The 230,686-nt window shown below is 64.0% G+C and carries 205 protein-coding genes, 1 tRNA gene and 1 pseudogene (2 of these 207 only partly in view); 122 read left to right on the top strand and 85 right to left on the bottom strand.

Annotated features, from left to right (window positions below; translation table 11 throughout):
• Both VT84_RS41550 and VT84_RS36210 read right to left on the bottom strand, forming a co-directional pair.
• Window positions 1–2,337, bottom strand: partial view of a PAS domain S-box protein gene (locus VT84_RS41550; protein WP_082842964.1) — the 5' portion only. It extends 1,527 nt beyond the left edge of the window; 2,337 of the gene's 3,864 nt are visible here — the first part of the coding sequence; the start codon lies at window positions 2,335–2,337; the stop codon falls past the left edge of the window.
• A 165-nt stretch (window positions 2,338–2,502) separates the two neighbouring features.
• A complete protein-coding gene (locus VT84_RS36210) occupies window positions 2,503–2,991 on the bottom strand; it encodes a gluconokinase (RefSeq protein WP_082842963.1) in 489 nt (162 codons plus the stop codon).
• A gap of 373 nt (window positions 2,992–3,364) precedes the next feature.
• On the opposite strand from VT84_RS36210, the gene nusA reads away from it, so the two are divergent.
• The 10 genes from nusA to VT84_RS39315 all read left to right on the top strand — a co-directional run bounded on the left by nusA (window position 3,365) and on the right by VT84_RS39315 (window position 15,600).
• Window positions 3,365–4,834, top strand: a complete 1,470-nt coding sequence (gene nusA, locus VT84_RS36205) for a transcription termination factor NusA (RefSeq protein ID WP_082842962.1) — start codon at window positions 3,365–3,367, stop codon at window positions 4,832–4,834.
• Between the two features lie 243 nt (window positions 4,835–5,077).
• Window positions 5,078–5,542: a translation initiation factor IF-2 N-terminal domain-containing protein gene (locus VT84_RS36200; protein WP_082842961.1), complete on the top strand. Its 465-nt coding sequence runs from the start codon at window positions 5,078–5,080 to the stop codon at window positions 5,540–5,542.
• Window positions 5,539–8,595, top strand: coding sequence for a translation initiation factor IF-2 (infB, locus tag VT84_RS41970; protein WP_157470238.1), 3,057 nt, complete (start codon window positions 5,539–5,541; stop codon window positions 8,593–8,595). The genes VT84_RS36200 and infB overlap by 4 nt, the downstream gene beginning before the upstream one ends.
• 84 nt (window positions 8,596–8,679) lie before the next feature.
• Entirely contained in the window at window positions 8,680–8,973 is a 294-nt protein-coding gene (locus tag VT84_RS36190) for a DUF503 domain-containing protein (protein WP_082842960.1), read from the top strand.
• Window positions 8,974–9,091: 118 nt separating this feature from the next.
• A complete protein-coding gene (gene rbfA / locus VT84_RS36185; RefSeq protein ID WP_082842959.1) occupies window positions 9,092–9,616 on the top strand; it encodes a 30S ribosome-binding factor RbfA in 525 nt (174 codons plus the stop codon).
• 39 nt (window positions 9,617–9,655) lie between these two features.
• Window positions 9,656–10,462 carry an endonuclease III domain-containing protein gene (nth, locus tag VT84_RS36180; protein WP_052550032.1) on the top strand — a complete coding sequence of 269 codons (807 nt, stop codon included), beginning with the start codon at window positions 9,656–9,658 and terminating at the stop codon, window positions 10,460–10,462.
• A gap of 453 nt (window positions 10,463–10,915) precedes the next feature.
• On the top strand, window positions 10,916–12,178 hold the full coding sequence (locus VT84_RS36175; RefSeq protein ID WP_082842958.1) for an aminotransferase class I/II-fold pyridoxal phosphate-dependent enzyme: 1,263 nt from the start codon (window positions 10,916–10,918) through the stop codon (window positions 12,176–12,178).
• Between the two features lie 65 nt (window positions 12,179–12,243).
• A complete protein-coding gene (locus tag VT84_RS36170; protein WP_052550036.1) occupies window positions 12,244–12,570 on the top strand; it encodes a DMT family transporter in 327 nt (108 codons plus the stop codon).
• A gap of 235 nt (window positions 12,571–12,805) precedes the next feature.
• Window positions 12,806–15,277, top strand: a complete 2,472-nt coding sequence (locus VT84_RS36165; protein WP_082842957.1) for a DUF1549 and DUF1553 domain-containing protein — start codon at window positions 12,806–12,808, stop codon at window positions 15,275–15,277.
• 14 nt (window positions 15,278–15,291) lie between these two features.
• Window positions 15,292–15,600, top strand: a complete 309-nt coding sequence (locus VT84_RS39315) for a hypothetical protein (RefSeq protein WP_157470235.1) — start codon at window positions 15,292–15,294, stop codon at window positions 15,598–15,600.
• Between the two features lie 87 nt (window positions 15,601–15,687).
• Here VT84_RS39315 and VT84_RS36160 read toward each other — a convergent pair whose 3' ends face one another.
• Together VT84_RS36160 and VT84_RS36155 are read right to left on the bottom strand one after the other, a co-directional pair.
• A complete protein-coding gene (locus tag VT84_RS36160; RefSeq protein ID WP_082842956.1) occupies window positions 15,688–18,150 on the bottom strand; it encodes a PEP/pyruvate-binding domain-containing protein in 2,463 nt (820 codons plus the stop codon).
• Window position 18,151: 1 nt separating this feature from the next.
• Window positions 18,152–18,883, bottom strand: a complete 732-nt coding sequence (locus VT84_RS36155) for a ribonuclease HI family protein (RefSeq protein WP_082842955.1) — start codon at window positions 18,881–18,883, stop codon at window positions 18,152–18,154.
• Between the two features lie 99 nt (window positions 18,884–18,982).
• Here VT84_RS36155 and tsaB point away from each other — a divergent pair, with 99 nt between their 5' ends.
• Window positions 18,983–19,666 (top strand): tRNA (adenosine(37)-N6)-threonylcarbamoyltransferase complex dimerization subunit type 1 TsaB, encoded by a 684-nt coding sequence (gene tsaB / locus VT84_RS36150; RefSeq protein WP_082842954.1) that lies wholly within the window; start codon window positions 18,983–18,985, stop codon window positions 19,664–19,666.
• Between the two features lie 36 nt (window positions 19,667–19,702).
• Here tsaB and VT84_RS36145 read toward each other — a convergent pair whose 3' ends face one another.
• Both VT84_RS36145 and VT84_RS36140 read right to left on the bottom strand, forming a co-directional pair.
• Window positions 19,703–20,110 carry a hypothetical protein gene (locus VT84_RS36145; protein ID WP_052550047.1) on the bottom strand — a complete coding sequence of 136 codons (408 nt, stop codon included), beginning with the start codon at window positions 20,108–20,110 and terminating at the stop codon, window positions 19,703–19,705.
• 259 nt (window positions 20,111–20,369) lie between these two features.
• Window positions 20,370–20,549, bottom strand: a complete 180-nt coding sequence (locus VT84_RS36140; protein ID WP_052550049.1) for a hypothetical protein — start codon at window positions 20,547–20,549, stop codon at window positions 20,370–20,372.
• A gap of 273 nt (window positions 20,550–20,822) precedes the next feature.
• Here VT84_RS36140 and VT84_RS36135 point away from each other — a divergent pair, with 273 nt between their 5' ends.
• Window positions 20,823–22,244 (top strand): molybdopterin molybdotransferase MoeA, encoded by a 1,422-nt coding sequence (locus VT84_RS36135; protein WP_082842953.1) that lies wholly within the window; start codon window positions 20,823–20,825, stop codon window positions 22,242–22,244.
• A 776-nt stretch (window positions 22,245–23,020) separates the two neighbouring features.
• Window positions 23,021–25,072, top strand: a complete 2,052-nt coding sequence (locus VT84_RS36130; protein ID WP_082842952.1) for a matrixin family metalloprotease — start codon at window positions 23,021–23,023, stop codon at window positions 25,070–25,072.
• A 427-nt stretch (window positions 25,073–25,499) separates the two neighbouring features.
• Here the strand turns inward: VT84_RS36130 and VT84_RS36125 are convergent, their stop codons facing one another.
• The 3 genes from VT84_RS36125 to VT84_RS36115 form a co-directional block, all read right to left on the bottom strand.
• Complete coding sequence (locus tag VT84_RS36125; RefSeq protein WP_239465589.1) at window positions 25,500–26,762, bottom strand: TIGR02996 domain-containing protein; 1,263 nt, start codon at window positions 26,760–26,762, stop codon at window positions 25,500–25,502.
• 302 nt (window positions 26,763–27,064) lie between these two features.
• Window positions 27,065–27,532, bottom strand: coding sequence for a nucleoside 2-deoxyribosyltransferase domain-containing protein (locus VT84_RS36120; RefSeq protein ID WP_082842950.1), 468 nt, complete (start codon window positions 27,530–27,532; stop codon window positions 27,065–27,067).
• A gap of 24 nt (window positions 27,533–27,556) precedes the next feature.
• Entirely contained in the window at window positions 27,557–28,567 is a 1,011-nt protein-coding gene (locus tag VT84_RS36115; RefSeq protein ID WP_239465588.1) for an acyl-CoA desaturase, read from the bottom strand.
• Window positions 28,568–28,711: 144 nt separating this feature from the next.
• Between VT84_RS36115 and VT84_RS36110 the strand changes: the two genes are divergently transcribed.
• Entirely contained in the window at window positions 28,712–29,482 is a 771-nt protein-coding gene (locus VT84_RS36110) for a CoA-transferase subunit beta (protein ID WP_082842948.1), read from the top strand.
• 2 nt (window positions 29,483–29,484) lie between these two features.
• Here the strand turns inward: VT84_RS36110 and VT84_RS36105 are convergent, their stop codons facing one another.
• The 4 genes from VT84_RS36105 to VT84_RS36090 form a co-directional block, all read right to left on the bottom strand.
• Complete coding sequence (locus tag VT84_RS36105; protein ID WP_052550061.1) at window positions 29,485–30,165, bottom strand: TIGR02996 domain-containing protein; 681 nt, start codon at window positions 30,163–30,165, stop codon at window positions 29,485–29,487.
• 117 nt (window positions 30,166–30,282) lie between these two features.
• Entirely contained in the window at window positions 30,283–30,534 is a 252-nt protein-coding gene (locus VT84_RS36100) for a hypothetical protein (protein ID WP_052550063.1), read from the bottom strand.
• A gap of 81 nt (window positions 30,535–30,615) precedes the next feature.
• The gene (locus VT84_RS36095; protein ID WP_052550064.1) at window positions 30,616–31,605 is read right to left on the bottom strand and encodes a serine O-acetyltransferase; all 990 of its coding nucleotides are present in this window, start codon (window positions 31,603–31,605) and stop codon (window positions 30,616–30,618) included.
• A gap of 549 nt (window positions 31,606–32,154) precedes the next feature.
• Window positions 32,155–33,258, bottom strand: a complete 1,104-nt coding sequence (locus VT84_RS36090) for a lysylphosphatidylglycerol synthase transmembrane domain-containing protein (protein WP_052550066.1) — start codon at window positions 33,256–33,258, stop codon at window positions 32,155–32,157.
• 117 nt (window positions 33,259–33,375) lie between these two features.
• Between VT84_RS36090 and VT84_RS36085 the strand changes: the two genes are divergently transcribed.
• From VT84_RS36085 to VT84_RS36075, 3 genes are all read left to right on the top strand, one after another.
• A tRNA-Ala gene (locus VT84_RS36085) sits at window positions 33,376–33,448 on the top strand.
• Window positions 33,449–33,640: 192 nt separating this feature from the next.
• Window positions 33,641–34,924, top strand: a complete 1,284-nt coding sequence (locus VT84_RS36080) for a tyrosine-type recombinase/integrase (protein ID WP_162271964.1) — start codon at window positions 33,641–33,643, stop codon at window positions 34,922–34,924.
• A gap of 199 nt (window positions 34,925–35,123) precedes the next feature.
• Entirely contained in the window at window positions 35,124–35,507 is a 384-nt protein-coding gene (locus VT84_RS36075; protein WP_157470229.1) for a helix-turn-helix domain-containing protein, read from the top strand.
• A 356-nt stretch (window positions 35,508–35,863) separates the two neighbouring features.
• On the opposite strand, the gene VT84_RS36065 is transcribed toward VT84_RS36075, so the two are convergent.
• Window positions 35,864–36,328, bottom strand: a complete 465-nt coding sequence (locus VT84_RS36065; protein WP_082842943.1) for an OB-fold protein — start codon at window positions 36,326–36,328, stop codon at window positions 35,864–35,866.
• Window positions 36,325–36,537: a hypothetical protein gene (locus VT84_RS36060; protein ID WP_082842942.1), complete on the bottom strand. Its 213-nt coding sequence runs from the start codon at window positions 36,535–36,537 to the stop codon at window positions 36,325–36,327. Before VT84_RS36060 ends, VT84_RS36065 begins: the two co-directional genes overlap by 4 nt.
• Window positions 36,538–36,812: 275 nt before the next feature.
• Here VT84_RS36060 and VT84_RS36055 point away from each other — a divergent pair, with 275 nt between their 5' ends.
• From VT84_RS36055 to VT84_RS39310, 13 genes are all read left to right on the top strand, one after another.
• Complete coding sequence (locus tag VT84_RS36055) at window positions 36,813–37,175, top strand: helix-turn-helix domain-containing protein (RefSeq protein ID WP_082842941.1); 363 nt, start codon at window positions 36,813–36,815, stop codon at window positions 37,173–37,175.
• Window positions 37,176–37,208: 33 nt separating this feature from the next.
• Window positions 37,209–37,466 (top strand): hypothetical protein, encoded by a 258-nt coding sequence (locus VT84_RS36050; RefSeq protein ID WP_082842940.1) that lies wholly within the window; start codon window positions 37,209–37,211, stop codon window positions 37,464–37,466.
• Window positions 37,467–37,600: 134 nt separating this feature from the next.
• Entirely contained in the window at window positions 37,601–38,368 is a 768-nt protein-coding gene (locus VT84_RS39840; protein WP_162271963.1) for a hypothetical protein, read from the top strand.
• A gap of 40 nt (window positions 38,369–38,408) precedes the next feature.
• A complete protein-coding gene (locus VT84_RS36045; RefSeq protein ID WP_162271962.1) occupies window positions 38,409–39,470 on the top strand; it encodes an AAA family ATPase in 1,062 nt (353 codons plus the stop codon).
• A gap of 44 nt (window positions 39,471–39,514) precedes the next feature.
• Window positions 39,515–40,078: a hypothetical protein gene (locus tag VT84_RS36040; RefSeq protein ID WP_082842938.1), complete on the top strand. Its 564-nt coding sequence runs from the start codon at window positions 39,515–39,517 to the stop codon at window positions 40,076–40,078.
• A gap of 149 nt (window positions 40,079–40,227) precedes the next feature.
• Window positions 40,228–40,449, top strand: a complete 222-nt coding sequence (locus VT84_RS36035) for a hypothetical protein (RefSeq protein ID WP_082842937.1) — start codon at window positions 40,228–40,230, stop codon at window positions 40,447–40,449.
• A complete protein-coding gene (locus VT84_RS36030; protein WP_082842936.1) occupies window positions 40,446–41,120 on the top strand; it encodes a hypothetical protein in 675 nt (224 codons plus the stop codon). The genes VT84_RS36035 and VT84_RS36030 overlap by 4 nt, the downstream gene beginning before the upstream one ends.
• A 28-nt stretch (window positions 41,121–41,148) precedes the next feature.
• Window positions 41,149–41,487 carry a hypothetical protein gene (locus VT84_RS36025; protein ID WP_082842935.1) on the top strand — a complete coding sequence of 113 codons (339 nt, stop codon included), beginning with the start codon at window positions 41,149–41,151 and terminating at the stop codon, window positions 41,485–41,487.
• A gap of 3 nt (window positions 41,488–41,490) precedes the next feature.
• Window positions 41,491–41,721 (top strand): hypothetical protein, encoded by a 231-nt coding sequence (locus VT84_RS36020; RefSeq protein WP_082842934.1) that lies wholly within the window; start codon window positions 41,491–41,493, stop codon window positions 41,719–41,721.
• A 31-nt stretch (window positions 41,722–41,752) separates the two neighbouring features.
• Window positions 41,753–42,943, top strand: coding sequence for a hypothetical protein (locus VT84_RS36015; RefSeq protein WP_082842933.1), 1,191 nt, complete (start codon window positions 41,753–41,755; stop codon window positions 42,941–42,943).
• Window positions 42,944–43,062: 119 nt separating this feature from the next.
• Window positions 43,063–43,470, top strand: coding sequence for a hypothetical protein (locus VT84_RS36010; RefSeq protein ID WP_082842932.1), 408 nt, complete (start codon window positions 43,063–43,065; stop codon window positions 43,468–43,470).
• Entirely contained in the window at window positions 43,467–43,973 is a 507-nt protein-coding gene (locus VT84_RS36005) for a TIGR02996 domain-containing protein (protein WP_082842931.1), read from the top strand. Before VT84_RS36010 ends, VT84_RS36005 begins: the two co-directional genes overlap by 4 nt.
• Window positions 43,974–44,496: 523 nt before the next feature.
• Window positions 44,497–45,438 (top strand): hypothetical protein, encoded by a 942-nt coding sequence (locus VT84_RS39310; RefSeq protein WP_157470226.1) that lies wholly within the window; start codon window positions 44,497–44,499, stop codon window positions 45,436–45,438.
• A 312-nt stretch (window positions 45,439–45,750) separates the two neighbouring features.
• Here the strand turns inward: VT84_RS39310 and VT84_RS36000 are convergent, their stop codons facing one another.
• The 3 genes from VT84_RS36000 to VT84_RS35990 all read right to left on the bottom strand — a co-directional run bounded on the left by VT84_RS36000 (window position 45,751) and on the right by VT84_RS35990 (window position 47,451).
• Window positions 45,751–46,194, bottom strand: a complete 444-nt coding sequence (locus VT84_RS36000; RefSeq protein ID WP_082842930.1) for a hypothetical protein — start codon at window positions 46,192–46,194, stop codon at window positions 45,751–45,753.
• Window positions 46,195–46,319: 125 nt separating this feature from the next.
• On the bottom strand, window positions 46,320–46,784 hold the full coding sequence (locus VT84_RS35995; protein ID WP_082842929.1) for a hypothetical protein: 465 nt from the start codon (window positions 46,782–46,784) through the stop codon (window positions 46,320–46,322).
• A 283-nt stretch (window positions 46,785–47,067) separates the two neighbouring features.
• Window positions 47,068–47,451 carry a hypothetical protein gene (locus VT84_RS35990; protein WP_082842928.1) on the bottom strand — a complete coding sequence of 128 codons (384 nt, stop codon included), beginning with the start codon at window positions 47,449–47,451 and terminating at the stop codon, window positions 47,068–47,070.
• A 521-nt stretch (window positions 47,452–47,972) separates the two neighbouring features.
• Between VT84_RS35990 and VT84_RS35985 the strand changes: the two genes are divergently transcribed.
• From VT84_RS35985 to VT84_RS35810, 38 genes are all read left to right on the top strand, one after another.
• On the top strand, window positions 47,973–48,152 hold the full coding sequence (locus tag VT84_RS35985) for a hypothetical protein (protein ID WP_157470223.1): 180 nt from the start codon (window positions 47,973–47,975) through the stop codon (window positions 48,150–48,152).
• Window positions 48,153–48,631: 479 nt separating this feature from the next.
• Window positions 48,632–49,105: a P27 family phage terminase small subunit gene (locus VT84_RS35980; protein ID WP_162271960.1), complete on the top strand. Its 474-nt coding sequence runs from the start codon at window positions 48,632–48,634 to the stop codon at window positions 49,103–49,105.
• Window positions 49,106–49,107: 2 nt separating this feature from the next.
• Window positions 49,108–50,790: a terminase TerL endonuclease subunit gene (locus VT84_RS35975; protein ID WP_082842925.1), complete on the top strand. Its 1,683-nt coding sequence runs from the start codon at window positions 49,108–49,110 to the stop codon at window positions 50,788–50,790.
• A 9-nt stretch (window positions 50,791–50,799) separates the two neighbouring features.
• Complete coding sequence (locus tag VT84_RS35970) at window positions 50,800–51,009, top strand: hypothetical protein (RefSeq protein ID WP_082842924.1); 210 nt, start codon at window positions 50,800–50,802, stop codon at window positions 51,007–51,009.
• The gene (locus VT84_RS35965; protein WP_162271959.1) at window positions 50,945–52,672 is read left to right on the top strand and encodes a phage portal protein; all 1,728 of its coding nucleotides are present in this window, start codon (window positions 50,945–50,947) and stop codon (window positions 52,670–52,672) included. Before VT84_RS35970 ends, VT84_RS35965 begins: the two co-directional genes overlap by 65 nt.
• On the top strand, window positions 52,662–53,582 hold the full coding sequence (locus VT84_RS35960; protein WP_082842922.1) for a S49 family peptidase: 921 nt from the start codon (window positions 52,662–52,664) through the stop codon (window positions 53,580–53,582). Before VT84_RS35965 ends, VT84_RS35960 begins: the two co-directional genes overlap by 11 nt.
• 177 nt (window positions 53,583–53,759) lie before the next feature.
• The gene (locus tag VT84_RS35955; RefSeq protein WP_162271958.1) at window positions 53,760–54,518 is read left to right on the top strand and encodes an SMI1/KNR4 family protein; all 759 of its coding nucleotides are present in this window, start codon (window positions 53,760–53,762) and stop codon (window positions 54,516–54,518) included.
• 98 nt (window positions 54,519–54,616) lie between these two features.
• Window positions 54,617–54,757, top strand: a complete 141-nt coding sequence (locus VT84_RS35950; RefSeq protein ID WP_157470218.1) for a hypothetical protein — start codon at window positions 54,617–54,619, stop codon at window positions 54,755–54,757.
• Window positions 54,758–54,805: 48 nt separating this feature from the next.
• Complete coding sequence (locus tag VT84_RS39300) at window positions 54,806–54,982, top strand: hypothetical protein (protein ID WP_157470216.1); 177 nt, start codon at window positions 54,806–54,808, stop codon at window positions 54,980–54,982.
• Between the two features lie 208 nt (window positions 54,983–55,190).
• The gene (locus VT84_RS39295; protein WP_157470215.1) at window positions 55,191–55,637 is read left to right on the top strand and encodes a hypothetical protein; all 447 of its coding nucleotides are present in this window, start codon (window positions 55,191–55,193) and stop codon (window positions 55,635–55,637) included.
• Between the two features lie 178 nt (window positions 55,638–55,815).
• A complete protein-coding gene (locus tag VT84_RS35945; RefSeq protein WP_082842919.1) occupies window positions 55,816–57,213 on the top strand; it encodes a phage major capsid protein in 1,398 nt (465 codons plus the stop codon).
• 124 nt (window positions 57,214–57,337) lie between these two features.
• Window positions 57,338–57,805 (top strand): hypothetical protein, encoded by a 468-nt coding sequence (locus VT84_RS35940; RefSeq protein ID WP_082842918.1) that lies wholly within the window; start codon window positions 57,338–57,340, stop codon window positions 57,803–57,805.
• A gap of 36 nt (window positions 57,806–57,841) precedes the next feature.
• Window positions 57,842–58,078, top strand: coding sequence for a hypothetical protein (locus tag VT84_RS35935; protein ID WP_082842917.1), 237 nt, complete (start codon window positions 57,842–57,844; stop codon window positions 58,076–58,078).
• Window positions 58,079–58,084: 6 nt separating this feature from the next.
• Window positions 58,085–58,675, top strand: coding sequence for a head-tail connector protein (locus VT84_RS35930; protein ID WP_082842916.1), 591 nt, complete (start codon window positions 58,085–58,087; stop codon window positions 58,673–58,675).
• Window positions 58,672–59,172: a hypothetical protein gene (locus VT84_RS35925; protein ID WP_082842915.1), complete on the top strand. Its 501-nt coding sequence runs from the start codon at window positions 58,672–58,674 to the stop codon at window positions 59,170–59,172. Before VT84_RS35930 ends, VT84_RS35925 begins: the two co-directional genes overlap by 4 nt.
• Entirely contained in the window at window positions 59,172–59,528 is a 357-nt protein-coding gene (locus VT84_RS35920) for a hypothetical protein (RefSeq protein WP_082842914.1), read from the top strand. The genes VT84_RS35925 and VT84_RS35920 overlap by 1 nt, the downstream gene beginning before the upstream one ends.
• On the top strand, window positions 59,525–60,124 hold the full coding sequence (locus VT84_RS35915) for a hypothetical protein (RefSeq protein ID WP_082842913.1): 600 nt from the start codon (window positions 59,525–59,527) through the stop codon (window positions 60,122–60,124). Before VT84_RS35920 ends, VT84_RS35915 begins: the two co-directional genes overlap by 4 nt.
• Window positions 60,124–60,555: a DUF3168 domain-containing protein gene (locus tag VT84_RS35910; RefSeq protein WP_082842912.1), complete on the top strand. Its 432-nt coding sequence runs from the start codon at window positions 60,124–60,126 to the stop codon at window positions 60,553–60,555. The genes VT84_RS35915 and VT84_RS35910 overlap by 1 nt, the downstream gene beginning before the upstream one ends.
• A gap of 8 nt (window positions 60,556–60,563) precedes the next feature.
• Window positions 60,564–60,989, top strand: coding sequence for a hypothetical protein (locus VT84_RS35905; protein WP_082842911.1), 426 nt, complete (start codon window positions 60,564–60,566; stop codon window positions 60,987–60,989).
• A gap of 36 nt (window positions 60,990–61,025) precedes the next feature.
• Window positions 61,026–61,376 carry a hypothetical protein gene (locus tag VT84_RS35900; protein WP_157470213.1) on the top strand — a complete coding sequence of 117 codons (351 nt, stop codon included), beginning with the start codon at window positions 61,026–61,028 and terminating at the stop codon, window positions 61,374–61,376.
• A 56-nt stretch (window positions 61,377–61,432) separates the two neighbouring features.
• A complete protein-coding gene (locus tag VT84_RS35895; RefSeq protein ID WP_082842909.1) occupies window positions 61,433–61,747 on the top strand; it encodes a hypothetical protein in 315 nt (104 codons plus the stop codon).
• A gap of 1 nt (window position 61,748) precedes the next feature.
• Complete coding sequence (locus tag VT84_RS35890; RefSeq protein ID WP_082842908.1) at window positions 61,749–63,590, top strand: hypothetical protein; 1,842 nt, start codon at window positions 61,749–61,751, stop codon at window positions 63,588–63,590.
• A complete protein-coding gene (locus VT84_RS35885) occupies window positions 63,590–65,314 on the top strand; it encodes a hypothetical protein (protein ID WP_082842907.1) in 1,725 nt (574 codons plus the stop codon). Before VT84_RS35890 ends, VT84_RS35885 begins: the two co-directional genes overlap by 1 nt.
• A gap of 1,257 nt (window positions 65,315–66,571) precedes the next feature.
• Window positions 66,572–67,648, top strand: coding sequence for a hypothetical protein (locus VT84_RS35875; RefSeq protein WP_157470211.1), 1,077 nt, complete (start codon window positions 66,572–66,574; stop codon window positions 67,646–67,648).
• Window positions 67,641–68,237, top strand: coding sequence for a glycosyltransferase family 2 protein (locus VT84_RS35870; RefSeq protein WP_082842904.1), 597 nt, complete (start codon window positions 67,641–67,643; stop codon window positions 68,235–68,237). The genes VT84_RS35875 and VT84_RS35870 overlap by 8 nt, the downstream gene beginning before the upstream one ends.
• A gap of 12 nt (window positions 68,238–68,249) precedes the next feature.
• Window positions 68,250–68,624, top strand: coding sequence for a hypothetical protein (locus tag VT84_RS35865; RefSeq protein WP_082842400.1), 375 nt, complete (start codon window positions 68,250–68,252; stop codon window positions 68,622–68,624).
• 3 nt (window positions 68,625–68,627) lie between these two features.
• Window positions 68,628–69,977, top strand: coding sequence for a hypothetical protein (locus VT84_RS35860; protein ID WP_082842903.1), 1,350 nt, complete (start codon window positions 68,628–68,630; stop codon window positions 69,975–69,977).
• Window positions 69,978–69,980: 3 nt separating this feature from the next.
• Window positions 69,981–71,099, top strand: coding sequence for a hypothetical protein (locus VT84_RS35855; protein ID WP_082842902.1), 1,119 nt, complete (start codon window positions 69,981–69,983; stop codon window positions 71,097–71,099).
• A gap of 7 nt (window positions 71,100–71,106) precedes the next feature.
• Complete coding sequence (locus VT84_RS35850) at window positions 71,107–71,286, top strand: hypothetical protein (protein WP_082842901.1); 180 nt, start codon at window positions 71,107–71,109, stop codon at window positions 71,284–71,286.
• Between the two features lie 4 nt (window positions 71,287–71,290).
• Window positions 71,291–71,602, top strand: coding sequence for a hypothetical protein (locus tag VT84_RS35845; RefSeq protein ID WP_082842900.1), 312 nt, complete (start codon window positions 71,291–71,293; stop codon window positions 71,600–71,602).
• Window positions 71,603–71,630: 28 nt separating this feature from the next.
• Entirely contained in the window at window positions 71,631–71,855 is a 225-nt protein-coding gene (locus VT84_RS35840) for a hypothetical protein (RefSeq protein WP_082842899.1), read from the top strand.
• Between the two features lie 128 nt (window positions 71,856–71,983).
• Entirely contained in the window at window positions 71,984–73,072 is a 1,089-nt protein-coding gene (locus VT84_RS41540; protein ID WP_082842898.1) for a trypsin-like peptidase domain-containing protein, read from the top strand.
• Window positions 73,073–73,083: 11 nt separating this feature from the next.
• A complete protein-coding gene (locus tag VT84_RS35830; RefSeq protein ID WP_082842897.1) occupies window positions 73,084–73,338 on the top strand; it encodes a hypothetical protein in 255 nt (84 codons plus the stop codon).
• Between the two features lie 4 nt (window positions 73,339–73,342).
• Window positions 73,343–73,819, top strand: a complete 477-nt coding sequence (locus VT84_RS35825; RefSeq protein WP_082842896.1) for a hypothetical protein — start codon at window positions 73,343–73,345, stop codon at window positions 73,817–73,819.
• Between the two features lie 4 nt (window positions 73,820–73,823).
• Window positions 73,824–74,042, top strand: coding sequence for a hypothetical protein (locus VT84_RS35820; protein ID WP_082842895.1), 219 nt, complete (start codon window positions 73,824–73,826; stop codon window positions 74,040–74,042).
• Window positions 74,042–74,242, top strand: coding sequence for a hypothetical protein (locus VT84_RS35815; protein ID WP_082842894.1), 201 nt, complete (start codon window positions 74,042–74,044; stop codon window positions 74,240–74,242). Before VT84_RS35820 ends, VT84_RS35815 begins: the two co-directional genes overlap by 1 nt.
• A 238-nt stretch (window positions 74,243–74,480) precedes the next feature.
• On the top strand, window positions 74,481–74,930 hold the full coding sequence (locus VT84_RS39290; protein ID WP_157470209.1) for a hypothetical protein: 450 nt from the start codon (window positions 74,481–74,483) through the stop codon (window positions 74,928–74,930).
• Window positions 74,931–74,992: 62 nt separating this feature from the next.
• Entirely contained in the window at window positions 74,993–75,853 is an 861-nt protein-coding gene (locus VT84_RS35810) for a prepilin-type N-terminal cleavage/methylation domain-containing protein (protein ID WP_082842893.1), read from the top strand.
• A gap of 65 nt (window positions 75,854–75,918) precedes the next feature.
• Here VT84_RS35810 and VT84_RS35805 read toward each other — a convergent pair whose 3' ends face one another.
• From VT84_RS35805 to VT84_RS41900, 4 genes are all read right to left on the bottom strand, one after another.
• Entirely contained in the window at window positions 75,919–76,503 is a 585-nt protein-coding gene (locus VT84_RS35805) for a hypothetical protein (RefSeq protein ID WP_157470207.1), read from the bottom strand.
• Between the two features lie 542 nt (window positions 76,504–77,045).
• Window positions 77,046–77,216, bottom strand: a complete 171-nt coding sequence (locus VT84_RS39285; RefSeq protein ID WP_157470205.1) for a hypothetical protein — start codon at window positions 77,214–77,216, stop codon at window positions 77,046–77,048.
• 70 nt (window positions 77,217–77,286) lie between these two features.
• A complete protein-coding gene (locus tag VT84_RS35795; RefSeq protein WP_082842891.1) occupies window positions 77,287–77,487 on the bottom strand; it encodes a hypothetical protein in 201 nt (66 codons plus the stop codon).
• Window positions 77,488–77,555: 68 nt separating this feature from the next.
• A complete protein-coding gene (locus VT84_RS41900) occupies window positions 77,556–77,681 on the bottom strand; it encodes a hypothetical protein (protein ID WP_255359526.1) in 126 nt (41 codons plus the stop codon).
• 146 nt (window positions 77,682–77,827) lie between these two features.
• Here VT84_RS41900 and VT84_RS35790 point away from each other — a divergent pair, with 146 nt between their 5' ends.
• Entirely contained in the window at window positions 77,828–78,076 is a 249-nt protein-coding gene (locus VT84_RS35790; RefSeq protein ID WP_082842386.1) for a hypothetical protein, read from the top strand.
• Window positions 78,077–78,561: 485 nt separating this feature from the next.
• Here VT84_RS35790 and VT84_RS35785 read toward each other — a convergent pair whose 3' ends face one another.
• On the bottom strand, window positions 78,562–79,476 hold the full coding sequence (locus tag VT84_RS35785) for a glycerophosphodiester phosphodiesterase family protein (protein WP_082842890.1): 915 nt from the start codon (window positions 79,474–79,476) through the stop codon (window positions 78,562–78,564).
• 336 nt (window positions 79,477–79,812) lie between these two features.
• Here VT84_RS35785 and VT84_RS35780 point away from each other — a divergent pair, with 336 nt between their 5' ends.
• Both VT84_RS35780 and VT84_RS35775 read left to right on the top strand, forming a co-directional pair.
• A complete protein-coding gene (locus VT84_RS35780; protein WP_082842889.1) occupies window positions 79,813–80,721 on the top strand; it encodes a WD40 repeat domain-containing protein in 909 nt (302 codons plus the stop codon).
• A gap of 80 nt (window positions 80,722–80,801) precedes the next feature.
• Window positions 80,802–82,250: a leucine-rich repeat domain-containing protein gene (locus VT84_RS35775; RefSeq protein ID WP_082842888.1), complete on the top strand. Its 1,449-nt coding sequence runs from the start codon at window positions 80,802–80,804 to the stop codon at window positions 82,248–82,250.
• A 101-nt stretch (window positions 82,251–82,351) separates the two neighbouring features.
• Here VT84_RS35775 and VT84_RS35770 read toward each other — a convergent pair whose 3' ends face one another.
• Complete coding sequence (locus tag VT84_RS35770) at window positions 82,352–85,417, bottom strand: PQQ-dependent sugar dehydrogenase (RefSeq protein WP_082842887.1); 3,066 nt, start codon at window positions 85,415–85,417, stop codon at window positions 82,352–82,354.
• A 122-nt stretch (window positions 85,418–85,539) separates the two neighbouring features.
• A complete protein-coding gene (locus VT84_RS35765) occupies window positions 85,540–87,942 on the bottom strand; it encodes an FG-GAP repeat domain-containing protein (protein WP_082842886.1) in 2,403 nt (800 codons plus the stop codon).
• A gap of 286 nt (window positions 87,943–88,228) precedes the next feature.
• Between VT84_RS35765 and VT84_RS35760 the strand changes: the two genes are divergently transcribed.
• The 3 genes from VT84_RS35760 to VT84_RS35750 all read left to right on the top strand — a co-directional run bounded on the left by VT84_RS35760 (window position 88,229) and on the right by VT84_RS35750 (window position 90,831).
• Complete coding sequence (locus VT84_RS35760) at window positions 88,229–89,260, top strand: ATP-binding cassette domain-containing protein (RefSeq protein WP_082843508.1); 1,032 nt, start codon at window positions 88,229–88,231, stop codon at window positions 89,258–89,260.
• 51 nt (window positions 89,261–89,311) lie between these two features.
• On the top strand, window positions 89,312–90,115 hold the full coding sequence (locus tag VT84_RS35755; RefSeq protein ID WP_082842885.1) for an ABC transporter permease: 804 nt from the start codon (window positions 89,312–89,314) through the stop codon (window positions 90,113–90,115).
• A gap of 65 nt (window positions 90,116–90,180) precedes the next feature.
• Window positions 90,181–90,831 carry a hypothetical protein gene (locus VT84_RS35750; protein WP_052550080.1) on the top strand — a complete coding sequence of 217 codons (651 nt, stop codon included), beginning with the start codon at window positions 90,181–90,183 and terminating at the stop codon, window positions 90,829–90,831.
• A gap of 52 nt (window positions 90,832–90,883) precedes the next feature.
• On the opposite strand, the gene VT84_RS35745 is transcribed toward VT84_RS35750, so the two are convergent.
• A complete protein-coding gene (locus VT84_RS35745; protein WP_052550083.1) occupies window positions 90,884–91,342 on the bottom strand; it encodes a hypothetical protein in 459 nt (152 codons plus the stop codon).
• Between the two features lie 215 nt (window positions 91,343–91,557).
• Here VT84_RS35745 and VT84_RS35740 point away from each other — a divergent pair, with 215 nt between their 5' ends.
• Window positions 91,558–92,769, top strand: coding sequence for a cytochrome P450 family protein (locus tag VT84_RS35740; protein ID WP_082842884.1), 1,212 nt, complete (start codon window positions 91,558–91,560; stop codon window positions 92,767–92,769).
• Between the two features lie 550 nt (window positions 92,770–93,319).
• Here VT84_RS35740 and VT84_RS35735 read toward each other — a convergent pair.
• From VT84_RS35735 to VT84_RS35725, 3 genes are all read right to left on the bottom strand, one after another.
• Complete coding sequence (locus tag VT84_RS35735; protein ID WP_082842883.1) at window positions 93,320–94,642, bottom strand: DUF1501 domain-containing protein; 1,323 nt, start codon at window positions 94,640–94,642, stop codon at window positions 93,320–93,322.
• A 160-nt stretch (window positions 94,643–94,802) separates the two neighbouring features.
• Window positions 94,803–96,056, bottom strand: coding sequence for a tetratricopeptide repeat protein (locus VT84_RS35730; protein ID WP_082842882.1), 1,254 nt, complete (start codon window positions 96,054–96,056; stop codon window positions 94,803–94,805).
• A gap of 253 nt (window positions 96,057–96,309) precedes the next feature.
• The gene (locus VT84_RS35725) at window positions 96,310–97,461 is read right to left on the bottom strand and encodes a hypothetical protein (protein ID WP_082842881.1); all 1,152 of its coding nucleotides are present in this window, start codon (window positions 97,459–97,461) and stop codon (window positions 96,310–96,312) included.
• A 188-nt stretch (window positions 97,462–97,649) separates the two neighbouring features.
• Here VT84_RS35725 and nagB point away from each other — a divergent pair, with 188 nt between their 5' ends.
• Window positions 97,650–99,584 (top strand): glucosamine-6-phosphate deaminase, encoded by a 1,935-nt coding sequence (nagB, locus tag VT84_RS35720; RefSeq protein WP_082842880.1) that lies wholly within the window; start codon window positions 97,650–97,652, stop codon window positions 99,582–99,584.
• A 113-nt stretch (window positions 99,585–99,697) separates the two neighbouring features.
• On the opposite strand, the gene VT84_RS35715 is transcribed toward nagB, so the two are convergent.
• The 3 genes from VT84_RS35715 to VT84_RS35705 are packed head-to-tail and all read right to left on the bottom strand — an operon-like array spanning window position 99,698 to window position 102,713.
• The gene (locus tag VT84_RS35715; RefSeq protein WP_082842879.1) at window positions 99,698–100,609 is read right to left on the bottom strand and encodes a hypothetical protein; all 912 of its coding nucleotides are present in this window, start codon (window positions 100,607–100,609) and stop codon (window positions 99,698–99,700) included.
• Between the two features lie 25 nt (window positions 100,610–100,634).
• Window positions 100,635–101,126, bottom strand: coding sequence for a hypothetical protein (locus tag VT84_RS35710; protein WP_082842878.1), 492 nt, complete (start codon window positions 101,124–101,126; stop codon window positions 100,635–100,637).
• 54 nt (window positions 101,127–101,180) lie between these two features.
• Window positions 101,181–102,713 carry a TlpA family protein disulfide reductase gene (locus tag VT84_RS35705; protein WP_162271955.1) on the bottom strand — a complete coding sequence of 511 codons (1,533 nt, stop codon included), beginning with the start codon at window positions 102,711–102,713 and terminating at the stop codon, window positions 101,181–101,183.
• 236 nt (window positions 102,714–102,949) lie between these two features.
• Between VT84_RS35705 and VT84_RS35700 the strand changes: the two genes are divergently transcribed.
• The 3 genes from VT84_RS35700 to VT84_RS35690 all read left to right on the top strand — a co-directional run bounded on the left by VT84_RS35700 (window position 102,950) and on the right by VT84_RS35690 (window position 105,495).
• Window positions 102,950–103,813, top strand: coding sequence for a hypothetical protein (locus tag VT84_RS35700; RefSeq protein ID WP_082842876.1), 864 nt, complete (start codon window positions 102,950–102,952; stop codon window positions 103,811–103,813).
• Complete coding sequence (locus VT84_RS35695; RefSeq protein ID WP_082842875.1) at window positions 103,810–104,619, top strand: RNA methyltransferase; 810 nt, start codon at window positions 103,810–103,812, stop codon at window positions 104,617–104,619. The genes VT84_RS35700 and VT84_RS35695 overlap by 4 nt, the downstream gene beginning before the upstream one ends.
• A 195-nt stretch (window positions 104,620–104,814) precedes the next feature.
• On the top strand, window positions 104,815–105,495 hold the full coding sequence (locus tag VT84_RS35690) for a hypothetical protein (protein WP_082842874.1): 681 nt from the start codon (window positions 104,815–104,817) through the stop codon (window positions 105,493–105,495).
• A 22-nt stretch (window positions 105,496–105,517) separates the two neighbouring features.
• Here VT84_RS35690 and VT84_RS35685 read toward each other — a convergent pair whose 3' ends face one another.
• Window positions 105,518–106,579: a hypothetical protein gene (locus VT84_RS35685; RefSeq protein WP_157470203.1), complete on the bottom strand. Its 1,062-nt coding sequence runs from the start codon at window positions 106,577–106,579 to the stop codon at window positions 105,518–105,520.
• Between the two features lie 479 nt (window positions 106,580–107,058).
• On the opposite strand from VT84_RS35685, the gene VT84_RS35680 reads away from it, so the two are divergent.
• The 8 genes from VT84_RS35680 to VT84_RS35645 all read left to right on the top strand — a co-directional run bounded on the left by VT84_RS35680 (window position 107,059) and on the right by VT84_RS35645 (window position 115,931).
• Window positions 107,059–107,790: a TetR/AcrR family transcriptional regulator gene (locus tag VT84_RS35680; protein WP_082842872.1), complete on the top strand. Its 732-nt coding sequence runs from the start codon at window positions 107,059–107,061 to the stop codon at window positions 107,788–107,790.
• Between the two features lie 2 nt (window positions 107,791–107,792).
• The gene (locus VT84_RS35675) at window positions 107,793–109,109 is read left to right on the top strand and encodes an HlyD family secretion protein (protein WP_082842871.1); all 1,317 of its coding nucleotides are present in this window, start codon (window positions 107,793–107,795) and stop codon (window positions 109,107–109,109) included.
• Window positions 109,110–109,233: 124 nt separating this feature from the next.
• Window positions 109,234–109,926 (top strand): ABC transporter ATP-binding protein, encoded by a 693-nt coding sequence (locus VT84_RS35670; protein ID WP_082842870.1) that lies wholly within the window; start codon window positions 109,234–109,236, stop codon window positions 109,924–109,926.
• A 70-nt stretch (window positions 109,927–109,996) separates the two neighbouring features.
• Entirely contained in the window at window positions 109,997–111,496 is a 1,500-nt protein-coding gene (locus VT84_RS35665; RefSeq protein ID WP_157470201.1) for an ABC transporter permease, read from the top strand.
• A 39-nt stretch (window positions 111,497–111,535) separates the two neighbouring features.
• Window positions 111,536–113,971, top strand: a complete 2,436-nt coding sequence (locus tag VT84_RS35660) for an ABC transporter permease (protein WP_052550116.1) — start codon at window positions 111,536–111,538, stop codon at window positions 113,969–113,971.
• 4 nt (window positions 113,972–113,975) lie between these two features.
• Window positions 113,976–114,167 (top strand): TIGR02996 domain-containing protein, encoded by a 192-nt coding sequence (locus VT84_RS35655; RefSeq protein ID WP_052550118.1) that lies wholly within the window; start codon window positions 113,976–113,978, stop codon window positions 114,165–114,167.
• A gap of 154 nt (window positions 114,168–114,321) precedes the next feature.
• The gene (locus tag VT84_RS35650; RefSeq protein WP_157470199.1) at window positions 114,322–114,897 is read left to right on the top strand and encodes a hypothetical protein; all 576 of its coding nucleotides are present in this window, start codon (window positions 114,322–114,324) and stop codon (window positions 114,895–114,897) included.
• Window positions 114,898–115,037: 140 nt separating this feature from the next.
• Window positions 115,038–115,931, top strand: coding sequence for an EF-hand domain-containing protein (locus tag VT84_RS35645; protein ID WP_082842868.1), 894 nt, complete (start codon window positions 115,038–115,040; stop codon window positions 115,929–115,931).
• A 273-nt stretch (window positions 115,932–116,204) separates the two neighbouring features.
• On the opposite strand, the gene VT84_RS35640 is transcribed toward VT84_RS35645, so the two are convergent.
• From VT84_RS35640 to VT84_RS35630, 3 genes are all read right to left on the bottom strand, one after another.
• On the bottom strand, window positions 116,205–116,537 hold the full coding sequence (locus VT84_RS35640; RefSeq protein ID WP_157470197.1) for a hypothetical protein: 333 nt from the start codon (window positions 116,535–116,537) through the stop codon (window positions 116,205–116,207).
• A 120-nt stretch (window positions 116,538–116,657) separates the two neighbouring features.
• Window positions 116,658–116,975: a hypothetical protein gene (locus tag VT84_RS35635; RefSeq protein WP_082842866.1), complete on the bottom strand. Its 318-nt coding sequence runs from the start codon at window positions 116,973–116,975 to the stop codon at window positions 116,658–116,660.
• Window positions 116,976–117,185: 210 nt separating this feature from the next.
• Window positions 117,186–117,785: a sigma-70 family RNA polymerase sigma factor gene (locus tag VT84_RS35630; protein ID WP_082842865.1), complete on the bottom strand. Its 600-nt coding sequence runs from the start codon at window positions 117,783–117,785 to the stop codon at window positions 117,186–117,188.
• A 326-nt stretch (window positions 117,786–118,111) separates the two neighbouring features.
• Here VT84_RS35630 and VT84_RS35625 point away from each other — a divergent pair, with 326 nt between their 5' ends.
• From VT84_RS35625 to VT84_RS35615, 3 genes are all read left to right on the top strand, one after another.
• Window positions 118,112–119,821 (top strand): SMP-30/gluconolactonase/LRE family protein, encoded by a 1,710-nt coding sequence (locus tag VT84_RS35625; RefSeq protein ID WP_082842864.1) that lies wholly within the window; start codon window positions 118,112–118,114, stop codon window positions 119,819–119,821.
• A gap of 199 nt (window positions 119,822–120,020) precedes the next feature.
• Window positions 120,021–120,977 carry an alpha/beta hydrolase family protein gene (locus tag VT84_RS35620; RefSeq protein WP_239465587.1) on the top strand — a complete coding sequence of 319 codons (957 nt, stop codon included), beginning with the start codon at window positions 120,021–120,023 and terminating at the stop codon, window positions 120,975–120,977.
• Between the two features lie 45 nt (window positions 120,978–121,022).
• Window positions 121,023–122,177 carry a TIGR02996 domain-containing protein gene (locus VT84_RS35615; RefSeq protein WP_082842863.1) on the top strand — a complete coding sequence of 385 codons (1,155 nt, stop codon included), beginning with the start codon at window positions 121,023–121,025 and terminating at the stop codon, window positions 122,175–122,177.
• Window positions 122,178–122,203: 26 nt separating this feature from the next.
• Here VT84_RS35615 and VT84_RS35610 read toward each other — a convergent pair whose 3' ends face one another.
• Window positions 122,204–122,446: a hypothetical protein gene (locus VT84_RS35610; RefSeq protein WP_157470196.1), complete on the bottom strand. Its 243-nt coding sequence runs from the start codon at window positions 122,444–122,446 to the stop codon at window positions 122,204–122,206.
• Window positions 122,447–122,591: 145 nt separating this feature from the next.
• Window positions 122,592–124,127 (bottom strand): Gfo/Idh/MocA family protein, encoded by a 1,536-nt coding sequence (locus VT84_RS35605; protein ID WP_082843506.1) that lies wholly within the window; start codon window positions 124,125–124,127, stop codon window positions 122,592–122,594.
• 174 nt (window positions 124,128–124,301) lie between these two features.
• Between VT84_RS35605 and carA the strand changes: the two genes are divergently transcribed.
• Complete coding sequence (gene carA, locus VT84_RS35600) at window positions 124,302–125,408, top strand: glutamine-hydrolyzing carbamoyl-phosphate synthase small subunit (protein ID WP_052550135.1); 1,107 nt, start codon at window positions 124,302–124,304, stop codon at window positions 125,406–125,408.
• Window positions 125,409–125,416: 8 nt separating this feature from the next.
• Here the strand turns inward: carA and tcmP are convergent, their stop codons facing one another.
• The 3 genes from tcmP to VT84_RS35585 all read right to left on the bottom strand — a co-directional run bounded on the left by tcmP (window position 125,417) and on the right by VT84_RS35585 (window position 128,829).
• Window positions 125,417–126,592 carry a three-Cys-motif partner protein TcmP gene (gene tcmP, locus VT84_RS35595; protein ID WP_082842861.1) on the bottom strand — a complete coding sequence of 392 codons (1,176 nt, stop codon included), beginning with the start codon at window positions 126,590–126,592 and terminating at the stop codon, window positions 125,417–125,419.
• 16 nt (window positions 126,593–126,608) lie between these two features.
• Entirely contained in the window at window positions 126,609–127,394 is a 786-nt protein-coding gene (locus VT84_RS35590) for a DUF5131 family protein (protein ID WP_082842860.1), read from the bottom strand.
• A 118-nt stretch (window positions 127,395–127,512) separates the two neighbouring features.
• Window positions 127,513–128,829, bottom strand: a complete 1,317-nt coding sequence (locus VT84_RS35585) for an acyltransferase family protein (protein WP_082842859.1) — start codon at window positions 128,827–128,829, stop codon at window positions 127,513–127,515.
• A gap of 167 nt (window positions 128,830–128,996) precedes the next feature.
• Here VT84_RS35585 and VT84_RS35580 point away from each other — a divergent pair, with 167 nt between their 5' ends.
• The 4 genes from VT84_RS35580 to VT84_RS35565 all read left to right on the top strand — a co-directional run bounded on the left by VT84_RS35580 (window position 128,997) and on the right by VT84_RS35565 (window position 135,716).
• A complete protein-coding gene (locus tag VT84_RS35580; RefSeq protein WP_082842858.1) occupies window positions 128,997–130,616 on the top strand; it encodes a TIGR02996 domain-containing protein in 1,620 nt (539 codons plus the stop codon).
• 22 nt (window positions 130,617–130,638) lie between these two features.
• Window positions 130,639–132,291: a TIGR02996 domain-containing protein gene (locus tag VT84_RS35575; RefSeq protein WP_082842857.1), complete on the top strand. Its 1,653-nt coding sequence runs from the start codon at window positions 130,639–130,641 to the stop codon at window positions 132,289–132,291.
• A 241-nt stretch (window positions 132,292–132,532) separates the two neighbouring features.
• Complete coding sequence (locus VT84_RS35570; RefSeq protein ID WP_082842856.1) at window positions 132,533–134,179, top strand: TIGR02996 domain-containing protein; 1,647 nt, start codon at window positions 132,533–132,535, stop codon at window positions 134,177–134,179.
• A 19-nt stretch (window positions 134,180–134,198) separates the two neighbouring features.
• On the top strand, window positions 134,199–135,716 hold the full coding sequence (locus VT84_RS35565) for a cyanophycinase (RefSeq protein ID WP_082842855.1): 1,518 nt from the start codon (window positions 134,199–134,201) through the stop codon (window positions 135,714–135,716).
• 203 nt (window positions 135,717–135,919) lie between these two features.
• Here the strand turns inward: VT84_RS35565 and VT84_RS35560 are convergent, their stop codons facing one another.
• The 4 genes from VT84_RS35560 to VT84_RS35545 all read right to left on the bottom strand — a co-directional run bounded on the left by VT84_RS35560 (window position 135,920) and on the right by VT84_RS35545 (window position 141,182).
• Window positions 135,920–137,146 carry a peptidyl-prolyl cis-trans isomerase gene (locus tag VT84_RS35560; RefSeq protein ID WP_082842854.1) on the bottom strand — a complete coding sequence of 409 codons (1,227 nt, stop codon included), beginning with the start codon at window positions 137,144–137,146 and terminating at the stop codon, window positions 135,920–135,922.
• 212 nt (window positions 137,147–137,358) lie between these two features.
• The gene (locus tag VT84_RS35555; RefSeq protein ID WP_082842853.1) at window positions 137,359–138,636 is read right to left on the bottom strand and encodes an IS4 family transposase; all 1,278 of its coding nucleotides are present in this window, start codon (window positions 138,634–138,636) and stop codon (window positions 137,359–137,361) included.
• Window positions 138,637–138,723: 87 nt separating this feature from the next.
• Window positions 138,724–140,712 carry an alpha/beta hydrolase family protein gene (locus VT84_RS35550; RefSeq protein WP_082842852.1) on the bottom strand — a complete coding sequence of 663 codons (1,989 nt, stop codon included), beginning with the start codon at window positions 140,710–140,712 and terminating at the stop codon, window positions 138,724–138,726.
• Between the two features lie 92 nt (window positions 140,713–140,804).
• A complete protein-coding gene (locus VT84_RS35545) occupies window positions 140,805–141,182 on the bottom strand; it encodes a hypothetical protein (RefSeq protein WP_052550151.1) in 378 nt (125 codons plus the stop codon).
• A 158-nt stretch (window positions 141,183–141,340) separates the two neighbouring features.
• Between VT84_RS35545 and VT84_RS35540 the strand changes: the two genes are divergently transcribed.
• The 3 genes from VT84_RS35540 (at window position 141,341) to VT84_RS40375 (ending at window position 147,911) form a co-directional block, all read left to right on the top strand.
• Entirely contained in the window at window positions 141,341–143,980 is a 2,640-nt protein-coding gene (locus VT84_RS35540) for an AMP-binding protein (RefSeq protein WP_162271953.1), read from the top strand.
• A 286-nt stretch (window positions 143,981–144,266) separates the two neighbouring features.
• Window positions 144,267–146,612 carry a hypothetical protein gene (locus VT84_RS35535; protein ID WP_082842850.1) on the top strand — a complete coding sequence of 782 codons (2,346 nt, stop codon included), beginning with the start codon at window positions 144,267–144,269 and terminating at the stop codon, window positions 146,610–146,612.
• Between the two features lie 93 nt (window positions 146,613–146,705).
• The gene (locus VT84_RS40375; protein WP_204249682.1) at window positions 146,706–147,911 is read left to right on the top strand and encodes an SMI1/KNR4 family protein; all 1,206 of its coding nucleotides are present in this window, start codon (window positions 146,706–146,708) and stop codon (window positions 147,909–147,911) included.
• A gap of 358 nt (window positions 147,912–148,269) precedes the next feature.
• Here VT84_RS40375 and VT84_RS42615 read toward each other — a convergent pair.
• The 7 genes and pseudogenes from VT84_RS42615 to lptB form a co-directional block, all read right to left on the bottom strand.
• Window positions 148,270–148,440 (bottom strand): annotated as a pseudogene (locus VT84_RS42615) (peptide chain release factor family protein); the annotation flags it as partial.
• 475 nt (window positions 148,441–148,915) lie between these two features.
• On the bottom strand, window positions 148,916–151,123 hold the full coding sequence (locus tag VT84_RS35520) for a vWA domain-containing protein (RefSeq protein ID WP_082842848.1): 2,208 nt from the start codon (window positions 151,121–151,123) through the stop codon (window positions 148,916–148,918).
• Window positions 151,124–151,308: 185 nt separating this feature from the next.
• The gene (locus VT84_RS35515; RefSeq protein ID WP_082842847.1) at window positions 151,309–152,535 is read right to left on the bottom strand and encodes a type II secretion system protein GspD; all 1,227 of its coding nucleotides are present in this window, start codon (window positions 152,533–152,535) and stop codon (window positions 151,309–151,311) included.
• Entirely contained in the window at window positions 152,529–155,432 is a 2,904-nt protein-coding gene (locus VT84_RS35510; RefSeq protein WP_082842846.1) for a hypothetical protein, read from the bottom strand. Before VT84_RS35510 ends, VT84_RS35515 begins: the two co-directional genes overlap by 7 nt.
• A 414-nt stretch (window positions 155,433–155,846) precedes the next feature.
• Window positions 155,847–156,659: a sugar phosphate isomerase/epimerase family protein gene (locus VT84_RS35505; RefSeq protein WP_082842845.1), complete on the bottom strand. Its 813-nt coding sequence runs from the start codon at window positions 156,657–156,659 to the stop codon at window positions 155,847–155,849.
• Between the two features lie 280 nt (window positions 156,660–156,939).
• The gene (locus VT84_RS35500; RefSeq protein ID WP_082842844.1) at window positions 156,940–157,806 is read right to left on the bottom strand and encodes a branched-chain amino acid aminotransferase; all 867 of its coding nucleotides are present in this window, start codon (window positions 157,804–157,806) and stop codon (window positions 156,940–156,942) included.
• Between the two features lie 495 nt (window positions 157,807–158,301).
• Complete coding sequence (gene lptB, locus VT84_RS35495; protein ID WP_082842843.1) at window positions 158,302–159,642, bottom strand: LPS export ABC transporter ATP-binding protein; 1,341 nt, start codon at window positions 159,640–159,642, stop codon at window positions 158,302–158,304.
• A 232-nt stretch (window positions 159,643–159,874) separates the two neighbouring features.
• Here lptB and VT84_RS35490 point away from each other — a divergent pair, with 232 nt between their 5' ends.
• Together VT84_RS35490 and VT84_RS35485 are read left to right on the top strand one after the other, a co-directional pair.
• On the top strand, window positions 159,875–160,891 hold the full coding sequence (locus VT84_RS35490; RefSeq protein WP_082843505.1) for a glycosyltransferase family 2 protein: 1,017 nt from the start codon (window positions 159,875–159,877) through the stop codon (window positions 160,889–160,891).
• Window position 160,892: 1 nt separating this feature from the next.
• Complete coding sequence (locus VT84_RS35485) at window positions 160,893–161,780, top strand: class I SAM-dependent methyltransferase (RefSeq protein WP_082842842.1); 888 nt, start codon at window positions 160,893–160,895, stop codon at window positions 161,778–161,780.
• 42 nt (window positions 161,781–161,822) lie between these two features.
• Here VT84_RS35485 and VT84_RS35480 read toward each other — a convergent pair whose 3' ends face one another.
• Complete coding sequence (locus VT84_RS35480; RefSeq protein ID WP_082842841.1) at window positions 161,823–162,902, bottom strand: hypothetical protein; 1,080 nt, start codon at window positions 162,900–162,902, stop codon at window positions 161,823–161,825.
• Between the two features lie 135 nt (window positions 162,903–163,037).
• A complete protein-coding gene (locus VT84_RS35475) occupies window positions 163,038–163,817 on the bottom strand; it encodes a hypothetical protein (RefSeq protein ID WP_052550178.1) in 780 nt (259 codons plus the stop codon).
• A gap of 303 nt (window positions 163,818–164,120) precedes the next feature.
• Between VT84_RS35475 and VT84_RS35470 the strand changes: the two genes are divergently transcribed.
• The 3 genes from VT84_RS35470 to VT84_RS35460 all read left to right on the top strand — a co-directional run bounded on the left by VT84_RS35470 (window position 164,121) and on the right by VT84_RS35460 (window position 167,316).
• Complete coding sequence (locus tag VT84_RS35470; RefSeq protein WP_082842840.1) at window positions 164,121–165,461, top strand: MFS transporter; 1,341 nt, start codon at window positions 164,121–164,123, stop codon at window positions 165,459–165,461.
• Between the two features lie 224 nt (window positions 165,462–165,685).
• Window positions 165,686–166,744 carry a glycosyltransferase family 9 protein gene (locus VT84_RS35465; protein WP_239465585.1) on the top strand — a complete coding sequence of 353 codons (1,059 nt, stop codon included), beginning with the start codon at window positions 165,686–165,688 and terminating at the stop codon, window positions 166,742–166,744.
• The gene (locus VT84_RS35460) at window positions 166,711–167,316 is read left to right on the top strand and encodes a Maf family protein (protein ID WP_082842839.1); all 606 of its coding nucleotides are present in this window, start codon (window positions 166,711–166,713) and stop codon (window positions 167,314–167,316) included. Before VT84_RS35465 ends, VT84_RS35460 begins: the two co-directional genes overlap by 34 nt.
• 61 nt (window positions 167,317–167,377) lie before the next feature.
• On the opposite strand, the gene VT84_RS35455 is transcribed toward VT84_RS35460, so the two are convergent.
• The 4 genes from VT84_RS35455 to VT84_RS35440 form a co-directional block, all read right to left on the bottom strand.
• On the bottom strand, window positions 167,378–168,418 hold the full coding sequence (locus VT84_RS35455) for a phenylalanine--tRNA ligase subunit alpha (RefSeq protein WP_082842838.1): 1,041 nt from the start codon (window positions 168,416–168,418) through the stop codon (window positions 167,378–167,380).
• A 66-nt stretch (window positions 168,419–168,484) separates the two neighbouring features.
• Window positions 168,485–168,961 carry a 6-pyruvoyl trahydropterin synthase family protein gene (locus VT84_RS35450; RefSeq protein ID WP_052550185.1) on the bottom strand — a complete coding sequence of 159 codons (477 nt, stop codon included), beginning with the start codon at window positions 168,959–168,961 and terminating at the stop codon, window positions 168,485–168,487.
• Window positions 168,962–168,994: 33 nt separating this feature from the next.
• The gene (locus tag VT84_RS35445; protein ID WP_052551762.1) at window positions 168,995–169,690 is read right to left on the bottom strand and encodes a 7-cyano-7-deazaguanine synthase; all 696 of its coding nucleotides are present in this window, start codon (window positions 169,688–169,690) and stop codon (window positions 168,995–168,997) included.
• 5 nt (window positions 169,691–169,695) lie between these two features.
• Window positions 169,696–171,174: a hypothetical protein gene (locus tag VT84_RS35440; RefSeq protein ID WP_052550187.1), complete on the bottom strand. Its 1,479-nt coding sequence runs from the start codon at window positions 171,172–171,174 to the stop codon at window positions 169,696–169,698.
• A 154-nt stretch (window positions 171,175–171,328) separates the two neighbouring features.
• Here VT84_RS35440 and VT84_RS35435 point away from each other — a divergent pair, with 154 nt between their 5' ends.
• The 3 genes from VT84_RS35435 to VT84_RS35425 are packed head-to-tail and all read left to right on the top strand — an operon-like array spanning window position 171,329 to window position 173,540.
• On the top strand, window positions 171,329–171,892 hold the full coding sequence (locus VT84_RS35435) for an HD domain-containing protein (protein ID WP_082842837.1): 564 nt from the start codon (window positions 171,329–171,331) through the stop codon (window positions 171,890–171,892).
• The gene (phnX, locus tag VT84_RS35430) at window positions 171,879–172,688 is read left to right on the top strand and encodes a phosphonoacetaldehyde hydrolase (RefSeq protein ID WP_082842836.1); all 810 of its coding nucleotides are present in this window, start codon (window positions 171,879–171,881) and stop codon (window positions 172,686–172,688) included. Before VT84_RS35435 ends, phnX begins: the two co-directional genes overlap by 14 nt.
• Window positions 172,689–172,703: 15 nt before the next feature.
• Window positions 172,704–173,540 carry a sulfite exporter TauE/SafE family protein gene (locus VT84_RS35425; RefSeq protein WP_239465583.1) on the top strand — a complete coding sequence of 279 codons (837 nt, stop codon included), beginning with the start codon at window positions 172,704–172,706 and terminating at the stop codon, window positions 173,538–173,540.
• Here VT84_RS35425 and VT84_RS35420 read toward each other — a convergent pair.
• The 4 genes from VT84_RS35420 to VT84_RS35405 form a co-directional block, all read right to left on the bottom strand.
• Entirely contained in the window at window positions 173,524–176,544 is a 3,021-nt protein-coding gene (locus VT84_RS35420) for a heavy metal translocating P-type ATPase (protein WP_082842835.1), read from the bottom strand. The genes VT84_RS35425 and VT84_RS35420 overlap by 17 nt on opposite strands.
• Window positions 176,545–176,626: 82 nt before the next feature.
• Window positions 176,627–177,928, bottom strand: coding sequence for a lactate racemase domain-containing protein (locus VT84_RS35415; RefSeq protein WP_082843502.1), 1,302 nt, complete (start codon window positions 177,926–177,928; stop codon window positions 176,627–176,629).
• Window positions 177,929–178,039: 111 nt separating this feature from the next.
• The gene (locus tag VT84_RS35410) at window positions 178,040–179,938 is read right to left on the bottom strand and encodes a M28 family peptidase (protein ID WP_082842834.1); all 1,899 of its coding nucleotides are present in this window, start codon (window positions 179,936–179,938) and stop codon (window positions 178,040–178,042) included.
• A 160-nt stretch (window positions 179,939–180,098) separates the two neighbouring features.
• Window positions 180,099–182,219: an alpha/beta hydrolase family protein gene (locus VT84_RS35405; RefSeq protein ID WP_052550204.1), complete on the bottom strand. Its 2,121-nt coding sequence runs from the start codon at window positions 182,217–182,219 to the stop codon at window positions 180,099–180,101.
• 190 nt (window positions 182,220–182,409) lie between these two features.
• On the opposite strand from VT84_RS35405, the gene VT84_RS35400 reads away from it, so the two are divergent.
• Window positions 182,410–183,774 (top strand): ABC transporter permease subunit, encoded by a 1,365-nt coding sequence (locus tag VT84_RS35400; RefSeq protein ID WP_052550206.1) that lies wholly within the window; start codon window positions 182,410–182,412, stop codon window positions 183,772–183,774.
• A 72-nt stretch (window positions 183,775–183,846) separates the two neighbouring features.
• Here VT84_RS35400 and VT84_RS39280 read toward each other — a convergent pair whose 3' ends face one another.
• From VT84_RS39280 to VT84_RS35385, 3 genes are all read right to left on the bottom strand, one after another.
• The gene (locus tag VT84_RS39280) at window positions 183,847–184,833 is read right to left on the bottom strand and encodes a hypothetical protein (protein ID WP_157470192.1); all 987 of its coding nucleotides are present in this window, start codon (window positions 184,831–184,833) and stop codon (window positions 183,847–183,849) included.
• 141 nt (window positions 184,834–184,974) lie between these two features.
• Window positions 184,975–190,116 carry a hypothetical protein gene (locus VT84_RS40370; protein ID WP_082842832.1) on the bottom strand — a complete coding sequence of 1,714 codons (5,142 nt, stop codon included), beginning with the start codon at window positions 190,114–190,116 and terminating at the stop codon, window positions 184,975–184,977.
• 364 nt (window positions 190,117–190,480) lie between these two features.
• Entirely contained in the window at window positions 190,481–191,422 is a 942-nt protein-coding gene (locus VT84_RS35385; protein WP_052550217.1) for a HEAT repeat domain-containing protein, read from the bottom strand.
• A 347-nt stretch (window positions 191,423–191,769) separates the two neighbouring features.
• Between VT84_RS35385 and VT84_RS35380 the strand changes: the two genes are divergently transcribed.
• Together VT84_RS35380 and VT84_RS35375 are read left to right on the top strand one after the other, a co-directional pair.
• Complete coding sequence (locus VT84_RS35380; protein WP_052550219.1) at window positions 191,770–193,257, top strand: serine/threonine protein kinase; 1,488 nt, start codon at window positions 191,770–191,772, stop codon at window positions 193,255–193,257.
• A gap of 85 nt (window positions 193,258–193,342) precedes the next feature.
• A complete protein-coding gene (locus VT84_RS35375) occupies window positions 193,343–194,641 on the top strand; it encodes a hypothetical protein (RefSeq protein ID WP_082842831.1) in 1,299 nt (432 codons plus the stop codon).
• A gap of 20 nt (window positions 194,642–194,661) precedes the next feature.
• On the opposite strand, the gene VT84_RS35370 is transcribed toward VT84_RS35375, so the two are convergent.
• The 7 genes from VT84_RS35370 to cobA form a co-directional block, all read right to left on the bottom strand.
• Window positions 194,662–195,738, bottom strand: coding sequence for a tetratricopeptide repeat protein (locus VT84_RS35370; protein WP_082842830.1), 1,077 nt, complete (start codon window positions 195,736–195,738; stop codon window positions 194,662–194,664).
• Window positions 195,739–196,070: 332 nt separating this feature from the next.
• Complete coding sequence (locus VT84_RS35365) at window positions 196,071–197,462, bottom strand: MFS transporter (protein ID WP_082842829.1); 1,392 nt, start codon at window positions 197,460–197,462, stop codon at window positions 196,071–196,073.
• Window positions 197,463–197,543: 81 nt separating this feature from the next.
• The gene (locus tag VT84_RS35360; RefSeq protein ID WP_082842828.1) at window positions 197,544–198,962 is read right to left on the bottom strand and encodes an FAD-dependent oxidoreductase; all 1,419 of its coding nucleotides are present in this window, start codon (window positions 198,960–198,962) and stop codon (window positions 197,544–197,546) included.
• Window positions 198,959–201,082, bottom strand: a complete 2,124-nt coding sequence (locus tag VT84_RS35355) for a molybdopterin oxidoreductase family protein (RefSeq protein WP_082842827.1) — start codon at window positions 201,080–201,082, stop codon at window positions 198,959–198,961. Before VT84_RS35355 ends, VT84_RS35360 begins: the two co-directional genes overlap by 4 nt.
• Window positions 201,079–201,405 carry a Rieske (2Fe-2S) protein gene (locus VT84_RS35350; RefSeq protein WP_082842826.1) on the bottom strand — a complete coding sequence of 109 codons (327 nt, stop codon included), beginning with the start codon at window positions 201,403–201,405 and terminating at the stop codon, window positions 201,079–201,081. The genes VT84_RS35355 and VT84_RS35350 overlap by 4 nt, the downstream gene beginning before the upstream one ends.
• A 149-nt stretch (window positions 201,406–201,554) precedes the next feature.
• Window positions 201,555–203,990 (bottom strand): nitrite reductase large subunit NirB, encoded by a 2,436-nt coding sequence (gene nirB / locus VT84_RS35345; RefSeq protein WP_082842825.1) that lies wholly within the window; start codon window positions 203,988–203,990, stop codon window positions 201,555–201,557.
• A gap of 72 nt (window positions 203,991–204,062) precedes the next feature.
• Window positions 204,063–204,863, bottom strand: coding sequence for a uroporphyrinogen-III C-methyltransferase (gene cobA / locus VT84_RS35340; RefSeq protein ID WP_082842824.1), 801 nt, complete (start codon window positions 204,861–204,863; stop codon window positions 204,063–204,065).
• A gap of 314 nt (window positions 204,864–205,177) precedes the next feature.
• Here cobA and VT84_RS35335 point away from each other — a divergent pair, with 314 nt between their 5' ends.
• From VT84_RS35335 to VT84_RS35325, 3 genes are all read left to right on the top strand, one after another.
• A complete protein-coding gene (locus VT84_RS35335) occupies window positions 205,178–206,218 on the top strand; it encodes a sensor histidine kinase (RefSeq protein ID WP_082842823.1) in 1,041 nt (346 codons plus the stop codon).
• Entirely contained in the window at window positions 206,215–206,823 is a 609-nt protein-coding gene (locus tag VT84_RS35330; RefSeq protein WP_052550238.1) for a response regulator transcription factor, read from the top strand. Before VT84_RS35335 ends, VT84_RS35330 begins: the two co-directional genes overlap by 4 nt.
• 96 nt (window positions 206,824–206,919) lie before the next feature.
• A complete protein-coding gene (locus VT84_RS35325) occupies window positions 206,920–207,519 on the top strand; it encodes a 2OG-Fe(II) oxygenase (protein WP_052551768.1) in 600 nt (199 codons plus the stop codon).
• A 96-nt stretch (window positions 207,520–207,615) separates the two neighbouring features.
• Here VT84_RS35325 and VT84_RS35320 read toward each other — a convergent pair whose 3' ends face one another.
• Window positions 207,616–208,227 (bottom strand): FMN-dependent NADH-azoreductase, encoded by a 612-nt coding sequence (locus VT84_RS35320; RefSeq protein WP_052550240.1) that lies wholly within the window; start codon window positions 208,225–208,227, stop codon window positions 207,616–207,618.
• 105 nt (window positions 208,228–208,332) lie between these two features.
• On the opposite strand from VT84_RS35320, the gene VT84_RS35315 reads away from it, so the two are divergent.
• Entirely contained in the window at window positions 208,333–208,785 is a 453-nt protein-coding gene (locus tag VT84_RS35315; protein WP_082842821.1) for a winged helix-turn-helix transcriptional regulator, read from the top strand.
• Window positions 208,786–208,878: 93 nt separating this feature from the next.
• On the opposite strand, the gene VT84_RS35310 is transcribed toward VT84_RS35315, so the two are convergent.
• Window positions 208,879–209,232 carry a hypothetical protein gene (locus tag VT84_RS35310; protein ID WP_052550242.1) on the bottom strand — a complete coding sequence of 118 codons (354 nt, stop codon included), beginning with the start codon at window positions 209,230–209,232 and terminating at the stop codon, window positions 208,879–208,881.
• A 103-nt stretch (window positions 209,233–209,335) separates the two neighbouring features.
• Window positions 209,336–209,533, bottom strand: a complete 198-nt coding sequence (locus VT84_RS35305) for a hypothetical protein (RefSeq protein ID WP_157470190.1) — start codon at window positions 209,531–209,533, stop codon at window positions 209,336–209,338.
• Window positions 209,534–209,763: 230 nt separating this feature from the next.
• Here VT84_RS35305 and VT84_RS35300 point away from each other — a divergent pair, with 230 nt between their 5' ends.
• Both VT84_RS35300 and VT84_RS35295 read left to right on the top strand, forming a co-directional pair.
• A complete protein-coding gene (locus tag VT84_RS35300) occupies window positions 209,764–210,336 on the top strand; it encodes a hypothetical protein (RefSeq protein ID WP_082842820.1) in 573 nt (190 codons plus the stop codon).
• A gap of 288 nt (window positions 210,337–210,624) precedes the next feature.
• A complete protein-coding gene (locus tag VT84_RS35295; protein ID WP_052550247.1) occupies window positions 210,625–212,010 on the top strand; it encodes a sensor histidine kinase in 1,386 nt (461 codons plus the stop codon).
• Window position 212,011: 1 nt separating this feature from the next.
• On the opposite strand, the gene VT84_RS35290 is transcribed toward VT84_RS35295, so the two are convergent.
• Window positions 212,012–214,039, bottom strand: coding sequence for a PQQ-binding-like beta-propeller repeat protein (locus VT84_RS35290; RefSeq protein ID WP_082842819.1), 2,028 nt, complete (start codon window positions 214,037–214,039; stop codon window positions 212,012–212,014).
• Between the two features lie 136 nt (window positions 214,040–214,175).
• Window positions 214,176–216,413 (bottom strand): DNA mismatch repair endonuclease MutL, encoded by a 2,238-nt coding sequence (gene mutL, locus VT84_RS35285; RefSeq protein WP_082842818.1) that lies wholly within the window; start codon window positions 216,411–216,413, stop codon window positions 214,176–214,178.
• A 160-nt stretch (window positions 216,414–216,573) separates the two neighbouring features.
• Between mutL and VT84_RS35280 the strand changes: the two genes are divergently transcribed.
• Window positions 216,574–216,792: a hypothetical protein gene (locus VT84_RS35280; RefSeq protein ID WP_082842817.1), complete on the top strand. Its 219-nt coding sequence runs from the start codon at window positions 216,574–216,576 to the stop codon at window positions 216,790–216,792.
• 67 nt (window positions 216,793–216,859) lie between these two features.
• Here VT84_RS35280 and VT84_RS41535 read toward each other — a convergent pair whose 3' ends face one another.
• From VT84_RS41535 to VT84_RS35250, 6 genes are all read right to left on the bottom strand, one after another.
• Window positions 216,860–218,398 (bottom strand): alpha/beta hydrolase-fold protein, encoded by a 1,539-nt coding sequence (locus VT84_RS41535; protein ID WP_082842816.1) that lies wholly within the window; start codon window positions 218,396–218,398, stop codon window positions 216,860–216,862.
• A 9-nt stretch (window positions 218,399–218,407) separates the two neighbouring features.
• Window positions 218,408–218,875 carry a MarR family winged helix-turn-helix transcriptional regulator gene (locus VT84_RS35270; RefSeq protein ID WP_052550254.1) on the bottom strand — a complete coding sequence of 156 codons (468 nt, stop codon included), beginning with the start codon at window positions 218,873–218,875 and terminating at the stop codon, window positions 218,408–218,410.
• A 118-nt stretch (window positions 218,876–218,993) separates the two neighbouring features.
• Window positions 218,994–219,509 carry a cyclic nucleotide-binding/CBS domain-containing protein gene (locus VT84_RS35265; RefSeq protein ID WP_082842815.1) on the bottom strand — a complete coding sequence of 172 codons (516 nt, stop codon included), beginning with the start codon at window positions 219,507–219,509 and terminating at the stop codon, window positions 218,994–218,996.
• Window positions 219,510–219,660: 151 nt separating this feature from the next.
• Window positions 219,661–220,695 (bottom strand): 2-oxoacid:ferredoxin oxidoreductase subunit beta, encoded by a 1,035-nt coding sequence (locus VT84_RS35260; RefSeq protein WP_082842814.1) that lies wholly within the window; start codon window positions 220,693–220,695, stop codon window positions 219,661–219,663.
• 95 nt (window positions 220,696–220,790) lie between these two features.
• The gene (locus VT84_RS35255; RefSeq protein ID WP_082842813.1) at window positions 220,791–222,767 is read right to left on the bottom strand and encodes a 2-oxoacid:acceptor oxidoreductase subunit alpha; all 1,977 of its coding nucleotides are present in this window, start codon (window positions 222,765–222,767) and stop codon (window positions 220,791–220,793) included.
• Between the two features lie 300 nt (window positions 222,768–223,067).
• Window positions 223,068–223,595 (bottom strand): CBS domain-containing protein, encoded by a 528-nt coding sequence (locus VT84_RS35250; protein WP_239465581.1) that lies wholly within the window; start codon window positions 223,593–223,595, stop codon window positions 223,068–223,070.
• Between the two features lie 229 nt (window positions 223,596–223,824).
• Here VT84_RS35250 and VT84_RS35245 point away from each other — a divergent pair, with 229 nt between their 5' ends.
• The 5 genes from VT84_RS35245 (at window position 223,825) to VT84_RS35225 (ending at window position 227,040) form a co-directional block, all read left to right on the top strand.
• Window positions 223,825–224,673, top strand: coding sequence for a metallophosphoesterase (locus VT84_RS35245; RefSeq protein WP_239465580.1), 849 nt, complete (start codon window positions 223,825–223,827; stop codon window positions 224,671–224,673).
• 78 nt (window positions 224,674–224,751) lie between these two features.
• Window positions 224,752–225,456: a class I SAM-dependent methyltransferase gene (locus VT84_RS35240; protein WP_052550256.1), complete on the top strand. Its 705-nt coding sequence runs from the start codon at window positions 224,752–224,754 to the stop codon at window positions 225,454–225,456.
• Between the two features lie 264 nt (window positions 225,457–225,720).
• Window positions 225,721–225,927: a 50S ribosomal protein L35 gene (rpmI, locus tag VT84_RS35235; RefSeq protein WP_052550258.1), complete on the top strand. Its 207-nt coding sequence runs from the start codon at window positions 225,721–225,723 to the stop codon at window positions 225,925–225,927.
• An 87-nt stretch (window positions 225,928–226,014) separates the two neighbouring features.
• Entirely contained in the window at window positions 226,015–226,392 is a 378-nt protein-coding gene (gene rplT / locus VT84_RS35230; protein ID WP_052550259.1) for a 50S ribosomal protein L20, read from the top strand.
• A gap of 162 nt (window positions 226,393–226,554) precedes the next feature.
• Complete coding sequence (locus VT84_RS35225) at window positions 226,555–227,040, top strand: hypothetical protein (RefSeq protein ID WP_157470188.1); 486 nt, start codon at window positions 226,555–226,557, stop codon at window positions 227,038–227,040.
• Window positions 227,041–227,056: 16 nt separating this feature from the next.
• Here VT84_RS35225 and VT84_RS35220 read toward each other — a convergent pair whose 3' ends face one another.
• On the bottom strand, window positions 227,057–228,193 hold the full coding sequence (locus tag VT84_RS35220; protein WP_082842812.1) for an NADH:flavin oxidoreductase/NADH oxidase: 1,137 nt from the start codon (window positions 228,191–228,193) through the stop codon (window positions 227,057–227,059).
• Between the two features lie 100 nt (window positions 228,194–228,293).
• Entirely contained in the window at window positions 228,294–229,019 is a 726-nt protein-coding gene (locus tag VT84_RS35215) for an RNA polymerase sigma factor (RefSeq protein WP_082842811.1), read from the bottom strand.
• 491 nt (window positions 229,020–229,510) lie between these two features.
• On the opposite strand from VT84_RS35215, the gene VT84_RS35210 reads away from it, so the two are divergent.
• Window positions 229,511–230,686, top strand: partial view of a hypothetical protein gene (locus VT84_RS35210; protein ID WP_052550267.1) — the 5' portion only. 216 nt of this gene lie beyond the right edge of the window; only the first 1,176 of its 1,392 coding nucleotides appear in the window; it begins with the start codon at window positions 229,511–229,513; its stop codon lies off the right edge, out of view.

Below are 230,686 nucleotides of genomic sequence, written 5' to 3'. Positions count from 1 at the left end.
GGCCTCCGCGCGCTTGTGGTCGGTCAGATCAATGCCCTGGACGAGGATGCCGGAGATCGCGCCGGTCGCGTCGCGCATCGCCTGGTAAACGAACTCCAGAATCCGCTCTTCTAGCTCCCCGTCTTTGGTCCGGAGCATGACCCGTGCGTCCGTCGCGACATACGTTTCTCCGGTTCGATATGTGCGATCCAGGATCTCGAAGAACCCCTGCCCCTCGACCTCGGGCACGGCTTCGCGGACCGCCTGGCCGATCACGTCCCGGTTGCCGACCAGTTCGGAAAAGCGATCGTTGACCCGCTCGAACACGAGGGCCGGCCCGCGCAGAACGGCCATGAACGAGAGCGAGTGTTGGAACACTTCGGCCAACTGCCCCCGCTCGGCGAGAATTTCCGCGTGGAGCCGCTGTTCGGCTTCGGCCGCTCGCGCGCGCTCAAGGGCTTCCCAGCACCGGCCGACCACGGTCGTGACGAGCTGAATTTCCGCGGGCGTCCAGCATCGCGGGGTTTTCTGGTGTACGGCCATCGCCGCCGTGAATTGCCCGACCTTGTGAAGTGGTACGCAGATCACAGAGCGAATCGCGGCGGCCTCGTATGCGGGTAGGTCGGCGATCCCGATCCGCGGGTCGGTGTGTGTGTCGTTGACGACGTAGGCTTCGTTCGCGAGCATCTGGCGCACGCACTCGGAGCCGAAGGCCGCGACCGGCCATCGCCCGACCATACTCGGTACGCCCCGTGTGTGATCGCCCGTCACGACGAACACCGATTCGTCGGCCACTTCCGCGTAGGCACAACGGTCCGCGTTCAGGTATTCGGCCAGGAGCCGGGCGGTGGCGGCCATCACCTCGCCGGCCCCGGGTATCGATTGCGTCCTCGTGGCCAGTTCCGCCAGAAACTGCTGCTGGTTCGCGCTCTCGCGCAGTGCCGATTCGGTGTTCTTTTGAGTGGTGATGTCCTGCACCACGCCGAGCATCCGGACCAGTTCCCCGGACTCGTCGTACACGCCGCGCCCGCGGGCCGAAATCCAGACCGAGGCGTCGCGCTCGAGCGGGTACTCGATGTCGTAATCGGCCCGAGTGGACACGGCGCGCGCGGCCTCGTTTCGTGCCCGGTCCCGGTGGTCGGGGTGAATCACCCTCCGCATCCACTCCCGGGTGTGGTACGGCCCCGGGGCCGTACCGAGAATCTCGATCGTGCGCTCGGAGAGTGCGACCCGGTCGGTTTTGGGCTCCCACTCCCACGTCCCGAGGTCCGCGGCGGCCACGGCGAGCCGGAGCGTTTCGGCGAGGCGCTCGCGCTCGCCCTCTTCGCGCTTCCGCTCGGTGATGTCGCGGAACACGAGAACGGCCCCGACCACGCGCCCGTCGGGGGTCCGGATCGGGGCGGCGGAGTCGTCGATCGGGTACTCGGTGCCGTCTTTCGCGATCAGAATCGTGTGGTTCGCGAGCCCGACGATCGTGCCGGACTTGAGCGCCCGGAGCGCCGGGTTCTCGACCGGCCCGCGGGTCGATTCGTTGACGATCCGGAACACTTCGGTGAGCGGGCGCCCGACCGCCGTGCCGTTGGGCCAGTCGGTGAGAGTTTCGGCGACCGAATTGAGGAACGTGATGTTCCCCGCGGGGTCGGTCGCGATGACCGCGTCCCCGATGCTCGCGAGCGTGGTGCGCAACCACTCGCGCTGCTCCCACACTTTTGCGGCCGCGACCTCGCGTGCCCGGGTACCGTGCCGGAGCAACCAAACGAACATCCCGACCGCGGTCAGCCCGAATACCGCGGACGCGGCCCCGAAGAGGCGCGCGTGAAGGTACGCCCGTTCGGTTTCGATCGCCCGTTCGCGGAGGAGCGTTTGTTCGGTCGTTTCGATCTCGTTGGCAGTACGATCCGCGTCGTCCAGCAGTTGCCGGCTTTCGCCCTTCGCGACGATCTCCCTGGCGGCTTCAAGGCCGCGCGCGTCGCGCACGGCCACCGTCGCGCTGAGTCGAGCGACGGCCCGATCAATGTGGGCGCCGAGGGCCGCGATTCGGGCCTGTTGGTCGGGGTTGTCGGCGGTGAGTTCGGCGAGCCGGGTAAGCTTCGCCCGGGTTTGGCTCTGGGCGTTCTGAAACGACGCGCGGTCCCGGTCCGCGCCAGTCAGAATGAACGTGCGCTGGGCCGCTTCGATGTCGCACGCACTGGCGCGGACGGCGCCGAGGGCGGTCAGCACCTCTTGTGTGTGGGCCACCTGGCGCGCGTCGTCGCGGACCTTGCGCGTGTTCCAGTAAGAGATGCCGGCGTTGATAACGACGAGGGCGGCGAGGAGCCAGATCCCGGTGAGCACGCCGCGGTCGAGTTCCTTGGCCATACCTGCCCTTGTACCTCACCGGTTTCGCGCGGCCGAGTGCGGTGGGCCGGGCGACGAGGCAAAACCTCTGAACTAACGGAATGCGATCGTATTCGAGTACCGCAGCATCTTACACGGCCCGTCACGCGCAGTCACGCGGCGCCCGCGACCACAAGCGCCCACATCTCATAAACCGAGTTTCTTCTTCACTTCCGCCGCGATTACTTCGGGCGCGGGGGCGATGTCGACGCGGATCGCGTCCGCGGGTGGTTCCAGCGCCTCGAACTGACTGTGGAGCAACGTCGGGTTCATGAAGTGGCCCTTGCGGGCCGCGAGGCGTTGGCGAATGAGTTCTTCCGAACCGTGGAGGTACACGTACTGTACACACTCTGGTTCGTTCCGCTCCAGGTAGTCCTGGTACGCATGTTTCAATGCGGAACAGGCCAGAACGACGTTCTCACCTCGCGCGCACGCCGCGTCGATCCGGTCCCGGAGTTCGCGGAGCCACGGGCGCCGGTCTTCGTCCGTAAGAGGCTGTCCGCGGCGCATTTTTTCGACGTTCGCGGGCGGGTGGTAATCGTCGGCCTCAACGAACGTCCACTCGAGCTGCTCGGCGAGGATCTTGCCGATAGTCGATTTACCCGAACCCGATACACCCATTAAAACAACGATCATAACTGGTCCCATTCTTGAAACTGGGCCTTGTGTGATCGCGTTGTGCAAACGGCGAGCCGTACCAGGATTTCCGGGTTTAACGGGCGCCGGTTCTCACTAACCGGTGCATACCGGTCGTTTACCAAAGTGCTGCTCAGTTCTTCTGATATTTTTTCTCAACTGCCCCTCTTGCTTCCGCGCTCAGTGGGCGCAACAATACGGGTGACAACCACACCAACGATGCACCGGCTTCGGGCCGCCCGCGTCGGGTTGTCGGGCGTCGGTCCCTTCGGTCGCATTCGACCGCCCGGGCCGCACCCGACAACCGCGGCGTGGAGCGTAATCCCAGCCGGTGTCGGCGTTTTTCGCCGGCACCCCGCCGAGGGCCATGAGCATGGCGATCAAGAAAGAAAAAGAGAAGGTCGACAACACGGGGACCAAGATCCTCGAACTCGTCGACAAGCTCCACGAAGAGCGGAAAATCGCCAAGGACGTGATCTTCAAAGGCATCGCGTCCGCGATCCAGGTGGCCGCGGAACGGCACTTCCAGGTGGAAGAGGGTGTGTTCGTCAGCATCGACGAGGCGACCGGGCACATCGTCGCCAAGTACGGCGACCAGGAACTCGACCCGATTACGCTCGGGCGCATCGCGGCGCAGTCGGCCAAGCAGATGATTATTCAGAAGATCCGCGAGGCCGAATCGGACACGGTGTACAACGAGTTCACCGGCAAGAAGTACGAACTTCTCGTCGGCACCGTGACCCGCGTGGACGCAGGCACCGCCATTGTCTCACTGGGTAAGAGCGAGGCGCTGCTGCCGCGGAGCGAGCAGATCCCGGGCGAAACGCACCACGTCGGCGAGCGCGTCAAGGCGATCGTCATGGAAGTGCGCAAGCAGGGTAACCGCGTTAAAATCGTGTTGTCTCGTGCTCACCCGGAGTTCGTGAAGGCGCTCTTCGAGGAAGAGATCCCCGAAATCGACGAGCGCATCATCGATATCCGCGCGGTCGCGCGCGAGGCCGGGTACCGGTCCAAGGTGGCGGTCACCTCGATCGACATGAAGGTGGACGCGGTCGGTGCGTGCGTCGGGGTGCGCGGGAGCCGTATCAAGAACGTGATCGAGGAGCTGAACGGCGAGCGCATCGACATCGTGCGCTGGAACGACGCGCTCCAGGTGCTCATCCCCAACGCGCTCCAGCCGGCGCAGATCTCGGACGTGTTCACCTACCCGCGCCTCGGCCGGGCCATCGTGCTCGTGACCGACGACCAACTGTCGCTCGCCATCGGGCGCCGCGGGCAGAACGTGCGGCTCGCGTCCAAGCTCGTGGGCTGGGACATCGAGATCATGACGCACGACGAACTGGCGGAATCGCTGGAGCGCGCCGAGCGCTGGTTCGGGCAGCTCCCGAACGCCTCGCTCGAACTCACGAACGTGCTCATCGAAGAAGGGTTCCTCTCTTACAACGACATCACCTGCATCGACGCGGCCGGTCTCGCCGAGTTCTCGGGGCTCCCCGAGGACCAGTCCGACGAGGTCGTCATGTACGCGGAAGAGTACGCGGACGTGATGGAGCAGAGCGTCGAAGACGAGCGGCGCCAGGCCGAAGAGCAGGCCCGGGTCGACGCGGAACAGGCTCAGGCCGATGCGGAAGCACAGGCAGCCGAGGGCGGTGAGGGCGCGGAGGGTGTCGCCACCGCGGAGACCGGGGAAGTTGCAGAAGGGGTCGAGGGTGCCGTGAGTTCTGATGTTGGGGAAACTTCCGAAGTCTCCGAACCCGAAGAGCCTGCGATCGTCTCTAATTCCAGTGAGGAGACCGAGACCCCGGCGCCCGCGCCATCCGACGCGGACAAGCCGGCCGAATGAGTAACGAGTAACGGCGCGGGCCTATGGACCGCGGGCGCGATTCGGGAGCCAACGGCCCGGTGCCGGGCTCTCCCGTTGTCGCGTCCTTTTTCCACATTCCGCGCTCCTGCCCAGAGTCCCCTTTTCAGCGGACGCGGTGTGATTAGAATATAACTCGTTCGGGGCGCGATCGGTCGATCCGGCATGCCCGCTGTATGCGGGCCGGTTCGGGGGTTGTTCGGAGCACCCCCAGAGGAGTTCCGCTTGTCGAATACGACGTCGAAAGACACGAAGGACGCCAAGGAAAAGAAGGTCCGGGTCTTTACCCTGGCTAAGGAGCTGAACGTCGAGAGCAAACTGCTCCTCGACTATTGCAAGGAACTCGGATACGCCGACATCACCAATCAGTTGAGCGGCTTGTTACCGGAACAGGCCGACGCGCTGAAGGAACGCACCAAGAAGGGTCCGAAGGCCGGACCCGGTCACCCCCCCGCACCCGCGCCCGGCGTTCCGCCGAAGAACGTCATTCCCTCAATCGCAAAACAACCCATTCAAACCATCCCGAAACCGCTCCCGAAGCCGGCAGCGAAGCCCGCCGAACCCGTCGCCCCCGTTGTCGCTCAGCCGGCAGCGCCCCGCCCGTTGTTTCCGCGCCCGCGGCCGTGTCCCCGGCGCCCGAGCCGGTTGCACCTCCGCCCGCGCCCGTTGTGGTGGCCGAGGCCCCGGTGAAGCCAGCCGCGCCCGCGACCCCGGTTGCGCCGCCCGCGCCGCCGAAGAACGTTATTCCTTCACTCGGTTCGGGTGGCATGCGGAACCTGAATATGGGTGGCCGCCCGGCCCCCCTGACCCCGCCGCGGTCCAACGCACCGGTGGCACCGACCCCGGCCGCGCCCGCGGCTCCGGCTGCTCCCGCACCGGTCGCTGAAGTGAAGCCGACTCCGGTCGTGCCGCCCGTTGCCGCTGAAGCAAAGCCGGCAACGCCGACCGCGGCTCCGGCGCCAACCCCGGTTGTTCCTGCCGCGCCCGCGGCCCCGAAGCCGGTCGTGACGCCTACTGCCGTTGAATCGAAGCCGGCCGCGCCTGCGGCTCCGACTGTTACGGCATCGGCGGCTCCGGTCGCACCTGCCGCGGCTCCGAAACCGGCGCCGACGGTGCAATCGCCGCCCGCGCCACCGCCGGGACCGCCGAAGAACATCATTCCGTCGAATATGGGTCAGCCCTCGCGCCCCTCGGTACTGAGTCGCGCCCCGGCCCCGCCGCCGCCGAAGCACATCGCTGCTCCGCGAACCGGTGGTGGTGCTCCGCCTCCTGGTGCGAGCCCGCGGTCTTCGTCCGGGGTGACCGGGGCGCCCGGTCCGCGTCAGGCCGGTCCTGGTTCCAGTGGTGGCCCAGGGCAGGGTGGCAACGCTCCCGGTGGCGCAGGTGGCCCGCGCGGTCCGGGCGGTGGGCGCCCGGGTCCGGGTGGTCCGCCCAAACCACCCGGTGCGCCGGGTCAATCGGTCAAGCTCACGCCGGAAATGATCGACCGGCTGCGCCAAGCCAGCGCACGCGGCCAACGGGTGTCGCTGAACGAAATCACCCGAACCCCCGCTGCCGCCCCAGGGGGCGCGCCCTCGAAGCCGAACGAACCGGCTCGTCCCGGTGGTCCGCCGCGCCCCGGTGCGGCCCCGGGCTTCGCCCCGCGCCCCGGTGAGGGCGGGGAGGACGAGGAAGAAAAGAAGAAGGGCGGCGTCATCGGGCGCGACTCGCGCCACAAGGGCCGCACCGGTGGCGGCGGGGACCGCGGGCGCTCGTCCGGCGGACCGCGCGTCGACCGCGGGTCGGTGGTGATCGGGTCCGGCGGCGTCGAGATGGTCGAGCAGCAGTGGGGGTCGCGCCGCGGCCCGCGCCAGGCGCTGCTCAACAAGATGAAGCGCCGCGGCCAGCAGCAGGTGACGGTCAAGGAAGGCAAGATCGAGATCGGGCTGCCGATCACCGTGCGCAGCCTGTCCGAAGCGATCGGGATGAAGACCGGCGAGCTGTCCAAACGGCTCCTCAAGGAAACGAACCAGCTCTTCGGCAACAACTCGCAGGTCGATTTCGACACGGCCGCGCTGATCGCCGTTGAGAAGAACATCGAACTGGTCATCAGGCGCCAGAAGACCGCCGAAGAGATCCTGATCGAAGAGTTCGAGGGGCTGGTGACGAACGTGGACCCGGAGAAGCTCCGGCCGCGCCCCCCGGTCGTCACGATCATGGGCCACGTCGACCACGGCAAGACGTCGCTCTTGGACAAGATCCGCCGGTCGAACGTCGTGGCCGGCGAAGTCGGCGGCATCACGCAGGTCATCCGCGCGTGGTCCGTGACGCACAAGATCGAGGACCCGGAGACCGGCGAAAAGGTCATCGAGCGGCCGATCACGTTCCTCGACACCCCGGGCCACGAGGCGTTCACGAAGATGCGCGCCCGCGGGGCCAACGTCACGGACATCGCGGTCATCGTGGTCGCGGCCACCGACGGCGTGATGCCCCAGACGGAAGAGGCCGTGGCCCACGCCCGCGCCGCGGACGTGCGCGTCATCGTCGCCATCAACAAGGTGGACGCCCCGAACGCGAACGTCGACCGCACCCGGCGGCAGCTCTACAACCTGGAACTGCTCCCCGACGACATGGGCGGCGACATCCAGTTCGTCGAGACCTCGGCCCTCACCGGCCAGGGCATCGACGACCTGCTCAACGCGATCCTGATCGAAGCGGAAATCAACCTCGCCGACGACCTCCAGGCCGACCCGGACCGCCCGGCGTTCGGTACCTGCCTCGAGGCCTACATGACCTCCGACGAGGGCGTGATGGCGACCGTGCTCGTCCAGCAGGGCACGCTCAAGGTCGGCGACATCGTGCTGTGCGGTGCGAACTACGGCCGCGTCCGCTCGATGCAGAACGACCTCGGGGTCTCGATCGAGGAGGCCGGGCCGAGCACCCCGGTGCGCGTCACCGGTCTGGGCGGCGTGCCCAACGCCGACGACCCGTTCTACGTGGTCGAGGAACTGACCACCGCGGCCAAGATCGCCGAGGCCCGCGAAAAGAAGGACCGCGAGGCCGCGCTCAACCGGTTCACCGCGGTCAAGGATCTGGAGATGCTCTCGGCCGCCAAGAGCAAGCTCAAGATCACCGAACTGAAGGTCATCCTGAAGGCCGAGGCGCGCGGGTCGGTCGAGGCCATCCGCAAGGAACTGGAGAAGCTGACGCACGAGGAGGTGACCACCCGCGTGCTGCACGCCGGCATCGGGGCCATCACCGAGTCCGACGTGCAACTGGCCCTCACCAGCCCGCAGGACACGCTCATCGTCGGGTTCAACGTGACCGCCGACGACGCGGCCCTGAAACTGGCCGAGGGGCGCGGCATCAGCCTCCGCGAGTACCAGATCATTTACAACCTCGTCGACGACGTGAAGGCGGCCCTCGAGGGCCGGCTCAAGCCGATCGAGGAAGTGGTTCACCTGGGCCGCGCGGTGGTCCGACAGACGTTCAAGCACGGCAAGGTGGGCACCATCGCCGGGTGCTACGTCACCAGCGGCGTGCTGGAGCGCTCGGCCCGGGTCCGCCTCATTCGCGGCGGCATCGTGGTCTTCCCGCCGGCCGACAAGGTGGTCGGGTTGGACTCGCTCAAGCGGTTCAAGGACGACGCCAAGGAGGTCCGCGAGGGCTTCGAGTGCGGTCTGAAGATCACCGGCTTCGATGACATCAAGGTCGACGACGTGATCGAGGCGTTCAAGATCGAGATCCGGCAACGGACCCTCTAACGTGCGGAATACGGGTCGCGGAGCGGGGAACGAAACGAACAGTTCGGTTCCCCGCTCCGCGACCCGTAACCCGTGCTTCCGAACATGGTTATCGGTTCACTCTCGGTCCGGATGCTGGTGCGCGAGAGCCGCACGTTGAAAGACAAGCGGCAGGTCGTGCGGAGCATCCTCGACCGTATGCGAAATAGTTTCAACGTGTCCGCGACGGAAGTGGACACACACGACGACGTAAAATTGGTAACGCTCGGTTTTGCCGCGGTCGGGTTCGCGACCGCGACCGTACAGGGCGTACTCCAGAAGATCACCGAAGCGCTCCGCGGGCACCCGGTCGCGGAGTACCTCGGGGGCGAAATGGCCGTCGGGAGCGAGGTCGTTTAGCGGAGCTTCAATTAAATGGGCTAGTCCCGATCCAAAGGGCGAGATCAGGTCGGAGATCCGAGCGCTCAATGGGCTTTGGTTTCTGTCCTGATCTTTGTCCTCTGTACACTGGAACCTGATGAAATCTCACCGGATAGCGCGAGTGTCCGAGGTCATCCGCGAAACCGCGGCCAACGCCATTTTGTTCGAGCTGAAAGACCCGCGCGTTAAGAACGTTACTGTTACGCGCGCCGAAGTGTCGGGCGACCTCCAGCACGCAAAAGTGTTCGTCTCGGTCATGGGGACCGAAAAAGAGCAGCAGCTCACCATGCACGGGCTGAAGAGCGCGGCCGGGTTCGTACAGACGAAGCTCGCGGACCGGCTCACGTCGCGATACGTCCCGCACGTCACGTTCGTGATCGACGAGGGCGTAAAGAAGAGCATCGAAATCGCCCGCCTGATTCGCGAAGAAAACGACCGACTCACCGGGGGCCAGCCGGCGCCCGAAGAAGTTGACGACGACGAGGCGGACGAAGCAGACGATGACGCGGACGAGGGGACCGACGAACCCGCGCCCGAGTCCCCGACCGCCGCGAGCGAGCACGCCGCTGAACAGGGACCGCGAGCCGAAGCCGCCGAAGGAACGACGGACCGCCCGAACTAGCGCCAGCGGGCGAACGCCTACGGAACCGGAGTCCACCGAATGCCGGCCATCACCAACAAGCAGCAACTCCTGACTCAGGCGCAGGCGGCCCTCAAGAAGAGGTTCCCGCTCCCGGCACTGGAGCCGGAAACGCCCCGCCCGCTCCTCGAAGAGCTGATCTTCGCGATCTGTCGCGAGGGCAGTACAACCGAGGACGCGGAGGCCGGCTACGCGCGCCTGCGGAAAGTGTTCGTGGACTGGAACGAGATCCGCGTCAGCACGGTGCAAGAGGTCGCCGACGCGCTCCGACCGCTCCCGAACTCCGGCCCGCGCGCCGGGTGGATCATCGGCGTGTTGCACGCGGTCTTCGAGCTGAACTACTCCTACGACCTCGGTGACATGGAGAAGAAGGGGCTGAAGCAGGCCGCCAAACAGGTGTCGCGGTACTTCAACGACAGCGAGTTGAAGAAGCTCAACCTGAAGCAAGCGGCCAAGCAGATCGGCCGGTTCAAGCAGGTGAACGACTTCGCGGTGGCCTGGGTGGTGCAGCGGTCGCTCGGCGGCCACGCGATCCCGCTCGACGGCCCCACGTTCCGGGTGCTCCGGCGGCTCGGGGTGATCGAGGAGGTCGACACCGACACCGAGGACATGGAAGCGCTCCGCGGCGGCATCGAGCACGTGATCCCGAAGGTCCGCGGCCCGGAGTTCACCGAGCTGATGAGCATCCACGCGAAGGAACTGTGCGTCGAGAAGAACCCGCTTTGCGCCTCGTGCCCACTCAAGAGCGACTGCCCCACCGGGATCGAGAACCTCTCGAAGAAGGCGGACAAAGACAAAACCGAACCCAAACCGAAGAAGTCGCGGTAACGCGGCGGGCCGAAACAGCAGCAGCCGGGCTATTGCCCGGCTGTTTCTTTTTGAGTCGGACCGGGTGCGAAGTGGGGCGCCAACGTGGGGCAGGTTCGTGCTCGTAATCCGCAGATTTCCCGCGCCAGTAGTCACTGGCGCCGGTGCCGAGCGGCGTAGAATGCTAGTGCCATGTCATGTCGAGATCGGAGCTGAGAGCCCGAACACCGTCATCGCGAGCTAACCGGCGAAACCACACAGAACCGCTCTGCCGGTAGTTTCGTCATAGCCAGCTCTTTCAGCTTATTCACTCGCTGTATCCGCCCCAAATTACCCATTCCGCAGGCGCAAGGTCGCGCCGTTTGCTCATACGTCTTATGAGCCGCATCGCCCGCGGAATCATCAATATCGATCAAACTTCTCGGCGCGCACGTCCGATATATTCGGGTGCCTGCCGCTGGACGATGAGGCCCTATGAACTCCGCGCCACTCGACCGACTGATTGACGCGCTCGCGGACACCGGAATGACTCGGTTTTTCCGCCGCATGTTCGACGACTACCCCGACCTCCTGATGAAGGACCAGACCGTCGAAGCGGTTCGGCCGGATCGGACGTTCAAGCTCGGGGGTCAGTGGGTCACCAACTTCGGTTCCGACAGCTTCCTCGGTCTCGACCAAGATTCGCGTGTCACGAGCGCTATCGAGCGCGGGGTACGGGCGTGGGGCTCGCACAACGGCAGCTCGCGCGCGTTCGCGTCCGTCGAGCCGAACGTCCGGGCCGAGCGGAAGATCGCCGACTGGCTCGGTACCGAAGCGGCGCTGATCTACCCGTCGGTCACGCTCGCGAACGTCGGCGCGCTGCCCGGGTTGGTCACGCGGCGCGACGTCCTCGTGGCCGATCAGTTCGCGCACAACTCGATTGATGAGGGGCTGAAACTCGCCAAGGCGCGCGGCGTGCGCACGGCGAAGTTCGCACACAACTCGCCGGACGCGCTCGAAGAAACGCTGCGGTCCCTGCGACCGTTCCGGCACGCGGTGATCGCCGTGGACGGCGTGTACAGCATGAGCGGCCACCTGCCGCCACTGGCCGAGTTCCAGCGCATCGCACGCGAGTACGACGCCTGCCTGTACGTGGACGACGCGCATGCCAGTGGAGTGCTCGGTGAGCACGGGCGCGGGACCGTGCGTGAGGCGCTCGGCGGGTACGATAACGTGCTGACGATCGGCTCGCTCTCGAAGGGGTTTTCGTGCCTCGGCGGGTTCGTCGGCGGGTCGCAGGCCGCGATCGACGTGCTGAAGCTGAAGTCGAACTCGCTCATCTTCGGTGGCCCGGTCCCGCCGCCGTACCTCGAAGCGGTTTGCACGGTGGTGGACATCCTGGTGTCCGCCGAGTATCCCGCGCTGCGTGCGAAGCTCGACGCGAACGTGCGTCACCTCACGCGCGGCGCGACGCAGTTGGGGCTGGCCGTGATGGGTGGCCTGGTGCCGATCGTCTCGGTGCTCGTCGGGGCAGAAGAGGTGACGCTGAAGGCCGGGAAGTTCCTGTACGAGCACGGCTACTACGTGCAGTCGGTGGTGTTCCCGGCGGTGCCGCACGGCGCGGGGGTTCTGCGGATGCAGGTGAACGCGAACCACACGCCGGCGCAAATCGACGGGCTCCTCGACGCCCTGGCCGCACTCAAGGACGCGACGCCGATGCCGGAAGCGTCCGCCGTCGCGTCACTGGTCGCGGCCTGATTCATACCGCAGGGTGGGCCGGCGCTACATCGGCTCGGCCCACCACCATCGGTGATTCCACGCACATGCACTGGTTCTATCTCATTCTCGCGGGCTGCTTCGAGTGCGGGTTCACGACGTGCTTGAAGCTCTCCGAAGGGCTGACCAAAATCAGTTGGTCGATCGCCTTCGTGCTGTTGTCGATCGTCAGTTTCGCGTTGCTCACGCTCGCGGCGCAGAAGATCTCGCTGGGCACCGCCTACGCGGTGTGGACCGGGATCGGGGCCGCGGGTACCGCGCTCGTTGGGATCATCTGGTTCAAAGATCCCGCAACATTCTGGCGGCTGTTTTTCCTGGCCGGGTTAATTGGCTGCCTGATCGGGCTCAAGCTCGTGTCCCCGGAAAAGGAATGACTTTTCTGATGGGAATCTGTGGTGGTTGACTGGTAGCCAGCCCGAACAGCATTCGATCAATGAATGGCCGACCCGCGGCCAATTACACGTCTCCCGTTCTTTTCTCTCGCATTTCTTCAGCGCTTGTCCCGGAATCGCTGTCAGCAGCCCTAAACACAAATGGGGCAGCAACGAGCGCGGAGAAACGGTATGTTTGATTAGCCCGCGGAATCATCCACTCATTGAGTTCTGCGCAATGTCATTTCGGGTGCTATTCGCAGCTTGTGCTCTGGGGCTTGTCACGGCGGAACTTCGTGCGGTCGAACCGCCGGCTGGTGCGCCGAAAGTGCTAATCGTTTACCCGAAGGAAGCCAAGTTGGTTGGCCCGCGCGCTGAACAGCGTGTGAGCGTGCTTGGTGTCTGGGCCGACGGGCGCCGGTGGGATCTGACTCACGTGGCTCGTTTCACAAGTGCAGACGCACGCATAGCGACCACCGAAAAGAGTACGCTGCGCCCCACCGCGGACGGGAACACCACGCTGACCGTCGAAGTGGCCGGGGCCAAGGTTGTCGTTCCCGTTGCCGTGGAGAAGGTGAGCGCAGATGCCCCGGTGAGTTTCGTGCGCGAGGTGGAACCGATTCTCACGAAGGCCGGGTGCAACGCGGGTAACTGTCACGGTGCGCAGCACGGGCGCGGGGGCTTCAAGTTATCGCTGTTCGGGTTCGATCCCGCGTTCGACTTCGCACAAATCGTGCAGAGCAACGAGGGGCGCCGGGTTGTTCTGAGCGATTCGGAACGGAGCATCTTTCTCGCGAAACCGGCGCTCGTGATGGAACACGGCGGGGGCGAGCGCCTCAAGCACAACGGCCGCGAGTACGCTACCATTCGCCAGTGGCTCGACGACGGGGCGCCGCCTCCGACGAACTCCGCACGCAAGGGAGCCGAAGACCCCACGGTGACAAAGCTCGAAGTGTTCCCCCCTAACCGATTGATGGTACCAGGGGAGCAACAACAACTCTCTGTCACGGCAATTTGGTCCGATGGTCACCGCGAGGACGTCACGAGTACCGCACAGTTCGATGCACTTAATGACGCGGTCGCTGCGGTAACGCCGACCGGTGTGGTCACCGCGAAGGACGCAGGCGAAACGCACGTCATGATTCGATTCGGTGGGTGGGCCGAAGTTGTCCGCGTCACGCTGCCGTTTGCAAAACTGGACACGTTCCCAGACCTGCCAGCCAACAATTTCATCGACACGCACCTGATCGCGAAATGGAAGGATCTGGGGCTCACACCGTCGCCACTGTCCTCGGACGAGGAGTTCCTGCGTCGACTGTACCTCGATGCGATCGGTACGCTGCCGACCTCCGATGAGATCCGGGCGTTTCTGAACGACAAAGACCCGAAGAAGCGCGCGAAGGTCATCGATCGCGTGCTCGACCGGCCCGAGTTCGTCGACTGGTGGTCTCTTAAGTGGGGCGATCTGCTCCGCATCAATCGCACGGCCCTTCAAGAGAAAGGGATGTGGAGCTTCCACAACTGGGTTCGGGCACAGGTGCGCGACAACGTGCCGGTGGACCAGTTCGTGCGCGACGTAGTGACGGCCGAGGGCAGTACGTTCACCGACGGTCCCGCGAACTTCTTCCAGATCGGGCGCACGTTCGAGGACTGGTCGGAAACCGCGACGCAGTTGTTCCTCGGGGTGCGGATCGGGTGCGCGAAGTGCCACCACCACCCGTTCGAGAAGTGGAGCCAGGACGACTACTACGGCATGGCCGCATTCTTCACGCGGATCGGCACGAAGACGAGCCAGGAGTTCGGCATCTTCGGTCGCGAAACGGTCATTTTCATTCGCGGGGCGGGCGAGGCCACGCACCCGCGCAAGCGCACGTTCGTCAAACCGGTGCCGCTCGATGGCGACACCAAGGTGAGTTGGGACGACGAGTTCGATCGCCGGAAGAAGCTCGCGGACTGGCTGACGGACCCGAAGAACAAGATGTTCAGCCGCAATCTCGCCAATCGCTTCTGGGGTTACGCGATGGGGCGCGGGCTGGTCGAGCCGCTCGACGACATGCGTGCCACCAACCCGGCGAGTAACCCGGAACTGCTCGACGCGCTCGCCGACGAACTGGTGAAACAAAAATTCGACCTCAAGGGCTTCCTCAAGACGATCTTTAACAGCCGCGCGTACCAGCTCACGCACGCCAGTTCGCCGGGCAACAAGCTCGATGCCGCGAACATTCACTTCACGCGGTACACGGTGAAGCGCCTGACCGCGGAGCAGATCGCCGACGGCGTGGACTTCGCGACCGGCACGCGCGAGAAGTACCAGGGCTTGCCCCTCGGTACACGCGCGATCCAACTGCCCGATAGCGAAGTGCGTTCGTACTTGCTCGACACGTTCGGCCGGCCACCGCGTCAGGTGCTGTGTGAGTGCGAACGCACCACGAAGCCGAACATCGCACAGGCGATGCACCTCTTAAACGGCGAGTTCCTGAACAAGAAGATCGCCGACAAAACGGGTCGCGTCGAGAAGCTGATTGCCGATCGGGTGCCGCTCGCGAAGGCGGTGGAGGAACTCTACCTCGCAACGTGGAGCCGCCTCCCAAACCCCGACGAGCGGAAAAAGGCCGAGGGTTGGATCAACTCCGCGCCGAACCTGCGTGACGGGTTTCAAGACTTGCTCTGGGTGCTGGTTAACAGCCGCGAGTTCCAGTTCAACAAGTAACCGGGAGGTGAGGCATGCGAGCGAGCGCGTGGCGAGGTGGAAGCACCAATGTTCCGACTTACGGTATACGAGTTGGTAGACCCAACCGAGACGAGTTCTTTTCCTCGGACTGGGACACGATCGAAGTCGAGATCGACGGTAAGTTTCATTTATTCGCGCTGACGGGAGGCTTTTGGCGCAAGTGCCCGGAATTTCGAGACCGCGGCGACCCGATTCTTCGGGAATGGCTGCATCGCAACCACACACTCGATTGGCAAAAAGGTAGCCCGCCAAAAGTGGAACTCGTGCCTCTTGGCGGCAATCGCTTTCGTCTGATGGCGTAAACGCTTCCGTATGCGGGCTTTTACGTCACGGGAACAGCGCACTTTACTGTGTTGGCCTAACGTGCGAACCGCACAAATTTCTGCGACCTACGCTTCGCCCACGACCGTTACCGTTCCCCTCCCGCCATCAACGCGAATCATTTGACCCGTTTTGATTTGCTGCGTTGCGTTGGGTAAGCCGGCGACCGCGGGGAGGCCGAATTCGCGGGCCACGATCGCGCCGTGTGAGAGCACGCCGCCGGTTTCCATGACGAGCGCCTTCGCGTGGACGAAAAGCGGCACCCAGGCAGGGTCCGTAGACGGGCACACGAGGACGTACCCGCCTTCGGGCGGCGCCGCTGTTGGTTCAGTGAGCACGAGAGCCGGACTTTCCGCGACTCCCGCCGAGAGTGCCACACCCGTCAGTTTGTCCTCGCCGACCGGCTCCGGGAGCGGTCGGCCGATCGCATCGAGGTCGTCACTGAACAGTACCGGCGGTACTTCGAGCGAGAGTTCCGTTTGCCGGTTCTTGCGCGCGGCGGCGATCTTCGCAGAGAGATCCTTTTTTGCGAGCAGATTGGGCAAATCAGTCGGCGTGAGGAAGAAGATGCCGCCGTTCAACTCGAACTGGCGATCGAGTTCCACGAGCGCGCGGCGAATGACCGCAAAACCCATCAGTAAGTAGTGTTTGCCGGCTTCGCGCAGTCCGAGATACGTGCGCAGTAACTTCACTTTGGCCGCGAGTTGATCGCGGAACGGCCCGCCGATTTTCGCCTCGGTCGCGATCTTGTCCACGTCGGCTGTGGCAGCAGTGTGTGCGCCCCCGACAGCGCCGCGCACGAGCTTGTCGAGTTCTTGGGGTACTTCGCTCCAGCGCGGTTGCGCGAGTTCCATTTCGTTCGTGCTGCGGTGGCCGAACCGCTCCAAAAATGTCGCGCGGGTGATTCGTTCGTTAGCTAAGTCGCGAATCCCACCCGGTAGATTGGCCTCTCCCGACGGCGCAGCGCCGAGGCTGAGTTCGCCAACCGCGGCGCGGGCACGCTCCTCGCCGAGTTTCGGTTTGAGTTGATTGAATACTTCGGTCCACGCCAGTTCCGCGAACACGGTTGGTTTCAAGCTGTCGCGTGCGAATTCGACGAGTGTTTTGTTTGTCCACGTCTCGAATTCGCGCACGAGCGCGGGCGGGGGCATTTGGGACCAGTTTTGTGCGAGTGCTTGTTTTGCTGCGGTGGCGAATGCCGGCGCGATCTCGGTCTCGAATTTTTGTGCGAAGACGGCCGACTGCTTTTTCGTCGTGCCCATCAGTCGCGTCAGGCTGAGAATCGTGCCGGGCAGCGCGAGAATACCGAACACGCACCCCTGCCCTGCGAGCGGGTTCAGCACCGGTTTCGGGTCAAGTGCTTTGTGCGGTTCGCGCTTGTAAGTGCCCAGCGGGTACTCGATGGGCGGCCGGGCGAACTGCATGCGTGGGAGGCGCGACAAGTTCGCCATCGGCCGACCGGCAACGAGGTCGAACCCGGACAGAGCGCCGAGCGCGGGATCGGGCTTCGCTCCGAGATCGCGGTTCATCGCGCCGAACCCGCCGTCGGCCGCGAGCAACCGTTGTACTACGGCCCACGTCATGGGCGTCGGCTCGGGGAGCACTTCGCTCAGGTTGTACCGCACCCACACGGTTCCGCGCGGGTCCGCTGTTGCCTTCAAAGACGAGATGACGCCTTGCCGCACCTGTTCCCGCTCGGCCGCGCTCGCCACGGTAATTGGCCGCGCTTGCAGCAGATGGAACGTGTCGTTCGCGAAAGCCCACTCGATGTCGCGGGGATCGCCGTAGAACGCTTCTACCTTACGCCCCAAATCGACGAGCTGAGAGAGCGCCGCATCGCTCAGGCAGAATTGCCGCTGTAATTCCGGCGGAACGTGTTCTTCGACGCCGGCCGTTACGCGAACGGCCTTCGAGCCGAGTGCGCGCGTGAGCACGCTTCCCGTATCGCGATCGAGCGTGAACCGGTCGGGCTGCACGCGCCCCGATACGACGACTTCGCCCAACCCCCAGGATGCTTCCGCGAGCATCCGCTTACCGTCCGGGTCGAGCGGATCGCGTGTGAACAGTACCCCAGCTGCTTCCGCGGGAACGAGTTTCTGCACCACGACCGCCATTGCGAGGCCGGCGCCATCGACGTTTTGCTTGGCCCGGTACGCGACCGCGCGCTCGGTGAACAGCGAGCGCCAGCAGCGCTCGATCGCGTCCAAGAGCGGTTCGTCTCCCTTCACACCCAGGATCGTTTCTTGCTGCCCGGCGAAGCTCGTATCGGCCGCGTCTTCGGCGGTGGCGCTGGAACGCACTGCGACTAGGCCGTTCCCCAACGTTTCGTAGGCGCCTGCCACCGCGCGCACGAACCCGGCATCGGCCTTGATGCCGCGATCCGCGAGACGCCGGTACGCCTGCGTCGTGACGACGAACCCGGCCGGCACCGGCAAACCCGCCCGCGCCGTTTTACCGAGGCTCAGACCCTTTCCGCCGACGAGGTGCGATTCCGCGTCGCTGATCTCGTCGAAGAACAGAATGTCCGGCATGTCACTTCGCCTTTTTCTTTTTCAGCACACCCGCTTCGTCTAACAGCGACCACAACTGTTCCCACACCGCCTCCGGCGGAAGTCCCTTCAGCCCGTTCGTGGCCCAGTGCTGGGCCGCGTCCGCAAGGCAGCGGATCGCGTCTTCGCGAACGGGGGCGTCAGAGAGACCTCCCCCCCCGGCCCCCCTCCCTAAAGGGAAGGGGGAGAAGAACCCCTCCCCAACCCCTCCCCCAAGGGGAGAGGGGCTTAAAACCGCCGCTGGTTCTGTTCCCCCTTCCTTCCTAGGGAAGGGGGTTAGGGGGTTAGGTTCTCCTTGTGCCCCCCGCTTTCGCGGTCGGCCATCAAGGGCGTCGTTGCCGATGGCATCCGCGCGAGTGTTCTGCTCGCGGCGCACGTGCGTGATGGTGATCTGCTCGAACTGCCGGCGGAGCCGGCACGCTTCTTCGTACAGCGGGCGCAGGTCTTCGTTCTTGACCTTGTACGCGCCGCTCATCTGCTTCACCATCAGCTCGCTGTCGCTGAACACGTTCAGTTTCTTCACGCCCAGTTCGACCGCGAGCCCCAGCCCCTCAACCAGCGCGGTGTACTCCGCCACGTTGTTCGACGCGGTGCCGATGGTGTCCGCTTCTTCGACGACGGGCATCCCCGGGCGCGCGAGGACCACGGCGTAGGCCGCCGGCCCCGGGTTGCCGCGGGACGCGCCGTCGATGTGCATGGTGGCCGTATCGGACATCGGACCCTCAATGGTTACGCTCTCGGCTCGCCCGCCTAGAATTCCCCCCATTGTGCGAATGGTATCGCGCACCGGAAAGCACCGTAGCGGCGAACTCGAATGAACGAAAGTTGGCTCGTCCTGGAAACCTCTAGCCGCGTCGCCCGTGTGGGGCTGGCGCGCGCGGGAGTGATCGTCGGCGCCGCCGAACTCGATTCGTCGCGCCGACACGCACGCGACATGATTTCCACCATCGATGCGCTGCTAAAAGCTGAGGCACTCGGCCCACGAGACTTGACCGGCGTGATGGCGAGCCGCGGACCCGGAAGTTATACCGGGCTGCGCGTGGGACTGATGACCGCAAAAGCGCTTGCCTACGCGACCGGGTGTGAATTGCGTGCGGTCGACACGTTCGCGGCCATCGCGCACCAAGCACCCGCTGAAGCGACCCACGTCTGGGTGATCGCGGACGCGCTTCAGGCTCAAGTCTACGCGCAACGGTACGCAAAGCGGCACGACGGCTGGTTCCCCGAGAACCCGCTTCAGATTCTCGCGACAGGGGTGTTTGTTGCGGGCTTGGCGGGGGGCGAAATGGTGAGCGGACCCGGTGTGGGTGTTTACGACGGGCAAATTCCGGTCGCGAATGCCCGTGCGCCCGAAGCCGATCGCGAGCCGCGTGTGGAAAGTGTTCTCGCGGTGGGTTTGAAGCTTCCCGCGCTGACGCAGGACGAACTGTTCGCGCTGGAGCCGCTGTACCTGCGCGGCAGTTCGGCGGAAGAAAAAGCGAAAGAGCCGCGCGGGTAAAAAATCCCGCGCGGCTCGAATGAAATACGAGACCGGTTACGACTTCGGCACCGGCATCGGGTTCGGGAGCTGGTTCGACGGAATCACCGTCGGACCGGGCGTGATTGGGATCGGGTAACCGATAGTCGGGTAACCGGTCGGGGTGATCGGGACGCCTTCGATGGGCGGACCCGAAACGACCGGCGACGCCCCGCACCCGTGGCACGGCGGCGATACAGGACCGACGACGGGACCAACAACCGGTCCGGCCGGCCCGATCGGTTCGCCGATGCCGAGCATCGCCCGTCGGGTTTGGATCGGGTGCAACAGTGGGCGGTATTGCGGATCACAACCAATGCACGGGTGGTTCGCCCGCCAGCGTGCAACGGGGTGAACCAGACACCCTGTGGAACAGATTTGAGCGACCGCGGCCACGAGACCGAGGTACACGAGGCGCTTTCTCATTGTGGTGACTCCTTTCCGCGGTTCTCCGCGGCGTTCCCCTGCCGTCCGAGGGAATCATGCGCGGGAGCGGAGTCGGTGCAACCACGAGGGGCGCAGATTCAGTCGGAGATTGGGAGAATGTCGGAGTGCTGGCGCGACGAGGAAAAGTCACCCGGTTGGCGAAGGGGGTGCGATCGTGCCGAATGTGCGGCGGACGTGCGCCAATTGCGCGGACCACCTATGTTCTGGTCCGCACCGGCGCAGTTTTGCTCAAGTGCGACTAGTACGGCCGCGCGTCCGGGAGGAAGCCCGGCGGCGGGTTCTTGTCGCAGCAGCCCGAGGGCGGTGGGGCAAAGGACCGCCGGTCGTCGCCGCAGCCGTGGCGGTGGCACCCGCACCCGGACAGCGGGAGCAGGAATACGAAGGCGGTCAAAGTCAGAAGGAATCGCTTGGTGTTCATAGTTAGCCGCTCCGTCGTTGGTGCCGGCTGTCCGTGCGCATTGTTAGGGGGACGCGGGCGTTCGTCCCGCGAGCCGCGCGTATACCGCGGCTGACGTACTTGACATCCAAATGTAGGGCCGACTTGCGTGCCCACAACTCATTGCTTGAATGAAAACAGATTGATTTGCGCAATACCTGGGCGGTTATGCGGATCGCGCGGACGGTGATGATTTGCGAAGCCTGGCAAAGGCGTGCGGTTGTGCGGATTGTGCGGCCAACGGAGCGTTTTGGGATGTCCGAACCGGCGAAATCACCCTTCTTTGATGTGCGGATGCGCGGGTTCCGCGAGCGCGCGAGCGTGGACGCGGTCCTGGCACTGTTAAAAGCACGCACATCCGCGCTCGCGCCCGAAACCGTACCTCTACTCGGTGCTGCTGGTCGTGTGCTTGCGGAATCGGTTGTGTCTGCGGTCGATGTGCCGGGCTTCCCGCGTGCGGCGATGGACGGGTTCGCTCTCCACGCAGCGGACACGGCCGGTGCTCCGGTTCCGCTCATGGTGGTGGGTGAATCGCTCCCCGCGCGTCCCTTTGCTGGCACAGTGGCGCCCGGGCAAGCCGTGCGAATCACGACCGGCGCGCCGATCCCCACCGGGGCCGATGCGGTGCTGATGGCCGAATTCGCGCAGATCGAACCGGACGGTCGCGTGTTACCGCGTGCGGCGCTGGCTGTAGGTAAGCACGTCGTTCGTATTGGCGAAGACGTGACACAGGGGCGCGAAGTGCTCCCCGCCGGGCGCCGGCTTCGGCCCCAAGACGTTGGCGTGCTCGCATCGATTGGTGTGGGCACAGTGCGCGTCGTGCGCCGACCGCGTGTGGCGATTCTTGTTACGGGTAACGAGCTGCTTCCCCCCGGTTCCGCGCCCGAAGGTTTCAAGATCGTTGATAGCAATTCGCCGATGCTGACCGCGCTCGCGACCCGCGACGGCGCGGACGTGCTCCCCGTGCAGTACGTTCGCGACGACTACCCGGCCGTGTGCGACGCGATCCGCGCGGCCGTTGCCGCTGCCGATGTCGTGCTCTGTTCTGGCGGCACGTCCGTCGGGGCCGAGGACCACGCACCACGTGCGGTGGCGGAACTGGGTGAACTCGCCATACACGGCGTATCACTGCGCCCGGCGGCGCCGCTGGGAGTGGGGTTTGTTGGGCAACCTAACCCCCCAACCCCCTTCGCAGCTTCGAGCGCCGGTCCTGTCAGCGGAGCTTCTCGCGGACCGGCGGCGCAGGAAGGGGGAACAGAACCAAATACCGAAGACGTGAAGCAATCTGCGGCGGTTTTAAGCCCCTCTCCGCTTAGGGGAGGGGTTGGGGAGGGGTTGTTTGGCCGAACCGTATTCCTCCTTCCCGGTAACCCCGTTTCGTGCTTGTGTGCTTACGACCTCTTCGCGGGGCGCGTGATCCGGCGGCTCGGCGGTTTGGGGTGGGAGCTTCCTTACAGGAAGGTCGCGCTGTCGCTCACGCGGCCGGTCGCATCGGTGGCGGGGCGCGCCGATTACGTTCGAGTGAAGCGCGAGGGTGAAGGCGTGGCGCCGGTCGCTTCGAGCGGGGCGTCGAATCTCAGCAGCGCGGCCGTTGCCGACGGTTTCGTACTCGTGCCGGCCGAGCGCGAGCAGATCGCGTCGGGCGAAACGGTGGACGTGTACTTGTTCGATGAGTGAATTCCTGCCGACCGATCACTTCACTGAGCACTCGATCGAGAACGCGCGACGGCACCGGCTATTTTGTTGGCCCGCGCAATTGCGCTAGTGTCCGGTTTCCGGGCAGATCATTTCTTGGGGCTTATTGTCAGCCCTGATGCGCTTGGGTTGCCATCGAAATTGAGGGTGGAGATGCAATCGATCGATAATTTCACTTTCGCCTATTAATAACATCGTATCGCGCCGGTTAATGGTTGCTTATTTTTGCTCGAACGGATCAGCCAGAGAAGAAAATAGAGGGATTGTGCTATGGCATTAATGCGCGGTGCCGCGTTTCCGTGGCTTTACACGGTCCGTGGTCTCACCTGAAAACTGTGTCCGTTTAGGGCCAATGTTTTGATGCGCCCAGCGTAACGGAAAAAATACACGAAATCTGGGCAAATCCGTTGGTTGACGTGGTCTGCCCTGGTGTCCTAAAGACTCGTATCTGAAACGCACGCCGCGTTCCGATCGGCCCTCCCCGATCACCGACGTGTGGGTGCCACGAAGCACCAGCCGACCCCCGATGCGCGGAGTTCTCCCCGGAACTTTGTCGCTAATCCTCGGCCCATTCTCGGATTAATTCGGTCCGTCCGGCTCGCACCGGCGGTCCCAGTGTTCGCGCCAACGGCCGTGTGCCGTCGGGCGCGATCGTTGGCGCTACTGCGCAAACCCAAACAGACACTCGCTGCCGCTGGTCGAGCGGGCGCTCCGCGCCAATGCTCTGCGCCGCCGCACGGACTTTGAGGCGATTCATTATGTTTCAGTGGCTGACGCGAACCCCGAAGCGCGCCTTCTCACCGAAAGCCCCGCGCACCAAGTTCCAGCTCGAACGGCTCGAATCTCGTGAAGTGCCCGCGGTTCTGATCCAGTTCGATTACTCGCGCGACCTCGGCGGGTTCTTCAACAACCCGGAAGCCCGCGCGATTATGAACCGGGTCGCGAGTGAGTTGGGGAACAGCATTTCGGCCAACCTCGCGGCCATTACTCCCGGCGGTGGGAACACGTGGAGCGCCTCGTTCTTCGACCCCGCGACCGGCGGTCAGACGAGCGTGACGAACCTCGCGGTCGGTGCGAACACCCTCCAGATTTTTCTGGGCGCTCGCGCTTTGACGGGCGGTGAAGCGGGGTTCGGCGGGTTCGGCGGGTACAGCATTTCCGGCAGTCAGGCCTGGATCAACACGATTCAAACGCGCGGGCACTCCGGGTTCGCCCCGTGGGGCGGGAGCATCACGTTCGACAGCACGCAGAACTGGCACTTCGGCCAAACGACGGACGGGCTGGACCGGAACGAACTGGACTTCTACTCGGTCGCGACCCACGAACTCGGGCACGTGCTCGGGATCGGCACCGCGACCCAGTGGACCAATCTGTCGCGCAACGGTTACTTCTATGGAGCCAACGCCGTGGCCCTCTACGGCGCGCCGGTGCCGCTGGCCCCGAGCGGCGGGCACTGGGCTGATGGCGTAACCCTCGGCGGGCAGGCTCTCAGCCTCGATCCGACTTTGAACTACGGGAGCCGCGTGAACTGGTCGGCTCTGGACGCCGCGGGCTTGCGGGATCTGGGGTGGAGCGCGCCGGCGGCCGCGCCCGCCACACCGACCTTCACCGCGGTGCCGGTCGGGAGTCAAAACGCGGTCGCGTTCACCGGGAACACGGACGGCACGGTATCACTGTTCGTGGTGTCCAACGGCGTCCTGACCGACACCGGTCGGCGCCTGACGCCATTCGCCGGGTACCGCGGCGCCCTGCGGGTCGCGAGCGGCGACTTCAATGGGGACGGCGTGACCGATTACGCCTTCACCACGGGTGCGGGTCCACAAGCGGTCGTCCAACTGATGGACGGGCGCGACGGCAGCATCATGGTGGGCCAGACGGTTATCTTCCAGGGGTTTACAGGTGGGCTGTTCCTGGCCGCGGCCGACATCGACCACGACGGCAAGTCCGAACTGGTTGTTTCGGCCGACGCGGGTGCAGGACCGCACATTCAGACGTTCCGCGTTGAGGGCGGCGGGCTTCGGGTCCAATCGAGCTTCTTCGCGTTCGACAACCCGGCGTTCCGCGGCGGTGCTCGCGTTGCGGCGGGGGACATCAACCGCGACGGGTTCGCGGACGTGGTCGTCACCACCGGTGGTCAGGCCGAGGGCCGAGTCGCGGTGTATAGTGGGGCCGATCTGCGGAACGGTATCGCGACGCGGTTGCTGCCTGACTTCATCGCGTTCGGTGGTCTGTGGTCCGGCTTGAACGCGGCCGTGGGTGATATGGACGGGGACGGGTTCGCGGAACTGGCGATCGCTCCGGACCGCGGACCGGCACACATCAAGGTGTGGTCCGGTGCGACGCTGACCGCCAATGCCGGTGCTCAGGCGAGCGGGGTGCCACTGGTCGGCAGCTTCTACGCCTTCGCACCGACCGATCCGAGCGGCGCCCGACTCGCGCTGCGTGACACGGACGGCGACGGGCGCGCGGAACTCGTTGCGGCCAGTGCGAACCGGAACAGCTCTTACGCCCGAGTGTTCACCTTCGAGCAGATGCAGGCGAACGGGGCCAACGCGCCGTTCACCGCACCGTTCGGCACGCCGATCACTTACGACGGCCTCTACGCCGGGTTGCACACAACTTCCCCGACGAACACGACCGCCACAAATCAAGAAGCGGCTCCCGTGCCCGTAGAGGCACCCAAAGCCGGCGAAGCGATCTACACCGCGTCGGCTGACCCGATGAAGCACAAATGCACCTGTGCCGGGTGCACGGTGCTGGCGCAACTGGCCGGAACCGATGAGTTGCTCTCCACGATTCCGGTTGCGTAACGAGGGATTGATTCTTGGTATCCGAGCAACGCGGGCGACCACTCGGGTCGCCCGCGTTGCGTTTTTATGGTTCGCGCGATTGCAGACTTGTGGAACGTATGGTGTGAGTATCTGTTGATTTTTATAAATTCGTACACTAAAATAGAGTAGGCTGAGTGTCCGGTCGCTAGCCACACCGGTTTGGGTATGAGTCACAACCCGCTATTGGCGGTTGCGGCTCGCCAAAACACGACAAGAGATGGGCTATTTGTTGGCGGATGTTAACCTCTGGTACGGATCGGCCGATGTGCGGAAGAGCGCCTAAGTGCTTGAAGCGTCAGCGAATAGGTATCTTTTGCGTGACCGACACCCTTCGCCGGGCCGGAATTGTCAGCAAATGTTAGCATTTTACGCGAAAGTCGTTTCTACGAAATGAGTTAAGTCGAGTTTACACGATCGCGTTCGGGAAGCGGTCCTTTAATCGCTTTCGGAACGTGTCACTCAATCGGTGGGATACGAACGATCCACCGCGAAGGTTCTGCAGCCCGGGGGCTGTCATCAGCACTTCGGCCGCAGTGTTGGTCAGCGTACCGGCACCAATCGTGAGCCACTCCAGGCCGGTCAGGTACGGGCTACTGACGACGGCGATAAGGCCGGGTTCGCCAACCCCTTGCGGGAGGTAGAGCCGTTTGGGTGCTGCGGCACGCGGCGAGTGGAACAGCGTGCGGAGAGGTTTCTCCCCGTCGCGCTGAATGGCGTACCGATCGATTTCGATCACGCGGAGCCGGTCGAACACCTCGGAGTCGGCGAGGAGTCGTGCGCCGTTCTGGTTTAGGCCGGTGATCGTTGCCCATTCGACCGGTGCCGTGGACCAGATCTTCGGCGCGGCACGAACGAGTGTGGTGGGGCTAATCACCGATACGCTGGGGAACCCGCGCCAGAACCCGATCCACCGCACCCCGCGGACCGTGGGCAGTTCGGCCAGCCAGCGCTCGCTCATTTGGGACACGAGTTGAAGTTCGCGCTGGTGGTCCGGGTCGGTTGGAGAGGTTTCGTGTGGCAGTTGCGCCGCGATCCGGCACTGCACTCGGATGAACTCGGCACGGGCTGGGTCGTCGTGCTCGTCGAGCCAGTCCGCGTAGATGAGGCGCGAGGTGTCTTCGTCCGGGTTCGCGAGAATCGCCTGGAGCAGTTGGTTCTGGTCGCTCTCGTTTGCGAGGGCGGCCCAGCGCGGGCGCTCGCTTCCCGTGGTGGCTTCGTACCGGAAGACGCGCACGCTGGTCGTATCGGCGACGACGAGGGCTTTCCCGTCCACGCTGAACGCGGCCATTGCCCATTCCCCCGCGTCTACCGCGTCCACGATCTGTTGAACGGCTCCGGCTGCGTCCAGGACGTGAACGACGCCGTCGGCCGGATCGATCGTGACGCGCTCGCCGCCGGGGTGCCGTGCCTGGGTTCGCGAGTCGTTTTGCGGCGTGTGCGGGCCGAACATCGGGTATTCGGCTCCGTTCCAGGTAATCGAGCCGGTAGCAGGGTTGATGTGACCCCCAGCGGCGGTCGGGAGGAGTTTGTTGATGAACGCGGAGCGAAAGTACCAGAGCGAGAACAACCCCTGGTCGGTCCACACGAGTACCTGCCCGTTCGGGTACGGGAGGGATACCCCGAGTACGCGACCTCGGATCTCACCGAACGTGTCGAACGGAACCCACACGGCGCTCTCCAAAATTAATTTTCGTTAGCTTACCGCAGAGGTGTTTCGGACAGGAGATCAGTGATTGGCGGACAACCAGTGTGAGCGTCGCTCGGTCAGTGGCGTTGTGTGTCGGAAGAGCACGAATTTGACGGGTACGGAGGGGTGGCACGTGCAAAACACCAATGAAAAGAAACGAGCCGCTGGGGACCACCCCCAACGGCTCGTTCCGCCCAAGCCTCCGACAATGTCCCGCTGACACTGTCGGGGTTGCCATGCCGAAAGAAGATAAAGCACGCGCCGTGCCAAACCGAGAGCGGGGGTCATTCCTGTGGCTTCAGCCAACCGGCGATCCACGCGCGAACCTGCCCGGCGAGCGCCTCGGTCGTGCTCACTACCGCGACCTCCGGCCGGGCCAGTTTCAACTGAACCTCCACGTCCAGTTTGCGTGCGTAGTCCGGGTGAGTGCCGACGAAGAGGGGCTGCTCGCGGATCTGGGCGCGCCCGCCGAGTTCGTAGAGCGCGATCGGGCAGAGCGTTTCGGGCGGGAACCAGAACAGCACCGCGGTGGCGCGCTGGAGGTGCTGGAACTCCCACGCGATTTGGGCGTGGGCCGCGGACGGATCGTCCATCGGGAAGTTGCGCCGGCGCGGGTTGAGGATCGCGAGTGGCAGGTCCGCGAGTCGCGCGATCACGTCCGCCTGCCAGTCGAACGTGCCGCTGATGCCCCCGGCGAGAAACACACTCGAACCGGGGCCATCGAACTCTGTGAGGGCTTCGATGTAGGTCATGGTTCGCTCCCAGAGCGGCCCGGACTATTTGTTCGGAACCTCTTCCGTTCCCTTCGCGCCTTCGGCGATGTGCTTGGGAACTTTCACCGGAGCTATGTTCCACGCGAGCCCGACGAGTTGCAGCCCGCGGACGAATGTGAACGTGAGATCGACCTCCCACCATCGGTGCCCCTGCGAGCACGCACGCGGGGCCGCGTGGTGGTTGTTGTGCCAGCCCTCGCCGTTGGTGAGCAGCGCCACGAACCAGTTGTTCCGGCTCCCGTCGCTCGTGCTGTAGTTGCGGTACCCCCAACGGTGGGCCGCGGAGTTCACCAGCCACGTGATGTGCCACACGTACACCGTGCGAACGATCACCGCCCACAGGAACCACTGGACGCCGAACTGGACCGCGTCGGCGGTCGCGTCGAAGAACAGGAACCCGGCCCCGAACCCGATCGCGGTGAGCAGCACGACGTGGGCGAGCCACACGAGCAGCCACTTCTCGCCGCGGTGCAGCCAGCGCAGGAACTTGTCGCTCATCAAGTCGGGGACGTACCGCGCGTAGGTGTCGAGCTTCTGGCGCCGGTCGTCCGCAGTGTAGATCCACTCCATGTGGCCCCAGTAGAAGTGGTCCTTGGGGCTGTGCGGGTCGCCGTCGTCGTCGCTGTGCTGGTGGTGAATGCGGTGCGTACACACCCACCACAGCGGGGAACCTTCCATGCAGCACACGCCGAACAGCACCCAGAGCCGCTCCAGGGGCTTGGGGAACTTCGCGGCGGAGTGCGTCAGCATCCGGTGGTAGCCCAGGTTGATCCCGAGCGAGCCGAAGATGAAGTTCCCGATGATTAGCGCGGGGATGCCCCACCACACGAACGTGTAAGGCAGGAAGGCGAGCGGGACGAGCAGGTGAACCGTCACGATCGCGGCCAGGAACCAGAACACGCGCCGTTTACGGGCGCGTGCGGTGGGAGTGGATGTTGGTGCGGGGAGCGCGGTCGACGGTTCCGGTGTGGTAGGGGCGGGAGCGGACGCGGACGGAACGGGGACCGTACTCACGGAGTATTCCTCGGGGGTAGGAACCAGTAGTTGCGGGGTCGGTGTATTCAGTAAAGAATAATACTCGCGCGCTGATCCGTCTGCGGTAATTCAATTGTGGAACGGAGCGAAGTGTCGCGCCTCGCGTTAACCCGGGGACCGGTCATGTCGTTCAGTCCGATGGAGCTGATGATCTGCTGTGCCGCCCGCGAACTCGACGACGGCAAAACGGTGGCGGTCGGGACCGGGCTGCCGTGCGCCGCGGCTATGCTCGCGCAGCGGACGCACGCCCCGAATCTGGTCATCATGTTCGAGGCCGGCGGAGTCGCGCCACAACTCCCGACCATGCCGGTCAGTGTCGGGGACAGCACCACGTTCCACCGCGCCGTACTCGCGACCTCAATGGCCGACGTGATGCAGTTCTGCCAGCGCGGGATGGTCGACTACACGTTTCTCTCGGGCGCGCAGATCGACCCGTTCGGCAACCTGAACTCCACTGCGATCGGCCCGCACGCCAAGCCGAAAGTGCGCTTGCCCGGGAGCGGCGGCGCGAACGACCTCGCGTCGTTCTGCTGGCGCACGCTGATCGTGATGAAGCACGACGCCAAGAAGTTCGTCGAGAAACTCGACTTCCTGACGACGCCCGGTTACCTGACGGGTCCGGGCGCGCGCGAGGCCGCGGGCCTGCCGCTGCACACCGGCCCGCACCGCGTCATCACAGATTTGTGCGTGTTGGACTTTGTCCCGGACACGAAGCGCATGCGGGTGAAGAGTCTCCACCCGGGCAAGTCGCTCGATCAGGTGCGAGCCGCGACCGGCTTCGCGCTGGAAGCGTGTGACCCGCTCGGCACCACCGTCGAGCCGAACGCGGAGCAGCTCCACATCCTGCGCACGGAAGTCGATCCGGGGCGGTACATTTTGGGACGCGCGGGATAGGATCACGCGCGGAGGCGGTTCCCGAAGCATTTACTCAGAATCGCCCGGGTCTCGGAACTCCAGACGACGGATCGGAAACTCAATCGAGCGAGCGGTGCGAGGTGCTCACTGGTAATAAGCGCTTGGGCGGCCCGGGGAGAAACCTCGAACCCGGTTAAGTTGAGTTCTTCGAGTTGGGACACTTGCGGGCACGAGGCGAGGCTCACGATCATCGGTTCGCACCCGATCAGCCCGCCGTCGTAAGCGAAGTCCGCGTGGAGGATGATGCGCTTCCAGGAGGGCACCCAGTTCTTTTGAACGAGCGCTTCGACGATTCGTTTTCGGCCGCCCGTTACGCACAAATCGCGGAGCGAACCCACGGCCGCGAACCGCTCCCAGTGTTCGAGCAAGTTGCGGATGTTGGTTGTTAGTTGTTCCGGGAACCCGCGCCGGAAGTGCCACTCGACGTCGCACTCGACCTCGAACCCCAACCACTTGCGCTCGTGAACCGAGAGCAGGTGCAACAGCCGGGCGTGGGCTTGAGGGTTCGTGTCACTCCCGCGGTGGTACTTGATCTGCAAGCGAATGAACTCCGCGCGCTCGGGCTGGCCGTTTTCGTCGAGCCAGTCCGCGAACATGAGGCGCGGGGTGTCCTCGTTCGGGTGGGAGAAGATCGCGGTGAGGAGAGCGAGTTCGTCGCTCATGACGTGCCTCGGACAATGCCGCGCTGAAATCTTCGCGCTGTGTGGCGCGTGTTGGATAGTTCGATTGTACCCCAAAGACGCGCGTACCGACTACCCGTGCAACATACAGACGCGAAGTCATTCCTTACCCTTGAGCCGCAAGAGTGATTCTTGCACGAGCTGTTTCGTGTCGGCCAGGACCGCGATTAGCGGGATGAGATCCGGTGGCGGGGCTTTGCGCTGGCCCTGTTCCAGGCGGTAGTAGACGGTGTGCTGATTGAGCGCGGTCAGTGCGTCGGTGAGTTGGTCGAGGGCCATCGCCAGGTTTCCGGCGTCGTGGCCCATTTGGAACCGGTAGTCGTCGAGACGCGAAGCATCGGTGTCGGTCATGGGAGGAGTATTCGGTGGTCGTGAGTAATCGCGGGGCGGGCATCAGCTCGCCCCACGAACGCAATGTATTCCGCGGTCGGCTCAGATCTCATACGTCAGCGGTTCGTTGACCGGCTTGGCGCCTTTGAGTCGCAATTTGGGCTTCTCCAGCACAACGGTCGTGTCCGGCGGGACGCTTTCCGTCAGCCACACGTTCGAGCCGACCACAGCCCGCGTGCCGATCACCGTTTGACCACCGAGGATGGTCGCGTTCGCGTACACGACCACACCATCTTCGAGCGTCGGGTGCCGCTTGTAGTTCCCGTGGAGCAGTGCCCCGTCGTCGTCCTTCGTGAAACTGAGTGCCCCGAGCGTGACGCCCTGGTAGAGTTTCACGCCCCGCCCGATATGGCACGTCTCACCAATCACCACGCCGGTTCCGTGGTCGATGAAGAACCCCGGACCGATCGTCGCACCGGGGTGAATGTCGATACCCGTTTTCGCGTGGGCGAGTTCGGTCATCATGCGCGGGATGAACGGTATTCCCAGCCCGTGCAACTCGTGCGCGACGCGGTAAACGGTAATCGCTTCGAGACCGGGGTAGCAGAAGATGATTTCGTGGTGGCTGCGCGCGGCCGGGTCTCCGCGGAACGCCGCTTCCACGTCCAGTTCGAGCGTCTTCCGCACGTCCGCGAGCCGGCGGAGCAGTTCCACGGCTTTCGGCTGGGCTATTTTCTCGCAGTCCACGTGCGGCTTGTCGTCGTTCGCGTTTTCCCACGACTCCGTAGTGGAGTCGCGTTCGTGGCAGAGTTCGTGACGCAGCGCGCGGGCGATTTGGGTTGTCAATTTATCGTGCAGTGCGTCGATGAGGCTACCGACGTAATAGCCGATGTTGCCGATGTGAAGGTTCTGGCGCTTCCCGTAACCGGGGTAGAGCACTTCAAAGAGGTCCGTGACGATACCGGCCACTGCGTCGCGGTTGGGTAGCGGCTCGTGCGCGAGGTGGTTCAGCCGGCTGCATTCGGTGTACGTTTCGACGAGCTGATCCGTGATCGTGGGAAGTTCTTCTTTGAGCCGAACGTCCGTGGCCATGTCTGCTCCCGAAGCGTGAACGCGAACGCATTTAAAGATGACTATCCCGATGGTACGGGTCAGGGACGCGCTGCGTCAACAACGCCAAGTGTATGGTCGGGTCGGAAGTGGAATCGGTTCACACAATTTGCTTGTCGGAAATGTCACAAGGCGCGGCACCGCCCGTTTCGCCCTGCCTGTGCAGACAGCAGCTTCGGCGCAATGTGAGAAGCAGAGTGAAAGAGAGAGAGAATATTTCTCGTCCCCAAAATACGTAAAAATAATGAGTTGCGGCTATCGGTTGGGGTGAGAGGTCAGGGGGAAATGAGGATTGGCACACGTCGTGCATTAACTCAATCGGCGAACCGAAAGCTGATAAGGGAAACCGAGCGGAGGGGAGAGGCCGCTCGACCAACCACTCAGCGAAGGAACTCGCTTAAATACAACCGCTCGGGCACTTGGTAGAGGGGAGAGGCTACCAAAGGTCCGGGCGGTTTGTTTTTTGCGCTCAACGTGAAATAAAGCCGGTGTCGCCGGGCGCTCTATTTGAAGCGCCCGGCGACACCGGCTTTATTTCCCTTCGGCTTTCTTTTGTTCTTCGCTCGCGGCTTCTTTGTGTTCCTGTTCTTCTTCCACTTCGTGTTGTGCTTCGATCACTTCCGCACGCATGCGCAAGAAGACGATATACCCGATGAAGCCGAGGAGCCATTCCACGATTCGCAGTGAAAGTCGTGCGATGACCCCGCGCGTTTCGGGGCGGCCCGAGATCTTGTAGAGGCCCGCGAACGCGGCTTCGCCGACGCCGACGCCCCCCGGGGAAACCGGGACCGCTTGCACGATAAACCCGATCGGCGCGATGACGAAGTGCTCGGAAATGGATGCGAGTTCGGCTGCCGGGTCACTCGGCGGAAACACGCGGGACGCACAGTGGAATGAGAGGACCAGAGCACAGTGAGCGACTGCCGAGATAGCGACGCCCAGCACGACCACTTTCAGCCGCTGACGGTACATCCACACGGCGTACCACATTTCGGAGAGTGAGGTGCCAATTTTGGGTACCCACTTCAACCGCGAAGCGAACCGGTCGACGCGGCGCTCGGGCAGCAGTCCCAGCGCCAAAAAGCCAACAATAGAACCGCTCGCGATCCCGGCCATGATGGTCACGATTCGCTGTAAGTCCGCGTTGTTGGTGATTCGCACGTCGCCCAACGCCCATGCGACCGACCCTGATACGCCAACGAACAGAATCAGGCCGAACAGTCCCATTGCTCGGTCCGCGATCACGCTCGCGACCGCCCGCGTTTTGCGCTCCGGGTGTGCCTTGGCGATGAAGTACGCTTTGAGCAGGTCACCGCCCACGGACCCGGGGAAGAACGTGTTGTAGTAGACCCCAACGAGGCCGAGCCGGTATGCGTTGCGGAGGCTGGTCGGCAGATCGAGCGCGCGAACCAAAAGGTACCAGCGGTACAACTGAATGGACGTCGTGGTCGCCAGAAGGAGGGCGGCGGCGATCAGCCACTCGTAGGCGATTTCGCCCTGGAGGAGCTGTTGAACGCCCGGCGCGCCGGTTTGTGGGTTCGGCTCCCAGTATTTGTAAATGACCCAACCTAACAGTCCGAACCCGAGTCCGTACTTGAGGACCGGAACCAACCACCGCGCCGCGTGCTTCTTCACCACTACCTCCGGGCTGCGTCCGTATGGGGGTGATTGTGCAGTTGCGGTGCGTTCGCGTCTAGCTCAACGGCAGAGGGTTGACACCCGGGGTTCGCCCCACTACTTTATTTGAACCGAGGGGGTGTAGCTCAGTTGGTAGAGCGCTTGAATGGCATTCAAGAGGTCAGGAGTTCAACTCTCCTCACCTCCACCTCGCACAAGCCCTGGAAATTCCAGGGCTTGTTTCGTTCCCGGGGCAGTCTGGCGCGGAACATACGAGGCGGGTATTTTACCCGCCCATGTCAGGAGTGGGCGGGGGGCTACCAACCTGTTCGGGCCGCATCGTAGCTAACACAATCGCTACATGCCCAATCCAAAGCCACGCTATCTGACACACAACGGTTTGACCCTTTCCCTTCAGGAATGGGCGCGAAAGGTCGGGATCAGCCCGGAGACGATTCGGAGCCGGCTCGACCACCAGGGCTACGACGTTGCCCGCGCCCTAACAACGCCCGTCGCCAACAAGTTCGCCAAGCGCGGATCGCCCCCGGTCCCACCTCCCCGGCCGTGCCCGAAGATGCTCCAACACACCAAGAGTGGGCAGGCGTGCGCGCGGTGGAAAACGGGTAAGAAAGATAACATCAGGTACTTTGGTTCGTGGGGATCGAAAGAGGCGGCAGGAGCGTACCGAGCATTTCAAGCCGAGTGGGTCGGGGCTGGTAGTCACCTGGTGAACCCGAGCGGCGGGCGCATGGTTGGCGACCTGGTCGCGGAGTACATGGGGCACGTCGGCCGATACTACGTCAAAGACGGCAAGCCAACCTCGGAGCAGCACAGCCAGCGCGCGGCCATGCGGGTGCTTGCGGCGCTCTACAAGCTATTGCCCGTGACCGAATTCAAACCGCGCCAACTCAAGGCGTGTCAGCAAGCGATGATCGAAAAGGGGTGGGCGCGGGACACGATCAACCGAAACGTCTGGCGCATCCGCCGGTGCTTTTCCTGGGGCGTGGCCGAGGAGTTGGTTCCGGCAAGCATCGCCGATGCACTCGACCATGTGCCGCACCTCCAGGCGGGCCGCACTACGGCCCCCGATCCCGACCCAGTAATGAGCGTTCCCGCAGCGCGGGTCGTGGCCGTTCTCCCGCACCTTGATCCCAACCCCGAGCGCGCAGCGGTCCTAACCGCGATGATTCAGTTCCACGAGTTGTCCGGGTGCAGGCCTGGTGAGCTGTGCGCGATGACCGCGGACACGATCGACACCAGTGAAACCGAATGGGCATACCGCGTGCGGGATAAAAACACGCACCGCCAGAGGAAACGCAAACCGCTGACAAGGTGGTTCGGACCGCAGGCGCAAGAGATCCTGCGCCCGTTCCTCGCGAACCCGGGACCGGGTGGCCGCATTTGGTGCTTCCCGCCCCGCTACCCAAACAGCGAAAAGGCTCGCCGCGTGCCCGTATCCTCGGCGCGGTACTCGGAGTTGATACGCGAAGCGTGCCGGGCGGCTGGAATCGAACCGTGGACGCCTCACCAGTTGCGCCACAATCGGGCGACTAATGTACAGCGAATCTACGAGAGCGACGAGGCTGCGGCCGCCGCGATCGGTGACACTGTGGAGGTGACCCGGGCCGTTTACGCCGACCCGAGTGAGGCGGTAGCGCGCCGGATCGCCCGCGCAACCGGCTGATCCCGCACATCCTCACGGAATCTTCACTGCGCGACGGACAACCGGCCTAACCGACATACGCGATTCATCTTCACACCGGGAGATTGGTGGCTTACCCCGCCACATGCCCGGTGCCATTGTGATCACGAATGATCTCTCTCTGCTTTGGTCCGCAGCAACTAAACTCGCGCGCGAAACAAACCACCCCGATCCACGCGCCGTGCTCGTGCTCTACCCGGACGGCTCCTGGTCCGAAGTCGGGCCATCCGGTCGCATCCAGGACGATTGGGGCGACACGCCGGGGCCATTCCCCTCAAATCGCGGGTGGAGCTTCCGGGCGGGCCTGGCCGCGTTTAACGGGCAATCGTTCCGGGTCAGTGGACTGAGGGAGCGATTACTCCGCGCGCTGGTAGACGCAAAGGGCGAGCCGGTACGAGACCGGGCGCTGAAAGCTCGCGTGTGGGCAGATACGAACGCCGAAGACAACCGGCTCAAGGATGTGGCGTATGGGCTCCGCGCCGTGTTGCGCGCGGAGTTGGAATTAGGAGTGGAGGCAGATCCGGTGGAGCGCGTTGAAGGCGGGTACCGGCTTGCTGTGAGTTGAGGCTACCTTTTGGGCGGCCGACGATCGTGCGCCTTAACCCACGTGCCGTCTTTGCGCTGGTATGCCTTTACGTGGACGGTCTTCCCGTCCGATTGGAATTCCTTGACGTGGTAACCGCCGATCGCATCCGCTGGCGGTCTCTCGTCGTCGTGGTCGCCAGTTTCAAACCTCTGGATTGACTTTTGCGTCGGCGAAGGGGCTGCGGACCTGTCGCGACTACCAACGATCATCAGGCCGGTGCAAACGAAAACCACACAAGCAAAAAGCACCGCAGAGATAATCCCAACGCCAAGGCAGCCGCCGCATGAGGCGCCAGTTGCTCGGCTGTTTCTGCGGTAATATTTGGGCATGGGCGATCACTTGCTTTCGATTAGCTCGCAGTCGTCAAGGCCAAGAGTGGTTGGTTCGCCGCGCTTGCCGGTTCCGTAAAGGATGGTGCCGGTGATAGTTGCCCGATCGCCCTTTTTGAGTGCGAGAACCTCTTTCGCTTGGCGCCGGCCAAAGAATGCAGCAACGGTATCCTTGGTCGGGTTGTTGAACTGCAGCAAGGCGTGCGGCCCCTTGCTTTTCTTGTCGAACCAATCAGCAGAATGAACGGTCGCGGATACCGTAACCCTTCTCCCCTTGTACATCTCGCTCGCGCCTTCAGGATCAGCACGCATCTCCGCAAGTAGGTTTTCGATCGAGCCCGTCGGTTCCGATCGCTTATTTGCTGGCGCACCAACCTCCTTTGAAGTGCTCGTACTTTTGCTTCCCGCCCCACCACAGGCGATGCAGCAGCTCACAAATACCACCACGCTGACGATACGCAAAACAATCATGCCGTTCCTTTGCCTTCTGGTTTTGGCGGCCAGAGCCCTTCTTTTTCCAACAACTCCCTGACGGCTGTGTTCACCAACTCAGTGACGTCGGTGGCCTTTCGTTCCGCCAAGACGTCGAGCCCTATGAGGAGCTGCGGGCGAACTTTGAACTTACGGTTGTCGCCAGCAGGCTTTGAGTCTTGCTTCGCCATGTGAGCGATAATCTTCATCGGTCGTCCTAATCGCAACGTCATTTCGGGTTACAACACCACTAGTTCAGCAACTTTTCGGCCTCTTTAAGGTCATTAAGTGCCCTAAAAGGGCCGATGATGCAATACTACCTGTGTCCTCCCAAGAATCACGCGATAACCCAGCAGCGCCATACCGAGCGAGCAATCGCAATTATTTCGGATCAGACCGGTTTCAGACCACATTCGCGATCCGTTCGCGACCTGTGTGGGTTACCATCCATGTGTGAACGATTGGTCAGTAAGGAGTGTCGAAGATGGAAACCGTTGTAGCGACCGAGATTCCGTCGTCACCGCCACTGGTTCCATCCCCCGCTGAGGGGCGACAGTACCTCACGCCCGAGGAGATCGCGGCGGCATACGAGGTGTCGCTCTCAACGGTCAACCGCTGGCTCGTGGTCGGCGTCACGGCGTGGGATGAGAGCGGCCAGAAAAGGCGGCTGCTCCTCCGTGGCCGCAAGATCGGCGGGCGATGGAAGGTCGCGCCTGCGGAACTGGCCGAGTTCCTGCGCCAGAGCAATCACGCGCAAATGTCGCAACAGCAACCGGAAACCGAATCAGATCGCAAGCAACGGGTCGAGGCGTGCTTGAAGAAACTCGCCGATCTCGACTTGCTCTGATCTTAACTACCCAGCCCACACCAGGAACACGTCATGTCCCGCCGCAAGCCGAAACCCCTGCCCGCGAACGGTAGCGACCGCGTGCTCGTCGCGGAGATGTGCGTCCGCCCAACAGTGCTGCGCCTGCTCATGCTGTGGGCCGCCTACCGAGACGGGTTCACTCAGGACGCTGTTGCTCGGGAGTTGGGGCGCCTCGACCCGCCGGTGCTGGTCAAGGCGGATGAGGTGTCGTCGCTCTATCACACGGTGCTCGACCACCTCACAGAGCAGGTGCGGAGCAAGGCCGCCTAGCGCGGTTGCCGCTCGTGGCCGAGAAGGTCAACCCGCATCGTGAGGCGGGCCGGGGCTCTGGCCCCTGTCGTGGCGCAACTCCACGGGGCGGCGCTGGTATCGAATCAAGCCTCAAGTAACTACCGGAGCAGACGATGGTGGCTCAAACGAGTTCCGCCGGGGGAGACCGCGCGCCCAAATCCGCGCCCATCTACCGACCGGGCGATTCTGTCCGACTGCTCAACACATTGGACCCGGCCCTGAGTCGGGGCGTGATCCTGTACGTGATCCACGAAGAGCACCCGCATGGGGTGATCGTCTTCTACCGGGTTGCGGCCGTGGGCGTCGTCCTGACGGTTCCCGCGGCAGCCGTGTCTCTCATCGTGGCGGCAGAACCCGCACCGGCTCACACCATGTGCGAGTGCCACGACGATAAGGGCGCGCCCGCTGCGGAAGCGGTGGCCACGGCCGAGCCGACCGAGCCCGAGGGAACGATCAAATGGGCGCGAACATCGGGCGGGACCGCGTGGGTCAGCGCCGACGGACGGTTCCAGATCGCTGCGGAAAAAGAGGGATTCATCGCACAAGACCTGTGGTGTGGTGCCCGACTCAAACCGGCGCTCCTGACGAGCGCGAGCGCGTGGTGTGAGGCCCGGAAAGAGGGCCAGCCCCTCAAGTGGAAAGAGGACCGGTCCGGGTACAGTGCTAATCTCCCGAATGCGCGATTCCGCGTTAACCGTGTTGGCGCCGATCGGTTTCAGGCCGTTGATTGCCGGTTCTCCTACACGCACCGGTTCCATCAAAGCCCCATCTTCGACTCGCTCGAAACCGCCCAGCGCTGGTGCGAGGCGCGTGCCGCGTGTCAGGTCGATGGCGAGGGCGCCGCGGTCACGCTCCACTACGTCGGCCCGATCCCGTTCTGACCTACCCCCCATCAACACCACTGCTCACAGAGGGCTCGTTATGTCCGCGTTCGAGGTACGTAAAGCGAAGCGCCAGCGCCGGCCGTTGAAGATCGCGCTGGAGGGGCTGAGCGGGTCCGGGAAGACGTTCACCGCGCTACGTCTGGCGTTCGCCCTGAAACGCGCCGGGATTGGCTCCCGCATCGTCGTTGCCGACTCGGAGAACGAATCAGCCGGGTTGTACGACGGCGTGCAAATGGACGGCGAGAAGTGGGAATACGAGGTGTGCCCGATCCCACACGAGAAGCAAAACCCCAAGGGCTACACGGAGTGTTACGAGTACCTGGTGAAAGCCGGGTTCGACATCATCATTTTCGACTCCCTCTCACACGCCTGGCACGGGGCGATGGAGACGGTGGATAAACACGCCCGGGACAACAAGGGCGACAAGTTCGGGGGCTGGGCGAAGGTCACCCCGGACCAGCGGAAAATGCTCACGGCACTCACCGACCCGCGCGCACACATGATCGCGACCATGCGCGTGAAGAGTGAGTACGAGCGCCTCGACGACGGGGGCAAGGCTCGAATCAAGAAGGTCGGCATGAAGACCGACCAGCGCGAGAACACCGAGTACGAGTTCGATTGTGTGGTGCGACTCGACCCGGACGAGCACACGGCCCACGTCGAGAAGGTGCGCGGTTGCACCGCGATGGACGGCGCGCTCGGCGAATGCCCCGGCCCGGAGTTCTGGCAGCCTCTCGTCACCTGGTGGCTCTCGGCCGAAGCGGTCCCGGTTCCTCCTCCACCCCCGCCCCCTTCCCCATCACCGGCCGAACTCGCGGCAATCAAACTACTGGACGGGGCGGCCACGTTGGAGCAGCTCGCCAGCGCGTGGAAGACGCTTCCGATTCCCATTCAAGAGAAGCTCGAGTCACACAAGAACACTCGCAAAGCCGCATTGTCCGCGCCGCCGAAGCCCGCACCCGCCCCGACCTCGAAGGTCGGCACCGACGGCGTTGAGCACGACGAACTCGGCCCCATCGCGTTCACCGGCGGCCCGCCCCCAGACCCGGACCAAACCGACCTTTTCAACAACGACGACAGCGGCGCCCCGCCGCACTGAGCGCAGGGGTTCAGCACCCGGGTGAACGCACGTTGGAGGGGAAGATGGCCGGCGGGTGGATCAAGCTACGAACGGACCTCCAGAGTGACCCGGCCGTGATCCGGCTGGCGTCCCTTCTGAAGCTCGATACGTTCGGCGTAATCGGTCGGCTCACGACGGTGTGGGTGTGGGCCGACACGCACGCGGACCGTCACGGTCATGTCACGCTTGTGTCACGCTCCTGTCTCGATTCCATCGCGCTGTGCGACGGGTTCGGCGCGGCGCTCGAGTCCGTCGGGTGGTTGAAATCTTCTCCCGAAGAAGGCGGCGGAATCACGTTCCCGCGCTTCGATCGGCACATGGGTGAAGGTGCAAAACAGCGCGCACAGGCCGCAAATCGCAAGCAAAAGCAGCGTTCTGGCGAGTCACGCTCCGGTCACGCTGATGTCCCGAAAATGTCACGCACCCAGCGTGACACAAGCGTGACCAGAGAAGAGAAGAAAAGAGAAGAGAAGAAGACAAACAAAGACACCCCCCTACCCCCCGCAGAGCCGGGGGCGGCGCGGTCGAACCCCCGACGCCGGATCTCAAGTCCGAAACCGGACCGGACCCCGAGGCCGGGTCTGTAGCGAAGTTCGCTGAGCTGGTCGGCGAATGGGTCGCGGCCAAGCTCCCGGGCCACGAATCCGCGAACGGCATCCAACGCACCCCCAACCGAGTTGGCCATTGGCAGGCGCGGCTACGTGATCCCACGTGGGCCGCACGCTGGCGGGAGGCCGTGCGCCGCGCCGGGCGCTCGGCCCGCTGCCGAGGGGAAGACCCGAAGTGGCCCCAGGGCTTACGGCTCGACACGTTCGTGAGCAATCCGGACGTGCTGGTGCGGGTGCTCGAGGGAGAGTTCGACGCGGCTCCGGGGGCAGCGCCCGGGGGCGGCAAACAAACGATCGACGACGTGATTAACGACGCATTTAGGAATCGCAACAGCGGAGGCACATCGTGAGTGACGCTGAGTTTAAAGGCTGGGTCAAGCTGCACTGCATCGCGACGGGGGCCGCGGGGAACCCCGAGACGGCTCGCACCCTGGTGCAAAATCAGGGCGTGTTTCAGGACAAGTACGGCGCGACCGTCGGCGAGATGGGGGAATGCACGGATCGGCTCGTGAGCAACGCACGGACGCCGAAGTTCCCCAACGAGCACACCGACGCCCTGGTGATCGAGCTGAAGGCGTTGCGGCGCGAGCGGTCCGAGGCGCTGGCCGCGGCCGATCCCCGAGACCCCGGGCCGGCGCCCGAGCCGAAGTGCGAACTGTGCCGCGACCTCGGGCTCGTGGATGTGCCCATGCCCGAATGCGTCGTGGTGCCGCCTGACGGCCCGGCCCGATTGGTGCCCAAAGCCGGGTATCGCACGGTGCTCACAATCCCGGTCCGATGCGACCACAAGGCGTGCGCAGCCGGCGCCGAGCTGTACCGCAAAGGCGACCGACACCCGGCGCTCTCGAAGTACCGAGGGCCGTTCCGTGGGGTGGACCCGGTGCAACTGCTTCGCGAGCACCAGCGGGCCGAGCTTGTACAGATCCGCGGCGGGGCCGTCTCCGAGTCGCTCGCGGACCTGCCCAACATCGCACGGCGCCTGGCGGCGAACGGGTTCACCCCGGCCCGCAAATCCAAGTGACCAACGACCACCCCAAGAGATCGCACCCATGAGCGATACCGGACCTCCGCGCGACGGCGCGACCTTCGACCCGGCCCTCGACGGTGAGCGGGCCGACACGCAGCAGGAGCGAGTCCTCACCGTGATGCGATGCGGCCAGTGGCTCACCGTTTCGGAGATCCAGGCCCGAATCGCGCTCATGTTCAACGGCAAACTCGACCCGGAGACGAGCATCGGTACCCGTGTTCGGGACTTGCGGAAAGCCAAGTTCGGCCTGTTCCGGGTCGATGCCCAGCGCCGCGGCAACCCGAAAGCCGGGCTGTGGGAGTACCGGCTTGTTGTTCCACCCCAGACCTCAACCGAATCTGTTCCCCCTTTGGAAGCCTAACCCATGCTCACGTTCTTGATCGCGCTCTGTGTGCTGTCCCTGCTCACCTCGACCGCGGCGTTCTGGTACGCCCGGCGTGTCGTCCGCGAGGCGCGATGGGCGGTGTCGTACATCCGCTCGGCCCGCGCCGAGGTGAAGACCTGGCACGATCGGCTTACCGCCGAACCTACGATCTTGCCGTTCCCGGCCCGCCCGAACGTGCTCCGCATCGCGGACACCGGCGACCGCGCCTGATCCCTCACCACCGCATTCCCGGAGACATGCAATGTCGTTCCTCAGTGGCTCACTTGCGTTCCAGAGATTTCGAGTCGAGGGCGCGAAGCCGCGCCTGTTCGATGGCACACACCTCACACGGCTGAAGGATTACGCGGCCGGGCGAGACAAGCCGGCGGCGGCCGATGGTGTCGAGACCGGATGGACCGCCGGACGGCACATCTGGGACAAGGATTTCACCCAGGAAAAGAACGTCTACACGGACCACTTGCTGTTCGACTACTGCGCCCAAACCGATCGGTTCCCGCCGGAGCGCTTCAAGGCGTACTACGAAACCGAGCTGAAGGCGCTGAGCAAGGACAACCCGAGCGGGCTGCCGAGCATGCGGCAGAAGCGCGAGGCGAAATCCATCGCACGGGAACGGCTCGAACAGGAAGCGAAGGACGGCCGGTACCGGAAATGGAAGCTCGCCCCGTGCATGTGGGATGCGGTGAACAACACCGCGTTCCTCGGCTCGACCAGCGGGGCGGACGGGGCGCGGTTCCAACACCTCTGGGACCAAACGTTCCTATCGAGCCTGACCCAGCAAGAGCAGCTCGCCGGCAAGCTCGAGCCGATCGACGCGGCGGGGCTCGCGATGGACCTGTTCCCCAAGGCCGAATACGAGAGCCTCTCACCGTTCGTGCCGGGCGTCACGCCGGACGATCGCCCCGCGTGGTGCGCGTCCGATACCGTACCTCAGTTCCTCGGTAACGAGTTCTTGCTTTGGCTCTGGTACTTCTCGGAGTGCGAGGGCGACACCCTCAAAGTGCCAGACGGGTCGAGCATCACGTTCATGCTGCAAGGCGGGTTGCGGTTGGAATGTCCGCGTGGGGCCACGGGCAACGGCACCATGAACGCGGAAGCCGCCTCGCGACTGCCCGAGGCGCGCGCCGCGGCGAAGGCTGGGAAGCTCCCGCGGAAAGCCGCGTTCCACGTCGCACGTGCTGGTGAGACGTTCTCGTTCATCATTCAGGCCGAAACGCTCGCGCTCAGCTCGATCAAACTACCCCCGCCCGAGGCGGAAGGGGAGCAACGTGCCCGCGAAGAGGACCGGCTCCAACACGTCCGCGATCTGGCCGCGATCGTGGACCAGATGTTTGCGACGTTCATGCACCGGCGCATGACCAGCTATTGGACGCAAGAGGTGGAAGAGATGGGAGCGTGGCTCCGAGGAACGCGCTCGAGTCGGTTGGCGGCGTGAGTTTCATCCCGGCACAACCCGGGCGGTGGATGCGGTGCAGTGGAACCAGCGCGATGGGCGAAGGCGCTGTAATACCCTCACCGGCCGCCCGGTTTTTCATGCGCGAAAGGCGGTTTGAGATGGGCGCTAGGATCAAGAAAACGCTGGAAAAAGAAGTGCAGGCGACGTGCGTGGCGTGGCTGGAGTGGTGGGGTGCGCTGCCCATTCGGACCAACTCCGGGTCAATGAAGATCGGCAAACGGTTCGTGCGGTTCAACGACGAGGAAGGGTGCGGCGACGTGCTGTGTTGCCTTCCGGACGGCGGCCGGTTCCTGTCACTCGAGCTGAAGAAACCGGGGCCGGACACGACCAGTTCCGCGCGAAAGAGGAAGCAAGCCGGGCACCGCAAACGGGTGAGGGCACGGGGCGGGCTCGCGATCGTGGCCACGTCGCTCGACGAATTGCGGGCGGGGCTGATGGCAGCGGGTTACGACATCGCGAACAAGTACGAACTGATTGAGCCGGTCGAGCAAGGGAGTGCGGCATGAGCGAGCGCGCCGCACTCCTCACCGCGATCCGCAATCACCTCGACGACGACACTCCGCGCCTGGTGTACGCGGACTGGCTCGACGAGCACGCGGTTGATGATCGCGACCGGGCGACGGCCGAGTTCATTCGCGCTTCGTGCCTCGGGCGAAACCATCCCACCGGATACATGCCACGGAAGGCTTATAAGTGGATCGGGGAGCACTGGCGCCGATTGCTCCCCCTGACTCTCGGGCACCACGTCCCGACCTGGTGGACGATCGGGCGGGACGCGGCGCAGGTCACCGAGGATGTGCGGTGGATGCGCTCCGGGCGAGAGATCCAGGCCCACATGCACCTACCGGCGGGGCCGCACGCCGGGGATCTGAAGTGGCACGCGGTGCAGTTCGAGTTCAACCGCGGATTCTTGCAGTGGGCACGAGCGTACTCGTACCACGTGACTGAGCGACTTCGCGGGCCGATCCTGGCGGACCAGCCGTTCGCCCAGCTCCGGCTCTTTAACTGAATGCGACCCGGCGGTTGGTCACTTACGGGCCACCTGCCGCGCCCCAATGCGATCCCGTCGCGTTGGGGTGCGAGTCAACTGTTGACGGGCATTACTCATTCACCCGCGGCGTATCGCCGCAGCCGTTGCTGTCCGGGATCGCCGGGCCGCGGGCTGATGATATCGACACTCCCCCAAAGAGAAAGGCCAATGGGAATTACCGCATTAGCTCCGTAGTTCGGAAGCAACCGCACTCACGCTTGCCGATTCACAGCATTCCTGCACATGCGGGTGGTGTCGCTACTACCGCTACTCGCCAATAAAGCGGCTATACCCGCCCCGCACTGACACTGGCTTGAGTTGTCAGGCTGTCGGACCCCAGACGAACGAGAAGCTTTCCGAAGTGCTGATCGTGAAGCAACTACCAAACACACGAGCTACGGTTGAGAGTTGACTTGCCTCACTTATTAAAGATAATACCTGCGAACCATTCAGCAGCTTGGTGTAGCTTAAAGAATAACAAATATTCCGGACGGCCAGTAGCATGAATGACAACAAACCCGTCAGTGTGGAGTGCCGAGCCATTTCAGTCCGGTCCGATCTTCCGGAGCTATGGGTTACAACAGCACACCTTCCAGGAGAGCTTACTGGTGGGGTATCTGGCTTTTTAGCAAACAGTTTGCAAACAAATCGCGACACGATTGTAGATTTGGAATTAATTCGCATTGGCTTCGATGTTACTATAAAGCATAACATTGCACTCAAAAATTATGATGTAAAAAAGTTAATATCAATGGACGATGAGCGTTTTTCGCAATTTGCAATCGATCTGATATTATTTGGAAGAGATATGAAGCGCAAGATACGCTCCCTAGATAGAAATATGTACCAGGAATCGCAATTTTATGCGGCCAGTGAAATGAATGAATACTTAAAATTATCGTCAGTATATAGAATTGAGCAATTAAAGACATACTTTCAACTGTCGAGTATTTATCTATCAAGCATTGATTATTTGAATAAAAATAAATCTGTATATGAATTGCGGCGCAAGCTATTTGAATATCAGGTTCCGTACTCTCATTCCCCCGAACTTGGTCAAATTACACTACAGCAATTGCTGAACAATGGGATTCGTTCAGCATGCCTTTTCCCTCTGGGAGCAGGAGTCTGGTCTGGCACGAATAATTTGATATCTGGCCACTTGGGGCTAGGCTTCCAGACAGTTCTCACAGGCGGGGGGATGACGATCTGCGCCATTAGCTCACTGTGGATCACTGATAAAATAATGAAAGGGATACGCAATTTAAGAGACGTAGACTTTCGGAAAGACACTTCCGCCCGCTCGGACGATGACGCTAATGCTAATGCCTTAACAGAATCGCAAGAAAATGAAATCACCCCATCCGCATCTGATAGAGATGGAGCCACCCCATCCCCAGAATCACAGGAAGCAAAGAAGCACGCCAAGAGAAAATCAAAATAGAATATTCCGTGTCAATTGAGTGTGATATACGCAATCGACACCAGAATCGCATCGTTTTTCTCGAAACTAGAAGGTTGTCTCATCACCATCTTAGGCGCAAACCGCCGGGCCGGATTAACACCGATCGAGCTGATCCGAGCGGCCGATGGAAATCAACAAGCGGCGGGTGCCCAAAGCCGTCGGCGACGTGCCGAGCGAGCACGCGAAGGATACGGCGTGAATACCACCGACACCGCATGAGCTCGGCACGTGCGGACAGTCACATTCGGGAGACCCCAACGCGGGGCTCCCGACCTGAAGTCTAATTTAGGTTCAGCGAATTGAACTCGGTTTCGCCCAGTGACCCATCGCTAAGTAAGCGAATAATTTCTCGGCATCCGATTGGATTTTCAGGTCAATTGGTATCAATTTGCCATTGTACTCGAAAACAGTCCCATCAGCATCAAGGAAAGCTACCGCTCCACCAATGGCTAGACCTTTTGCAGCTGATTCTTGTACTATCTCCAATCTCAACAGGTAATTGATTTTTTCATCCGAATTAATTACATCGAACGATGCATCTATTAAGTAGTCATTTCCGAGATACTTGAATTTAATTAGTTTTTCATTGTAAACGGACGGGGATCTCAATCCAGGGCATTTCATGTTCCCGAGACCGGTAATCCAAGCGGTCAGCAGTCGCACTTGACGCTCAAAATGCTCCCCCATCTCTTTAAGGCGCGGGACTCCAGGGCCAAGATATACCTCATCCGCCATCGTCTGCTCCTTCTAGTTTGCCAGACACCACCACGGCGTCCGCCTACCCATATTGATCACTCAGGCGCGGGAGGGAAATCGCAGTTTGAGATTATTCGTTAAAATCGTCAGTGTCTTTAAGGCATTCAAATCACCTCGCCCATCAGCGCTGGCATCCACTCGCTTCGCGTCATGACCTGGTAATAGCGAGTGGACTGCCGACAAATGAGAAACACCACTGGTCGCTCCTGGCGATCACGCACGAGCAACCCTTCTACACCCTGTTTCACCTTAACCCACACCCCGTTCGTGAAGATGTAGTTAGCAGGCACCTTCACTGGCTCGGGCGCCAACACAGACCACTTCCCTTCGCTCACCGACTCTTCCCACGTCCAGCCCGTCGGCGGTAACTTCCGCTCGGAACGATCGTGGTTACCCCAGCGGACGACGTGTAGCCGCCCGTTCCACCATACCGGCAACACGCACGGCCGCGCCTGAAAGTAGAACCGCACCTCTTTCTCGCCGCGTTCGTACACGCGGTCGTGAAGGCTGTGCTGGTCGATGAGCGTAAGCGGCAGTTCGGTCAGCGGTAAGGCGAGCGCAGTACACACAGCGGACCTCCCGCTTATGTGTACACGCGAATACTCAGCGAGTCAACTCGTCTACGTGTTCCGGTATGTTCCGTGTATTGTACGCTTTGATAGCGCCATGCTTTTTTGAAGCCACGTTTAATAAAACGGGCCAGGGGAATCACCCCTGGCCCAAAGCTGCCCTTAAGATGGGACGAGCAGCAATCCCAACTCTGTTTTATCTTTACGGCGAACGATTATCTCGCTGCCTTGCTCGTGCTCAGTGACGAGAGTCTCATATACAGCTAGGGCGCGACTGATGGATTCAACCATCGAGCGCGAGTCCGTTGCTTCCTGAAGTCTCTCCAGTCGTTCCTTGGTTGCCGAGGACAGCTCCAGATTGATCCGAACCGTCCCGGCCCTCTTGTTTGGCCGTGGCATAGTCATTTCTCTCCGTAAATAGTGCGGCCAAGCCCAAAACTAGAAGTGCGCAGGTGATGCCCAGGAGGGAGATGGCCTTATTGCTCCCGTCCATATCGCTCGCTACCACCTTAGTTGCAACCCATACAAGCCCCAGTGTCACTGAGAGGACCGCGATTCCGCGGAACCCACTCCGCTTCAAGCTGTTGACAATCGCTTGGAGCACCGAGTCTTTCACCTCGTTAATGGTCCAGTCCCCAAACGAGGGGACAACTTGCTGCTGAGACATCCGCAGATACCTCCCGACCCGACACCTCCAGCACCAACTCGCCTCGCCGACCGCTGTTGCGGCCGAGACTTCGAGTGCGAGCGGACCTGGTTCCTGTTGTTCGATTCACAGAGATCAAACAGCCGTTCGGTGCGATCATCTGTTTTGTCGCGTTCTACCCGTTTTCTAAGCTTCCCGCCGATTCCATGAACTTTTCCAACGAACATGACATCCCCTTCTGGTGTTTAGCCTTCGCATCAAACGTGATGCGATTAGCGGTAAGAACGCGGCTGCCATCCCAGGACTTCCGCATTCGTTACGCCTGTATTCTATGCGCATTTACTGAAACAAGTCAAGGCCCGTTGAGGCACTGCAAAAATCCTGTCTTTTCTGTTTGGAGCCCGGCTAGCGGCTGAGCGGATACCGAAGAAAACGGCTCCCTCAATCGATAGTCAATACCTATCGAAAATCGCATATAGCATCGCCACCTCCTATTGTGTATGATTCACCCACACCAGGTGAGTCATATGCAGGATTCCGCCATGCCTCTCGTCGAACGCACCCTTGAGCACATCCGCAAACGTGCCCCTCATCTCTCCCCATTCGAGTTGAGGGAGCTGGCCGAACAGCTCGCAGAAGAGGCCGAAGCCCTAACCGACATGGCCGACGACGCCGAGCGGGACAGCTACTTCGTGGATGACCCCGACTTAATCTCAGGCTGATCCGACATGCCGAACCGCGCCAAAAAGTACCGCCCTAACCCAACCGCTCGGCCGCGTACTACAGATGCGGCCCGGGGGACACGCCACGAGCGGGGGTACGATTCTCGCTGGTCCCGTGTGTCCAAACTGTACTTGCAGCAACACCCGACGTGCGTGCTGTGCGCTGACAGGGGGCGAGTCCAGGCCGCAACTTGTGTTGACCACATCGACGGCCTCGGTCCGTTGGGGCCACGTGGTTACGACGAGGACAACTTCCGTTCGCTTTGCACACCGTGCCACAACTCACGGTCGGCACGCGACCGGCACGCCAAGAACCGAGGGGCAACGCCCTGACGCTTGGCAGAGGGTAGGGGGTTTGCCGACATCCCCCAATGGCGAAAGTACCGCATGGCCCCCTTCGCATATTTCGTGGCGAAATTCTGAGGCATTTTTCGCCCGGTACGGTGCCGGGCGGTGGCGCGGAAGAGGTGCTCGGGAGTATGGGACGACACCGGAAGCCGATCGAGAAGCATGTACTCGACGGGACGTATCGCGCCGATCGGCACGGGGTGAAGCCCGACGACTCGGCGTCTGTGCAAACGCCCACGAAACCGGCCGATCTCCAGGGGCCGGCGGGTCAGTGTTGGGACCGGGTTGTTGCTGTCCTCGCGGGTATCGTTCGGGACCGGGACACCGAGCAGCTCGCCGAACTGTGTCGTTGGTGGGCTCGGATTCAGCGGGTCGGCGAAGTGCTCGATAAGGCCAAACCCGGCACGCTCGAGTACGGCCGGCTGATGAACGCGGCGAGCACGGCCGCGGCGACGTTCGACCGGTTGGCGAAGCGCTTCGGGCTGACGCCCGCGGACCGCGCGCAACTGCACGTCGAGGCGACCGGGCCGGCGAAAGCGAAGGTCGCAACCCGGCCGAAGACGGCGCTCGATAAGGCCGGGCCGCCGAAGAAAAAGGGGAAGTAACCTTGATAATCGACCGCGACACGAAGAACTGGATTCGCACCAAGGCGGACGAACGCGCGGCCAAGGCCGGGATGCGTTTCGACGGGGAGCGCGGCGAGTTCGTGTGCAACTGGATCGAAGGGAACTGCTGTCTGTACGAGGGCGATCGCGCGGGCCAACCGCTCGAGCTGTACCCCGCGCAGCGCGAGTTCCTGATGCGTTTGTTCTCGTGGGTGCGTTGGTCCGACGAATGGGACGGTTGGATTCGCCGGTTCACGCACGCGGGGCTCTGGAAGGCGAAGAAGAACGGCAAGTCGCCCCTCGCCGCGGCCTACAACCTGTACCTCCTGTGCGGCGACAACGAGCCGGGCCAGAAGGTGTACATGATGGCCCACGACGGGACGCAAGCGCGCATCGCGCAGACGCACGCGATCAACATGGTTCTGATGTCCCCAGCCCTCGACGACGACTGCAAGATCAACAAGACCACGCTCCAAATCTCGCACCTCCCGAGCAACTCGGTTCTCTCGGTGGTGACCGGCGACAACAAGCGCGGGGCCGACTCGAAGCACGGGTACAACGGCTCGGTCACGATCGACGAAATGCACGTCGTCAATCAGCAGATGATGGAAGCCGTGGGGCGCGCCGGGATCTCCCGGAAGGAGCCCCTTCAGACGTCGTTCTCAACGGCCGGTACCGATCCCTCGTCGGCCGGGTTCAACCGGTGCAAGTACGGGCGCGAGGTGAACGCGGGCCGTCAGAACGACCCGCACTACTTGCACGTCGAGTACGCGGCCCCGCAGAAGGCGACCGCGACCGAGATCGACGAGCACCTCGACGAGTACGGGCGAGCTGCGAACCCGGCGTGGGGCGCGCTCATCAAGCCGAGCGAGTTCCGCGCCGACTGGGAGCGCTCCAAGAGCGAGCCGCGCAAGGTCGCAATCTTCATGCAGGAGCGGCTCAACATCTGGGTCGGGTCCGTGTCCCGGTGGCTCGACCAGCGCGCGTGGGAGCGCGGCGCCCGGCGGTACACGCTCGCGGACCTGGCGGGGCGCACGTGCTACCTCGGGTTCGACGCGGCCCGCAAGTTGGACATGAACGCGGCCGTGTTCCTGTTCCCGTGGCCCGAGGACGGGGACGAGTGCCTGCGGATCTGGCCCGTGTTCTGGCTCCCGGAGCAGACCGCCCGCGAGCGCGCGCGCCTGTTCCCGTTCGAGACGTGGGCGGCCGAGGGGCACCTGAACCTGACCCCGGGCGGCACGATGGACTATTCCCGGGTGAAAGCGGACCTCCGGGCCGCGATCACCGGGAACCAGCTCAACGTGACCTGCCTCTACTACGACGAGCACTACGCGAACGAACTGACCCAGGCGCTTCACGAGGGTGAGTCCCTCGGCACGGCGTCCGTTCCCGGCGTCGTCGGGGACCGCAAAGAGGTGCGCCAGAACATCATGACGATGACCGGGCTCGCGTGCGAGTTCGAGCGCCGGTTGCGGGCCGGGAGCATTCAGCACCCGGGGAACCTCGTGATGGACTGGCAAATCGGGCACTGCGAGGTGATCCGGGACCGTAACAACAACATCGCGCCGAAGAAGCCGGACCCGAACTCGGCGAAGAACATCGACGGCGTGGCCGCGGCCCTCGACGCGATGGTCGGGGTGATCGAGAACCCGGGCAGCAGTGCCCCGACCGTGACCTTCATTTGAGGTTCGACCGTGCTCGTACTCGACTTGTGGGATCTGCTCGCGGTCCTCGGCGTGGCGCTGGTGCTCGGCGGGTTGGCCGCAATGTACTGGCCCGTGGCCCTGATCGTCTGCGGGCTCTTGATGCTCGGCACCTATTACCTCCGGGAGCGCACCCTTGCTGCTGAACCGACTACTCCGGGCGCGGATGAACCCGGGCACCACGGGGCCGAATCGGAATAGCCCGCGCGCGACCGCGGGCTCGGCCGCGAACGGTTGGTGGCAACCGTTCGTGAAGGCTGGCCTCGTGTCGCTCGCCGAGGACGCGGACCCGTCCTCGGGCGAGGCCGCGCTCGCGTACCACGCCTGGTACCGGGCCATCTCGCTCATCGCGCAAAAGGTCGCGGCCGTACCCAAGCACCTGTACCGGCGCACCGAATCGGACGCGGGTGAGGGGAAGGAGCGGGCGCGCGACCACACCGTCTATCGGCTCGTCCACGAGCGCGCGAACTCCGAGCAGACCGCGTTCCAGTTCTGGCTGCAGATGGCCGGGCACGTCCCCTCGCGGGGCAACGCATACGCGGCGATCTGGCGCGAGGGCGGGTCAATCAAAGAGTTGATCCCGATGGACCCGGACCGCACGTACCCGTGCCGGCGGAACGGCCAGTTGTGGTACGTGGTGTTCCCGTTCGAGAGCGAGGGTGAGGGCATCCGGTTGCGTCCCGAAGAGGTGTTGCACTTCAAGGGGTTCGGGTTCGACGGCCTGGTCGGGTACCCGGTGTGGGCGAAAGCGGCTCAGGAGATCGGGCTCGCGCTCGGCCAGCGCAAGTTGGAGTCGTCGCTCAACAAGAACAGCGGGCGCCCGGCGATGCTGCTGGAGACCGATCAGGCGATCGACGACAAGGTGAAGACCCGGCTCCGCGACGATTGGGAGCGCATGCACGTCGGCCTGGACAACGCGGGCCGCACCGCGATCCTCGACCGGGGATTGAAGGCGAAAGCGGTGTCGCTCAACGCGGAGCAGCTCGGCGCCGCCGGCGCTGCGCAAATGTCGCTCGTCGCGATCGCGAACTTTACCGGCGTTCCCGCCTCGAAGCTCGGGGCGGGCGGGCGCAACTACGCGAGCCAGGAACAGGAAGACACCGCGTTCGTCGCGGACGGGCTCGATTTCTATTTGAACGTGCTCGAGGACGAAGCGAGCGCGAAACTCCTGAGCGACCCGGAACGCGCGCAGGGGTACGAGGTGAAGGCGAACCGCGAGGCGCTGTTGCGGCCCGCGATCAAAGAGAAGTTCGAGACGCTCCGGGTCGCGACCGCGGGCAAACCGTTCATGACGCAGAACGAGGCTCGCAAGCAACTCGACCTTCCGCCCTCCGACGAGGGCGACGCGGACAAACTGTTGATCCCGCTCAACATGGGTCAAGGCGGGAACCGTAACAGCCCCAACGACAACGCCGATCCCGGCCCGGGGCGGCCCGAGGGGAGCGCGAACGCACGCGCCCCGAAGCCGGACCCGGCGGTCCGGGCGGCGGCCGCGACCGCGCTCAAGACCTCGGCCAAGAAGCTCGTGAAGCGCGTGGCGTTCCACGCGAACCGGGCCGCTCGTGACGGCGCGAAGTTCATGGCGTTCCTCGACGGCCTGCGCGCCCAGCACGCGACCGTGTTCCGGGCCGAACTGCTCGCGGCCGAGGAAATGGCCACGGCCGCGAACGGGAACGGGAAGTCGCTCAAGGGCCAAGGGGCCGACTGGCTGTTCGAGACGATCGCGGCCGAGTACGCGACCGTGAGCAACGAGGCCACACCGAAAACCCTCGCGGCGTCCGTCGCGGCCCTGGTCGCGGACCAGGAAGTTCGGCTCCCGAAAGACCTCGCGCACATCCTCTTGGAGTCACCCAATGAAGCGTAGCTATCCGCACGTGCTCGCCGCGTTCTACGGCTCACCGTGGGCCATCATCCCCTCGAAGCTCCAAGAGATCGAGGCCGTGTTGTGGCGCCGGGTCGCGGGCGGGGCACAAAAGGCTGAGTCGCTCGCGTTCGACGACAGCGATTTTGAACCGTCATCGTCGCAAGAGAAAAAGCCGTACAAGCTCCAAGGGGCCGCGGCGATCATCCCGGTTCACGGGACCATCACCCCGCGCCCGAGCGTGTTCGCGTCGTGGTCCGGGGGCGCGAGCGCCGAGGGCGTGGGCCGAGCGGTTGAGCAGGCGGCGGCCGATCCCCAGGCCGAAGCGATCGTGCTCGACATCGACAGCCCCGGGGGAAGCGTATTCGGGATGCCCGAAGCGGCCGCGAAGATCCTCGCGGCGCGGAAGTCGAAACCGATCTACGCGGTTGCGAACCACGTGGCGGCGTCCGCGGCGTACTGGATCGCGACCCAGGCCCACACGATCGCGGTAACTCCGGCCGGCCAGGTCGGGAGCGTGGGCGTGGTGTGGGCGCACACCGACGTTTCCGCGTTCGACGAGAAGCTCGGGTACAAAACGACTTACATCACCGCAGGCACGTACAAAGCTGAGGGCGCGGCCGAGTACCCTCTCACCCCGGGAGCGCGAGACGAGATGCAGCGCGTCGTGAACGAGTATTACGCGATGTTCGTCGGCGCGGTAGCAAAGGGGCGCGGGGTGAAGGCCGATCGGGTCGAGCGCGACTTCGGCCAGGGGCGGATGCGATTGGCGGCCGAGGCGGTCGAGCTGAAAATGGCGGACCGCGTGGCCACGCTCGAGCAGGTGGTGAACGAGATCAACGCGGCCCGGACCGCGAAGACGAAGCGCAAGGTTGCGGCGGACCTGGTGGCGAACGGGCTGCCGACCGCGTGAAACTTGCCACCTGCGGCTAAATACCCCCCGGCATATGGAGAAGTGTTTCGCCCGCTCGCAATCGACGCCGGTCGGCATAACACGGACCAGATCGTTGCGTTCCCACTTGGAAACGGCTACCCTCGGCGTGTTATGCCGACCGGCATAAACAGGGTTCGGCGGCGGAGGCCACAGCGGATGACAGAGGCCGACTTTGCCCACATCGAGACGAGATTGGGTATCACACTCCCCACTGAATACCGCCGCGTGATGTCAGCCTCCGGGCCGACCTTGCTCGAACTGGCCCGCGACTACCGCGGCGATAACCACTACGTCGATTCGGTATTCGTGACACCAGAGCGAGTGGTCTCGTACAACCTGTCGGAGCGGCTGGAGACTAACGGAGCCGGGGGCGCCTTCCCTGGTTGGTGGCGAACCTACTTTATGGCGGCGACGGATGGCGGGGGCAATTACTACTGCCTTCGTCTCGACGGCAGACCGGGGCTGTGGATGATCGGCTCGGACTGCGGGGACGAACCGAGGCTCCAGCGCGAGGACTTTGCGGAACTGGTAACCGGGACCGAGAACTACTACCGGGCGTACATGAGCCACCCGGAGTTGGTTGTTGTCATCCCCTGGTACTCGGATAAGGGGTGGGTGCGGCTCCGGGCAGTGGTCCCCGATCCAGAGTCGCTTCGTGCTGACTACAGAGGTTGGCAGGTGGATGCCGAGGCTGCCGTGGCCCGGTTGGAGGCCGGAGGGAAAAAGCCTCACCGCGTGTACGTGGACGCAGAGGCGTTCCTGGGGTGGTGTTCGGAACAGGCCCGCGTCCCGAACGCAGTGAGCCGGGAGGCCTTCGCCGTGGAGGCCCTCGGTCGGCAAGAGCCGTGGTTCGCCAAATGGTGCAGAGCCGAAGGTGGCCCGGCCGAACCCCTCGCTGCACCGGACCGCTGTTAAATGCGTTGTTGGGTGACAGCGTTGCGATGTGCGCGGCCGGTGAGCTATTTGTTCGGCGGCAGAGGGCCGCGGAGCCGCGGAAGTTTTGGAGGCGCGACGTGCTGCTCTACATCCGACGGGCCGGTGGTTTCAGCGTGCCGGAGTGGGAACAAGCCATCGCGGCCACGCCGGACATCCGCGTCATCCAGTTGAGCGACACGCTGGTGGAGGTCGGCGACGAGCAGGTGTGGGTCAGCTAAGGCGGGCCGGGGGCGGAGGTACGGCTGGCCTACGACCCGAAGGTGTGGGTGCGGTCGGGCGACACCCATTTCTGGCTCACCTGCTTCTTCTACCGGGACGGGTACGTGTACTTCGAGCTGTACCACGACCACTCCGACTACCCGGTGCGGCTCGCCGCCCTCCGTCTCGCGGAGTTGCTCGGGGCGCGGATCGAGGATGCAGCCGGTAGTGTGCAGGCCGTGTAGCCACTGTGCAGTAAAGGCACGCCGAACCAGGCGCTGCCCGGACCCGGCCGCGTGCATTGGTTCTGGGATGAGCATAGGGCCTTGATTGCGGCCGAGCTGGTGATCTTGGTCGTTAGGCCTGCGATCACTTCTCCATTTGGTTGGGAGGTGTTTAGTGTGTATCGTTCCGACTGCGTAAGAACGTCACACGCTCTTTTGTGAGGGCATCATGACTTTGCCAAAACAGGTTTATAGGGAGCACGCACGGCGAACGAATCGTACATTGGCTACATACCTATCCCTGCTTGGTTGCGTAAGCAATTTGGATTGCGTTGCGGTGACTGGCGCCGGGATCAAACAGTTCTGGAACGTGCTCAAAGTTCATGAAGATCGAATTAAGTGGTTAAAGGAAGATGTTAAAAGCTATTTTCCACACGTGCGTTTCTTGAGAGATGCAAAAAGAGCGGGCGCGATTGACGGCGTTTGCTTTTCACGACGCCTCATTGGGAATGATATCTTCCCTCCTGGTACAAATCTGGGGACGGCACTGGAGGCTCTTACAGGATCGGGGTTCCAGGCGGCAACGATCCCGCTTCCCACGGAAGCGGAAATGTTGTCTCGCTTGACACTCGCGATTCACGGATTAGCGGCGTCACCGGCTAAAGCAAAGGCATAATTTCCCCCAATCGTTCTTGACAATTCCATAGGTCGAGACGATACTTCTAACTCACGCGGGCTTCGCGCCCGCACCAATTTACCCGCCGTTTAACCGGCGACCTCGTGAACAGCAACCGCTGTCGGGGCCGCCGGTTTGTCTATTTCCGGCCCGGTCCCGACCACATTGGGGACCGCCGATGACCCTCGCCGAACTGCGCGCCGCTCGTGAAAAGGCCGGCGCCGACGTCACCCGCCTGGCCGCCGAATCGCAGGCGTCGGGCTTCACCTCAACTTCCGAGTGGGAAGCGAGTTGGGCCACTGCGAATAGCGCGTACAACGCGGCAGTCGCGGCCGAAGAAGCCGAAGTAGCCCGGCTCGAGCGTGCCGAGGCAGCGGGGCGGATCGCGACCGACGCGACCCGTTTGAACGCCGCGGGCCACGCCCGGTTCCGCCCCGACGCGGGCGGTCCGGCTTCTACCAACCCGAACCGTCCCGCTGCACGCCCCCGAAACTACGGCCCATTGCGAGCGTTTAAGGGCGCGGACGCGGTCGAGCGGGCCGAGCGCGCGGGGATGTGGGCCGCGGCCACGCTATACGGGAGCGAAGAGGCGCAGAAGTGGTGTGCCGCGAACGGGGTCGAGGTCCGGCGCGGGTCACTCGATACCGGCCCCTCGGCCGTGCTCAACACGTTCGACAACAAGGGCGCCGGGTACTTCGTGCCGAACGAGATCGACTACGCGGTGCAGGAGCTGGCGCTCGTGTACGGCGTATTCCGGCAATACGCCGAGAACGTGCCGATGGCGAGCGGCACCAAGGACTCGCCCCGGTGGACCGGGAGCATGACCGCATACTGGACCGTGGAGGGCAACAAGCCCAGCCCGACCGACCCCGCGTGGGATCTGATCGCGCTTATCGCCAAGGAACTCAAGGCGATGAACAAGATGACGCGGGTTCTCGACGAGGACTCCGTTATCGACCTCGGCGACAAGGTCGCGATGTGCCTGGCCGAAGCGTTCGCCTACGCCGAGGACGCGGCCGGGTTCAACGGGGACGGGACCGCCGCTTACGGCGGGATCGTCGGTCTGATCACGAAGATCCTCGCGGCGGCCGCGGCCCGTGCGCAAGCGGCGACCGGGCACAACACGGTGGCCACGCTCACGCTCGACGACTTCAACGCGGTGGTCGCGAAGTACCCGAACTACCCGAGCGCGCAACCGCGCTGGTTCATGCACAAGGCGTTCTGGGCGAACGCGGTCCAGCGCCTGCAACTCGCCGCGGGCGGGGCGCTGCCGGGCGACGTCGCGCGGGGCGGGGAGATGATGCTCCTCGGGTACCCGATCACGTGGGTCAACGTGATGGCCGCGGCCCCGGCCGCGACCCAGATCGGGGCCGTCTTCGGTGACCTGCGCCTCAGCTCGAAGCTCGGGAACCGCCGGGGCCGCACGGTCGAAGTCGGGTTCGAGAACGACGATTTTACCAAGGGCTTGATGACGATCCTCGGCACCCAGCGCGTCGCGATCAACAACCACACGGTTACGGACCCGCGCGTCAACACGAACACGGGTCCGGTGGTCGGGCTGCAACTCGCGGCATAACGGCCGCTCCGGGGGCTCCGGCCCCCACGTTCGGAGGCGGCGCGGGCCGATCCGGGTTCATGCCCCGGAACAGTGTGGTTCGACTCCACGGCCTTCGACTCACCCTTAATCGCGAGGCGCTCCCGTGAAGCCGACCAAGTACAAGACCGTGCTCGTCACGCCCCCGGGCGCGATCGTGGACAACGCCGCGTTCGCCACGGCGACTATCGACACGCTCGGGTTCTCCTACCTCGAAATCTTCGTTGCGTTCGGCGCGATGGACATCGCGGCCACGCTCCTGAAGGTGCAGGAGTCCGACGACTCGGGCATGTCCGGGGCCGTGGACATCGTGGGCACCCGGGTCGGGACCGACCCGAACGACACCGGCGCCACGAGCACGCTCCCGAGCGCGACCAGCGACAACACAATCTTCAAGTTCGAGATCGATCTCAAGGGCCGCAAGCGGTACCTCGACCTCAACTTGACCGGCGGCGACGGCACCACGGGCACTTACGCGGTCGTGTGGGCGAACCTGCACGAAGGGGACGTGGCCCCGACTTCGGCCGCGGACAAGGGCGCCGCGCAACTGATGCGCGCCCCGATCATCAGTTAAACCGGCTCGGCGCCGGTTGATTCGAGAGGGTTCGCCGTGCAAGTGCGATTGAAGAAGCCCCACCGGGGCATGCCGGTGGGGACCGTGTGGGTTCCCCCGTGGGAATCCAAGGCGCTCGAGCTGATCGCGGACGGTACCGCGGAGCCGCTCGACGCGGCGCCCGGCGAACCCCGGGTTACGGTGGCGGACGTCGCGCCAGCAGTGCCCGAGCCGGCCGCGGCGAAGCCCACAAAGCCGAAGGGCGAGAAGAAACCGAAGGCCGCGACGAAGTGAGGCCCCGTGTACGGACTCGTCACGATTACCCCGCCGGCCGTCGAGCCCGTGTCCCTGGCACGGGCGAAGGCGCACCTGCGCATCGATCACGACGAGGAAGACGACCTCATTACGGGGTGGATCCGGGCGGCCCGGGAACTCACCGAGCAGTACACGGGCAAGCGCTGGGTCACCCAGACGGTGCGGCTCACACTCGCGGGGTGGCCGGACGACTGCACGAGCGACATCGCGGGGGCGATCCGGCTCCCGGTCGAGCCGGTCGCGTCGGTGGACGCGCTCCGGTACTTCGACGCGGCCGGTACCGAGCAGACGCTCGACGCCGAGGGCTATCAGACCTGGTTGGAACACTCCCCGCCGCTCGTGTGCCCGCCTCCCGATGGGTACTGGCCGGCGCTGAAGCGCGGCAAGGTCAAGCCGGTCACGATCGAGTTCACCGCGGGCGGCCCGCTCCAAAACGTCCCGGCGGGCGTGTCGGTCGCGATGCTGTTAGCGATCGGGAATTGGGACGAGAACCGGGGCGACGCGGGTAACGCGAAATCGCTCCCACCGGCGGCCAAGGCACAGCTCGATTTACTCTGGAACGGGGCGTACTCATGAGCGTCACGCGCGCGACGGTCGGGATCAAGTTGGACGTGGTCGAGGTTCCGCCCGCGAACGCGGCGTTCCTCGACGCGACGAAGAACAGTCTCACGTTCAACAAGCTGAGCAGTGAAATCGGTCTCACCGGGACCGGTACCCTCAACGTCACGGCCCACGCGAACGGGTCGAAGGCGCTGGCGGCCGGTACCGGGTCGCTCGACCTGACGGCACTCGTCGGGATCAACGGTGCGGCCGTGAGCCTCGACGGGCTCAAGCCCCGGGCGATCCTGTTCGAGAACCCGGCGGCCAACCTGAACCCGATCACGATCGCGAAGGGCGCCGCGAACGGGTACACCGGGCTCGGGGCCGCGTTCTCGCACGTGCTCCAACCGGGGCAGAAAGTGTTGTTCAACCTGGCGGCCGCGGGGACCGCGGTTTCGAGCACCGTGAAGGTGTTCGACCTGACCGGGACCGGCACCCAGGCCCTCAATTACCAGATCGTCGCGGGGACGTAATGGCGCGCTCACGGGCCGGGCAGTTCGACCTGCGCATCGTCGTTCTCGCTCGGGTGCTGAACCCCCAGGCGCGGAACGGCGAGGAGCGCGAGACGTGGCCCGACCCGGCCCCGGGCACCAACGAGTATTTCGCGGCCCGGGACGCGATCACCTCGGGCGAGGACATCGCGCAGGGCATCCGCCAATCGACCGGCGGGCTGAAGCTCCGGATCAAGGGGCGGTCGATCGCGGTCACGGCGTCCGATCGCATCCGGAAGAAGGTCACGGGGGAAGTGTTCGCGGTCGTCGGCGTGGCCCGGGAGAAGGGCGAGACAGTCGTCACCGTGGAGCGCGTCACCCAGAGCGTACCGCAATGAGCAAGAAGCCGATCGGCCCCCAGGTGCGGGTGAAGGTCGATCTGAGCGGGATCGAGGCCGTTATTAGCGCGGCCCGGCAGCGCGGAATCACGCTCGCGGGAGCAAAGGCCGCGGGGAAGCTCTTGAAGAACGCGGCCCGGAGCGCGGCACCGAAGCGCCCGGGCTCGGGCGCCCTGAAACAGGCCCAAGGGGTCCGGGCCGCGAAGGGTACCAAACAGGGCACGACGGCCAGTTTCGCGGTGCAGGGCGCCAAGAAGAAGATCGACAAAATGGTGGTCGTTCGGGGCCGCAAGAAGGCTCAGCGCGTGGTGCCCGCGTTTTACGACCACCTGGTTCAATTGGGCACCCGGCCCCACGCGCTCGGCAAGGGCGAGTCTCTCGGGCGCGACGCCACGAAGCGCCGCAAGGCGATCGTGCGGACCGGGCAGACCACGGGCAAGCACCCGGGGGCGAAGAAGAACCCGTACCGCAAGCGCGCGTGGGAAACGGTCAAGGGGCCGGCCGGGGCCGCGGCGCTGAAGGCGATGGGGACGGCGACGCAGAAGGAAATCGACCGCCAGGGCGCGAAGATCCGCTCGAAACTCGGGGGCACGTGATGCCGGCACCGGCGAACTGGGGCGAGGCGCTCGCCCAACGGCTCCTGAACGATACCGCGGTCGGCGCGCTCGTGGGTACGAAGGTGTACCCGTCGAAGCCGACCCAGGACACGACCGGCGCCTACGTCGTGTACTTCCGGGCCGGCGGGGCCGACGTGACGACGCTCGGCGCGCGATCGGCGCTCCAACCGCACGACGTGCGGGTCGAGTGCTACGCGGACACTCAGGCCGACGCGGACGCGCTTTTGGTCGCGGTCGTAACGGCGCTGTGCGGGAACAAGGCGACCGGGGTCGCGCCGTGGCGGGACCGGGCCAACGGGGTTCAGGGGTGTTTCACCCAGGGCGACGGGGACGAGCTGGTCACCGATGACGCCCAGCCCCGACAGGTGAGCGGGCAGACATTCCGGCTGTTTTTCAAGCCGCCAACGTGAGGTGAGTTATGGCAGTCGGTGACGAGAGCATTGGCTTCGGGGCCACGTGCGAGATCGACGATTCGGGTAACGGGTCCGCGGACGGGACGTTCGTCGAGCTTCCCATGATTACCTCGCTGGGCGTTCCCGCCCGAACGACCGGGATCGCGGAGAGCAAGCGCCTCGACCTGCCCCAAGCCGTGATCCGGAAGATCGCGACCCTGAAGGACGGGGGCGAGTTCTCGATCAAGCAACAGTTCACGCACGCACAGTTCGCGCGGTTAGAGACGATCCGGGAAAACCGGCAGACGAACAATTTCAAAATCACGGTCCCGGACGACGACGGGGACACGGAAATCACCGTCCCCGGGATCATCACGGCCAACAAGACGGACTCGCTCGAGGCCGACAAGATCACCGAGTTCGAGACGATGGTCACCGTCGCCGGCGCGTAATTGTACCGGTCCGGGGAACCACACACGGGGGCGGTCATGACGAAGGACGACGTTTTACGAGCGGCGCGGGGGAAACCGGTGCCGTTCGAGTTCGACGGGTTCACGTGCCTGCTCCGGCCTCTCTCCTACGGGGAGCGACAGGAGCTGTTCGCGTGGGGGCGGGAGCACGCCCAGGAGCAGGGCAGCGGGCTCGCGCTTCAGGGCCGTCTCGTGCTGATGGCTCTATGCGATGAGACCGGCGTCGCGCTCCTCGAACCGACTGACCTGAACCAGTTCGGTGGCCCGCTCGTGGACGCGATCGCGCTCGAGATCACCCGGCGCAACGGTCTCGACGGTCAGGGTTCCGGTGAGCCGGGAAAGGGGCAATCGCCGACGACCCCGAGCTAGCGTTCGTCGGCGACCTGTGCCTGGCCCTGCACAAGTCGCTCCCGGACGTGCTCGCGATGTCGGCCGCGGAGTTCGCGTTCTGGAAGGCGTACCGGGACCGGCACGGGTTCCCGGTGGACCGGCTCGAGGCCGGGACCGCGCTCGCGGGCGTCGCGACGGCGCGGGCGATGGGCTCGAAGGTGGAACCGAAACACCTGATCCCGAAATTCGGCCCCCAGCGCGTCAGCATGAAGGTGCTCGCCGCGCAACTGTCGGCCCTGCCCGGAGCGAAGGTGCGGTACATCCCGCGCCCGGACCGGAAGAAGCAAAAAGAACTACCCACCCCGGACCGTCCGGGGCCGGCGCCCAAGGTGCTCAACCCCCGGAAATGACATGGCGTACAACGCGATCGCGTCCGGGTCGGCGATCCTGACCACCAACGCGGACGGCCTAACGGCCGGGCTCGCGAAGTCGGCCAAGGACATGGACAAGTGGAGCCGGGACGTCAACGGGCGGATGCGCGACGCCTCGGGCAAGTTCGTCTCGACCGGAACCAAGGGCCTCACGGGTCAAATCGCCGGGCTCAACGGGGCCAGCAACGGCGCGCTCGCGGGGCTCGGGGCCACGCTCGGGACCGCGATCGGCGGGCCGGTCGGGGCGGCCATCGGGGGCGCGATCGGTTCGGCCGTGACCAGTGCGGTGAGTAAGGCGAAGGATCTGGTCAGCGGGATGCTGAGCACGCTCTCCGACACGAGCAAACAGGGCGACATTGCCGAGGCCCTCGGGCTCACGGCCGAGCAGTTCACCGGGATGGCGGGCGTGGCGAAGTCGGTCGGCGAGGACACGCGAGAGTTCCTCGAGTCGCTCGTCACGATGGGCAAACTCGCGTCCGACGCGGCCCGAGGGACCACAGTGGCCTCGGAAGCGTTCAAGGGGCTCGGACTCAATGCAAACGAGTTCATGAAGCTCCGAACCGATCAGCAGTTCATGCAGATCTTTGACGCGCTGAGCAAGCTGGCACCGTCAGTGGATAAGCAGCGGTACCTGATGAACGCCTTTGGCGATGACGGCGGGAAGTACCTGGTGCCGCTCCTGAAGAAGACGCCGGAGCAACTCCAGGCGATGGCGGCGTCGTTCGCGGTCTCGACGGAGGAGATGAAGAAGGCGCAGGCGACCACCGCGGCGTGGGGCAAGCTCCAAACGCTCGGCGACAAACTGTGGCGGTCCCTCTCGGTGGCGTTCGCGCCCGGGCTCGAGATGCTCGCCGACTTCGGCACGTCCGCGCTCAAGGCCATGCAGCCCGTGTTCGACCTGATCTCCGCGGGGTTCGACCGCGTGTGGCGGGGGATGCGCTCGTTCTTCGACGGCGCGTCCGCGCTCGCGGCGCGCCTGTGGGCGCGCATCCAGCCCCGGGTGCAGCCCGTGTTCGACTGGCTCGAGCGCGCGTGGGAAACGGTCAAGTGGGTGGCCGGGATCGCGTGGGACGGCATCGTGTCGCTCGTGGTCCCGGCGATCGAAGAAATCGTCACCTGGATCGAAGCGGCAATCGACGTGCTCGCGGATTGGGCGACGGAACTGTTCGGGTTCACGAAGGAGTGGCCCAAGGCCGAGCAGGTGATCGTCAACGTGTTCCGCGCGATCGGCGTCGCCGGCGCGAACGCATGGGACGTGATCCGGGCCGGGGCCGGGTCCGTTGCGATCGGGATCGCCAAGGTGATGGAGGCGCTCGTGGCCCTCGGGGACCAGTTCAACGGCATCACCGAGGGCCTCGTCCAGTTCGCCGAGCGCAACGGGATCATGAACGAATCGCTCCGGGGGCTGAAGACGTTCGGCGACAAGTGGAAGGAGATGGGCCGGACCGCGAGCCAACGGATGCAGGCGTGGGGCGAGGAGCAGTTCCGGACGTTCGGCCGCACCGCGGAGCAGTTCAACAAGTGGCTCGACGACAAGATCATCTCGGCCCGCCGCGACAACCGTAAGGCCCGGATCGAGGGCGAGTTCGGCGAGAAGAAAGACGAAACGCCCTCGTCGTGGAAGCTGAGCGAGGCGCTCGAGAAGGGGAGCAAGGAAGCGTACTCGCTCGTCCTGAAGAACCAGATGCGCGCGCTGTACGGCCCCGAGGACACGGCGAAGAAGCACCTCGACGTGGCCAAAGAAACGAAGAAGGTCGCGGAGAAGTCCCTCGACCAGCAGAAGCGGATGGCCGACCGGCTCGGCAAGATCGGGAGGACGTGATGGCGGTACTGTCGTGCGAACTACTGTTCACCGGGCGCGGGGGCCAGGACACCCTGGACAAGCACCGCACGTACACGAGCCGGTACGAGGTCATCACCGACGACCCGCACGACGGCGTCCAGGTGGTGGGCAACGCGCCCGGGCTCCCGGGGTTGGGCGAGTCGTACCCGACCGACGCGGTCGCGGTCGTCGTGTCCCTCGAGCCCGAACAGAGCGACGACTCGCCGTACCTCTGGTACGTGACCGTCTCTTACGACTCCCGGCCCGAAATGGCGCAGTCGGTGAACCCGGTGGACGGGAGTACGCTCACCCCTGGCGACCCGGCCGCGTTCCCCGAGAACCCGCTCCTGCGCCCGGCGCAGTGGCGCATTACGGGCCAGGACAGCAATGAGGTGGTTAACGAGTGGCGCCCCGTGGACGCCGACGGGCAGATCCTGACGCCCGCCGTGGCAGCGTGGGCCGCGAACACTGTGTACACGCCCGGCGAGATTACCTCGAACGGCGGCAACGTGTACGTGATGACCGGCGCCGGTGTGTGTGTGAGTGCGGGCTCGGGCGGCGGCCCGGCCGGGACCGGGCTCGGCATCGCCGACACCCCGGCCGCCTGGTCCGCGTTCAGCGCGGTCGCGCTTGGGGCGTACCGGATCAAGGACGCGAAGGTTTACAAGTGTACGGTCGCGGGCACCTGCGGGTCGAACGGGCCGAGCGGGAACGCCACCTCGGGCATCCTCGACGGGTCCGCCGAATGGGGGTGGGTCGGGGCCGCGGCCGCGTGGGGGTATTACAAGGGGCTCGCGGAATACCTCGGCCGGCCCGAGGACCGGGCGTATGAGGGGGTCGCGTCGAGCGGCGGGTTCCCGTTCGACCCGCCCGTGATGACCGAGGTGAGTAAGCCCGTTCTCCAGGTTACGATCAACCTGGCCTCGGTCAGCCTCGAGTACCTGGTCACGCTCTACAACGCGGTGAACGCGATCGCCTGGCGCGGCATCCCGCCCCGGTGCGCGAAAATCATCAGCCTCGAAACGGCCAACAAGTACGAGAACGGGTTCGCGTTCGTCGAGGCGACGTACACCATCGCGCTGAACAAGGACACGTGGGACAAGCGCATCCTCGACGCGGCCTACGGGCGGTTCTGGTACGCCGAAGACCCGTTCACCGGGAGCGTCTTTTTGAAGGGTGAGACCTTTAAGGACGAGTCCGGGCAGGCGTTCACGCAACCGCAGCTCCTGGACGGCAATGGCGCGCTGCTGCCCGGGGAAAGCCGCCCGTGTTCCTGCGCGGGGTGCCGCGCCAGACCAACATCGTGGACTTTAACGCCCTGCTCCCGTTCTGAGACGCGCCGTGGATTATTTGCTCACGCAACAGACGCGCGACCGGCTCATGCGGCTCCTGGGGAACCAGGGCGCCGTGGCCACACTGCGCGCCGGCCCGCCGCGGCCCTCGCCGGCCCCGTGGGTGCTCGTCCGTTGCACGAGCGCGACGCCGATCGGTGGCGACGCTGTGCGCGATCAGTGCTACCCGGCCAAGATCCTGCCCCTGGGGTCGAATGCCGTGGTCGCCGTGAAGGAACGAACCGACTGCCTGCTCACGCTGCTCGGAACGAACGGCGCGTCCGTGAAGCCGACCGCGGGGCGCGTCTACAGCGCGCTCCTGACGGGCGACGTCGTGAGCGACAGCAAGCGGCGCCCGCGCGCGTTCGCGGCGTTGGGGAATGGGTCCGGTAGTGGCGGTAGTGGCCTCGACTGCAACGGGGACGGGTGGCTCGTCGCGGCCAAGCCCGAGGATTATTGGACCATTCAGGAGATCGGGGGCACCGCGCCGGCGGTCGAGATCGGTCTGAAGATCACCATTAACGAGATCGTGTACACGGTCTCGTTCGACCCGTCGGTTCCGTCGCTGTCGCTCACCTCGGGGCTGCCCTCGGCGGTCGCGAAAGTGGGGCGCAAGGACTGCTCGGTGTGCCCGTGCGTGACGTTCGCGTTCCGCCGCAAGGACTTCTACCCGGACTTCGTGGAAGACCCGGACGACGTGTGCTCGCGGGTGCTCTACCTGAAGGTGTGCCAGGGGTGCCCGGAGGGGTGGTATTGCGTCAAAGACGCGGGCACCGAGGACGAACCGGCGGCGGTGTGGCTGGACCAGGGGGAGGCGTGCGGGGACGATGAGATCGAAGTCGTGAGCGGTCCGTGGCGGACGGAGAACGTCGCTGTTTCAAAGTGTGCGACGAACGCCGTCGGCGGCGAGTGCTCGACGACGCGAAGCGATCTGGAAGAGGGCGTCTGGTACAACTTCTCCGCGCCGGCCGGGGGAGCCGGTCTCGCACTGATTCAGCAATTGACGGACCCGCCGTATGTCCTCGAAGCCGCTTGCGACTCGAACCCGGAATACGGCGCAAATATGGGCGTCGTGTACACCAATTGCACCGAAGACTTTTATCCGCCCGCCTACGGCCCGGGCGTGTTTGGTGGCGACAAAGACACGGGTGCCGTTAGCGGGCACCGGTGCATTTCACTCCCGACCGGCGGGACGGTCAAAATCAACTTCGGGGCCGCACTCACGATACCCGTCAGCATTCAGTTCCGGTTGCGCAAGGTGGCAACGCCCGGGTGCCCGGACAACGGCACGCACACGATCGCCCCGTGCGGCGGCATCACCTCAATGAAGGTTCAGGACCGGATCGCGATCGAGTTCATCACGGGCAGCTCGGGCGCGTATCTGGCCGACGTCGGCAAGTGGATTTACCTGGACTACGATTCCGGTTCGGGCACGTGGAAAACCCCGTCGGCGTCGTTCGGCGGGTACACGGGAGCGGTTGAAATCAACTACTCGTCGTGCGTCACGTTCGTTCAGATCCCGGGCGGCCCGAGCGCACAGGGCGTGTACTCGATCGGCGGGGTCGATTACTGCGATGCGACACTGACGCGCAACCGGCTGAGGAACGCGGCCGGTGACTTCGGATGGTTCCACGTGCGGGGGCAACTCGAATGGGAAGGGTAGCCCACTACAAGCAACGCACCGCGGACCGGAAGGCCGCGGGCGTGCCCATGATCGGCCCGGCCCCACGCCCCACCGGGTTGCAACGAGTCTCGCTACCCGTGCTGCGATCCCCGTGCCCGCTCCAAGGCGCGTTGGTGGCCGAGTGCAGCACGTGCGCGGGTCCGAACGAGGCGCGGCGCACGTACTTCTGCAACCACGCGGGCAACGACGACGGGCGATGCACGCGCGGGAACGAGAAGTCCGGGCTGTGGACCTGCGCCACGTGCGACCATCACCCGGACGCGCCCCGGGCACAAGCGGCCGCAATTATTCCACCGAATATTCCCCGCGCCGGAGATCCCGCGTGCGGGGTTGTCGTGGGCGTGTACAAATGGGCCGCGCTCGCCGAGGTGCAGATCCGGGCCGTGCGCGAGACGTGCGGCCCGGTCCCGGTGCTCATCAGCAACGACGACCCGCGGATTCACGCGGACCTGGATCGCATTTGTGCGAAGTACCCGGGTGTGGAGCTGAGCACGAACCCGGATCGCATCGGGCACGGCGGTGGCGATATTGCCGCGTTCCACAAGGGCGCCCGGTGGGGCCGCGAGCGCGGGCTCGAGTACGTGTGCAAGCTGTCGCAACGGTTCATCCCCACGGCCCCGTTCTGGCTCCAAGACGGGGCCAAGGCGCTCGAGCTGGCGGACCTGGCGACGGCGACCCGGAAGTGCGATCACCCGCGCTGGCCGGTCCGCACCGAGATCGTGCTCATGCGGGTGAAAGAGTGGACCGAACCGAGCGCGCTCGAGTTCTACCGGCCGCGCCCGTTCTACTTCGAGCGGGCCGCCGGGTACGACGCCGAGACGCTCATTGCGGAGCTGATCCGCGAGCACCTCGGCGGGGCGTACTGGCCGTGGGAGCTGGTGCCGATGGCGCGCGAGCAGTCCGGCGCGTTCCTGTGGCACCACTCGAGCACGGTGGACGAGTACCGGGCGTTCGCGGCGCGCTTCGGGGTGGCGCTCCCGGACGATTTCACGTGCGAGGGGTGGGAGCGGGATTTCAACGCGGGGCTGTACAAGCATGGGTGACATTCGGCTCTCACTGGTGATCGCGACCGTGGCGCGCCCGACGCTCGCCCGGACCCTCCGTTCGCTCCGGGGCCAGTTGTGGGAACCGGGCGACGAGGTGCTCGTGGTCGGGGACGGGCCGCACCCGGTCGCGGCCGAGCTGCTCGCGCAGACGGGGTTGCCCGGGAAGTACCTCGAGAACCCAACTACCCGCGGCATGTGGGGGCACCACGCGCGGAACTGGGTACTCGACTCGCGCCAGGCGTCGGGCACGCACGTGATGGCACTGGACGACGACGACGAGTACACCCCGGGCGCGATCGCGCGCGTGCGGGCGCGGCTCCGGACGAACCCGGACCGGCCCCACATCTTCCGCATGAGCGGGCACCCGACGGCCCCGCTCATCTGGCGCCCGGAGCGCCCGGTGCTGACGGCCGGGAACCTCGGGACGCCGTGCCTGGTCTTTCCCAACGACCCGGAGAAGCTCGGGCGGTACGGGATGCGGTACACCGGGGACTGTGATTTCGCGGCGACCACGTGCGCGCAGTACCCGGACGGGCCGGTGTGGTGCGAGGACGTGATCTGTCGGGTTCGCCCGTTCGCGGCTTAACGGAGAGCGCTCATGATCGACAACCCGGTATTGCGGCGGTTCACGGACGAGACGGTCCGGACCACGGCGGACCTACTCGCGGGGGTGCTCTCGGTCCCCACGGCGGCCCTCGACGCGGTAGTGGGCCAGGGGCTCGCGGCGGCCCTCGGGACCACGGACGCGGCGCTCCTGCGGGCCGAGCCGTGGGAGCCCAGCGACTACCAGGCGGTGCCCGCGCAGGGCATCACCGGGACCGACGACAACGCGCGGGTGCAGCTCACGAACCACGACGTGATCGCGCTGTTGCGGGTGCTCGTGGTGGTCAAGGGGATGATTGCCGCGAACGACCAGCTCGGCCCCCTGGTCCGGAAGATCGCGGTCAACCCCCGTTCCTACCTGGTGGGGTGAATCATGGCGTTCAACGCGAACACGGTGTGGGAAGTGCGCGTAGACGGGGACGACTCGAACGGGGGTAGCTTCAACACGAACGCTCTGGGCACCGGGAATGTGGACTATTCCCAGCAGGCGGCGCCCCAGATCGCGGTGACCGACGCCGTGACCAACGCCACGACGACCATCACGAGCGCCAGCGCGAACTTCCCCGCGAACTGCGTGGGTAACGGGATCTGCATTGAGGGCGGGAGCGCGTCCATCACGCGCCGGTACGTGCAGATCCTCTCGCGCACCAACGCAACAACCGTTGTTGTGGACGCCTCGACGGGGTTGAACGTGGGTACCGGCGCGACCCTGAAAATGGGCGGGGCGCTCGCGTCCCCGGGGGGCGCGTTCAACACCGTGCTCGTGTCCGGGAACATCGTCTTCTACAAGTACAACGCGCTCCCGTTCGTCATCACGTCGGCGACGATTTCGGTTGCCGGGGGGCGGATTTCGCCGGTCAACGGCGTGTCCTACTCGGGCTACGACACGAGCCGACGCTTGCGCAACTGGGACGCGAACCGCCCGACGATGCAGCTCGATTCGAGCCTGTCGAGCACGAACATCGTCTCCAGCACGAGCTACGCGCTGCTCGAGTCGATCATTTTCGACGGGAACAACATCACGCTGGGGAGCGGGTGTACGCACCGGGGGAGCACGTGGCGGTGCCGGTTCCAGAACTTCACCAACGGGGCGGTGACGGACGGGGCGGCGACGGGCATCACCGAGTGCGCGTTGGGCGAGTTCACGGGGAACTCGGGCGCGGGGGCGGCGCAGGTGTACCACGGGATCGGGTGCGTGGCGTGGAACAACAGCGCGACCCCGTTCCAGTTCGTGGCCAGCGCCCGGGACTGTATCGCGTTCAACAACACCGGGGTAAACACGGACGGGTTTTCGGCGAGCCGGAAGCTGTGGAACTGTATCGCCTACGGCAACGCGCGGAACGGGTTCAACCTGTCGAACGCGGCCGAGAGTGCGGCGTACAACTGCATCGCCGAGGCGAACCTGGTGAGCGGGTACGTGGGGAACTCGTCGAACCCGTTCGTCGTCAACTGTGCGGACTTCGGGAACTCGTCGGGGCGCAGCGGCGGGAACATCCGCGACCTGGACCCGATCGGCCTGAGCGGGTCCGCGTTCGTGAACGCGGCGGGCGGGGACTTCCGGCTCAACGCGACCGCTGGCGCCGGCGCCCTGTTGCGCGCGCTGGCGCTGCCGGTGACGTTCCCGGGCGGGGTTGGTGCGAACTACCGGGACATCGGGGCGCTTCAGCACCAGGACGCGGGCGGCGGGGGCGGATCAACGGGCGGGTACATCATTGGAGCCTAAGTCATGGCGTTCGACGGACTCACCTTGAACCCGGGCTCGGGCGGCGCGGTACTCGCGACCGACTCGTTCACGGACACCGATTCGCAGGCCCGGATCATGCCGTTCGGGGCGATCGCGTTCGGCCCGCTGAACGGCCCGTACACCCCGGTGGACGCGGAGCACGGCGTGCCCGTGCATCAGCAGACCGGGGCGACGTGGGCCGTGTCGCTCGCCGCGATCCCGTTGGCGACCGGGGCGGCAACGGCCACGTTGCAAGCCGCGCAGGGGGCGGTGCTCGAGTCGATCGACTCGCGGCTCGCCGGTACGCTCACGGTCGGCACGCACGCGGTAACGCAATCGGGCGCGTGGACCGTGGGCGTTTCCGGGACCGTGCCCGTGTCCGGCCCGCTCACCGATACGCAGCTCCGCGCCTCGGCCGTGCCCGTGTCGCTCGCCTCGGTCCCGACGCACGCGGTGACGCAGTCGGGTGCCTGGTCGGTGAGCATCACGGGAACCCCGGCGGTCACGCTCGGGGCCGCGCTCCCGGCCGGGACGAACAACATCGGCGACGTGGACGTGCTCACGCTCCCGGCGATCACGATCGCGGCGGCCCAAACGCTCGCGACGGTCACGACCGTGGGGACGGTCACCACGCTGACCACGTGCGCGACCGTGACGAACCTGGCGCAGCTCGGGGGCCAGGCGGTGGCGATGGGCACGGGCGCCCGGTCCGCGGGCACCCAGCGCGTGACGATCGCGACCGACGACGTGGTCCCGGCGCAGGCGATCGCGGGGACGTCCGGGGGAACCACCCCGTACTCGTTCCTCTCGACCGCGGCGGTTCAGGCCGCGGCGATCAAGGCGAGCGCGGGCCAGGTGTACGGGTTGAGGTTCTTCAACAAGAACGCTTCGCCCGTGTACGTGCGGCTGTACAACCAGACGACCACGCCGAGCACGAGCGACACGCCGAACTATCGGTGCATGGTGCCCGGGAACACGGCCGTGGGCGGGTTCGTGGACACGGTTCCCCCGGGCATCACGTTCGGAACCGGGATCGGCATCCGGGTCACCGCGGGCGTGGCCGACAACGACGCGACCGCGCTCCCGGTGAACGACGTGATGGGAAACGTGCTGTACAAGTGAGGGCACTATGGTCGGTGGATGGCTCAATGCGGTCCTCAACCTGTTCGGGCTCGGCGGCGGTGGAGCTGGTCCGGCCCCGACGCCCAAGGTGCCCGTGTTCGCGTCCGTTCGGCTCGTGCCCGCGGTTTCGGCCACGGTGCGCGCCGTGCCTTCCGTCACCGCTTCCGTCCGCCTGACCCCGATGTGAGCGCATGGAACCGATCTACCGTAACTGCCCGCACCTGCTCGAGTACGCCGACGCGCGCACCCAGGCCGGCGCGTTCATTAACGATGGCACCTGCGCCTACTCCCTGGCGCTGGCTGGTGGCGCGGTCGTGTCGAGCGGCCCCATGCCGTTCGTGACCGGCAAGCCCGGTCTGTATCGGGCGCAGATCCCGGCCGCGGACCTGGCCGGGCTCACGATCGGGGCCGTGTACGTGGCGACGATCACGTTCACGGCGCCCGGGAACTTGGGGGACGAGCGAGCGGTGAGCTACCGCGCGATGGTGCGCGGGGCGAACTGAAAACACTGGAACCGTGAAGGGGAATCGAATGACGTCACCCGTCCCGATCAAGAGCGGCGCGGAGCTGCTCGAGGAATACGACCGGCTCACGGCCGAGCTGCGCCGGGCGCTCCGGACCACGCGCGAGCTGCAACAGAAGTGGCAGGCGTGCCGGGACCAGATCAAGCGCCGGACCGACAGCGCGGCGAGCGGTTGGGACGTGAGCGTTCACGTTCACGACACGTCCCCGCACGTGCCCCTCGGCACGGCTTAACACAGGGCGGGGACGGGTTCGTGTTTTTTTGGTCATTACGATAGGTTTTACCGATCGATTTCGAGTAGCATGATCGTTACTTCCTATTGCGGCTCGCGTACCCACTTTGACCCACGAGGCCAACCCTCATGTTCCGCGCTCGTCTGCTCGTGCTCCTGGCGCTGCTCCTCGCGGTACCCGTCGTGTCGGCCGCTCCGGACCGGATGCTCGTTCCCGAGCCGCTCCCGCAAAAGCTCGCGCTCGAGGGGCCGACGAAGTACAAGCCGTATCAGCTCGTGCGCGTGAAGGCGACGGGGCTGGATGCTAAAGCCGGGATCATCTGGCGCGTGTACCCATCGCAGGACGTGCAGCGAGCGACGACCCCGCGGGGGATTCTGGAGTTCGCCGCGCCCCCGGGTACCTACCAGATCGAGGCGCTGGTCATCACCACCGGGGCCGATGGCGCGATTTCGGTGGACGAGCAAGCGATGTCGGTGGAAATCGAGAGCTGTTGCGACAAGGCGCCCCCGATTATCCCGCCCACACCGCAACCGCCGGTGAAGCCCAAGGCGAACCCGGTCGCGGCCCTCGGCAAGATCCAATTCGGTAACGCGGGTTGCACGGCCACGGTGCTCGGGCCGCGCAGGGCTGACGGGAAGTGGGATGTGCTCACCGCGGCGCACTGTGTCACCCACGTGGGCGTCGGGGCGAAAGGTTCCATGACGCTCCCGGACGGCCGGAAGCTCGCGATCAAGGTGGGGAGCATCTACGAGACCCCGGACTGCGCGTGGCTCACGACCGAGGACGCCACGCTTGCGGACCTGCCGTTCGCGGAGATCGCGGCGAGCAACCCGCCCGTTGGGACCAAGATTTGGCACAAGGGGTACGGGGTGGACAACCCGGGCAACCGCGAGGACGGCGAGATCACGTTCGCGCAGGACGGCAACGGTCAGCTCCAAATGTCGCTGTCGGTGTCGAGCGGTGACAGCGGGGGCGGCATCTTCCGCGACGACACGGGCGAGCTGATCTCGTGCGTGTGCTGCACGACGGCGAAGGGCCAGAAGGCCCGCGTGTGGGGTTGCTCGGCCGAGGTAGCCCGCAAGTACCGGCCCGGCGCGAGCGGAACGGAGACTTGGACGCCAATTGAGATCCCGGACGCCGGCATCGGCCCCGTCAACGTGTGGGAGCCGGTGGACATGCCGACGCGCCGGGAGCTGTCGGTAACGACCCTCAAGTGAGGTGAGCCCGCGTGATCGGGGTGGCGTGCCATCGGTGTGACAAGTTCAACACGCGCACGAACTGGCCGCCCCCGTTGTGGCCGTGCGCCGGGTGCGGTCACCCGCTCCCGGTGATCGTGGCGACCGGTGCCGAGGCCCGGTGCCTGCCCTCGGCCGTGCCGAGGCTCGAGCGATCACGCGGGCCGGACGTGTGGTTCGTGGTCGGTGTGTGTGGCGGGGTGCTCTCGACGGTCGGATTGCTCGAGCTGTTCAAACTCATGAGGTAACGCCGTGGACCTGGTGTTTGTCGCTCTCGCATTCGTCCCGCTCGAATGGGTGCTGTGCGCCTTTTCGATCGCGTTCACCGTGGGCCACACGACCGAGGAAGTAATCGGGGACGGCGGCCCCTTCTGGTGCTACTACCGGCGCCACTTCGGGCGTGGGATCGACGATCTCCTCGGCGTGATCTTGTTCTCAGAGCTGGCGGCGGTGCTGATCTTGCTCGCACTTGGCGGATACCTCTGCGGGTCCGCGTTCTGCCTCGGGGCGCTGATGGGGGCGCGGCTCGGAGATGCGCTGCTGTCACACGTGTTCCTGAAGCTCGAACACGCGGGGCCGAATCCGGGCGTTGCGACCACGCCGCTCTACCTCATTGAATTCGCATTTGTTCTGGCCGTGATTCCAGCGTCAGTATCGCCCCTTGGGTTCGTGCTCGGGGCGCTGGTATTTGCCGTGTTTTGGACCGCATCGCTTCTGTTCAAGAGGTGACCCCGTGGCCGAATCGAAGACTTACGCCGAACGACTGAAGGACTGGGCTCTGTATGCCTCTGCGATCCTCGCGCTGTCGATCGCCTCCGCGCTCGCACAGCGGTGGCTCGGGAAGGAAGTCCCTCTTCCTCCCCCGCCCGTGATCCTGGTGACCTCGGGAGTTGATGGGATCACTCCCGTGGTTCAGGTTTTCCCCTCACCTGATCCCTCAAAGGACAAGTAATGCTGCACCTGCACCTGAACGTGAACCTCGGCGGTGGCGACGGCCGGCAGTTCACCGCGCTCGGCGACGGTACCTTGCTCAAGCTGGCTCTCAAGTGGGGGCCGGTCATTGCCGCGCTGTTCGGAGTGAAGCTCCCACCCCTGCCGGACTTCACCAGCGAAGTAAGCGAGCCAGTGATTGACACCAGCGCCAAGGCGTAAATGGCGACTTGGGTGAACCAAAAACGGCTCACGCCAAAGGATTTTGTGGGCCGTTATGATAAAATCATACAATAATTAATATGTTGTTGTTTTTCAAATTGTCGATTTGTATTTTATAAGTTTATTAAATGCTCAATGCCGGGATTGACATGCGTAGTAACCGACCTTAAAGTGCCTCAACCTCTCCCACATCTTCAAATCGCGCAAGGATTCGACACCACGTTTTTCGGAGTTCTGCATGGCGAATTTTCGAGTGAAGGTGCTCATGAGCGCCCTGTTTTTGCTTTGCTCTGGGTTGCTGGCACAAGGGGATCCGGGCACACCTACTACGGGAACCACCGTTCCAGCTCCCGCCGCGACCTGTGTCTTCTCGACCGGATTTCCCAAAGCCGGATCGAAGCAAGGTGAAGTCGTTGCGGCCATTGATTGGACGAACTGCACCGGCGTAGATCTTGTTGTCGGTGGCATCTCGAAAACGGTTGCGAACAAACCCGTTCTAATTGGAACGGGATTTCAAGTTCAGGGAACAGCTCAGGCTCCACTGTCTGCCAGTGGTTCATATACGTGGAATATTGCCACCGGTGAGCCGACCGGGACGAAAGTCACGAGTGGAACCGCAGACGCATTCCAAGGAGCGAACAAACTGGCCTCGAATGGTGGGGTCGTCCTCAACGTGACGATTCCTTGACAATCGGTGATCGCCGGCCCCATCGTGGGGCCGGTCGTGTTCACACCCTTAAGGATGGGCACATGCGCCAGCCGAGGTCGGGTTTTACCCTATTGGAATTGATTGTTGTCGTGGCTATCTTGGCCGTCCTCATCGGATTCATGCTCGCCGCAGTGCAGAAAGTCCGTCAAGCGGCCGCGAGGATTCAGGAGGCCAACAACCTACGTCAAATTGGGATTGCCGTTCACGGGTTCGCAGGCACTCGAGACGGTAAATTGCCCAACGTGGATGGTGCGGCCCCTTCTAAGGGCGAGTCTGTGCTAATGTCTCTGCTGCCACACCTAGAGCACATGCCAATGGATTCGGCGAGTGCCAAATGGTATCACCCTAAATTTTTTCAGGCGCCCGCCGATCCCGCGTTCACATTAACGCAGGCGCGGGCGGAATCTGATGATCTCGGAGACACGAGCTACGCCGCTAACGCACGGGCTTTTCAACCAGGGGCAGACCTTCAGAACACGTTTGCGGACGGACTGTCGGGCACACTTCTATTCACACACCACTATGCGAGATGCGGGTTCCCTGGGTTCACATGGAGCATAACTGGTACCGTGTGTCTGGAAAACGGTAACCCCAACCCTGTCCCGTGCAACAAGCCACTGCGCCACCGCGCGACTTTCGCGGACGCACCGATGTATACCAATGTGGCCCCAGTTCCTTCGGGACAGCCGGGGCGAACAGTTGCGTCGATTCCGGGTATGACATTTCAGCTTCGGCCACCACTTGAGAGTTGCGATTTCCGGGTACCGCAGGCTCTCTTTGAGAGTGGGTTGTCGGTCATTCTGGCTGACGGCAGTTACCGGACTATTTCCCCCCGCGTGGACGAGTCTGTTTTCTGGGGAGCTGTCACGCCAACTGGTGGTGAGGTGTTAGGCGACTGGTAGACATCGGCACATCAACGCAACGGGCCGCGGGGTTGACCCCACAGCCCGTTGCGTTTTGGATGACGCTACTTGGCAGACTTCGGGGCGGGCGGGAGTGAAATGCGGAATCGTACCTTCCCTTCGTCGCCGTAGGCTTCTGCGGGAAGCTCAAGTTCAAGGTAAGTCGCGTTGGAGATAGGGATCTCGAACACGAGCGTATCGGTTAATGACTTGCCCGGGTGAATTGAGGAGGTTCCTTCAGCGACTCCCACTGGCTTGGTGCCAAGGCCGAAGGACGTCCTCTTGTAAGTGTTGCCAAAGTTATCCTTGAGCGATGGCGGCAAGTTGAACGAAACAAGGTCGCTCCACGGCTTGTATTCGACCTTCTTTGTGGCGGTGGCGTTCTTGATTTGCAAGTAGATCGTGAACACGTCCTCTTGCGACCTCTCGTCCTCCAAGCCGAAGGGCGTCTTGATCGGCACTTTCCCCCGCACCGCTCGAAGCATGCTCACCTCGCAGGCCCCCACGCGCATCATGTTTCCTTGCACAATATCTGTTTCGGGCGCGGGCGATCCCTTCTCTAAAGGCTTGCTCGGTTTCGAGGGCAGGGCGCAGGCGAGACAGATGAACGCGAACATGGTGGAGCAAAGAACGGAACAGAACCGCAGCATGGCGACCTCGGCATAGGAATTCCAAGCACAAGATCATCAAGCGTCGGTTCGCCGAAATCAAGCGATTTCAACGAAACAACCCGCCCCGAGCATCCATGCCCGAGGCGAGTAGCGTTCCCCACCCGGAAGGGTGAGGTTCGACCGGGGACGCATCTTGCGTCAGCCGGCGTCTGCTGTGGTTGGCGCTCGCGCTCGTATTCACCGTACTCCGCGGCGTGGCGGCCTTTCTCCGTGAGCTTGTAGAGGGTGCGGAACTGCACCGGCTCGTTTCCCGCAATAGGCTTCCCCTCGGCACGTTCAATTAAGCCTGCCTCAATCAGCTCGTCGAGGAACTCCCCCGACTTCGTGAAGCGGGTCGGTACGATCCGGATATCGCGGCCGAGGACGGCCTTGCCCTTCGCGCGCGCGATCACTCGGAGCTGTTGCCATGTGGCGTGTTTGATCGGGAATAGCATTTAGAGACTCGTTAGGGGTTAAAGGGCAAGGGCGGCGGTGCGGAACTCGGACACGTCGAGCAACCTCTCGGGATGCGGCACGGTGGCCTAAATCACTTCCATATGCGGGTTGTGTGCCGGATCGCGAACGAGCACCACGGCCACGATCTGGAAATCGCGAGCGATCGAACTGGCCGTGGCGCGTGCGTTGATTTCCGTGCAATGCACCCCGCACAGGTTCCAGCCAGTTTCAACCGTATAGCCAACCACCTTAAACACGGGCGATCCTCCGAGCGGGCCGCGGGAAAGACCGGCGTACTACGCTTCCCCCGGCCACACTCCACGTGCATCACGCCACCTTCAGTTCCGCGGTGGCCGGCTCCTCTGCTACGGTCGCGACCAGTTCGACAGCTTTCGGGGTCGGCACGTTGACGGTGATCTTCACCATGCGGGCCGCCAACCCTGCCGTGGGCTGGAGATCGTCGGCATCCTTCGACACCTCGTAATCGCCGTTCTCGTCCACCATCACCCACACTTCGACCTCGACCATGATCCGCACTCCCGAGGGCGTTTAGGAGAAAGCGGGCGGGCCACTGCGACCCGCCCCGGTTGGCTCACTCACTCGGCCGCGGCATCCTGGCATTCATCGCACATCCAACTCTCACCGACCGGCACAAAGGCCGCATTCTCGCACTTCGGGTTCACGCACATCGTGAGTTTCGTCTTCGGTTCGGTGCAGCCCATTGCGTCTCTCCGTGTCAGGTATTTCGTTCGCGGCACTCCTGTAAAGTAATATGCGGTATACCGCATGTTAACCGTAAAAAGAAAAATTTACATGCGGTATTCTGCGTGATAGAATTGGGAGTGACACCAAACCGCGGAGCGGCTACATGGTCGCAATGGCAAAGAAAAAGCCCAAGGGCGGCAAACACACCACCAACCGCAAGCCCATGCTTCTCCCAGAGGCGTGGGATGCGATCGCGCAAGAGCTGGCGACCGCGGCCGGTCAGCCGAAGATGTGGAAGGTGGTCGAACTGCTGAAGCGCGAGGCCGAGGCGAAGGGGATGACGAACTTACCCCGGCCGCCGTGGGTGAAAGAGAAGCCCGAGGAAGAGGGCGACGAGAAGCCGAAGAAGTGAACGCTAGTCGAGGCGGGTATATACCCCGATCTCAGGAGTGGGATACACAAAACGCCTGCTAATTAGCCGTTGCGCTCTTTTTTTTAAGATCGAGCGGGATTTGCTGTAAATAGCCTGTTGGCAAACAATTGCGGCCGATTTAGTGTACGTAGTATCAAGAATGGCATTCAAGAGGTCAGGAGTTCAACTCTCCTCACCTCCACCTCGAACAAGCCCTGGAAATTCCAGGGCTTGCGTCGTTTTTGTGAGCAGGAAGGCGAACCCAATCGCATCTCACTTCGATGAGGTGGGATGTATCGGTGGTAAACGAACGCGACCGCGGCCAAGGAGATCAAGTCGCCGATCGAGGATTCGGCGGTGACAACGACGGGTTCACCGAGTTCTAGTTCGCACTTTGATTCCATAAACGCCGCTCGCGGTCGGGCATATTGCCCGACCGCGAGCGGCGTTTGCACCTCGAGCACACCCACAAACCCGTGCTGGCTTCATTCCTTCGGGAACTGGTCGGGGTTGTCCGTGAACACGGCGTCCACTTTCAACTCCTTGAGGAAGTGGGCCATCTCCTCGCGCACGGATTTGAACTTCCCGGTCTGACCCGAACGGAACGTCCAGACGGTCACGCTCATGCCCAACTCGTGCGCGTCCGCTACCAGACCCGGCCGGGCTAGCACCAGCGCCTTGTTCGGCGCGATCCCGTCCGCGAACTCTTTGGTGCGCTTCAGGTCGTCTTTGGACGTTTCCCCGGCCCCTAAGAGGTACACCAGTGGCAACTTGCACCCGTGGTCTTTGCGCAGAACTTTCAGGCTCGCCGCGCTGAACGACTGAATGATGATCGGGGTTTTCGGGTCCGCGCCGGGCGTATCGAGCTTGTTCGCTTTCAGCACTTCCATGAGTGCCTTTTCCATGTTGAGTCCGAGCTTCCCGTACACCTCGGGAGCTTTGGTTTCCGGAATGATGCCGGCCTTGCCTTTTACGGTGTCGATCATCTGCTGGAACGTCACCACGCGCGCCCCGGCGAACTTGGCGCCCTTCCACGAGCCGGCATCGAGTTTCTGAATCTCGGCCCACGTGAACTCGGCCACCGGCCACGTTTTCCGGCCGTTTGCCTCTTTTGCCCGATCCGGGTACACCTGGGCGACGTCCGTGGTCCGTTCCAGGGTCGTGTCGTGCAGGCACACGAGTACGCCGTCTTTGGTCAATTGCAGGTCCGGTTCCACGAAGTCGGCCCCGTGCTTGAGCGCCAGTTCGTAGGCAGCAATCGTGTGTTCGGGGGCGTCCGCGGACGCGCCGCGGTGGGCGATTAGCGTCGGCTTCGTGTACGGCGGCAGGGCTTTGGGTTGATCGGCCGCGCTCGCGATAGCGGCCCACGAACCCACAACCAGAGCACAAATCCAACGCATGGCGGTCCCCCATACATCAGGTGAAGTGCCGTTAACGTATGGGCGGCCAATTCGGGGACGGCGAAGTTCGAGTGAAGGTCACATGAACGCGATCGGGGATAGCGAACCGACTCGCTGAATCACGTGGCGCCAACCGGATCGGGATCGCTCATCTTCGCACTTGAGGGTGAGTTCCGGGCCGGTTAATTTGCGCTGAGTTTGTAGGGTTCAGGTGTGGCGTCACTGTTCGTGCGAGAAATACCCGCTTCTGTGAAGAATTTGCAGCGATAATTGATTAGAGAACTTTTCTTGTTGACTTTCCCGATACGGGGCGCCTGAGCTGGTGGAGGGTGAGCGATGTTCGTGTGGCAGGCACACAAAGGTTCCGTCCGGGCGATCGCGTTCAGCCCGGACGGGACCGCGCTCGTCACTGCGACCGGCAGCTCGCGGTCCGTTTCGTTGTGGAACCCGCTCACCGGTGAATTGATCCGTAAGCTCGATCTCGGGGTCCGGGACCGTGTTGCGCTGTCGGTGGCGTTCGCTCCCGATGCTCCGTTACTTGCAGTGGGTATGTCCGGTTCGGTTCGCGTGTGGGACACCGTGAACTGGAACGAACTCGCCATTCTCGTTGCGCGAGATCGCAAGGGGAGTGACGGGTTCTATGAACTGGCGTTCGGACGCGGCGCCAACCCGCGGCTCGCGGCGGGAACTGCGAGCCGCGTATCAATTTGGGAAGATTCGGGTCGGCCGTTCGCAACGGGCTTACGGCCACCGGACGTGGAGTTTGCGGGCGCCAATGTGCCGTGTTTGGATTTCTCCCCGGACGGTTCACTGCTAGCAACGAATGTCCTCGCGCGAGCCGAATTGTGGGATCCGGTGACGGGAAAGTTGGTCCGCCCGGTTCCGCACACGCACTCCACCCACCACGGCCCAATCAAGTTTTCTCCGGACGGCACGCGGCTCGCCGTCGGATACCGAAAACTCGTTTCGATCTACCCGTTATCGGAACAGAGCGGTGAGCCGGTTACCTGCACCGGGCACACGAAGCTGGTGTGGTCCGCGTGCTGGTCGGCTGACGGGCGCACCCTTCTCACCGCGTCCGGGGACGGCACCGCGCGGTTGTGGGAACCGACTTCGGGTGCGGAGCTGAAAATGTTCGAGTGGGGCGTCGGCGAGATCCGCACGGCCGCGTTCAGCACAGACGGGTTGCTGGGTGCGGTGGGTGGCAACGACGGGAAGGTCGTGGTCTGGGACGTGGATGCGTAGAGGTGCAAAACCTTCCGCGATCGGAACGTGTGTGGTTCAATAACGGCTCGCCCTTCTCCGCGACCACGAGAACTTACACCATGCGCGCCGACCGATCGCTTTCCGTCGTGGCGCTGGGCTTGGTTGTGCTCATCGGGTGCGGCGCGAAAGAAAGTACCAGTTCTCCGCAAGATCATCCGGCAATTCCACTGAAGAACGATCCGCCGGTTGTTGTGCTTCCCAAAGGCCAAGAACCTACTACTCCGATAGCGCCGCTCCCAGAGCAGGTGCCGGTCACGGACGCGGATAGGGCCAAACTCGACGAACTTCAAAAGAAGGGCGCGAGCGTATTCGGCCCGCAGGCAAACGGCGGGTACATCGTCGGCATCGGCCGCGACGCCAACGCCGCAGTGTTGGTGCCTCTACTGAAGGGGCTAAAGTGCGTCGTCGAACTGAGTATCGAGAACGAGGCGCTGACGGATGAGAGCGTCCAGCACTTGGACGGGATCGAATACCTGGAGCGCTTGAGTTTGCTCCGGTGTGCGACCGTGAACGGGGCCAACTTCGGCGTGCTCGCGAAGCTCCCGCGACTGAAAGTGCTCGCGTTCGTGGAGTGCCCGCTTACGGACGCGGCATGTAAGGCCATTGGTCAGTGCAGGAAGCTCGAAGAGGTTGCCTTTAACTCTTCCCGAATCACCGACACGGGCTTGCGCGAACTAAGTGGGGCGCCGGCGCTGGTCAGCATCAGTTTGTATTCGACGCCGGTGACTGGGTCCGCGTTCGCAGCGCCGGGGTGGGCGAAACTCCGATTCATCGAAGCACCGAACTCACATTTCGACGACACGGGCCTTGAAGCAACGGTCGGATTACCCGCACTGGAAACTCTGGACATTCGCGCGACGAAAGTGACCGACGCTGGGGCCAAACACTTCGATCGCGCGAAGAAGCTGGTGGATCTGAATCTGAGTCACACCGCCGTCGGAGATGTCGGGCTGGGTGCCATCGGGAAGTTACCCGCCCTCAAGGAACTGCACCTCGAAGAAGCGAAGGCTACCGATGTCGGTGTCGCTGCGCTCGGCGCTGTGCGTACTCTGAGGGTACTGAACTTGGAGGAAACGTCCGTGACTGGCGCCGCGTTCGCGAAGTTCGAGCAACCGTCGACTCTGCGAAAGCTGAACCTCAACGGCACCAAATTCAATGACGCAGGCGGCGCGCACCTCGCGCGGTTCACCGTGCTGACGAACCTCTCGCTGACCGCGTGCCCGGTCACGGACGCCGGACTGACCGCACTCGGGGCGCTGAAAAAGCTGACGAACCTCGACCTCTCCGGGACGAAGGCCGGTGACGGTGCCGCGAAACTCGTGGGCACGTTACCGGAACTGGAGATCGTATCGTTCAACGAGACACCACTTACCGATGCTGGGCTGAAAGACGCGGCGCGGGGTGCGGGGCTGAAGTTCCTGTACGCACGCGACACAAAAGTGACGAAACGCGGGGTAATCGAGGCCGGGACGTTCGCACGGCCCGGGGTCAAGATTGATGCGGGGTGATCCGAGGCTACTGCGTTGATTTGACGGTTTTGGTTCTTGATCGCGTGCCACAAGAGGCTGGGGTACTTCCTCCAGCCTCTTGTGACACGAAATCAACGCACTTATGGCTTCTTCAGGCTCTTGCACCACTCGGTCATCAGTTCCACTCCGAGCACGTCCACGCGGGTCGTCGATAGCGGGGGCATCTGCCCCGAGTTCGGCCCGCGTTGGCCGATGCGGTGAATCACTACACTCCTCTCGGGGGCGCCCGGGGCGATGAGCTTCGCGTCCTTCAAATCGAACGTCTGGTGAACCGGGTTCGTGCCGATGAGCCGCATCTTGCTCCACTCGGTCGGGAAGTCGAGCTGCATTTGCGCGTTCCCGCCACCGGCCTCGACGTGACAGGTCGCACAGTTCGTGTGCAACCACGCCTTCGCGCGGGCGGTCAGGTCTTGTGTCTTGTCGTAAGGGTCAGCGAGTTGTTTGAGCCCCGCGGGGGCGAATGGCAGCATGCCTGTTGACTTCGGCTCGCGCTGATCCGGTTGCTGCCGACCCGTGGCGTCTTTGATCGCACCCTCTACCTCGCCGGCCCACGCCACGTTCAAAAGCCCGAGCCGTTCGAGCACGCGGAGCTGGTTGTCCGTGCGCCCGTTCGGGTAGGTGTGGTCCTTGTTCATTTGCACTTCGCACAGCCCCAGCACGTAGTTCGCGGCGCGGCTGTGGCACACCATGCACTCGGCCCGGCTCGGGTAGTGCCACGCCTGTTGGCGCTTACCCACCGCCGTGGCGATCGTAAACGTGCGATCGAGCCCCGCGGAGTCGACGAGAGTGGCGTCGGTCCCGGCCTCGTTCCACACGTAGGAGTAGCCGTACCACTCACCGTCCTGCTTCGTCATGAACCGCGTTTCGATCCACTTTCGACTGTTGGGATCACCCTCATTTTGTTCGAGCGCGAAGCTCTTCACGAGCACGGTTTTGTCGGGCATGTCCCACCCGCCGCTGCGCTTGAACTGGATTGTGCCTTCGGGCACCGCCAGGAAACGTTCCTTGTGGGCACCGTCGGACCAGAACGGCGCGTTGACCGAGTACGGGATCACGCCCGGTTTCATCTGGTGATCTTTCACCGAATCGAACAACCCACTGTCGCTCAGTTTCTTGGGGAACGTGCCCGCATGCTTGGCCGTGTTGGGGGCGAGTGTGTACACCCCGCCGTCGCCGGGCGCGGAGTGGTGGCAGATCAGCAGTTCCCCGTCGGGATCGAGCGCGAAGCTCGTGATCTTTAGCGTTGTGATCGCGATCTTTTTGTGCCACTCGATCTTCGTCCCGGTGTGCTTCACGGCCCAGATGTGCCCGGTACTGTAGTCGCCGTAAATGTACGCGCCTTGCAAGTCCGGGTGCTTGGTGCCGTGGTACACCACCCCACCCGTGAGCGAGCGGGCTTCCGAGTGGTGGTGCTCGACGGTGGGTTTGCTGATCGGCGTCGGGCCGGCTTTACGGTTCGGGTAGAACGGATAACTGCCCTCCATCACGCTCCAGCCGTAGTTCTCCCCCCTCCGCACCAAGTACGCCTGCTCCCACAAGTCCTGACCGTTTTGACCGACCCAGAGTTGCTTCGTCTTCGCGTCGAAGGTGATGCGCCACGGGTTACGCAACCCGTAGGCCCACGTCTCGGGGGCGAAGTCTTTCTGACCCACAAACGGGTTGTCCTTCGGGACGCTGTACGCCTTGCCGTCGGTGGGCGCATCGACGTCGATGCGCAATACCTTCGCGAGCAACAGGTCCGTGCGCTGACCCGTGAGGTTCGTGTCCGAATCCGATGTGCCATCGCCGCTGGTGACGAACATCGAGCCGTCGCTCCCAAAACACACCGCGCACCCGTTGTGGCCGTCCGATTCCCATTCGATGATGGTCTTCGCGCTCTTGGGGTCGAGATCGTGTGGCGCGGTCTTGCTCATCGCGTAGCGCGTGATCGTGCTCCACTTCCCCTTGCGCCCGGGTGTCGCCCCGTTCCAGCCGATGTACACGAACCGGTTCTCCGCGAACTTCGGGTGGAACGCGATGTCGTAGGCGGTTCCGCCGTTCGGCGTGTCCAACTGTTTCACCGCGTCCTTGGTGGTGGCACCGGCGGCATACGCGGCGCGCCACATCTGTGTCGGCGCGTAGGGTTGCGGCTGTGTGATGACGAGCAGGTCGCGGGTGCCCGGGATCGGCTCCGCGCGAATCGGGAACTCCGGGCGGTACTTGTCGAGGGCGCGGACCGCGACGAACGGCGGCGGGGGATCGGGGAAGCCGACGACGGTGGACGTGGTGAGCGGTTCGCGCTTGTCGATGCCGAACGGCTTCGCGGTGGTCGCGTCCGGGCCGACGAACGTGAGCGTCGCGTAGTCCTCACTTTGGTGAAAGAATGGCGGGATCTTTTTCTTCGTGATTGGCGCGATGCACGACAGTTCCGCGTCCTTCCAGCTCGCGTTGTAGTCGAACCGGCACAGGTTCAGCTTCCACTTCTCGCCCGTCACCGGCCGCCCGCCCGTGCGCAGGAAGTCGCTCCACGGGATGCGCCCCTCGACGCTCCACCCCTTGTCCGTGTCGTCGCGCTTGTTCAGCGTGCCGTTCAGCTTCACCTTCGATTCCATCCGGAACGCGCCGACCTTCGATTGCTTCGCGAGCGAGTCGAGAGCGTACTTTGGATAAAAGGCATCGAATTTGGTGCCCGCAGCGCTCACCTGAAACTCGTAGTAGCCGGACTTCTCGGAATCCGGGCGCAAGAAGATCTCGAACACGTCGTTCTTCCACAAATCGCCATCGTGGTCTGTGATGTCCGCGAAGAGATCGGAGTCCTCCATCTCGGCGTGGAAGTACAGGTACTCGCGGTCCCAGAGGAGCTTCGCCGTGGTCGCGGTGCGGGACATGCGGGCCTTGTCGCCGAGCCACGGTACGTGAAATGCATTGATCGCCTGGGCGTGTTTCCAGGCGCTTTCGTCCGCGACGCCGTCCAGGGTGATGGGAGCATCGGTCCAGCGGCACTCGAAGTGACTCGGAGGGGGTTGCTTGAACGGTTCCGGGATAGGGTGTTCGGGCTTCGTGTCGGCCCGTGAACGGGGCGAGCCGACAGTACCCAACACAAGAGTCAAGGAGCCGAAGGCAATCAGCGCAAGAGCCACACGGAGGGGGCGGACGTGCGAGACCATGTGCGAGAACTCAACAGGTGAGTGGCAGATTCGCACATGGTACCCGCGCGAGGGGGCGCAAAAAAGTCCCCGCTCAGGACGAGCGGGGGCGCCCCCAAAATATCCGGTCTTTGACAACTTACTCAGCCGACGAACACGCTGGTGGTGAGGCCGGGGAAGGTGTCGATCCACTGGACCCCGGTCGGGTTCGGCGGGAGCAGGTTCGCCGACGTGACCAGACCGATGCGCCCGTTGGTCGAGTTACCCGGGGTGAGCATGACGTCGATGCGCCCGTCACCGTCGGCATCGACTGCGGTCACACGCAGGCCGCTCGTATCGCCGGTCCAGGCGATGGTGCTGACCAGATCGATTTCTCCCTGGCCGCTCGTGAGCGCCTGACCGCTGATGATGCGCAGGTGCGCGGGGCCGCCGCCCGGACCGGCGATGATGTCCGCGTACCCGTCGCCGTCCACGTCGCCCACCGTGAGGTTCAGCCCGGCGGTCATCGTTGGCGAGTACATGTAGAAGTCGCTCGCCAGTTTCTGCGGCCCCTGGCCGAGCGCGAGACTCCGGCCGTCGAACACGGCCACGTGCGGACCGGCCCCGTAACCGGCGCCAGTTACGAGGTCCGCGTACCCGTCGCGGTTCAGGTCGCCCATTGCGACACGGACGCCACCCAGGAACCCGGGCGCGTAGGCGTAGAAGCTCGCCAGTTCACCGAACCCGCGCCCGCTGAACACCTTGACGTGGGGCACGTTCCCCAAATCGGTACCGATCGCGATGTCGGGCGTGCCGTCCGCGTTCAGGTCGCCGGCCGTGACCCATAGTCCGCCCTGGTAGCCGGGGAACGGGTCGAAGTCCGCGATCATGGCCGCGGTCGCGCCGTCCCACACGCGGACGCGCGCTCCGATCCCCGCGCCGCTCGCCGTAATGAGGTCCGCGACGCCATCGCCGTTGATATCTGCTCGCGCGATGCGCACCCCGCCGCGGTACCCGTCGCCGAACGGCTTCACCGTCATCGCCAGGCTACCGTCCGGGCGGTACACGAGCACCTGCGTCGTCGTTGTGCCGGCGTTGGTTGCGACCGCCCACCCGGTGACGGCTACGGCTGCGGTTCCCGACGACACGGGCTGCGCGACCGGCAGGGACACCACGGGTGGAGAGACGACTGGTGGAACGTTCGAGACGGGAGGCGCGGCGGAGCCGTAAGGAGTGTTTACGCTAACCACCGCGAAATCGGTGCGCGTCGGGTTCTTGTTCCCGTCGACCGTGCTCGTTGCTTGCAAGCCGGCGAACGTTGTTTGGCCCTTGTACGTGGCCGCGACCGGGAAAAAGAGCTGATTGTGAATCGGGTCGGTTTGGCGGAACACGGTCGAAAGCGACCACGTCGAGCCGTTGAGCGTCGCGAGCCGGATTTGGCCCGCGAACTCGTTCGCGTAACTCACGGGAAGGTGTTCGCCGGCTTCGTCGGAGAACACGATGTTCGCGCGCCCCGAGGCGTCGAAGTAGAGTTGCGGCGCGAACCCGGTGAACCGCGCGCCGTCGCCCGCAACGTACCCGTCGGGCGTGCTCGTGACCGTGGCGTGCGTCCACCCGTTCGCGGTGAGCGTGTGGTACATCAGCTTCGAGCTTTGCGGGGAGCCGGTGGCGTACCGGTCCACGTAGTAGCTCGCGATCGCGATTTTATCGCCCGGCCCCACCGCGACGCTCGCACCCAGGCCAGCGTCGGCGGTACTATCCTGCGGTGCCATCACCGTTTGCGACGCCCAGGTGCCGCTCCGGTTGGTGGCGTACATCAGTGTGCTGTTCACCGTCGAGAACGCGCCCGCGATGTAAAACTGCGGCGTGTAGGTGACGTGGGCATGGTTCGTCGAATCGACCGCCAGCGACAGGAACCGCGGGGTCCACCGCCCGCCCGTGAACCACACGTCCTGGCTCAGGTCGGCCGTGTCCGCGATCTTGTCGAAGCCCCAGGAGCCACCCGCGTTGGTGGCGTACATCAGTGTGCCGGTGCCGAAGTTCCCGACGCCCGTCGCCGCGGCGTTGGTTTCGGTGAAGATCAGGTGGATCGAGTTGTTCGTCCCGGCTTCCGCGACGAGGTTGTTCGGCCCCCACTGGCTCTGCCAGTTCGGGGTGATCGTTTCGATTTTCTGCCACCCGGCGGACGTGCGCGCGTAGTGCTGGATCTGTGTCTGGTACTTACCCACCGCGCCGTTCCACGATTTCTCGAGGAAAAATGCGTGCGGGGTACCGTCGGTCGTGAACACGAGCTGCGCCGTTTGCGACGCGCGCTCCACGGCTTCGGGCGAGTTGTACTCGGCAGCGGTGAACGAACCGGACGCCGCAACGGTTTGGGCCGACCAGGTGCCCGCAACGCGGGACTGGTAAACGAGATTACCGCCGTTCCAGAGCAACTGTCCCAGTTCGCCCGTCGGGCTGTACTGGGTCCAATTGAACTCTCCGGCGGGAATGACAGAACCGGCTGGGTTCAGCCGGTCTTCCATTAGCTCTACCTGAAGCGCGGGCGAGTACGCGCGTCGGAGCATCAGGTCACCTGACGGATACGAGGTTCGGAACGGGGGAAGCCGAACGTTAGATTCTGGGCGTATTTACCGGCGGTCTGACGGGCGGTCAATACAGTTTCGCCGGTGGATGGAGAAGTTTAGTCACGCATTACGGCCGGTGTGAAGCTCTCCTTACAGATGTTCCCCGTTCCGAGCGCGAATCGAGGCGCACGCGGCCCGATCGACCGCCCGTCTCACCCGCATTGGGGGAAGTTGCCCGGATTACCACTGCTCCCTGATCGGCGCTCGTGCGCGTAGAATGCGGTTCATGGAACCCCTGGCGATCCGCACTGAAGGTCTGACCCGCACGTACCACAAGCCCCGCAAGCGGCGCTGGTGGTCCAAGCCGAAACCCGACGAGGCCGAGGCGCGCGATTTCGTTGCGCTCGACCAAGTGTCGCTCGAGGTCCGCTCGGGCGAACTGTTCGGGCTGCTCGGACCGAACGGGGCGGGGAAAACGACCCTCATCAAGATCCTTACAACCCTTCTCGCTCCCACGTCCGGCTCCGCGCGCGTAGATGGTTTGGACGTGGTCACCGAAGCGCACCAGATCCGTCCGCGCATCAACATGGTGTCCGGGGGCGAGTCGAGCGGGTACGGCATCCTGAACGTGCGCGAGAATTTGTGGCTTTTCGCGCGGATATACGGCGTGCCGACGGCCGTTGCACAGGAACGCATCGACAAGATGCTCGGTGTCGTCGGACTGACCGAGAAAGCCACGAGCCGCATCAGCCACCTCTCGACCGGTCAGCGACAGAAAATGAACTTCTGCCGCGGGTTCATCACCGATCCCAAGATCCTGTTCCTCGACGAGCCGACGCTCGGCCTCGATGTGACGAGCGCGCGGGCAATTCGCACTTTTGTTAAAGATTGGATGAAGGAGCGCCCGGCCCGCACCCTGCTACTCACGACGCACTACATGGCCGAAGCGGAAGAGCTCTGCGACCGGCTCGCGATCATCGACCGAGGGAAGGTGCTCGCGTGCGACACGCCGGCCAACCTCAAGCGCCAGGTGCAGAAGTACCCCATTTACGAACTGAGCCTCGCCCCGGGGCACCGGGGATGGGATGGAGTCGATAAGCTCCCCGGCGTTCATCAGGTGACCACGACCACCACGCCCACGACGGTGGAACTCAAGGTATCGCTGATCGAGGAACCGGCCATCGGTGCGGTGGTGCAGTCGCTCGTGACCGGCGGCGGGCGCATCCTCACCATGAAGAAAGTCGAACCGACCCTCGAAGACGTGTTCATCGAGCTGGTCGGCCACGGGCTGGCGGAAGATGAAGGAGTGAAGGGCTGAGCGGGCGAAAGGGAAGCGGTCATCATCTCGACGGTGGAAAGAGGATTCGCGGTGTCAGCCAAACTCTTCCTTCAAGCGGTTCAAGCGCGAACCTACCCGCGGTTGGCGTGGCTGTACCGCAGCAACTCCTGGATGATTCAGGAAACGGTGCTGCCGGTGCTGGCGGTGTCCGCGTTCGCGTATGCGTACCGTGCGATGGAGGCGCCGCAAGCGTACACGGGGTTCCTCGTGCTCGGCGCCGCGATGACGACGTTCTGGCTGAACGTGTTGTGGGGCATGGGCGCGCAACTCTACTGGGAGCGCGACTCCGGGAACCTCGAACTGTACGTGATGTCGCCGGCCCCGATGATCGCGATTCTCACCGGCATGGCGCTCGGCGGCATGACTACGACGATCATTCGCGCCACCGCGATCACGGTCGCGGGTGTGCTCCTGTTTGATGTGCCGATTGACCCCTCCAGTTGGTGGCTGCTCGCGCTGGGGTTCGTTGTCACGCTCGCGGCGCTGTACGGATTGGGGATGTTGTTCGCGTCGGTGTTTCTGATGTGGGGGCGCGAGGCGTGGCACCTCATCGCGCTGTTGCAGGAACCGATTTACCTCATGAGCGGTACGAACTTCCCGGTGTCCGTGTTGCCGCGTGCGGTGGCCGTTGTCGCGAGCGCGATCCCGCTCACGCTCGGCATGGACGCCATGCGCCAGGTGCTTTTCCGCGTGACCGGCCTGTTCGACGTGTGGACCGAACTGAGTGTGTTGGGTTCGCTCGCGGTCGTGTTCTTCTTCGTCGCGCGCTGTAGCCTGCGGCGCCTGGAGCGCCGTGCCCGTGAAGAAGGGAAGCTCACGGTCCGATGGCAGTGAGGGTGGCGGCGTTCCGTAGCCGGTCTTGATTTAGGCACGTCGTGATTCGGGGATGGAGTAAAGGTGTGGGCACGGTCCTGTACACCGGCTTCGCGGCTCATCCCGAAGACCTGCGTTGGGGGCTGCTGGCGTCGAGCATCTTGGACACGGTGCTGTGCCAAAACCCTGCTTTGCGCTACCACACGTTCACACCCAAACGGCTGGTAGGGGTGGACGTGGGGGTGCTCGACCACGGGTCCGGGGACGAGCTTCTCTGTTTGCTGGATGCTCGGCACGGGTGCCTCATCAAGGGGTTCGATCACGAGTCCCCGATGAGTCCACACGCTCGGGACGAATTCCGGGCGTGGCCGGGTGTCCTCGACGAAGCTCCCAGGGAACTACTGGCCCACTTGGAGGAACCTGAGTTTCGCCGAGAGGAAACGACGTTTTGCGTCTGGCGGGGGCGAACTGACAAGTGCTGGTGGCGAGGTGAAGTTCAAGAGCCGGACGAGGGTGAGTGGTCTGCTACCCTACTCGATCACATCTTCCTGGACGCCGGCGCGTACTTGAGTTGGGCACGCGAGCATTACAGTCGGAAGGACATCCCTTCTGGTCCCGTCGAAGCAGTCTACGGGTCGTGTCGGATCGACGAAGCCACAGTTCGAGCGATCAACCCGAAGGCGGACTTGGACATGGTGAGCCGTGAACTCGCCGCGATGGGCGTACCCTTCGCGTGAGGCCGCCTGTGGACGAAGTTCACGACGGTGCCTCGTGGCAGTACCGCATCGGTCACTCGGAATGGTACCGGTCGAATTCGTTCGGCTCCGGTTCTTCGCGAACGGGCTCGAATGCCTCGCGCACACTCGGCCGAGCAAGGACGATAAAGGTAAACACCCCTAACGCCGTACCGAGCGGCTGAAACAGGCACGCGGCACCGGCCATGACCATGCAAAACGTGCGCGACTTTCGCTGGCTCAAACAGCGCCCGGCCACGATTAACCCCACGGCCAGCGCCCAAAAGGAGGCGATCATAGCTGCGGCGACGCCAATGAACAGCCAGCCAAATATTTCTGGCGGTGGGCCGGGAGCATTTGCTTGCTGAGGCGGTGGACCGAATCCGTTGTTGACGATCATGATTCCGACGACGAGGTGAATGATCGGGAAGCACCCGGCGACAAAACACAGACCGGCGAGCACGTAATGGCAGATCGACAGGACACGCAAATGGTCGCGATCAGTGCGGGTCATTTCGGGCGCCTCGCGAGAGCACTCTATTGTTCGCGTTTCAGCTTACCGAACCGGAGCAACGGATTCAAAACGGGTTCGGTAAGGGTGAGCAACAAGTCGCAGAGTGATTGGGAAAGGAGTTGCGGGGAGCAAGCCAGGGCCGGTATCCTGCGCGTTAGGCCCGTTCGCATCATCCTTGGTTCGGCACGCTGTCAGTTGGGGGCGGAGACGGCGGTATGTCCCTACCACTATTCAACCCGTTCGACCCACAGTACGTGGCGGACCCGCACGCCTACTACGCCCGGTTGCGGCAGACGGCCCCCGTCCAACGGGCCGTGTTGCCCGACGGACAAGTAGTGTGGCTGCTCACCCGGTACGACGACGTGGAGGCGGCGTTCACCGACCCGCGGATGGTCAAAGATCCGCGGAACGCTTGCTCGCCGGAGCAACTCGCCCGGATGCCGGCTCGCCCCCAGTCAACGCGGTACACCCGCACCAACATGCTCTCCCGCGACGCGCCCGATCACACCCGGCTCCGGCGGTTGGTGTCGAAAGCGTTCACCCCGCGGATGGTCGAGCAACTGCGGCCGCGTGTTCAAGCGATCGCCGACGCCCTCCTGGACGCGGTCGCCGCCCGCGGCGAGATGAACGTGATCGACGAGTACGCCTTCCCGCTGCCGATTACCGTCATCGCCGAGATGCTCGGCGTCCCGGTGGCCGACCGGGACCAGTTCCGCGAGTGGTCCGACGCGATCCTCACCGCGATCCCGCCGCAGCCCGCGACCCCGGTGGCGGTCGCGGCGTTGGAGGGGCTGGCGCAGTACCTGGAGGGCCGGTTCGAGGAGCGGCGGCGGGCACCAGCAGAGGATCTGATCACCGGGCTGGTTCAGGCGGAGGAGGCGGGAGACAAACTGAGCAAAGATGAGTTGCAGGGAATGGCATATGTGCTGCTCGTGGCCGGGTACGAGACGACCGCGAACCTGATCGGTAGCGGGGTGCTGGCACTGTTACAGCACCCCAACCAACTCGCCAAACTGTGGGCCGACCCGACGCTCATGCCGTCCGCGGTCGAGGAACTACTGCGGTTCACTTCGCCGGTGAAAACGTCCACCCTTCGGTACGCGGCGGCGGACGTGAGCGTGGGCGACGTGGTCATCCCGAAGGGGGAGATGGTGCTCGTCATCATCACCGCGGCCAACCGCGACCCGGCCCGGTTCCCATCCCCCGACACGCTCGACATCACCCGGTCGGACAACAAGCACCTCGCGTTCGGGCACGGCGTCCACTATTGCTTGGGGGCACCGCTGGCCCGGCTGGAAGGCGAGATCGCGTTCGGGACGCTGTTGCGACGACTGCCCGATCTGCGGCTCGGGGTCGCGAGCGAAACCTTGACGTGGCGCCCCAGCTTCGGGGTTCGTGGCCTGGAGAGGTTGCCCGTCCGCTTCTGACCGCGTAGCCGCCGAGACGGATGGCCAAGAGACGCACCAGCCAAAATCACTTCCGTATTCGGCGGGAGGTACGTCGCTGATCTGGATCGTGTCGATCCAGTTAATCTTGTCCAAAATTCTTCACTCGACTTCATTTCACTCTCGCTGGTTGTTCGCTCAGGGTCGTCGGCATCCGTTGGCGGCTTACACAGGGTTGTTGAGTTCTCACCGTTGCGTAGCTCCACCCGCTCGTTAGCACTCGCGGTTCGCCAAGAGACTCGGGCGAACCGCGTGTGTTAACACCTTCCAGTTGATCACATTTTTGGTGTTGACGTAGCAAGTGACTGCTGGGGCTGATCTTCCGTCGAATGATCTTGTGTGGGAATTTTGCACTCGGAAGCGGGGATCGCGGTTGGGATCGCGATCCAATCGGTCGAAACTACGGGCATCTTGAAGAGATCACGACAAACACCGCCGTCAACCCCAAAGATGTGACCAACTGGAAGGTGTTAACGAGCGGGTGGTGCATCACTCGTGGATCTCACCGGTCGTTCGCCAAGAACGATCTGAGTTACCCGATCAGTTGCTTCACTGGCTTACCTTCGGGGCACAGTTCGACCGGTCGGCCGTCCTGGGTCTTGTACCACGTGTGCAAGTTCACGCCGAGAGTCGCATAGATCGTTGCGGCGATGTCCTGCGGGCCAACGGGGGTATCGGTTACGACTTCCGCCAGTGCGTTCGTCTTGCCGACCACTTGGCCGACCTTCAGCCCACCGCCGGCCATGATCGCGACGCCGGCCGTGCTCCAGTGATCGCGCCCCGCAGTCGGGTTCACTTTCGGAGTGCGGCCGAAGTCACCGAACCACACCACGAGCGTTTCGTCCAACATTCCCCGCGTGTCGAGGTCTTCGATCAGCGCGCTGAACCCCTGATCGACGCGCGGAACGAGTCGGTCCTTGAGGCTCTTGAAGTTGTTCGTGTGCGTGTCCCACCCGCCGTCGGTGACCGTCACGAACTGCACGCCGGCTTCGATCAGCCGCCGCGCGAGCAAACACCCCTGACCAAGCGAATTCTTGCCGTACCGCGTTCGCGTTTTGTCGTTTTCGCTCTTCAGGTCGAACGCCTTCTTTGCGACCGGTCCCGTAATGATGCCGTGCGCCTTTTCGTAGAACTCGTCGCGGGCCTTCACGACACCGGAAGCTTCGGTGGTCTTCTGATAGTTCTCCAGATCGGCGAGCATCGCGTAGCGCCGATCGAGTCGGATGCGTTCGGCTTCGGTAGTTACTGCGAGGTCGCGTACTTTGAATTGCGGCGCGCTGGGATCGTCCGGCACCTCGAAAGGGTTGAACTGGTCGCCGAGGAACCCGGCGATTCCGCCGTTAAAGCGCCGATCGATGTTCTTCCCGAGTTGCACGAACGGGAGCATCCCGTTTTCGTAGCCGCGCTCCTTCGCAACCACCGACCCGAAACACGGAAACGGCAGCGAGGCATTGAATTTGTGCCCGCTCATCATCAGGTGATCGGCGACCCCGTGCGACCCGTTCTTCGGATCGTGGCCGCGAATGATCGCGAGTTTGTCCGTCTGCTTCGCGAGCATCGGGACGATATCCGCGAACCGAACTCCGGGCAGTGTCGTCGGGATCGTTCCGAACTCCCCCCGAATTTCCGCCGGGGCATCGGGCTTCGGATCGAACGTATCAATGTGACTCGGTCCGCCCTGCATCCACAAAAGGATACACCGCTTCGCTTTAGCTTTTGTGGCAGGCGATTCGGCACGTGCACGCAGATATTGCGGCAATCCCAGCCCGAACGCCGCCAGTCCACCAACGCGAAGGAACGTGCGGCGGGCGATGCCAGAGCAGTCGCGTGCGGAACCGGTGCGGAGGTCCAGCATTGTCGTCGTGCCCTTTGAGGAAATGCGGCGAGCTTTGGGCGGGACCAGTCGGGCGGGGCCGTCACAAAAACAATCGGCGAAAACCGTAGCAGAGTCAACCGGAATTCAAGGTGCTCAGCAGCCACATGAACGGTTCACACGGCCGCAAACGAGAAACACCTCACGTCGCTTCTCCGCCCACCACGCGGACCGGTTTGCCGTCTTCATAAAGGTCCAGGCGCGTTTGGTAATCGGCCCGGCGATCCGGGTCGCTCAAAAGGTCGATCGCCTTCTCCTGCCACTTGATCGCATCGTCGAACTCGCCGCCCTCGGCACACGCAGCAGCGAGCGTATCGAGGTAACCCGGTTCGCTCCACTCGGTCAGTTCACACGCGCGCGTGGCGCACTCGCGCGCCCGATCGCCGTTACGCACATCCGGGTCCGGACAGGTCGCCCAGATCCACGCAAGTTGGTTGAACGTCCCCGAACTCCGCGGGTCGCGCTTCAGTGCGTCCATGTGGTCGCGAATCGCCGCGGTGTACTTCTTCATCGCATAGTTCACGCCGGCGCGGAAGTTGTAAGGCATCACTGCGTTCGGCGCGAGCTTGATCGCTTCGTTGAAGTCGGCCAGAGCGCCGTCGAGGTCGCCCAACGCTTTGCGTGCGTTTCCGCGAATCTCGTAAGCCTTCACCACGCCCGGCAGTTGCTTAATCACCTCGTCGCCATCGGCCGCAGCCCCGACATGGTCGCGGAGAAGGAACCGACAAATCGAGCGGCCCAAATACACGAGCGCGTCACCGGGCTTTAATTCGAGCGCTGCACTGAAGTCGTCCGCCGCGCCTTTGTAGTCACCCGCTTGCTGACGGATCGTAGCCCGGAGCCGGAACGCATCTGCGTTCTTGGGTTCGGCCGTGATAACGGCGGTCACGTCCTCGGTCGCGGCGAAATAATCTTCGAGATCGAGGTGCAGTTGCGCGCGCCACAGTCGGTAGCGAGGGGCATTCGCGGTGTCCGCGATGATCGCGGCCTCGAAGTCCTGAAAGGCGGACCCACTGTCACCGCGGTCCGCGTGGCACCGGGCGCGCAGAGCGATCAACCCGGTCCGCGTGGGGTCGAGCTTCAGCGCGCGATCACAGTCCGCGATAGCCTGATCGTACTGCGTTTGTGCGAATAACTCGGCGGCGCGGTCAGCAAACAAGTGCGCGTCGTCCGGTTTGAGGCGGATAGCTTGGTCGAGGTCGTTCAGAGCGCGCACCCGGTCACCCATTTCGAGATAAGCGTGCGCGCGGAACCGGTAGCCCGCGGAGTCGCTGGGGCGCAACCGGATCGCACGCGAGTAGCATTCGACGGCTTCCTGGTAATCGCCGGCGGTGAGTGCTTTGTGGCCGCGTGTGAACAGGTCTTGGGCGTCGTCAGTGGCGCGGTCGCGTGGCATAGCTACCGTGGGTGTCCTGGGCGGTACAGAGAACCTGAATCGCGCGAACGGATACCGGAGAGGACCGGTGGCGCGTACAACCGGTTCAGGTATCTTATCTCAGATTTGCCCCGTAGTGAAATCGAGATGCCGCGATGTGCGCGTTCGAGCCACCGGCGCAAGCACCCGAAACGGAATTCGGGTACTTCTCAGCGGTTGTGCGGAATTGACGGCGCTTCGCCGAACTCGGTTCGTTACTCGGATAGCGACGAGATCACCTCATCCAGCCAACAACGCAGTTCGGGCGCACCTTGAGGACGGTCCATTCGTCCGACTCGGTCGTCCACACGGCCACGCGGTCCGGTGGCCCGCGCCCCTCCTCCGCTGGTTGGGCTTCGAGAGCCAAGCACCCCGGGGCGGTCTTTGCGGCGTGCGGCGAACAGTTGAATTCTCCGATCACTTTGCCGTTGAGTCTGATCTTGTGCCCTAATTTGGGAACCCAGGTCCAACTCGCCTCGAACCCGTGACCGAGGTCGCGCCACTCGTACTTCGTTGCGGTCTTTTTGTCCGGATCGATCGCGTGCGCCGTGGGGCCACACACGTAAATGAGACGGTTTGAGCCGTCGCGGAAGAAGTAAGGCGCGCCCACAACTTCTTTCGGAACATCTTTGGCTGTTACCAGTTCGGTCGCCTGACCGGAAATATCCACGGTAAAAAGCTTTCCGTTGCCCTTCTGGGTTATGACCACGCCGTTATTGATCCACGTCACCGGAGCGGAGGCCGATACCGACGCGAAAGGCGACAGATCGACGCGAAACCCTTTGCCGAGCGAAAATCGCTCCGCACCAAGTTGGTTCAAGAACAGTTCGTCCCCCGGCCCGCTCTCGATGGCCGCCATTCCGTCCGGAGCGACCGTCCCTTTGAGCACGAATTTCCCGTCCAGGGGACCGGCTTCCTTCACTACTTTGCCCGTCGCGAGATCGAACGAAAACAAACCCGCTTCGCGTTGAGCGCTCGTCACACGGAAAAGCACCTTCGTGCCGTCGACGGCGCACAGGGTGCCGTTATCCTCGTCGTGAATCACTTTCTTGTCGCGCAGGTCGATGACACCGCCGAACTTGGTAACGAAGTAGCGGTCGTCAACAAGTCGGTGCCCGCCGAAGTGACCGAAGAACCGCAAGTTGCCCTCCCACACCATTTCGCTCGGGAACAACTTCCCGTTCTTGACACCAATGCGAAGGAGCCGACGCCGGTCGACGGTGCCAGTAGCCCCGGTTACGTCTTCGACCACGATCAGAGCGGGCTGAGGTGGTACCGTTTTGGGCACCGGCGCTTTGGCCGTAACTGGGTTACTGAACCCGAGTACCCAACAGGCAAGAGCGAGCCGAACCATGAGGTACACCTCAGCGGACAATGCCACCAGCATACCCACCCGGGCGACGCACTGTGTAACGCCTACGTCACTTGATCCAACCAACGATTTACTACCCCGCAAGAGCACATTGCCCGTTCTCACGATCGACATACCCGCTCGGCGCGCGCCCCGCTAGAACACCCATTCACAACACTCCCCGGCGCGGAACACTGGTTCCCACAGAAGGCAAGGCATCACGCATGACTGCTCCGCAAACGCTACCACACACGCGGACCCGGACCGTCAAGTTCCCGACGGCCGCGAACGCGGCCAAATACGTCGCGAAAGAGATCGACAAGCTCGTTCGCGCGCGCAACGCCGCCGGCAAGCCCACCGTGCTCGGGCTGGCTACCGGGAGCACGCCCGTCGGGTTGTACCGCGAACTGATCCGGATGCACAAAGAAGAGGGGTTGGACCTGTCGCGGGTCGTGACGTTCAACCTCGACGAATACTACCCGATGCCCAAGGAGAGCCAGCACTCGTACTTCCGGTGGATGCACGAAACGCTGTTCGGGCACGTTAACATCAAGTGGGAAAACATCCACATCCCCGACGGTACACTCAAGCCGGAAGAAGTAGACGTGGCGTGCGCCGACTACGAGGAAAAAATTAAGTCGTTCGGCGGGATCGACATCCAGATCCTGGGTATCGGCCGCACCGGGCACATCGCGTTCAACGAACCGGGCAGCCCGCAGAACAGCCGCACCCGGCTCGTGACACTCGACAGCATCACCCGGCGCGACGCGGCCGACGGGTTCTTCGGCGAAAAGAACGTGCCGCACCACGCGCTCACGATGGGGGTCGCGAGCATCCTCGAAGCCCGGCGCATCTTCCTGATGGCGTTCGGCGAGCACAAAGCCGGCATCGTCTACAAGGCGCTGGAGCAGGCGCCGACGGAAGCCATCTCCGCGAGTTTCCTCCAGGACCACAAGGACGCGACGTTCGTTCTCGACGAGGCCGCGGCCGGGGAGCTGACCGCGATCAAGCGCCCGTGGGAAGTCGGGCCGTGCCAGTGGGCGCCGGAACTGGTTCGCAAGGCGGTTGTTACGCTGGCCCTGACCGTGAAGAAGGGGCTGCAAAAGCTCAACGACGACGACTTCCGCGACCATCACTTGTACGAACTGCTCCGCGAGAAGGGGCCGGCCGAACAGATCGGCGAGGTGATCTTCCTCGACCGCATGGAAACGATCAAACCGTACCCCGCCGGCCGCATCGCGCCGGTATCGAACGTGGACGGCGACACGCGGCTCGGCCGGCGCAAAGGCGACATCCAGGCGCCGAAGACCGTGCTCGTGTTCTCGCCGCACCCGGACGACGACGTGATCTCGATGGGCGGCACGATCATCCGCCTCGTGGAGCAGGGCCACAAGGTCCACATCGCGTACATGACGAGCGGAAACGTCGCGGTGTTCGACCACGACGCGCGCCGGTTCGTGGACTTCGTCGACGAGTTCGTTCAGTCATTTGGTAGCGCCGCGGAGCAGTCCAGCGCGGGTACCATCAAGGAGCGCGTATACCAGTTCCTCGACGCGAAGAAGCCGGGCGAACTGGACAGCCCCGACGTGCTGAAGGTGAAGGCCGTGATCCGGACCACCGAGGCCCGCGCCGGGGCGCTCGCGTGCGGCATCCCGCCGGAGCAATTGGAGTTCATGAACCTGCGGTTCTACCACACCGGGGCCAAGACCAAGAACCCGATCCACCCGCAGGACATCGAGGACATCGTCGAATTGCTGAAGCGCCTGAACCCGCACCAGGTGTACGTCGCGGGTGAACTGAGCGACCCGCACGGCACGCACCGCGTGTGCGCGGAAGCGATTTACTCGGCCACGCGCCGCGTGCGCGCGGAAGGGGTCAACCCGGACGTGTGGCTGTATAAGGGCGCGTGGGAAGAGTGGGAGCCGCACGAGATCGAGATGGCGGTGCCACTCAGCCCGGAAGTGCTGGAACGCAAGAAACAGGCGATCTTCCGGCACCAGAGCCAGAAGGACAAAGCCATGTTCCCCGGCGGCACGGACCGGCGCGAGTTCTGGCAGCGCGCCGAACAGCGGAACGTCTCCACTGCCCACACCTACGACGCTCTGGGATTGCCCGAATACTACGCGCTCGAAGCGTTCGTGAAGTGGAAAGACGGCTGATAGAAGCGTGCCATCCGCTCATTGCCCCTTTGTGGTTCGCCGATAGACTTCGGGCGAACCACAAAGGGGCAATGAGCGGATGAGCTGCACGAACTCAACAACCCCGCTGCGAATTACTTGGGCAGGAGATCATAACGAGCCAGGTCAACGGGCTGACCGTACTGGGTTGGGCGCGCGAAATATTTCTGAACGTCTGTTGGAGAAAGTGGCTGATTGATTTTCGCGTTCGATATCTCCAGCTCCATCTCGAACTTCTGCTCCTCCCACCGCAATAACACCTTCGTTGGATACTGCACGACGCTGTCACCAACCGGAACGGTCTTCGCTTCCTTAATTTCAGCCGAGCAGATGAGTTTGTTCTTCATGTTGTAGACGGCGTGCTTCTTCACTTGCGGCTTGTTGCCCGCTGCCGCGTCGCCGTCGAACACAACTTCCTTAATCACGGGCACTTTATTGGGCGTCACAGCGTTCCAATAAAGCGTGTACGTGCGAGCTTTTGTATCAACCTTAACCTTGTAATCGGGCGCCGGCGCACCGGCAGGCGGGAAATGGGCCATGCCGAAGGCCTGCATCACCCATTCGGGCTCGAACGGGAGATCCCCCGGGATCTTTGCCCGACCTTCGTTGAAATCGGTGTGCGAAGCGGCCACGAACATTTCCTTCGCGGTTACCTTTGCGTACACCCAAAACTGCTGATCGTTGGACCCGAGATCGACCTTCGCCGCCACCATCGCGTCGCCTACCATGCGGAAGTTGCGTGGCTGGCTCGCGGTCAAGCCCCCGCGCAACGGCGGCATCGGAATGTTGTGGTCGCGTGCGGTCACCCGCACGTCGGCGTCGGTGATGGATTGGAACCGGTCGGCGCCGTCGTTGAGGTACTTCACGAGCTGTTCGGGAGCGACCTGTGGTAGTTCGCCGCCTTTACCCGCGGGCTTGATCGGACCGATGCCCTGGGATTTCATCCACTCGCACCCGACGGCGGGGCTGAGAGCGAGGGCGACGAGGAACAAGCGGACGTTGTTCATGGGGCACACCAGTGAGCAGTGACCACTATTCCCAACCCAGGACACGGAATACTTCGGTCTGCACGGCCGTGATCTGTTCGTCGTTCAGGCGCGGATCGATCACGTGGTGGATCGCGCCGCCGCGCGCGTCCCGCACGATCAGCACGTCGCGCCCGTCCGCGTCGCGGGCCGCGTCCTCGAACTTGAACCGCTTACGGCGCATCAGCAGCAAAGTCGCGACGTAGCGGAAATTCAGCCCGTCCGGATCGGCGGAATCTTTGAGCCGATCGAAACAGTCGAGCAACAGGTCGTCGTTCACAACCGGCTTGCGCGGCTTCTGCCCCGCGACCGGCACCTTCCCGGACCAATACGCCACCACGTTTTGTGGCGGCCCGGGCCACGCTTCTGCTGCGAAATCCGAGCGAACCAACGTACCGTCGGTTTCGGTCAGCGCTGCGAAAAACCGGTCCCCCGGTCTTAGTTCGCGCCCGGTCGCGGTACACACCCGCGTCGGCCCCTGAATGTCGTACTCGGTCATCAAAGGCACTCATTCCATCAACGCATCGTACCGCCCGCGCGCTTCGCGAGACAATCACGGTCGCGCGGGAGTTGTTGCACTTCCGGTTCCGGCGGCGCGGATTGTTCCGACGGCACCGTCTGGAGAAGGCTGGGCGAACAGGCGATCCAACTGCGACTTGGCGGCCGCCCCGGTCTCGGCACCCACACCGGCGAAGGTCCACTTCACCACACCGGAGCCATCAATTACCGCGAAACGCGGCACGGATTCAACGCCATAAGCGGTTTCGGCCTGGGTGCCGTCGAAAACCGGCACGGTGAGCTTTCGCCGCTCGCGGTCCTTCTGAACCGCGCCCGAATCGCCCCACACCGCGAGCGGCAGTACCGCGACCCGGCCCGCGTACTTTTCGTGAACGGCATCGGCGATCGCGAGCGCGAGGTCGGTCGTTTCGCTCCCGGGTTTGAAGAACACCAGGAGCACCGGTTTTCCGCGGTTTTCCGATAAGCGGAACGTGCCCGCGGTGAAGTCGGGCGCGGGCTGATTCGGTTCGGGCCACGCGGGGCGCTTGCGCCCGCCCAGGAGAGGCGGCGGGGCAACGGACTCCCCGCGGCTCGCAGCCTCGAGTTGCCGGTGTACGGCGAGAACGGCTTCACGGTACGGGCTGCTGACGTCGGACTCGGCGAGGTACAGTTCGAGCTTGTCCGCGCGCTTCTCGAAGAACTTCGGGCCGTGCTTGACAGCGTCCGCGAGGAACGGAGTGAGGTCGGCACTCGCTGCAAACGCGGTCTCCACGTCGCGCCGGTAGCGGTCGAACGTGCGGCCAATGACGGCAGTTTTGTCCTTCAGTTCGTACTTGATCTCGACCCACGCCGCGAGGTCCGTGGACAACCCGTCGCGGTGCTTAATGACCCGGTGGACCTTGCGCGCGGTACCATCGAGTGCGGACACCCACACCGCGTCCGCTCGGAGCCACGCGGACCGACCGCCGATGGGCTTCACCCAGTTCGCGTGCTGCTGGTTCATCACGAGCAGCGCGCACTGTTCGCCGGTAACGGAATCCATCCCCTGGGCCTGCCACGTTTCCGCGGGGCGATTCGGGTCCGTAGACGCGACCGTCCAGGGCTTGTCCGGCGCGGATCGCGGCGCACGCGGCGAGAACATGCCGAACTCAAAGTGTGAGAATGTATCAAGTGAAATCGGCGGGAGTGTGCGAGCGGGCGTCTTGGAATCGATCGTGAGTGGCGGCGGGCCAACGGGGTGCAGGTGGTGCGTGCTCCCGTCCGCGTGAACGCGGAGCAGATCGAGGCGCACTCCAGGCGGAGTGTTTTTCTCAACACCGGCGCCGGTTACTGCGCCCACCGCGCCGGTCACCGCGTCGTCCTTACGGCGGAGAAGCGTGAGTACGGCGACGTCGGTCCAGGTGTCTCTCTTTTCGAGCACAAGGACACGAATTTCGAGCTTCTGCGAGCGCCGGAACCTCGAACCCGTGCGCTCGACCGCTTCTTCCACGGTGCCTATGAACGTGAGTTCGTCCCCCTTCGCCAGACCCGAAACGGGCGGCTCGGCGGTGGGGCAGAGGAGTGCGAGTGCGAGTAATCCGCCGGTCACGGGCACCTCGGTTGCGGGTGAGGCGCGGGCCATTCGTCGGCGGTCTTATACCGCTCGGCGGGTACGATGCAACGCCAACCCCCTTGCCCCGCCCATTCTCCGCAGATACCGTGTTCGTCGTCGGTTTGAGGAACGGAAGACTTGCAAGGTGGTAGAGGCGAGCGACGGACCTCCTCAATAAGACAGAATCGGCTTTCGCCCCATTTCACCCTTCCCAACTTGCGGACGAGGCTCTCGTGACTTTGCTGCTCGTGTTCGCGCTGCTGACGGTGGGGCTTACCGCGCTGTTCCTGGGCGGTACGATCGTGGCGCAGAGCTACATGTACCAGGAAGCCGCTCCGCGCCTGCCGCTCCGCGCACTGGCCGGCGGGTTGCTCCTCGGCGGGTTCCTCACACTGTGGACGTACATCGATAAGAACCGCCCCGGGCAGTACGAGACGTTCTTCAACTTCTCCGCATACGAGACAACCGAGTTCACCGAATTTGAAGCTGTGCGCTGGCCGGTGGTTGGAGGTAAGTTCAAGACCGAGGCGGACGGGAAAGAAACCGAAACGATCGTGAAGTTCAAACGCTCCGCGGGTGGGAAAGGAGCATCGTTCGTGGAGGAAGGCACCAACAAGAATTTCATATTGACCAGCGGGGATTACATGACCGGCGCGGTCCTCGTCAAAACCGCGAAAGATCCAGGACCGGTGCGCTACGACGCCAAGGTGCAGGAGAACTCCAAAACCAAAATGAAGACCTACACCACCGAGCGGCAGTTCGTCGAAGTGAACGGCGACCGGTACGTCAACGCGAACCAGATGGGGACGCTGTTCGTGCCCAGCACCAAGACACTGTTCGTCGCGCTGTTGTTGAACATTTCGCTGCTCCTGATGTGGCTCGTGGTCACGTGGCCGGTCCTGCGGTTCGCGTTCGCGCACGCGCTCGGGTTCACCGTCGTTGGTACGCTCGTCACTATGTTCGCTCTCATGCCGATCTTGTTCAAATACAACCGCCCGGAACCGAAGCCGGCCCCCGAAGCGACCGCGTGGGTTACCGGCCTGGAGAGCGAGATTCTGACGGGCCAAATCGCACGAGCAGCTAAAATCACTGGATGATGGACCTTCTTTCTCGCTGTCGAATTGTTCTCGTGCGCCCGCACTACGCGGGCAACCTCGGCGCGACCGCGCGCGTGATGCGGAACTTCGGACTTTCCGACCTGGTGCTTGTCGCCCCCTACGCCTCCACCAACGATCTCGATGCGCGCCGAATGGCGACACACGGTCTCGGGGTGCTGGACGCGGCCCGCGTCGTGCCCGACATCGGCACGGCCCTCGCGGACTGCGTGTTCAGTCTCGCCACGTCGTCGATGACCGCAGGCGTGTTTCGTTCCGGCACCATCGGTACCGCGGCCGAGAAGATGCCGGAGTTACTCGCGTCGGCCGAAATGGGACCGGTCGCTATCGTCTTCGGCCCGGAACCGCACGGCCTGAGTAACGAAGAAATCGGGCTGTGTCACGGGATGGTGACCATCCCATCCGATTCAACCTTCGGCTCCTTGAATCTGGCTCAAGCGGTCGCGATTTGCTGCTACGAGTTGCGAAAAGCGTGGTCGAAGTCGGTAAACGACGCACGCGGTAGGCCCGAAGTACCGGAGCGGTCGGTCGCGCCGTTCGTGGACCAGAACCGGATGTTCGAGCACCTGCGCGAAGCGCTCACAGAGATAGGGTACCTGTTCGGCGAGAAAGGCGATTCGCTGATGCACGCGCTGCGTCAACTGATCGGCCGATCGCTGCCCACGCCGCAAGAAGTCAAGATTCTACACGGCCTCGCGCGCCAGATCCTCTGGACCGCCAACCAAATCAAGAAGAACGAACCCGACGACAAGCCGCCGGTGGATCGCCTCGACAAGTCCGACTACTAATCCAAAGGCTGCGAATCTCGGCTCTCGCTGCAAGAAATTGTCGTGGCCGAGCGTAAGTGCTTCGTAACTCTACGCTCACCAGCCGCCCAACCAATACTCGCTATCGTTTGCGGCGGGGCAAGGCCCCAAAAGAAACGCCCGGCGCGGCGGTGAACATTTGTCGTTGATGCTAACCCGTCCTAATGAGACTCGCCCATGCCGACGTATGTGATTTTGTGGGAGAATAACACGGTCGGTCACAAGGCCGTGAGCGGTAAAACGTGGTCCGGCCACGCGGCCATGAACATCGGGGACAAATTCCAAATCCGAGACAAGCGCGGCGGAGAGAAGTGTTACGTCAGTTGGTGGCCGCAGTCGGCGCAGAAATTCTCGGGCTTCGGCATTGCCCTGAAAACGCTCGTCCCGACCGCACTTTCCAAAGAGGGGTTGTCCGAGCAGTTCTTCATCCAGGACATCGTGAGCGAGAAGTATCTGCCGGACCACGTCATCCGGCTAGACACTAACCCGCAGCAAGAAAACAACATGCGGGCGGCGTGGAAGGAGATCTCGAACACGTTCTCCGAGAAAGGAACGAAGTACCACGCGCTCCGGCAGAACTGCTCGACGATCGTCTCCCGCGTCCTTCACGCCGGTGGCTACCACGGCTTCAAGTGGTCGGTGGACACCAAGTGGGCGTGGTCCCCGGCAGACATCCGGAAACTCGTTCGTGGCCAGGGGCACTTCATGAAATGGAAAGAGTTCCTGGTCGTGCTTGATAAGAGTGGCATCAAAGAATCCGACCTGCCGAGCAAGCAGGCTCGTTCCGGTCGGCTCTGCACAACGGGCGCGCCCTGTCGCTTTCAACAGGGTGAGGAGTTCTACTGGCGGAACCGTTAACGCCGCTTCCGGTCCAGCGCCACTACTTTCTCGGGTCGCCCACGCCTTCCCACGCGAACCAACCCTGGGCGGCCTTCAAGCGCACACGAGCCTGGTGCCACGCGGTTACTTCCGCGGCGACCTCGGCTCGTGCCTTCAGCCACTCCAGCGTAACCTGCGGGACGAGGAACTCTGCCCCCGGCTGGTTCGCATCGCGCTTCTTGATCGCGTCCACCCGAGACGCGGTCCACGAATCGAGCCGGTCGCGTGCCAGTTGTACGCGGCGCGTCTGAGCGTTCAGGCTCACCACTGCGGCGCGGGCTTCATCCGCGACGGCGCGTTCACGGGTTTCGATCAGGTTCGCCAGTTGCCCCTTCCGAACGGCCAATTCCGCGAGCGCTTCGGCATCGGGACCGCGCGTGTGGCGCAGGAATCGCGCAAGTCCACGGACGGGCGGCGGAGAAGCGCCAAGCAACGGGTTCGCCTCACGCAACCGCTGACGCGCGACGGGGAGCGTGTCGGGCGACAGCCCCGCCTGAAGCGCACGCAGCCCGCGCAATTCCGGTCGATCAGCCAGAGCCGCGTTCACTGCTTGTTCTGTGTCCACGGCGTCAGCGATAACCCCGAGATCACCACTCGGCCATAGGCGCTCGTGTGAGGGCAGTAACCCGAGTCGGCGCTTCAGATCAATGTTGAGTAATTCGCTCCCGGCTTCGGCCTGCTCCAGTTGCGCGAGCATCTGCGTGCGCTGGCGCTCCAAATCCACAGGATCGAGCGGGAACCGTACACTCGCAGCGCGAGCGGCCTTTGCTCTCTTGAGCGCGTCGTCCACGATGGGAAACGACTCGCGGAGAAGCTCGGCCTGCGTTTCGGCTCCGGCGAGTTGGTGGAAGCGTTCCAGCCCATCGGCCGCAGCACGGTTCCGCAATTCCAGCGCTGCGAAGTACCGCACCGTTTGCTGAAGCTGATCGACTGCGGTCGCGCAATTCGCCGGCACGCGCCCCTCATCGTCCAGAGCGTTCGCGAGCGGGGCGTTTTGCGTGACGAGCGCCTGACACGCCGCTTCCGTTACTTGTCGGTAAGTCCGGTCGGTCGGCAAACTCACCGGTTTCTCAGGTGTTTTCGCGAGCCGCGTTAAATCGGGTTCGAGACTGGTCGGCTGGGTGCGTGGGAGTTCTACGGCAACCGGGGTCACGGTCGGGATCGGTTGTCGCGTTGGAGCGGGCGCATGAGTGTGGCACCCGGCACAAAAGCCGAGTACGCCCGCGCACACTCCCCACACAACTCGCATGCCCCCTCCAGCCGAACCGCACCAGTTCCGGTTTCATCGGACGGAACGATCATGCCGTTTGAGCCGATTTCCCTGAAGGCGCTCACTTGCCCCATTCACGAAACTCACCGACGGAAACGTGGGTAAGCTGGTGGACGTCAGCAAGGGAGAAAATTCGCTTCAGAGTGCTCTTGACGCCGTAGACCGGTCGGTCTACGATCAAACCCAAACACTAGACCGACTGGTCTACGACGCCCTGTTCTTGACCGAAGTTCAGGCGCCAATATTGTTTGGGGTGCGATTCGCATTTTCTGATGGATGAATCAGCGCGAGCAACGAATCCGTGTGAGGGGGAACACGAGCGCAAGATCCCCGGACTCGTCGACCCGGCGGTCGGACTGTCGGACATCGCGATCGCGCGCCGCGAACAGATCCTGGACGCGGCCGAAACGATCATCGCGGGGCACGGCATTCAGGAACTCTCGCTCAAGAAGATCGAAGACCTCGCCGGGATGAGTCGCGGGCAACTGACGTACTACTTCCCGACGAAGGAATCGATCCTCCTGTCCGTGTACGACCGGATGTTACGGCGGATGATCCGCGAGGCCCGACTCGCCGACGGCCCGAAGCCGATGACCGGGCGCGCGTGGGAGTTCGTGCAACACGGGCTGAAGAAGCACCTCGAACCGCCGTGGCCGACGCCCGCGGCGCGCGACCTTCTCAGTCTGCTGTTCACGTTTCTGGCACAGATGGGACACCGCGAGGACTACCGGAAGCGGCTCTCGCAATGGTACTCGGAGTGGCGGTCGTTCATCGCGGCGGACGTGGCCGGGAGCATCCCGGAACCCCACGCGACCTCGCCCCGCGTGATCGCCTCCCTGATTCAAGCTCTGTTTCACGGGTTGGACGTGCAACTGATGATGGACCCGGAAGCGTTCGACCGCGAAGAGATGTTCGGCGCGGTCGTGAAGCTCCTGGCCCCGCTATTCGGACAAACTGTCGGTTTACCCGATCCCGCCCCCGGCCCCGCCGGGAATGAGGGCTAATAATGGCGATTTCGAGCGAACCCCGGTTGGGCGCCTCAACGAACGGCGACCTCGTCAACCGCGTGCAACAGCTCCGGCTCGACGGCCAGCTCGGTGCGGGCAAGACCTCGCGCGGCGGCGGGGGCGCGTTGCTCCCGTGGGTGCTGTGCGGGCTGCTGGCCATCACCTGGGCCGGGGTCGGCGTTCGGTCTTACAAGAACGCGGGCCAGAAAACGGACGACGCTGCAGGTGCCCCGCAAGGCACCGCGCCCGCAGCGAGTAACACCAGCACCCCACAACCGGCCGGGCCGTCCGCGGTCGCCGAGGGCGAGTTGGTGACGCAACTCAAGGGGAACGTGATCCCCTCGCTCCAGATCACCGTTAGCCCGCGCGACGTGGCGGCCGAGATCACCGAGATCTTCTTCGCCGAGGGCAAACGGGTGAAGAGGGGCGACAAGATCGCGACCCTGCTCGACCACCTGTACGTGAACCGACTCAACACCGAGGTCGCGTCGGTGGCCGCGGCCGAAGCCCAGGTCACTCGCGCCCAAGCCTCGCAAACGTCGGTCGCGGCAAAAGTCGCGAAAGCAAAGTCCGCGCTCGCGGCGGCCGAGGCCCGCGGTACTCGCGCGACCGCGATGCAGGAGCGCGCCGGGAAAGACTTCGACCAGGCCCGGCAACAGCGGGCGACCGGCTCGATCGCTCTGCTCGATTACCAGAGGTTCGACGCGGACAAGCAAGCGGCCGACGCGGACAAGATCGCTGCGACCGCAGACATCGAGGCCGCGAAGCGCGAGGTCGAAGCGGCCGAAGCCGAAGTAAAAACCGCGGTCGCGAGCACAAAGGCCGCGACCGCCGACCTGGGTGCGGCAAAAGCGCGCTGCGCCGAGGCCCAGCGCCTCGTCGAGAACTGCGTCGTTACCGCGCCCATCGACGGCACCATTCTCACGAAATCCGCGGACAAGGGAGCGCTCGTCAGCCCGAACTCGTTCAACGTCGCGGCCGGGATCTGCTTGATCGCGGACCTCTCGAAACTCGAAGTGGAAATTGATGTGCCCGAGCGCCAGATCATGCGCCTCAAATCGGGGCAGGCGTGCAAGCTCCAGGCCGACGCCGACCCGAGCCGCGAGTACCGCGGCGTGGTGGACCGCGTCATGCCGATCGCCGACGACACCAAGAACGTGGTGAAGGTCCGCATTCGCGCTTACCTGAAGAAGGGCGAACAGCAGGGCGAGTTCCTGAAGCCGAAGATGAGCATTACCGCGACCGTGTACAACACGCCGTTCACGTTCGACCCCAACAAAGACCTGCCGTGGGGCGACGAAACGGCTCGTAAATAGTGGGGGTGAAGGGGCGAACGGGTGAAGGGGTGAAAAGACGGCGCGCACCGCAGTGCCCTAAGTCTGTGCCTCTGTCACCCGTTCACCCCGTCACCCGTTCACCCCTTCCATCATTGGGGAAAGTATGTCCCGTGCCATCGTTCAGGTTCGCGATCTGCACAAGTCGTTCACCCGCGGCACCGAATCGATTCACGTGCTCCGCGACCTGACGCTCGACGTGGGCGAGGCCGAGTTCCTCTCGCTCATGGGGCCGTCCGGGAGCGGGAAGACGACGCTGCTGAACCTCATTGCGGGGCTCGACCAGCCGACCGACGGGAGCATCACCGTCGGCGAGAACGTGATCTCGGAGATGTCCGAGAGCGAACTCGCGCGCTGGCGCACGCGGCACGTGGGGTTCGTGTTCCAGTTCTACTACCTGCTCCCGGTTCTCACGGCTTACGAGAACGTCGAGCTGCCACTGTTGCTGCTCGACCTGACGAAAGAGCAGCGACGGAAGCAGGTGGAAAACGCCCTCAGTCTGGTCGGGCTAACGAACCGCATGGACCACCGACCGGGGCAACTCTCCGGTGGTCAGCAGCAGCGCGTCGGCATCGCGCGGGCGATGGTCACCGACCCGACGCTGATCGTCGCCGACGAACCGACCGGCGACCTCGATACCAAGAGCGCGGACGAGATCCTCAATTTGATGGAGGTTCTCCGCTCCCAGTTGGGCAAAACCATCATCATGGTGACGCACGACCCGAAGGCCGCGGCCCGTGCCCAGCGCACGCTCCACCTGGAGAAGGGCCAACTGGTACTGGACACCGCCGCTGTGTAGTTCCGGGCCGGGCTAACAACGAAGCCCTTCGGCCCGGTGCGTTCACTTGGAATTCGGACTCGAGGTTGCCATGTACGGTATGCCCCAGGAGATGATGGGTCCGGCCGGGTTCGACCCGTCGATCGTCATGCTCTCCGGTTACCTGTTGACGCTGCTCGCCGGGCTGATCACGCTGGCGCTGCTCATCGGGGCCGTCACCCTACCGGTATTCTTCCTCGTGCTGTTCGGGATCGAACAGGGCGCACGAGTGGTCGCCGGGGCGACCGGGATGTTCATTCCCAAACTGGTGCTCATCATGTTCCGCGGGCTGCGCCGCAGTCCGCTGCGCACCTCGCTCACGTACCTCGCGCTGTTCGTCCTCACCACCGTGCTCGTGTTCCTGTACACGATCCTCACGTTCATCGACACCGTGACGACCGAGAAGGAAGCCAACTTCAAGGCGATCCTCACGCACAAGACGGTGATCCCCAGCCAAATGCCGCCGAAGCACTACACGGAGTTCAAGCGGCTCGCGCTCGATGAACTACCCAAAGAGTACGCGAAAGAGTACCCGGGGGAACCGCCCCTGGCGGTGCGCGACCAGGACATTATCAGTTGGTCCTTCGTCGGCGGAACCACCGACCCCAAGAACATGCGCCCGGACAACGTGCTGTTCATGTTCTGCCTGGAGCCGGAAAAGATCCTGACCATGATGGACGGACTGGACGACCTGACGGGGGACGAGAAGGCGCAGTTGGAGGCCGGGGTCAAGGCGATGATGGCTAACGAACAGGCCATCATCGTGAGCAAGTCGCGCCTGAAGAAACTGAATAAAGAGGTCGGCCAGGAGATCAAGTTGACCGGGCTGAACTTCCCGAAGATGGAGTTCAAATTCGACATCATCGGCGTCATCCCGGACGGGAAGTACGAGGGCGTCGGGTTCATGAACAAGGCCTACCTGGAGAAGCTCCTCAAGGACAAGCCGGCGGACTACGCCATGCAGGACAAGGCGGTGAACCTGATCTGGGTGAAACTGCCCAACCGGAAGGCGTTCGACGTGCTCAACCGGATGGTGGACCCGCCGGCGAACCCGGCCCCCGGCCAGGAGCGACGGACGTCCCCGTTCAACAGCCCGGCGCTGAAGATGGAAACCGCGTCGAGCGGGATCGGGTCGTGGTTGGACGCCTACAAGGACATCTTCTTCGGCATGAAGTACATCCTCACGCCCGCGATGGTGGCAATCATGTGCCTGGTGATCGCCAACGCGATCAGCATCGGGGTGCGCGAGCGCCGCACCGAGATGGCCGTTCTGAAGGTGCTGGGGTTCCAGCCCCGGCACGTGCTCGCCCTCGTCCTGGGCGAAGCGGTGCTCGTGGGCCTGTTGGCCGGCGGGATGGCCGCGTTCCTGTCCTGGTTCGGGATCGGGAACCTGAAGCTCCAGATCGCGTTCTTCGGTGCGTTCATCGTACCGTGGCAGGCGCTGGTACTCGGGCCGCTGCTGGGCGTGGTCGTTTCCGTACTCGGCAGCATCGGGCCGGCGCTGAGCGCCAAGAACGTGAAGGTGGCCGAAGTGTTCGCGCGAGTGGCTTGAGTCGTCGTACCGAAAAATTGATCGCCAGGAACCGAACCGATGCCCGGTACCGCAACGAAAGTCGAACTGCTCGCGCCCCCGAAAGACGGGCCGAACCCGGTTTACGCGCTCGCACAGACGGTCGCGGGGCTGCTCGTCCCGCTCGCCCTGTTGCGCCCGTTCCGGTTCCTGCTGGTGCCACGGCGCGCCGGTGGGAGCGAGTTGTTGCGCGCCGTGCTCCTGTTCGGGTTCGCCGGGTTCTGGCTCCTGGTGCTCACCGGGCAGGCGGCCACGTTCGCGTTTAAGGGGTTCCCGCCGTTCAAGGAGCCACCGAAGTTCGACCCGCTCACGTTCGGGGCGGTGATAGGAGCACTGTTCCGGGGCGTGCTCGGGGCTGCGCAGGTTCTGTTGGCCCCGACGATTTTGTTCGATTGGCTGTTTTTCCGGTCGTTCTCGAACCTGCGAACCGCGCCTCCCGCGTTCGAGCGCGCCGTTAAGTTGCGGTTCCAGTTCGAGCGGGGCATCTACTCCCTTATCGGGACGCTGTTCGTCGTCGGATTCTCGCTGCTCCCGCTCGCCGCACTACTGGCCGCGCTGCCACTAGTCGCGCCGAGCGAGGCGGTTCTCAGCGACACCGTGCGCCCGGCGCGGTCGTGGTGGCGCCGGACCGCGCGCCGCGCGTTCGCCGCGTGCGCCGGAACCGCGGTCCTCGTCGCGCTGTTCGCGTTCGCGGTCGAGGTCGTCACCCAACTCCCACTCCCCACGGGGGGACAGCTCGGCGTGCTGGCGAAGAAGGTGCTCGGAACATCGACCATCGATCTGTTGCCCGAGCGCGCGATGGCCGGTGTGCAGCCTGAAGATTCGTGGCTCAGCTCGCAGGAACTGCTCGATAAAAAGGCCGCGCTGGAGCGCGCACGCGACCGGGCCGCCCGGAGTCAGACCACCGCGCTCTGGACCCCGGAAGACGAGGCCGAGGTCACAGCGGCCCAACGCGACATCGACGAACGGGCGCTGACATCGCTCCATATGAAGGTGCGGCTCGACCCGAAACTGTCCCCCTGGCTCGCGCGCCCCATCTGGGCCATCCTGCCGCCCGCGCTGATCCAGCACTGGCCGTTCGTGTTCCTCTTGGTCTACGCGACCGACCTGATCCTGTTGCTGCTCATCGGCCGCGTGCCGCTGGCCTACAACTTCCGCTACCTGTGGGTACGGAGGCGGGACACGGCACTCACTGCCGTGGCGTTTACCGTGGTCGTCGCGCTCGTGGTCGTGCTGCTCGCGTTCGTCAACGGCATGTACAAGCTGAACGAGAGCACCGGCGTGCCGGGGAACGTGATGGTGCTGGCCGAGGGTTCAACGGACGAACTGTTCAGCAACCTGGAACGGGCCGCGGCGGACAACGTGGAACGGGTCGAAGTGACGGCCGCGAACGGAGCAAAATACGCCGTCGCACGGGCGGTCCGCGGTCCCGACGGCGCGCTAGACCGGTTGCCGGTCGGCGCCCCACTGGAGGTGAAGGGCGCGGTCTACCTCGCGAGCCTCGAATCGTACATGGTGATGAACCAGGCGGTGCCGTCGAAACCGGGCGAGACGGCCCGGCGTCGGTTCCTCCAGGTGCGCGCGCTGCGCGACCCGCAGATCGCGGCTGCGGTTCACAACATGGAATTGGAGCCGGGCGGGAAGTGGTTCGCGGGCAACGGCGTTCACCAGGAATCCGGGGGCAAGTACCTGCCGTGCGTGCTCGGCGGCGGGGCGGCGGGCACCCTCGGCGCCGACGCCGGCAAGCCAAAATTGGGACCGGGCGACACGTTCGAGTTGGCCGACCAACAGTGGGTCGTGACCGGGGTGATGAAGTCCGAGGGGACGACGTTCGGGTCCGAAGTGTGGGTGAGCGACAACAATCTCGCGGTCCACGCGGCGGGTAAGAAGAACCGGTACACCACGCTCGTACTGCGCACGGCCGACGACAACGCGACCGCGGCCCGCGCCGTCTCCGACTACCTCAATCGCGGGTACACGCAAGCGAACTTGAAGGCGTTCGCCGAAACGGACTATTACAACGAGCTGACCAAAACCAACGAGACGTTCCTAACGTGGATCGTGTTCCTGGCCGGGGTGATGGCGGTCGGCGGGATCTTCGGCGTGATGAACACGATGTTCGCTTCGATCGCGGCCCGCATCAAGGAAGTCGGCGTGTTGCGCATCCTCGGGTTCAAGCGCTGGCAGATCCTCATCTCGTTCATGATCGAGTCACTGGCGATCGCGTTCGTCGGCGGTATGGTGGGGTGCGCGCTCGGCTACTTCGCTAACGGCTTCGAGGCTGCGAGTACACTTTCGGGTGGTCAGGGGGGCGGTAAGAGCGTCACTCTCAAGATGGTCGTGGACTACCAGATCCTTGCCGCCGGGATGTTGTTCACGCTCGTGATGGGGCGACTCGGCGGGCTCGTCCCGGCTCTCTCGGCGATGCGGATGGAGATCCTCGATTCGCTCCGGTGATCCCATGTCCGACCGGGCTGCATTCCGAGCGGCCATTCGCGCGAACCCGACCGACGTTACCGCTCGGTTGGTGTTCGCCGACTGGCGCGGGGAGAACGCCGAACTGGGCGTCGCGCCCGTCGTATCGGAAGCATTGTCCCAGCCATCCCCGGTCCTCGACCGGCGCGCGTGGTGGCGCCGGTTGTTCGGTAACTGATCTCGCGCCCGGGTTCGTGAAAGTAAAATCTCAATTCGTTGCGAACGATTAGATTCAGTTCTATATTCCCGGCACTGCCACCGAAGCGGGACCCTTTTTGGGGACCGGCCTACTTTTTTCGCCCACGCGCGAGCGATAAGCCCTCGGCCCTCCGATGCCAAATACCACTTCCCGCACCCGCGTTCGTGTGTTCGCCGCCGCGGTCGCGTTCTACCTGAGTGGCGTGTCCGTCGCGGTCCTGACCGACGTCCCCAGCGCGATGTCAGCGTCCATCGTGTTGGTAGCTGGGGCAGTTTGGGCGTTCGGGGTCCAGGCTGGGATCAGTGCACTCGTTCTGGAGCTCATGGTCGGGTTCGTCCTGTTCAGCACCCAGGCGCTAACCTCCACCGTACCACCGATCACGATTCTGGTACCCGTGCTCATTACCGACACGGTCGTACTCACGTCCCTGACCGCATTGAGACGCGCAGAGTTCCGACAAGGCGCGATTGAAGGCCGGTTACGCGAAAAGAACGCCGAACTGCAAGCCGCGCTCACCGAGGTGAAGGAACTCCGGGGAATGCTCGCGATCTGTGCCTGGTGTAAGTGCATCCGCGACGTGGACGGCATGTGGAACAAGCTGGAATCGTACCTCTCCAAGCACTCGCACGCGACCCTGACGCACGGCGTCTGTCCGACGTGTGCCACGAACATGAGTTCCGAAGTGCAAAGCCTGTCCCCGACTGCATAACGGGCAAAATTGAGTCGCCGAAACGATCGGCACGTGACAATTCCATTGGGGAGGTGTAGACTTCTCATACATCCTGCCAAACGGCCCACCACCGCCCGCCGCCTGCTCTCCCACCGCATCGCCACGTTTCGAGGTCGGGTATGCCCCACACTGCCTACCTTTTCTCCATACCACTCGTGTGCCTCCTTGCGTACTGCGCGGCCAATTGCAACGCCGCGGAGGACCAGGAACAGTTTGAAGAAAAGACCGTCGCACGCTGCGCCGAGCGGGTACTGAAGAACGCCAAGAACGACCGCACCGTCTGGCTCAAGGAACTGGAGTCCGCGTTCCCCGGTAAGGTGATGAACGCGAACACCGAAGAAGAATACGCGACGTGGTTCGTGCTGCTCATTGGTAAGGGCGAACAGTGGCACCGCGACTCGGCCTCTCCCGGGCTCGCGGATCTGTTCGACCGGGTGGTTCAGCGCCTGGAACTCGGCCCAGTGCCGTCGATCACGCGCGAGGAGTTCACGAGATACGCGAAGCGTCTCATGAAGGACACGGCGCAGGCGGGCACTGGGGGCGACCCAGTCGAGGATGCGGACAAAGTGTTCCGCGTGCTGGACCGCAACGGCAACGGTGAATTGGAACCCGAGGAACTGACATCGGGATTGAAGGACGAAAAAGATCACGCCGACGCGGACGGGAACGGGCGCATCACAAAGGAAGAGTACCGCGGATACTTCCAGCGCAAAGTAACGTTCAAAGCGGACCAGCTCTCGGCTGCGGCCAAAGCGAACGAAAACCCGCAAGCCCGCGGACCGGAAGGTAAGCCGAAACCGGGTGCGGGGCTACCGGAGTGGTTCGCCACGCTCGATACCGACAAGGACGGTCAGATCGCGCTCTTCGAGTGGCGCAAGGACAGCCGCCCCATCGCCCTGTTCAACGAAATGGACCTCAACGGCGACGGTCTACTGACACGAGACGAATACCTGCGTTACGTGCGGATGACCGAAAACAAACTGAAACAAGAGCGGCGCGAAGTGAAGGAATAAGCAAAGTGCCCACCCGCGAGACCACTTTCTTGCCGTGAGGCGCAAACTCCGCCCTCCCCACGGGGGGCACGGGGCGGGGTGTTGCGCCGAAGACTAACTTCGTGGGGCATTAACCTTCCGCGGCGTATCGCCGCAGCTCGTGGCGCTGACCCCGCGGGTGAGCGTCATCAATGTAAAGCGCCACACTCTGCGTGCAACGTCGGAAGCTCAAAGTTAAAAAGCCGGCCCACAAGGGTCGGCTTTCGTTGTTGACAGCCCGTCTTAATTCACACCTTACCAGCGCCGGTACCCGAACCCGTTCCAGCCGCGATTGTAGTACGGCCGCGAATAGTAACTGCCGTAGTTGTAGCCGTAGCTCGGGTACACACCGGACCCGACGCTCAAACCGATCCCGCCGACGTTCAAGTTGAACCCGGAGCCGTAGTTGTAGAAGCCACCGGCCGGGTACACGTAGGGCGAGGTGTTGATGCTCGGATACACCACAGCCGGGCGAGAGTAGTAACCGCCGTAGTAGCCGCCGTGATACCGAGGCGGGCGGGCATCGGCGGAGCCAGCAGACATTGTCAGGGCACCGGCTGTAACCAGTGACAGAAGTGCGAATTTCATGGTGTGCGTCCCAAGGTGTCGGGCGATCAGAGCAATGGCGGAGGGCGTTTCATTATACGAACGCAAACGGCCGCCGGGGTTGCGCCCGGCGGTCCGAAGTTTCGCGCTTTAACGGATCGCTTAGCGGTGATGGTGGTAGTGACCGTAGTATGGGCGGCCATAGTAGCCGTAAGCCGGGTACACGTTACCGATCGTCACACCGAAACCCGGGCGCACGACAGTCACCGCGGGGTAAGCCGGAGCCACAATCACGGGACGAGCAACGACCACGGGTGGGGCGGCAACGATCACCGGTGCAGGGGACACGAGCACGGGCGGCGGGGACACAACCACCGCTGGGGGCGGGGACACGAGTTCGACGGGCGGTTGGGCCGAAGCCGAGGAACCAGAAACTACGAGCGCGAGGGCCGCTGCGAGGGACAGGATACCGAGCTTCATGACCGTATCTCCAACCAAGCGGCAGGGGCTTGAGCTGAGTTCTCCGTGCACCAGACGCAAACCAGAAGCCCGTCTTGCGCGGGAGGCTTGTGGCTCGCACGGGGCGGCGTGTGGCCCATAGCGGCTGTGCCGATTGGGAGAAATGGCAGATCAAAAAGCGAAAGGGCCGGCAGAGCCGACCCTTTGCGAGAACCACCAATATTCTGCGTCCTACACGTTGCCGAAGTGGTGCTGCAACTTCTTGATGGCCTTGTACTTCTCGTCGCTTACTCGCTCGACAGTCGTGGCCAGTTCTGTGGCGATCTCGGGCACCGGCCAACCGTCCGCGGTCAGTTCCAGAATCCGGCGCTGGCGCGGGCTGAGTTGCTCAGCGGCGACCTTCGCCACGGCGTCGCGGTCGTCGCGTGTCGTGTTCGCGACGGGGTGCCGGTCGGGTAAATCGGGTGACAGCGCCGCGAACTTGCGGGCGCGCTGGGTGCGCTTCTTCACGGCGTCGATGGCGCGGAGGAACTCGCGGCGCTCGTCCGTTTCGCTGTCCACCAGCACGGTGCCCCACTTCTCCGCTTCGACGCGCTCAAGTAAGCGGACGAAAACGGCTTGGGTGCAGTCCTGCCACCGGTCGGCCGGTAAGCGGGCGTTCCGCCAGCACGTCTGGCAGTACTTGCTGATGTCGGTAACGGCTTTCGAGCTGGGCGCTGCGGTCGCGGTGGAAGCAGCGGCCCGCGCCGGCGACGTGGCGAGGGCGGTGCCCAACACCATCGCCACCATCACGTTGCGTGAAGAACGTGTCGTGGGCAAATATCGGGTCATGCGGTCGCGTCCCAAAATCAAGGAGCGAAGTTCTGTCAATTATAGCGACAACGAGCGCCGCCATTCTCGCGTTCGGCGCGGAAATTTCTCGGCGTCGGGCGCGGCCACTTGCGGTAAGCTGTGCCTCTGACTGAAGTTCCCCCCGTAAGTTCAGGGTGAACCCCGCCCGCAAGGGTGGTGGGTAGCAGCACCAAAACAGTTAATACTGTTCAGTGTTTGACCCGCCGCCCTTGCGGGCGGGGTTCACCTGCCAACTTTACCTGCAAGGGCAGCAAGCACGTTAGCAGCCCTTGCGAGTAACTCCCAAATTCACAGGATTCCCACTAATGCGCCGACTGCTGCCTCTCCTGCTCCTCACACCGGCTATCGCGTTCGCCGACGAGCCGAAGCAATCCGATCCCGTGCCGAAGGGAACCACATTTAGCTTCGACTTCAATAAGAGCAAGGTCTTCCCAGGAACGACGCGGCGCGTAACCGTGTTCGTGCCAGCTCAATACGACGGCAAAACGCCCGCGTGCGTGTACGTAAACCAGGACGGATTGCCCGGTTACGTTGGGCCGACGTTTGAAAAGCTGATCGCCGCGAAGGAAATGCCGGTCACGATCGCAATCGGCGTGACACCCGGCGTCGTTCCGGCAGCAAGCAAGGACACGCTCCCGCGGTTCAACCGCAGCTACGAGTACGACGGACTCGGTGACGCTTACGCTCGCATGTTGCTCGACGAGCTGCTCCCGGAAGTGGAAACGAAAACTGCAACCGGCGACCGCAAAATCGTGCTCTCGAAGAAGGGCGCGGACCGTGCCATCGGCGGGGCGAGTAGCGGCGCCATTTGCGCGTTTACAGTCGCATGGGAGCGTCCTGACGCCTTCACCCGCGTGTTCAGCACCATCGGTACTTACGTCGGGCTGCGCGGGGGTGACATCTACCCCACGCTGATTCGCAAGTTCGAGCCGAAGCCAATCCGCGTCTTCCTTCAAGACGGCAGCAAAGACCTCAACATCTACGGCGGCGACTGGTGGATGGCGAACCAGACAATGCAGCGCGCGTTGGTGTTTGGCGGCTACGAAGTGAAGCACGAGTGGAACGAGGGCGGGCACGACGGCGGGCTGGCCGCGAAGCCGTTCCCGGAAGCAACAAAGTGGCTGTGGAAGGGCTGGCCCGAGGCGCCGAAGGCCGGAGAGGGATCGTCGCAGTTAAAAGAGATCCTGATCCCGGGCGAGGGGTGGAAGCTTGTGGGCGAGGGTTACAAGTTCACCGAAGGCCCGGCGACCAACGCGAAGGGTGAAGTGTTCTTCAACGATGTGGGTGCGGCGAAAACGTACAAGGTCGTGGACGGCAAGCCGGTCGAATGGCTGGCCGACAGCAAGCGCGGCGACGGTCAGCGCTTCGGCCCGGACGGAAAGCTCTACGCGAACGCAGCGGGCGTGAACAAGATCCTCGCGTGGGACGCGGAGGGCAAAGCGACCGAGTTCGCAACCGGCTTCAAGGGGAACGATCTCGTCGTGCTGAACACGGGTGCGATTTACGACACCGACCCGTTCGAGACGCCAAATAACAGCAAGATCTACTACGTCTCGCCGCAGGGTGAAAAGAAAGTCGTTGATACCGGGCTGAAGTTCGCGAACGGCATCACGGTGTCACCGGACCAAACGCTGCTCTACGTCGCGGACAGCCGAACGCACTGGGTTTACAGCTACTCCATCCAGCCCGATGGTACCCTCGCGAACAAGCAAAAATACTACCACCTCTACGTTCACGACCGCGACGACGATTCCGGTGCGGACGGGCTGCGCGTGGACCGCGACGGGCGCCTGTGGGTCGCGACCAAGGCGGGCTTGCAGGTGTGCGACCAGGCGGGCCGCGTGAACTGCATCATCCCCACGCCGAACGGCAAAGTCTCGAACCTGACGTTTGGCGGCGAGAACATGGACGTGATCTACGCGACCTGCGGTGAAAAGGTTTACAGCCGCAAGGTGAAGGTGAAGGGCGCGAACGCATTCGAGAAGCCGTTCAAGCCGACTGCGCCGCGGCTGTAAGGGCGATGGGACTCAACTGTTGTTCGCAGGTTTGGCAATTTCCGACATATTTGACATTGTGAAAGTTGTGTAAGTTGCTCCTTTTGGCCGACCGATCTGCGAACCAATCATCCTAAAACGCTTTCTGATACTATCGTGAGGTGGTGAAGCACTTTCTGCCCACCATCTCACGACGGAAACGCCCACCTCGGAGCCTTCTATGCCCCAGTTTCGCGTCGCCCTCTTCGCACTGCTCCCGATGGCGCTGCTCGCCGGGTGCCAGCCCAAAGGCATCCCCGCAACCGGGCTTACGAACCCCGACGGCAAAACAACACTCGCGGACGCTCGCAAGGGGTTCGTTACCAAACTCGCTCGACAACAAAAAGCGAACGAAGCAGTCGATGAGCCGCCCGCGAACGTGTTTCGCACAGTGCAGTACGACGCGCCTGTGGGCAAATGCGCCGCGTACCTCACCCCCAACCCGAAAGACGGCAAGAAGCACCCCGCGATCATCTGGGTCACCGGTGGCGACTGCAACACCATCGGCGATGTGTGGAAACGCGCTCCGGCCAGCAACGACCAGACCGCCAGCCAGTATCGTGAAGCCGGCATCGTGATGATGTTCCCGTCACTCCGAGGGGGGAACAAGAACCCCGGTTCACAGGAGAATTTCTTCGGCGAAGTCGACGACGTGCTCACCGCCGCGGAGTACCTCGCGAAACAGGATTTCGTCGACCCGACCCGCATCTACCTGGGCGGGCACAGCACCGGCGGCACGCTTGTGATGCTGGTCGCGGAGTCGTCGCCCAAGTTCCGCGCGGTCTTCTCGTTCGGCCCGGCCGAGGACATTTCGGGCTACCCCGCACAGTTCCGGTCCGCGGTCAACACATCCGATGCGCGCGAGATCGAACTCCGGTCGCCCGGCCGGTGGCTCCACTCGATCCAGTCACCGACGTTTGTTTTTGAAGGGACCGACGGCAATTTGGGTTCGCTTCAGGCGATGGCACAGGCGTCGAGTAACCCAAAAGCGAAATTCTTCGCGGTTAAAGGAGCGACACACTTCAGTGTCCTCGCTCCGGTCAACAAGCTGGTCGCGGAGAAGATCCTCGCGGACACCGGCGCGGAACCGAACCTGGCGTTCACGGAAGCCGAACTGAACCAACTCTTCGGCCGGTAACTGTGGTGAGTTGGGAGCACAACAGGCTCATGTCGAGGAACAGAAGTGAACGATCGCGACGCACTGTTGGCGGCGATTCTGGCTCAACCCGATGAAGATACGCCGCGATTGATTTACGCGGACTGGCTCGATGAAAATGGCGAGCCAGATCGCGCCGAGTTTATTCGCCTACAGTGTCGGCTTCCGCACCTATCACGCCGCACGGCCGAAGCGAAACGACTAATCGCGCGCGAAACCGAACTCCGTGCGAAGCTCTTCAAGCACCTCGACAAGTTGCCGTTCACCAAAATTAGCTACCGCCGTGGGTTTGTGGATTCGATCACGTCCGGGCTGCAAATTTTTGCCAAATGCGCACCTGAATTACGAACTGAAGATACGCCAGCGTTTGAGTTGATTCTCGATCCCGATAAAGAAGATGACGAGCTGTTACATGAGCCCAGTGATGGTGGAAGATCGATTATTCCCTCTATCGCAGATCAGCAAGAACTTCGGCGGTGCGTTTCTTTAGACCCACGAGTCTACTTTTGGTTAGAAACCGCCGAGGCACTATTCGGCTCGCCGAATCTGACAGGACTCCGCAAACTACGCGCGTCCGGTGATGCTGGAGGCGCTTTTGAGTATTTGGATTCTCCGACGTTCTTGAACCTCCGGCTACTGAATCTGCACGGTAATGATGATTTGGACCATCATCCACCCGAGATCAAGCGCCTCGTTTCCTCTTCCCACCTTGTGAATCTCGAATATCTGAATCTTAGTGCCTGCAATCTTGACGATAATTCTCTTCAGGATTTCATCACAACAACGCACCTCCAACGGCTGCGCGCCCTGGACGTTTCAGAAAATCCTCTCGGTCGCGAGCTTGTGAATTTCTTTCGCGCGCGCAGTTTACCCGCGCTAGTTGAGCTGAATTTGTCAAGCTCCCTTGATTGGTGGGGGCGGGAAACTACGGAAGTGAATGAGGATATAAAACTTCTGGCCGACTCACTGCGCATTGAACAATTAACGAAACTAGCATTGTGTCAAAATTCGATCACCGATGAAGGCGCGATCGCGATCGCCAAATCGTCGCGCAAGTTGCAGCTTGCGCGATTGGATTTAGGAGGGAATCAGACCAGCAAGACTGCAAAGCAGGCATTGGAAAACCGATTCGGGCGTGGCGTATGCACCTACCGCCAACCCGGTGACCGCAACCGTCGGTGAAGAAACCGCGTTCCTCAATCGCGGCTCTACGCGCTCCGGTACGCGGCTTCGAGGTGCTTCACGTAAGTCGCGGCGTCCGTGAGCGGCGAGTTCGACACCATGTCCCGGAGGCTGCCGCGGAGGTCGGCGAGCGCGTCGCGCTGGTCGGCCCACGTCGCGGCCAGCGGGAGTGGGCTCGGGATGACGACGGGGACGGGATTCGCGAGGTCCATGACCACACGATGGAGGGCTTGTGGGCCGCGCTCCGCACGTTCCGCGGGATCTTGCAAGCATTACCTCCACCAGCACCCGTGTTCCCGTGGGCACACAACAAGGTCGGCGTGGCCGGTGTGATCCGCATACTATTTGGGCTCACCCGGTCCACCCCGGCGGCCTCATGAGCCTTCACTCAACAAGTGCCAACGAAGGTGCTTCTCACACCGCAGGGTCTTTGCCGTTCATCCAGGGGCCGGCGAGTGATTGGTGCGGGGGCGGTTGCACGATCCCACCGTCGCCGCCGCTCCAACCGAAGATCTGATTTGGCTTTGCGCCCTGTTTGCTGCGCTTCTCCCACCGCTCGGCCCAAGTCGAATCCGCGGTCGTAATCGCTCGTTTTTCGCGGTCCCAGAAGAGCGCCTTACCCGTGCGGTAGCTCTGCACGGCCATTGCTGCAGTCGTAACGGCCACGGCACCCAGGTCGGGCGGGCTGAACGTGCTCTGGCGCTTGGCTCGAACGCATTCCAGGAAGTTCTCCCACAGCGCTTCGGTGTCGTTTCGCGGTGGTTCCACGCTCTCGAACGAGGCCGGTTCGGGTGCTTGCTCCATCCGGGCCGGGAAGCTCGCGCCGCGGGTGGGATCGTCGCGGAACAGATGGAACCCGCCCTTCACGAACTTGATTGCCCCTAGGCGCCCGCGAACGACGTCTTCGATCGGGTAGCCGCTCAGGGTCGTTGCGGTCACGACGAGCTGACAGCCTTCTTCGTAGTCCGCGACCACGGTCCCCACGTCGGGCACGTCGCGCCCGTCGTATTCGAGGTACAGCCCACCGCCGGCCGTCACGCGGGCCGGGAACCGCACCCCCATTGCGGCGCTCATGCGCGTGACGTGGTGCGTGAGCATGTCGGTGAACGGCCCGCCGCTGAACGGCCACAGGCACCGCCACTGGGCGAACGCGGCGCGGTCGAACGGTTGCTCGCGCGGCGTAGGCCCAACGCGGTTCCCCGCGCACTCGAACTGGTGCCCGAGGAACAGATCCCAATCGATTGTCTTGGGATTCATCTGCTTCGCGAGCCGGTAGAAGCGCCACTGGCCGCGAACGTCGTTCCGGAAGAAGCCGGTTTGTGCGTGAGCGACGTGCCCAATGGCCCCGGTGCGGATCGCATCGAACGCTCGCATCCAGACCGCGTCTGCCATCGCCTGCACGCCCACCGTCACCACCCGGCCGGTGTGTTTCCACGCATCCACCACCGCCACGGCCTCTTCCGCCGTGCGGGTCATCGGCTTTTCGATGAACACGTCTTTGCCGGCCGCGAGCGCGTCGAGCGTCATGCGCCCGTGCCAGTGGTCCGGCGTCGTGATGCAAACCGCGTCCACGTCCGTGCGATCGAGCACGACGCGGTAGTCCTTTGTGACGTGGGATTTATCGTTTCGGTCGAGGCCGCACTTTCGCGCGGAGGGGTACAGCCCCTGTGAGTACCGGCGCCGCGTAACTTTCCCGCCGAAATGAATTTCGTACTCGTCCTCAAGCCCGTCCCACACGTCGCACACCGCGACCGGAGTGACCGGTTTCCCCTCGTTCGCGAACTTGTTGACGAGGTCGATGTGGGCCTGCGCCCGACCGCCGCACCCCAAAAACGCGATCCGAACGCGCTCGTTGCTGCCCACGACGTTGCCGTAGGAAGCCGCCGACAGCGACAGGGCCGCGGCCGAGCCAAAAAACTTGCGGCGATCGAGTGGCGGAGGTGTTGGCATGAGTTCGACTTCCCGCCCCAAGCGGGAGAGAGTTTGAGGCCAGCTTTCGTCTTTTTGGACGTCCCGACGGCGCGAATCGTTCCCGACATCATATTCGATCGGCCACAGCATTCGTAAGATACATCGAGTTTGCGCCGGGATTACACACTGCACGACGAGGACGAAACTCACCACATGCAAGCGAAATTAGCTCTGGCTGACGGTACCGTATTCACCGGACGCGGGTTCGGTGCGACCGGCGAAACGACCGGCGAGGTCGTATTTAACACGTCCATGACCGGGTACCAGGAAGTCCTCACCGACCCGTCTTACACCGGGCAAATCGTCACGATGACGTACCCGCTCATCGGCAATTACGGCACCACCCCGGACGACCAGGAATCCACCCGCGTCCAGGTCGCCGGGTTCATTGTTCGCGAGCTGACTCGCGTGCCGAGCAACTTCCGCTCGAACAACTCGCTCGACGGCTTCCTCAAAGCGAGCAACGTCGTCGGCATCGAGGGCATCGATACGCGGGCACTGGTGCGCCGGCTCCGCGTGCGCGGATCGATGAACGGCATCCTCTCGACGGCCGACCTCGACGACGCTTCGCTCGTGAAAAAGGCGCGCGAGTTCCCCGGCATGGAGGGCCGCGATCTCGTTTCCGAAGTCGTGCCGAAGCAAGCGTTTAAGTGGAAAGACGGGTTCGGGGCGTTCGCCGATCACGTGATCCCGTCCAAGCCGGCGACCAAGCGGGTGGTCGCGATCGATTACGGCATGAAGTGGAACATCCTGCGCTGTCTCACGCAGGTCGGCTGCGAGGTCACCGTTGTCCCGGGCACCGCGTCCGCGGACGAAGTGCTCTCCCACAACCCGGACGGGATCTTCCTGTCGAACGGCCCCGGCGACCCGGCCGCGGTGGGTTACGCGATCGACACCGTGAAGAATCTGATCGGCAAGAAACCGATCTTCGGTATCTGTTTGGGGCACCAGTTGCTCGGTTTGGCGTTCGGCGCGAAGACCTTCAAGCTGAAGTTCGGGCACCGGGGCGCGAACCAACCGGTGCGGAACGAACTCACGAAGCAGATCGAGATCACCACGCAGAACCACGGCTTCTCGGTCGACCCGAGCACGCTCCCGTCGAACGTGGTCCCGACGCATATCAACCTGAACGACAACACGCTGGAAGGGCTGAAGCACACGTCGCTTCCGGTGTTCAGCGTGCAGTACCACCCGGAAGCCGCCGCCGGCCCGCACGACTCCAGCTACTTGTTCGAGGACTTCCGCAAGATGATGGGGTGAGTGAAATATTAGTCGCGAAATTCAATCGTGTGCCCCTCTTCCCACTGGGGCACTCGTTGATTTGCTGCTAATCCAAGCACATTAATTCGCCCGACTCGTTTCTGCTCCGCGACCCACTCTTTCACATCGCTTTCCCACACGAGAGGGAATGCAAGCGCGGCGTCCCAAATTTCGTCGTAAGGTACCTGTTTTCGGCCAACACGGAGTTCGTTGACGCGCCTCAACGCAGCGGCAAGATACCGCTCTCGCAATGTAATTGCGCGGAACGAAGGAAGTTTCGCTTCTTCTTCCGCGAAAAGTGAACCTTGACCGGTTTTGCGTATCTGCTCGGCTTCTTTTGCTCCGGCGCGTATCTCCTCCTGAAAAAAGAATGCGTCCTTCTCGACCTGCTTGAATACCTCAACGCCTCTTCGGTGGCGCGTTGCGTAAATCAGGTGGAAAAAAGTGCGTTCGCTCGCGGGATGTAGGACGACGGCAGGACACACAAACTCGAACGCTCCAACTTCGCGAATTCGATTAGCGTAAGTGGTAAATAACTCGTCCTCACGATCTTGGGGATCTGCAATTTGGCTGATTCTGGCGAATACTTCGTCGGTCCCGAAAAGGCGATGAAAACTATCAATAATTTCTGCCCGTGATTCCTTTGGACTGACAAACCGACGGATGTGTTCCGTCATGAAGTTGATCAACACCTCACCAGGGGATTGTCGGAGAAGAGGTTGGATACAATCTAGATCGTAACCACTCCAACCAGTTGGATCGATGAAGATGAACGGAAACGAGCTTCGCCCGCCCTGTTGAATGAATTTTATAATCTCTGGAATGCAATCCATTAAGGCTGCATTGCGTGTAACGATGCTTGCATCAATTTGTTTGTTGGCATAATCTCGTAACTGCGCGTGCGCTGCCGCTTTCTCTTCAAGAAAAAAGCACTGTATTGCAAGCGATTTATCCCATTCCCTGAGCGTGTCTCGTGCTTTCCGAAGTTCTTGAAGAGCGATTGCAAACGAAGTATCTGACAAGTCGGCTGTTTGAGATTCCCACGGGCCAGAAAAGCAATCTACGTAGGTGATCGTAGTCCACCTCGAACCAATGATGTGGGCAAACCGCTCAAGGTAGTGTCGCAAAATGTAATGTTTGACGAGTGACTGCTCGCGGCCAACGTAATCTTCGTTAGTTGCCATTGGGCGCTCCGGATGGTCACGCTTCGTACTCGTTCAGCATTTGCAGTCTCACGCGGCGAGCAGGTATCTCTACGTCGTGCTCAGCCGGTTGGTCGTCGTGCGTTCGGTCATCGAGTGTGCGCCCCGTTTCGCTCTTGCGCACTCCGCCCCATTGTTTGAAGAAAAACGACACGCGACTTTCGTTACACTGATCTCGAAGCGACCGAACCCATTCAGCCGCCATTGGTCGGGCACCATGACCACTTTCCCCACCGACGATTACCCAGTGAATGTCAGTTAGGTCGATTTGGCCCAAATTTTCCAACAATGGCTCAACCGAAAGGAACCGTGTGGCTACCGGCGCGGTTCTGAGGTGATCAATTCGCGGTAGCCCGTGGCGACGGTTCTCAACGCTGACTCCCCACCATACGTGTGGCAAACCTGCCGCGAACCGGAGTTCCGATTTCAGCAACTCAGCCATTCGCTCGGACCGTTTCGTCAGCACCTGATACGTGTGCCAGTTGGCGGCCTCCATAACCCGCGCAACACGAACAATGTAGCCCGTGGGAACTTCGGGATGAAATAGATCACTCATCGAATTAACGAACACTCGTCGATGTGCGGGCCACCGAAATGGTTCCGATAATTTTTCGGGGACCAAACGGAGGTCGAAACCTTGCTCGTAGGGGTGGCCCTTCACCCCCCGAAATCGCTCGGCAAAAGTGGCGGCGTAGCAGTGCTTACAACCTGGGCTGATTTTTGTGCATCCACGAACGGGGTTCCATGTGGCATCAGTCCATTCGATAGTGCTGCGGTCGCTCATGGAATTATCCGGCATCAATATGGTAATTTGTACACTATATTGGCGCCGGCTTTCCACCGCAAGAAGAAATGCAACGAAATTTGCGGTTGGCTAGATTGTGCAAACCATTCGAGCATGTTTACGCGCTGTTCGCGCTACTCGATAGCACGTAGTACCGGTTCGCGCGAGCGGGTTCGGGGCGGCGGACCGTTTCTCGGCACGCGGGCGCTTCCGGTACGCGCACGCGGGTTGCGATGACGATCGGTTCCACATGCACTTCCACCTTGCGCTCCGGGCGCTTCCCGTTCAGCAGCAGACCGATCCACGTGTACCGCACACACAGTTCGTAGGTCGTGAGTAGCACCGCGAACGTGAGTGCGTTCACGAGCAGGAACTCTGCGACCATCGGGAATGTGATCGAAGCGAACACTACTTGAAACACCGCCTGCACCGGGAAGCCGGCGAGGTAGCACCAGTACGATGCGTCCGCGAGGTACTTCCACCGCGGACCGGTGCCCGCGAAGTGCTGCTGGAACAAGCCGATTAGTCCGCCGATCATCAGCCACGTGTACAGCCCGCCCAGGAAGATCGCGACCGCCTTCCACACGACCAACCACGCGGGCGGCACGCCGCGCACCACTTCTTCCACCCAGTTCCCGGAGATGGTGAGCTTCAACATCACGGGGAGCACAACGAGATTCGCGACCGCGAGGTGCAACCGCCACCGGCGCCCCACTCCTGCGAGCGCGTCGCGGTGCCGATACAGTAGCGCGCCGACGAAGAAGAACCCGAGGTAGTACGCGAGCACCGCCAGTTCGGGCGCCCAGCCCTTCGGCGTGTCGATCCACCACGTGGACATGTCCCACATCAGCGGCACCGTGAGCGTCGCGGCGACGGGAACTTTTACCCGCGAGCGCAAAATGCGTCTTACGAGCGCGTCGAAGGCTTGCGTCAAATGAACTGGGAACCGTTCTTTCAGTGCGAACAGCGCCAGGAGCGGCACGCAACACATCAGGAGGTAGTAGAGGAACCACAAGTGAAAGTTCGGTCCGATCCACCCGCCCACATCCGCTGAGTCCCAAACTGCACCGCGCAGCGTGGCGTGGTGCGCGAAAACGAAGTGCAGCGACGGGCACACGATCAGGATCGCGAGCGCTAGCGGGAGTGCGACGCGCAAAATGCGATTGCGGGCCAGTTCGCGCGCCCCGCGGCGCGCGGCCAAGGCGCTCGCCGCGAACCCGGCGAGCACGAAAAACAGTTGCATGCGGAAGTCGTGGACCGCGAAGTAACACGCATCAGCAGCGAGGTGGTGCGTGTGATCGCGCACCGGGAACCCGACCAGCCCACTGGCCGTATAGGGGAGCACGCCGTGCGTGACCAACCCCAGGAACATGGCGACCACGCGGAGGTTGTCGAGGGCGGCGTTGCGCGTCGAAGAAGAGACATGTGCGGCCATTTTCCGTGCCGTTTCCGGGCGAAGTCCTTTCTGCCGGAGGTGAGCGATGGGGGCGGGCAACGCGGAATGGTACGCACCGAACCTGTTCGGTGCAACCCCGTTTCAGACGGTGATTAAAATGACCGAAGCTGCGCGCGACGGGGCGCTTCGGTTATCATTCTGCCACCATGAACGACGAAGCCGCTCTGCTCGCCGCGATCACCGCGCACGCGGACGAGGACACCCCGCGCCTCGCCTACGCGGACTGGCTCGACGAAAATGAAGCGCCCGTTCAGGCGGAGTTCATCCGGCTCCAGTGCCGACTCGCATCGTGTTCGGCCGCGGACCCGGGCTACCCCGACCTCACCGAGCGCCACGCGGAAATGGTCGCTCAGTTCGGGCCGCTTGCGAAGCTGACCGCGCCCGCGCTGCCGCCCGGTTACCACGCCGAGCACGACATCACCGGTTTCCGGCGCGGGTTCCTCTCCGCCGCGAGCGGTTCCTGGAGGGCGGACCGGCGCACCCCGACAGACGAGGACGTCGAACAGTTCGCGGCGGGACTTTCGCAACTCATCGCGACCACCACCGTTCGCGAGTTGCACCTCACCGACTTGACGCCGGATCAGGTCTTTCGCGTCCTCACGGCCCCCGGCGCGGAATCACTGACGAGTGTACTCGTCGCACAAAGATTCGCTCTCGGCTCCACCGGTGACACCGAGAGCGAACTGATTCGAGCGGTCGCGCTGTCAAAAGTGGTCCCGAATCTGGAATACCTGAGATTGTTCTTCGGCTCCACCCCTCCACCAACTGCCGGTATCACGCAGTTGGCTCGGGCGAAGTTCGATCGGCTTACACAGCTCACCTTGTGGATTCAAACCGGGCCGACGTGCGATCTCGCGCCACTCACCAGCGCGGCATGGTTCCGCAACTTGCGCCGCGTGTATTTCGGCGACTCCGCGGTGCGAGGAAGTGCGCTTGTGCCCGCGCTCGCGAAGCTCCCGCACCTGGAATCACTCGACCTCATTCAACAATCCGCACCGGCACGTAAGGCACTCGGAATGGCCCGCGGGTTCCCCGCGCTCGCGCGATTGGAGCTTCAGGGGCGTGTTCCGTTCAACGACGCCGTCCGAATGGCAACCGGGCGCTTCCCGGCTCTGGCTGAACTCACGATTCGCGGCGAGGGCGACGCGAACACGGCAGTGCAGCGCTTTTGTTCCGCGAAGTGGTGGTCCCAAATTCGAGTATTAGAACTCGCAGGCGGGTGGATCACTGATGCAACTATCAAAGCGTTCGCACGCAGCGAAATTGCGGCCGGGCTTCGAGTTCTTCGGCTCCACCAGCGCTCGTTCGGCGCAGCAGGGCTTGCTCTACTCGCTAGCGGCACGCGGTTCCCGAATCTCACGACTCTCAACCTCGATCTCTCGCACGCGACCCAGTGCCGACCCGCGGTTGCGGTGACGTTTGCCCGGCGCCTGAGCTTGCCACGGTTGCGGCACCTGAGTCTCTACGGTTACCCGCTCGGCGACGCCGGCGCGAAGGAACTGGCCGCGAATTCGTACCTTGCGTCCGTTACGCGCCTCGCACTTCGCGGTTGCGAAATCGGTGAGCGCGGACTGACCGCACTGGTTCGGTCCCCGCACCTTCAACAGTTGGTCGAACTCGACGTCGGGAACAATAACCTGAAGAGGGCCGGCGCGCTGCTCGACCCGGTTCGACTCCCGCGCCTGTTCGCGCTCGGGCTGCGCGGTAACCCGCTCACCCCGTCGGCGCGCGACAAGCTCCACCGCGCACGCGGGTGGCTCGCGTAAACTCAGCGCAGAAGAGCCGACTATGAACGACGAAGCAGGCTTGCTCGCCGCGATCACCGCGCACGCGGACGAGGACACCCCGCGCCTCGCCTACGCGGACTGGCTTGATGAGAACCAGCCGGACGGGAAACCGTCCCCCGTATCCGGGCCGTCGGCGCGGGCCGAGTACATCCGCGTGCAGTGCCGGCTCGCCCAGCGCGCCTACGACGATCCGGAGTACCCCGCGCTCCGCGAGCGCGAGGAGGAACTTGCGCACTGGCTCGATGTACACGGGGGCACCGGGCCTGCGGACTCGTTTGAGATTCCCGGCGACCTGGAGTGGTACGACCGCTTCACCCACGGCGACGACGGGGTGTACCGGCGCGGGTTCCCGGAGGAACTCGCGTTCACCGATTACGACGAGGAGCCGGAAGAGAACATCGAGCGCATCGTGTCCGCACTCCCGGTGGCTTTCGCCACGTCTACGGTACGCGCACTCCGGCTCGAAGAGGTGTACGGTGCAGAAGTGGCGGGCATTGTGAGCGATCCGGTTGCGGCCGGGCTGCGCGGGCTTTCCCTGGACTACATTGACGACGGCGACGAAACGACCGCGGTTCGGGCGATCGCCAAAACGGAGCACCTGACCGGTCTTCAGCGGCTACGCCTCGAATTCTCGATCACCGATACCGATCTGAAGCGCCTGGCGAAAGCGTCACTGGATTCGCTCGAAGAGCTGATACTCGATGAGTTCACGCCCGTTGGAGGTAAGGCGCTCGGCGCGGCCCGCTGGTTCCGATCGCTCCGAGTGCTTCAGGTCGGAATGGAGAACCGGGACGCGCTCCGGGCCATCGGTGAACTGCCCGTGATGCCGAACCTCGTCGCGTTCGCGTTCCCCGGTGATACGGCTCCGACCATGACCGCGGTTCGGAAGTTTGTCGCGTCCAGTTCGTTCCCGCGCCTCAATTACTTGGAGTTCGTGCACGCGCCGCTGTCCCCCGAACAGGTCGTTGTTCTGAGCCGGGGAACGTGGCCGCTGCGTCACCTCAAGTTGCACAACGTGGACGTGCGCAAGGCCGGCGCGGAAGCGCTGGCGAACGCGAACTTCGCCGAATCGCTCCGCGTGCTGGACCTTTCCGACTGCGAGATTACGGCCGGGGGAATCCAAGCCTTGGCCGGGTCCGCGAAGTTCGCGGGGCTCTTGCACCTCGACCTGTCCGATAACCCGATCGGCCCCGGTGGGTTGCTCGCGCTCGCTCGCAGCCCCCACTTGCGCGGGCTGCGCAAACTGAGCCTTCACGGATGTAACAGCACGAAGGCTCCCATCGACTCCGCCGCTCTGCTAAACTTTCTCACTGCGCTAGAGATGCCGGAACTGCGCCACCTGAGCCTGACCGACTTACCGGTCGGCGTTCGCGGCGCGAAGGCGATCGCGGCCGGGGGAACGTTCGCGAACCTGACCCGGCTCGATCTGGCGAACTGCGGCTTGCGCGAGAAGGGGGCGCGGGCGATCGTCGAGTCCCCGGCGCTCGGTAACCTCACGGTACTCGACCTGAGTGGCAACAACGCGGGCCGCGGGATCATCAAGCTCGCGAACCCCAAAACGTTCCCGCGCCTCGGGCACTGTGATCTCAACCGCAACCGGCCGCCCAAGGGCTGGCTCGCCCGGCTCCGCAAGCGCCGCGGGGTGAGCGTGTAGGCCTCGTTGCTTCCGTTTCGAGTCGCGTGTCGGATCGCAAGGGAAAACAGGTATTACGAGCCGCGACCGCGAGGGAGCGGGAAACACCCGCGGTTTTCAGTAAGCGCCCCAATACAGGATGCCTTCGTACTCGCTCCCTTGCGGTCGCGGCTCGTAAAAGCCGCGGTGACACTTCCGAAGCCGGTTAGCCTTTTGTGTCGAGCGGCGCGTGTTTTGTACTACCGAGAGCCGAATATCACCTATGACGGATGCCGATGCCCTGTACCGCACGATCGTTCGCCACCCGGGGGACGACACCGCGCGCCTCGTGTTCGCCGACTGGTTGCAAGAGAACGGGCGCGCGGAAGAGGGCGAGTTCGTGCGGACGCAGTGCCGGCTCGCGGCCACGGAACCGGACGACCCAGAGTACCCCGCCCTCGTGGACCGCGACGAGGAACTGCGGTTGTGGCTCAGTGCCCACGTGCCCGGTCCGCGCCCCACGTTTCCCGGCGGGCTGTCGGTGGACGGTGGGAAACTGTGGTGGTGGCAGTCGCACCGCGGGTTCCCGCGGTTCCTGGAGTTCGACGGCTACGAGCGGTACGGCGGGAAGGCCATGCGCGGGCTGGCCTCGGCGCTAGGGCGGGCATTCGAGGCGCTCCCGACACGCTGGCTCGTTGTGCGGTTCATTTCACTCGCGCAACTGGCCGCGCTCCTCAAGCAACCCGTGTTGAGCGGCCTCACGCAATTCACACTCGTGTCCGGGTACGGAGGTGACGAGGCGAATGAAGTAGCCCGGCTGGTCGCGAATTGTCGCCACTTGCGGAACCTGCGCGGACTGGCCCTCGCGGTCGAGTTCGGGGACGCGGGCGCGGAAGCACTGACGGGCGCGCATTGGGGCAACCTGGAATGGTTCTCGCCCGCGTGCCACCAAATGACCCCGGCCGGGTTGCGATCACTTGCGAGTGCAGACTGGTTTCGCCAACTGCGCGAACTCACCCTCGACGACGGGTTACCTGGCTCGACGTTCGAGGCGCTTGTGCGTGCGCCAGCGTTCCCGCGCCTTCACACGCTCGATGTCTCGCGCAACGGCAGTCTCACTGCGGCCGGGTGGGAACTGTTCGCGCGCACGCGGACGTTCCCGGCCCTCACGCGCTTGCGGTGTGGCGAGGGCGACATGAGTGGCGACCGGTTCTCGTTCCTCACGGGCGCGTCCGGCTTCGAGCTGAGCGCCCTGGACGTGCGCACGTGCGGCCTCGGACCGGGAAGTGGTGCGGCACTCGTGTCGGCACCGTGGGCCGGATCGTTGCGATCCTTGAATCTGTCTCTCAATGCGCTCGAACCGGCTGATGTGAAGACGATCGCCGCGTGCAGGCAGTTCGCCAACCTGCAACACCTTGATCTCTCGGGTAACACCCTGGGGCCGACGTGTCTTTCGGCGATTGCCAGCAACCCCGCGCTCCGCGGGTTGCGTTCGTTGCGCTTGGATGGGAAATCTTTCCATAATCGCGGGCTGACGCCCACCCACTTCGATCAGTTCCTCACGAAACTCAACGCGCCCGACTTGCGGCACCTCGATTTGTCCGGGCGCCCGGTCGGAGCGACCGCCGTGAAGAAACTCACGGGGCCGAAGTTTTCCGCGCTGCGCCGGCTCTCGTTGCGCGACTGCAAACTCACCGACACAGCCGTTGCGAAACTCATCGCGGCCCCCGGGCTGTGCAATCTGATTCAACTGGAACTCAACGACAACGCATTGAAAACCGGACCGAAGCAACTGGGCGACCCGGACGTGCTGCCGAACCTCGCCTCGTGCTCGTTGACCGGTAACCCGATCTCCGCTCCCGTAGCCCGCAAGCTCCGATCGCGCCCCGCTGTGTCCGGCCTGCCGAAGACCGCCAAGCGCCGCGCTTGAGTCCCCAGGAGAGCACTTCATGTTGTTTCATTCGCTCCGTGTCGGCGCGCTTATCGCGCTGCTCGTCGTTAGCGCGACGGGCCTGCGTGCCGCGGACCCGCTCCCGACGCCACTAGACCCACGCGGCCTACCGGGGCCGCTCGTTATCGCGGGGACCAAGGTGCCGTCCGACGCGCGCAAGGCGCTCATCGATCTCGCTGGGAAGGACAAGGCGAAGGTCATTGTGCTCCTCTGCCCGGCCAAAGACGCAATCGACCCGAAGGTGGCCCTCGCGCAGTGGAGCGACGCGAAAGCCAAGTCAGTGGAGGTACTCGGAACGAAGGACCGGAAAGAAGCGAACGACCCGACGTTCGTGAAAGCTCTCACCGAGGCGACCGCGGTCTGGATCGAAGGAGCGGGCACGGCACATTTCGCGAGCACTTATCGCGACACGCTTGTCGAGAAGGAACTGAAAAAGCTCCACGCTCGCGGGGGAGTCATTGGTGCGGGGGCCAGCGGTTCGGTGCTCGAAGAACTCGGCTTGCTGCCGGGCTTCACCAGTCGTGAGGCTCGTTCCCTCAAGGCGGGGTGCATTGGTTTGGATTGCGGAGACGATTCGGCGGTTGTGATCCGCGGGCGCGTGGCGCGCGTGATCGGGGACGCGGCGATTACTGTTTACATTGCGAAAGGGGCGGGTAAACCGGCCGCGGACGAGGAGTACAAGCCCGGGTCGTTACTTGATCTGGTTCAGCTCCAGCGGGCCGCGTTCAACCGCGCCGCGAAAGAGCCGTTCCCACCCGCGAACCCGGCGCCGCCGGTGGTGGCGAAAGGTTCGCTCGTGATCGTTGGTGGCGGCGGGGCTGCCGCAGAGATTTGGAAGCGGTTCATCGAACTCGCGGGCGGACCGGATTCCACAATCGTGGTCGTGACGTCCGCGATGGAAGACCCGCTCGCGCCGGAATCGGCCGAGGAGAAGGCCCTCAAGCGGTACGGCGCGAAGAACGTGGTGGCCCTCCACACACGTAACCGCAAGGAAGCCAACGACCCGAAGTTTTCTGACGTGCTGCTGAAGGCAAAGGGCGTGTGGTTCAGTGGCGGGCGGCAATGGCGGTTCGTCGATTCTTACGAGGGCACGCTCACGGAGAAACGGTTCCGCGAGGTACTCGCCCGCGGCGGAGCGATCGGTGGGAGTTCGGCTGGTGCGAGCATCCAGAGTGAGTTCATGCCGCGTGGCCACCCGCTCGGCAACACCGTGATGGCGGCTGAAGGGTACGAACGCGGGTTCGGCTACCTGCCCGGGTGCGCGGTCGATCAGCACTTCTTCGCCCGCAAGCGAACCGCCGACATGACGGAACTGATGAAGGAGTACCCGCAGTATTTGGGCATCGGTCTCGATGAGGGGACCGCGATCGTCGTTACCGGGAGTACCGCAGAAGTGATCGGCAGAACCAAGGTGGCGTTCTACGACACAAAGAAGAAGCCCGAAGGCGACAAGGATTACGAAGAGGTGTTCGCGGGTGAGAAATACGATCTGAAGGAACGAAAGAAGATTAAGTAAACGTCATGTCGTGTTGAAGGTCTGTACTTCTGTTCGTGGCACAGGCCTCTGGCCTGTGGAATCGTTCCCACAGGCCAGAGGCCTGTGCCACCAAACACAAAACAGAGGGCACCGCGCTCGGGTAGCATAAACGCCTCAAAAGGTGTAACCGTGGTTCGGAGAGCACCTGCTTCCCGAACCACGGTTCTAGCTTTTACGCTTACTTACGGCTTCATCGGCACCGGCGCTGCGGGGGCCGGCGCGCCCGGTGTCGGCACCGCGGGAGCAGCCCCACCGGGAGCCGGGGGTACATCCGCTCGGGGCAGCAATCCGGACCCGGCGGCCGGCACAACCGGCGTGGGAACGTTCGGAACCCCACCGGCCTGGTTGACGATGTTCTCGACGCCCTCACGGAACTCGGCCGGGGTCGGGGCGCCCTTCAGGTAGATGACCGGCTTGGCTTGGGCCTTCAGTTCGGTGAAGCACTTCGGGATTTCCAGTTCGATGCGCTTCGCGAACTGTTCCTTACGGAGCACTTCCTTCATCTTGTCATCGAGCTTCGCCGTCTCGTCGGGCGGGATGACTTTCATGAGCTTGACGCACATGATGCCGGACGGCGTATCGAACAGTTGGCTGATCTCGCCGATCTTGAGGCTAAATAGCGCCTTCTCGATACTCGTGTCGGTGGCTTCGGAGTACCGGCCGATGGGGGCGACCATCCCAGCAGCGGCGGCCAGGGTCGGTTCGGCTTGCTTCGTTGCGATGCTGTCGAACTCCGCGTCGCCCTTACGGGCTTCGGCCCATTGCTTTTGAGCCGCACGCAGGTCTTCCTTGCTCCAGCAGATCACCTTCGCCTGCCGGCGCTCGCCGAAGCGGTTCTCGAACGCCCGGCTCAGGTCTTCGTCCGCGATCTTCACGCGGTCCTGGCACATCTTGGTCAAGAGCAGGCGCGGCTTGATGACGTCCTCGACCCACTCGAATAGCGTCTTGCCGTAGCGCGGCAGGATGTGCTTGACGAAGTCGGCCCGGGTGATACCCAGCCCGCGCATTTCTTCGTTCAGCGCGGCCTGTACTTCGATCGACGTGACGGTCAGCCCACGGCGCGCGGCCTCGGTCTCGATGATCTTCTTGTTCACGAGCAGTTCGAGCTTCTCGTGCCCACCGCGTGCGATGAGGAACTCGCCCAACTCTTCACGGGTGACCGGCACGTCGCCGTAGATTTGTGCCGCGAGCTGGCGGCCCGACTCGGGCTGCGCGGTACCCTTCGACAACGGCAGCAGCCCGGGCGTTCCCGGCAGCCCCCCGGTGGCGTTCGGCCGAACCGCGCCCGTCGGCTGCTGGGCCGTGGCCCGGTCGCTGGTGATTCCGAACACGTATCCCGCGGCGGCAACGCCAGCGAATGCCAGCCCCCGGACCAATTGGCGCCGCCGATCGCTCGCTAGGAGCTTCATTCCGGTCCCCTCCGCATGTTTGCGTGATTGCGACGCGGCTTATAACACCGCGCGCCGGGACCGCAAGGGAACTTGAGCGAAAATGCAGAATTGTTCTGCCCCTGGGACCGCGGGCATCTTGCCCGCTCTTTTGGGCTTGCTTTGGTACGTGAGTACGAAGTGAAGCCGTGGTTTGTGGGTGGTGCGGGCGGGACGCCCAATGGCACTTAATATTACGTTAGTGCGATCGTCGCATTTGGTTTGCGTTTGGGGTAGCGTGATCGTTTGGGGATGATGGTGCGCGGGTGACTGCGCGGACCCGCTCGGCGCGGCAACTTTCGTTGCGCGGCCCAACCCAACAGGCGCTCGAATTGCTCTTCCCAGTCCTCGTCCGAAGTGCTCTCGGCCACGGCGCTCAACAGCGCCTGGACCAAGCTCCACACGCCCGCGAAACCCAGCCGACGGGGCTCCACACCCGCGCGCCCCGCGGCCAAGCGACGAACCTGGTTCACGAGGTTGTACGCGAGCACCCCCAATACCAACTCCTTCTCCACCATCGACGCGCCCTTGCTCGTGAGCCGGTCCATCGCCAGTGTCTGCTTCACGTTGCGGATGTCCGTCTCCACGTCCAACCGGCGCCGGTACAGCGCGCCCAGCGCGTGCCCCGGATCCGAGCACGTGGCGAACAGCCACAGGGTCAATTCCGGGCTTACCCGCACCTCGTGCAACCAGCCCGTCACCCGTGCATCCGCCCCCAGCCCGTGACTCTTGCGCTCCCACGGGGTCGGATCCCAGGTTAGCGCCCAGCGCCCCGGTTCTTCCAACCGGGCGCTCTTGCGCATCGCGCGGAACCGGGCCTCGGTGAGCCGCACCAGCACCCCGCGCCCGCTCGACTGGGCCGCGTGTGCCACCGCGAACACCCCGAAGTTGCGGTCGGCCAGAACCAGCGCACCGGAGGGCAGGCGCGGGATCATGCGCCGGGCCAGGGCCAGTTCGCTGAGTGCCTCGGGACCGTACATGGGTCCGAACTCGGGGCGCAGGGCCAACCCGGTGTTCAGTTCGTGGGCCACGAGCAGGTGGAGAATGGGCCAGTGGGATGCCCCGTGTTGGTTCGAGGCGGGCGGGAACGCGGCACACAGCTCGGGCGTGTGGGTCAGTTGAAGTGTGGTCCCGTCGAGAATGAAGACGCGGCGCGCGGGCGCGGGTTCCAGCAGCGCCGCGGTCACGTGGTCGGCCACGGTGCGCGCGAGTGCGACGTCCAGTCGCGTTCGGGCCTGGCTGTAGGCCCCGGTGTTGGCCGACGCGCGCGCCCCGGGTGCCGGGAATTGGGTGAGGAACTCGGCGACCGCGTCGGCGAGCGAGGCGTTGGCGCGGAGGCGCTGGAACACGAACAACCAGACCACGATGTACGGTGTGTACACGGTGGTCGAGGACAGGGGCCGGAAGCTGTCGAGGAGCTCCGGGGATAGCAACCGACGGAACAAGTCCCGTGCGCTCGCCGTTGTGAACATCACGGTACCCCCGCAAACACGACCATTACGAGATACTAATCAGTACCATATTAAGTGCCATTGGGCGGGACGCCCGCGGTCCCAGGGTCACTCCTGTTTGAATTTGTCCTTCGCCCCGGCCGCCGCGAAGATCGCCGCGGTGCGGTCGAACGCCTTGTCCTTCGCGTTCTTGCCGATCAGTGTGAGCTTCACCTCGGGCGCGAGCAGCCCGAGTGCCTCCGGGATGTCAAGCACCCGCATCACGTTCAGGAAGTGCGGCCCGTCGCGGTGCGAAACGGGCGGGTCAACGATCACCACCTCGTCAATAATGAGGCACTCTTTCTCCTTGCTCAGATGGTTGAAAAGCGCTGCGAACCCCGCCAGGATGCCGGCCGGTCCCTTACCCACCGCGCGCAGTTTTCCGTCCAGTCTCATGGCGGCAGTCGCCAGCACATCCCACACGCGCCCGGAATCGACCGTTTGCCCTAGCAGCACGAGCGAGCGCTCCACAGTGTTCGGAGGGTTCTTCTTCGCCCACTGCTTCGGTCCGCCACCGCGCGGGTGGATCGTGACTTGGGAATCGTCCGGGTACCGCTTGGTCCAGAACTCAGTTTCCTTCCGGTGACCTTCGTCCGGATTCAACACCACGAGCGTAATCTGTTTGTCGCCGCCCTTGCTTTTGATGTAAACGGGGAACGAGATGTTTGCCTCTGTGCGGTACTCGTCCTCACCTTTTCCACTGTGCCCTTCAAGCATCTTGGTCGGGGGCGGCAGGTGGCGGAACGTCTTCTCTTTCAGTTGTTTCAACAAATCGATTTTCCACGTCCCGAAGTTCTTCTCCGTGGGTAACGTCACCTTCGCAACGGGCGCGAACGTTTCGTCCGCGGTCGCGTTGATCGCGTCCTTGGGGATGTCTTTGTCGTCCGCGAACGCACGAAGCTCTTTTCCTTCGATCTTCGGGAAGTCGGCGTCCTTAATGGGCGCCTTATCTCCCTTCAGGTGCTTGTGGAAGAACGCGAAGATCGCGATGCGCAAATCGGGCCGATAGTCGTGCCCGCCCTTCGAGACGTGTTCGTCCACGTTCTCCTTCGCGCCGAACATCGCGTAGCACGTCCGCAACCGCTCGATGATCCGCTTGTTGCCCGACATCGGGAAGATCTTGTCGTCGTCGCTGTTCGCGAACAGCAGTGGCTTCGGGGCGAACAATGCGAGTGCGGTGGTCCACTCCCACTGATAAATGTTGTGGAAGAACATGCAGTCGCAGTGCCCGTTGATGACCTGATCCGTGACGTAGCACTCCAGGTCGCTCACACCGGATACGGGCACCGCGACCTTCACGCGGTCGTCGGCCGCGGCGACCCAGTTGGTCGTCGCCCCTCCGCCACTGATCCCGGTCACGCCGATCTTGTCCGCGTCGACATAAGGCAGCGAACACAAGTAATCGATGCCGCGAATGCCGTTCCAGCACTCGACGCCGGCGGGGGTATAGCCCCGGGAGTGCCACCAGAAGCGGTTCAGGTTGTACGTGCCGTGGTGCTTGCCCGCGATCTCGCCGAGTTGGAGCGTGTCGACGATCAGGCACACGTAGCCGTTCGACGCGAACCACATCCCGTGGTCCTGGAACGCGGTCTTGTTGCCGTCGCGCCCGCGGCCGCTGTGCCCGCACACGTAGAGGATTGCGGGGAGCTTCGTGCCACCCCCGTCCTTGCGATCGGGGTTCACGGACTTCGGGCGGTACAGGTTTGCGGTGACGTACAGCCCCGGTTTGCTCTGGTAGTGTAACTTCTCGATGACCACGTCGCCGCGTTCGAGTGAACCGGTGACGGTTGCTTTGAGCGGTGTTTTCTCGGGTAGCGGGTCGAGCCCCAGCATGTCGAGGAACTCGCGCTTCAGTCGCGGGCGGATCTTTTCCCATTCCGCTTTGGACTTGGCCCCGTCCATGAACTTCGCGGAGATGCGTTTCGTCTCGGCCGCGAGGTACTTGTGAATCATCTCGTCCGCCCCGAGCGGCTGATCCGCGCTCCGAGCAAGGGAGAGAGGGAGGCTTCCGCCCAAGGCGCTGAGGGCGGACACGCGGAAGAGGTCGCGGCGGTTCATGGTGGAAGGTGGGTCAGAGTGCGAATATGTAAGTCGGACCTACCCCCCGGCCCCCTCCCTAAAGGGAAGGGGAGGAAGCACAGGTTCTTCCGCTATTTGGCTTTCACGCGCTTCAGGATCATGACCTTGTCTTCGGCTTCGTCGTTAATGACGAACGACGTCTTGTTGAGCAGGCAAATGCGCCCCTTGTCGTTCTTCTTGCCGTCGGAGCCGGTGAGCGTGATGACGTCCTTCTCCACCGTGTACCCGCCGTCGTTTCGGACCACCTCTTTACCGTCCGCCTTCACGATTCGATTCATCTTGCCGTCTTTCGTGAACTCCAGCCTGGTGCCGATGGGAACGTCCTTCGCGTCGCTGTACGCGATCTCCCAGACACCGACGACGAGTTCCTTGTGGTCGTCGCCGGCGCGCCCGATACTTGTCGAGCCGAGGGCGCCGATCACCGCCAGTGCGATTGCGATAACGTGCATGGTGCCCGCCCTCGTGAAATGAACCAAGCTCGCTCACGTTCCCACCCGCGGAGCGGAGTGTCAATAGCCTATCTGCGGTGCGACGTTCGAGTTCGATCGTTCCGGGCTTCCGGGGACCGATTTCGGACGTGGAACGACCGGGCCGCCAGGAGATGCCGATGTTGTGGGCGATACGGTGGGCGGCGTGGGCCGTGCTGCGGGTACTACTCTCGCTGCGCTACAAGGTGAAGGTGGTGGGGACCGAGGCCGTTTTGAAGCGCCCCGGACCGTACCTCATCATGCCCAACCACCCGGCATACACCGACCCGCCGAACCTGCTCGTGCGGATGTGGGCGATCTTCCAATCCCGCCCACTGCTGCTCGAATCGAATTTCAAAAGCCCGCTGTTCGCGCCGATCGCGTGGCTGCTCCGCGGCATCAAAATGCCGGACATCGTGAAGGCCAGCGCCGAAGACAAGCAGCGCGCGGAGGCCGCCGTGGGCGAAGTGATCGCGTCGCTGCGCGCGGGCGAGAACGTGATTTTGTGGCCGAGCGGCCGGCTCTCGCGCGACGGGGCCGAGTACCTGGGCGGGGCGCGCACGGCCGCGGACGTGCTCGCGGCGGTACCGAACGCGACCGTGGTGCTCGCACGCACGCGCGGACTCTGGGGCAGCATGTTCAGTTGGGCCGATGGCGAGTTATCCCTGATGAGCGCCTTCGCCCGCGGCTTGGGATTGTGGGCCGCGAATCTGTTCGTCCTCGCCCCGCGCCGCCACGTTACAGTTACGCTCGAAGCGTTCACCCCGGATCAGCGACCCGAGCCGAAGCGCGAACTCATCAACAAGTGGCTCGAAGCGTGGTACAACGCGGACGTGCCGCGCGAGGAGCCGACGTTCGTTCCACGGCACTTCCTGTTCGGCCCGCGCACGCACAAGTACCCGCCACCGGTCGCGGCCGCGCCGGAGTTCGATCTCTCGAAAGTGAAGCCCGAAACGAAGAGCGCGGTGGCGCAGTTCATCGAAGAAAAAATTAAGCGCCCGCTCGCACCCGATGAAAATACGGCCGAAGCGACCTTTAACCAGCTCGGGATGGACAGTCTCGACGCGATGGACGTGGCGCTCACCGTGGAGCAGCGGTTCGGGTTCAGTAGCGACGCGGTACCGACCACGGTGGGCGGGCTGTGGGCGCTGGCGGAAGGGCTGACTCAAAACGCGCCGCCGAAGCCGCCGCCCGCGGGGTGGTTCGATCCGCCCGCGGACTACGCGCCGCTCGCGATTCTCGGTGACACGATCAGCGCCGCGTTCTTGAACCAGGCCGTTGCGCGGCGCAGCCAGGTGATCGCCGCGGACGACCTCGCGGGCGGGGTCACTTACGAGAAGTTCATCGTCGGTGCGTGGGCCATGTCCGACCGGTTCCGCGCGATCGAGGCGCCGAACGTGGGGCTCATGCTCCCCGCGGCCGTCGCGTGCGACCTCGCGTTCCTGGGGCTGCACCTCGCCGGGAAGTTACCGGTGATGCTGAACTGGACCACCGGTCCCAACAACCTCGCGCACGCCGCGAAGCTGATGAACCTCACGCACGTCGTCACGTCGAAGGCGTTCGTCGATCGCACCCACGTTCAGGTTCCGGGGACGCAGTTCGTCTTCCTGGAAGACGTGCGCGCTACGCTGGGCAAACTCGGTTTGCTCCGCAGATTGCTTTCGACGCGCTACTTCGGCAACTGGGTGAAGACTTCGCTCCTGAAGCGCATCTCGGACGACCCGAATCGGCCTGCGGTCATACTGTTCACGAGCGGCAGCGAGAAGGCGCCGAAGGCCGTGCCGCTCACGCACCGGAACATCATCTCCGACCAGCGCGGCTGTCTCGACGCGCTTCAGGTCGACCGGAAGAACTCGGTGCTCGGGTTCCTGCCGATGTTCCACAGCTTTGGACTGACCATTACCGGCTTACTACCACTGTTCGTCGGTGTTCGAGTCGTTCACCACCCGGACCCGACCGACTCGGGCGCACTGGCACGCAAAGTCGCCGCGTACAAAACAACGCTCGCTGCCGGTACTCCCACGTTCATGAGCTACATCTTCGACCGCGCCAAGCCGGGCGAACTCGATTCGCTCCGGACGATTGTTGTCGGCGCAGAGAAGGCGTCGCCGGCGCTCTTCGAGAAGGCGAAGCAAGCCGCCCCGCACGCCGAAGTTCTCGAAGGTTACGGCATCACGGAATGTGCCCCGGTGGTATCGGTTACGCGCCCCGGCCGACCGCACCGCGGTACGATCGGTCCGCCGCTCGCGTGCGTTGAAGTGTGCGTAACCGATCTGGAGACGAAAGCCGTACTCCCACAGGGGCAGATGGGGATGCTGCACGTCGCGGGGCCGAACGTGTTTGGGGGGTACATCGGACACGACGGCCCGCCGCCGTTCGAGGAGATCAACGGCAAACAGTGGTACATCACCGGTGACCTCGCGGCGATCGACGAGACCGGTGAAATCATGTTTCATGGGCGGTTGAAGCGCTTCCTGAAAGCGGGCGGCGAGATGATTTCGCTTCCCGCGTTGGAGGAGCCGTTCGCGAAGAAATACCCGCCCACGGACCAGGGACCGCGTGTCGCGGTGGAGGGCGTGGAGACCCCCGACGGGCGCCGGATCGTGCTGTTCACCACGGAGCCGCTCGCGCTCCGCGACGCGAACTCGCTTCTCCAGAGCGAGGGGCATCGCGGGGTGATGCGCCTCGACGACGTGAAGCAACTGGAGAAACTCCCGGTGCTCGGTACGGGCAAAACGGACTACAAGGTGCTCCGGGCGATGATTACGGAGGGGAAGTGAGGCCCGAGTCTCGTGAACCCCGCCCGCAAGGGCGGCGGGTACTTGCAAACGCCGCGCCTGCCGCCCTTGCGAGCGGGTTCGCCGGTGGTGGTGAATCGAAAAATATTTCCGCGTTTGTCGCGCAAGTTGCCCCTCTCGTCGCGTTCTCTGAAGCCACGTTCCGCGCCTCTGCGCACCGAGTCGCGCGTTCGTACATCCTTTTGCCAAGCCAGCCAACGCCCGTGCCGGTCCGCCGTTACTATCGCGTCGGACTCGTGTTCCTTTCTCACACCCCAGGACTTGCGCGATGCGCCCCTCTCACCTCGTACCGATCGTCGGACTGACGTTCGGTCTCATGGCCCTGGCGCCGCTCGCTCGCGGCGATAATCAGCCCGATACGAAACAGCCACCCCAACAACCCGCACCCAAACAACCCGCCGCCAAGATGACCGCAGGCGCGGACGCGAAACAGTCGCCCCCCGTTAACCTCCCCATCACGCGGGTCGTGATGTTCAGCGCGGGCGTCGCGTACTTTCACCGCGAGGGAGACGTAACCGGCGACGGGCGGCTCGACTTGCGGTTCGACGAAGGCGACGTGAACGACCTGCTCAAGAGCCTCGTCCTCACGGACAAGGACGGCGGGAAGGTCCGCGCGGTGACTTACGACAACCGGATGCCGCTCGACATCACGCTCAAGGGGTTCGCGGTGGATGTGACCGAGAACCCGACGATGGGCCAGCTCATGCACCAGGTCCGCGGCGAGAAGGTCGAGGTCGCGGACAAGACCGGTGTGGTCACCGTCGGGCAGATCGTCAGCGTCGAGCGCCCCGCGGTGCCCGCGACGGGACCGGACCCGGGCGAGATCCTCAACCTCCTCACCGAGGACGGGCTGCAAACGGTCGAGTTGAAGCAACTCAAGAAGATCAAACTCGTGCGCCCCGAACTCCAGGCCGAATTCAAGAAGGCGCTGGAGATGCTCGCGTCTGCGCGCGGCGACAACAAGAAGGCCGTGTCCGTGGTGTTCAGCGGGAACGGCAAGCGCAAGGTCGCGGTGGGCTACGTCAACGAGGCGCCGTTGTGGAAGCCGAGTTATCGCCTCAGCGTGGACGAAAAGGGCGCGACCCGCGTTCAGGGATGGGCGACCATCGAGAACACGACCGACGAGGACTGGACCAACGTGAAAGTGGGACTCGTCGCGGGGCGCCCGATGTCGTTCCAGATGGACCTGTACGACCCGCTCTTCGTCCCGCGCCCGATGGTCGAACCGGACCTGTTCGCGTCGCTGCGCCCGCCGATGTACCAGGGCGGGCTGAACCCCACTGCGAACATGGGTGGCGTTGCGATGGGTAACGCTACCGGTAACCCGACGAATGTCGCCGGGGGGTTCGGTGGGGGCGGGTTTGGCGGTGGTGTCGTTGGTATCCAGGGTGGTCAGGTCGGTCAGGTCGGCCAGATCGGGAACCTCGGCGGTCAGTTCGGGCTTCAAGGCGGCTTCACGGGTCATTACGGCACGTACCCGCAGCGCGTCCCGCGCCCGAACCTGCGCACGCTCTACGGCGACCGGCTCACCTACTCGGAGTACGTCAACCGCCTGCGCGGGAACCCGACGCCCGTTGAAAACGATCGCCCGCCGATGACCACTGTGAAAGACCCGCTCGACAAGCGAGCCGGAGCGCTCGCCGTGGCCGACGGCGCACTGGGTGACATGTTCGAGTACACCATCGACGAACCGATCACGCTCGCGAAGCAGAAGTCCGCGCTCGTGCCGCTCGTGAACGAAGCGGTCGAGAGCTCGCGCGTGAGTATCTTCAACGCGGCCACACTCGCCAAACATCCGCTGCTCGGGCTGAAGCTCGTCAACAAGACCAAGCTTCACCTTGCGCAGGGGCCGGTCACGGTGTTCGACGGCGGCACGTTCGCGGGCGACGCACGGTTGCCGGACATCAAGCCGGGCGAAACTCGGCTCGTGAGTTATGCCATCGACCTCGGCACCGAAGTCGTTGCGGAGCCGAGCGAAACCAAGCGCACGCTGCTCACTGTGGCAGTTGCCGATGGCAAACTGGTCATGCGGGCCGGGTTGAAGCGGGTCACAACGTACCAGATTCGCAACCGGAACCCGCAGGACCGGACGGTAATCGTCGAGCACCCCAAGCACTCGGGCTGGAAGCTCGTCACCCCGGCCAAGGCCGATGACCAAACGCGGAGCTTCTACCGGTTCGATTCGGTCGTAAAAGCCGGTGCCCTGGTCACACTCGAAGTCACGGAAGAATCTCCGGCCGTGGACGTGTACGGGCTGACCGAGACGAGCCGCGATGCCCTGCTCCGCTATGCGTCACTGAAAGAGGCGAAGCCCGCCGTTCGTGAAGTGTTCACGAAACTGATCGAGTTGCGTGAAAAAGTGGACGAGGCTCAGAAGGGGATCGCGGACGAGCAAGAGTTGCTGAAGGAGATCGCGGACGACCAGGACCGCATCCGCAAGAACATCGAGCGGACGCCGAAGGAATCGGAAGCGTTCAAGCGCTACCTGAAGAAGTTCGACGACCAGGAAACGGAGATCGAGAAGCGCCGGGCGCGCCTCAAAGAACTGAAGGTCGAACTCGCGAAGCACGAGAAGGCCCTCAAGGACTTCGCGGGCACCGTGAAAGCGGAGTAACGCGCTCGTGACGTGAACGCGGGGAGGGTATGCTCGCGGTGGGGGTGATCCAAGAGATCACCCCCACCGCGAGTTTTATTTGGGGAGCAGTTCGTGATCGACTGGTCCACGGTATTCGAGCACGCGACGCCGAAGAAAGGTGCGACAGAAGCCGAAATCGCGGAGTTCGTTGCAACCTTTGGCGTGCCGCTTACGGCAGACGAGATCGCGCGCGTTAACGGTACTCAGCGCAATCCGTGGTTGCCGACTGATCCACAGTACGCGACGTGGGAGCCGTTTGATCCGGCCGCGTGGGTGATGCCCGCGGACCGCCCGATTCCGCCCTCGTACCTGTCGTTCGTTCGGTATTCCAACGGTGGCTCGTTCCAGAACGGGAAACGCCTTTTCCAAATGTGGGGCACCGGGCTCCGCGAGTTCCTGATCTGTTACAACGTGCCTCAGTACATGCCGCTGGTCGTGCCGTTCGCGTTCAACGGCGGCGGAGTCATGTACCTGTTCGATATGCGCGAACCACCCGATGTACACGGCGAGTACCCCATCATTTGCGCTGGTGCCGGGGCGCTCGACTTCGATCCACATGAATCACCGCGAATTGCCGGTAACTTCCTCGAAATCTGTTGCGGGCGTTTCAACGTCGAGCGCTTGCGATTCGGTGGTGTGGTTCTCACGGCCGACCAGTGGGAGACGTGCGCCGATCCCAAACCGATGCTCGACGAGTGCGAAGATCACGACCGCAAACTTCGGTTGTTTGCGTGTGCTCGTCGCATATGGCACTTGATACCCGGTGAGCGCTTCCGACGGGCCGTCGAAGCGGCCGAACAGTTCGCGGACGGCAAAGTGACGGACGAAGAGCGCAGGGGACTGAAGAAAAAATGCGAGCGAGTTGCGCGAGACGCGGGCGCGACTTCGGCCGTGAACTGCCTCAGTACAGACGCATCGAGCGCCGCGTGGAACGGGTCGTGGAGCGCAGCGAACGCGGAAGCCGACACTAACCGAGGCGAAGGACCAAAATGGGAAGCGGCTCGTGCGCAACAGGCGGACCTGCTGCGCGAGATTTTTGGTAACCCGTTCCGCCCCGTTCACATTGATCTGCTGTGGCTGAAGTGGAACAACGGCACGGTGCCTCAAATCGCGGATCGTATCTACCAAACGAACAATTTCAGCGACTTGCCCGTGCTGGCCGACGCACTCGAAGAAGCCGGCTGCACGGATGCGGAGATCCTCGCGCACTTGCGGCGCCCGAACGAGCACGTGCGGGGGTGCTGGGCGCTCGATCTGCTGCGCACCGCGTCGACTTGATCGTTGATGGGCGCCGGTCCCAGCGATTCGTGAAGTGGGGCGCCGGTCCCAGAATCTACCGGAGCGCCTTGTGCCCGGCGACGGTGCGGAGCCGGTTGGCTTCCTGCCAGACTTTTGGATCGGTTTGGAGGAAGTCGATCAAGTTACCGGTCGAGACCCCGAGCAACACGGCCGCGTCCGCGACGCGGGCCTCAACGACAACCAACACGTCCAGAATGACCCCGACCGCGGGCCAAAAGCGCGGGTCTTTCGCGCTCATGTTCAGCCGGCCGTCGCCGTTGCGAGCGCCGGCGTAATCGGGCAACGCGGCGACCGTGTCGGGCGTGAGGTTAGCCGGTAACGGGTCACGGAGTTCGAGGAACAGCGCGTGCCAGAGACGTTTCAGTGCTTTTGCCTTGTTTTCGTGCTGCGACCGGCTCTCTTCGGCGATGACGATCAACCCCGTGGGCAGGTGCCGTAACCGAACGGCGGAACTGGTTTTGTTGCGCTTCTGCCCGCCGGGACCGCTCGCGCGGTACGTGTCCACCTCGCACTGCGCGAGCAACCGGTCTTCGGGCAGGTGCGCCCACGTCGCTCGCGGAAGCCCGTTCGCCGATGGAGGTGAGTGCGCCATAACCGATCCTCGCGCTGCGTCCCGAACCCGTGAAACAGACGGTGCCGATCCCGGTGCGGTTCGGGCTCCCACAAACCCGGGAATATCAGCACTTCAAAGGGATCAAACGAGCGGCCCGCCAATCCGAAATTTGAGGCCGTGCCGTGACCGAACAACGACAAACACACTGGCTTCTGTTTGGTGCGTTCGGTATTTACGCTTTTGCGATTGCCCTCGCTTGGAAATCGCATCCGCTACCAGTTACTTCTTCCCGCGGTTCTGCACCGTCGGGGCACTCGATCGATGAAGCCATCCAAGTCCTCAAAATTTGTGCGTACTTGGTAGAACTGCTGCTATACGGCCTATTCCCCGGCTCACGTCCTCCATCCATAGTCATCCAGCCCACCGCGACTTAATACGTCTGGTCGCAAACCACGCAGTAACGCGCACCGGGGCGCCCCGGGTTTTTGCGCCCGCACGTGGGGCACGCATCGGTCGCGCGCGGAGGGGGCGGAGCAGTTGGCGCGGACGGTCGCGCGCTCGGGGCGGATTGCGGCGATACAGCGATCGGCTTCGTCGGCTGCACGGGTGCGGGCGGCGCGGGCATCGGCGCCACGGCGTCGAGTGTCGATTTCGCCGCGGGTTGAACGCTCGGCGCGGGTGGTGTGGGACTTGAGGCCGGAACGGGTGCGGCCACGGTGCTCGTTCGCACCACGATCGTCACTTTCCCCGCGGTGCGCGTGTCGCCGTCGCTCACGGCGGACTCTTCGCGGGCCAGAATGTCGGTGCAGATCACTTTCCCGTCGCGAATGAAATACCGGAGTGCGATGTCGGCCGCACCGCGTGCCCAGACGGTACAAGCCCGTGCGTCGCCACCGACTTTCACCGGTTCGGCGCCGAGGTTCACGGTCACCATCTCGCGCGGGCCGTACCGCACCTCGATCCACGCGCGCCGGAACGCGGTTTCCACCACCGCGACCATCAGCCCGATACACAATCCCAGAGCCAACCCGCCCGCGAGTCGACCGAGTTGTGCCCCCGCCGAAGCGGTGACCACAATGTACCCGCCCGCGCCGAGTGCCCCACCCAATGCGCCGCCCACCAAGCCGTAGCCGGTCTTCAGGTTGGGTACGAACATCGATAACCCCGCGCCCGCCAACCCGCCGAGCAGCGCCCAACTCAGAACCTGGAAGACGATCGTAAGCTCTTTGTTTCCGGGGGCGAGCAGGAACAGGCCCTGGCCGGCCGCACCGCCGGCTGCCCCCGCCACGATACCCCCAACGAGGCTTGCCACAATGCCGCCCACCGACGGCAGCCCGCCGCGTAAGTAGTGAGTCTGCCCACCGAGCAAGAACAAGCACACGAGTCCGGCGATGGACCCGGTCCATGCACCAACCGCGAGAACGAGCTGCCCGATCGAACTCCGGTCGTAAGTCTGATCCGACTGCACGGCCTTCACCGTCTTCAGTTCGGGCTTCACGATTTCTTGCTTGGCTAGTTCCGGGCGCGCAGCAGGTTTCGCCTCCGCTGCCGCGACGATGGCCTTTGTCATTTCCGGGAGCAGCACGTTGGTGAACGCCGCGGAGTCGCCCGCGGTCTTTGCCAGATCGAACTCTTTACCGCGGTCCACGCCCTTCTCCGCGGGGACGCCGAGCGCGCCGAGTTGCACTTCCTGGTACTGAGCCCGTCCGGGGGAGTTGATGACCAAGTGAAGCAGATCGATTTTCTTGTCGCCCAATGTGCTCGCGGTCTTCTGAACGCTCACGCCGCGGGTCTTGGGGGCCGCGTCGGTGATCAGAACGAGGCTCCGCGTCGCGCCCTTACGGAAGTCGTAACCGGCCGCCTCGATGATCGCTTCCAGGCTGGTCTCGGGGTCGTCGCCGCCCCCGCGGGCGTTCAGGCGCGCGACCTCGTTGCTGAACGCGACCGCGTCGTCCGTAAATTGCGCGCCTTTGAATTTGAGGATCTGGCTCGGTTCGCCCTGGGTCAAATCGCGGAAGGCGAGGCACCCGAACCGCGCGTCCACCTTGGCCGCACGCAGAGCGTTCGCGAACGTGACGATGCCGTCTTTCAGGCCGTTGATCTGGTTCTGCATACTGCCGGTGACATCGAGCACGAACACGATGTCCGCTTCCGGTGGCGCGGAAACGAGCGGCGTGAGGGTGAACGTGGTCGCCTCGGTGACGACTTTCCCTCCCGGGCGCGCGGACGCGGTGACTTTCAGGCCCTTGTGTTCGGTGCCGAGTTCGGCTTTCGTCGTGAGCGCGGCCCGCAGCTCGATTTCGCCCGCGGTTTTGCCCGCGGGGATGACGGTTTCGCGCGCCGTGAGGCCCGGTGGCAGGTCGTCGACGCGGAGTGCCACGTCGTCATCGAAAGCGTCCCGCACGATCTGCACGAGCAGCTTGTTAGTGCCCCCCTGGTACACCTGGAGCCGGTCCGAAACGCTGACCGCGAGTCGCGGTTCGGGTGCTGGAGGAGGCGCGGCCTGGGCTTGTTTCGGCCCGAGCGCCGACATGATGGGTTCGCCGAGTAAGAGCGCGCCGAGCAGTCCGCCGATGGCCCCGTACAGCCCGAACAAGACCGGTTTGGGCAACCCGGACAGGAATTTCGGCGCGGGCATATCGCGAACTCCGGATGTGTCTGTTGTCTCTCGGCCCGGCGCCCGGGCCGGCGCCACACCACCATAACAGTACCGCGAACCGAACGCACCGGGAACCGTGTGGCCCGCGCCCGGCGCGGTCGCGAAACAAAAGCGGCCCGCGAGCGCTGCTCGCGGGCCATTGGGTTGTCACACCGCCACGTTACTTACCGGGCGGTGGGGGTGCCGCCCCCGGGCAACTGGCCCTCGGTTTGGATGATCTCCTCTTCCGAGTTGATGATGATGCGCGGCGTCACCATGATCATGATGTGCGTGCTGTCGCGCCCCACGCCCACGTTCTTGAACAACCGGTTCAGGTACGGGATCTTGCTCAGGAACGGGGGGCCGAACTCGTTGCGGCTCTCACGCAGCGTCTTCAACCCGCCCAGGAGCACCGTCCCGCCGTCCGGACAGACCACGGTCGTCTGGATGTTCAGGTTGGTGAACGCGGGCTGCTGGAGGAACTGGGTGAACGGGATCGGCTGGCCCTGGCTCCCGCCCTCGAACACCGGCGTGATGAACGTGGTGACCGGGAACAGGGGCACCGCCGCACCCGACTGGGCCGCCAGGTTCACCGGCAGGTTCAACCGAACGAACCGGCGGTCGGCGGACACCACGGCCTGGATGCTGATGCTGGTCGACCCGCCCTGGTTGAAGTCGCCCGGGCCGGGCAGCAGCGTGTTCTGCGGGATGAACACGATCTGTCCGTTCACGGAGAGCACCTGCATGCCGGTCACGAAGAACTGCGTGTTGCTCACCGTCAGGGTCGCGGTCTGGCCGTTGAACAGCGTCAGCTTCGGGGCCTGCATGATGTTGGCCCGCTGGTCGCCCTGGGCCATTTCCATGAACGTGTACACCTGGATGTCGTTCAGGAACGCGAGGCCCAGCGAGACGCCGCCGTTGTTGCCCGGCGTGTTCGGGTAGTTCCCGAAGCCCGGAATGGCGCGCTGGAAGCTCGTGGCCCGGATCGGCACGTCCAGGTCCGGGGTGAACGTCCCGGCCGGCGTCAGCCCGAGGGTCGTCCCGGTGGTGTTGATGTCGTTGATGTACGGGGTCGGGCGGAACGTCCCGCTCGTCAGCGACGGCTCGAACTTCGTCGTGTTCGTCTTGATGTTGACCGAGAAGTCGACCCCCATCCGCTCGAAGAACGACTCGGACAGCGACACGATGCGCACCTCGACCGCGATCGCGAGGTCCTGGAGCCGGCGCAGGGACTCCAGCAGGTCCGACACTTCCGCGATCACGTCGGCCGTCTGGTTCACCACCAGCGCGCTACCGATGTCGAAGAACTCGACCTTCCCGTTCCCGCCCTGGCCGTCCCACGAGTACGGGCGCACCATGCTGGTGATCAGCTTGATGAGCTGCTCGTGCTTCGTGCTGCTGCCGTTCACCACGTTGGACGACGCGCCCAGCGGGCTGGTCGTTTGCAGGCTGCTGCCGCCGCCCGCGAACGGGGTCGCGCCCTGGATGCCCGGCGTGGTGGCCGCGGCCCCGGTCGCGAGGCTGGCCGTTTGGCCCCGCCCAGCCCACCGGCCGGGGCGAACGGCGTCGCGCCGCCGGCCCCGGGGGTCAGGCCCGACATCACCACCTGCCCGCTGTTGAGCGGCGTGCGGTTGATCATCTTGTCGAAGTTCGCGTAGTCGGGCAGCGCGAAGTTCGGCACCGCGGTCACGAGGTCGGCGACCGAGAACACCTTCGTGTACTGGCGCCCCTTGGCCTTCTTCGTGGTGGTGATCTTCACCACGTTGTTCTCGATCACGTAGCTCAGGCCGGCCGGCTCGAGGATGCACGAGAGCACGTTGCGGGCGGCGATCGGGGTGCCCACGTCGAAGTTCGTCAGTTGAACTTCGCTGATGTGCTCCGACTGGAGCGACGTCACGTCGAGCCAGATCGGGGCGCCGGTCAGCGTCTGCAGGTTCTTGATCGCCTGGTCGAGCGGGGTCTGCCGGAACTCGACCGTCACCGGCTTGTCGAGCCGCAGCTCGATCTCGTAGGCCTCGGGCGTGCGGCTGCGGATGTAGCTGTTGTCGCCGGACCCGCGGAGGCTGGCCCGCTGGGACGCCCGCAGTTGCACCGAGATCGGGTCGTCGGTGGTGACGAGCGGCCCCATCCGGTCGTTGTCGTTCATCCCCGCGAGGAAGAACTTCTCGCGCTCGGACTTGATCTGCTCGGCCTCTTTCACGCGCCGGTGCAGCTTGGCGGACTCGTACAGGGCGCTCACCGCGGGGTCGTCCGGGTCGAGCTGCTTGGCCTGCAGCGCCACCCGTTCGGCCATCGCGTAGTCGTTCTTCTTGAGCAGGTCGTTGTACCGGCGGACGAGCGACGCGACTTCCTTCTTCCGCTCCTCCTCGGCGATCCCGCGCCCGGCGATGAGTTCCTTCGCCTCTTTCTTTTCCTGGCTCAGCCGGGCACTGGCGTCGATCTGGCCCTTCATCAGCCGGAACGTGTCCAGCCGGCCCTCGACCGGGCGCAACAGGAGCGTGACACTCGAAGCGTCCAGGCCCGAGGCGCGGACCTTGTTCGAGTAGTCCATGAGCGTGGTCATGGCGAGATCGGTCTCACCGCGCCCGAACGCGGCCTGCGCGTCGGTCTGGACCTTCAGCCCCTCACTGCGGAGCTTCTGGAACTGGACCTTCTTGAGCGCGTCGGCCTGCGAAACCGGCGCGTCCGTGGTCACCCGGGCGGTGCCCGGCGGGTTCGTACCCGGTGCGCCCGTCGTCGGAGCGGCCGGCACCGTTCCCATGTCCGGCGGCTGGATGCCGCCCGCGGTCGCGATGCCGCCGGTCTTGTCGAGTTCGGCCTTGCACGCGGTCATCATCTCGGTGCGCGCGGTGCGCAGGTCGGCCGTCAGCAGGTTCCCGTCGACGAGCACGAGCACGTCGAAGGTCTGCTGGTAGTCGCGGTTCTTGAACGACCCCTTCGCGTTCTCCACGGTGGCCGCGGCCGTCCGCTGCTTCAGCGCGAGCTTTTCGGAGGCGATGCTGTTGAGCAGGCCCCGGGCCTCGTCCTGCACGCCGCCCAGGTTGTGTGCCTGGAGCGCGAGCTTCTCGGCCGTGTCGAACTGGCTGGCTTTGAACTCGATCGCCGCCTGGTCGAGCAGTTGGCGCCCGGTCACCGTTCCGGTCCCGGTCGGACCGGGCTTGGTGGGGCTGTATACGGTCTGCGTGCCGGGCGGGACCGCGGGCGCGGTGCCCCCGACCGGGCCGGCCGGAACGAGGTACTCCGGGCCACCGGCCGCGACCATCCCGCTCGGCGCGGGCGAGCCGAACTTGCCGCTCGACGCGGTCCAGAGGGCGTGCTTCGCCTCGACCACCGGCCTCGGGAACAGGCCGAGCGTGGCCGCGACCCCGGTCGCGTTGGTGAGGGCCGCGTTCGCCTTCGCGTAGTCGCCCTGCGCGGTGTAGGTCTGCGACTCGCGGATCATCTTGTCGATGGCCGCGGTGCCCCGGGTGTTCAGATCCTGGAGCGCGAAGCCCGGGCTGAACTCGCCCGCGCCGAAGGCGGCCCCGATCTTGTCGGCCTCGGTGTACTTGGCCTTCGCCGCGACGAAGTTGCCCTGGTCGGCGAGCGCGCGCCCCTCGTTCACGAGCTTCGCGGCGCTCTGCTTCTTCGCGTCCGTGCCGGCGGGCGGCAGCGTGTTCGCGAACGGCTTGTTCGTCGGCGCGCCGGCGACCGCGGTGGGCGCCGGGGTCGCGGGGACGTTCTTCAGCTTGGTTCGGGCCGCCTGGAGCTCCTTGACCAACTTGTCGGGCCGGTCGCCCATGTCCCAAGTCGAGTAGGAAGGTCCGTGCAGTTGGTCCGCTTTGCGGGCCATCTGGAGCGCGGTGTCGAGGTTGTAGGCGCGCTCGGCGTCGTTGGCGGCCGGCTTCGCGGCCGTCACCTTCGCCTGCTTCATCAACTGTTCGGACTGGATCTTATTGGCCTTGGCCTGGGCGGACTCGATGTCCTTGCGGAGCGAGTTGGGCGTGTCGTCGAACAGCCCCCACTTGCCGCCCGGGTTGTTGGCCTCGGCCGCCATCGCGAGGTCGCGGGCGTCCGCGAACCGGCCCTCGTCGAGCGCCTTGCGGCCGTCCTTCAAGATCTGCTTCGGATCGCTGGTTGCGGTCCCGCTCTTGGCCCCGGTCGCGGACCGGGCCGGACCGGACGACGCGCTCGGCATCGTCGGCATCGCGCCCTTGTCCTTGCCGCCGAACTGGGCGTGAACGATGGCGACCGTCCCCCCGGTCAGCACCGGCACCAGCAGCAGGTTGGCCGCCACCCGCTTCCAGTTCCACTTCTTTTCCTGGAACACCAATGGCCTCCTTTGCCCCCGCGCTGGACAACGGGTCGAGCCGGCACAATAGCCCCCGCTACTAGTGAGATTCCCCACCAGTGGGTGCCGGCACGAGCGCCGAAAACCGCCCCAGCGGCCCCGGCTCCCGTCTCCTAGGGCGTCTTGCCCCGCGTAGAGAGTGTTTGAGAAAGCGGGGCGGCTATAACTCCGCTTTTGGAAGGCGTCAAGCGTTTTGGCTCAAGTTTTAGAGCGTCCGCGCGCGTGAATTTGGCCCGAGCAGACGGTAGTAGGCGAGTGGTGGGGACTGGGTAAGCGCTTGGTCGACCAGGATGTTCTTTGTGAGGGCGTGTTTTTTGTTCGTGGCACCGGCCTCTGGCCGGTAACGCGCCTCCACCGGCCAGAGGCCGGTGCCACGAAATTGAAATGCCAATGCTACCCCACGATCTGGCGGAAGGTGGCGATGGTTTGGCGCGCCGCGGTGTCCGAGTCCGGGAGCGGGAGCACTTCGGCCGACAGGTAGCCCGCGTAGCCGATTTCGACCAGCGCCGAGATCACGGGTAGGAAGTTCGTGTGCCCCAACCCGGCAGCGCGGCGGTTCGAGTCCGCGAAGTGAACGTGCCCGATGCGCGGCCCGGCGTTGCGGATCGCGTCGGCGAGGTTCGCTTCCTCGATGTTCATGTGGTACAGGTCGGCGAGGATCTTCACGTGCTCCGAGCCGATCCCGGTGAGCAGCGTGACCGCGTCGCCCAGGGTGTTAATGAGGTTCGTTTCGTAGCGGTTCAGGGGTTCGTAGAGGAGCACCGTGCCGAGATCGGCGGCGTGCGTGTCCAGTTTGAAGAGTGCGTGACCGAGGTGCCGGAGCGCTTCCGGCTTCGTGACGCCGTCGCCCCACCGCCCCTGCATCGAGCCGATGATCGCGGGGGCATCGAACTGCGCGGCGAGGTCCATGATCGAGCGGATGAACGCGAGCGCCTTTTCGCGTACCGCGCTGTCCGGACTCGTCAGTGAGAGTTTGTGCTTCACCCACCCGGCACCCGTGCCCACCGCGGCGAGCGAAAGCCCGTGATCGTCGAGCAGGGTGCGGAGTTCGCGGGGATCGATCGCGTCCGCCCCCGGGGGGAACACCTCGACCGCGTCGAACCCGCGCTCCGCGGCCTCGCGGCACCCGTCGGCGAGTGAGTCCCAGTACACGAACGGCCCACCGCGGGCTTCTGGTACGAGTGAAATGGTGACGGCTGAAAGCATGGCAGCTCCCGGTGAACCCCGCCCTCATGGGCATCGGGGACAGAGGACCAATCAGCGATCCGTCAGCGGCCCGCACTCGCGTGCCGACCGTTTGCCCGAGCTTCCGTACTTCGTGTTGGTTGCTCCTCTTGGTACCGACTGGGGTTCGATCCGGCAGCCCTAAACTGAACTTGTGAGCGAGGTGATTGGCTTTCACAGGGCGCTAATAACTTGAAGCGCCCATTGGTATTGGTTGACCCACCGCCCTTGCGGGCGGGGTTCACTGTTTTGCGGACGGCACTTAGCTCCGGACCAGGGCCGAGTAGTCCGCGATCAACTGTTGCGTGATTGGCCCGACCTCGAACTCCTGTTTGTCGATGGTCGATACCGGCTGCACTTCGACCGCGGTCCCGGTGAGGAACACTTCGCTCGCGTTCGCGAGTTCGTTCGGCCAAATCTCGCGCTCCACGACCTTGATCCCGCGCTTGCGGGCGAGGTCCATCACGGTCAATCGCGTGATGCCGTTCAGGATCGTTTCCGTGGTGGGCGTGTGCAGTTCGCCGTTAATCACGAGGAACAGGTTCGCGCCGGTCGCTTCGGAGAGCCGCCCCTTGTAGTCGTGCATGAGCGCGTCTTGCACGCCGGCCGCGAGTGCCTCGTCTTTTGCGAGCGTGCAAATGATGTACAGACCCGCGGCCTTGCTCCCGGCGGGCGAACTTTCGGGGCTGGGGCGCTTCCACCGGCTCGTAATCAGCTTGATCGCCTTTTGGCCGTAGTACGCCCCCCACGGGAATGCCGCGATCATCACGTGGATCTTCGTGCCGATCGCGGACACCCCGATCACCTCGGCCCCGCGCCACGCGAGCGGGCGCACGTAGCCGGAATCGAGTTTGTTCTCGCTGACGACGAGCTTGGTCGCGTTATCGAGTTCTTCGACGGAGTACGGCAGGTCGTAGGCCAGCATCTTGGCGGACTTGACGAGCCGCTGCGAGTGCTCGGTGAGCTTGAAAACCTTACCGTTGTAGATGCGCTCGCCCTCGAACACGCTGTTGCCGTAATGGAGGCTGTGAACGAGGACGTGGGCCTTGGCCTCGCGCCACGGGACGAGAGCACCGTTGTACCAAATGACGCCGTCGCGATCGTCCATCGGCAGTGCGGGACCGGCCATGTCGTTTACTCCAGCGGGAGGGAGAGGGTATCTGCCTTTTAGTGTATCACCGCCGACCCAAGCGAGGGCGCGGTGCTGCTGCCCTTAAGTGGGTAGCGACACAAACTCAGAGATGCTTCAGGAGAACGTCCGACGTCAGCCGGCCGAAGGCGACAGAAGAGCTAGCGCTATTCACCTCCGCTATCAACTAACGGTGTTGGCTTAATTTTATCTATACATTTTTCCATATTTATCATTGCGGATACTGGCGTGGTGGTTTAACATCTTGGAGTGAGGTGTTGCGCCAAGTAAGGTCGCGAAATGAGAACGCCTCACCCACCGGTGTCGTCGATTGGGTGAGGCGATCCACGCAACGTGAGTGGGCTAATTCGCTAACAAGGATGCTAATAGATGATGCTTGCAACTGCTGGCTGTGAGTAAGCTTGCGGCAATTCGCTAACAGCCGGTCGGTCCGGAAATGTTAGCAAATGTTAGCCGCCGGTCGTGAGTGCCCAACTACCGACGCGGTTCTAGTTTGGCCCGGAGGTGAGCGACCTGGCGGAGTCGCGTTTCGGGTGCGGCATCGGCGTCGTATTCGAGCGTGCTGTTCGTGTCCTTCGTGACGAACTTCAATACCTCGAACGCGCGCTGACGCAGGGTCGCATCGCGACGTTCCAGTGCTTCGAGCAGCGCGGGGATCGCAGCACTTCCGCGCGCGGCGAGTTCCACCATCGAGTTTTTCAGTGTGCGGTCGTCGGCCAACCCTTCGACTGCGCGGCGGATCTTCTCGAGTTCCAGTACCGCGGCCATCGGCCCCCCGAGGGCTTGACCCACCGGCGGCGGCGTAACGGTGCCGGCCGCAGTGAACGGCGACGGCGGCGCGGGTGGAGCCGCCGGGAATGTGAATGTGGATGGAGGGGGCGTGACCGTTGCCACCCGCGCCGGAGCGAGGGGCGGGGACACCGGAGCCTGAACAGTGGCGACTGGTCGACTCGCGGGCGGCGCGTAACGAGAAACCGGAACTGTAGGCGCTTGTAGGACGGGCGTTTGTACGGACGAGTCCGCCTTCTTCGCGGCCGCAGCGCGGGCATCGAAGTGTCGCGTGAAACCGTCTTCCTCGAAACTGCGCCCGAGGTAGGCGTTGATCGCGATCGGGTCGTTGACCAGTTCCATCGGCGTCCCGCGCGTGACCACCTTACCCGCGGTAATGAGATACACGCGGTCCGCGGTGCGGAACACTTCGCGCACGTTGTGGTCGGTGATGAGGATGCCGATGCCCGAATCGGCGAGTTCGCGGATGTTCCGCCGGATGTCCTCGGTGGTGATCGGGTCGACCGCGGCGAACGGCTCGTCGAGGAGGATGAGCATCGGCTCACACACGAGGCAGCGCGCGATCTCCAACCGGCGCTTTTCGCCGCCGGAGCAGCGCCCCGCGGTGGTTTTGCGAACCGGGTCGAGTTTGAACCGGGTTAGTGCCTCGTTGGTGCGCTCCCAGCGCTCGGCGCGACTGAGTCGGCGCCCCAACTTGCGGCTCCGCGGGAGCGCTTCGAGGATCGCGAGCAAGTTCCCCTCAACCGAGAGCTTGCGGAACACGCTCGGCTCTTGCGACAGGTAGCCCATTCCGCGGCGCGCGCGCTGGTACATCGGGAGGGACGTTACATCCTCGTCGTTGAACGTGACCTTGCCCTCGTTCGGCTGGATTTGTCCGGTCGCCATGCGGAAGCTGGTCGTCTTCCCGGCCCCGTTGGGACCGAGTAGCCCGACCACTTCGCCCGGGTCCACGGAGAACGACACACCGTTCACCACGGCTCGGTTGCCGTAATACTTGACCAACCCCTCGACTTCCAACAGCGGCATTCGCGCACTCCCTTCCGCGGTGCGAGTTGCACGGAACACAGGTCGCACCCGGGCGGCAAGAACGATTCGTGGGAGGGGGCTTACCCGAACCGGGCGGGGCACGCAAGCAGAATAGCGTGCGCGCCCCGAGAACGTGTCGCGGTTGACACCGATTCGGTAAAGGTGGTAAAACGTGCAATCCGAAGTGCCGAACGGATTCGACACGGCAGCCGACCGACCGCAGGATGCGCTCATGTCCCAGGTGCGGACCGCACCGATCGAAGCCCGCGTGCCGCGCCCGTCCCGGTCGGACGTACCGGACGTGTCCGTGTGCATCGCCAACTGGAACTGCGTCGAATTGCTCCGCAAGTGCCTGCGTTCTCTCTTCGACCAGGCACAAGGCGCCCGGTTCGAGGTGGTAATCGCGGACAACGGCTCGACCGACGGTGCGGCCGACATGGTCGCGTCCGAGTTCCCAAACGTGGTGCTGATCCGCAATTCGGACAACCGCGGGTTCGCGCGGGCCAGCAACCAAGCTGCTGCTGCTGCGCGCGGCCGGTACTTTTTCTTCCTGAACAACGACACGCTGGTCCCCGCAAACACGCTGCGGAAATTCCTCGACCTCGCCGAAGCGCGCCCAGATGTCGGCATGTTCGGCCCACGGCTTCGCGGTGCGGACGGGGCGTTCCAGATCTCGTATCGCCAGCGCCCCACGCTCGCGGCTCTGCTGCACCGCATCAATCTGCTACGCTGGACCGGGTTATTCCGCAAAGCCTATTACGAGTACCGCCGCGCCACGTTCGACCCGACGCAGGAGCGCTCGGTCGAGGTGCTCATGGGGGCGGCCGTGTTCCTCTCGCGCGAGGTGTTCGAGGCGAGCGGTCGGTGGGACGAGGAATACCACTTCGGTGTCGAGGACATCGACCTGTCCATGCAGGTGAGCCGGCGCGGGCCGCCGATGTTCGTCCCGCAGGTCGAGATCGTTCACTATGGGCGCGCGGCCGGGCGGAACAACGTCCACTTCGCGGCGCCGAACGTGGCCATCGGTTACGTCCACTACTTCCGCAAGTCCGGAACGAGCCGCGCGGCCCTCTTCGCGTACAAGGCCCTCGTGACACTCGACGCGCCGCTGCAAATCGGCCAGAAACTGCTCGAAGCCGGCTGGCGCAGCGTGACGGGCCGGCGCGTGAAGGCGCGCAAGAGCGTGCTCGCGGTCCGCGGGCTGTGGGCGTTCCTGCGGCACGAACTCGTCCGCTTCTGGAAGGCGTGACATGCGAACCCGCGACCTGTTGCAATTCGTCCCCGGTTTGTCGCGCCTCGTGCGGGTACTCGACGCACGCGAGCGAGAGAGCCGCTTGCTCACCGAAGAGTGCTGGCGCCTTGCGAACGAGAACCACCGACTGAAAGCCGCTTCGGGCACGCCCCGCGCGAAGCGTTCCGCACACCACGAAGAGACACCGATCCCGCCCGATGTGTTGCGTCTCATGGTGGCGGGAACCGACGACGCGGATTGGTTCCTCACCGCGGGGCAACGTGCTGCGGAATCGCTCACCGCACTGCTCGCGAAGAACGGCATCCGCATTGAGCAGTGCGATCGTATCCTCGATTTCGGGTGCGGGTGTGGCCGCGTAATTCGGCACCTGCGTCACCTGCCCGCCGAGTTACACGGGTGCGACTCGAATCCGGTCGGGGTGGAGTGGTGCGCGGAGAACTTGCCGTTCGGTCAGTTCGCGGTCAACGCGCTGGAATCGCCGCTGACTTACGATGATAGCTCTTTCGATCTCGTTTACGCATTCTCGGTGTTCACGCATCTGCCGCTGCCGTTGCAAACGCACTGGATGCACGAACTGCGCCGCGTGCTGAAGCCCGGTGGCGTGGCGGTGATCTCGCTCCACGGCGACGCGATGCTCGGGCGCATGACACGCGCCGAGCGCGCGGACTATCGCGCAGGGCGGTTCGTTGTGCGCGGGGGCGACCTCGCCGGAACGAACCACTGCGCGACGTTCCACCCGCCGCAATTCGTGCGAACCGTGTTGGCGGACGGCTTTGAGGTGCTGGACATGGCTCCCGAAGGCGCGAAGGGAAATCCCCCGCAAGACGCCTGGGTGCTGCGTCGCGTTGTGGAGCGAGCGGATTCACATCTTACATTGCCCGCGTAAACAAGACCGGGGAACGTGACCGGGCGCCGGTGCGATCTTGGGCTATTTTTGCCCCTGGTAGACTAACCCGAAACCGTCTAGCCCTGGTCCCTTTCGGCCAATAATGCCGGTGATCGGAGTACCATCTCCGCCAAGTTTGGTCGGGCCGTTACCGCCCGGTCCGCCCATTTGCTCGGTGACGTATGAGTCGTTCGGGTCGAGGCGCCCGCCGCTCACCTTCATGAAGGTTACAGTGAGGGCGTCAATTCCTAGCCCGGCTCGAACGCTAACGGCTCCGACCGCGTAGCCCGGCTTCGCGAGAACCCGCGTTCCGCGTTCCGTTTCAGTTCCGTGGGTCTGTCCCGCCGAATCGACGCCCGCGACCCGGTAGATCGGGCGCACGGCACTGACCACGTCGTTGTTGAAGAACTTGCCGTACCACACATCGAGCCCAACGAGCACCCCGCCCGCCGGGGCATCGTCGCGAAATTGGGGATCGAACGGGTGGCCGAGAATCACTTCCTTTGCTGGTGGGGGCGACGGTTGATTCTTGGGCCGGTACGCGGGCGGAGCGGCGGGACGCGCAGGCCCGAGTTGAACCGGAGGCTGCACTGGCGCAGTCCACGAGGGGCCGGGTGTGTCTCCCCCATCCGTGATCCGGAACGAGTCAAGGAACGTCCGAACCTGCTGGTTCGACAGCTTGGCGTCCCGGCCGAACGCGAAGACGATGTAGAACCGGCTGCGTGTAAACAGCACTCGGCCCGAATAGAACTTGTGCGGATTCTGCCCCTCGATCTCGAACTCGCGCCAGCCGCTACTGTTGTGACTCGCTCCTTCTGATCGGGTCGCGGTACCGTTTACCTTCTGCGCTAGCCCGGTTACTGCGCCGCTAAGGTCGCACGGCGTACCCGGCGGAATGTCGGCCGATGAAACCGCGTACCCCTCGCCCCCCACTTCGACGGCGTGGGTCGTCAACTGGAACCCGTACTCGTTCCGCACCTCGGTGTACGGGGTGCCGGGCATGGGGACCGTGTACTTACCGTCCGGCGATGTAAACTGCCGGAAATCCTTGAATTCGCGCTTCCCGCACCCGACGAGGGGCGACAGAAGAACCAGCGCAAAAAGCGCGGGGAGTGTCCGCATCGGAGGGCACCGGCGGTAGAAGATCGAGTTCGCGCGGGGCAGCACCCGCGCGAGCGTGGAAGTGAGAATAGTATTTCGGATGCGTCTGACCGACGCAAGCCTGGACCGACGAGTTCCTTGGTCCGATCCGCTCATTTAAACCAAGGCGAACTCGGTCCAGTTGTCGAGGTATCGCCAGAGAACGGGGCTTTCCGCTGCCTTTTCACGGAGCAGTGATTTGGCGTTTGCAACGAGTTCGGTTTCCTGTTCCGAACTCAAATCGCCTGTCAGAACGCGCGTGCGGAGGAACACGAAGTAGGTGTCGAGCGTGTCGCACAGGCACCGGTCGTTGATCTCCTGAATGGACCCACCGGTCGGCGCTTGCTCCGCCGACTTGCCGGGTTTGCCGAGGAGTTTCGCGAGGACATCGAGGTCGCCGGGCAAGCGGCACGCGCCGAAGTTCGTGAACCAGTCGGTCAGATCAATGGGGCCGCGGTAACGGTCGCGTGCGAGGTAGTAATCGCGGGCCTGGATGCCGTAACGAAACGCGGCCAGTTCCAACAGCGGCAGATCGAACCCGCGCCCGTTGAAGGTCACGAGCCGGGCCTTGTAGTGTGTCACCCCGAACCAGAACTGGTTCACGATCTCGCGCGGTCGGAAGTGCGGTTCGTCGAGGCACTTAAAGTTGAGCAGGCTGAAGTCCGGTCCCACGCGGAGGACGCACACGCACACCGGTACCTGGAAGGTGACCGGCAGCGGTTCGCCCGATTCACTGGCACGCGCGATCGCGTCTTCCGGCGACAGATTTTCGCCGGGGTATTTCACAGCCGCGAGCAACCGGCCGTCCGGAGCGCTCGCGCTGTTCACCACAAGGAACGCGGTCCGTGTGCCGGGGTCCGCGGACGCCGGGCGCGTATTCGTTTCGGCAAGTGGCATGCGTAAGCACCTAGACAGCGGTTCATCTAGCAATGTCGGCAAAACAGGGATTCTGGTCAACTCCAACCCGCCCAAACCCGCCCGCCGGCGCGCTGTCGCCGCGCCGCTTGTATCGTCGGCGCTGACGGCGCAAATTGTGCGGACGGCGCGGCGCGAATTGGCGCGTCGCGCTTGAAGATTGTGGGCCTCCCGGCGATCTGTGCGCTATGTTGTGCTCCCATCTGAAATTGAGCGCGAATGAGCACGGTGGACCGTTTACCCGTCTTGCTGGTCGGGCGGCGCGACAAGCCGTAATCTCACGTCATGAATCCCACCGAATTGCCGCCCGGCGCGCCTGTGCCTCCCGCCCCCCACGCGCCCAAGAAATCCGCACTTCTGATCGTGTGGCTGGTCGTGTTCATCGACCTGCTCGGGTTCGGCATCGTCCTGCCCGTGCTCCCGCGCCAGGCAAAGCCGTACCTCGATGCGCTCGCGTTCTCGGACGTGTCGCGTGGGGCCGTGATTGGCGTGCTGTTTTCGGTGTTTTCGCTGATGCAATTCGTGTTCTCGCCGATGTGGGGGCGCATTTCGGACCGGGTCGGTCGGCGGCCGGTGCTTTTTATTAGCCTGCTCGGTTCGGTGATCTTCTACGCGCTCTACGGGGTCGCAGTTTCGCTCCCCACTACCCAGGCGGAACTCGCGTTGGGGCTGATGCTGTTCGCGCGCATCGGGGCCGGTATCGCGGGTGCGAGTGTGGGGACCGCGGCGGCCGTGATCGCGGACTGCACCACGCCCGATAAGCGTGCGAAGGGGATGGCCCTCATCGGGATCGCGTTCGGGGCCGGGTTCACGCTCGGGCCGCTCATCGCGTACTTCGGCCTGGCGCTATTCGCGCGGGAACCGTGGGGCGTGGGGGCGCTCGCGTCTGGCTTGTCACTGATCGCGTTACTGGTTGCGATCGCGATTTTTAAGGAAACACGAGACCCGAACAACAAAGCGGCCAAAGAGTTCTTCAGTCTTGCGAAGACACGCGAGGTGCTCGCAATGCCGACCGTGGGCACGCTGGTGCTGATCTACTTCCTGGCGATCTTCGCGTTCGGCAACTTCGAGGCCACGCTCGCGCAGTTCACGGACAAGGTGTTCGGACTGAAGGACGATGACAACTTCCTGGTATTCGCATTCGTCGGCGCGGTGCTGATGGTCGCGGGCGGTTCGTACCGGCCGATGGTGAAGAAGCGGTCCGAAGTCGGGTTGCTCAAGTTTGGTGTTGGTGCGATGGCGATCGGGCTTACCGGCGTTGGGGTTGTAGCTTACCTCGTACTCGGGTCGGATGGGAGTTCGAGCGACATTGCGAAGCCCCTGTTCTACGTCGCGATGTCGATTGCGGTGATCGGGTTCGCGTTCGTGAACCCGTCCGTCTCGGCGCTCGTGTCGAAGCGCTCGGACCCGGCGCGACAGGGCGAGGTGCTGGGGGTGAACCAGTCGTTCGCGTCGCTCGGGCGCATCCTCGGGCCGTTCCTCGGATCGGTCTTGTTCGACGCCCACCCCTCGCGCACACTACCGTACTTGGGCGCGGTACTTGCGCTGCTCGTCGTTGCGGCACTGCTCCCGCGGTTGAAGGGGAAGGAAGAGCCGCAGATGAGCACAGACAAGGCAAACGCATGATGGGCACAAAGGTGAAGAGAAGTCAGAAAACAGAAACCAAAAGGAAGAGCCGCGGGTAACGCAGATTACGCGGATCAGACACGAGAACAATCGGGTATCTGGTTACCCCTTGTTGGGGCTTAAGACTCGGTCTTTTGCTTCTGCTTTCCTTTTGTGCCCTTTGTGCTTTTTTGTGACTAATCTGCCTTTCTGCTCTCCGATTGCGGCGTTCCGGAAGGATTCTGATGCTGGACCGGATTGAAGCGCGACGGATCGCGATCATCAAGCCGAGCGCACTGGGTGACATCGTTCATTCGCTCCCGGTGTTGACCGCGCTGCGCACGCGATTCCCCGCGGCTCGGATCACGTGGATCGTAAACTCGGGCTACGAATCACTCCTTACTGGCCACCCCGATCTAACCGACACGCTCCCGTTCAATCGCGGTGCGTTGAAAGGGGCTCGCGCGCTCGCAACGGCGTGGTCGTTCGCGACGGAATTGCGGCGAAGGCAATTCGATCTCGTGATCGATATGCAGGGGCTTCTGCGAAGCGGCCTGATGGCATGGGCGAGCTGCGCACCGGTGCGGGTCGGGTTCCGCAACGCCCGTGAGGGCAGCCGGTACACCTACACGCACAAGTTGGCTTCACCCCGCGCCGACCGGGCGCACGCGGTCGATCGGATGTGGGCCGTTGCCGAGGCGTTCGGTGTCGGGCACCTGCCGAAAACGTTCCGCGTTCCCCTACGGCCGGGAGAACTCGTTGCGGCACAGAACGAACTCGCTGCTCTGCCGCGTCCGTGGATCGCGGTCGCGGTGGGGGCCAAGTGGCTCACGAAACGCTGGCCCGTGACGCACTTCGCCGAACTTCTTACCCGCGCGCAGTCGCACTTTGGTGGGTCTGCCGTGTTCATTGGTGCGAGCGACGACATCGCGCTTTCGCAAGAAGTAATCGCGAACCTGCGCGGCCCGGCGCTGAATCTGGCCGGGAAGACTTCGCTCCCGCGGCTCGCGGCAACGCTGTCGCTTGCGGACGTGATGGTCGGGAACGACACCGGGCCGCTGCACCTCGGGGCCGCCCTCGGGCGCCCGTGTGTCGCGCCGTACACCTGCACGCGAGTCGCGCGCCACGGGCCGTACCAGCAAGCTGCGAACTGTGTGGAAACAACCGTTGCGTGCAGCGGGAGCTATCTCAAGAAATGCAATAACATGATCTGCATGCCGGAACTCACCGCGGACCGGCTCTGGCCCCGCTTGGCGGAGACCCTGGATACATGGCAACGAGCACACAATTCCCGTTCCGCCTGATCCTCGCGAGCGGCTCGTGGGGCCGCAAGTGGTTGATGGAGCAGGCCGGCTACCCTTTTGAAGTCAAACCGTCCAACATCGACGAACCGACGGAAGCCCGGCTCGGCGACTGCCGGCACTACGTCGGCGAACTCGCGTGGCTAAAGGCCGAAGCCGTTGCTCTCGGTGAGTCCGACGGGTTAATCATCGCCGCGGACACGGTGGGGTGGTTGCACGGTAAGGTGATCGGCAAGCCGGAAGACGAGGCCGACGCCCGGCGCATCATCACGGCGCTGGCCGGGACCGTTCACGAACTCTGGACGGGCGTGTGTCTCTGGCTCCGCCCCGGCGACCGGCAAATCTGCTGGCAGGAGCGGAGCCTCGTGCGCATGAGCGCACTTTCTGATGCCGAGATTGATGCTTACCTGAAAACGCGGAAGTGGGCGGGGTGCAGCGGGGCTTACTCGATCGAGTTCCCGCACGACCCGTATTTGACAATCGAAGAGGGGAGTGTGAGCAACGTCGTGGGCCTGCCGATGGAATCGCTGGAACAGGCCCTGGAATGGATGCGTGTTATTCGCGGCACGCGGTGAGATGAATGCCGCGGACAGCTTTGTGTGCGGGTAACACGAGGCCACCCGCACGTCCAACAACTCAGAACTGCTTCAAGAACCGCAGATCGTTCTGCCAGAAGAGGCGGATGTCGTCGATCGCGTGCTTGAGCATCAGCATCCGTTGCGGTCCCATCCCGAACGCGAACCCGGTCACCTTTTCCGGGTCGTACCCACCGGCGCGCAGGACGTTCGGGTGAACCATCCCGGCGCCCAGGATCTCCAACCACCCGGTGCCTTTCGTGAGCCGGTCGCGGTTCGGATCGTCCTTCGGCCAGTCGATGTCCACTTCGATGCTCGGCTCCGTGAACGGGAAGTAGCTGGAGCGGATGCGCACCTGCCGCTCCGGACCGAACATCCGGCGCGCGAACGCGGTGATCGTACCCTTCAGGTCGGCCATCGTCACGCCCTCGCCGACCACCAAGCCTTCCACCTGGTAGAACTGGATCTCGCTCCGGGTGCTGATCGCCTCGTTGCGGTAGCACATCCCGGGCAGGATCACGCGAACGGGCTTGCCCGCGGCCTCGCGCATCACGTGGATCTGCCCCGGTGACGTGTGCGTGCGGAGCACGACGCCCGGCGTAGTGGTGAAGAACGTGTCCCACATGTCGCGCGCCGGGTGGTGCGCGGGCATGTTCAGGAACTCGAAGTTCAGTTCATCGGTTTCGACCTCTCGGGTGCGGTACACCTGGAACCCGAGGTCGGCGAAGATGGAGTAAATTTGCCGGAGGATTTGGGTCGCGGGGTGCAACCGCCCGCGGGCCGGCGCCCGACCGGGGAGCGTCACGTCGAGCGGGTTCGTCGTCAGACTGACCTGAAGCGCCTTTTCCTTCGCGTCTGCGAGGGCTGCTTCGTAAGCCGCGGTGATTGCGGCCTTGATCCGGTTCAGTTCCGCCCCGTAAGCCGGTTTCTGGTCCTTCGGGATCTTAGCGAGGTTCGACATGGCGGTCTTCATCACGCCCTTGTCGCCAAAATACTGCGTGTTCCAGGCGCGGAGCGCGGCTTCGTCCGCGCATTGCTGAAGTTGAGTGAGGGCTTGCCCTTCGAGCTGCTTCAAATCGTCGAGTGGCGTCGCATCGGCCATGTCCTGCTCCCGGCGTCACGTGTAACCGTTGAGACAGGATACGGGTGCGACGGGTTCGCGTCCGGTCTACGCGCGCGTGGGGACCGGTGCCGGGTTCCCGGCCACTTCGCGCATCGCGACCGACTTGGTGGGAACGCCGGGCGTGGGCCGGTACGTCGCGAACGAGTTCTCGGTTTCCCAGAGCGTCACTTCGGTCACGGGCAGGCCGTGCTCAACGGCGCGGTCGAAGATCAGGCGCGCGATGGTTTCCGCGGTCGGGTTCGCGTCCAGTTCCACGAACGGCTCGCCCTGGCGCAGCAATTCCGCGATGATCGGGTCGTCGCGGTGCAGGAGCATGCGGTGGTCGAGTGTGTCGTCGATCCACTTCCCGATGACGCGCTTGATCTCGGAGAAGTCCACCACCATGCCGAGGGCGTCGAGGGTCTCGGTCTCCACCGTGACGACGGCCTTGCCGTTGTGCCCGTGCAGGTTCCGGCACTTGCCGGCGTAGTTCAGCAGCCGGTGCCCGTAACAGAAGTGGATCTCTTTGGTCACCCTGAACATCCATCGTCTCCTGGTGCCCGATCGGGGCGATCTTTAGCCCGCGTACCGCGTGGGGTCGGGCATCTCGGCGTCGCGGAACCCGCGCTGGCGTTCCGCGCACTTGTTGCACGCCCCGCAGTGCAATCCGTTGACGGGCCGGAGGCACGAGAACGTGTGTTCGAGCGGTAGCCCGCGCCCTCGGCGCAGCACGTCCACCTTGTGGAGCGCGGCGAAGGGGCGGAGCACGCGGACGCTCCCGTTCACGGCGGAACTCACGATCGCCGCAAAGTTATCGTAGAACTGTGGGGTCGCATCGGGAAACGGGTTCGCGCCGAGCGGCGCGGTCGCGATCTCCGGTACGCCGTTCAGGTGGCACCAGAGGAGCGGCTTGGCGAGTAGCAGTACGTTCCGCCCGGGAAGAAACACGGCCTCGTCGGGCGAATCGGCGTCGGGCGCGCCCTCGCCCGACACGCTCCAGTGGGCGCCGTACACATCGCGAATCGGTTCATCGAGGACGCGGAGTGGGCGAAGTGCCGGCGCGCGAACGGCTTCCAGGAAACGATCGAGGTGCTCTCTCTCAACTTCTTCCCAATGCAACCCGGTGCGAACGTAGAGCGGGAACACCGCGGGGTACGCGCGGACGGCTTCGGCAAGCAGGATCGCGCTATCGGACCCGCCGCTCACAAGAACGGCGAGTGCCCCGCGCGGGTTGCTCGGCGGCCACGGCGCGGTGGAGTGTTGGTCGGACACCGCAGTCACCGACACGCCCACTTGCGCCGACCCTTGGGCGGGCGCCCGGGCCCACCGGGAGGTCCACCAGGCGGGCCTCCCGGTGGGCCACCGGGACCGCCTGGGGGACCGCCGGGAGGTCCACCACCCGGAGGGCCGCCCGCTCCACCCGATCGCCCCGTGACTTTGCCCGTGAGACTACTGATCGCGTCCTTCAGGTCAGCGGTGTCAACCGCGGATTTGGCGAAGAAGAGTTCGCCCGACGAACCGAACCCGATATTCGCGAGCATCTGTGCCCCGATTTTCTTGCCCATGCTATCGACCTGTTCTTTCCACCATTTCGGTGGCGTCCCCTCGTCGCCCTTGCCGAGATCGCTCTCTTTCCACTTCTTGGACATGTTCGACGACTTATCACTGTCGCCACACCAAATAACGATCTCGAACCGGATCTCGCGGCTCCCGATGCTCGCCTTGCCCCCCGCGCCCTTCGCACCACTGAGGGCGTCGGCTTGGGTGCGGCCGAACTGAGCGTTGGCGTCGTCGTTGTTTCCGCCCTGTGCACCTGAAGCCGCGGCCGGGGGCTTGTTCTCGCCCTGGAAGAGGGTCATCCCCCAGAACGTGCCTTTTGTGACGCGCTTACCCAGCGTGCCGGCCCGGACACCGAACGTCTTGTCCCGACTGTCGGCGTGGCCGTTGAGCATCTTCTGAAACACGCCTTCTGGTACATCCATCGAGCAGAACGCGATCAGGCGGCTGGTCGGGGAGAAGACGCGCACCTTGGCGCCTCCCCTAAATCCGTCGACGAGATAATACGTGCCACTGCCGAGGGTCTTCTGTTGGGCGCCGGGTAACTTCCCGAGTTGAGTACCGTCGATTTCCGTTTTGGTGCGGATGACCGTCGCTCCGCCGTTTCGGATGGAGGTGCCGAATACGACGTACTCCATGAGCGCGTCGCCGTCGCTCGATCCCAGAACCCGCGCGAAGGCGTCGGCCGCGGCCTTGAACTCGGTATTCTGGAACGTCCCCGAGAGGCTCTTGTAGAGTTCCGGGTATTTCTGGGCGTGCCCCAGATTCAACCCCTGTGCCGTTTCGCAGTCCTCCGGGATGTAGTACATCATCTCGACGGATTTGGGCGTGCGCCCGAGGAGCCAGTACAGCATCCCGCCCACGACCATGAGCATCACGAGCCCGATGCCGACCACGCCGAACAGGAGCACCTTGTTCGTCTCGCGCTTCTTGGCCTTGCGCTTCTTCGGGACGCTCGGGTCGCCTTTGAGTTTCGTTTTCTTCTTTTTTTCCTTCTTTTCGCTCCGATCGCCGTCGTCCTCGTCGTCCCGCGCGGGCTTCTTCTTTTTCTTTAAAACTTCTTCTTCGCCCGCGTCCTCCGGTTCCGGCGCAGCGAACACGGTGCCGCACTTCGGGCACTCGACCTCGGTTCCGGCGTCGGGCGCCTCTGGCAGACGGAGTTTCGCCCGGCAATCCGGGCAGCGGAGTTCAACGGCCATTGGGAGGCACCAGCGCGGGCGGTGATAACGGACGACAGGTTCCAACTTTCCGATACTATCGGGAACCACCGCGCCAGAGCAAGAGTGTACGCTCCAGTTCGTAAGAAGACTCGGCGCGGACCCGATTCGCGCCCCACCCCAACGAGGCGAACCCATGACGCCCGCGGACGTGCTGACCCGCATCGACCGGCTGTTCACCGAGCGCGGGGACACCGAGTACCACGGCGAGGCGGTCACGCAGCTCGAACACGCGCTGCAAGCTGCCCTCTTCGCGGAACAGGACGGGCAACCCGCGGAGTGGATCGCCGCCGCCCTCCTCCACGACATCGGGCACTTCCTCCACGGCCACGGCGAAGACTACCTCGACCAGGGCATCAACGACCGGCACGAAGATCTCGGTGCGCGGTTCCTGGCTCACGCATTCGGGCCGGCGGTAACAGAGCCGATCCGCTTGCACGTCCCCGCGAAGCGCTACCTCGCGAGCGGCAAGCACCCGGGTTATCCGGGGCTCCTCTCGCCCGCGTCCGTCCGCAGCTTGGAACTTCAAGGCGGGCCGATGACCGCTGCCGAGGTCCAGATGTTCGAGGCGCACCCGTATTTCACGGCTGCTGCGAAGGTCCGCGAGTACGACGATCGCGCGAAGATTGTGGGACTGGCGACGCCCCCGTACTCGCACTTCCGCACCTACCTGGAGGCCACGCTCCGTGCCACCAACTGAAATCAAGCTCGTCGTGCTCGACTGGGCGGGGACCACCATCGATTACGGGTGCCTGGCGCCCACTGGCGCGTTCGTCGAAGCGTTCGCCTCGAAGGGCGTCGACGTGACGCTCGCCGAAGCACGCGGGCCGATGGGGTTGCACAAGAAAGATCACATTCGTGCGATGCTGCGAACGGAAATCGTTGGCGGCAAGTGGCGCGCGGCGGTGGGGCGCGACTGGGCCGAATCAGATGTGGAGGAACTCTATCGCTCTGTGACGCCCCTTCAGGTGGCCGCCGCGGAGAAGTACAGCGGGTTGATCGCGGGCGTACCCGCCGTGGCGGACGCGCTCCGCGCGAAGGGGCTCAAGGTCGCAGCGAGCACCGGCTACTTTCACGAAGCCGCCGCGGTGGTGCGCTCGGCCGCGAAGCGCCAGGGGTTCGAGCCGGACTTCAACATCTGTGCAGACGACGTACCGGCCGGGCGCCCGGCCCCGTGGATGATCTTCCGCTGCATGGAAGCGCTGAGCGTGTACCCGCCCGCGGCCGTGGTGAAGGTCGGCGACACGGTGATCGACATCGAAGACGGCCGGAACGCAGGGTGCTGGAGCGTCGGCGTGATCGATTCGAGCAACGAGATGGGGCTGAGCGAGGCGGAATTTAAGTCGCTGACGGAAGCTGAACGGAACGTGCGCCGAAAGGACATCACGGAGCGCTATCAAAAGGCCGGCGCGCACGCTGTACTTCACGTCATTACCGACTTACCGGCTCTGATCGGCGATCTCAATGCTCGTCTGGCTCGCGGCGAGCGCCCGTAAACGTAGATGGCCCGCGTGAGCGCAGCACCGATTGCGCGGGCCGGTTTCTATCATTTCTGCATGCTAATCGACTTCTGGACGTTCGCGTTCTTGTGCGTGTCCGCGTTCTTCGCGGGGGTGATGAACTCCGTCGCGGGCGGTGGCACGCTCCTCACGTTCCCCGCACTCACCGCGCTCCTTACGCCCGCGCTGGCGAACGCCACGAGCACCGTCGCTCTGTTGCCGGGATCGTTCGCAGGGGCGCTCGGGTATCGCAAGGAACTGTGGGAATGTCGGCGGTTTGTTGGGCGCATGATCGTACCGAGTATCGCGGGCGGGTTCCTCGGTGCGTGGCTCGTCGGCAAGAATGAGGACACGTTCGCGACGCTGGTGCCGTGGCTCATTCTCACGGCCGCGGTGTTGTTCGTGGTGCAAGCCCCGCTCTCGAAGTGGGTGAAACAGCGCGCGGCTGCTGAAGGTGCGCACCCCGATCACCACGAGCCGAACGGGGTGACGCAGACTCTTGTAATCGGCTTCCAGTTTCTCGTCGCGGTATATGGTGGGTACTTCGGTGCGGGGATCGGCATTCTGATGCTGAGTGCGCTCGGGTTCATGGGCGTCGGTGACATCCACCGCATGAACGCGGTGAAAACGTTCCTGGCGGCCTCGATCAATGCCGCGAGCGTGGTAGTGTTCGTTCGCGACGGGTTGGTGAATTGGGAATGCGCTGGCGTGATGGCCGTCGCCGCGATCTTCGGCGGCTACACGGGGGCGCGGGTCGCGCGCCGGTTGCCCGCGCGCTACGTCCGCTACTCCGTTATCGTGATCGGCTTCGGGTTGTCCGCGTATTATTTCGTCAAGAAGTTCGTGTAGCCTTGAGTTCCGCCCATTTGGGCCAGAATCCGACCGCGCGAACTCCCACTAAGAGACTCTCCGTCACCCACGTGCCCGCGAGCATTCCCGCTAGCATCCCGAGTGTCATCCCCACGAAACTGGTCGCGACCGCGGTGACCATGTTCTCCGTCTGAAACTGCGTCGCGCACCAACCACCCGCGACCATTCCGACCACCATGCCGACGTTCCCGCCGGTGTACATTGCGACTGCGTGGTCCGCGTTCGGTACGGGTCCGCGCCCCAACCAGCGCATCGCGATGTTCGCGAACACCAGCATCCCGACCCACATCCACGGCTTCATCACGCCCTCGCGCATTGCCTCCACGCACGCGCAGCACCCGTGGTCGTGAAGTGCGGCGAAGTCGTTATCGGCCCACCAGCCGAGCAGCATTCCCAGGTTGCCGAACGTGAGCATCCCGAAGCACATATCGGCCCAGTGCGGAACATCGAACCGGCGCCACGCGATCGCGAGCCAGCCCCCCGCCAGTGCGAACGCGGTGAGCGTGAATATGGCCGCGTCGGGCTTGCGCAACGACGACAGGAGCAGCACGAAGACGCCACCCTGCAACGCGAACGCGCCGGCGTGGGCGAAGCTCATCCAAAGAGAACCTACCCCCCCGTCCCCCCTCCCTGAAGGGAAGAGGCTTAAGGCAGAAGATGGCGCGAGGGCTGCTGTATTTGGTTCTGTTCCCCCTTCCTTCTTAGGGAAGGGGGTTAGGGGGTTAGGTTGTGGCTGCAACCCCTCCCCAACCCCTCCCCCAAGGGGAGAGGGGCTTAAAATCACTGCTGATTCTTTCTCCCCTTTCCTTTCAGAAGGGGTAGGTCTCGCCAAGTGCCCGCACCCCACGCGCGTGGACGAGAAGATCAGTGTGAGGCTCGACACCACCATTAGCACGGCCGCGACGACCGGGTGAAGCACCCCGCACGCGGCGAGTGTCATGCCGACGAGGTTGTAGACCAGTGCGCGGGTCAGGTTCAGTCGCACGGCGCGGACCGCGTCGCGGCTGAGTTCTACGGCCCACGGGAGCGCGCGAAGGTCCGTATGGTAGAGCGTGACCGGAGCGGCACTAACAGCGAGGTCGGTTCCGCTCGAAAGGGCCACGCCGACGTGCGCGACCGCGAGCGCGGAGGCGTCGTTGATCCCGTCTCCGACGAACAGCGGGTTCTCGCCCCTTTGCTTTGCTGCTTCGACGGCCGCGCGCTTATCGTCCGGAAGCAACCCGCCGCGTGCAGATGGAAGCCCAAGTGCTTCCGCGCGGCCGATCGCGTCGCCCGTCAGAACTTCGACCGGCAGGCCGAGCTGTTGGAACTGTTCGAGCGCTTGAGGAGTGGAATCTCGCAACCGCTCGGCGACGACCGCGGTCGCGGTAAGTTCGCCATCAACTGCGACGAAAACGGCTTTGTTACTGCTTTTTTCTGAAAGAAGCGCCGCAGAGTTTAAAGAGAGGCGCGGCGTTTGATTTTTCTCCCCCTTCCCTGTCAGGAGGGGGGCGGGGGGGGTAGGTTCTTCGGGCAATTCCTTCCCGATCCACCTCTCGGTGCCGATTTTGATTTCGTGCCGCGTACCGTTCGTTTCAACGAGTTCCGCGATCACCCCGCACCCCGGAACCGCCACGAGTGACGCTACGCGCGGTTCCGCGTCCGGTGCGAAGTTCCGCGGTAAGTCGGCGAACGGTTTTGCGATCGGGTGATTGCTCTGCGATTGAGCGAGTGATAGCCAACCGAGGAGCTTCGTGCGCTCGGAACCGGTCGCGATCGTTTGGATGTCAACGAGCGCGAAACGGTCTTCTGTCAGCGTGCCGGTCTTATCGAACATTACGCGGTCCACGGTCGCGAGGCGCTCGATGGCGTCGCCACCGCGAACGATCACCCCGCGCTCAGCGAGTCGGTTGAGCGCGGACCAAATGACTACGGGCGTCGCCAAACCGATCACGCACGGGCACGCGACCAGCAGCACGGACATCGCATTAAATAGTCCGGCTTCCCACCCGGCCGACGCGAAAAACGTCCAGTACGCGAACGTGCCGACCGCCGTGAACGCCACCAGCGGCAGGAACCACTGCCCGAGCCGGTCCGCGTGCCCCTGCAACGACAGCGGTTTGTCGCGTGCGGATTCCACGGTTGCTAGCAGTCGGTCGATTTCGCGCTCTGTTCCGCTTGCGGTCGCGGTGACGCGAAAGGTCGCATCGAAGGACGCAGCGCCGGCCACCACCCGGTCCCCCGGGCGCCGAACCACCGCGAACGGCTCGCCGCTCACGACAGTTTCCGACACAAAACCCGCGCCGTCGCGAACGACCCCGTCCACCGCGAACAACTCGCCCGGGTGGATCTCCACTACGTCCCCGGGTCGCACGTCCATAACGGGCGCGGTGCGCGTGCCGCCGGTGTCGTCGACCAAGCGGCACGTCGCGAGTTGCTCGCCCCAGGCGCGCGAACTCGCGAGCGCCGCGGCCCGTGACCGCGCCCCGATCACCTTGCCGAGCGTGTATACGACGAGCAGGACCGACACGACCTCGAAATAGATCTTCCCGCGCCCGGTAATTTGCGCCTGGAGCGACGCGCCGAGCGCGCCGAACATCGTGAGCAGGAACAGTGCTTCGATCGTAAGGCGCCCGCGGCGCAATTCCCGCGCCGCCGTGCTGATGAGCGGGCCACCGAGAAGGGTCACGACCAACATGGTGAGCGCGAAGACGAACCACTGCGTGAATTCGCGGATCGCCGGTGGAACGTCGTCGTGTACGTTCAGCGCGAGGCCGAAAATCATCGACTGCCCGACGACGAGCACGCCGATTCCGAGTCGCAGTCCGTCGAACCTGCCACTCTTGCCAGGAGCCGTTGTGTAGCACCCGGCGTCCGTACACGCTCGTTCGCCGAGGCTCAGACAGCCGAAACAACAGTACGCCCGCGTGATGCCGTCGGGTTGCGGGCGGCCCGCGTATCCACTTCCGGTGATCGGTCCGTTACAGTTCGCACAAACTGGCATGCGGCAAAATGGAGTAAGAACAGGAGGCGATCGGAATTGCTGCGGCCCGTGTTTTCCGCACGAGCCGCGCTACGAAGTGTCGTTAGTGAGCGGCCCGTCGGCGCCCACGCACGCTGTGCGGGAACATTCGCTCTTGTGCTATATTCCCCGCGGCATCGAAGGGTAGCGGGACCGGATCGCCGACGAATTCCAGGTGCGGGTGCCCCTTCAGGTCGGCCGCGAGCGGCGCGGACACCCACATCTCCACCACTTCGAGCGTGTTCGGGATCACGCAGAGTTTCACCTTATCGGCTTCGGGCTGCCAGCACGTCTCCACGCAGTTCGCGATCACCTCGCGGTCCGTCTCGAACCCGAACGGGAGCTTGCTCCGCCACAGCGACCGGGCCGTGAGGTTGTTCATGCGGAACGGCCCCTGCACGATTCCGGCTAGAGCGCGGTTCGTGGTGAGGTCCGCCAGCCCGATCCCGGTCGCGTTGCCGTGGCTCTCGGGCGACACGTCCAGTACGCCGATGCGGACGATGCGCGGGTCGTTCGTTTCGGCCTCCGGGGTCGCTTCGATCAGCATCCGGCCGATCACGTTCGGGTCCATCCCAGCGCCGGAGTAGTTCTTGCCGCACTCGCCGATGATGAGCACGTCTGCCCCTTTGAATGGCAGCCGGCCCATCAGCGCCCGCGCCTCTTCGAGCAGCACCGGTTCGCGGTCCCAGAGGTCGTCGCGGTCGAGCACTTCGAGTTTCGCGGTTTCTTCCTTTGCGTTTTCGAGGATCGCCAACCCACCGATGAACGGCGTTTTGTTCAGAATGACCTGGCCCGATTCCGGGATCATGTCGCGCAGCCCGCGCGTCCCGAAGCTGTGAACCTGATCGGCCCCGTGGCGCTTCCCCAACCCGATCACGAGCATCTTCAGAATGCCGCTCTCGAACTTCCCGCGGAAGTCCGTGTGCGGCTTCACGCGCGACACCGTCACCACGGCGTCGGCCTTGAGTGCGTTCTTGTCCCACCAAACCGGTTGACCCCACGAGTTCGTGCCGATGTTCTCGGCGTCCATGTCCGTGACGACCGGAACGCCGAGGTGCGCTTCGTCGAGGTTGTAACTCGCGAGCAACTCGCGCTGGCCCTCGGGTGTGGCACCGCCGTGCGACCCCATCGCGGCCACCACGAACGGCTGGGCGCCCAATTCTTTGATGGCATCAACGGTGGCGCGTGCGAGTGTGAGGTAGTTGTTGATCCCGCGGCTGCCGCATGCCACGGCGACCTTCATTCCGGGCTTGATGCGCTTCGCGGTTTTGGACCCGAGCCACAGCTCGCGCACGGTAGCAGCGACGTTGGCGACGGACGGTTGCGGGGTGGTTTGGCGGACGAGCTGAACGCGGGGAATGTCCACTAGTGCCTCTGCGAACCCCGCCCGCAAGGACGGGGGTGTTTTGGGGAGGGAGTAGTTGAGGAGCTTATTGTATCCAGCACCCCCGCCCTTGCGGGCGGGGTTCACCGGACTCTATTCCGGTTTGGCCTTCAGGGTGAGTTTCTTGCCCTTGCGCTCGACGACGATGTCAATGGCGTTGCCGATTTTCTGCGCCCCCATCGCGGTCATGTACGCGCCGACGTTTGGAGTCGCCTTTCCGCCGACTTCCACAATGATGTCGCCTTCTTTGAGGCCGGCTTTTTCGGCCGCGCCGCCGGGCGACACGCCGTCGAGCAGAACGCCTTCGCCCTCGAAGGTGTAGCTCGGCAGGATGCCCAGACGCGGACCCATCACGCGCGCCGGGCGCGATTCGGTGGGATCGACCCACGGGTCTTTCACCGCGATGTACTTCGGCGGGCTTTCGCGCGTGCTCAGGTCCGTCAGCAGGTAGTCAGCGAAGTCGGCCGCCTTCTTCATACCGGGAACGTCGATCTTCTCGGGCACGTCGGTCGGCTTGTGGTACTCGCCGTGGGTACCAGTGTAGAGGAACAGCACCGGGATCTTCTTGCGGTAGAACGAGTCGTGGTCGCTGGGGCCGGTGCCGGCCGGCAGGACGCTGAGTTTGAAGTCGGGTTTCTTGTTGGCTTCCTGAACCAGTTCCGCGAACCCGTCGCTGGTGCCGGTGCCGTACACCACGAGCCGGTCCTTCTTGCCGAACAGCCCGAGCCAGTCGGTCGGTACCGGCTTCGTGCGGCCGATCATGTCCATGTTGACCATCGCGACGGTCTTGTCGAGCGGGAACAGTGGTTCCTTGCAGTAGAACTGCGACCCGACCAGCCCGATCTCTTCTGCCGAGAACGCGATGAACACGATGCGCCGGCCCTGACGGTTCTTGATCGCACCGAACCGGCGGGCCAGTTCCATCAACCCGGTGGTTCCGCTCGCGTTGTCGTCGGCGCCGTAGTGGATCTTGCCCTTCGCGGTCGGGCCCCCCGCGCTCCCGAAGCCGCCGTAGCCGACGTGGTCGTAGTGCGCGCCGATGACGACCGTTTCGTCCTTCAGCGGCCCAGCACCTTCCAGCACGCCGACCACGTTCTTCGTCTTCACCTCTTTGCGGTCCACGGTCACTTCCGCGTCCGCTTTCCAACCCTTAATCGCAAACGATTGCGGCTTCAGGTTCTCGTTGATCGCGGTTTCGATTTCGGTCAGCGATTTTTCTTTCGCAGCGGTCAGGATCTCGTCGAGTACGGCTCGCTTGAGGAACATCACAGGGAACTTGGCCGGCGCCGTGCCGCTCGCATGCTGCCCGTATTGGGCGACCGGGTCGTTCTTACCCGCGGCGCTCGTGTCGTTCACGATGATGAGGCCGGCCGCCTTGTGCTTTTGGGCCACTTCGATCTTGGTGGCGAACGCCGCGTGGGTGCTGTCGTCGCTCGCGTTCACGGTGGTGTCGAACCGCTTGTCGCCCTTCTCGTTGTAACGCGGCGTGCGGCGCAGGATCACGACGATCTTACCCTCCACGTCGAGTCCCGCGTAGTCGTCGTACTTCAGGCCCGGGGCCGTGATGCCGTACCCGGCGAACACGAGATCGCCCGACGCCTTGCTCGTGGGGCTGAACCCCATCGGGCTGTAATCGGTATTGAGCTTCGGTTCCTTCTTCGCGTCGTCGGGACCGGTGAGGGTGAGTTCAGTCGGCTTACCGAGTTTCGACGACATTGTGACGCTGAATGGCTGGAAGTAGCTGCCGTCCTTCATCGCAGGCTTCAGGCCGGATTCCCGGAACACGTCCGCGACGCGGTCGGCGGCCTTCTCGATGCCCTTCGTGTCGATCCCGCGGCCCTCGCACTCCGGGCTGGCGAGGAAGAAAATGTCTTTTCGCATCCGTTCGAGCACAGGGTCGTCGAACGGTTTCTGGGCCGGCGCGGGGGCGGTGATCGCGACCAGCGCGACGACCGCGAGTGTGCCCACGAGTGGGCGGAACGGGGCTGGCATGCGCGTGTCCTTAAAGGAGCGAAGAGAGGGACGCGAGAGGGTTGTCGCTATTATGCGGTGCCGGCGCAACTTCGGGCAAGTGGTTGCTTCGGGGTGTCGGTGTAGAAGAGCGGGCGCTCTTATAGCGCCCGCTTGCGAACGGTGAGAAAAGCACGCTGCCCTATTTTGGTCCGGGCGGCGCGTACTTTTTGAGCCACGCGAAGACTTCCTTGTGCCAGTACGCGCTGTTCTGAGGCTTGAGTACCCAGTGCCCTTCGTCCGGGAAGTTTACGAACCGGCTCGGCACCCCCTGGCGCTGGAGTGCGGTGAACAGCTCGTGCCCCTGACCGATCGGGCACCGGAAGTCCAAATCGTTGTGGACCACGAGCATCGGGGTCTTGTACTTGCCCAAGTTCCCGGCCTTCTTGTGCGGTGAGAATTCGGCGTACTTCTGGGGCTTCTCCCACGGTAACCCGCCGTGCTCCCACTCGTCGAACCACAGTTCGTCGGTCGTGCCCCACATGCTCTCGAAGTTCCACACCGAGCAGTGCGTGATGAGGCACTTGAACCGTTTCGCGATGTCGTTCACCGCGAACCAGTCCATCATGTACCCGCCGAAACTGGCCCCGGCTGATCCGATCCGGTCTTTATCGACATAAGGGAGCTTCTCAACGAAATCGAGGCCCGCGATGAGGTCGCGATAACACTTCCCGCCCCAATCCCCGGTGATCTCGTCCACGAATTTCTGGCCGAATCCGGTGCTCCCGCGCGGGTTCGGAAGCGCCACCACGTAGCCCTGCGCGGCCCAGGCCTGCGGGTTCCAGCGGAAGCTCCAACTGTTCTCCCACGCCCCCTGCGGGCCGCCGTGAACGAGGAACGCGACCGGCCATTTCTTTTTCGCATCGAACCCCGGCGGCTTCAGAATCCACATCTGCATGTTCACATTGCCCTCGACGGGCACTTCCACCGATTCCGGCTTGGGCAGGTCCAGTTCGGCGAGCAGCTTCTCGTTTACCTTGCTCACTTCCACAGGCTTCGCCTGATCCCCGGGCCACCAGTACGTTTTCACCTCGGCCGGGTGGTACATGGTGGTTTCGGTGAACGCGAGCATGTTCCGCTGGCGCGAGGTCGAGAGCGACCCGCACGCGCCGGCCGCGTACTCGGTCTTGAAGCCCGCACCGTCCGCCTGAATCATGAAGATCGGTGCCAGCCCCTCCGCGTCCGCGGTGAAGAGGAACGCGCGATCGTACTCACCGGTCCAGACGAACTCGCCCACCGATACGTCGTACTTCGTGGTCACGCTGAACGGCTTGTTTGTCAGCGTTCCGTCCGACTTGCAGTCCGCGACGAGGATGTCCCACTTGTCCGCTTCGTAGCCGGCTTTCTTCTGCGCGCGCCACGCGAGCTTCTTCCCGCTGGCAGAGAACTTCGGCCCGCTGTCCGCGGCCTTGTTGTCGGTGGTCAGTGTTTCCCACTTGGGCGACGTGTTCGTGATGCTCACGCGGCACAGGTCGTAGTTCGTGCTCCACGACTCCTCCTTTTCCGGCACCGCGGAGAACACGAGGTACCTGCCGTCCGGCGTGAACGTGAAATCGTCACCGCTGCTGAACGTGGTGCTCGTGGGGTTGGCGTCGCGGTCGCCGGGGGTAACGTCGCGGCAATTCGTGCCGTCGATTTTGCACACGAACAAGTGCTGGCGCTTGTCACCGACGTAATCGTCCCAGTGCCGGTAGAACAGCCGCGAGAACGTTTTCGCCTTCACGGGGCTTTTCTCGATCTCGTCGTCCTTCTCCTTGTTGAGCTTGTTGCTCTCGGCGAACGGCTTCTCGCTGAACTCCGGGTACACGCTCGATACGAACGCGACGGATTTGCCGTCCGGCGCCCAGATACCGCTCCCGGCGCCGGTGCTGATGTCGGTGATCTGTTTCACCGCGCCGTCGGCCGTCAGCACCCACAATTGGGCCGAGCCCGAGCGCGTGGACTCGAACAGGACGCGCTCGCCGTCGGGCGACCAGCGCGGGTTCATGTCCTTCTTGCCCTTCGGGTCGGTGAGCTGTTTCGGCTCCCCTTTACCGTCGGCCGGGGCGAGCCACAAAGCCGTGCTGCTCTTGTTCGCGGCGAGATCGACCGTCGTGACCTGATAAACGACGGTTTTCCCGTCCGGGCTGATTTGCGGCGCCGCGGCGCGATTGAACGCGAACAGGTCTTCTACCTTCATTGGCCGCTTGTCAGCGGCGCCCGCCGACAGAACCAATACGAGGAGCGCCGCGGACGCGACCGCGGCGCGCGTGAGTGCGATCATTCGGAACCCTCTCTCCGGATGCGGGGGCGTCGGCCCCGGCGCAATTGACACGTTGTACCCGAATTGCAAGGTGCGAAACAGCACCCGAACCAAATGACGAGTTCGCGGTGATACTTTGACCGGTTCCCCTTGGCGCACCGGATTTCACCCTATAACACCCCGAGCACCGTTCCCCGCACCGGGTCGATTCATGCGCTGGTCCGTTGTCCGTTTGATCGCCGCCCGCGAGGTCCGCGACCAGTTGCGCGACCGCCGCACGCTGTTCCTCATCCTCGGGCTGCCCGTCCTCATGTACCCGCTGTTCGTGGGCGTGGGGATTCTGTTCGTCACCGCGCTGAAAGAGAAGAAGCTCGTGGTGGGGCTGGTCGGGGTCGAGCACCTCCCGCGCGCGGAAGCGGACCTGGCGCCGGTCCTCGGCGGCCCGGGCGGCGCCGCACAGAGGTTGCGGGCGTACCCGTCGCTCCTCGGACCCGACGGGCAGTTCGCGCCCGCGTATGCGACGACCGCACTCGATTCGGCCCCGCTGAGAGCCCAACCGCTCGACGCCGCGACCGACGAGGAACTCACCGCCCTACTCGCTTCGCGCCGGGTGGACGCGATCGTCGTCATCGACCCCGGCACCGCGACGAAACTGGACCGCGACGAGCGCCCCACGGTGCGCGTGCTCGGGCGCGACGGCGAGGAGAACTCGAAGCTCGCCGTGCAGCGCATCACGTCGGTGCTCCAGAAGTGGGCCGACGACGTGAAGGGCGCCCGGTTCGCGCGCCGCGGACTGCCCCCGAATTTCGACAAGCCGATCGAGATCCGCGACCCGCAATCGGAGAAGACGAGCGAGAAGAAGATCGCCGACGACCTGCGCGACATGCTGGTGAAGGTGATCCCGTTCCTACTGGTGATGTGGATGCTTACCGGGGCCATTTATCCGGCCATTGACATGACCGCTGGCGAGAAAGAGCGCGGGACGATGGAGACGCTGCTCATCAGCCCGGCGGAACGCACCGAGATCGTGGCCGGGAAGTTCCTCGCGACGACCTGCTTCTCGTTCGGCACCGCAATGTGGAACGTGACGCTCATGCTCGTTGCGGTAGCGGTGGCTCCGCTACTTGCCCCGGGGCTGTTCGGGCACGGGCTGATCTCGATCGCGGGGCTGGCCGCGTGCATTTTGGCAGCGGTACCATTGGCGATGTTGTTTGCGGCTTTGGCGCTCTCGCTGGGTATCTTCGCTCGCAGCACGAAGGAGGGGAACTACTACATGGTTCCACTGTTCTTCGTGGTGCTCCCGCTGGCCTACTGGAGCATGACGCCGGGGATCGAACTGGACGGGTTCACGCGCTGGGTGCCGATGGCGAACGCGCTACTGTTCCAGCAGCGCCTGATGTCGGTGCGACCGGACGCTTTCCCGTGGCAGCACGCCCCGGCGGTGTTCGGCTCGCTGAGCCTGTGCGTCGCGCTTGCGCTGTTCGCCGCAGTGCGGCAGTTCCACCGCGAGGGCGTACTGTTCCGTGAGAGTGAAGCCGGAGGGAAGGGTGGCTGGTCGCTCTTTGGGAAGAAGTGAGCGAAGTAGTTGCTTCGTGTGGCGGAACCGCCCGAGCGGATTGCTACGGGCGGTTTTGAAATGCCGATTGGGTTACTTCTTTTTGGGTGGGATCGTGTACGCTCCACTTTTGGGTGCGTACTCTCGCCGCATTGAGACAAATTCGCTTTTCTCGGTCAGTTCCTTGACCCCCGCTTCAAATCGTTCCCGAACCTTGAATTTTCTGGTGGGGTCTTCACTCGTCTCGTACCCGTCAAGGCACTCGGAAGGGAGCCGCGTACCGTCCGTAGCGTAAGCCGCCCGGTATACGATGGGAGCATCCTTGACCGGGTTTTCAAACAGATCGATTTCTTGGGCGCGACACCCACAGAGGATCACACCCGTGACTTTAGAACCTGGTTTGACGTCCACGTTCCAGAAACACGGCGTGGTACAAGACAGTACCAAGACGACTTCTTTCTCATCGCGGACTTGGACTCGAATGGTGCGAAAATCTGCTGGAATATCGGGGATCGAATCGGGGAAGAGGGCCTTCATCACGCCCCAGTGGAGCCGAGCGGTTTGGTGCATCGTCCGGGTTTTTCCCAACTTGGCCAAGTACGCCGATCCGTCGTCGAGCGCCACATCCTTGAACGTCTTTTCGTCGTAGAAATCACGGTCGTCCAGGATTTCATTAAATCTGCGGACGAAGTCGTTCTTCAGGATGCCGGTCTTCAACGATTCGGGCATGCCTCGGCCCGTGGGCTGCGTCAGTCGTTCAATAATTTCATCTTCGGCGGCACGTTTTAGCACCTCCTCGGGGGTGTACTCACGGACGCGCGCGACAGCCTCTCCCTTTCCGTCACGAATGGTTGTGATTAGCTTCGCCCAATCTTTTACATCTCTCACCCGAAGTTCGACCGTGGTAGGCTCGTATACTGCAATGCCGTGAAGCTCGGCCGTCTTTGCTGCTTTGAGCAGTGCGGCGGGGCCTCCGGTTTCAGGGGGCTTAGACTTGACTGCTGGTTCGGCTGCTGAAACAGAAATGAGCACACAAAGCGCGGCCGTGATAGCGACGACCAAATTGCGCAAAACGAGCATCGGCAGCCTCCAGTTTGGGCTGTGAAACTGGCGCCAATAGTACATTCAGTGACATTTTGATGCGAGATTGAATTGTTCAAACAGATCGGGCCGGAACCCTTGCGAGTTCCGGCCCGATTGCCTTTGTCGTTCAACTTCGGCTTACGGCCGGGCACGGTCGAGGGCGTTGCGGCCCGATCCTTGGATCGGTGCGAGGGCTGCGCTCAGCGTGCGGTTCGGGAGCAACGACGCTCGTTCGCGCTCCGCGCCTTGGGCGAAGTCCTTCTTCGCTTGCTCGTCCTCACCCAGCGCCCAGCGGGTCGCACCCAGGAAGTACCACACGACCGGGTCGGTCGGGTCGTTTTTCGTGGCGTCGAGCAGCGCCTTCACCGCAGCATCGTAGCGCCCTGACTTGTACGCCGCGATGCCCGCGTCCAGCGCCACCGCAGCCGCTCTCGGATCGGTGGTCCGGTCCGCGACCGGCTGGCGGTACAGCGCGACCGGGTCGGCCACCGCTGCCAGTCCTTGGTCCGCGGCGCGTGTCCACGGCTTGCCCGCCGCGGTCTTGTAGGCCGGACTGCGCCGGGCGGCCTCGAACATCGCTTTCGCGTTCGCCAGATCGCCCTTAATCAGGTACGCCATCCCCGCCACAGTGCGGGCCTTCGCCGCGTCCTCGGATTCGGGAACCGACCCTGTTATCGCTTTCTCGGCCGCGGACAGTGCCGGCTCGCTGTCGGCCGGGCGCCGGAGTTCGGTCAACACGGGCAGCCAGATGTCCATCACCTGCCCCGGCGTAATCGAGTTAACCAACTGCTTCTGGAATTCGATCTCGCGCTGCACGAATTTCTTCTTCTCAGCTTCAGTCCGGGCTTGTTCTTCCTTCAGCGCGAGCGTGTGAGCCTCGTTCAACTTGGTGACGGACGCGGCGTGCTCGTCGGTCAGCTTCTTCGCGTCGGCCGCGAACTTGTCGGTGAGCTTCTTGAGTTCCTCTCCACTGCCGTCCTTCAGTTTCTTCGTTTCGGCCGTGTAGTCGTCGGCCAATTTCTTGAGCGCTGCCGAGTGGTCGTCCTTGAGTTTCTTGGTGTCGGTGTCGTACTTGTCGGTGAGCCGCTTCGTTTCCGCTTCGAGTTTGGCGGCCACGATCTTTGTTGAGCCTTCGGCCTTGCTGAGCCGCTCGGCGATATCGAGCAACTGACCGGTGGACAACCCGCCGCCACCGATGGCGACCATCGAATTGGGAACGAGCGCCTTCAGGTCCGGCCCGGTCACGCGCGACGCCACGGACTTCGTCGCCGCGAGCACGTCCGCCGGCCCCCACTTGTCCGGGATCGGCGTCACCGGCTTCAGCGCTTCCACCAGCGAGGCGAGCACGTCTTTCTGGTCCTTGACGTCCTTCTCGGCCGTTTTCAGTTCCGCCATCGCGGTTTCGAGCTTCTTCTCGGCGGTCTTCAGATCGACGGCAGCAGTTTTCAGTTTCTCTTCGGCTTCGGTCTTACCCTTCTCGGCGGTCTTTGCTTCTTTGTCGAGCTTCGCGACTTCGGCCGTGAGCGTCGTCACCATGCCGCGCGCCGCGGTCACGTCCTTCTCGGCGCCCAGGAGCTTCTCGATCGCCTTTGCGAGCCCGTCTTTCTTGATCGTCGCAGCCAGTGCAGGGTTACCGTAAATGGACCCGCGCAGCTCCCAATACGCTTTCAGTTCGTCGCAGGAGCGGGTGAAGATCTGTTCGAGCGGGTCGGAGAGCGGGTTCAGCCCGCGCCCGGCGCTCGCCTTTGCCCGCGCCGCGTGCGCGGCCTTCGCCTTCGTGATCTGATCGACGGCTTCCGTGTACTTACCACCGGCCGCGAGGTTCACGGCCTTCCAGTAGAACACGCCCGGTTCGGGGGCTTCGCTTTGCGGGGCGTCCTGGAGCAACAGCGTGGACGCGAACAGAATGCGCTCCGCGTCGGCCGGATCGAGCCGCCGGGACGTACCCGCGGGACTCGGGGCTTCGAGCGCGTTGAGCTTGTCGAGGAGCGCCTCGAAGGTGGCCTTGTACGCAGGGTACTTGGCCATCGCGTCGGTGTACACCTTGCGCGCGGTCTTGGTGTCGCCCACAACCTCGTGCGAAACCCCGAGTGCTACCGCGGCTTTCACCGCGCGCTTCACGCCGCCCGGTTCCGTGAGTGCCGGCACGTCAGCGAGCACCGCTTCGAGTTCGTCGCGTGCGACCTTCAGATCTGCGTCGTTGGCCGGAACGGTCGTCCCGTCCTTGAGAGCCTGTACCCGCGCGAACACCCGAATAGGGCCAGAATTGGCCTTATCGACCGTGCTGGTCGGCGGGCTGTTCTTGAAGTGTTCGAGCGCCGTTGCGGTGTCCCCCGCCGCGAACGCGGCTTGCGGGTCCACGGGCGCCGCGGCGGGCGGGAACCCGGCGGGCGGGCCGCCCGGTCCACCGGGACCGAACGGTCCACCCGGTCCGCCCGGCCCACCGGGACCGCCTGGTAGCGGCCCACCGGGAGGTCCACCGGGGGCGAACTGCGCTTTCTTTTCGTTCGGAATCACGCCACCGAAGTAGACCCCGGCCCACGCGCCACCGGCCGCCAGCGCGCCGATGAGCAACCCCGCGGCCATGCCGCTTCCGCCCTTTTTCGCGGGCTTGGCTTTTTTCTCGGGTGCCACGGGGCTAGTCCCTGAACCAGTACCCGCGTCGCTGTCCTTGTTGGGTTTGGTCTTGCTCGTTGGTGCGGGGGCGGCCTTTCGGTCCTTGTCTTTCCCCTTTTCCTTCGTTCCGGGCTTGGCCTTCACGGATTCCGAAACGGCCGAGCCTTCAGCGGACCCGGAGAGCCAGTCCACGCTGACGACCGGTTCGCGGGTCGGGGCCGTTTGGGACGGATCGATCGCTCCGGTGCTCCGCGTCGGCATTTCGGCTGAATCGTCCGGCAACTCGCCGCGCAGGATCGAGGACAGTGAGACCCCGTCGCGCGCGGCCCGGGTCGCGTCTTCGTCCCCGGCGAGGGCCGCGTCGCCCCAATCGACGGACCCGTCCGACGAGTCCGCGTCCGGCAACTGGAAGTTCGCGGAACTCCGCTTCGCGTCCGGTTCGGTCGCCTTGGGGCGCACGACCGTCGCGTCCAGTTCGGGCTCGTCCGTGAATTCGGCCACATCGTCGGCGTTCGGGGGAGCCTGAGAGCCGGGCTTCGCGCCTGCGGAATCGTCCACGTTGCCCGAATCGGCGAACGGGGATTTCAGCCCGGAGAAGATGCTCGACGGGGCCGACGAGAGCGACGGCGGGCCGTCGTCGTCCGCCTGACTCGATGCGACCAGATCTTCCAGGTCGAATTCCGGCGCGGTGTGGTCCTGGTCGAGCAGGTTCGACCCGCTCTGGTCGCGCCAGTCCTCGGCGTCTTCCGCGTCGTCGAACAGCCCGGCCGGGACCGGCTCGTCCGAGACCGTCAGATCGAAGCCGTCCGCCGGCCTGACGCTCAGGGTCCGGTCCACGCCGGGCGCCTCCACGCGCACCGAGGACTCGTCCTGCGGTCCGGGCTGGACTTCGGTGTGATCGGCGAGGATGCTGGACGCATCGGCGTCGTAGGCCGGGTTCGCGCCGTAATCGGTCGCGTCCGTGTGCGGCGCGCCGGGCAGGTCGGGCGTGTGCGCGAGGGTCGCGGAATCGAACAGTTGATGATCCAGCGCCGGTGCGGGCATGTCGTGAATGGACTCGGCGTCCACCCGCTCCGAATCCAGAATTTCCGTTCCGCCGTCCGCCAGTTCCGCGGCCACCAGCAGGTCGCTCGCCCCGCCGTCCTGCATGGTGCCGTCGTCCGCCGGATCGAACGTGAGCGCGACGTCGGACTGCTCGGCCCCGATCAGTGGCTCGGGATCGATTTCGATTTCGGCGTCCACCGCCTCGGCCGTGGGCACGGGCGCGCCGGTGAAGATGTTCGAGTTTTCGATCACCTCGGGGCCGGCGTCGACCAGTTCTGCGGCCGGGATTTCTTCCGCGTTCGTGCCCGAATCGAGCCACCCGGACGCGGGCTTGACCGGCTGAATCGGCTCCGCGTCTCCCAGCGGCACTTTCGAGTCGACCGCGGGCGGCGGGGTATCCGGCTCCGCGGGCGCAATCACCTTGCCTTCAGTGCCAATGTCGACGAGTGACCGGGAGCCGGAAACGTTAATGAAATCGAAAGACGCATCGACCGGGCGCGCGATCGGCTTCGGCGGCAGCGCGGCGTGCGTGTTGGACTCGTTGGCGTCCGGCCCGGGGATCGGCGGCAAATCACTGACCGAGTCCACCCCTTCCGGGAGCTGGAACTCGAACGACGAGCCGCCGCGCTGGTACCCCGGGGGCACAATCGACGGGAGCGACGGAGTGGAACCGGAGGAGCCGGAGCCCGTTGGGAACAGGCCCTTTACGTCCGGCACGCTGCCCGACGAACCGCTCGGCTCCGTATCGGGCGCCGCGGCGGGCAGTTGAACCGAACCGAGGGAGAACGACGACGGGTCGTTGGTCGGGGCGAGGGCACCCAGCGCGACTACCGACTCGCCCTCTTTCCCACCGGACGCGCCCGGCGCTTGGTCCAGCCCGGATATGTCGGCCGGGTCCGCATCGGCCAGCGGCAACTCGTCCAGTCCGAAGATGTCCGGGTCCGAGCCGAGCGGCACGTACCCGCCGCCACCGAGCGCGGCCGACGAGTCCAGGTCCGCGATCGGGATCTCCATCGAATCGCTCCCCGGGGGGATCGGGAGCGGCCCCCCCAGGGCATCGATCTCGGCCGCACCGAGATCGATTTCGACGCTGCTCGGCGCCCGGGCCGGGATGTCCGGGAGCGCGCCGTGTGCTGGGTCAACGGGCGGGTACAGGCTCGATACGTCTGGTAGGTTGGCCGGTTCGAGCGGCTGCATTCCGGCCGCGCCCGGGGCCGCGAGTGAGGCCGTGGGGTCGAACAGAACGGCCGAGTCGTCCGCGTGGGGCTGTGGGGGCAGGTCCGGGAGCAGGAACGTGCCGTCGGCCGAATCCGACCCGGCCGGGTTGTTGGCCTGCGGTTCCAGGCCGAAATCGCCGAACGACCCGCGGCTACCGAACGGGCTTTTCACCCCCGGTGCGCCTTCCGGTATCGGTGGCAGTCCGAAGTCCGACCGGCTGACGTTGGCATCCGGTTCCGGAATCGGCAGCGGCTCACTGCCCTCGTCCGGCAACTGGAACTCGAACGACGACCCACCGCTCCGGTACCCGCCCTCCGTGGGCGCATCGGACTGAGGATTTTTCGCGTTCGGGTCGGATTGATCGGGGGGCGATGGCTGGTTCGGATCGTTGGGGTTCGACATGGAGCTGCTCCGTGCGTGCAGAGTCCGCGGGCCGCGAGCGCGTATCGTGAGATGTTAACTCTTGACGGGGCGAACCGCTCCGGGACGGGCAGATTTTTCGTCGCTTTTCCGGCGCAGACGGCCGAATCGTCGGAACCCGTGACACTTGCCCGCGTACCCGGCCCTGCCATCGTACCCGATATTTGCCTAATCCGGTAATTCGATCCGTTCGGCAAAATCGGCTCAATAGTCAAAAATCGTAAGGGCGAAAGTCAGCCAGCGAGTCAAAAGTTGCACGGTCGAAAGTCGTAAAGTCGAAGACCCAACCAGGGTTCCGACTTTACGACTTTCGACCGTGCAACTTTTGACCGTACCGCGAGGCGAGTTACTTTTTCCAGAAGACCGCGTTCTGAATGGCGCTTTCGAGCTTGGTCGGCTCGGGTGCGATGACGACGCCGGCCTGAACGACCTCGTCCCATTTCGTGGGGTCGGGCGGGAGTTGCTTACCGGTCAGTTTCATCAGGCCCGCGTGCGATTGCCGGGCCAGAATCACGTCCTTACCCGCTTCCTGTTTGAGCACCTGTGCCAGCGCAACGACCGCGTCCGGTTGGCGGCAGTTGCTCAGCCCGCGCACCGCGGCCTGGCGCACTTCCGGGTCGTCACTCCCGGGCGCGGCGGTGTCCGGACCGGCCGTACCCGCAACGGTCGCGAGGAACCGTGCTGCTTCGGGCTTGTGCGTGTGGCCGACCGACTCCAAACACCGGCACCGCAGTGCCGAGACCGTGTCCGGAGCGTACCCCGTCGGTCCCTTGAGCGGCATACCCGGGTCGATTCCGGTGCGCGTCGGTGCGCGGCTCGCGCTCGTGCCCCCAACGGGAACGATGGCCGAAGGGTCCGGTCCCTTCGGTGCCGCGCGTTCCGCTTCCGTTAGCCCGTCGGCGGTTTGGTACGCCGTCATTAGGATCGCGGCGACGCGGTCGTCCTCGAACCGGCCGAGCGCTTCAATAGCCGCGAACCGGAGCACCGGGCTGGAGTCCGCGGTCGCTGCTTGCTTGAGAATGTCGAGGATCTGGTCCTGGTCTTCTTGGGTGCCGTTATTACGGGCCGGCTCCTTGAGGCGGTGCATGGCCTTGGCCCGCTCGTCCCCGGAGCGCGGGGGATCGGCCCGGAGCACCACCATCGGGTCTTCCGGTGAAATCACTTTGCCGACAGTCTTGAACGGCGCGTCGCGGAACTTTCGACTGGTGATTGCGTCCCACATATTGGCGCACCCGGTCGGCAGTAGGGCTGCGGAGGCCGCGACGGCGATCGTCAGTGCCCGGTACACGTTTCCCCCGGCCCGCAACGGGCGGCTCTTTAGTCACGAATGAGTCGCGGGGAATATCGACGATCCGGGAGCGGGTCAACTGCAAGCCGAAATGCGGAATTAGGCTCCAAAGTGCGAATCGCGGCGGTACCGGCGGAGATTCAATGCCAAAGCCTGGAATGATACTTCCTGACAATAATCGAATGGCGGTCCAAACCGTTTGGTTCTCGTGCGGTTTGTACGCTATTTGGCCCGTTCTTTGCTCTTGACGTAGCCTTCTCATGGTTGCGTGGTCGGCGAGCGAGTGGTAAGGTATTCACATTCGGTGATCGCCTTCGATCCCTTCATCTAAATTGTCGCTGGCGGGTATGGCTGTTAACCTCGATGCCTCTGGAATCGGCCAACTGGCCCTCCGTCTCGGCCTGGTTGGTCCCGATCAAATACGAGACGGGCTCGACGAACTGGGCGACAAAAAGGCCCCGGCCACCGACATGGTGCGGCTGCTGGAGCGCAAGCGCCAGCTCACGCCCTGGCAGGGCAACAAGCTGCTCAAGGGCGATCTCGACGGCTACTTCCTCGGCGGGTACCGGCTCCTGTACAAGATCGCGTCCGGGAGCTTCGGGCGCGTCTACCGCGGGGACGATCAGCGCAGCGGACAAGTTGTCGCGGTGAAGGTGCTGCGCAACAAGTGGACAATCGACAAACAGAAGGTCGAACTGTTCCAGCGGGAAGGGAAGCTGGGGCTGACCATTCGGCACCCGAACATCGTCTCCGTCCTCGCGGTGAACCAGGACTCGAAGACCGGCCAGCACTTCATCGTGATGGAGTTCGTCGAGGGCGGGAACCTGCGCGACCTGCTCCAGGCGCGGAAGAAGCTCAACCCGGACGAAGCGCTTCGCATCATGGACGAGTGCGCGCAGGGGCTGGCGTACTCGCACGCACGCGGCCTCACCCACCGCGACATCAAGCCGACGAACATCCTGATCGCGGTCTCCACCGGGCAAGCGAAACTCGTGGACTTCGGGCTGGCCGAGATCAGCCAGGGATCGTCCGTTCACCTCCAGCGCCAGGACGACCGCGACGACGACGTGGCCGTGGACCGGACGGTCGATTACGCCGGCCTCGAAAAGGCGACCAACCAGAAACCCGGCGACGTGCGGAGCGACATCTACTTCCTCGGCTCGGTCCTCTACGAGTGCCTCACCGGGCACCCGATCATGCCGGTCACGAAGGACCGGCAGGCGCGGATGCAGGCGCGGCGCTACATGGACGTGGAGGACACGCTGCGCCAGCACGGCCCCGGACTGGGCATCACGCCGCCGCTCATGCGCTTGCTCGGCAAGATGGTCGCGTTCGAGCCGGCCCAGCGGTTCCAGACCCCGACCCAACTGGTCGAAGCGCTCCAGGCGTGCCGCGCGGAACTGGCGACCGGGACCGCGCAGCCCCGGGGACCGGTCGGGCCGAAGACGCTGTTCGTGGTCGAGCAGAACCAGAAGCTCCAGGACACGTTCCGCGACCGGTTCAAGGCCGAGGGGTACCGGGTCGTGCTCACGATCGACCCCGGACAGGCCGTGCGCCGGTACCGCCAGCAGGCGTACCACGGGGTCATCATCGACGCGCGCACGGTGGGCCACGACGGGGTGACCGCGTTCAACGACGTGCTCCGGGCCGCGGACAGCGCGGGTATGGAGGTCGGCGCGATCCTGATCCTCGGGCAGGACCAGGCGAACTGGAAGGCGCAGGCTCGCACGGACGCGCACGGCGCGGTCCTGATCGACCCCGGTGTGACCATGAAACAGTTGCTGCGCACCCTGAACGAACTGACCGGGACCGAGCAGGCGCCGGGCGAGGACTGAGCGCCCCTTTCCCCGTGATACGCACGTTCGTACACTGACGGGGCGAAGGAATCCCTCTTCCCCACGACGGAGCGGGTCTGCCCGCATGTCGATCGTTCTGTCTCTCACCGGCCAACTCGAACTTGCGGAGCGCTTGTCGCGCACCGAAGCCCGCGACTGGTTGGCGCGCGCCGCCGTCTGGTTCGAGGGGATCGGCGACGCGGTGCTTGACGCGCGCGTCGTGCGCGACGGCGAGGAGCGCCCGGTACTGCTTCTCGTGTTACACCCGGCCGCACCCGCGGCGGAGGTCCGGCTCGGGGCGAGCGGGCGGCTCCGTGTCAGCGCCGTCACCGAAGCGGCCGGCCCCGGTTACCACATTTATCTGTGCGATCTGTTCCGCCAGATGGCCGACGAGTTCGAGTTCGCGTGGGTCGCGGACGACTGCGTCGACCCCACGGGGTACTTCCACTCGCGGGGCCGGGGCGCGTGCGAGCGATTCTTTCTCCAGTGGCTCGCCGAACAGTGCGCCACCAACTCCAGAAGCATTGGTCTTCCTGCCTCGCACGGGTTCACGTATCCCGCTGACTTACTCACGCCGCTCGGCCCGCGAACGCGCGCCTGGGCAGCCGAGGTTGCCGCACATCTCGAAAAGGGGCGCGACTTCTTCGCATGGTGGAACCCGGCACTGGACTCGATCTTTTATCGCGGGCGCGCCTTGGTTCGGATGTGGCTCGACTTCTTTTGGCGCCCGCCGCTCTCGGAAGCCGATGGTGAACTCGCCGACCAGATCGCCAACGACCTCGCCAGCGCGTTCAAACTGGACCCGGCCGCGGAACTCCCGTGGGCCGAGTGGCTCGAACTCCTCACGGCCATCGCCGGTGACGAAGACGGCTACTGCGTGACGCCGAACGACGACGGGTTGAGTATCGAGTTGTGGAAACACATGGGGCCGCTCCCCGCACCCGCGGCGAAGGACCGGATCGGGTACCGGCGGTACCCGGTGCGCGTGTCGCTCGATGGGAGTTGGTCCGTGGAAATCCCCGGCGAACTGGCACGCGAGCGCAACGACGACCGCACGTGGACCGCGTGGGACCGGACGCGCACCGTCTGGTTTCACCCCCTTCGATTCACCAAGCCCGGCGGTGAACCGCCCACTGCGGCAGAAACGGCCGAAGTGGGGCGCAAGAGCTTACCCGAGGGTGAGGCGCTTCCGGGTTTCGATCGCGATGGGCTGCGCGGGGAAGCTGTGTTCGGCCCGGTCGAAGAGGACGGCCGCACGCTCTGGCGGCTCAGCGGCGTCATCGGCGCGCCGGGCCAACTGGCCGTGTGCAATGTGTACATCGAGAACGAGTCCGACCGCGACTGGGCCGTGCGCACGTGGCGCTCGCTCCGTCCCGGTGGGTAGAGGTGGAGCGAGCGTTCGGATTACTTTTGCTCGCTGCGCGGTTTGGCCGTTGGAGCATTCGGGTCCACTACGACAGCAGCTTTAGGCGAGATTGTTCGGAACGCCTTCTCGCTCTCGTACAGCTTGAGCTTCTCGCGGGCACCGGCCCCGAACTTCTTCTCGTACTCCCGGTCCCCGAGCACTTTCCTTTGGTACTCGGTCGCCTTCGCGAAGTCGCCGGTTTCGGCGTAAGCGGCGGCGAGCGTTTCCAGCATCAGCGTTTCGCGGAACCCGGTCAGATCACACGCCTTCTTCGCGAGCTCGAGTGCCCGCTTACCGTCCCGCACGATCGTGTCCGGGCACGTCGCCAGGAGCCACGCGAGGTCGTCCATCAGGAGCGGACTCGTGGGGTCGAGCCGGCCGGCCTCGGTGAAATCCTGCGCGGCCAGATCGTAATCACCCTTGCGCTGGTGGACCAGCGCGCGATTGCGCCACGGGGTGGAATACTTCGGGTCCGATTTGATCGCCGCCGTGTAGTCCTCAAGGGCCGCCTCGAACTTGCCCTGGGACTCCAGTGCCACGCCGCGGTTGTTGAGCGCGACCGAGTACCCGGGTTCCAAACGCAGTGCCTCTTCGTAATCCTTGATCGCGCCGTCCACGTCGCCCTTTGCCCGCCGCGTGCGGCCGCGTTCGACGTAGAGCGCGGAATGCGGGTCGAGGCCGATCGCGGCCGTCAGGTCTTCGATCGCGCCGTCGTGGTCCTTGTAGAAGACGCGCGCGACCGCGCGGTTGCGGTACGCCCACGTGTCCTTGCCGTCGGCCTTGATCTTCTCGCTGAAGAATTTTTCGGCGTCGGCCACCCGCACCACTTCGGACTTCTTTACTTGCCCGATGTACGGCCCGGGGTGAATCACGTGCCGGATTTCGAGCCACTCGCCCAGGTCGCGAACGACGGTGCCGGAGTAGGAGAACTCGCCGATGTTCTTACCCGCTGCGTCGCGCAGCGGGAGCCGGTCCTTCACCGGGAAGACCATCTGACCGGCCCACTCACCGGGGCCGTTCGCGCAAGCAAAAGAAGGGGTTAGGCCAACCAGTACGAGAACCAAGAGTCGTCGCATGGTGCATCTCCACAGTGGCGATACACAAGATTGTCGAGTGATAGGCCAAAGAACGCAAGTGGCGCACAGTGCCAAAACGCTTCAACCCGCACCAATTGGGTACGGGTTGAAGGAGTGATATTTACAACGCCGCCGGGCGCCAGCCGGTGAGGAGCGAGAAAGCATTTTTGACAGGATTAACAGGATCGACCGGATTGAAAGCCCGTGCACGGTGAGCCGAACAAGGGCCGGGTGCTCATCGGCGGGCTCTCGCCCTCAGACGGTGCCTTTTGAATCCGGTCGATCCTGTTAATTCTGTCAAAATTGCTTTCACCGATTGTCCGCGCTGCGTATCAGCGTGCGGAAACGGTCTCGGAGACCGTCTCAGGTTTCGGCGCGAGTTTTCGCACAGTGACCGAGCCGGCCGCGAACCAGGCCGCACTCACAACGGTGAGAGCCAGGAGCGCTCCAAACGTGCTGCCGGGTACCGCGGCCCAGGCCAGCGGGAGCAGTACCCCGCCCAGCGCGCCTAACAGACCGACCAGTCCGCCCACCGCGCCGACTTCGCGCGGGAAGTGCTCCGGGATCAGCTTGTACACGCTCGCCTTGCCGACGCCCATGCCCACGCCGAGCACGAACAACACCCCGGTGAACGCCCACACGCCCAACCCGAGCGGCAGCGACAGCGCGACCCCCGAGATCAGCATCGCCCAAAACACCGCGGCCATTACTCCGCGCGCCCCGAACCGGTCCGAGAGCCACCCGCCGAGCGGCCGGAGCAAGCTCGCGGGGAACACGAAGCAGATCGCGGCGAGGAACCCGATCCACTTCGAGAGATAGTCGAGGTCCGTCTTCACCGCAGGGTTCGCAGTCATGTACGCGGTGTACGCTTCGCCTTTCAGCCCTTTGATGGTGTCGAAATCGGAGACGAGTTGGGCGTTCAAGCTCAAACTCGACGCGAGTTCCTTCCCGTAATTCGCGAAGTAAAATTGCGGCAACACGCCGGAGAGCGCGACATACGCACCGAACACGACGGTGTACTGAAGGCCGTACTCCCACACCCGCGCGTGTTTCATCGGGGCGACGAGTTCCGACAGCGCCCGCCCGCGCGCCGGGGTACGGTCCTCGCGCGGCGCCAGGAACCAAACGGCCGCGGCCATGAGTACGAGTAGCCCCGCGTACACGACGGGAATGAACCGCCACCCACCGGGAACCACGCCATCCAGGAAGCCCGTGGCCGGCACGAGCGCGATCAGCATCGGACCGAACAGCTTCGTAACTGACGCGCCGACATTACCCGCACCGAAGACGCCGAGTGCGGTGCCCTGCCGGTCCTTGGGGAACCACGCCGCGTTCCACGCGATCCCCACCGAGAACGAGTTCCCTGCGACGCCGTACAGAACCGCACAGATCAGCAGTTCGTAATAACTCGTCACGCGGCTCACGAAGAACGTCGGCAGAACGGTAAGCAGAATGAGTGCGGTCAGCACCCGGCGCCCGCCGTAGCGGTCGGTCCAGATGCCGAAGTGGAACCGGCCGAGCGAGCCGGACAGGATCGCGGCGATCGTCAGGTTGTAGAGTTGGCCGTCGGTGAGTCCGAGTTCGGGCTTGATCTTGATGCTCAGCATCCCGAGCATCAGCCAGACGGCGAACAGCAGCGTGAACGCGACGGTGGACAGCACGAGCACGCGCGTGCGCTGCCCGGCCGCGGAGGGGACCGCGGCGGACCGGGAGTCGGGGTTCATGGCGCGAATGCCTCTCGGGTCTATAAGGGACGGATAACCGGGAGAGATTGGTTCGGGTGTTCCTGTTCGGGCGGGATTTCGTTAGCCGGCCTTCGCGACCGCATGGGTCGTGAGCAGGGTGGTCAGTTGCCCGCGGCACGAGCCGCAACCGGTTCCGGCGCGGGTCGCGCTACAGAGCGCGGGGAGCGTGTCGCAGCCGTCTCGAATCGCTTCGATGACTGCCGATTCTGTCACGTGGTTGCAGTTACACACTTCGCGCTCGGCGGGCGTCGACACCGCGTTGCCGGTCGCGAGCACGTCGAGGCGGTTGGGCGGGAGCGGTTCGTCGCGGTCGAACATCTGCACCAGCGCGGGCGCGGCCTCGGTGCAGCCGACGAGCATCGCGCCCGCGAGCTTCCCGTCGCGCACCACGAGCTTGCGGTACACGCCGCGCCGCTCCTCGAACACCTGCACCACTTCGTCCGTCGGGAACTGGGCGTCCGGCATGCCGAAACTGGCCACTTCGACGCCCGCGACCTTCAGCCGCGTGTAAATTTTCGACCCGAGGTATCGGGCACGCGGGTTCGCGCCGGTGAGCACGTCGGCCAGCACCGCGCACTGCTCCCAGATCGGCTGCACGAGGCCGTACACCTGCCCGTCGTGCTCCGCGCACTCACCGACCGCGTAGATACCGGGGATCTGTGTTGCGAGCAGGTCGTTTACGAGGATCGCGCGGTTCACCGGGACGCCGGACGCTTTCGCGACCTCGGTGCGCGGAACGATCCCGCACGCGAACACGACGAGGTCGGCCGGAACCACGTCGCCGGCCCTCATCTTCACGGCCTCGACGTGCCCGTTCCCGATGATCTCGTCCGCCGTGGTGCCGGTACGGACGAAGATGCCCATCTTCTCGATCGCGCGCCGGAGCAGGTCGCCGCCGAACTTGTCGAGTTGCGCGTTCATCAGCACCGGGTTGAGGTGCAGAACCGTTACGTGCAATCCGAGATCGCACAGCGACTTGGCCGCTTCGAGGCCGAGCAACCCGCCGCCCACGACGACCGCACTACTTCCGGGCCGGGCGCGGTCGCGGATCGCCACGCAGTCCTCGATCGTGCGGAAGACGTGAACGCCGGCCCGCGGGCCTCCGTCGTCGCTTTTCAGCCCTTCGATTTGGGGGATCAGCGGCGAGCTACCGGTTGCGAATACGCACACGTCGTAGGGGTGCGTGTCGCCCGCGCTCGTGGTGAGTCGCCGGGCCACGGGATCGACCTTCGTAACCCGCACGCCGGACTGGAACGCCACCCCGCGAGCAGCGAACCAGTCGTTGGATTTCAGTTCGATCTCGTTCGGAGAGCCGCCGGTGAGCACGCGCCCGAGTAGGATGCGGTTGTACGGCCCGCGCGCTTCTTCGCCGTACACCGTGATCTCGAAGACCCCGGTGGCGTTCCGGCGCACGAGTTCGTCGAGCAACCGGCTGGCCGCCATGCCGTTGCCGATGATCGCGAGGCGCTTCTGCGTCATGTCTTCACCTTCGCGATACGAACCGCCGCGAGCTTGAATTCGGGCATCCTGCTGACCGGGTCGAGGGCCGCGCTCGTGAGCAAGTTCGCCGCGGACCGCCCGCCCCAGTGGAACGGCGCGAACAGCGTGTCCGGGCGGATGTCCGGGGTCACTTCGGCCACGAATTCTACTTTCGCGCGCCGACTCTCGATCGTGACGCGGCTCCCGGTGACCACGCGGTGGCGCCGGGCGAGGCGCGGGTGGATCTCCAGGCGCGGGACCGGTTGTGCGTTCACGAGTCGGCCCACGGTTCGGGTCTGGGCGCCGGAGTTGTAGTGCTCCTTGTAGCGCCCCGTAGTGAAGAGCAGCGGGAACTCCGCGTCGGGCTCCTCGCCCGCGGCGCGGTGCTCAACTGCAAAGAATTTCGCGCGCCCGTCCGCGTGAGCAAATCGTTCCGTGAACATGCGCGGCGACCCGGTGTGCTCCTCCGACGGGCACGGCCAGAACACGCCGTCCTGGTGCTCGATTTTCGCGTAGGTGATGCCCGAGTAATCGGCCGGCGCGCCGGCGGTGGCACGCCGTAATTCGTTGAAGGCACTCTCTGCGGTACGCAACGCGAACTTCTCGCCACACCCGAGGCGCATGGCGAGTTCGTGGAACACTTCGAGGTCGCCGCGCGGACCGGTCGGCGGGCGCGCCACGATGCGCCGGCGGATTACCCGCCCTTCCAAATTGGTCATCGTGCCGTCTTCTTCCGCCCACTGGAACACGGGAAGGAAGACGTGTGCGTGTGCGGACGTCTCGTTGTGGAAGGCGTCACACACGACGAGCAGGTCGAGTGACTTCAGCTTCGGTTCGAGGCGCGACAGGTGGGGCGCGGCGACCGCGACGTTCGACCCCATAACGAACAGGCTGCGAACGCCCCCCGGCCCGAGCGAATCGAGCAGTTCGCAGGCACTTTTCCCCTTGCGCGGGAGGGTGGAAGGATCGACGCCCCACACTTGAGCGACGGCCGCGCGGTGCGCGTCTACTTCGATCAGGCGATAACCGGGAAGTTGATCTGCCTTCTGACCGTGCTCGCGTCCGCCTTGCCCGTTGCCCTGACCGGTGAGCGTGCCATAACCGCTGTTCGGTTTGCCCACCTTGCCCAGCGCGAGCATCAGATTGATCCAGGCGTGAACGCTGTCTACGCCCTTGCTGTGCTGTTCCGTTCCGCGCCCGGTGAGCACCATCGAACTGTGGGCTGTCGCCAACCAACGCACCGCCTGCCTCAATTGCGCTTCCGGGATGCCCGTGAGGCGCTCGACGCGGGCCGGGTGGTACTGCAACGCGATCGCTTGAACCGCGTCGAAGCCGGTCGTGCGGTCCGCGATATAGTGCTCGTCGGTCAGACGCTCTTCGATGGCGACGTAGAGCAGGCCGTTCGCCAGTGCGAGGTCGGTTCCTGGGGTCACCTGAAGGAACAAGTTCGCGACGCGGGCGGTCGAGGACCGGCGCGGGTCCGCCACGATGAGGCGCCCGCCGGCGGCCTTCTGGCGGTCGAACCACTGCATCATCGGCGGGAGCGTGTCGGCGGTGTTGGCGCCGATGAGCATCACGACTTCCGCGTGCTCCACGTCCGCGACCGGAAACGGTAACCCGCGGTCGAGTCCGAACGCGCGGTTCTGGGCCGCCGCCGCGCTCGACATGCAGAACCGGCCGTTGTAATCGATGTTCGCCGTGCCTAGCGCGACGCGGGCGAATTTCCCCAGCAGGTACGCTTTCTCGTTCGTCAGCGCGCCGGACCCGAACACGCCGTTGGCATCGGCCCCGTATTGGTCGCGGAGCGCGATCATCTTGGAGGCGACGAAATCGAGCGCCTCGTCCCACGTCGCGTCGCGCCACGAACCCTGCTCGTCGCGGAGCTGCGGGGTCGTAACTCGCTGCGGGTGCTGGAGGAGCGCCGCCGAACTCCAGCCCTTGATGCAGAGCTGCCCGTTGTTCACGGGGAAGTGCGGATCGCCGCTCACCCGCGGCATGTCGCCGCCGAGGTCTTCGCCCATCAGGATGCCGCACTGGAACGCGCAGTACGGGCAGTGCGTGCGCACACCGAGGGCTTGTTCCGGGAGCGTGCTCAGGGGAATCGGCGGGATCGCACTCACGATAGCGGCACCGTTACGAACACCGTGCCGTCGCGCACTTCGGTCGCGTAGGCTTGAATCCCGCACACGCTCTCTTGGTCGCACGCGCCCGAGGTGCCGTCGAAGCGGAAGGCGTGCAGCGGACACACGACTTGTTCGCCGATCAGCATCCCGTCCGCGAGCGGGCCGCTCTTGTGCGGGCACTTACCGTCCACCGCGAACACCTGCCCCTCGCGCCCGAGGAACACTGCGATCGGGCGCCCGCCGACCTCGAACGCGCGCCCGAGTCCGGTCGGCAGATCGTCGAGCGTGCAGAGCTGGACTCGCGTAACTGTGGCTGTCATGAAACGGCTCTCCGCGTCGGTGGTTCACTCGCTCCGCGAGCGGGTTTCGGGGCGTTTTTGGGCGGGTCGCGCGACCCTCGGGCCGTACCGGGTCCGGGCACCGCTCGACGTGCGAGCGGGCCACACTGCAGGCGAGATCAATCAGAGAGTCACAGCACCGGGAGCGGTACCCGCTTCGTGTCCTCGAATTGGCCGGCGTACACGGGCTTGTCGCGCTCCAACCACGGGTCGACGTAGGCCGCGATGGTCTTCTCCACTTCCACGTCGAGTTGGGCACAGATCCCGAGCGAGTCGTTCACGATGATGTCGCGTACTTTCTCGATGCCGAGCCGCGGAACGAAGTCGTAAGTGCGTTCGAGCCACTTCGCGTTGTCGCGGTAGTAGATGAGGAACCGGCCGATCACGCGGAGCGCGTCTTCCTTCGTGGTCACGCGGCACAGCACCTCGGTCTTGCGGACGTGGGCACCGGCCGCGCCGCCGACACTCACTTCCCACTCGCCGCCCTCGGTGGCGATCACGCCGACGTCCTTGACGGTCGATTCGGCACAGTTCCGCGGGCACCCGCTCACCGCGAGCTTCACCTTCGCCGGGAACTCGAACCCCTGGAACCGTTTTTCCAGATCGATCCCGAGGCCGGTGCTGTCGTTCGTCCCGTACCGACAGAACTCGCTGCCGACACAGGTTTTCACGGTGCGGAGCGCCTTCGTGTAGGCGTGACCGCTGGGCATCCCGAGATCGGCCCACATACCGGGCAGGTCTTCTTTCTTGACGCCGAGCAGGTCGATGCGCTGCCCCCCGGTAAACTTCACCATCGGCACCGCGTACTTCTTCGCGACGTGCCCGATCTTGATGAGGTCTTCGGCCGTTGTGATGCCGCCGTAGATCCGCGGGATCACCGAGAACGTGCCGTCCTTCTGAATGTTCGCGTGAACGCGGTCGTTGATGAACCGGCTGTCGCGCTCATCGATGTACTCGGTGCCCCAAATGCCCTTGAGCATCGACGCCAGCCCGTTGCGGCTCTTTTCGTCGTCACCGGTGCCGAGTTCGCGGAGCACCGCGGACACGCTCTTCAGCCCGCGGGCCTTCACTTCCGCGACGAGTGACGGCTTGTCGAGCGGAACGGCCGCGACGAACCACGACTCGCTCGGGTCGGCCTTCACGCCACCCGCGACCGCCTCGATCAGCCCCTTCACGAGCGTCTTACACGAACCGCACCCGGTTCCGGCGCGCGTCGCCTTGCCGACCGCGGGCACGGTACACTTACCCGCCTTGATCGCCGAGACGATGGTGCCCTTGCACACGCCGTTGCAGTCGCAGATTTGGTGCGAGTCGGGCAGGTCCGCGAGCGAGACTTCTTTCTTCGCCGAACCCGCGGTGAAGAACAATTCGAGCCGGCGGTCGGGCACTGGGCCGGCCGCGTGGAACAGGCGCATCAGGTCGTCGGCGGGCGCCAGATCCCCCAGGAGGCACGCGGCGCTCACCTTCCCGTCGCGGACAATGGCCTTCCAGTACACTTGCCGTGCCGGTTCGCTGAATTGCACCACTTCGTCGGTCGGCTGGAGGTCGTTGATGCGCCCCATGCTCGCGAGTTCGACGCCCATCACCTTGAGCTTGGTCGCGATCTTCGAGCCGGTGTAGGTGGCGGCCGGGTCCGTGCCGGTGAGCACCTTCGCGAGCACCTTCGTCTGCTCCCACAGCGGGGCGACGAGGCCGTAGATCATGCCGTTGTGCTGAACGCACTCGCCCACGCCGAACACCGCCGGGTCGTTCGTGCGGAGTTGGTCGTCCACGACGATCGCTTTGTCGCAGGTGACGCCGCACTCGCGTGCGAGTTCCGAGTTCGGCCGGATGCCGGCGGAGATCACCACCATGTCGGCCGGGATCTCGCTCCCGTCCGCGAACTTCACCCCGGTCACGTTCATGTGGCCGAGCAGTTCTTTGGTGACGGTTCCGGTGCGTGATTTGATGCCGAGGTTCGCGATGGTTTGGCCGAGTACCTTTCCGCCGGCCTCGTCGAGCTGCACACTCATCAGCCACGGGCTCATTTCGACGACCGTGACCTCGACGTTGTGGGTCATCAGCCCTTTGGCAGCTTCCAACCCGAGTAGCCCGCCGCCGATCACGACCGCGGTCTTGCGCCCCTTCGCGTATTCGGCGATGTTGCGGCAATCGTCGAGTGTGCGGAACGCGAACACCCCGTGGAGCGGCGTGCCCGGGATCGGCGGGATGAACGGCTTGCTGCCCGTCGCGAACACGAGGTAGTCGTAGTCCACGGCGAAGTCGTCCGCGAAGACTTGTTTCGACTCGCGGTCGACCTTCGTTACGCGCTTCCCGGCGTGCAGGGTGATGCCGTTCTCCTCGTACCACGCGAGCGGGTTGAGGAAGATTTCTTTCGCGTCTTGAGTGCCGTTGAGCACGTTCGACAGGAGGATGCGGTTGTAGTTGCCGTATGGCTCGTCGCCGAACACGGTGATGTCGAAGCGCGTCGGGTCGCACGCGAGCACGTCTTCGAGGAGCCTTGCCCCGGCCATCCCGTTCCCGATCACGACCAGCTTCGGCTTTTGCGGGTGGAGTGCGCGAATCATCGGAGCTCCTTCTTGGCGAGCGGCCGGTGCGAGCCAGCCGGTGAGCGATCGGTTCCCGGTGAGGGTCGGTAATCAGTTGGTCGGTCGGGTTGGTTCTGTGGCGCTCGCGTTCGTCGATACGAGGTCGAGCAACTTCTCGCGGAACCGGACGACTTCACCGACGACGAAGATCGCCGGCCCGCGGATTGTCGCGGATTCGGCCCGAGTGCCGATGTCGCTCAGGTCGCCCACAAGAACGCGCTGAGCGGGGAGCGTGCCGGACTCGATCACGGCTGCCGGTGTGCTCGATGCCAGCCCACTGTCACTCAGCTTCGCGGCGATCTTCGCGACGTGGCGGACACCCATGTAGAACACCACGCCCGGCATCCGCGCGAGGGCGTCCCAGTCGAGGGTGCATTCGGACGAGTCGGGGCCGTGGTGGCCTGTAACAAGTGCGACGGCTTGGCCGGCGGCGCGGTGCGTGATCGGGATGCCCGCCGCGGCACACGCGCCCGCGGCCGAGGTCACGCCCGGCACGATCTCGAACGGGACGCCGGCTTCCGCGAGCACTTCGGCCTCTTCGCCGCCGCGCCCGAACACGCACGGGTCGCCGCACTTCAACCGGCACACCGATTTGCCCTCGCGGGCGAGTCGCACGAGTGCGTCGTTGATCGTTTCTTGTTTGGTGGAGCCGATGCAGTACCCGCGCTTCCCGACGGAAACGAGTTCCGCGTGCGCGCTAACTTCTGCGAGCAACTCGGGGGAGACGAGCGCGTCGTGAAGCACGACATCGGCGGACCGCAGGACGCGCAGCCCGCGAACAGTGATGAGGTCCGGGGCGCCGGGACCGGCCCCGACCAGGTACACCACTCCTGCTGACGCGAACCGGCCCACGGCGTCCTCCGGGCAATACGGTCCCGGCGCGGGCCGGGAAGAGACGGCCCACGCGCGGGGGTGGTTTTGAGTGATCCATTCGTAGCTGTGTCATTTGGAGATTGCATTTGGTGTGCCAGAGTGGTGGCGTGCCACAAACATGTGGGGCAAATACGTGGTAAACCACGCCGATTTCTCGTGTAAAATTCAGTGGATTTACCGTTAAAGCGCTATTCTCCCCACGCGCATGTGACGCCCGCAGTTCGTGCAACTCTGGTGTGATAGTGCCTCTCCCGAGCGCACGACGTGGGCAGTAGAGAATTGGGGATCGCGTGATGGGTCGGGTATTCAGAACACAACCAGTAACTCTCGCTCTCGCGCTGGTCGCGACCGTGTTCGTAATCGACTTGTGCCTCCCACTCGGCGTGGCGAGCGCGGTGCCGTACACGTTCGCGGTACTTCTCGCGCTTCGCGCGAAACCCGGTTGGGTCGGGCCGACAGTGGCCGTACTGTGTGGGGTACTGACGGTCGCGAAGATGGGGATCGTGCCCGAACGCGGGAACACCGAAATGTGGAAGGTGATCGCGAACCGGTGCCTGGCCCTGTTCGCGATCGGGATGACGACCCTACTCGGGCTGCTCCGGCGCCGGGCCGAGGCTAAAGTTCGGCAGCACGAATCGGACTTCGCCCGGATGAGTCGGCTGGCCGTCGCGGGCGAACTCGCCACGGTTCTCGCGCACGAACTGAATCAACCGCTCGCTGCGGTGTGCCTCCAGGCGGACATGGCCGCGCTCCTGGCGACCGAATCGACGTCCACCGGGCTGAGAGCTGCACTGGGCGAGGTCGCGGAGCAGTCGCACCGGGCCGCCGAGATCGTGCGGTCGATCCGCCAAACGGTTCGGCGCACGGACGTTGAGCGCGGACCAGTGGACTTAAACGAGGTCGTTCGCGTGGTAGCGCGGCTCCTCGAATGGCGGGCGCGGCGGACCGGAGTGAGCGTGGAACTGAATTTGGCCGACCCGCTTCCCCCGACGTATGGCGATCGCGTACAACTCGAACAGGTGCTCTTTAACTTGCTCCAGAACGCGATCGAGGCGGTGGAAACCGTTCACGGACCACGAGTTGTTGTCATGGAGACGGCGCCGGTCGGCGCCTGGCTCACGGTGCGCGTGCGCGACACCGGGCCGGGGTTGACGGACCCCGAGCGCGTGTTCGAGCAATTCTACACCACCAAGCCCGAGGGCATGGGCCTCGGGCTGGCGATCAGCCGGTCGATTGTGACCGCCCACGGCGGGGTACTCACAGCCGCACCTCGACCCGAGGGCGGAGCGGAGTTCACCTGCATACTACCGATCTACCGGGAGGAAAAAGGGTGAGCACGGAACCAACGATTTTCGTGGTCGACGACGACGAAGCCGTCGGCCGCGCGCTGGCGAGCGCCGGGAAGCTGCTCGGCCACCCCGTTCGCGCGTTCACATCGGCCGCCGCGTTCCTCGCGGAATACGGGCGCGACCAACCCGGCTGCCTCGTGCTCGATATCCGGATGCCGGGGATGACGGGGCTGGAGCTCCAGCGCGTGCTCGCCGATTCGGGTGCAACGATTCCCGTGGTCATGATTAGTGGGCACGCGGACGTGCGGATCGCGGTCGAGGCGATGACGCTCGGTGCGGTCACGCTGTTGGAGAAACCGTTCCGGCTGGACGAGTTGCTTACCCACATTCGGCGCGCGTTGGAAAAGGACAGTGCCGATCGCGCCGCTCGTCAGCAAACGGCGGACGCGGACGCCCGGCTCGCGGTGCTGACCGCCAAGGAGCGCGAAGTGTTGGAGATGATCGCGGCCGGGAAATCGAACCGGGAAATGGCCGACGCACTCGGCCTCAGCGTTCGGGCCGTGGAGGACCGGCGGTCGCGCCTCATGAAGAAAGTGAACGCCAGCTCCGTCGCGGAGTTGGTGAAGCTGCTCGCCGGCCGGAGTTCGTAAGGGCGTCCGTTTTCGGGTGCCGCGAGCCTTTTCGCCGGTCGCGTGTCCGTGCTTGTGTGTTCGGCACCGATAACGCGGAGGTGGACCGTGGCCGAGATGCGCAAAGAGTTCCTATCCGAACGCGACGACCTGTTCGTCGTTCACGAGTTCCTCTCCCCGGACGAGTGCGATTACTACATCGCGATGACCGAGTCCGCCGGGTACGGTGACGCGCCGATTACGACGATGAGCGGTCCCGTCATGCGGAAGGACATCCGCAACAACGATCGCGTGATGATCGACGACCCGCAGATCGCCGGAACGATCTGGGGCCGGCTGAAGGCGTTCGTGCCCGATCGCGTGCAGTTCTGGCTCCCGGTCGGGCTGAACGAGCGGTTCCGGTTCTATCGGTACGATCCGGGCCAGCAGTTCGACTGGCACTTCGACGGGGCCTACGAGCGCTCCCCGCTGGAACGGAGCGCGTTCACGTTCATGATCTACCTGAACGGCGGGGTGGCGGGCGGCGCGACCGAGTTCAATCTGCGCTCCCACGGCGGAACGCGGAGCGACGACCCGATCGTGCGCGTGCAACCAGAAGCGGGCAAGGCGCTGGTGTTCCCGCACCGCATTTACCACCGCGGCGCGCCGGTCGCCGACGGACGCAAGTACGTGATGCGCACCGACATCATGTGCCGCTGGAGCGAGAAAGTAGGGTAAGAGGTGGCCGTCGTTTGAATAACGATTCCCCGGTGAGTCGATCTCGTACTTGAGGCCCGCGTTCCAGGTACAGAGATCGCCTCACCCTCCGCCCGATTAGATTTGCAGTTCCGCAGCCCGTCGCAGTGCCACGGGTAATCCGTGAGCATCGGCCGCGGCGGACACTTTGGTACCGTCCGCCCGAACCACTTGTGTGTTCGTGAGACCCAGGAAGGCGAAAAATCCTCGCACGTAACTTTCCTGGTGTTCGAGTCCCGCCGCTGGGGTGCCAGCGTGGTAGAACCCGCCCTGAGAAGAAACGATCACGAGTCGCTTGGCCCCGAGTAGCCCCTCCACCCCGGCGGACGAATACCGGAACGTGACTCCGGCCACGGCCAGAGCATCGAGCCACGCTTTGAGCTGGCTCGGGATGCCGAAGTTGTACATCGGGGTGCCGACCACGATGATGTCCGCGGCCAAAACTTCGTCCAGCACGCGGCGCAGAGCGGCCGCTTCGGGTGCGATCGCGGCCGGCGCCTGATCGACCGGTTTGCCGAGCGTGCCCGCGAGCGACGCGGTGAGGTGCGGTAGCGGGTTCGCGACCACGTCCCGATAGGTCACCCACAAGTTCGGGTATACTTCCCGCAGTCGGCTCACGACCGCAGCGGACACAGTGCGACTGACCGAGCGCTCGCCGAGAATGCTGGAATCAACGTGCAAAACGTTCATCGCGGGCTCCGTTTATCGGGGCGCATCCGACGGGCTTTGTGGGTAGCGTAGAACAACCGCGGGAATCTTAAGGCGGGTCCGGGAACATCACAAGGAGGCACAAACATGGAACCGAGTAACACGCATGTGCCCACTCCACACGCGACCATCGAGGAGTTACAAAACCGCTTGCGCCGGGGAGACCACGGCAAGCTGCAAGGGGATTGTCAGGCCGGTTCCGAGGTTTTGGCTCGGGTCGGCGAGAAGTGGACCGCGCTGGTTGTCGTGATGCTGTCCGGCGGGCCGAAGCGATTCAAGGAACTTCAGCGGATGATCTCCGGTATTTCGCAGCGCATGCTCACCCTGACGCTGCGCGGGCTGGAACGCGACGGGCTGATTTCCCGCACCGTGTTCCCGACCGTTCCACCGCGCGTGGAGTACGCGCTGACCGAACTCGGCGAATCCTTACGCGCGCCGATCATCGCACTGGGCAACTGGGCGCAAGCAAACTGGAAACAGATTGAGGCCGCACGCGAACGGTACGACCACAGTGGGGTGAGTGAAGAAGCGTCGACGTAACCGGAGCCGGTGTTGGCGGGTCATTCGTGCCCGTCGGGGCGTTGTTCGCAGTGATTTGTCGGTTCGTCACGGGTGTAGGGCCGGGTTTGTGAGTTATGCGACTGTGGTTCGGCGCTGGAACGGGCACCCGGGTCTTTGGCGAGGTCCTTGATGAGCCGTTCGTCGTCGCTGAGCACGGCCACTCGGCCGGCCAGCACGCTTTCGGCCGGCTCCGTGCTCGTTCCAGAACGTCTCGGTGTCCTTGACCCGGTAGTTGATCTTCTTGAACCGCGACTCGACCCACGAACGGGTTACCGGAAGGCGGGCCTTCCGGTAACCCGGGTACTTCATCCGCTCCGCGTTGTTCCGCAAGTACCCGGGCGCACGACCCCGCACCACCCGCGGGTCCGCTTCCTCCGCGCCCTCGGGCGCCTCACCGACCCGTTCCTGCTCTCGGTCCAGTTCCACAAGCGCCTCGGGCCCCCGCCCCCGTCCGCGCGCGCATCCACCGCGCGTACCGATCCCATTGCTCCCGATCGGTGCCCCCGGTCGCACGCGCGGCTTGCTACACTTAGCCGAGTACGTGGATAAAATCTACCACCGGCACGTACTCACCGAACCAGCGATTCTGGATCGCCCAGTTGTACGCTTGGCCGTCGCACGTTCGTGGGCGACGGCTTGCGGCCCCGAAGTTCCGCGCCTGGGCTTCCGCACCGGCCAACCGGCCGAACGGTTCGCTGTCGCACGTCGTCGCCACGCACGTCCGCACCACGCGCCCCGGTTGCCCGTCGATCGGCTCGGGTCCGGAGGCGACCCCGGTTTCACCAATGCGCCTACGATTTCAGGCCCGGCGGTCGGGCACTGTGTCAGGCGCCGAACGCGCGCGGTCTGAGAAGCGCGCGGGCGGCTCGGGTTGCGGGTCCGGGTCGTGGGTCTTGCTGGCGCGCCTAGGTATGCGACCTTGTCCTCGCGCCACTGCGGGTCACGCGCCCCGCACCCGTGCCCCTCGGCACGCCGCTGGTAACGACCGCCATCGACCTCGGCGCCCAGCACCTCCGGCGCGTTCGGAACCTGCGGTTCGAGCTTCCGGGTACGGTGGGCCTCGGCGTGCCGGTCTCGCGCGGCGACCGGCACGGCCCCGACCGGCTCGCTCAGGCGCCCGACGTGCCGGCCGCTGATCGAGAGGCCCGCCAGGAGCCGAAGCGCTTTGGCGGCCAACACGAACGAGGGACGTGCGGCCCCGGCGTGGACGATCTTGGCGAGCACCGACGGGCTGTACCCGTGGGGGGCAAGTTTGAGGTTCGGGCGCTGGAGGGAAAAGTCCCTCCGGCAGTTAGGGCCGTGGGCGACGGGTTCTTGAAGCACGACGGCGGCTCCGCGAGCGATGAGTTTGCGCGGTCGGCTCTGAACGGGACCGGACGCCTGGCAGATCGGGCAAGACAACTCGTCGGGGCGTTGTTGAGCTTGTTGGCTCGTGAGTTGGTCGAGGTTCTCTCGACCAACCCGGCGGTGGCGGTGATCTACTCCGTCTCTTTGAAGTTCGTATCGAGCGGTGGCCCGTCCGGTCCGTAGGCGTTCCTGGCGACAATTTTTCCCCACTGCTTGGCGAGGTCTTTCACAGCGGCCAGTTACTCAAGCGTTGGCTTGCGTTTGGGCATCGGCCGTCCTGCCTTGCACTTGGGGCGAACTTCCGGAGGGATTTGCCACCAACCGTTGTGGACCGACTCAACACACGCAAAGCCGGTCCTGCCCCCCTTATCTCCGCGATCCCGAGTGCGAATCGATCCAATCGGCGTCGCACTTGTTACAATCATATCCGAGTGGCAAAATTCTCACCTTCACACAAGCCACACAATCCCTATGTTTTGGCGGCTTTTCTCGACGTACTTGCTGCTCGTGATCGCGACTGTGGGGTTGCTGGGCTTACTCACGTTCCAGCGCGCCGAAGAGGTGTTCAACGACCTCGTGCGCGAGGTCGCGACCGCGCTGCTCGTCGTGGTGATACTCGCGATCGGTGCGGCGTTCGTGCTGGCGCGGTGGTTCGCGCGCCCGCTGGTCGAGCTTCAAGAAGGCGCGCGCAAGTTGGCCGACGGTGACCTGGGCCACAAGATCCGCGTGGCCGGGAGCGCGGAGCACTCGGAACTGGCCGAGACGTTTAATGCGATGAGCGGCCGGCTCGCGTCCACGTTTCGACTGCTCGATCACGACCGCGAGCAGCTCCGCGCGATCCTCTCGGGGATGGTGGAGGGCGTCATCGCCATCGACGACAAGCGGCGCGTGCTGTTCGCCAACGAGCGCGCCGGGCAGTTGCTCGAATTCGACCCGCGCAAGGCCGTGAACGAGCCGCTGTGCGACGTGACGCGCCTCGCCCCGTTTCACACGGTCGTCGAGAACGGGCTGACCACGACTGAGCCGCACCGCGAAGAGTTCGACGTTCCCGGGTCCGGTGGGCGGCACATGGAGGTGTACGTGTCGCGGTTCCCCGGACACGGGATGCCGGGCGCGGTGGTCGTGGTGAACGACACGACCGAGATTCGCAGGGCCGAGCGGATGCGGCAGGACTTCGTTGCGAACGCATCGCACGAACTGAAGACGCCGCTGGCCGTCATCAAGTCGAGCGTGGAAGCGCTCATCGACGGCGCGTCCGAAGACCCGGACATACTGGCCGCGTTTCTGGAGCAAGTCGCGCGCGAGGCCGACCGGTTGGCCGATCTCATCAAAGACATGTTGAGCTTGTCCAAGATCGAGTCCGGTTCGCTCGCGCTCGAACCGCGCGTGGTGGTGCTGGACCGCGCAATTACCGACTGCGTTGAGCGACACCACCCACGGGCCGAAACGAAAACGCTGACGATGGTGGAGAAGCCTCCGTCGGACGCGCCCGCGAACGTTGCGGCGTGGGCCGACCCGGACGCGCTGCGACAGGTGATGGACAACCTCGTGGACAACGCGATCAAGTACACGCCCAACGGCGGGCGGATCACGGTGCGCTGGGGGGCGACCACGGAAACGGTGAGCTTCGAGGTCGAGGACACCGGCATCGGCATCCCGGAAACAGACGTGAACCGCGTGTTCGAGCGCTTCTACCGCGTGGACAAGGCCCGCGGGCGGGCGGAGGGGAGCACCGGTTTGGGGCTGTCGATCGTCAAGCACCTCGTTCAAGCGATGCGCGGGCAGGTCCGCGTGAACAGCAAACTCGGCAAGGGGACGACGTTCCGCGTGACGCTGCCGCGTGCGGGGAGCGCGTGAGTTATTCCCCGATCACGTCCTCGAACTTGAACACCGCGACGTGCCGGAGCAGAGGATTGTTCGGGTCAACAGTCATTCCACCGACGTAGACGGTTCGCTTGCTGCCGGTCGCGGTCGGTGTGGTGACGACGAGCGGCGAACACATGACGTCGAACTCGTCCCCGCGCCAGCCGAACCCCGGCAGCTTCCCGCGCCACCACAGTACCGCCCCCGTTTGCGGGTTGAGGCAGAACATCCGCCCCTCGCGCGAGATCGCGTACACCGCGACCGGGAACCCGCCCACCGATGCCACCGCCGGCGCGCTTGAGACCGCACTGCCGATGCCCACGCGCCAGCGCAGTTTGCCGGTCTTGCGGTCGATGGCGTACACGTTTCCGTCTCGGCACCCCGCGTAGACCGAGAACGCATCGACCGCGAGTCCGGTGTGTACGGACCTCGGCAACGAGTAGCGCCACTCTTCTTTACCGGTCGCCGCATCGAGGCAGCACACCGCGCCCGCCGGTTCTTTTTCGCGCTCCTCGCCCTCTTCGTTGTAATGGAACGTGTCGAAGCCCATGTTCCCGGTGCCGACGCCGTAGAACACTTTGCTACCGCTCGCGATTGGCGCCCCGAACGCGCGGAGCTTCAGGTCCGTGCGCCACTTCTCTTCCCCGGTGTTCGCGTCGAGAGCCACGGCAACGTAGGAGTAAAGCCCGCTCCCGACGAACACGGTTCCGTTCGCGACCACGGGAGCGGCATCAATGTGAATACCCCGCTCTTTTCCGCCGGAGAACTGCCAGAGTTTCGCACCCGTATTCGCGTCCGCGCAGAACAGCCCGTCATCGCCCGCAGGAAAGTACACTTTGCCGTTCGCAACGGCCGGCGCGCCCTCCGTGTGACTGCTCGTTTTGAACGGCTCTTTCCACGCGGGGTTCCCGTTGCTCGCATTCACGCAGAACAGCCGGCACCCCTTATCGACGTGCATCCCCTCGCCGCAGTACACCTTGCCGCCCTCGATCGTCGGCGTGCAAAACACCGTGCGGAGCGGCTCACCGACCGAGTCTACGGCCCACTCGATCTGACCCGTGTGCCGGTTCATCGCGAGCAGGCACCCGTCGATTGGGCGTTGCACCCCGAAATACAGTCGATCACCGTCGAGTGCGAGGTTCGACATGATGCGGCCCAGGGACTTCTCGGGCTTCCCGTTTTCGAGTTCAAACGCCTCGATCGCAACCGGCTCACCCAGGAGTCGCGGCGCAAAGTTATTCTCCGCGTCACCGGTCTCGATGCCGGTCGCCATTGGCTCGCTTCCGCGCCCGTTGAGGACGAGTACCGTAATGAGGCCGCACAGCGTCAGAGCCGCCAAGCCGATCGATTCACCCGAAAAACTGAGCCGCAGTGCGGGTGCATTCCCGTTCGCGCTCAGATCGGCGCCGGATGTCACAGCGCGATAGGTGGCGTAGATGGTCGCTACGAAGAGCGCGATTCCGATGAACGTGAACTCGCGCATCGGTACGGTGAGTGTGCGGCTCCAGTCCGTGAACGTGGCCGTGAGTACGGTACACGCCGCAGCGAACACCGTGAGGCCGACGAGCGCGAGTAATTCGGTTTTGCCCGGTGCGTCGGTGACGGCGGGTTCGTCGCACGCCATTCGTCGATAACGTATCCCGGCCCACAAGAAGCCGACGAGCGCGATCGTGGTGAGGTAAATGGCGACAGATTTCGGCGCGAACGCCCAACCCGCCGGGAGCCAGTGCGGGCGGTACGTCGAGACGGCGAAGTAGATGAGCGCGAGTGTGCTGTTGATGCTGGCCACGACCAGGAACGCGCGCCAGCGCTTCATGCCGACGGCCATTCGCGCGAACACACCGGGGAACAGGGCCGCTACGATCGCGAGCGGGCCAACTAGCACGAACGAAGGAATAACCCCTAGCAGTGCGGAGGGGGATGTGGCGAGCGCGTCCTCGGCGCTTGTGCTTTTAGCGGAAGCCGCGAAGGAAAGGACGATGAATGCGAGTACGCCGAAGCACAGCGAGGACTGTAATCGCATGGTGAAATGAGTCCTTCTGACGGGCAACGTTGGATAGAGTCTACCCCAACGTACCCCAGAAGCCCACCCGCGGATGTAACAGCCTCAATCTTCACAATGGGCGAGCACAAGGAGCGCTCGCCCACATGCGTTCGTGTCACGTGCGTCGGAACTGTTTGTCCAATTCCTGCCGGCTGAACAGCAGCGACGTGGGCCGCCCGTGCGGGCAGTGGTGACTGTCTTCGGCCATTGCTCGCAGGTGCAACAAGTAATTGATCTCCTCCGACGAGAGCTTGTCGCCGGCTTTCACTGCAGCCTTGCACGCCATCGTCGCCATCAACAGGTGCAGCAGCGCTTCTTTGGTTGGTGCGCGCTCCTGGGTCACGATGTGGTCGATCACCCCGCGCAGGATTGTGTGCGGAGCCTTGCGCCCGAGCAAAGTGGGGTAGCTGGAAAGCAAGATGGTGCTGCCGCCGAAGTCCGAAACTTCGAGCCCGAGTTCGGCGAGTGCCTCTGCGGATTCGAGCACCAGCGCGGCCTGCTCCGCGGGCAGGTCGATCGGCTCCGGGATGAGCAACCGCTGGATTTCGAGCTGACCGGACCGAATGCGCCGGCGGAGTTGCTCGAACAGGATGCGCTCATGCAGCGCGTGCTGATCGATGACGAGCATGCCGTCGGGAGTTTCGAGCACGAGGTATGAGTCGTGAAGCTGAATCGCAGTACCGGTTGAAGGAACGCTGACCTTCTCCTCTGAAACTGGCGCGGTCGGAGCCGGTTGTGGCGCTTGCTGAGCAACCGGCAACTTCTCAGCGTCCGAAGTTTCGGTGGCTGTGCTCTCGAACCGACTCTCAACGCGCGTGGGCTCAGTTTCCTCTACCTCGGATCTTTCAGGGGCAGACTCGGAAGTGCCCGATTCCGCCGAGTCGTCCGCCCACTCCTCGGTCTCTTGAGGGAGAGGCGCGCTCGGTACCGCTCTCTGTTCGAGAACAGTTTTCGAGGTAGGAATCGGTGCAAACGGTTCTTTTGTGCTGGGGGCTATTTCTTCAGTGACCGGTCCACGCGACACTTCACGCACTGGGGCCACGGGAGCAGTGGCAAAGGGCGATGGCAGAACCGGCTCCGGAACCGCCCGCTCAGCCGTCTCGCTTCTCTGCGGAGTGCTGAATCCGCCCGACCACCGGTCGCCGCTATCTCGTTTGGTGAATGACGTCGCGGGCGTTGACTTCGGCATGACTCCCGCGGGCGTGCGCCAGAACGGGTCTGCGATCTCACCTCGCTCCCACGGCGCGAGCGTTTGTTCCGCGAGTTCGCGCCGCGGCGACGTGAACAGTGACGGTGTTTCGATAGGCGACGGCTCCGGTCCTCCGATTTCTTCGCCTTGCGGTACGGTCAGGTGTGGAACGAGGTTCTCTTTCAGCAGCCGGTGCTTGATCGTGCTGCGAACGAGCGAATAAATCAGCGAGTTCTCCTGGAACCGCACTTCGGACTTCGTGGGGTGAACGTTCACGTCCACCTTGTCGGGCGGGATCGTCAGGAACAGGAACCCGATCGCGTAGCGCCCGGACATCAGCAGCCCGCGGAAGGATTCTTGCAGTGCGTGGGCCACGCTCCGGTCGCGGAACCAGCGCCCGTTCACGAACAGGTATTGCAACTTCGAGTTGCCGCGATCGCACTTCGGGTCCGCGATGTACCCGGTGAGACGCATCGGGCCTTCGCCGGAGTCGATTTCGTACAGCGCGTCGCGCACCTCGCCCGTGAAGAACAGCGCGATGCGGTCGGTCAGCCCGGCGCTCGCGGGGATGTCGTACACCAGGCGGTTGTTGTGCCGAAGCGTGATGTGCAAGTGGGGGTGCGCGAGCGAGAGCCGGGTGACCGTTTCGCACACGTGACCGAGTTCGGTGGCGACGCTCTTGAGGAACTTTTTGCGCACCGGCACGTTGTAGAACAGGTGCCGCACTTCGAGCCGCGTACCGGGGGAACCGTTCCACGGGCGCGGGTCCGCGAGCGCGCCGCCGTCACACTTCACCTCGCACCCGCTCGCGGCCTCGCGCGTGCGCGACTGTAACGTAATCTGCCCCACGCCCGCGATCGACGCGAGCGCCTCCCCGCGAAAGCCCATCGTACCGATGCGGAACAGGTCGTCGGCCGTTTCGAGCTTACTCGTGGCGTGCTGAGAGAACGCGAGCGCGAGGTCGTCCGGCTCGATCCCGCACCCGTCGTCTACAACGCGGATGAGTTCGGTGCCGCCCGCGTCGAGATCGATGTCGATGCGAGTGGCGCCCGCGTCGATGGAGTTTTCGAGCAGCTCCTTCACAACGGATGCGGGGCGCTCGATCACTTCGCCCGCGGCGATCTTGGTAACCACTTCGGGGGGTAACTGGCGAATGCGAGGCATCACGAACTCACGAGACGTACAGGCGATGTGGTTAATAGTATCGTCCTCCCAGGCCGCAGAATGGAACCCCAGTTGTCACTCCGGACCAATCCGGCACACCGGTTGCACATTTCTGCCAATCCGGGCCGTTTCCCGGAAGGACACCAACGGAGGAACCGCAATGAAGGCTTCGCACGCGGCGATCGTCACCGCTTTAATATTCGCCAGTGCCCTTCTGATCGGCTGCCAACAACTGGCCCCACCAACTACCGCGCCGCGCGAGAAAGAGACCGATATCCGAATTCGCGCACCGGGTATCGATGTCGATGTGAAGGGCCGCGGGGACGGTGTCGGAAAGGATCGCAAAGTGGACGTTGACGTGAACCGCAAGGATCGCTGAACGCAATCGCCGCGCTGCCCATGAGCAGTGCGGCGATGTTATTGGCATGCAAATGTAGAGGCGGTCGTTACTGCACTTCGCGGAAGAGCTTCGGAGCGAAGTAGTAGAGGTCCACCTTCCACACCGGCCATTCGTGCTTCCCTTCGCTCAAGTGCCACTCGTGCGGCACCTTGAGTTCGCTCAGGCTCGCGTGAACGCGCTTGCTCACATCGATAATGAAGTCGGCGTCCCCACACGACACCCACAGGAGCTTGAGCTTCTTCGCGGCCTCGGACGGGTTCTTGACCAGATCGCCGATCGGTTTCGTGTTCGGGGCGGACGCGAAACCGCCGACCCATGCGAACGTGTCCAGGTTCCCCAACCCGAAGTTGAGTGACTGGCCCCCGCCCATCGAAAGCCCGGCCAGTGCCCGGCTTTCGCGGTCGGACTTCACGGAGTAGTTCTTCTCAACGAAGGGAATCAGGTCTTTGAGCAGATCCTTCTCGAACGCCTCGAACGCCGGCCCTTGCTTGTCCCAGGGGGTTCGCTGAGTAACGTCCTTCGCGGCCCGGCCGTTAGGCATCACGACAATCATCGGCACCAGTTTTTTGTCGGCAAACAGGTTGTCGAGAATGACATCGGCCGCGCCCTGTTTGGTCCACCCTGTCTCGATGTCGCCGATCCCGTGCAGCAGGTAGAGCACAGGGTACTTCTTGTCCTTGGAGTAGCCGGGCGGCGTGTAGACCACCGCGTTTCGCTTGATGCCGACGGTCGTCGAGTCGTATTCCACGGTTTCGGCTTTTCCGCGTTCGATCCCGTCGCGTTTCGCGTCGAACCCCTTCGGCGGGGCGGCGAGCCGTTCGTCTTTCGCGGACACTTTCTCGTCCTTCTTCTCGGCCGGCTTCGCGGCCCGTTTCTGTTTCAGGAGCCATTCAAAGACCTTCGGGTCTTCGTAGGTTTCGGTCCACGAATCGTGTCCGGCTTCCGGGTACACCTTGAGTTCCGCGTCCACAGCGCCGGCGTCCTTGAGCGCTTTAATCATCGTCTCGGCCGTTTGCAGGCGCACGATCGGGTCTTTGCCGCCCTGGAAGATGCGAATGGGGAGGCTCTTGATCTTCTTCGCGTCGGTCGGGTTCCCGCCCCCACAGATGGGAACGATCGCCGCGAACCGGTCGGGGCGCGACGCGGCCAGTGCCCACGTACCCATGCCGCCCATGCTCATACCGGTGACGTAAATACGATCCTTGTCCACCTTGTGCTTCGTCGTGATTTCGTCGAGCAGCGCGTGGAGCGTGTCCGGATCCCAACCGAACCGCCGCGTTTGTGGCGAAACGAGGATGAACGGGAATTCTTTGCCGGCCGCGACCAGTTTAGGCGGTCCGTGGATTTTGACCTTCTCCAGATCGGTACCCGTTTCCCCGCCGCCGTGGAGGAACAACACCAGCGGCCAGTCCTTGTCGCCCTTCTCGTACCCCTTGGGCAGGTACAGCAGGTAATCCATCTCGACCTTGATCTTCACCTCGCGCTCGAACTTCTTGGGGACGAGTTTGTCCGACTTGTCGTCCCGGCCCGCGGCCGGTACCGCGAAAGCAACGAGCACCGCCCAGACCCAAAGATGCCTGTGCATGGCCTGACCTCACGCTGGAGAGGAAACGGGGATTGTGGTGGGTTCTGTTTTGTCGGTCGAATTGCCGAGTCCGCGCGAAACGCTCTCGAGGAGCGAAAGTAAAAGTGGTGCGTTCTGTTCACCAACGGTCGCCAACAACCGCTCCCGAACCGATTCGCTCGCGGTCCACAGTTGTTCGTACACGCGACGCCCCTTCGCGGTTAGGGCGACGGTTCGAGCGCGGGCATCAGTCGGGTGCGGGGCACGCACCACGAGCTTCTGGCCCTCCAGGAGCAGGATCATTGCTCGCACCGTGTTCGGGTCGGACGCCGCGCGCCGGGCGAGTTCGCGCTGCGTGGTCGCCTCGCCGTGTGCCAGCGCCGCGATCAGAACGAACTGGTCGGCGGTGATGCCGTGCTCCGCGAGCGCGGCGTCCGTGCGCCGGTGCATTGCCAAATACGCCCCCCGAAGGGCCATCGCGAGGTCGTGACCGGTCATAGCGAGTTATCAATGAGTTTCGTATGTATACGTTCGATTCGCGACTGAGTGTATCTGTGGATCGACAGGAGAACTACTGAGAAAGAAATGAGAGCGAAAATTGAAGAACGGATTGTGCTCAGCCGTCGGCACAGAAAGCGGTGAGGTGGCGCAGGATGTCGCGGACCGAGATAACGCCCACGGGTCGGCCCGCGTCCACGACGGGAAGGTGGCGGTAGCCGCCCGCGTCCATCTTCCCCAGCGCGAACGCGAGCACGTCCGCGGGCGCGACCGTCTCCGGACTCGGGGTCATGAACTCGGTGACCGGAAGGGCCTCGAACCCGGGGGCGCCGGCGATTTTCGTCAGGAAATCGCGCTCGGTGAGGATGCCGACCAACTCACCGCTTGTACCGGTCACGAGAACCGCCCCGACGCGGTCCGTAATCATGCGCCGGATCGCGGCACCGAGGGTCGCGTCGGCGGGGACGGTGAGCGGCGGGCGCGGGTCGAGGACCGACACCGGATCGTTCATCAGGCTGGTTTCGACCGGCCCGTTCGGGGCCGGCACAGACAGGTGCGCGAGCGACAACTCACAGTTCGTGCACTTGTCCGCACCGGGCGGGTTCTTGTCGTAGCCGCAGGTGGGACAGTACATCGCGGGGTCCGTCGCAGGTCATCAAGTCAGAAGTCGCAAATCGTAAGGTCGGAATACAGAAAGTCGCGAACGTCGGGAAGCGGGCCTACAATCAGCCACTTCCCGACGTTCGCGACTTTGCGACCTTCGACCCGATGACTTGGCGGCAAAATCAAGAGACGGTCCACACGTCTTCGGCCTTGAAGAGATCCTCGATCTTGCCCGGCCCCTTCTTCTCGGTCGCGGTCTTGATGCGGGTATCGAGTTGCTCTTCGTAAGTGGGCTTCCGGATGTTGCGGAACACGCCGACCGGTTCGGGGAACGGGTTCGGGACACCGGCCTTCTGGTCGTGAACGAACCGACTCAGGAGGTACGCCAGCGTCGGCTCCTCGCTGTTCTCGTCGTGCGTCAGCAGGTCGTCGATCTGACAGTCCTTGCCGATCGTGACCACTTCCGGCTTCAGCCCGTTCAAGCGGATGCCCTTCGACTTGTCCTTCCCGAACACCATCGGCTTGCCGTGTTCGAGGTACAGGATGTTGTCGGCCTTCACCGCCTTGTCGGTCGCGTACTTGTAGACCTCGTCGTTGAAGATCACGCAGTTCTGGTAGATCTCCACGAACGCACTGCCCTTGTGCGCCGCGGCCTTCTGGAGCGTGGAGACGAGGTGCTGCACGTCCACGTCGATGGTCCGAGCGACGAACGTGGCCTCGGCCGCGAGCGCGAGCGACAGCGGGCGCACGGGCGTCTCGAACGACCCGCCGGGGCTGGTCTTGCTCGGCGTCCCCATGCGGCTCGCCGGCGAGTACTGGCCCTTCGTGAGGCCGTAGATCTCGTTGTTGAACAGGAGCACCTTGAGGTCCACGTTGCGACGCAGCGCGTGGATCAGGTGGTTCCCACCGATCGAGAGACCGTCCCCGTCCCCGGTAACGACCCAGACTTGCAGGTCGGGGTTGGCCAGGCGCAGACCGGTCGCGAAGGTCGGCGCGCGACCGTGGATCGTGTGGAACCCGTAGGTGTTCATGTAGTACGGGAACCGGCTGGAGCAGCCGATCCCGGAGACGAACGCGAGCTTCTCGCGCGGGACGCCCACCGTGGTGAGCGCCTTCTTCATTTGCGCGAGAATGGAGTAGTCGCCGCACCCGGGGCACCACCGGACTTCCTGGTCGGTGGTGAGTTCCTTTGTCGTGAGCGGGAGAGCAGTAGCCATTGGTATGTATGTGTTGGGTATTTAATGTTGGATGTTAGACACTTTGTTTATTTCGTGAGCCGGGAGCGACATTCGCTCCCGGCTCGGCATGATCGTTACGCGACGGGCGACAGGCCCAGCGCCTTTTCGATAGCGGCTTCGATTTCGGACACCAAGAACGGCTTGCCCTGGACCTTGTTCAGCCCCTCGGCGGGTGCGAGGTACTTCGCGCGGAGCAGCCAGCAGAGTTGACCGGTGTTGAGTTCGGGCACCAGGATCTTCTTGTACCGCTTCAGCACGTCCGCGGTGTTCTTCGGCATCGGGTTCAGGTAGCGGAAGTGTACCTGCGCGATCTTCAGCCCCTTGCGCCGGGCGCGTTCCACCGCGGTCGTGATGCTGCCGTAGGTGCCGCCCCACCCGGCCACCAACAGGTCCGCGTCGGCGTCGCCGGTCACCGCGAGTTCCGGGATCGTTTCCGCGATGTTCTCGATCTTCTTCGCGCGCGTGTTGGTCATGTGCTCGTGGTTCGCCGGCTCGTAGTTGATGTTGCCGGTGATGTCTTGCTTTTCGATGCCGCCGATGCGGTGCTCGAGCTCCGGGGTACCCGGGATCGCCCACGGCCGGGACAGGTACTCGTCGCGCTTGTAGGGCAGGAATTTGCCCGCGGCGCCCTCGCCGACTTCGTGGACGAGGCCGGTGTCCTCGCTGTTGTGCTCGGTCGGGTGCGTGATCGGGATCGGCACGAGGTCCGCAACCGCGGGGATCTTCCACGGCTCCGAGCCGTTCGCGATGTACCCGTCCGACAGGTAGAACACCGGGCACATGAACCGCGCCGCGATGCGCACGGCCTCGATCGCCATATCGAAGCAGTCCACCGGTGATTGCGGGGCGACGATCGCGACCGGGCTGTCCCCGTTGCGGCCGAACATCGCTTGCAGCAGGTCGGACTGTTCCGTCTTCGTGGGCAGCCCGGTGCTGGGACCGCCGCGCTGGACGTCCACGATGACGAACGGCAGTTCCGTCATCACCGCGAGGTTAATGGCCTCGCTCTTGAGGCACACGCCCGGCCCGCTGGTGCCGGTGACCCCGATCGCGCCGCCGTAGCTGGCCCCGATCGCGACGCCCGCGGCGGCGATCTCGTCTTCCGCCTGGAACGTCTTCACCCCGAACCGCCGCAGCTCGGTCAGCCCTTCGAGGATCGAGCTGGCGGGCGTGATCGGGTAGCCCGCGTACACGATCGTCTTCTTCGCGAGCTGGCCGGCCACGGCGAGCCCCAGGACCGCGGCCTCGTTCCCGGTGATCTTGCGGTAGGTGCCGGGCGTGATCTGCGCCTTGGCGACCTGGTACTGCACCGGCAGGATCTCGACCGTTTCGCCGTAGTTGTACCCGGCCTTGAGCGCCTGCGTGTTGGCCTTCAGGACGGGCATGTGCTCGGGCTTCTTGCCGAACTTCTCCTTGATCCACTTCAGCGTGGCTTCGAGCGGGCGCTCGTACATCCAGTACACGAGACCGAGCGCGAAGAAGTTCTTGCACCGGTCCTGTTCGCGCGGCGTGAGCCCGCAATCCTTCACCGATTCAATGGTGAGCTTCGCGACCGACACGCGGATCACGCGGTAGCCCTTCAGCGACCCGTCGTCGAGCGGGTTGACCTTGTAGTTCGCCTTCTTCAGGTCGCTCGTCTCGAAGCCGTCGGTGTTGACGACGAGGATGCCGCCGGGTTGCAGATCCTTGATGTTCGTCTTGAGCGCCGCGGCGTTCATCACGACGAGCGTGTCGAGGTCGTCGCCGGGCGTGTGGATGTCGGTACTGGAGAAGTGGACCTGGAACCCGGACACCCCGGCGAGCGTGCCGGCTGGGGCGCGAATTTCGGCGGGGAAGTCGGGGAACGTCGCGATGTCGTTGCCGAGGAGGGCCGAGGTGTCGGTGAACCGGGTGCCCGCGAGCTGCATCCCGTCGCCGGAGTCGCCGGCGAACCGGATGGTGATCGACTCGCGCGTCTCGATCTTTTTGGGGTGGCCGTTCGTATGGCCGTTGGTGCCGCTCGCGCCGGTCGCGGACTGCGTGTCTGCGGGAGAGGCATTATCGGAACTCATCGCCCGATCCTTTGAGTATTGGGAGGAGAGGTTTTGCGGGTCGCAGGTGCGGTTGGGTTTATCTTACACGCGGCGCCGAAAACGGGGACAGAACTTCGGCGCCGGGTACTGGCCCGTTCAAAAAAGAATACGCGGTACGGAAGGTATATTTGACAGGGAAATGAGCCGCGCGATCCGGACCGGGGGCAAAATGAGAAATGAACCCGTGGGATGAAGTTACAGCGCTCGACTTGCGAGATATTGCGTCTTCGCGGCGAAGCATTAAGCCCGACGAGAGCGCGGGGCGTGTGGCTTCTTTGCTCAGGCGCCTTCGGGCGATTCGGGATAGCGGTCCGGTTCGGGCGGGAGGTTGAAAACCAGCCCCGGGAAGTGTTCGACGAGGTAGTGAACGACGCGCCGGGCCGAGAGCATCCCGACCGGGCGCCCGGACTCGTCCACCACGGGCAGGTGCCGGTAGCCGCCCTTCTGCATCCGCTTCACAGCGGTTCGGACAGAATCCTTGGGAGCCACCGTGATCGGCGACTCGGTCATGACCGCACGGACCGAGGCTTCGAGCGAGCGACCGGAGGCGAGCACCCGCGTCAGCAGGTCACGCTCGGTGAAGATACCGACCACGCGCCCGCGCTCGGTGATGAGCAAACAGCCGACGTTCTGGGTCCGCATTTCTTCGACCGCGTCGGCGACGGTCCCGCTCACGTCGATGGCGCGCGGCGGGGCCGGGTCCAACCGGGACACGCTGTCCACCTTCAGGTTGCGGGACAGCTCCATCGGGTACAGGCCGAGCATCGGTACGATCGGACGGCGACGCGGGTTCGGTGCAAAACTCATTCGGCGTTCCGGCGGGCGAAAAGCGACAACCTCTCGCGTCGTGCGAGAAGTGAATGGGGGGCCGCCCCGGAGAGCATTTGACAACGCTACTCCGATATTCTCCGAAAGTGATCCCCTCGGACAAGATCAAGTGTTTCAATGTTACGTCACGTTACTCCCAGGCGCCGGATCAATTTCGCGCGCCCGCGTGGTACAATGTCGGAACTCCCGTATCTGCCGAGGACCGTTCGTGCCCGCGCCCGATCGCATGTTGACGCACCTCCGCCAGGCGATCACGCTGATCCGCGCCACCCCCGGGCGCCGCGGACACACCGTGGCCCTGGAGGACTGCACCGAGGTACTCGTCGCCGGTGACCTGCACGGCCATGTCCCGCACTTCCAGGCGATGCTGAAGTTCGCGGACCTCGCGAACCACCCCACGCGGCACTTCGTGCTCCAGGAAGTGATCCACGGGAAGTTCCGCTACCCGAAGGGCGGGGACAAGTCGCACCAGATCGTCGACCTCTTCAGCGCACTGAAGGGCCAGTTCCCGAAGCAGGTTCACTACCTCCCGGGCAACCACGAACTGGCGCAGTGGACGAACCGCCCCGTCCTTAAAGCAGACGAAAACCAGAACGCGCTGTTTCAGGAAGGTGTGAACGAGGCTTACGGCCCCGCGTTCGGGCCGAAGATCTACGCCGCGTACCTCGAACTCTTCCAGGCGCTCCCGGTCGCGCTTCGCGCGCCGAACGGCGTGCTGATGTCTCACAGTCTTCCCGCCGCGCGGTTCCTCCCACTATTCGACCCGGCGCGCCTGGAGCGCGAGGTACACCAGGACGAAGACTTACAGCCGGGGGGTTCGGTCCACAGCCTGCTCTGGGGGCGCGACACGAGCACGGACGCGGCCGCGAACTTCCTCCGCAAGATGGGCTGTGACCTGCTGGTGAGCGGGCACATTGCCTGCGACAACGGGTTCGCGGCGCCGAACGACCGGCAACTGATTCTAGATTGCGCCGAAGCGCCCGCCGCGTTCGTGCTGTTCCCCGCCGAGCGCAAACTCACGCACGCCGATCTGGTCGCGTGCGTGAAAACGATTTGAGTCGCGCGCCCGGTGTTTAGTAAGACAACGTCGCGGTGAGCGCCCGCCCCGAGCGCTGGAAACTGAACCTAATACGCAATGCAACCACGTTTTCACTGCACGCCCCCCGAAGCGGTCACCGAGACCGTTCGCGAAACGGTGTTCGTCGGCGACTACACGTTTCTCATCGACCGACCCGCTAACTCCGACAAGTTACTCGACCTCCCGTGGTGCCGGTCCGCGTACATCGCCGACGAGTACGTTCCGTATTGGCCGACGCTCTGGCCGAGCGCGCGGATGCTCGCGAAGGCCGTGCTGCGCGAGCCGTGGGAGAACTACGCGCAACCGGTCGAGGTACTGGAAGTTGGGTGTGGGTTGGGGCTCGCCGGGGTCGCGTGCCTCGCGCGCGGGTTGCGGGTTACTTTTTCCGACGTGGATGAAACCGCGCTCACATTCGCCGCGGCCAATGCGCGCCTCAACGGATACACGCAAGGGTTTCGGACGCGACCGATCGATTTCCGCTGCCCACCGGACGACGTGACGTATCCCGTGGTGATCGGGTCCGACCTGATGTACGAGGAGCGGCTCGTCGGCCCGCTCGTGACTTTACTCGAATCCGTTCTCGCACCCGACGGCGTGTGCCTGATCGCGGACCCGGACCGTCTACCGGCGCGAGTGTTCCGGTGGAAACTCGAAGAGGCCGGGTACAGCGTCACGCCCGACTTCGCCCGCGCCGGCGAACCCGGCGGCGAGCGCACGAAGGGCACCATCTACCGCATTAAGAGGAATGTCGGGCGAGAGTAATCCCGCCTCAATCGACTCACAGCGGCGCGAATCGCAGAAAGGCTTCGGATCTCCGCTCGCGCTCTCAATCTGCCCCTTCCCGGCCGTTCTCACGGTTCCTACAATCACGTTTCCGAGTTTTTTACCGGTCGCACCACGCGCCCGGTTCCGCGAGCCGCCACTCGGACCTTCGGGCGTTCCCGGAGGGGCGGTTCTAACCCCAGTGCCACGGGGAACCTAAGACGGAGGCTCGACCTCCGCTCCCCCGCACGGAGCATTCGGATCATGGCCACCAAGAACAAGACGAACAAGAGCGTCAAAAAGCGGGTCCGCGTGACCGCCACCGGCAAGCTGAAGTACGGCAAGGTCGGTCGGCGCCACTTGAACGCCCACATGAAGGCCAAGCGGAAGCGGCAGCTCCGTCGGGCCGGGGTGATCGGTGACCGTCCCAAGGTGCAGAAGAAGTACAAGATCGCCCTCGGCGTTCTGTAAACACGCACCACTCTGCCGTTCTCAAGTGAGAGCAGGCGGGCACTAAACGCTCTTATTCATCAACATTCTTCATAAGGGATCACGGTCATGGTTCGCGCTCGTAGTAAAGCAACAACGGCGGCTCGTAAGAAGCGCACGCGCAAACTCACCAAGGGCTTCCGCCTCGGTCGGCACAACCTGTTCCGGATGGCGATGACCACGCTCATCCGGTCCCGCGTGTACGCCTTCCGCGACCGCAAGACGAAGAAGCGCCAGTACCGCCGCATTTGGATTGTCCGCATCAACGCGGCGTGCCGCATGCGCGGGCTGCGGTACAGCGAGTTCATCCACGGGCTGCAACTGGCCAACGTGATGCTCGACCGCAAGTCGCTGTCGGAAACCGCCATCCACGACCCGGCCGCGTTCGATAAGCTGGTCGAACTCGTGAAGGCGACCCTCGCCGAACACGCTCCCAAGAAGGCCTAAAGATCGAAAGCCAAGAACCCGGGGCCGCTTGCCCCGGGTTCTTGGCTTTTCAGCCCGACCTCATCGCGCACGAACGAACCACAGGTCGCGCGTTTCTCTGCGGCCATTTCTGTCTCTTCGCACTTCCTGACGTTGCTTCCACCCAGGACACGCGGGTGATCGATGCCCATCGTATATCACTGCCCACACTGTCGACAGCCCGTTACCGTGCCCGACGCGATGCTCGGTCAGGCGATCGGGTGCCCGCACTGTCGCGGGGCGTTTCAGACGTTCCCCGCAACTCCCGCCGTACCCGCTCCGCCCGCGCAACAACAACCACTCTCGCTCGACGACGAACCGACCGACACCGCGAGCGCGTTCGATCAACTGGATGCCCCGCGCTCGCGACGTGCAGCGCGTTACCGCTCGCAAAAGAAGGGAACGCCGCTCCCGAACATTACGGCCACGATCGCCGCAGTTATCGGCAGCGCGATCGTCATGGCTTACAACCAAGCCAATCGGCGCCCCGGGCAGGGGTTCGACGTCACGGAAATGCTCATTTCGGCCGTTGTGGGCGGCATCAGCGCCGGTATCGGGTTCGGGATCGGCAAGCTCATTGAGGGCAACACGAGCGATCATTCCAACCGCTCGCGGCGCGGCAACGACTGAAGTTCACTCTTCTTTCTCACGTCCTCCGTTTGACCGCATAGCCGTATTGCGTGGGCCACGTGGGTTCCTGGCTCAGAGCTTGCTGAGCCTTCAGTGCCCAGTATGGTTCGCGCAGCATTTCGCGCGCAAGAAGCACTAAATCAGCCGCACCAGACGTGACGACTTCGTTCGCCTGGTGCGGGTCCGGAATCAGCCCGACGGCGCCCGTTAGCAATCCGGTTTGAGAGCGAATTTCGTCTGCGAACGGTACCTGGTACCCTTTCCCAACGGGGATCTTCGCGTGCGGCACGAGTGCGCCGCTCGAACAGTCGATCAGGTCGACGCCGAGCGGCTTGAGCGCCTTCGCGAGTTCCACTGATTGCGGCAAATCCCACCCGCCCTCGACCCAGTCGGTCGCCGAAATGCGCACGAACAGTGGTAGGTCTTGCGGGAGCACAGCACGAACAGCTTTCGTGGTTTCGAGAACGAGCCGCATCCGGTTTTCGAGGCTGCCGCCGTACTGGTCCGTGCGGTGGTTCGAGAGCGACGAAAGGAACTCGTGCAGCAAATAGCCGTGGGCCGAGTGGATCTCGATGACGCGGAAACCGGCCTTCACTGCGCGCTGGGCCGCAACTCGGAACTGTTCGGTGACGGCTCGAATGCCGGCTTCATCGAGTGCGGTCGGCGCGCGGCTACCCTCGGTAAAGGGAATCGCGCTCGGCGCCACGTGTTGCCATCCGCCGGCATTCAGCGCGAGTTGCTCCCCACCCTCCCACGGAAGGCCACAACTCGCCTTTCGCCCCGCGTGCGCGATCTGGATACCGGGTACCGCGCCCATTCGTGTCACGAACGCAGCGATGCGAGCGAGCGCGTCGGCGTGTGCGTCACTCCAGATGCCGAGGTCGCCCGGTGTGATGCGCCCTTCGGGCGCGACCGCAGTCGCCTCCACAAACACAAGCCCCGCGCCGCCGGCCGCGCGGCTCCCGAGGTGGACGAGGTGCCAGTCGTCCGCCATACCGTCGGTCGCACAGTATTGGCACATTGGCGAAACAACGATGCGGTTCCGGAACGTGACCCCGCGAATCGTGAGCGGGGACAAGAGATCGGTGTCCGGCAGGTTACGGTCGTGGCTGACCCCCGACGGACACCCCGCCGCGTGCGATGGTTCGCTCATAGTGAAATCGTGTTGTGATGTGAACTGGGCGAAGTCAAAACAGACGACGGGAAAATGGACAACGAAACGCTTGAACGGGCCGAGCCCCGGCCCCTTCGGTTCACTCCGACGCTTCGGTCCTGTGTTCCGGGATCGGCTCCATCTTTGACTTGGACTTGGGTGCCTTCGGCGGCTTTGGTGTCGCGATGGGAGCGGCCTTAGGCACCTTCACCGTGCGCGGGTCGGGCATCGCAGCGCTGGCAGCGCTGGCCGTCTCGCGGAGCTTTTTGCGCGCACGCGACAGCACCGCACCGATGGTGTTCACCGGGACGTCCGTTTCCGTGCTGATCTCTTCGTAAGTGCGGCCCTCAAGATAGTAGAGCCGAACGATTTCCTTCTCCCGCCCCGAGAGCCGCCGGAGCAACTTCTCGACTTCTTCGAGGCTCTCCATGCCCTTTTGTGCGGCCGGTGCGTCGTCGGGTTCCGGCTCTGCCAACCGCGACTCGCCGCGCTTGATGGCGTCCTTCACCTTCTGGCGCCGGACCAGTTCGTGAACGCAGATGCGCCGGGCCACGACCGCGAGGTACGTCGCGAGGCTGGACTGCTTGCGGAACTCGCGGAGCACTTTGAAGTTGTTCGCGACGATCTGGAGGAGCACTTCGGCCGCGATGTCCTCGACGTCCTCGGGGCCGACACGGGCACTGCGCAGGTGCGCGGTGTAACCGATCGTGTGATAGATGAGGCTGAGGAACCGGTCCACGAAATCGTTCCACGACCCCGGCTCGCGGTTCAAACACCGTTTAAGCAGGTCGCGGTCCACCGCGGTGAACGGAGTATCGGCATCCACGGCCTTGTGCCTCGGTTGTTCGTCAGAGGGGCACGTCCAACAATATAAAGCCTAGCCGGTGACAGAACCTTTCACAACGGCCGGGTGCGAATCCGTCCACACCCCCATTTTACCCACCGCCGGCGCGACCGGCACAACCGGAGCTCAATCGGCTCCGGATTCACGAGCGGTGATTCGCAACGGGGCTTGCTGGGGCCGAGCCCCGGCGAAATAATCGCCCACCGAACGAAGCCAGTCAACAACATCACTCCACAAATGCGCCCGTTACACAAATACGCCACTCAACCCACCGGTACACTATTCCGCGCCAAAGGCACAATCGTTGCAAAAGGATGAATCACCGATCGTGGCAAGCTTGAGTGAATCTTTGCAAAATCACGTAACGAGCCGGTTGTCAGCCCCTTGAGAGCGTTTCGTTCGACTGGTAGGCTAAAACCCGTGTTCGCGTTCCACTCCGATTAACCTCTTTGATCGGCCCCCGAGGAACCTCAATGCGCACGACGCCCATCACGGCCGTATTTGGGTTGCTGCTCGTCACGACGTTCGCGGTCGGTGGGAAAGAACGGTACTACGACTCCGGTTCACCGGCCTCGATGCCAATGGTGGCCGATCGGCCCGGGGACGCGGCCGTTGAGCAGATGATTAAGGATCTCGGGGCGGAGGACTGGCGCACCCGCGAACAAGCCGGGCGCGACCTGACCGCGCAGGGCGAGCGCGCGCTGCCGTACATGCGCCGCGTGCTTCTGGCGACCGATAACCCGGAGGTCCAACGCCGGCTCGCGGTGCTCGTCAAGAAACTGGACTTCGATCGGCTTGTGGCGCCTAAGCTCGTCACCCTCAGCGCGAAGGACCGGAGCGCCCAGGACGTCGTCGCCGACATCGCCAGGCAAACCGGCTACAAGATCGACACCAGCAACATGCAGATGAACACGAAGCACTCCTTCGAGTTCAACGATACGCCGTTCTGGAAGGCCATCGACGCCGTGGCGACCGCGTGCGGGTGTAACGTGTACACGGAATACCAGGACGACACGATCCGCCTCTACAACCAGGACTCCGTAAGCCCCTACGTGGCCTACGCGGGGCCGTTTCGGTTCACCGCCACCAACATCAACTGCAACCGCAGCGTGCAACTCTCCAACCTCAGCCGGCGCGGAGGAGGCGACCGCGTCACCGAGTACATGAGCCTGAGCTTCCAGGTGCAGTCCGAACCGAAGAACCCGATGCTCAGCATCTCACAGCCTGAGTTGACCGTTGCGACCGACAACCTGGGCGGGTCCATGCTGCCCCCGCGCGAGAACAACAATTACGCATACCGGTCGGGCTACTACAACCAGGGGAACCGCTCGCACAACCACTCGATGAGCGTGAACCTGACCCGCGTCGACCGCGGCGCGACGAGCATCAAGGAACTGAAGGGGCGCGTCCGCGTCGAGTTACTCTCGGGCACGTCGCCCGAAGTGACAGTCGCGGACCCACTGAAAGTGAAGAAGAAGACCTTCACCGGGCGCACCGCGGACCTCGAAGTGACCACTGTCGACGCGGACGCGAACAACAAGGGCGTGTACACGGTCAACGTGACCGCCAAGAACCGCGCCCCGGTGGACCCGCGCCGCGGGGACGACTACATGTGGGCCAACAACCTCCAACAGCGGATCGAGCTGTCG

The sequence above is a fragment of the Gemmata sp. SH-PL17 genome, from assembly GCF_001610855.1.
Classification (GTDB): domain Bacteria; phylum Planctomycetota; class Planctomycetia; order Gemmatales; family Gemmataceae; genus Gemmata; species Gemmata massiliana.
Note: the sequence above shows the minus strand (reverse complement) of the source record. Positions and strands in the feature narration are given on the sequence as shown.

Coding starts and splice junctions, on each gene's coding strand:
- VT84_RS36210 (WP_082842963.1), bottom strand. CDS start 2,991: ATGATCGTTGTTTTAATGGGTGTATCGGGTTCGGGTAAATCGACTATC.
- nusA (WP_082842962.1), top strand. CDS start 3,365: ATGGCGATCAAGAAAGAAAAAGAGAAGGTCGACAACACGGGGACCAAG.
- VT84_RS36190 (WP_082842960.1), top strand. CDS start 8,680: ATGGTTATCGGTTCACTCTCGGTCCGGATGCTGGTGCGCGAGAGCCGC.
- rbfA (WP_082842959.1), top strand. CDS start 9,092: ATGAAATCTCACCGGATAGCGCGAGTGTCCGAGGTCATCCGCGAAACC.
- nth (WP_052550032.1), top strand. CDS start 9,656: ATGCCGGCCATCACCAACAAGCAGCAACTCCTGACTCAGGCGCAGGCG.
- VT84_RS36175 (WP_082842958.1), top strand. CDS start 10,916: ATGAACTCCGCGCCACTCGACCGACTGATTGACGCGCTCGCGGACACC.
- VT84_RS36170 (WP_052550036.1), top strand. CDS start 12,244: ATGCACTGGTTCTATCTCATTCTCGCGGGCTGCTTCGAGTGCGGGTTC.
- VT84_RS36165 (WP_082842957.1), top strand. CDS start 12,806: ATGTCATTTCGGGTGCTATTCGCAGCTTGTGCTCTGGGGCTTGTCACG.
- VT84_RS39315 (WP_157470235.1), top strand. CDS start 15,292: ATGCGAGCGAGCGCGTGGCGAGGTGGAAGCACCAATGTTCCGACTTAC.
- VT84_RS36160 (WP_082842956.1), bottom strand. CDS start 18,150: ATGCCGGACATTCTGTTCTTCGACGAGATCAGCGACGCGGAATCGCAC.
- VT84_RS36155 (WP_082842955.1), bottom strand. CDS start 18,883: ATGTCCGATACGGCCACCATGCACATCGACGGCGCGTCCCGCGGCAAC.
- tsaB (WP_082842954.1), top strand. CDS start 18,983: ATGAACGAAAGTTGGCTCGTCCTGGAAACCTCTAGCCGCGTCGCCCGT.
- VT84_RS36145 (WP_052550047.1), bottom strand. CDS start 20,110: ATGAGAAAGCGCCTCGTGTACCTCGGTCTCGTGGCCGCGGTCGCTCAA.
- VT84_RS36140 (WP_052550049.1), bottom strand. CDS start 20,549: ATGAACACCAAGCGATTCCTTCTGACTTTGACCGCCTTCGTATTCCTG.
- VT84_RS36135 (WP_082842953.1), top strand. CDS start 20,823: ATGTCCGAACCGGCGAAATCACCCTTCTTTGATGTGCGGATGCGCGGG.
- VT84_RS36130 (WP_082842952.1), top strand. CDS start 23,021: ATGTTTCAGTGGCTGACGCGAACCCCGAAGCGCGCCTTCTCACCGAAA.
- VT84_RS36120 (WP_082842950.1), bottom strand. CDS start 27,532: ATGACCTACATCGAAGCCCTCACAGAGTTCGATGGCCCCGGTTCGAGT.
- VT84_RS36110 (WP_082842948.1), top strand. CDS start 28,712: ATGTCGTTCAGTCCGATGGAGCTGATGATCTGCTGTGCCGCCCGCGAA.
- VT84_RS36105 (WP_052550061.1), bottom strand. CDS start 30,165: ATGAGCGACGAACTCGCTCTCCTCACCGCGATCTTCTCCCACCCGAAC.
- VT84_RS36100 (WP_052550063.1), bottom strand. CDS start 30,534: ATGACCGACACCGATGCTTCGCGTCTCGACGACTACCGGTTCCAAATG.
- VT84_RS36095 (WP_052550064.1), bottom strand. CDS start 31,605: ATGGCCACGGACGTTCGGCTCAAAGAAGAACTTCCCACGATCACGGAT.
- VT84_RS36065 (WP_082842943.1), bottom strand. CDS start 36,328: ATGATTGTTTTGCGTATCGTCAGCGTGGTGGTATTTGTGAGCTGCTGC.
- VT84_RS36060 (WP_082842942.1), bottom strand. CDS start 36,537: ATGAAGATTATCGCTCACATGGCGAAGCAAGACTCAAAGCCTGCTGGC.
- VT84_RS36055 (WP_082842941.1), top strand. CDS start 36,813: ATGGAAACCGTTGTAGCGACCGAGATTCCGTCGTCACCGCCACTGGTT.
- VT84_RS36050 (WP_082842940.1), top strand. CDS start 37,209: ATGTCCCGCCGCAAGCCGAAACCCCTGCCCGCGAACGGTAGCGACCGC.
- VT84_RS39840 (WP_162271963.1), top strand. CDS start 37,601: ATGGTGGCTCAAACGAGTTCCGCCGGGGGAGACCGCGCGCCCAAATCC.
- VT84_RS36045 (WP_162271962.1), top strand. CDS start 38,409: ATGTCCGCGTTCGAGGTACGTAAAGCGAAGCGCCAGCGCCGGCCGTTG.
- VT84_RS36040 (WP_082842938.1), top strand. CDS start 39,515: ATGGCCGGCGGGTGGATCAAGCTACGAACGGACCTCCAGAGTGACCCG.
- VT84_RS36025 (WP_082842935.1), top strand. CDS start 41,149: ATGAGCGATACCGGACCTCCGCGCGACGGCGCGACCTTCGACCCGGCC.
- VT84_RS36020 (WP_082842934.1), top strand. CDS start 41,491: ATGCTCACGTTCTTGATCGCGCTCTGTGTGCTGTCCCTGCTCACCTCG.
- VT84_RS36015 (WP_082842933.1), top strand. CDS start 41,753: ATGTCGTTCCTCAGTGGCTCACTTGCGTTCCAGAGATTTCGAGTCGAG.
- VT84_RS36010 (WP_082842932.1), top strand. CDS start 43,063: ATGGGCGCTAGGATCAAGAAAACGCTGGAAAAAGAAGTGCAGGCGACG.
- VT84_RS36005 (WP_082842931.1), top strand. CDS start 43,467: ATGAGCGAGCGCGCCGCACTCCTCACCGCGATCCGCAATCACCTCGAC.
- VT84_RS39310 (WP_157470226.1), top strand. CDS start 44,497: ATGAATGACAACAAACCCGTCAGTGTGGAGTGCCGAGCCATTTCAGTC.
- VT84_RS36000 (WP_082842930.1), bottom strand. CDS start 46,194: ATGGCGGATGAGGTATATCTTGGCCCTGGAGTCCCGCGCCTTAAAGAG.
- VT84_RS35990 (WP_082842928.1), bottom strand. CDS start 47,451: ATGTCTCAGCAGCAAGTTGTCCCCTCGTTTGGGGACTGGACCATTAAC.
- VT84_RS35985 (WP_157470223.1), top strand. CDS start 47,973: ATGCCTCTCGTCGAACGCACCCTTGAGCACATCCGCAAACGTGCCCCT.
- VT84_RS35980 (WP_162271960.1), top strand. CDS start 48,632: ATGGGACGACACCGGAAGCCGATCGAGAAGCATGTACTCGACGGGACG.
- VT84_RS35960 (WP_082842922.1), top strand. CDS start 52,662: ATGAAGCGTAGCTATCCGCACGTGCTCGCCGCGTTCTACGGCTCACCG.
- VT84_RS35955 (WP_162271958.1), top strand. CDS start 53,760: ATGACAGAGGCCGACTTTGCCCACATCGAGACGAGATTGGGTATCACA.
- VT84_RS39295 (WP_157470215.1), top strand. CDS start 55,191: ATGACTTTGCCAAAACAGGTTTATAGGGAGCACGCACGGCGAACGAAT.
- VT84_RS35945 (WP_082842919.1), top strand. CDS start 55,816: ATGACCCTCGCCGAACTGCGCGCCGCTCGTGAAAAGGCCGGCGCCGAC.
- VT84_RS35925 (WP_082842915.1), top strand. CDS start 58,672: ATGAGCGTCACGCGCGCGACGGTCGGGATCAAGTTGGACGTGGTCGAG.
- VT84_RS35920 (WP_082842914.1), top strand. CDS start 59,172: ATGGCGCGCTCACGGGCCGGGCAGTTCGACCTGCGCATCGTCGTTCTC.
- VT84_RS35915 (WP_082842913.1), top strand. CDS start 59,525: ATGAGCAAGAAGCCGATCGGCCCCCAGGTGCGGGTGAAGGTCGATCTG.
- VT84_RS35910 (WP_082842912.1), top strand. CDS start 60,124: ATGCCGGCACCGGCGAACTGGGGCGAGGCGCTCGCCCAACGGCTCCTG.
- VT84_RS35905 (WP_082842911.1), top strand. CDS start 60,564: ATGGCAGTCGGTGACGAGAGCATTGGCTTCGGGGCCACGTGCGAGATC.
- VT84_RS35900 (WP_157470213.1), top strand. CDS start 61,026: ATGACGAAGGACGACGTTTTACGAGCGGCGCGGGGGAAACCGGTGCCG.
- VT84_RS35895 (WP_082842909.1), top strand. CDS start 61,433: ATGTCGGCCGCGGAGTTCGCGTTCTGGAAGGCGTACCGGGACCGGCAC.
- VT84_RS35890 (WP_082842908.1), top strand. CDS start 61,749: ATGGCGTACAACGCGATCGCGTCCGGGTCGGCGATCCTGACCACCAAC.
- VT84_RS35885 (WP_082842907.1), top strand. CDS start 63,590: ATGGCGGTACTGTCGTGCGAACTACTGTTCACCGGGCGCGGGGGCCAG.
- VT84_RS35875 (WP_157470211.1), top strand. CDS start 66,572: ATGGGAAGGGTAGCCCACTACAAGCAACGCACCGCGGACCGGAAGGCC.
- VT84_RS35870 (WP_082842904.1), top strand. CDS start 67,641: ATGGGTGACATTCGGCTCTCACTGGTGATCGCGACCGTGGCGCGCCCG.
- VT84_RS35865 (WP_082842400.1), top strand. CDS start 68,250: ATGATCGACAACCCGGTATTGCGGCGGTTCACGGACGAGACGGTCCGG.
- VT84_RS35860 (WP_082842903.1), top strand. CDS start 68,628: ATGGCGTTCAACGCGAACACGGTGTGGGAAGTGCGCGTAGACGGGGAC.
- VT84_RS35855 (WP_082842902.1), top strand. CDS start 69,981: ATGGCGTTCGACGGACTCACCTTGAACCCGGGCTCGGGCGGCGCGGTA.
- VT84_RS35850 (WP_082842901.1), top strand. CDS start 71,107: ATGGTCGGTGGATGGCTCAATGCGGTCCTCAACCTGTTCGGGCTCGGC.
- VT84_RS35845 (WP_082842900.1), top strand. CDS start 71,291: ATGGAACCGATCTACCGTAACTGCCCGCACCTGCTCGAGTACGCCGAC.
- VT84_RS35840 (WP_082842899.1), top strand. CDS start 71,631: ATGACGTCACCCGTCCCGATCAAGAGCGGCGCGGAGCTGCTCGAGGAA.
- VT84_RS41540 (WP_082842898.1), top strand. CDS start 71,984: ATGTTCCGCGCTCGTCTGCTCGTGCTCCTGGCGCTGCTCCTCGCGGTA.
- VT84_RS35815 (WP_082842894.1), top strand. CDS start 74,042: ATGCTGCACCTGCACCTGAACGTGAACCTCGGCGGTGGCGACGGCCGG.
- VT84_RS39290 (WP_157470209.1), top strand. CDS start 74,481: ATGGCGAATTTTCGAGTGAAGGTGCTCATGAGCGCCCTGTTTTTGCTT.
- VT84_RS35810 (WP_082842893.1), top strand. CDS start 74,993: ATGCGCCAGCCGAGGTCGGGTTTTACCCTATTGGAATTGATTGTTGTC.
- VT84_RS35805 (WP_157470207.1), bottom strand. CDS start 76,503: ATGCTGCGGTTCTGTTCCGTTCTTTGCTCCACCATGTTCGCGTTCATC.
- VT84_RS35795 (WP_082842891.1), bottom strand. CDS start 77,487: ATGGTCGAGGTCGAAGTGTGGGTGATGGTGGACGAGAACGGCGATTAC.
- VT84_RS41900 (WP_255359526.1), bottom strand. CDS start 77,681: ATGGGCTGCACCGAACCGAAGACGAAACTCACGATGTGCGTGAACCCG.
- VT84_RS35790 (WP_082842386.1), top strand. CDS start 77,828: ATGGTCGCAATGGCAAAGAAAAAGCCCAAGGGCGGCAAACACACCACC.
- VT84_RS35785 (WP_082842890.1), bottom strand. CDS start 79,476: ATGCGTTGGATTTGTGCTCTGGTTGTGGGTTCGTGGGCCGCTATCGCG.
- VT84_RS35780 (WP_082842889.1), top strand. CDS start 79,813: ATGTTCGTGTGGCAGGCACACAAAGGTTCCGTCCGGGCGATCGCGTTC.
- VT84_RS35775 (WP_082842888.1), top strand. CDS start 80,802: ATGCGCGCCGACCGATCGCTTTCCGTCGTGGCGCTGGGCTTGGTTGTG.
- VT84_RS35770 (WP_082842887.1), bottom strand. CDS start 85,417: ATGGTCTCGCACGTCCGCCCCCTCCGTGTGGCTCTTGCGCTGATTGCC.
- VT84_RS35765 (WP_082842886.1), bottom strand. CDS start 87,942: ATGCTCCGACGCGCGTACTCGCCCGCGCTTCAGGTAGAGCTAATGGAA.
- VT84_RS35760 (WP_082843508.1), top strand. CDS start 88,229: ATGGAACCCCTGGCGATCCGCACTGAAGGTCTGACCCGCACGTACCAC.
- VT84_RS35745 (WP_052550083.1), bottom strand. CDS start 91,342: ATGACCCGCACTGATCGCGACCATTTGCGTGTCCTGTCGATCTGCCAT.
- VT84_RS35740 (WP_082842884.1), top strand. CDS start 91,558: ATGTCCCTACCACTATTCAACCCGTTCGACCCACAGTACGTGGCGGAC.
- VT84_RS35735 (WP_082842883.1), bottom strand. CDS start 94,642: ATGCTGGACCTCCGCACCGGTTCCGCACGCGACTGCTCTGGCATCGCC.
- VT84_RS35730 (WP_082842882.1), bottom strand. CDS start 96,056: ATGCCACGCGACCGCGCCACTGACGACGCCCAAGACCTGTTCACACGC.
- VT84_RS35725 (WP_082842881.1), bottom strand. CDS start 97,461: ATGCTGGTGGCATTGTCCGCTGAGGTGTACCTCATGGTTCGGCTCGCT.
- nagB (WP_082842880.1), top strand. CDS start 97,650: ATGACTGCTCCGCAAACGCTACCACACACGCGGACCCGGACCGTCAAG.
- VT84_RS35715 (WP_082842879.1), bottom strand. CDS start 100,609: ATGAACAACGTCCGCTTGTTCCTCGTCGCCCTCGCTCTCAGCCCCGCC.
- VT84_RS35710 (WP_082842878.1), bottom strand. CDS start 101,126: ATGACCGAGTACGACATTCAGGGGCCGACGCGGGTGTGTACCGCGACC.
- VT84_RS35695 (WP_082842875.1), top strand. CDS start 103,810: ATGATGGACCTTCTTTCTCGCTGTCGAATTGTTCTCGTGCGCCCGCAC.
- VT84_RS35690 (WP_082842874.1), top strand. CDS start 104,815: ATGCCGACGTATGTGATTTTGTGGGAGAATAACACGGTCGGTCACAAG.
- VT84_RS35680 (WP_082842872.1), top strand. CDS start 107,059: ATGGATGAATCAGCGCGAGCAACGAATCCGTGTGAGGGGGAACACGAG.
- VT84_RS35675 (WP_082842871.1), top strand. CDS start 107,793: ATGGCGATTTCGAGCGAACCCCGGTTGGGCGCCTCAACGAACGGCGAC.
- VT84_RS35670 (WP_082842870.1), top strand. CDS start 109,234: ATGTCCCGTGCCATCGTTCAGGTTCGCGATCTGCACAAGTCGTTCACC.
- VT84_RS35665 (WP_157470201.1), top strand. CDS start 109,997: ATGTACGGTATGCCCCAGGAGATGATGGGTCCGGCCGGGTTCGACCCG.
- VT84_RS35660 (WP_052550116.1), top strand. CDS start 111,536: ATGCCCGGTACCGCAACGAAAGTCGAACTGCTCGCGCCCCCGAAAGAC.
- VT84_RS35655 (WP_052550118.1), top strand. CDS start 113,976: ATGTCCGACCGGGCTGCATTCCGAGCGGCCATTCGCGCGAACCCGACC.
- VT84_RS35650 (WP_157470199.1), top strand. CDS start 114,322: ATGCCAAATACCACTTCCCGCACCCGCGTTCGTGTGTTCGCCGCCGCG.
- VT84_RS35645 (WP_082842868.1), top strand. CDS start 115,038: ATGCCCCACACTGCCTACCTTTTCTCCATACCACTCGTGTGCCTCCTT.
- VT84_RS35640 (WP_157470197.1), bottom strand. CDS start 116,537: ATGAAATTCGCACTTCTGTCACTGGTTACAGCCGGTGCCCTGACAATG.
- VT84_RS35635 (WP_082842866.1), bottom strand. CDS start 116,975: ATGAAGCTCGGTATCCTGTCCCTCGCAGCGGCCCTCGCGCTCGTAGTT.
- VT84_RS35630 (WP_082842865.1), bottom strand. CDS start 117,785: ATGACCCGATATTTGCCCACGACACGTTCTTCACGCAACGTGATGGTG.
- VT84_RS35625 (WP_082842864.1), top strand. CDS start 118,112: ATGCGCCGACTGCTGCCTCTCCTGCTCCTCACACCGGCTATCGCGTTC.
- VT84_RS35620 (WP_239465587.1), top strand. CDS start 120,021: ATGCCCCAGTTTCGCGTCGCCCTCTTCGCACTGCTCCCGATGGCGCTG.
- VT84_RS35605 (WP_082843506.1), bottom strand. CDS start 124,127: ATGCCAACACCTCCGCCACTCGATCGCCGCAAGTTTTTTGGCTCGGCC.
- carA (WP_052550135.1), top strand. CDS start 124,302: ATGCAAGCGAAATTAGCTCTGGCTGACGGTACCGTATTCACCGGACGC.
- tcmP (WP_082842861.1), bottom strand. CDS start 126,592: ATGGCAACTAACGAAGATTACGTTGGCCGCGAGCAGTCACTCGTCAAA.
- VT84_RS35590 (WP_082842860.1), bottom strand. CDS start 127,394: ATGAGCGACCGCAGCACTATCGAATGGACTGATGCCACATGGAACCCC.
- VT84_RS35585 (WP_082842859.1), bottom strand. CDS start 128,829: ATGGCCGCACATGTCTCTTCTTCGACGCGCAACGCCGCCCTCGACAAC.
- VT84_RS35580 (WP_082842858.1), top strand. CDS start 128,997: ATGAACGACGAAGCCGCTCTGCTCGCCGCGATCACCGCGCACGCGGAC.
- VT84_RS35575 (WP_082842857.1), top strand. CDS start 130,639: ATGAACGACGAAGCAGGCTTGCTCGCCGCGATCACCGCGCACGCGGAC.
- VT84_RS35570 (WP_082842856.1), top strand. CDS start 132,533: ATGACGGATGCCGATGCCCTGTACCGCACGATCGTTCGCCACCCGGGG.
- VT84_RS35565 (WP_082842855.1), top strand. CDS start 134,199: ATGTTGTTTCATTCGCTCCGTGTCGGCGCGCTTATCGCGCTGCTCGTC.
- VT84_RS35560 (WP_082842854.1), bottom strand. CDS start 137,146: ATGAAGCTCCTAGCGAGCGATCGGCGGCGCCAATTGGTCCGGGGGCTG.
- VT84_RS35555 (WP_082842853.1), bottom strand. CDS start 138,636: ATGTTCACAACGGCGAGCGCACGGGACTTGTTCCGTCGGTTGCTATCC.
- VT84_RS35550 (WP_082842852.1), bottom strand. CDS start 140,712: ATGAACCGCCGCGACCTCTTCCGCGTGTCCGCCCTCAGCGCCTTGGGC.
- VT84_RS35545 (WP_052550151.1), bottom strand. CDS start 141,182: ATGCACGTTATCGCAATCGCACTGGCGGTGATCGGCGCCCTCGGCTCG.
- VT84_RS35540 (WP_162271953.1), top strand. CDS start 141,341: ATGTTGTGGGCGATACGGTGGGCGGCGTGGGCCGTGCTGCGGGTACTA.
- VT84_RS35535 (WP_082842850.1), top strand. CDS start 144,267: ATGCGCCCCTCTCACCTCGTACCGATCGTCGGACTGACGTTCGGTCTC.
- VT84_RS35520 (WP_082842848.1), bottom strand. CDS start 151,123: ATGCCCGCGCCGAAATTCCTGTCCGGGTTGCCCAAACCGGTCTTGTTC.
- VT84_RS35505 (WP_082842845.1), bottom strand. CDS start 156,659: ATGCTTTCAGCCGTCACCATTTCACTCGTACCAGAAGCCCGCGGTGGG.
- VT84_RS35500 (WP_082842844.1), bottom strand. CDS start 157,806: ATGGCCGGTCCCGCACTGCCGATGGACGATCGCGACGGCGTCATTTGG.
- lptB (WP_082842843.1), bottom strand. CDS start 159,642: ATGCCGCTGTTGGAAGTCGAGGGGTTGGTCAAGTATTACGGCAACCGA.
- VT84_RS35490 (WP_082843505.1), top strand. CDS start 159,875: ATGTCCCAGGTGCGGACCGCACCGATCGAAGCCCGCGTGCCGCGCCCG.
- VT84_RS35485 (WP_082842842.1), top strand. CDS start 160,893: ATGCGAACCCGCGACCTGTTGCAATTCGTCCCCGGTTTGTCGCGCCTC.
- VT84_RS35480 (WP_082842841.1), bottom strand. CDS start 162,902: ATGCGGACACTCCCCGCGCTTTTTGCGCTGGTTCTTCTGTCGCCCCTC.
- VT84_RS35475 (WP_052550178.1), bottom strand. CDS start 163,817: ATGCCACTTGCCGAAACGAATACGCGCCCGGCGTCCGCGGACCCCGGC.
- VT84_RS35470 (WP_082842840.1), top strand. CDS start 164,121: ATGAATCCCACCGAATTGCCGCCCGGCGCGCCTGTGCCTCCCGCCCCC.
- VT84_RS35465 (WP_239465585.1), top strand. CDS start 165,686: ATGCTGGACCGGATTGAAGCGCGACGGATCGCGATCATCAAGCCGAGC.
- VT84_RS35460 (WP_082842839.1), top strand. CDS start 166,711: ATGGCAACGAGCACACAATTCCCGTTCCGCCTGATCCTCGCGAGCGGC.
- VT84_RS35455 (WP_082842838.1), bottom strand. CDS start 168,418: ATGGCCGATGCGACGCCACTCGACGATTTGAAGCAGCTCGAAGGGCAA.
- VT84_RS35450 (WP_052550185.1), bottom strand. CDS start 168,961: ATGTTCAGGGTGACCAAAGAGATCCACTTCTGTTACGGGCACCGGCTG.
- VT84_RS35440 (WP_052550187.1), bottom strand. CDS start 171,174: ATGGCCGTTGAACTCCGCTGCCCGGATTGCCGGGCGAAACTCCGTCTG.
- VT84_RS35435 (WP_082842837.1), top strand. CDS start 171,329: ATGACGCCCGCGGACGTGCTGACCCGCATCGACCGGCTGTTCACCGAG.
- VT84_RS35420 (WP_082842835.1), bottom strand. CDS start 176,544: ATGCCAGTTTGTGCGAACTGTAACGGACCGATCACCGGAAGTGGATAC.
- VT84_RS35410 (WP_082842834.1), bottom strand. CDS start 179,938: ATGCCAGCCCCGTTCCGCCCACTCGTGGGCACACTCGCGGTCGTCGCG.
- VT84_RS35405 (WP_052550204.1), bottom strand. CDS start 182,219: ATGATCGCACTCACGCGCGCCGCGGTCGCGTCCGCGGCGCTCCTCGTA.
- VT84_RS35400 (WP_052550206.1), top strand. CDS start 182,410: ATGCGCTGGTCCGTTGTCCGTTTGATCGCCGCCCGCGAGGTCCGCGAC.
- VT84_RS39280 (WP_157470192.1), bottom strand. CDS start 184,833: ATGCTCGTTTTGCGCAATTTGGTCGTCGCTATCACGGCCGCGCTTTGT.
- VT84_RS40370 (WP_082842832.1), bottom strand. CDS start 190,116: ATGTCGAACCCCAACGATCCGAACCAGCCATCGCCCCCCGATCAATCC.
- VT84_RS35380 (WP_052550219.1), top strand. CDS start 191,770: ATGGCTGTTAACCTCGATGCCTCTGGAATCGGCCAACTGGCCCTCCGT.
- VT84_RS35375 (WP_082842831.1), top strand. CDS start 193,343: ATGTCGATCGTTCTGTCTCTCACCGGCCAACTCGAACTTGCGGAGCGC.
- VT84_RS35370 (WP_082842830.1), bottom strand. CDS start 195,738: ATGCGACGACTCTTGGTTCTCGTACTGGTTGGCCTAACCCCTTCTTTT.
- VT84_RS35365 (WP_082842829.1), bottom strand. CDS start 197,462: ATGAACCCCGACTCCCGGTCCGCCGCGGTCCCCTCCGCGGCCGGGCAG.
- VT84_RS35360 (WP_082842828.1), bottom strand. CDS start 198,962: ATGACGCAGAAGCGCCTCGCGATCATCGGCAACGGCATGGCGGCCAGC.
- VT84_RS35350 (WP_082842826.1), bottom strand. CDS start 201,405: ATGACAGCCACAGTTACGCGAGTCCAGCTCTGCACGCTCGACGATCTG.
- nirB (WP_082842825.1), bottom strand. CDS start 203,990: ATGATTCGCGCACTCCACCCGCAAAAGCCGAAGCTGGTCGTGATCGGG.
- VT84_RS35335 (WP_082842823.1), top strand. CDS start 205,178: ATGGGTCGGGTATTCAGAACACAACCAGTAACTCTCGCTCTCGCGCTG.
- VT84_RS35325 (WP_052551768.1), top strand. CDS start 206,920: ATGCGCAAAGAGTTCCTATCCGAACGCGACGACCTGTTCGTCGTTCAC.
- VT84_RS35320 (WP_052550240.1), bottom strand. CDS start 208,227: ATGAACGTTTTGCACGTTGATTCCAGCATTCTCGGCGAGCGCTCGGTC.
- VT84_RS35315 (WP_082842821.1), top strand. CDS start 208,333: ATGGAACCGAGTAACACGCATGTGCCCACTCCACACGCGACCATCGAG.
- VT84_RS35295 (WP_052550247.1), top strand. CDS start 210,625: ATGTTTTGGCGGCTTTTCTCGACGTACTTGCTGCTCGTGATCGCGACT.
- VT84_RS35290 (WP_082842819.1), bottom strand. CDS start 214,039: ATGCGATTACAGTCCTCGCTGTGCTTCGGCGTACTCGCATTCATCGTC.
- mutL (WP_082842818.1), bottom strand. CDS start 216,413: ATGCCTCGCATTCGCCAGTTACCCCCCGAAGTGGTTACCAAGATCGCC.
- VT84_RS35280 (WP_082842817.1), top strand. CDS start 216,574: ATGAAGGCTTCGCACGCGGCGATCGTCACCGCTTTAATATTCGCCAGT.
- VT84_RS41535 (WP_082842816.1), bottom strand. CDS start 218,398: ATGCACAGGCATCTTTGGGTCTGGGCGGTGCTCGTTGCTTTCGCGGTA.
- VT84_RS35270 (WP_052550254.1), bottom strand. CDS start 218,875: ATGACCGGTCACGACCTCGCGATGGCCCTTCGGGGGGCGTATTTGGCA.
- VT84_RS35265 (WP_082842815.1), bottom strand. CDS start 219,509: ATGTACTGTCCCACCTGCGGCTACGACAAGAACCCGCCCGGTGCGGAC.
- VT84_RS35260 (WP_082842814.1), bottom strand. CDS start 220,695: ATGGCTACTGCTCTCCCGCTCACGACAAAGGAACTCACCACCGACCAG.
- VT84_RS35255 (WP_082842813.1), bottom strand. CDS start 222,767: ATGAGTTCCGATAATGCCTCTCCCGCAGACACGCAGTCCGCGACCGGC.
- VT84_RS35250 (WP_239465581.1), bottom strand. CDS start 223,595: ATGAGTTTTGCACCGAACCCGCGTCGCCGTCCGATCGTACCGATGCTC.
- VT84_RS35240 (WP_052550256.1), top strand. CDS start 224,752: ATGCAACCACGTTTTCACTGCACGCCCCCCGAAGCGGTCACCGAGACC.
- rpmI (WP_052550258.1), top strand. CDS start 225,721: ATGGCCACCAAGAACAAGACGAACAAGAGCGTCAAAAAGCGGGTCCGC.
- rplT (WP_052550259.1), top strand. CDS start 226,015: ATGGTTCGCGCTCGTAGTAAAGCAACAACGGCGGCTCGTAAGAAGCGC.
- VT84_RS35225 (WP_157470188.1), top strand. CDS start 226,555: ATGCCCATCGTATATCACTGCCCACACTGTCGACAGCCCGTTACCGTG.
- VT84_RS35220 (WP_082842812.1), bottom strand. CDS start 228,193: ATGAGCGAACCATCGCACGCGGCGGGGTGTCCGTCGGGGGTCAGCCAC.